The sequence below is a fragment of the Neptuniibacter sp. 2_MG-2023 genome (genome assembly GCF_030547495.1).
Classification (GTDB): Bacteria; Pseudomonadota; Gammaproteobacteria; order Pseudomonadales; family Balneatricaceae; genus Neptuniibacter.
Map to the genome: position 1 here is coordinate 1 of NZ_JAUOQC010000007.1, position 179,547 is coordinate 179,547.

Below are 179,547 nucleotides of genomic sequence, written 5' to 3' on the forward strand. Positions count from 1 at the left end.
CTAACCAATACTAATTGCCCGTGAGGCTTGACCATATAACGCCCAAGGCGTTTGGCAAGTGATTGATTAGATATAGAATAAACACGATAGAGAGTAACGAATTAGCGTGTGTAGAAAAAACAAGGTTGAGTCTGGCAACAGACTCCCTTCTAAATCAAAATGAATTTGAATCTTAATTGTGACAGTTTTGCTTGGCGACCATAGAGTTGTGGAACCACCTGAATCCATCCCGAACTCAGACGTGAAACGCAATATCGCCGATGGTAGTGTGGGGTTTCCCCATGTGAGAGTAGGTCATCGCCAAGCATTTATTTAGAGAAACCCCGGTTACTAGGTAGCCGGGGTTTTTTGCGTCTGGGGCTTAGATTTATAGTGCTTAGTTATATAGAGTTCTAGGGTATATAAGGTAAGTACTTTTAATCTGAATAATGTTGTTGTATTCGACTTCTATTTTTTTGTGCTTACCTTCATAATTAGACTCATCGCTAGTCAGTAGTTCTAGTATAAATTGTTGTCAGCTATAGTGGGTGTTATGTATAAAGAAGAAGATATCCGTCGTTTAAGGTGGCAGAGTCGTAGGGGCATGCTGGAACTTGATGTGTTATTTGTTCCATTTGTAGAAGAAGCTTTTGCTGATCTTGAAAAGGATGATCAAGATCGCTTTGTAAAGCTGCTTGCTTGCGAAGATCAGGACCTTTTTGTTTGGCTTATGGAGCGGGCAGTACCTGATGATTTAGATCTGCAACGGATTGTGAGGATTATATTGGAGCGTGTTCAACCTAAGTAATCTCCATATAGGACAATCTCGCACTCTGCTATATATTTGTAGTGGGGTGCATTTTATTGCGCTGTACTCTATTTTTGTTTCGTTTATTCCTACGTTCCATAAATCTCTCTTTTCTTTGTTTGTAGTAATGAGTTTTGCTTATTTTATTTATAATAGGCTATGTAGAGACTCGTCTTCGATAGTCTCTATTGGTTGGTCCGCTGAAAATGGTTGTATTCAGCTTTTCCTGAGAGATGGTATGCGGTTGGATGTGGCGGAGTTAAAACAGACGTCTGTTTTACCCTTTGTCATTTGTTTACTGTGTAAAGTTGAAGAGCGCCTATTTCCTATTCCCGTTATAGTGTTTTGGGATGCTTGTACGCCTCAAGAATTTCGTCGTCTAAGAGTGTTGGCTTTACACTGTTCGGTAAAGCCTAATAGCGAAGCTGTTCAATAAGGGGAGGGTGCTTGCTTCGCCCTCTCTTTGATTTAGTTCCAAGAAAAGTTAATAGGAGTCAGGATAGTATCTATGGGCTCTGCGCCTAGTTCTGGGTAATCGAGAGTATAATGTAGCCCGCGGCTTTCGTGACGAAGCATAGCTGAGCGTATTATTAAATCTGCTACCACTGCTAAATTGCGTAACTCTAAGAGGTCATTGCTGATTTTGTAGTTACTGTAATATTCGCTGATCTCATGGTGTAAAAGGTCAATACGATGTTTTGCCCGTTGTAGGCGCTTTGTAGTACGCACTATACCCACGTAATCCCACATAAAGCGTCGTATTTCATCCCAGTTGTGGGAGATAATCACATCTTCATCAGAATCAGTTACTTGGCTTTCATCCCATGCAGGGATTAATGATTTGTCGAGAGGTGCTGCTAAGGAGCTGCAAACTTCTTCAGATGCTGATTTTGCATAGACTAGGCACTCAAGTAATGAATTACTAGCTAGCCGGTTAGCGCCATGTAAACCCGTAAATGAGGTTTCGCCTATAGCATAGAGGCCAGGGATATCGGTGCGTCCTTTTTCGTCGGTAACAATGCCTCCACAGGTATAGTGGGCAGCGGGTACGACAGGGATAGGTTCTTTAGTGATATCAATACCTAGCTTTAAGCACCGTTTATAAATGGTCGGGAAGTGCTCGCGTATAAAGGTTTCGGGTTTGTGAGATATATCTAGAAATAAACAATCACAACCTAAGCGTTTCATTTCATGATCTATAGCGCGAGCGACAATGTCTCGGGGCGCTAATTCACCGCGCTTATCAAATTTATGCATGAACTGTTCGCCATCAGGTAGTAATAACTTTCCACCTTCACCACGAACGGCTTCTGTAATTAAAAAGGATTTTGCTTGGGGGTGGTAAAGGCAGGTAGGGTGGAATTGATTAAATTCCATATTTCCCACACGACAGCCCGCACGCCAAGCCATGGCAATACCATCTCCAGTTGCGCCATCTGAGTTGCTTGTATAAAGGTAAGCTTTAGAAGCGCCTCCGGTTGCTAAAACGACATGGGGTGCTTGAAATACTTCTACGTGGCCTGTTTTTCCATTCAAGATATAAGCTCCGACGCAACGGTTGTGTGCTAGACCGAGCTTGCGGCGGGTAATAAGGTCAACTGCAATGTGATCTTCAAAGAGGTCTATATTAGGCGATGCTTTTGCACGCTCTATCAGTGTGCTTTGTAGTGCTTTGCCTGTTGCATCGGCAGAATGAATAATTCTTCGATGGGAGTGGCCCCCCTCTTTTGTTAGATGGTAATCATCACTCTCTTGTGTGAAGGCAACGCCTTGTTGAATTAACCAGTCAATACTCTCTTTGCCATGGGATACCGTAAATTCAACGGCGGAAGGGCGGCTTAATTGTCCTCCTGCTGTCATCGTATCCTCTATATGAGCTTGTGTACTGTCGGTTGTATCTAAGACTGCGGCAATACCGCCTTGAGCTAACCAAGTTGATCCACTTTTTAGTTCTCGCTTGCTAAGGACCGCCACGCGCGCGTTTTCAGCAAGGTGTAACGCCATACTTAGGCCTGCGGCTCCGCTACCAATAATTAAAGCGTCGTAGTGGTGGTGTTGTGTCATTTGGTTGCTCTTTATATGCAAGTAGAAATTGCTGTCGGGCTATTTTACTGACAGAAATTCTGTAGAGGATAGTGTTTTATGGTAATTGTTAGAACTTTTAATGCGCAATTTAGCATTTTTTTACGTGTTGAGGGAACTTCATCTTATTTCTAAGCTCATAGTAGTTGTCCCGACACTCTTGATGAGAGTTGAATATAGTAGAAGCAAAAGAGATACTTTGGCTGCTTTAGCCTCTATGCTTATAGTAATGAGTCTCATGGAAAGAATCTAAGGAATATCGAGTGTCAAATGAGAGCCAAACAGTAGTTGATCAAAAACTTGTCGAACGCGTTAAAGCAGGCGACAAAACAGCGTTTGATCTTTTGGTTAAAAAGTACCAACACAAGATTATTGCGTTAATTGGTCGTTATGTATATGACTTCCATGAAGCTCAAGATGTAGCCCAAGAAACATTTATTAAGGCATATCGAGCACTTCCAAATTTTCGCGGTGATAGTGCGTTTTATACGTGGTTGTACCGTATAGCCATTAATACGGCTAAAAACCATCTGGTTTCACGCGGTCGTAAACCTATAGACGTTGATGTTGACGATGCACAGTTTTTTGAGGGTGATCATCAATTGAAAGACATAGCGACGCCCGAAAATGAACTTTATAAAGATGAGTTGGACTTAGTGATTAAGCGTACGTTGAATCGATTACCAGAAGATTTAAGAATGGCGCTTACCCTGAGAGAGTTTGAGGGTATGAGTTACGATGAGATTGCGCGCGTTATGGATTGTCCCGTTGGGACGGTAAGGTCTAGGATTTTCAGGGCGCGGGAAACATTAGATAAAGAAATTATGCCTTTAATGGCAAGTTGATTGCAGAAATGATGAAATTTGAGGTACACAATTATGACTGATCGATCTATTGAGTCTGTTTCTGCACTTATGGATGGTGAAGTAACTGATTTTGAACTCCGCCGTACATTAGCGCGGATTGAGAGCGAACCTGAGCTTGCAGAAACTTGGCAGCGTTACCATTTAATTCGGTCTGCTATACGTAGCGAAGATGGTAATGGAATCGCTGTAGATATAAGTTCAAGTGTTATGTCTGCTTTGGAATCTGAGCCTGAGTTTCATTTGGAAGATGGATCTACTGATTCAGAAAAAGCGGTGAGTAAATCTCATTTTCTTTGGAAACCAGTAGCAAGTATGGCCGCTGCGGCATCAGTAACCGCGATGGTTATTCTTGGGGCGCAGAACCTTTCTCAGCCTGAAGAGTCGACTATTGCTGATAACCGTCCGAGCTATTCTCTTCCAACGGGTACGCTTTCTAATGATATTGTTCGAGCACAGTTTGGCAACCGTTCTAATATCGAAGTTGAGAGTCAGCAGCCTGAAATTATCCGCTTACCTCAAGGTATAGATCGTTATATTGAACAGCATGAGCATATGCTGAAAAAACAAAAACCTAATTGGCAGGCTTCATGGCTTCCAGACGGTTTTAGTGGGCTACGTAGTGATGTTATGCCTCACGCGGAAGTGCAAATTTTTAGTAACGGACGTAATACGTTTAGTGTTTGTGTTGAAAACTATGGACATCAATCAGTTTCAGAAGGGGTTGCCCAGTCTGGAAATATGGTTGCGGTAGGTAAAAGAATTGGTGATCAATTTGTTACCGTTGTTGGTGATGTTCCTTTGATGATCGCTGAAAGAATTGCGTCTTCAGTAGTGAAAAAATGATTCAAGAAAACGGGAAAGTCGTTGACGTTAACTCGCAAGGTGTGTGGGTTGAGACAGTCAAGCAAAGTGCATGTGCGAGTTGTGCTGCTAAAAACGGTTGCGGCCAGAAGTTGTTAGCATCAGTAGGTCAGGGTAAACGTTTTATTTTCCGCGTGAATAACCCAGATAACTTATCGGTTATTACCGATGATGATGTGCTGATCGGAATTGAAGAGGGGGCCTTTCTTAAGGCCACTGTCTTTATGTACCTTATGCCGCTTATTGGCCTTTTTGCAGGAGCGGTTATTGCCGATGCCTTAGGATTTTCCGAAGGTTGGATGATTTTAATATCTTTTTCCTCATTGTTAGTAGGCTTCTTGCTTGTTCGTTTTGGAAGCTATTCTCTATTCCGCTCGTGTAAGTACCAGCCTACGTTAATGAAAGTAATTTAACTTTATTTCTGATAGTTATAGGTGATTTTGATATGAGATATTTATCTAAATTCATTTTTGCTTTTTTGATTTTGTCCGTACATTCGGTATCAGCTGCCAACCTTCCTGACTTTAAATCTCTTGTAAAAGAAGCTTCTCCAGCAGTTGTAAATATTAGTACAATCCAGAAGGCTGATAGTTCCGAAGGGTACTCTTTAGTTGGTCCTAATGGCGAAGAGATTCCCGAAATTTTTAAGCATTTTTTTAGAATGCCGGAGTTTGAGCAAGGAGAGAGGCCAAAGCACCAAGCCCCTCAATCTTTAGGTTCCGGTTTTATTATCTCTGAAGATGGCTATTTGCTTACCAATCATCATGTTGTCGCTGATGCAGATAAAGTCATTGTTCGACTTGCTGATCGGCGTGAGTTAGAAGCTGAAGTGATTGGCTCGGATAAACGCTCTGATGTGGCATTGCTTAAAATTGATGCTCATAACCTGCCAACCGTTGAATTAGGTAAATCTAAAGATCTCGAAGTGGGTGAGTGGGTACTGGCTATAGGATCTCCTTTCGGATTTGATCATAGTGTTACGGCCGGTATTGTTAGTGCGAAAGAACGTGCCTTGGCGAACGAGACATACGTTCCTTTTATTCAGACTGATGTAGCGATTAACCCAGGTAATTCCGGTGGGCCTTTGTTTAATCTTGATGGTGAGGTTGTCGGTATTAATTCGCAGATATACACGCGTTCTGGCGGCTTCATGGGGTTGTCATTTGCTATTCCCATTGATGTGGCTATGAATGTTGCGGATCAGTTGAAAGCAGATGGTTATGTTACGCGTGGGTGGTTGGGCGTTATTATCCAAGAAGTGAATAGGGATTTAGCTGAATCCTTTGGATTAGACAAACCCGCAGGCGCATTGGTTGCGAAGGTTTTGCCTGATAGTCCCGCCGATGAAGCTGGTTTGCAAGCGGGTGACGTGATTTTAAGTTTTGAAGGATTAGAGGTAACGCTGTCGTCTGATCTCCCTCATTATGTAGGGCGAGTTAAACCTGGTGTTAAAGCCAAAGTAGAAGTAATGCGCGCTGGAAGAAAGCAAACAATCAATGTGAAGATTGGTGTTTTACCGAATCAAAACCAGCTAGCAAGTGCGGGACAGGATAAATATAACGCAGATACATTAAATCGTCTGAATGTTGATGTAGTAGAATTAGATGAGCAGAGACGAGAAAAATGGCAAGTGAGTGCTGGAGTTGTTGTGCGTCGCGTTATGCCAGGGGCTGGCTCTAATTCTGGTTTAATGGTTGGTGATGTGATTACTATGTTGAACGGTGAGCAGGTTGGTTCTGTTGCTGACTTTAATCGAATCGCAAGCTCTCTTCCTGTCAATCGGTCTTTACCTATGCGGATCGTGCGTAGGGGTAGCCCAATGTTTATTCCTTTAAGAATAGAGTAAGAATGTTAGAAAAATAAAGGGGTGTTTTAGCCCCTTTGTTTTATTTTTTTGTGGGTCAAAAAAACCATAAAAAATATCGAAAAAGATGCACTCTATTTTTCGTGGCTCATATAGAGCAAATACTGTAAACTTGCGCCTTTCCAGCGAGTTAAGAGTAATGGTAGCCATCAAGTGAGCAGCCTAAAACATATCCGAAATTTTTCAATTATTGCCCATATTGACCATGGTAAGTCGACTTTGGCTGACCGCTTTATCCAGATGTGCGGTGGCCTTAGTGAACGTGAAATGGAGGCGCAAGTACTCGATTCAATGGATATCGAGCGTGAGCGTGGTATTACCATTAAGGCTCAGAGTGTAACTTTGGATTACACCGCCAAAGATGGGCAAACCTATCAGCTTAACTTTATCGACACGCCTGGACATGTTGACTTTTCATATGAAGTGTCACGTTCCCTTGCCGCTTGCGAAGGGGCTTTGTTAGTTGTTGATGCTGCACAAGGTGTAGAAGCCCAATCTGTTGCCAACTGTTATACGGCGATAGAACAAGGGTTAGAAGTTGTTCCTGTTTTGAATAAAATCGATCTGCCTCAAGCTGAGCCTGAAAGGGTTCGTATGGAGATTGAAGAAGTTATTGGTATTGATGCGACAGAGGCCGTGACCTGCTCCGCAAAAAGTGGCTTAGGTGTGATTGATGTATTAGAGCATCTTGTACGAGATGTTCCTCCACCGCAAGGCGATGTAGATGCACCGCTTCAAGCACTGATTATAGATTCATGGTTTGATAATTATTTAGGTGTGGTTTCCTTAGTACGTGTTAAACAGGGAACATTAAGTAAGAAAGACAAGATCTTAGTTAAATCTACAGGACAGAGCTATCAAGCGGAATCTGTAGGTATTTTTACACCTAAACGGACAGAAACAGGTGTGCTCAAAGCTGGCGAGGTTGGCTTTGTTGTTGCTGGTGTTAAAGATATTCATGGTGCGCCGGTCGGGGATACATTAACCCACCAGAAAACGCCTGAAGTTGACATGTTACCTGGTTTCCAAAAAGTGCAGCCTCAGGTCTACTCGGGGCTGTTCCCAACGAGCTCTGATGACTATCAAGATTTTCGTGAAGCACTTGATAAACTGACGTTGAATGATGCATCACTGTTCTTTGAGCCTGAAACATCAGATGCCCTTGGTTTTGGTTTCCGTTGTGGTTTTCTTGGTATGCTTCATATGGAGATTATTCAAGAGCGCTTAGAGCGAGAGTATAATCTTGATCTAATTACCACAGCACCTACGGTAATTTATGAGCTTGAAATGAATAACGGTGATGTTGTTAAAATCGACAGCCCGTCCAAGCTGCCAGATCCGGGTTCTATCAATGAGATGCGCGAACCTATAGTGGAAGCTAATATCCTTGTGCCGCAAGATTATCTTGGGCAAGTTATAGGCCTTTGTGTTGAAAAACGCGGCGTTCAAAAAGAGATGAATTATGTAGGTAATCAGGTTCAAATCTCCTATGAACTGCCGATGGCTGAAGTGGTTTTAGACTTTTTTGATCGCTTGAAGTCGGTTAGCCGTGGTTATGCATCGCTTGAATATAACTTTGTGCGCTTTGAACCTGCTCAGTTGGTACGCATGGATATTTTGATTAATGGCGATAAAGTGGATGCTTTAGCGATTATCTTACACAGAGATAATGCGCAGTATAAAGGGCGTCAGCTTTGTGAAAAGATGAAGGAAGTTATTCCACGTCAGATGTTTGATGTTGCAATTCAGGCAGCATTAGGTGGAAAAGTTATTGCACGAACTACAGTAAAAGCACTACGTAAAAACGTATTAGCTAAATGTTACGGTGGTGATGTGAGCCGTAAGAAGAAACTGCTTGCGAAACAGAAAGCAGGTAAAAAGCGCATGAAGCAAGTAGGTAATGTAGAGATACCTCAGGATGCTTTCTTAGCAGTATTAAAAGTAGATAGTTAATTTTTAAGGGCAGTATAGATGGATTTTGATTTTGCACTAATACTTGTAGCGCTGACGTTTGTATCAGGGCTTGTGTGGTTTTACGATAAAATATCACTTAAGCCGAAACGTGAAGCTAAATTAAGTGCAGCAGCTAATCAAGTGGATGGTGAGCTTTCAGAATCCGTTAGAGCTGAGATTGAGCGTGAGTCCGGTTGGGTGGATACAGGTAGATCAATGTTCCCTGTATTACTTATTGTCTTGGTGCTGCGTTCTTTTCTGGTTGAGCCTTTTCAGATTCCATCGGGCTCAATGTTGCCAACCTTAAAAATTGGTGATTTTATCTTAGTTAATAAATTTCATTATGGGTTACGTTTGCCTGTATTGAATACTAAGATTGTGGAGATCAATGAACCTGAACGTGGTGACGTGATTGTATTTAAGTATCCGGAGAATCCGTCGATTAATTATATTAAGCGAGTGGTAGGTTTGCCGGGTGATATTATCCGTTATCAGGATAAAATGCTCTTTATTAACGGAGAGGCACAACCTCAATCGTTATTGGCTCAGTTACCGCCTAATCGTCCAATACAGCAACTTTTGACAGAAAATTTGGGTGGTGTAGAGCATCAGATTAATAAAGATTTGGCGCGACCTTCTCAAAATATGCAATGGACAGTACCTGATAATCATTATTTTATGATGGGTGATAACCGTGATAATAGTAATGACAGTCGTTACTGGGGTTTTGTATCTGAGGACTTACTAGTTGGTAAGGCATTTGCTGTATGGATGCATTGGCCGACTTTCTTGAGCTGGCCAAAATTTGGCGACGTTCGTGTGATTGAGTAATGGAATGGAGAATGGAATGAAACCTACTCGTAAGCAACAAACCGGCGCATCATTTTTCTCAATTTTGATTGTCTTATTAGTCGCAGGCTTTTTCTTTTCTGTCGCATTTAAGCTGTATCCCGCTTATCTGGAGTATAATACGATCGATTCAGTATTGACTCAGGTAAGTACAGACAGGGACGAATTGACAAAAAGTATGGGTACTTTGAAACTAGATATTGGTAAAAAGTTTCGTATCAATCAAGTGAAGTTACCCCATAAAGACTCCTTGATCATTACTAAAAAAGAGGGCGTGATTCGTTTTGTCCTCGATTATGAAATACGTGTACCAATGTTTTATAACGTTGACGCAATGGTTAAATTTGAAAAGCAATATGAAGCAATAGCACCTTGATAAAACCAGCATCTGAATTATCCCGTCGTATAGGCCATAGCTTTACCGATGAGTCGTTGTTTGAATTAGCATTGACTCATCGAAGCTGTGGCAAAAAGAATAATGAGCGCTTAGAGTTTCTAGGCGACTCCATTCTCAATTTTGTTATAGCTGATGATCTTTTCAAACGCTTTCCCAAGGCCAAAGAGGGTGAATTAAGCCGTCTACGTGCTCGTATGGTAAAGGGTGTTACTTTATCTGAAGTTGCGCGCGAGTTAAATTTAGGCGACTACCTTCGTTTGGGGAGTGGTGAGCTTAAAAGTGGTGGTTATCGCCGCGACTCAATTTTAGCGGATGCAGTTGAAGCGATTATCGGTGCTATCTACCTTGATACAGATATGGAAACTGCACGTGGCTTTATCTTGTCTTGGTTTAAAGAACGGTTAAGCAAACTTGATCTGAACGAGTCTATGAAAGATTCAAAAACGCGTTTGCAGGAGTTTCTGCAATCACGTCGCCTATCTTTGCCTGAATACACATTGACTAATGTAGAAGGCGAAGCCCATGCACAGACATTTTATATACAATGCAGCGTGGAAGGTCTACAGCAAGCAGCTAAAGGTATAGGTAGTAGCCGTCGTCAGGCGGAACAAGAAGCTGCTAAAAATGCACTCATTATTCTACAGGTAGAAAAGTAAAATGGCTGAAGATTTAATGCACCTGTTGGATGAGAAGTCTCATAACCCTGATCAGCGTTGTGGCTTTGTAGCAATTGTCGGCCGTCCCAATGTAGGGAAATCAACGCTAATGAACCATATTCTGGGTCAGAAGTTGAGTATCACTTCCCGTAAACCGCAAACTACACGTCATCAAATTATGGGGATTAAGACAGAGGGCGATCTACAGATTGTCTATGTTGATACGCCCGGTTTACATAAAGATGAAGGTAAAAAAGCCCTTAACCGCTATATGAATAAAGCGGCGTCGGATGCTTTACGTGATGTGGATCTTGTGGTTTTTATTGTTGATCGTACGGCTTGGACTGAAGAAGATCAGCTTGTTTTAGATAAAGTGAAGCATGTTCGTTGCCCCGTTATTTTGGCAGTTAATAAAATTGATCAATTAAAAGATAAAGCTTCGTTGCTCCCTCAAATGCAGTCTCATGCAGGACGTATGGATTTTGCGGAGATGGTTCCTTTGTCAGCCAAAGATGGTCATAACGTTGAGCAGTTAGAAGAGCTGATTGCTAAACATATGCCAAAAGGGATGCACCATTTTCCTGAAGACCAAGTAACAGATAAAAGCTCACGCTTTATGGTTTCAGAGATGGTCCGTGAGAAACTGATGCGTAACTTAGGTGATGAGATTCCTTATGGTACAACCGTTGAGATAGAAGAGTTTAAGTATGCTCAAAACGGTGTTCTTCACGTAAGTGCATTAATTCTTGTCGAGCGTGATGGTCAAAAACGTATAGTGATTGGCGATAAAGGTTCACGAATTAAAACCGTTGGTCGTGATGCGCGCTTAGATATGGAGCGTATGTTTGACTGTAAAGTTATGCTTAATCTTTGGGTGAAAGTTCGTCGAGGTTGGGCTGATGATGAACGAGCCCTGCGTAGCTTAGGTTACGATAATAGCTAATTTGCATTCCGTATGAGTCAAACAGATCAGCAGGCGGCTTATGTACTTCATGGTCGCCCTTATCGAGATACCAGTCTCCTTGTTGACTTTTTTACTTTGGAATATGGAAAAATCCCCGCTGTTGTTCAAGGCGCGCGCCGCCCCAAATCTAAATTGCGGGCTAGCGTTCAGCCTTTTGTACCTGTTCAAATAGGCTGGCGTGGACGGAATGAGTTAAAAACCATTACCCAGGCAGAGCCTGTCGCCGCGATGATGTTTCTTAATGGTGATGCATTGCTGTGTGGTTTGTATGTTAATGAATTACTTTCTCGAACGCTTCAGCCATTTGATCCGCACCCTCCACTTTATGTCTATTATCAGTATGTACTTAATGAGCTTGTATCGGGTAAAGATATAGAAGGTGCCTTGCGCACTTTTGAGCATCGTTTGTTAGATGAGTTAGGTTACCTTCCTGAACTCGGGAATCAACAGGATGAACAGATCTATCTCTTGGATCCTGAACATGGATTTTCCATTTTAAGTAGTCGTGATATAAGTGACAAACGTAAGCCTTTCTGTTTTTATGGCTGGCAGTTAAACGCAATTTCAGATGATAATTATGAAAACCCCCAAGTTCGGCGAGCATCGAAACGCCTTATGCGTGCGCTCATAGATCGCGTGCTTGGTTATAAACCGTTACGCAGTCGAGAACTGTTTCAAAAAATGTAAGGAGCACAAGGTGATAGAGCCGTCCCGTCTTTTGTTAGGTGTAAATATTGATCATGTTGCAACGATTCGCCAAGCAAGAGGCACCCGTTATCCCGATACTGTTCAGGCGGCGGCATTAGCAGAAGAGGCCGGTGCTGATGGTATTACTATTCACCTGCGTGAAGATCGTCGCCATATTCAGGATCGTGATGTTTTTCTGTTAAAAGAAACTTTACAGACGCGGATGAATTTTGAAATGGCCGTGACTGATGAAATGATTGAAATTGCGGAAAAGGTAAAGCCTGCCCATTGTTGTTTAGTGCCGGAAAAACGCGAAGAGCTGACGACTGAAGGTGGTTTAGACGTAGCGGGGCAGGAATCACGAATTAAAGATGCCTGTAATCGTTTAAATGCGGCGGGTATCGAAGTTTCTTTATTTATCGATCCAACGTCTGAACAGATAGATGCCACTATCCGTTGTGGAGCCCCGGTGATTGAATTACATACAGGAGCTTATGCTGATGCAGAAAACTCCTTGGAGCAGGTGGCAGAATTAAAACGAATTAGAGATGCGGCTGCTTATGCTTATCAAAAAGGCTTAATTGTAAATGCTGGACATGGTTTGAACTACCATAATGTTGAGCAGATCGCTGAAATCCCAGAGATGAATGAGCTTAATATTGGACATGGCATTGTCGCACGAGCTTTGTTTGTTGGTCTTAAAGAAGCGGTGTCTGAGATGAAACAGCAGATGCTACAAACGCAAGCACGTATTCAGCCATTAAGAGATGCGCTGAAAAAATGATTGTCGGTGTTGGTACAGATATTCTTCAAATTAGCCGTTTGCGAAAAGCTTGGGTAAGAACACCTAAGCTAGCAGAGAGAATTCTGACCTCTGACGAACTTGCACTTTGTACCGAAGCCCATGACCCTGCTCTGTTCTTAGCTAAACGCTTTGCTGCAAAAGAAGCGGTGACAAAAGCATTAGGGACTGGAATAGGGCGAGGGGTGAGTTGGAAGCATATCGAAATCACCAAAGATAGTTTGGGTCGTCCTTTAGTCGTTTTAACTTTAGGTGCGGCTGAACGGGCATCCAGTTTAAATGTGGCCAATCTTCATCTTAGTTACAGTGATGAAAAAGATTATATAGTTGCATTTGTTGTGGCGGAAAGTAGTTAACCTGACGGTATATAGGAATAACTAAATGAGTAGAGTCTGTGTGATAACCGGCGGTTCTTTCGGTATTGGCCGAGCGGTTGTTAATAAGTTTTTAGACCAAGGTTATTCTGTTGTTAATCTTGATTTGAAGCCATCTGATTTAGCCAAAGATCAGTCTGTTTATATTCAATGTGATGTTTCAGATCCGCAGCAAATAGATAGCGCTATTAAACAGATTAAAGAAAGTATAGGCCGCATTGATGTACTTGTGTCTAATGCCGGTGTGCATTTGTCTGCCTCTATTGAAAACACCTCAAATGCAGAGTTTGAGCGTGTAATGGGCATCAATGTGAAAGGTGCTTTTTACCTACTCAAAGCAGTATTACCTATTATGAAAGCACAGCAATCAGGCTCAATTGTTTTAGTTGGTTCTGATCAGTCGCTAGTTGGCAAGAAAAACTCGTTTGTTTATAACATGAGTAAAGCGGCTTTAGCTTCGATGGCGAAAACAACCGCATTAGATTATGCCACTTATGGTATTAGAGCGAATATAGTGTGCCCTGGCACTATTGAGACACCTTTATACCATCAGGCAATAGATCGCTATTGTGAACGTACGGGAGCCAATAAAGCAGCTATCCATGCAGAAGAGGCTGCGCTTCAACCTTTAGGTAGAATCGGTCAACCAGAAGAGGTTGCATCATTAATCGCTTTTTTAGGGAGCGATGAGGCTAAGTTTATTACCGGCAGTGCTCAGGTTATTGATGGTGGTTATACCGCACAATAATATATTCATCAGGCTTAGGGTGTTTTATGAGTAGAGTGATAGACCCCCATATTCACCTCATTGATTTACAGCAGGGCGATTATGGTTGGCTGCAGGCTGATCATCGGCTTCAGTGGCCAGGTAAAGAAAAAATCAGACGTAGTTTTTTTGAAGCAGACCTAGTGAGTAGCCAAGTAATGGAGCTTGCTGGTTTTGTGCATATAGAGGCCGGTTTTGATAATGCATCGCCTTGGCGTGAGTTGGAATGGCTAGAACAGCATTGCCAGCTACCCTTTAAAAGCGTGGCCTTTGCTGATTTAACATCCAATCACTTTCCTGCCCAATTAGATCGGTTAGCGCAATGTAAATCACTTGTGGGTATTCGTCATATTCTTGATGAACATGCTGAAACGATTTTAAATAATGAGCGTGTGGTTAAGCATTTATCCCTTATTGCTGAAAAAGGTCTGCTCTTTGAAGCTCAACTTTCATTAACTGATCGTTCTGCAGTTAAGCATTTAAATCAGGTTTTATATTCTGTTCCCAAGCTTAAGGTTGTTATTAATCATTGTGGATCATCAAATCAACTATCAGAAAGTTGGATGAACTCGGTTACTCTATTAGCACATCAGCCTAGGTGCTATATCAAATGTTCAGGGTGGGAGATGCGGAATGTTAATTGGACGTCAGAAGCAATAGAGCCCCTGATAAGGTTTGTTATTCGACAATTTGGTTTGAGCCGAGTGATGCTGGCTAGTAATTTCCCTGTATCAGAGCTTTCGTGTAGCTATTCAGAAGTATGGTCTCGGTATTTGCATGAGATGTCGTGGGAGGGTTTTGAACAGGAGATGCTTGTTTATGAAAATGCGAAACGTATATATGGTTTTGATTGAGACCTGTTTGTTATAAAAAAGGCTCATAAGTAAAATCTTATGAGCCTTTTTTCTTAAAAAATATCTAACTTATTTTATTTCCATTCTAGGTGAGCGCATAACGATCTCATCATTTAGCTCAATCCCTATACCTGGCGCTTCAGATACTTGGAAGAAGCCATCAATAGGTTGAGGGTCTTGAATACATAGTTCTCGATTCCATTTCTTAATAGCATAAGTGTGATGTTCATGAATTAAGAAGTTTGGAATAGCTGTTTCTAGGTGTAGTGAGGCCGCCGTTGCTACAGGGCCTCCACATACATGGGCTTGGATACGCACATCATATACATCTGCATAGTCACAAACTTTTTTGGTTTCGGTAAAGCCGCCGCATAAACCTATATCTGGTTGTAGTACATCTAGGCTTTGATCTTCTAAGTATGGGCGTACACCCCAGCGATTATAGAGACGCTCACCACCGGCAATAGGGACATTGACTTTGTCAGCTACCCGTTTATGCAGTTCCGAATTAAGGTAATTAACAGGCTCTTCAAAGTACATGCAGCGAGCTTCTTCAACAATTTCACCTAGCTGGATCGCTGTCGATGCACCTGGGAGGCTGTGGCATTCAAAGATAATATCGCCATCTTCCCCCATTACATCACGTATAGCCATTAGTCGCGCACGGAACATTTTCATGTCTTGATTACTAAACAGTTTAGTACGATCAAAATGGGTCTCCCCTTTGGCGTCGTACATAATAGGGTCTACTTTTACTGCATCGTAACCTTCCGCCATCGCTTTTTCTGCTGCTTTGGCATAATCTTCTGGATCGGTTAAGCGTGCGAAATCCTCATCCCAATCAAATTGTAACTGGCTAGCGTAAGTACGAAGCTTATCGTTAACTTTTCCGCCTAATAGCTGATAAACAGGTACACCTAAAGCTTTTCCTTTAATATCCCAAAGTGCGGTATCTATTGCGCTCATGGCTGAATAAATAATAGGTCCGCCACCTAAGCCCCAAAAACTACCGCGTAGCATTAAATTCCATAGATCTTCTGTTTGAAATGGATCCCTACCAATGAGCATCTCTTCTGCGAACTCTTTTATCATATGAGCTGCAGCGCTGTGACCAAGATCATAGGCTAAACCGGCTTCACCTACGCCACTAATGCCTTCATCTGTATGAATGCGAATAAAAACTGGGTTCCATACTGGACGATCTGGACAGTGGATATCAAAAATTTCTACGCGATTAATTTTCATTATTTAACCTTTTATAACAACTCTAAGCTACTTGTTATTTGAATTAGATAGGGGCATTAGGAAGCAAACGTCGGGTCAAGTCTGTAGGCTTTACGCAACATAGCAGGCCAAGATTTTTGCCCACCGGTTGAGCCTGAATGGACCACATTGGCTTGCTTTGAGATGCCTTCAACAATTTCAGGAGCAATATGAATAGCTTCTGCGCCAGTTGCTTGAATCATTAATTGTATTTCACAAGCACGTTGAAGATCATACATGCGCATAAACGCATCACCGACAGTGGGACCAAGGGTGAGTGCACCATGATTAGGGAGTAATAAGTGGTTATGTGTTCCTATATCACTTTGTAAGCGTTTTTTCTCTGCATGATCTACGGCAAGACCTTCATAACCATGATGGCCTAAAGAGGAGAGGGAGAAGCAAGCGTATTGAGAAAGAGGAAGCAGGCCTTCTTTAAGTGTTGATACTGCAATTGTCTCGTTCGTGTGGAGATGAATTACACAGTGAGCATCATCGCGGGCCTCATGGATAGCGCTATGGATAGTAAAACCTGCAGGGTTTATATTAAAAGGAGTCTCATCCAGAATTTTACCATCTAGATCGACTTTAACGAGATTAGAAGCGGTAACCTCATCAAAGCTTAGGCCGAAAGCATTGACTAAATAATGCCCAGTATTGGGCACTTTTGCAGAAATATGGGTATAAATTAGATCACCCCAACCCAAATTTTCTACCAAACGGTAGCATGCTGCTAAATTTATCCGAGTTTCCCACTCTTCTGGAGATACAGTGTTTTTAAGGTCTAATATAGGTGCTTCACACATGGTGCCCCCTAAAGGCTATTTATGCCGAGCTATTCAGTTTTTAAAATATTCAAAAAGGGAATTATACAGAGATTTTTGGAAGCATTGATGAGGAATAAAATTATTTATTTGGTAATAAGAACTATTTACATTTAGTGGTGTTTTAGTGATAATGGTTCTCATTGTCATTATTCGAACGGAGGTAAGTGTGAATACGCGTACTTTTAAATCAAGAATGGAGTTTCCGTTAATTGCGTTAACCGGTGCGAGTTTACTGGGCTTAATGTTTTTAGTTGTTTTGAATTAAATTCCATGACCATCATAAGGTACCGTCTGTGCGGTTAGTATGGGTGGTATTGGATATAGAGTAGTGAATGTTTTGGTTTAGGGAGAGGGGCTTTAAATTGTTTGAAGTACCTAAATTTAGGCGCTCCAGTGAGCGCCTTTGTAGTATGTATCTGCCTAAGGTCAATGGGTTAAGGTGTGGTTTTTAAATTCCGCATCCACCCATACCTCGTTTCTCTAAGTATTTTTGATGGTATTCCTCTGCAGGCCAAAAGGTTTCAGCGGGCACTATTGCTGTAACGCTTTTAGAGGGTAATAAACCGCTATTATCAAGTTTCTCTTTGCTTAATTCCGCGAATCTTTTTTGCTCTTCGTTGTGATAAAAAATAGCGGAACGGTATTGTGTTCCAATATCGGGACCTTGGCGGTTTAATGTGGTTGGGTTGTGTGCTGACCAGAAAGCATTTAACAGTTCTTCATAACTTGTTTCTTGTCTATCAAAGGTTACTTGAACTACCTCTGCATGGTTGGTATCCCCAGTACAGACGTCTTGATAGCTTGGATTTGAGTTATGGCCACCCATATAGCCGACTGCTGTACTGGTAACACCAGGGAGCTTTGAAAAGTGAAGTTCTATTCCCCAAAAGCAACCCGCTGCAAATGTTGCAATATTCATATGCTATTTCCTTCGTTTATGGCTAAGCCGTTTTAATACTGTAATCTGTTTGAGCTATTTCAGTAACAAAAAGTTCATCTTTGGTGCGGCGCAACAAATAGAGTGTGCTTTTTTGGTGCACTGATATAGTGTTTGATCTGTTTTATTTAGTTATACAGTAACTTTTATTAATTAACTAATTGATTTTAATGTAGTTTTATTTATTGGCATATACTGTGCTTTATAGGGTGTAGTTTAAAGAATTTCATTTTGTCCTAGGGGGAATTATTAATGATGAAATCAACTACGAAAACATTGATTGCTGCAGGTCTTTTGTCTGCTTCTGTTATGGCTGAAGCAGGTTTGTCTGCTAACATCGGCGCAATGAGCGACTACTACTTCCGTGGTACTGATCAGGGCGTTAATGGCGCAAGCATGATGGGTGGCTTGGATTATGACGCAGGTAATGGTATCTCTGTAGGTACTTGGGCTGCTTCATTGAACAATGGCGAGCAGGAGATTGATGTTTACGGTGGTTATGCCGGTGAAGTTGAAGACTTCTCTTACTACGTTGGCTATGCTGGTTACCTATATACAGAAGACGGCGCTACTGATTTCCATGAGATCAACTTTAACGTTGGCTACGGTCCTGTAAGCTTAGAATATACTGTGGGTACTGAAGACACTTCTGGTGGCACACCTGAGCTAGACTATACGTTCTTAGCGCTTACTGGCGAATATGAAGGTGCTTACCTTACATACGGTTCATTTGGCGATGATTACGATGGCGACTATTGGGAAATCGGTTACGGTGCTACTTATGAAGGTCTAGATATGGGCGTTGCTTATATCGATCCTGATAGCCAGATCGGTAGCGAAGACACTATTACTTTCTACATCAGCAAGACTTTCGACTTCTAAGTTTTGCACCTTGTTTGATTTTACATACTAGTATTAAGCCCGTCTTTGACGGGCTTTTTTTATGTCATTTTTAATGATAAAAAAACCGCGATAACCGCGGTTTTTTTGTGATAGTAAAAGCGTTAGCTTACCAGTGCGTCGAGCTTTTGCTTAAGTACACCTTGTACTTGGCCTGGGTTGGCTTTACCTTGAGACGCTTTCATGACTTGCCCCATAAAGAAGCCGATCATCTTGCCGCGTTTATCAGGTTCAGCGTTAACGTATTGCTCCACTTGTGGCGTATTGTTGGCGATGACTTCATCGACAATCTGTTCGATAGCGCCGCTGTCGGTAACTTGTTTTAAGCCTTTGGATTCGATGATCTCATCAGCGTTACCGCCTTCAGACCACATCACTTCAAATACTTGTTTAGCTATTTTTCCTGAAATAGTGTCGTCTTTAATACGTAGTAGTAATCCACCTAGCTGCTCTGCGTTAACTGGGCTGTTGGTGATATCCAGATCATGCTGATTAAGTAGTTTAGATAGTTCACCCATTACCCAGTTGGCTGCGAGTTTTGCATCGTTAGCGGTTTTTGCAATAACCTCGAAATAGGCTGCCATATTATGATCAGCAGACAGAACCATAGCATCGTATTCGCTGAGTTTATATTCTTCGATAAAGCGTGCTTTTCTGGCATCAGGGAGTTCAGGCAAGGTTTGACGTATTGCGTCAATGTAATCTTCATCAATAACAATAGGTAGAAGATCAGGGCAGGGGAAGTAGCGGTAATCGTTAGCTTCCTCTTTTGAGCGCATGGAGCGGGTTTCGTTTTTGTCCGCATCGTACAGGCGTGTTGCTTGTACTACACGTCCTCCATCTTCGATTAGATCAATTTGGCGTTCAATTTCACCCACAATGGCCTTTTCAATAAAGCGGAATGAGTTGATGTTTTTTGTCTCGGTACGCGTACCGTACTCTTCTTGGCCTTTCGGGCGAACGGAAACATTACAATCGCAACGGAAAGAACCCTCAGACATGTTGCCATTGCAGATGCCGAGGCTAGTGACTAGAGAGTGAATTTTGCGTACATAAGCGACCGCTTCTTCAGCGCTGCGCATGTCGGGTTCAGATACAATCTCAAGTAGTGGTGTGCCGGCGCGGTTGAGGTCTATGCCAGTCATACCAGGGAACTCATCATGTAGAGATTTACCTGCATCTTCTTCTAGGTGAGCTCTAGTTACACCGATACGTTTGGTCGTACCATCTTCCAGTGTGATATCAATATGGCCGATACCAACTATGGGGTGGAACAGTTGGCTAGTTTGGTAGCCTTTTGGTAGATCTGGATAAAAGTAGTTTTTACGATCAAATACAGATTTTCGTCCGATCTCAGCATCAACGGCGAGGCCGAATTTGACCGCCATTCGTAATGCTTCTTCATTAAATACCGGGAGTGTGCCAGGTAGCGCAAGGTCTACCGCGCACGCTTGTGTATTAGGTTCGGCGCCAAATGCAGTGCTGGCACCGGAAAAGATTTTGGATTTTGTGGCTAGTTGGGCGTGAATTTCTAGCCCGATTACCGCTTCCCATTCCATGATAATTAACCCCTCAGATGCCTTGTGGTGACTGTTTGTGCCAATCGGTTGCTAGTTGGAACTGGTGTGCAACATTTAGCAGTTTTTGTTCGGCAAAATAGTCGCCAATGATTTGTAACCCAGTGGGCAGACCATCAACGGTGCCGCATGGGATAGACATGCCTGGAAGGCCTGCTAGGTTGAGAGAGAGTGTGAAAATATCTTCCATGTACATTGCGACAGGGTCGGATGATTTTTCGCCTATCTTAAAGGCAGGGTGAGGTGTTGTCGGGCCCATAATAACATCGACTTCACTTAGTACCTTGCTAAAATCATCCCGAATAAGGCGACGGATCTGTTGGGCTTTATTGTAATAAGCATCATAAAAGCCTTCAGATAGGGCGTAAGCGCCCACCAATATTCTGCGTTTTACTTCAGGGCCAAAGCCTTCGCCTCGTGATCGCTTATATAAGTCTTCCAAATCTGTAGGATTTTCGCAGCGATAGCCGTAACGTACACCGTCAAAGCGAGATAGGTTTGAGGAGGCTTCTGCTGGCGCAATAATATAATAAGCGGGAATAGAGAGTGCTGTATTAGGTAGGCTAACCTCTTTAACGGTTGCTCCTAGTTTTTCAAACTCTTTGATGGCCGCTTGAGTCTGTGCTGCAATATCTGCGTTGATATCGCCGCTGAAGAACTCTTTAGGCAAGCCGATACGCAGGCCCTCAAGTGGTTTGTTGAGTTCTGCTGTGTAATCGGGTACGTCACGATCTGCTGACGTGGAATCGCGCTGATCAAACCCTGCCATCACATTTAACATGATAGCTGCATCTTCTGCTGTTTTAGTCATTGGGCCGCCTTGGTCCAATGAGGATGCAAAGGCGATCATGCCGTAACGTGAAACGCGGCCATAGGTTGGCTTTAGGCCTGTAATGCCACATAGAGCTGCTGGTTGGCGAATGGAACCACCAGTATCTGAGCCAGTCGCTGCGGGTGTTAGTTGGGCCGATACCGCTGCTGCTGATCCGCCTGATGAGCCACCGGGTACACAATCAGTATTCCATGGATTGCTGCATGGACCATAAAAGCTACTTTCATTAGATGAGCCCATGGCGAACTCATCCATATTTGTTTTGCCTAAAGTTACGGCCCCAGCTTGGTTAAACTTATCGACGATTGTTGCGTTGTAAGGTGAGATAAAGTTATCAAGCATTTTTGATGCGCAACTGGTGCGAACGCCTTGAGTGCAAAAGATGTCTTTGTGGGCGATAGGTAAGCCAGTGAAGGTGCCTGCATCACCTGCTGCAATCGTTGCATCAGCTTTAGCTGCTTGTTCTAGTGCAAGTTCATCTGTAACTGTGATAAAGCTATTGTATTTATCATCTTCAGCCTTGATGCGTGCAAGATAGGCTTGAGTCAGCTCAACGCTGCTGAATTGGCCGGTTTTTAGCCCTATTGCTAATTCGGCGAGTGTTTTGTCAAACATGGACTTCTTATCCTTTAAATGTATTCCTGATGGGTGAAGTGGTTGCTAATTACCGCTTTACTCAATCACTTTTGGAACGAGGAATAGGCCGTTTTCAACGGCGGGAGCGACCGATTGTAGAAGTTCACGCTGATTATCTTCGGTGACATTATCACTACGAAGACGTTGTACTGCGTCAAGTGGATGAGCCATAGGTAACACATCCGTTGTATCAACGGCTTGCATCTGGTCAACCAGATCTAAAATGTTTGACAAATTTTGCGCGTATTCAGGAGCGTCTTGTTCTTCAATTTGAAGTCGCGCCAGATGGGCGATTTTGTCCACATCAGTGCGGTCCAGAGACATAATTTACTCTCACTTTTTGAGGTGTTATCAATGAAAATAACAAAGGAAAAAAATAAAGGCATACGTTATCATATTGGTGCTGTATCCTGAAGGATAAATAAGTAAGTTATTTCGGTAGATTTACTTATTTACGCCTTGCTCAAAACGCGTGCCATTGTTAGAGTTACGTGTTTTCAGGATATAGCGGCTATACCTGCAGGATTTCTTAGGACTCCCTTTACATGTTAAAGAAAATTCGTGGTCTTTTTTCCAGTGATTTGTCTATAGACCTAGGCACAGCAAATACACTGATTTATGTTCGTGACAAAGATATCGTTCTTGATGAGCCTTCTGTTGTTGCGATACGGCAGACGGGTAATCAAAAATCTGTCGCTGCGGTCGGTGCAGACGCGAAGCGAATGTTAGGCCGAACTCCTGGCTCTATTACAGCCATCCGCCCAATGAAAGATGGTGTTATTGCAGATTTTCATGTTACAGAGAAAATGCTGCAATATTTTATTAGTAAAGTTCATGATACCAATTTCCTTACACCTAGCCCGCGGGTACTTGTGTGCGTTCCATGTAAATCTACACAAGTGGAACGTCGTGCTATTAAAGAATCGGCGATGGGTGCGGGTGCGCGCGAAGTTTATTTGATTGATGAGCCTATGGCTGCAGCTATTGGAGCCGGTTTGCCGGTGGATGAAGCGAGTGGCTCTATGGTGGTTGATATAGGTGGTGGTACCACTGAGATTGCAGTGATCTCGTTGAACGGGATTGTTTATGCAGATTCTGTCCGTTTGGGCGGAGATCGTTTTGATGAGTATATTGTTACTTATGTGCGCAGAAATTACGGCAGCTTAATTGGCGATTCAACGGCTGAGCGCATTAAGCAAGAGATTGGTACAGCTTATCCATCTACAGAGATGCATGAGATCGATGTGCGTGGACGTAATCTCGCTGAAGGTATTCCTCGTAGTTTTACATTGAATAGCAACGAAATATTAGAAGCCTTGCAAGAGCCTTTGTCTGCGATTGTTCAGGCAGTGAAAAGTGCCTTGGAACAGTGTCCTCCTGAATTGGCATCAGATATTGCTGAACGCGGTATTGTGTTAACGGGTGGTGGTGCGTTGTTGCGAAATATTGATCGTCTTATTAGTGAAGAAACTGGCTTGCCTGTGATTGTTGCAGAAGATCCTCTTACTTGTGTAGCACGTGGGGGCGGTCGTGCATTAGAGATGCTTGATAAGCATGGTTTTGAGCTGGTAAGTCATGATTAACTTATGCCAGATGTTAGTGTCTTAATTTTTATATCCCGCCTCCTATGTGCGAGGGCTCGCCAGGAGGTGGGTTATTAAATCTATATTTCGCGGACGGTCTTCTGGTCGCCGCTTCCTTCTTCTTATTGTTATTGCGTTTGCTCTTATGGCTGCGGATCTCTATTCCGCAAAAGTAAGGGAAAGCCGTGCCTATCTCTCTCTTTTGTTGACTCCGTTACAATGGGTTATTGATGTGCCAAGCCGGTTTGCTGGTGAGGTCTCCGATATTGTGGTTGATAGGAGTTTACTGGTAAAAGAAAACGCCAAACTTAAGTCTGAAGCCTTATTGCTTGAACGTAAAGTTCAGCAAAATGATGCCCTATGGCTTGAAAATAATAGATTGCGTGAGTTACTTAAAGGTAGTCACAGAGTTGATGAAGAGGTTCAACTTGTTGAGCTTATTGGTGTCAACCCAGATCCATTCCAGCATCAGGTGATTATTAATCGCGGTAGTGAAAATAATGTAGTGCTGGGTCAGCCAATTCTCGATGCGGGTGGTGTAATGGGTCAAGTCACTGAGATCTCTTACTATACCAGTCGAGTTATGCTGATCACTGATGCAAGGCATGCCTTGCCAGTTGAAATTAATCGCAATGGATTCCGGACTATAGCTATAGGTAAAGGGGAGCTCGATGAGTTGGAATTGGATCATGTGCCCGATACCGCGGATATTCAAGAAAATGATTTAGTGATTACTTCGGGCCTAGGTGGACGCTTTCCTAGAGGTTACCCTGTGGCTATAGTTTCTGAAGTTATACGTGATCCGGGTCAGCAGTTTGCTCGGGTACGCATTAAACCAACCGCTCTACTGGATAAATCTCGACATCTCCTCCTGGTTAATATGCCAGAGATTCCCGTTGTGCCAGCTGATGCACAGCCAGAAAATGAAGTCACAGCCTCAGAGGAGGAGCAGTGAATTCTGGTGCTCCAGCTCCTAGCGGTGGTGGCGGATTGATTATATTAGCCACTTTTCTTGTGGGTTTGATGCTCAGTCAAATTCCGTTACCTTATTATCTTGAATGGGCTCGTCCAGAATGGGTCGCTATGATATTGATCTATTGGGTGATGGCTCTTCCGCATCGCGTGGGAATGGGAGTCGCTTTTTTTCTAGGTCTTTTTCTGGATGTGATTAAGGGGAGTGTGCTTGGATTAAATGCCCTTTCGTTAACGATCATCGCCTTTTTGACATTGTTATTGCACCAGCGTTTACGGATGTTTCCTGTCGTGCAGCAAGCACTGATGGTGATGGTGCTAGTGGGTATCAATCAGTTATTATTTCATTGGATGCAGGCTTTCACTGGATATACGGGTGATAACCTGATTTTCCTCCTTCCTTGTCTTATTAGTGCTGTATTATGGCCATGGTTGTTTGTGGTTTTACGCGGTATTCGTCGTCTATTCCGGATTAAATAAAATATTTGAGGCTATAAAGTGAAACTAGTACTTGCTTCTGCTTCCCCAAGACGAAAAGAGTTGTTGGCGCAGATTGGTGTGCAGTTTGACGTTAGTCCTGTTGATATTTGTGAAGATGTTAAACCTGGTGAGCAACCTGTACCTTATGTAAAAAGAGTCGCATTAGCTAAAGCGCAAGCTGGATACGATAAGGTTGAGCAGCAACGGGCTGTTTTGGGGGCGGATACCACGGTTGTTTTAGATGGTAATATAATCGGTAAGCCACAAAATAAAACGGATGCTGTTAATATATTGATGAGTCTATCGGGTAGGACTCATCAGGTTATTACTGCCGTTGCTGTAGTGTGTAGAGAACAAATCTATAGTTGTGTGGTCACAACCCGTGTGAAATTTAGAACACTTTCTCGAGAAGAGTGTGATCGGTATTGGGAAACCGGGGAGCCGACAGATAAAGCAGGCTCATATGGAATCCAAGGTTTGGGTGCTATATTTGTTGACAGCATTGAGGGTAGTTATTCCGCTGTTGTAGGTTTGCCTTTATCTGAAACGGCAGAATTGTTGAAATTGGCAGACGTAGAAATCTGGCATACATAAAGATATTTAAGGAACAGTCATGGGCGAAGAGATTTTAATCAACTTCACACCAATGGAAACCCGAGTTGCTGTGATTGAAAACGGTATGCCTCAAGAGGTCTACATCGAAAGAGTTCACCGCCGCGGTATTGTGGGTAATATATATCAGGGGAAGGTTGTTAGAGTACTTCCGGGAATGCAGGCTGCCTTTGTTGATATTGGATTGGAGCGCGCTGCATTTATTCATGTTGAAGAAGTTTTGGCTCAGAATGTAACGCCTGAAGAAAAAAGTAATGCGTCAATTGCGATGGTGTTACGGGAAGGGCAAGCACTGCTGGTACAGGTTACTAAAGACCCTATTGGTACTAAAGGCGCAAGATTAACAACTCATTTATCTTTGCCGTCTCGATATTTGGTTTGTATGCCTGGAAATGAGCATATCGGTGTTTCTCAGCGTATTGAGGATGTAGAAGAGCGTGATCGGTTGCGCAGTATAGTTCAAACTTTATCAGAGACTGATGAGGCTGAAGAACCGACAGGCTTTATTCTTCGTACTGTTGCTGAAGGTGCTGCTGAGGCAGAGCTGGCCGAAGATATACAGTTTTTACGCCGCTTGTGGGATTCGATCAAAGTTAAAATAAAATCTGCAAAAGCCCCTAGCGTTATTTATGAGGATCTTCCTCTTAATATGCGCGCTTTGCGCGATATGGCTCATGGTGGCCTAGAAAAAATCCGTATTGACTCACGAGAAACTTTTCAGAAAGCTCAGGATTTTGTTAATGCCCTCGTGCCAGAGGTTGCAGGTAAATTAGAATACTATCCGGGTGAACGACCTATTTTTGATCTGTTCAATGTTGAAGAGGAGATTCAAAAAGCGCTGGGGCGGAAAGTAGAGCTTAAGTCAGGTGGGTACTTAATTTTTGATCAGACAGAAGCGATGACAACGGTTGATATTAATACTGGAGCTTTTGTTGGGCATAGAAACCTAGAAGAGACTATTTTTAAGACGAACTTGGAAGCGGCAACAGCAATTGGTCGTCAGCTGCGGTTACGTAATCTGGGTGGCATTATTATTATCGATTTTATTGATATGGAAGACTCAGATCACCAGCGCCAAGTTTTAAGAACCTTAGAACGGGTTTTAGAAAAAGATCATGCAAAATGTAAGCTGACGGGTGTGTCTGATTTAGGACTTGTTGAAATGACGCGTAAGCGGACTAGAGAGAGTCTTGAGCAGGTTTTATGCGATGTGTGTATTGAGTGCCAAGGGCGAGGGTCAATTAAGACCCCAGAAACCGTTTGTTATGAGATTTTCCGTGAAATTTTAAGACAGCATCGAGCTTATGATACCGATAGTTATTTGGTTTTGGCTGCGCAGGCGGTTGTTGATTATCTGTTAGATGATGCTTCAAATCATGTGGCGGAGCTTGAATCATTTATTAGTAAGACCATTCGCTTTCAAGTTGAGCCTATGTATAACGCGGAAAGTTTTGATGTTGTTTTGCGATAGTAGGTATAGATAGTGAAACGTCATGCTCATTCAGTCATGTGGTTCCTTTATTGGCTGCTGGCTTTTTTGTGCGCGCTTTTAGCCTGTGCAAGTATTGTATTAAAAGTATTGGTTGATGATATAAGCCTATACCGTCAAGACGTAGAGGCTTTTCTTTCTTCTCAACTTAATGCAACAGTTCATATAGCCGACCTTCAAGGTCGTTGGGATGGGTGGCAACCTGTTGTTTCTATAGATGGTTTGTCAGTAGATAGGCTTGCAGATCAACCTGAGTTATCTTTTGCGTTGCTACGTGGGGATATAAAGTTTGATCCAGCAGCGTCAATTCGTGCTTTTACTCTTATATTTTCACAACTTGACCTCAATAGTATGACTTTGAGATATGACCTTTCTCAAGAGGTGGCTACTGGGGAGCAAGATCAAGCGAGTGGTAATAAAGTTGATGGGACTGACCTAACTAAAATTGAACTCCCTCATTCAGGTTTTCTAGCTTTCTTGCTACAGCAAAGCTCCATCAATATGAGCGATACCCGTATTGTATTGCAGCCTAAGCATGGTGATGCGGTATCAGTCGCACCGATCCAGCTTAGCCTTCAGCATGATGGTGTGCTCCATCAGCTGAAAGTTGATGCTGATTTAGTTTCTACGTCAGGACAAGCATCGCTTAAATTTCTTGCTGAAGTTGAAGGAAATCCCTCAAAAAAAGCGGTCGATTTTTATCTTAAGTTTGAGGGTGTAGATGAGCAATTGCTCAATCCTTGGCTTAACCTTGGTGATATTCAACTGGAGAGTTTGAGTGGGGCTCAGGAGATATGGGGGCAGTCTTATCGTGGTCGCTTAACCTACCTCACCGGTAGAACATTAATTCAGAATTTTAAATACCAAGACTATGCTTTAGAGCAGTTTACTGTACAGACGGCATTAAATCGTCGCGATCGTGGCTATCAGTTACAAATTACTGACTTTCAAATTGATAGTGTGGAAAGTGGTATTGAGATACCTAAGATTAGTTTAGATTTTGAGCGTGAAGGCTACCTCGTTAAACCACGGAGCTTAATGGTTGATAAAATAGAGCTGGCTTCTACATTTGATTGGTTACTTAAAAAGCCGTTTCTTCCTGAAGAGGCTCAATCTGCTTTTTCTGGCCTCGCACCCGTAGGTACGGTCAAAAATATTTTGGTTTCTTGGCCCACCTCCGCTGAGTTGAACGATTTTGAACTAGCGGCTGATCTCGAGAATGTTGGTATTAATGCTTGGACTGATGTTCCTGAGATAAAAGGCATTAATGGCCTACTGAAGGTTAACCGAGTAGGAGGTGAAATTCACTTAAAAAGTAGTGATTTCTTAATGCATTATCCCACCTTATTCGAACAAGCATGGGATTATAATGATGCAGAAGGCGTTATTGGTTGGCGCTTTGAAGACAAAGGAATAGTGGTTGCTTCCCAGCTTTTGAATCTAGCTAATGATAAGTTATCAGCGGCAGGACGCTTTAGTCTTTATCTTCCCTTTGATCGAGATGAGCAGCCGTTACTTAATTTACAGATAGGTTTGCAAGGCGCTGATGGTCTACAGGCAAAGTATTATATCCCGCCTAAAGAGGTTGGACTTGAAACTTATGAGTGGCTTGTTAAAGCGATTCAACAAGGGGAGATTAAGCGGGCTGGTTTTGTTTTAAATGGTGTTACCCGTGCACGGTTGTCCGATTATCAGCTACCGACAGTTCAGTTGTTTTTTGATCTAGAGGATGCCTCTTTTGAATACCAGCCAGGCTGGCCTGCGATTAAAAAAGCGGATGGTTTTATCTATTTCCGTAATGGTGAGCTGGTGGCTGAAGCGGCAGGTGGCAATATTTATGATTCTGCTTTGAATTTTGCTTGGATTCATCTACCTCAATCTTCAGATAAGTTATTTGTCACAGGATCGGTCGACGGTGATGCTATAGATTTACAGCGTTTATTAACTGAAAGTGATTTAAGAACTGAGATAGGTGATGACTTTAATGATTGGACACTATCTGGACCTATAAGTACGTTAGTTAATTTAAATTTACCTTTAGCTGGTAAATCTGAGCCGCAGGTTTTTGTGAAATCGGATATCAAACAAGGCCGCTTCCAATCGGTAAAGGATAAGATCAGTTTCAGTAAAATAAATGGCGTCATTAATTATGATTATAGTATCGGCCTTTCGTCGGGTCCGTTAAAAGCTGAGCTATTTGAGCAGCCGGTTACCGCTAATATATCCTCACGTTTGATTTCGAATAAAGTTAAGAAAACTGAAGTGAGTATTGATGGTCGTGTTAATGCTGACTATCTAGCGAATTGGCTTGATTCTGATTTCTTATCTTTATTGCAGGGACCACTTACATACAATGCCCGTTTGGATCTTTGTCCTGGCAAAGTTTGTAATCAGTTGGTTATCAAGAGCGATTTAAAGGGAACGCAAATTAACGCGTTCCCGCCATTAAGTAAAACTAAAACACAAACCATGCCGTTAACTGTGGTCAGTGATCTTGGTCTTACTTATGCGGATGATCGTAGTGTTATACGTTTGAATTTAGCGGACCAGTTAAGAGGCGTGCTGATTAATAATGATAAGGGACTTGAGCGTGCTAGGTTTAGTTTAGGGGGAGAAAAGCCAGAGATACCGGAAGAGGCTGGTATTTGGGTTGATGGAACTCTTGCTGATCTTGATTATGCTCAGCTCGATGGGTTTTTATCGGGTTTAGGGTTTAATGGAAAGTCGGAGAAAAGCGGAGCTCAGTCTAGTAGTTTAGCGGGGAGTAAACTGAAGCAAGTTGAGCTCTCGTTGTCCCGTTTTAGTGCGGGAGGCTTTGATCTCAATAATCTCTCCCTCTCTTTGAAACCTGAACCTTTAGGTTGGATGTTGCGCGCTCAAAGCCAAGAACTTACGGGTGGATTGTGGCTGCCCAATGATGAAGGCAGTCCTTATAAGGTAGAGTTGTTAGAGCTAAGACTGAACCGTGATGAGTCGGATACTGAAGCTGAAGATGAGCCCCTTCCTGAATCTGTTGATATAGATCCTGCATCGATCCCTTTGGTAGATTTTAATATTAAAAAACTGTTTATTGGCAGTAAGCCATTGGGCAGTTGGTCTTTTAAATTAAGACCTTATGAAAATGATATTCGACTTGAAGATATACAAGCGGATATACATGGGGCCGAGGTGCGTGGGGGATTGCGCTGGGTCTCGGGTGATAACGAGGTTTCCGATCTTACACTTAAACTCAATAGCAGTAATTTTAGTCAGGTGCTCAAGGCGCTTGATGTGAAAGCGATTGAGACAAAAAGTTTAGATTCCTATCTTCAACTATCCTGGAATCATGCTCCTTGGGCGTTTGATATAGCGGACGCAAATGGCGAACTACAATTTACAGCCAAGCAAGGGCGTATTTTGGATGTAGGTAAGTCGGGTAATATTTTACGCGTGTTCGGTATATTAAACCTTCAATCCTTGGGGCGTCGATTAAGATTGGATTTTACCGATCTAGTTGAAAGTGGTGTTGCTTTTGATGAGATGAAAGCCAGCTATAAGATCAAGCAAGGTATAGCTCATACATCTTCACCTTTTGTTATGACGGGACCTTCGGCCAATATGGTGATGCAAGGTAGTTTAAACTTAGTCAATGAAACAGTGGATAAAGATATCGAGGTGGCTTTACCTGTGACTGGCAATATTCCATTAGTCAGTGTTTTGCTCGGTGCACCTCAAGTGGCGGGGGCAGTTTTTCTTTTTGATAAGCTGATAGGTGATCCACTCGCTAAGTTTACTACCGTAAAATACCATTTGTCCGGTGATTGGGGCGACCCTTCAATTGTGATTGATGATGGTAAAGCGACTAAGCCTGCCAATACAAATACACCAGCGGTAATGGATAATGATCATGGCTAAAGTGGCTGTAGCTCAGATGGTATCGGGAGAGGTGTTAGCCGATAATTTGGCAACAGTCGCGCAGCTAGCTGAAGAAGCGGCGTCCGCATCAGCTAAACTTTTACTCCTTCCTGAAAATTTTGCGTTGTTAGATTCCAAAGCCCTTGTCTCTTTAGCGCGAGAGGAGGTGAGTAGTGGCAATATACAGAAGACAATTGCTAGCCTAGCAAAAAAACATAATTTGTGGATTATCGCAGGCAGCGTACCTCTATTATCGCGTTCGGGCGATAAGGTCTATGCCAGTTGTTTAGTGTTTAATGAGTTAGGGGTTCAAGTCGGTCGCTACGATAAAATACACCTCTTCGATGTAGATGTGGAGGATCGGCATAGTAGTTATCGCGAGTCTGATTTCATCGAAGCAGGAGACCAACTTGTTGTGGTTGATAGTCCGTTTGGAAAAATAGGGTTGTCTATCTGTTATGACCTTCGTTTCCCTGAGCATTATCAAAAACTGCGAGGCTTAGGTGCAGAGATACTTGTTGTACCCTCGGCATTTACCTATGTGACCGGTGAGGCGCACTGGGAGGTTTTGCTACGAGCCCGAGGGATTGAAACCCAATGTTATGTACTTGCAGCGAATCAAGGTGGTAAGCACTCAGAAACGCGCTCTAGCTGGGGGCATAGTATGATTGTTGATCCTTGGGGTGAAGTCTTAGCTTTGCGGGAAAGTATAGGGAAGGGGATTGTGCTGGCCGATATCAATCTGCCTATGCTGCATAAGCGACGAGAGGCAATGCCCGTTATGCAGCACAGAAAAACGGCTGGTTTCTAAGCGCCAGCCACTTCACGTAGGTATTTAAAAAGCTTTCTGGCTGCTGCTGGTGGCTTTTGTAATTCCAACTCTTTTTTAGCATTTCGAATTAGCTGACGTAAATGTTGTACATCGGCACTTGGGTTCTCGTTTATATATTCTTGAAGTGCACTATTGTCTTCAGTAACAAGTCGATCTCTCCAGCGCTCCAATTTATGGAAGGTTTGAGTGTGTGCTTGTTGGCCGGCTTCATACAGGCCTAAATCATGCTCAATCTTATCGGTATCTTCTGTGCGCATTATTTTACCGATATATTGCAGATGCCTTTTCTGAGCACCATTTGACTTAATGCGATGAAACTCTTCGATGGCTAGATGTAAGCGTTCATCTAACTTCATCTTTTCTAGTTGTTCTTTATTAAGCTTTGTAAGGCGCGCACCTAATGCTTGCAGGGCATGCATTTGGCGTTTTGCTTCTGTTTTGCTTAACTCTTCATCTTGGTCATTTAGATGAGAGGATGAAAATTTTGCGTTATCGCTCATGAGTTTTCTCAGGCATAAAAAATGGTGGCTAAGCCTAAAAAGGCAAAGAAGCCTACCACATCGGTTATGGTTGTTAACAGGACACTTCCGGCTAAGGCGGGATCTATACCCATAGATTTCAACACTATAGGCAGTAAGGTGCCAGAGATAGCACCTACAACTAAATTAATTATAATCGCTAGAGCGATGATGATGCCGAGATTTAGATCTTGGAACCATACTGTCGCTACTACAGCAATGACAGCAGCCCAAAGAAGGCCATTTAATATACCTACAATGACCTCTCTGTTAAGTAGCCATCGAGCGTTTGATCGTTCAACATGCCCCAAAGCTTGACCACGGATCACCAAGGTCAAGGTTTGTGAGCCTGCAATGCCGCCCATAGATGCAACTATAGGCATAAGTACCGCTAGGGCTACAACTTTATCGATGGTCTCTTCAAATAAACCGATCACAGCAGAAGCAATAAAGGCAGTAAGTAAATTAATGCCGAGCCAAACGGCACGACGACGTGTGGTTTTCATGACTGGGGCAAAGGTGTCTTCATCTTCGTCTAAGCCTGCCATGCTCATCAATGAATGATCAGCATCTTCGCGGATAACGTCGACCACATCATCAATCGTAATACGGCCAACCAGTTTGCCATTATCATCTACAACTGGGGCGGAGACTAGATCATGCTCTTCGAACAAGGCTGCCACTTGGTCGTCGGGCATCTGGGCATTGATCGCTTTTATATCGGTGTTCATGATCTCTCGAATATTGATTGAGGGATCGGATACTAATAGTTTGGTTAAAGGTAGCAGACCTATATATGAGTCTTTTCGGCTGACAACAATGAGACTATCCGTCATTTCGGGGATTTCATCGTGGCGACGAATGTAACGTAAGGTTGTTTCGACGCTAATATCTGGACGGATAGTTGTTGTATCTGTATTCATTAAGCCGCCGGCAGTATCCTCCGGATAGGAGAGCAGCTTTTCAACCCTACGCAGATTTTGTTTGTCCATGATGCGTAGGGTTTCTTTCATTACCCTATTAGGTAGCTGTTGTAGCACATCTACCATATCATCAGAATCAAGAGATTCGGTAAGTGCTAGCACCTCTTCAGTATTCATGCGACTTAAGATGTCCGCTTGGATATCGTCGTTTAAATGCTGGAGTACTACGGCTTCTAAATCATGTGAGATTAAGTTCCAAAGGATCTGACGCTCTTTGGGAGGTGATTTCTCAATTAAGCGGGCAACTTCGGTTGGTCGCAAAGTATTGTTTAGGGTAAAGCGAATTTGACGAAACTCACCACTATCTAAAGCATCGTTTAGCTTATCAAAATGTGATTTAGTTTCTTCAACGGCCATGGTTTTATCGCTTATGGACTTTGCTCGGTCTTCTTTTGTCAGTAGAAGAATAAATAGAATGTAATGCTTTGATTATAACGGAAGCTGAAGGGATAACCCTAAGAATTAATATGAAGAGTTTTATTCGTCTTCATCAAACCTATTGTTGATAAGCTCTTCAATGGCCGACATAGCACTTTCTTCATCATTGCCTGTGATCTTAACAGTTAAGGTTGTACCTTTGCTAGCTGCCAGCATCATCACAGACATAATGCTTTTTCCATCTACTGCACGTCCGTCTTTCTCCAATAAAATTTCGGATGAAAAACGTGATGTTACACCAATAAGCTTAGCGGCTGCTCGGGCATGTAACCCCAGTTTATTGATGATGAGTAGTTTTTTTTCTTGCATGATAGTTAGCTCAATTCACGATGACGAACATGGACATTATCCATATGTTGAGAGAAATGAGAAGCTAGACGTTCGCTAATATAAACAGATCGGTGTTGCCCCCCTGTGCAGCCAATGCCAATCGTAATATAGCTACGGTTATTTTCTGAAAAGCGGGGCAGCCAGCGTTCGAGGAAGTTAGTTATATCTTCTACCATCTCTCGAACTTCGTGTGATTCCTCTAGGAAGTCCTGAACCGGTTTCTCTTGGCCTGTATATTTGCGTAGATCTGGAACCCAGTGAGGATTGGGTAGGGCGCGTACATCATAGACAAAGTCTACGTCTAAAGGCACACCATGCTTAAAACCGAAAGATTCAAATTGAACCGACAAGGTTTGAGCTTTACGGTTGGCAACCCGAAGTTTGACTGTATCTCGAAGCTCATACAGGGATAAGCGCGTAGTATCTATTCGGATGTCGGCTAAGCTTGCGATAGGTTCTAAAAGCTGTATCTCTGACTCAATTGATTGTTGTAGATTCTTATGGGTATCTGAAAGAGGGTGTTTACGTCGGGTTGAACTATAACGTTTGAGTAAGGTGGCTTCCGATGAATCTAAAAAAATAACTTCATATTCAGCCCAATGATCTTGGCGAAGTTGATTTAAAATATCTGGAAATTTGGCTAAGTTACTGAGCAAATTGCGCGCATCAATACTGACCGCTATCTGGTCAGGGTGACTCGGGTCACTACTCATCTGTTGGACAAGGTCTGGTAGTAAGAGAGCCGGCAAATTGTCTATACAGTAGAAGCCAATATCTTCTAAAGCTTGTAATGCTGTACTTTTTCCTGAGCCGGAACGACCACTAATCACAACAAGCTTCATTTTAACTCCTAGGCAGCACTCAACTTACATAAAGTCTCATACAGAGAATGACTGTCTTGGCTTTCTCTTAGTTTGTTTCTGGCTTCTTCTTGGCTAAAGAGCTCTGCAACTGAGGCTAGTGTAGCTAAGTGCTCAGATGTTGAGTCTTCAGGAACAATCAAAATAAATAGAAGATCAACGGGTTTACCATCGATAGCATCAAAGTCTATAGGTGTATCTAGTTTGACTAGATAGCCTTTAGCTTCAGTGCATTCTGCCAGCCTGCAATGTGGAATGGCAATCCCATCGCCTATGCCTGTACTGCCAAGTTTTTCGCGCGAATGAAGTCCGTTAAATACTGATGATGAACTCATATCGGGATGTTGCTCCGATATTATTTCAGCAGCATTTTCCAGAATCCGCTTTTTACTGCCACCCTCAAGGCCACAAAGGACGCTTGAGGGGGTTAATAGTTCATGAAGCAACATAATTTTTTGGATACAGACCGGTTATTTGTGAGTTTTAGTTTTTTCTTTATGCTTAATGACTTGTCTATCTAACTTGTCAGTAAGGCCATCAATTGCAGCATACATATCTTCGTGTTCATGTGTAGCAAAGAGCTGGGCACCCGCTAAGTGCATCTCTGCCTCAGCTTTCTGGCGTTGTTTATCTACGCTGAGTGTGACTTGCACATTGGTGATGTTATCAAAATGACGCTCAATCTTTTGTAGTTTCGAGAGCACATAATCATTCATTGATTCAGTTAATTCTACATGGTGTCCAGTAATGTTGATCTGCATAGGTTTCTCCTATTTATTGCAGTGACATACTACTCTTGCCACTCTTTTATTAAACTAAACGCTTTCTTTCATTCGACGGTGGAATACCCATCGCTTCGCGATATTTCGCAATCGTACGTCTAGCAACTTTAAAGCCTTGTTCATCAAGAAATTGTGCAATTTTGTTGTCGCTTAATGGTTTAGCATTATTTTCAGCGGCCACCATCTTTTTGATAAGCGCTCTAATAGCGGTTGAGGACGCTGCGCCCCCTGTTGCTGTACTTACATGACTCGAGAAGAAGTATTTTAGTTCAAATATTCCACGGTGTGTGTGCATAAACTTTTGTGTGGTCACTCGAGAGATAGTGGATTCATGCATTTCTACGGCTTCAGCAATGTCATGAAGCACCATTGGCTTCATGCCTTCTTCGCCATGTTCCAGAAAGCCAATTTGTCGTTTTACTATCTCGTTTGACACTTTTAATAAGGTTTCGTTGCGGCTTTGTAAACTTTTAATAAACCATCGTGCTTCTTGCAGGTGGTTTTTTAGGTAGGTGTTATCAGAGCTATTATCGGCCCGTTTTACTAAACCTGCGTAACCTGAGTTGATACGTAGCTTAGGGGAAACTTCTGGGTTGAGGTGAACGCGCCATTCACCTTGCTGTTTTGTAACAAGAACGTCTGGAATAACATATTCAGCGGTACTGCTGCTGATTGAGGCGCCAGGTTTTGGATTTAGGCCTTGAATCAGCTGTATAACTTGCTGCAGTTGAGGTTCTTTTAAGCGTGTTTTTCTCATCAATTGACGGTAATCGTGAGCACCGAGTAGCTTAATGTATTGTTGTGCAACTTTGATCGCTTCATTTTTCCAAAGTGTCTCAGGCGGCAGTTGTTGTAACTGTATGCTTAAACACTCGCTGAGGTCACGGCAGGCAACACCTGCTGGATCAAATTGTTGTATGCGGTGCAAGACGGCTTCAATCTCATCCAGTTCTACTTCTTCAAACTGCTCACCTGTTTGCGCATGGAAATGATCTAAGATCTCATCCAGAGTGATGGTTAAATAACCATCAGGATTGATGCCGTCAATAATGTTCGTTGCAATAAGGCGATCAATATCACTCATTGGGGTAAGGTTTAATTGCCAATGAAGGTGGTCTTGCAGTGTTTCTTCTGCAGTGTCATTAGATTCGAAAGAGTCAAAATCTTCTTTGCTTTGACTTAGATTTGGGCCTGATGATTGGAATGTGTCTTCCCAGTTACTATCGGTTGAGAGCTCTTCTGGTATTTTCTCATTCCAGTTGTCTTCAGTTGTAATATTGTCGTCAAGCTCGGCTTCGGCTGTCGCGGTGGCTGTAGCTTCAGATTCTGTCTCTGGTGCCTGTGAATTACTCTCTTGAGTTTCGGAAGCCGAGGCGTGTTCGTCCTCAGAGACATCAAGCATAGGATTACTCTCTAATGCTTCTTGAATCTCTTGCTGAAGATCAAGCGTAGACAACTGCAGTAAGCGAATTGCTTGCTGTAGTTGTGGGGTCATTGTGAGCTGTTGCCCAATTTTTAGATGAAGCGCTTGTTTCATAATACTAAGGGACAAACTCCTGAAACTACATAATTCATTTATAGCTAAGTATATGCTTAAAGTGTGAACTGGTCGCCCAGATAAGCATTTCTTACTGCTTCGTTTGCCATAATATCGGCTGGTGAGCCGTTAGCAAGGATTGTACCTTCACTAACAATATAAGCTGTTTCGCATATATCTAAGGTTTCTCTCACATTATGATCAGTAATTAATATACCAATGCCCCTTGATTGAAGGTGGCGAATGGTCTGCTTTATGTCATTCACTGAGATAGGATCGACACCTGCAAAAGGTTCATCTAATAGAATAAATTCGGGTTCGGTTGCTAATGCCCGTGCAATTTCTACACGTCTACGTTCTCCACCAGAAAGACTCATGCCCATACTGTCTTTTATGTGTGTGATATGGAATTCTTCAAGCAACTCTTCCATTTTTAACTGGGCAGCGTGTTTATCTAAGTCTTTTCTTGTTTCTAAAATCGCAAGTAGATTGTCCTTCACAGACAGTTTTCTAAATATAGAAGCCTCTTGGGGAAGGTAGCCTATACCTTGCTGAGCACGGCCATGCATAGGTAGTGCGCTGATATCCTGCCCTTTGATTTTAACGGCGCCATTATCGGCTTGAACCAGACCAACAATCATGTAAAAGCAAGTGGTTTTCCCCGCGCCGTTGGGGCCTAAAAGGCCAACGATCTCACCATTCTTTATCTGTAGTGAAACGTCTTTAACAACTTCCCTGCCTTTATAGCGTTTGGCAAGATTTTTGGCCTCTAATAAGCTCATAGGGTTAGTTGGCCTTAGTTTTCTTTTTAGGTTGAATGACCATATTTATACGTCCTGGCTCACCTGTTTCGTCTTTGCTTGTGCCACCAAATGCGTTCACAATCGACTTATCTAGATCATAAACGATCTTGTTTCCAGTAAAAGTGTCTTCTGCTTGGACGACTTTAGCTTCTTCGGTAATAGTGAGTTTTTGATCATCTACCTGATAAAGTAAGTGCTTGCCCCAAGCGTCGCTGTATGGATCTCCTTTCCTTGGAAGTTGTCTGAAATGTGCAAGGCTTCCTTTGGCAATAAGTTTTTCAACTCCCTCTTCACCACGATACATATCAACATGCTCTCCTTCAATGAGAAGTGAGCCTTGTTTGATAATGACGTTGCCTTTGTAGGTGGTTATGCCTGTTTTGTCATCAATTTGTGCAGTATCTGCCGTAATGTAAATCGGCTGTTCTTGGTCGTCAGGAAGGGCGTACGCATTCGACACTGCAACAGCCAAAAGAATGAAGGCTAGATTATAACGCTTATTTTGCATTGTCATGGGTCCCTTCTACCCTAGAGTGTAAGTTAAGAACTCGATTATTGAAGTCAATATCCATACCTACGCCTTCAAGTATGCTTTGTTGTGATGTGATCTTAACGGGCTCATCAGTTTCTGCATAATCTTTATCAGGATAGATTGTCAGTTGCTCAGTGTTAAGTATGGTTGCTGATATAGAATCAGGATTATCATTAACTATGACATTTCCTGCAAGGTTTGTTTGATTATTATCATCTAAAACCGTGCCTGTGTTTGATGTAAGTTTAACTTTAGATCCATCATTTCTAACGCTAATACTCTCAGGATGATCTAGTGTGCTTAGGCTCAGGTTAGGGTAGTGCTCTAACTTGGCTGTATTTAGCACTCTTGAAAGTTTGCCTTCGCTATTCCACTCTTTGATGGTTGCTTCTTCGACAAAATAATCTATTCCGTGCAGCAGGGAGTTGTTGGTGCGTGGTCCCTCATTTGGGGAAGATGCAAAGCCCCAATAAAGTAATACAGGTATTAAAATAATAGCAGCGAGTGCCACTCTTATCTTATTGCTTAGATCTAACATTTATAAATACATCTGTTTAAGTTGATCCAATTTTCCTTGTGCTTCAAGGATATGCTCGCAAAATTCACGCCCAGCGCCTTCGCCTCCCTGACGGGATGTACACCAGTCTGCGTGTTTTTTAACGAAAGGGTGACCATTAGGAACGGTCGCACCAAAAGCACATTGGATAATGGCTGAAAGATCAGGGAAGTCATCACCTATATAGGCGGTGGTTGATGCGTTATGAGCTGTTTTATCCCAGATTTCGTTGAGAGCAATCAGTTTATCTTCTCGGCCTTGTTTAAGGTAATTGATACCTAAGGATTGGCTGCGTAATTCAACTTGGGGCGAGCGCCGACCGGTAATAATAGCGGTCTCGATACCTGCTTGCATTAATAGCTTAATGCCTAAGCCATCTAAAGTGTTGAACTGTTTGACTTCTTGGCCGTCCGCTAAAAATAGCAGCTGACCGCTGGTGAGTATTCCATCAACGTCAAATACCGCAAGGGTGATGTTTTTTAGTTGCTGCAATGAAGACTCTGACACTAAATAACTCCCGCTTTTAATAGATCGTGCATATTAAGAGCGCCTATAGGCTGATTCGTTTCATTGGTCACGATCAGTGCATTGATTTTTTTTGTTTCCATAATTTGCAAGCATTCTGCTGCAAGCATCTCAGCAGTTACTGTTGTACCGTTTGCGGTCATTACATCATCAATTAAGGTTTTGTGGAGATCGACATCGTCATCAAGCGAGCGTCGTAAGTCACCATCGGTAAATATACCAATAAGCTGCTTTTTGTCATCAACTACGGCAGTCATACCTAAACGCTTATGGGTTACTTCTAAAAGCGCTTCTTTTAATAATGTTCCGCTGGTTACACAAGGTGTGGCTTCGCCTGAGTGCATGATATCGCTAACTTTAAGGAGTAGTCGTCTGCCTAAAGTGCCGCCTGGGTGAGAAAATGCAAAATCTTCTGCGCTAAAACCTTTTGCTTCAAGTAGTGCAATAGCGAGGGCATCACCTAGTACTAATTGGGCGGTTGTACTTGAGGTGGGTGCAAGACCAAGGGGGCAGGCTTCCTCCTCTACGCCGATGTGGAGGTTAGCAGCAGAGGTTTGAGATAAAGTGGATTCTTTGTTAGCTGTAATACTGATGAAAGGTGTGTTCATCCTTTTGAGTAGAGGAATAATTGTAATGACTTCTGCTGTTTCTCCCGAGTTTGATAGAGCAATTACAACGTCATCGGCGGTGATCATGCCTAAATCGCCGTGGCTCGCTTCTCCTGGATGAACGAAGAACGCGGGCGTGCCTGTGCTGGCTAAAGTCGCAGCGATTTTTTTGCCAATATGACCTGACTTTCCCATACCGGTAACAATGATCCGACCTGTGCAATTAAGCATTAATTGGCAGGCATGAACAAAATTGTGGTCGAGATATTTTAGTAAATCGGCCACAGCAGCGGCTTCTAGCGTGATAGTTCGTTTAGCTGAATGTAGAAAGTCAGGTGTGCTCATCTTTGTGATCAACTTTTATCTTAAGAAACGGTCATAGTGTATAGCAGGATGAGATAGCCTGCATAGGCGGAGGCTAGAATCCCCCCTTCGAAGCGACTAATGGATGGAGGCTTTTGCCATAATGCGAAGGCTAGAAGTAGGAAGGTTAAGCCTAACATTGCAACATAGTCTCGCTGCAGAACAATCTCGTCCATGCCTATAGGAGCGATGAGTCCAGGTATAGCCATAACGGCTACTAAGTTAAATATGTTTGAACCTACAACGTTACCTATAGCTATATCGTGGTGGTTTTTTAACGCACTCGCTACCGAGGCTGCTAATTCAGGCAGACTAGTTCCTATAGCTACAATGGTTAGGCCGACAACCAATTTACTCACACCTAAAGAGTAGGCGATTTCACTGGCGCCCCAAACAAGTAACTTGGAACTGAGGGCAAGAATCACTAACCCCAGAATTAACCAGAAGATAGCTTTTCTGTTTTCTAAAGAGGGAAGTTCTTCCTCTTCCTCTACTAAAGAGTCCTTAGATGCGTTTCTTTGGAAACGACTGAAAAGATAAAGGCATACAGCTAAAGCAACTAATAGAATGATGCCATCTAATTGTCCCAGATGGAGATCGAATAATAGGACTCCTGCTAAAATGGTCACCCCTAAAAGTAAAGGAAGTTCTTTTTTTAGTACGCCCGATTTTACTGGTAAGGGTGCGATGAGTGCGGTGATGCCTAGTACCAATGCAATATTAGCAATGTTAGATCCCAGTGCATTACCAATAGCTAGATCGCCTGCCCCAGATGTGGAGGCCATAAAAGATACGAGTATTTCGGGTGCAGAGGTGCCAAAAGATACGATAGTTAAGCCAATCAGCATTGGGGACATGCCGAAGTTTTTTGCTGTGGCTGCGGCCCCTATAACGAATCTATCTGCACTCCATACCAATAGAATAAGTCCAGAGATTAGTGCCAAAATTGGATATAACATAGATAGAAGTTGTTCCAGTAGAATTGAAGAGGGGTATTAAAACAGAATGCTATCTTTGTTTAAATCAATACAGAGCATCATGTTTGAAAATATTCCTGTTTTTAGAACGAAATGGTATAGTTGCCAGCCCTTTATGATACGCACTACATAAAGGGACGTTAACAAAGTCTGAATGGAACTATAAAAATGTTCTTTTCAAAGTTATAACGGAATCTTATGAACGAATTTGATGATGTCGTCATCGATATCCAAAAGCTGAGTTTTTCCCGTGGTGATCGATCCATTTATGATGAGGTCGATATTAAAATTCCGCGTGGCAAAATTACCGGAATAATGGGGCCGTCAGGTACAGGTAAAACAACACTGCTTAGATTAATTGGCGGTCAGTTGAAACCTGATGCAGGTTCTATATTGGTTGATGATGAAAATATTCCAGAACTCAACCGTAGCGATCTGTTTTCGGTGCGAGAGCGTATGGGCATGCTCTTTCAAAGTGGGGCTTTATTTACTGATATAAGTGTATTTGAAAATGTTGCATTTCCTATCCGCGTCCATACAGATTTAAGCGATGATATGATTCGCGATGTTGTTTTAATGAAACTTCAGGCTGTGGGTCTAAGAGGGGCACATAATCTGATGCCTAGTGAGCTATCTGGTGGTATGGCCCGTCGAGTTGCGTTGGCTAGAGCTATTGCACTCGATCCTGATATTGTTATGTATGATGAGCCTTTTACTGGTCAGGATCCTATCGCAATGGGTGTCTTGGTTAATCTTATTCGCCGTTTAAATAACTCCTTAGGGCATACGAGTATTATAGTTTCCCACGATATTCAGGAAACTTTAGGTATTGCTGATTACATCCATATTATTGCGGACTCTAAGGTGATCGCTTCAGGTACACCGGAAGAATTGCGTCAAGATGATTCGCCGCAGGTTAAACAGTTTATGCATGGATTACCTGACGGGCCTGTACCGTTTCATTATCCTGCGGGTGATTATGAAACCGATCTGTTAAGAGGTCAGGGATAATGAATCAATTAGCGTTATTAGGTCACGCTGCACTAAGTAAATTAGCCGCTTTTGGCCGAGCAGGGATGATGTTGTTTCAATCTCTTGTCGCTAAGCCCCAGCCCGTAATTATGTTTCCACTGTTTGTGAAACAAGTTTATTTTGTGGGTGTGTTATCACTAATTATTATTGTGGTATCAGGTTTGTTTATTGGTATGGTGCTTGGTTTACAAGGCTATACAATTTTAGTTGACTATGGCTCTGAGCAAGCGGTTGGGCAGATGGTTGCGCTGAGTTTGGTTAGAGAGCTTGCGCCAGTTGTAACTGCGTTATTGTTTGCTGGGCGAGCAGGATCAGCTTTGACGGCTGAAATTGGCCTAATGAAAGCGACTGAGCAGTTATCAAGTTTAGAAATGATTGGTGTTGATCCCCTAAGACGGATTGTGGCACCAAGGTTTTGGGCTGGATTTGTATGCTTACCTATTTTATCCGCTATATTTGCCCTTGTCGGTGTTTATGGCGGTGCGATAGTTGGTGTTGAATGGCTGGGTATATATGATGGCTCATTTTGGGCTAACATGCAGAACTCAGTTGATTTTTATGATGATGTCTTGAATGGTCTTATAAAGGCCGTTGTCTTTGGCTTCGTTGTTACTTGGATCGCTGTGTTCCAAGGCTATGATTGTATGCCGACTTCGGAAGGGATTAGTCAGGCAACAACAAAAACTGTGGTCTATGCATCGTTGGCGGTGCTTGGGCTAGATTTTATTCTTACTGCTGTAATGTTTGGAGAGCTTTAATATGCGTATGCGGATCTTGGAGATCAGCGTAGGTGCCTTTGTTTTGGCCGGCGTCGTTGCTTTAGTTGGGCTTGCATTGAACGTAAGTGGTTTAAACCTGTCTAATTCTGACAACACTTATACTGTCTATGCTCGTTTTGAAAATATTGGCGGTTTAACACCGCGTGCAAAAGTGACTATGTCAGGTGTGGCAATAGGCGAAGTGGCAGATATTACATTAGATCGTGATATGTTGATGGCGCGTGTCGCCATGAATATTCATGGCAATGTAGATTTTCTTTCAGTAGATAGTTCGGCTTCAATCCTGACTGCGGGCCTATTAGGTGAGCAATATATAGGCATTTCCGTAGGGGCTGAAGATGAAAACCTTAAAGAGGGTGCCTATATTGAGGATACTCAATCGGCGTTGGTGCTTGAGGATCTAATAGGAAAATTCCTATTTAATGAGGTGAGTGAGTAAGGCTATGTATTATAACTGTGTGAGCCAAGTAAAAACTTGTTTAACGATCGCATTGATTGCGTTGTTGAGTATGTCGGTTCGAGCTGAAATCGATACATATAATGAAGCTGGTGGGGTTATTCAGACCGCGACTCAGAATGTTCTTAAGTTATTAGAGCGTGAAGAGCTTGTGGTAGAGGGGCAAGAAGATCAGCTGGTTGCTGAAATCGATACGGTTTTATCGCCTATTGTTGATTTTGATTATATTTCGAAACAGGTGATGGGGAAATACTATCGCCGTGCTTCAAAAGAGCAACGTATTGAGTTTTCTGGTGTTTTTAAAACGACCTTGTTGAAAACTTATGCAAAAGCTCTAGTCGGTTTCAAAATAGATAAGTATGAGATGGTGCCTCCGCGTAAAGAGAGCCCAGATATCAATAAGCAAATTGTTACGGTTGATGTGTTTTCTGCGGATGGTACAAAGTACTCTTTAGTTTACTACATGAAGAAAGAAGAGGGTGCTTGGAAACTAGTCAATGCTATTCTTGATGGATCTATTAATATTCGCTTGAGCTTTAAAAATCAATTTGCGGACTTAATGGAGCGAAACAAGGGTGATGTAGGATTAGTTATCTCTACTTGGAAAGACAAAGTTGATCCAGGAAAGGATAGCGCGTAATGACAGACGTTAGGCAGATTAATGAACAATTGATTAGTCTAGAAGGGGAGTTTAAATTTCCAGTCATTATGCAGGCCCGTAAAAAAGCCGAGAATATTTTAAGTGGTTGCAAAGGCATTGTTGAGATCGACTTTGCTGAAGTAACAGCTGTTGACAGCTCAGCACTCTCTTTTTGGTTTTGTTGTTTGCGTTATGTGCAAGATCGAGAGGTTCAATTGAAAGCGATTAATCTTCCTGTAGAAATGAAGGGTATTGCTGAGCTTGTTGGGTTGGAAAAGCAGTTTATTTAATACAGCTTGCAGGTATTGAATTAAGGCGATGCTTAGCATCGCCTTTTTTGTCATGATCCGGTATCATTTCCGCCTTATTTTTTCTATCTGTAGCATTCGATCAGGAGCTTTTAATGCAGGCTGAACAGGTTAAGCAGATTATTGAATCTCAACTTGAAGATTGTACCGTAACGACCGCAGGTGAAGGCTGTGATTTTCAGGTAACAGTGGTAGGTGAGCTTTTTCAAGGTTTACGCCCTGTTAAGTGTCAGCAGTTAGTCTATGCTTGCCTGAACGAATATATTGCGAATGGAACAATTCACGCGCTGAGCATTAAGACTTACACACCAGAGCAGTGGAAAGCGACACAGAATTAAATCCTCGATTGGACATACTATGGATAAATTAATGATCACCGGTGGCGAGCCGCTCAGAGGTGAAGTAAAAATCTCTGGAGCAAAAAACTCGGCACTGCCAATTTTGGCTGCGACACTACTAGCATCTGAGCCGGTAACTGTCTGCAACCTGCCTCATTTGCATGATATTACAACCATGCTTGAGTTGCTTCGCCGTATGGGTGTTGAGCTTGTTATTGACGAAAAACTTAATGTTGAAGTTGATGCCAATACGATTACACAGTTAGTTGCTCCTTATGAGTTAGTTAAGACAATGAGGGCCTCTATTTTAGTGTTAGGTCCTATGCTTGCTCATTTTGGTGAGGCAGAAGTGTCTTTACCAGGTGGTTGTGCAATTGGATCTCGACCTGTTGATCTCCACATCCAAGGTTTACGCGCAATGGGCGCAGATGTGGTTGTTGAAGCGGGTTATATTCGCGCTAAAAGTAATGGTCGCTTAAAAGGTGCGCGTATCTTTTTTGATACAGTCACAGTGACGGGTACTGAAAATATTTTGATGGCAGCCACCTTGGCTGAAGGTCAAAGTATTATCGAAAATGCTGCACGTGAGCCTGAAATAGTCGATTTAGCCGAGTGCTTGATCGCTATGGGTGCGGATATTAGTGGTTATGGTACCGACACGATCACGGTTAATGGTGTTGAGAAACTACATGGCTGTAAATTTCCAGTTGTAGCGGACCGAATTGAGACCGGCACTTATTTAACGGCTGTGGCAGCTACGCGCGGTAAAGTTAAAGTTAAAAACACGAATCCTCGAATTCTCGATGCGGTATTGCAGAAGCTTGAAGAAGCGGGTGCACATATTACAACGGGTGAAGATTGGATTGAGTTGGATATGAAAGGTCAAAGACCTAAAGCTATTAACATTACAACAGCGCCGTATCCTGCTTTTCCAACAGATATGCAGGCACAGTTTTCTGCTATGAATGCGGTATCTGAAGGCGTCAGTATTCTAAAAGAAACTATCTTTGAAAATCGTTTTATGCACATGCAAGAGATGATTCGCATGGGCGCTAAAATCAATATTGATGGCAATACAGCGATTGTTGAAGGGGTAGAGAGATTGCAAGCTGCTCCCGTTATGGCAACCGACCTTAGGGCTTCGGCAAGCTTAGTGATTGCTGCGCTGGTTGCGGATGGCGATACGATTATTGATCGTATCTACCATATCGACCGTGGTTATGAGTGCATAGAAGAGAAATTACAGTTATTAGGTGCACGTATTAAGCGTGTGCCAGGTTAAATACAGGTATAAATAGAGCTATGAAGCAGCAACTTACGATTGCCCTGTCTAAAGGACGTATCCTTAAAGAAACACTGCCTTTATTGGCAGAAGCTGACATTGTTCCAGCTGAGGATATTCATAGCAGCCGTAAACTCATTTTTGATACTAATCATGAGAACATAAAATTGGTTGTTATTCGCGCAACGGATGTTCCAACTTATGTTGAGTATGGCGGTGCAGACATGGGGATTGCAGGTAAAGATGTACTGCTTGAGCATGGTGCAGCAGGTCTTTATGAGCCTTTAGATCTTAAAATATCGAAATGTAAACTGATGGTTGCTGGCCCGAAAAACGCGCAGCCGGTCGAAGGTCGTATGAAGGTAGCCAGTAAGTTCGTCAATGTTACCCGCGATTACTTTGCGAAGCAGGGTACACAAGTAGATATTATAAAGCTCTACGGTGCTATGGAGCTCGCGCCGTTAATGGGTTTAGCTGATCGTATCGTTGATATTGTTGATACAGGTAATACGCTACGCGCGAATGGTTTAGAGCCTATGGAAGAGATCGCTGACATTAGTTCTCGTTTAGTGGTGGGTCAGCCTTCTATGAAAATGAAGTATCGTCAGATTCAGCCGATTTTAGATAAGCTAGCTGATGCTATTAACCGTCGTGATGCGGAGGTTACTAAATGAGTGAGTTAAATATTAAGCGTTTAGATTCAAGCCAATCAGACTTCAACGAACAGATGGACAAGCTGTTGGCTTGGGAAGCGGTATCTGATGATAAAGTTAACCAAATAGTAAATGAAATTTTACAACGTGTTCGTACCGAAGGTGATAGCGCTGTTGTAGAGTATACCAACCGCTTTGATGGTACCTCGGTTAACAGTATTGCTGAGCTTGAAATGAGCGCTGAGCGTTTGCAGAAAGCATTAGATGAGTTGCCTGCAGATCAACGTAAAGCCTTAGAAACGGCAGCGCAAAGAGTTCAGACTTACCATGAACGTCAAAAAGGTGAGTCTTGGCAATATACTGAAGCCGATGGCACTATGCTTGGTCAAAAGGTTACACCTGTTGATCGCGTGGGGCTTTATGTTCCTGGTGGTAAAGCAGCCTATCCTTCATCTGTACTGATGAATGCGATGCCAGCAAAAGTTGCCGGTGTAGAAGAGATCATTATGGTTGTGCCGACACCTGGTGGTGTCGTGAATGAGCTGGTTTTGGCTGCGGCTTGTTTAGCGGGCGTTGATCGCGTGTTCTGTATAGGTGGGGCACAGGCTGTGGCGGCACTTGCTTACGGTACTGATACGATTCCTCAAGTGGACAAAATCGTAGGCCCAGGAAATATTTTTGTTGCTACAGCTAAACGTGCGGTCTTTGGTGCTGTTGGCATCGATATGATTGCAGGACCTTCTGAAATCCTAGTGGTTTGTGATGGTAAAACGGATCCCGATTGGGTTGCTATGGATCTATTCTCTCAGGCTGAACATGATGAGGATGCGCAACCTATTTTAGTGACACCTGATGCTGACTTTATTGATGCTGTAGAACAAAGCATTAATAAGCTGTTGCCTACGATGGAACGTAAAGAGATTATTGAAATCTCATTACGTCTACGTGCAGCGCTTATAAAAGTGAAAGATTTAGATGAAGCTATGGACGTTGCTAATCGAATAGCGCCAGAGCATTTGGAACTATCGGTAGCAGATCCTGAAAGTCTTTTACCTAAAGTGCGTCACGCTGGTGCGATCTTTATGGGACGTTATACCGCTGAAGCGCTTGGGGATTACTGTGCAGGTCCTAACCATGTACTACCAACCTCAGGTACAGCGCGTTTCTCCTCTCCTTTAGGCGTGTATGATTTTCAAAAACGCTCATCTTTGATTATGTTTTCAGAAGATGGGGCGTCTGAGATGGGGAAAGTTGCTTCGGTATTAGCTCGGGGTGAAAGTTTAACTGCTCATGCTCGTTCTGCTGAGTACCGAATTAAAGATTAAACGCTTGTCTCTTATATAAATAAAAAAACAGGCATTCGCCTGTTTTTTTATTTTATTGCTCTTGTGTTCTAGGTCGTTCACCAATCACCGCTTTGAAAGAAAGTTTTTCACCATCTCTAAGTATTTCAATATCTATGCTTTCATCGGGTTTGAAACGAGCGATTTCAGTCATAGACTTTCTGCCGTTCATTATGGGTTGTTTATTTATCGTTAACATAACATCGCCAGGCTGAAGCCCTGCTAAGTGTGCTGGTCCATTTCTAAATACGCCCGCAATAATAAGTCCTTGCATGTTTTTAAGGCCAAAGGATTCAGCTAGTTTCGGTGTTAATTCTTGAATCTCAATTCCCAGCCAGCCACGTACGACCCTCCCATATTTGATCAGATCTTGCATAACCTGTTTTGTTAAATTGGAAGGAATGGCAAACCCAATGCCTTGAGATCCACCGGATTTTGAGAATATCGCTGTATTAATGCCAATTAAATTGCCGTATGCGTCAATTAGTGCACCACCGGAGTTGCCTGGATTAATGGCCGCATCTGTTTGAATAAAGTCTTCATAAGTATTGATGCCTAAACTGTGGCGGCCGGTTGCGCTTATAATTCCCATAGTTACCGTTTGGCCGACGCCAAAAGGGTTGCCGATGGCTAAAACAACATCACCCACTCGGCTATTATCTGATTGGGTTAGAGCAATACTAGGAAGGTCTTCCATGGCAACTTTTAGAACGGCTAAGTCTGTTTCAGGATCAGTGCCAATCACTTCTGCTACAGCTTCACGGCCATCTTTTAACGCAACTATAATACTGTCTGCGCCGGTGATTACATGGTTGTTAGTAACTATATAGCCTTGGGAGGTAAGGATAACGCCTGAGCCTAAGCTTGATTGGATTCTCTCTTGTTGGGGGATGCTATCAGCATCAAAAAAGTTACGAAAGAAAGGGTCATTGAAGAGAGGGTGTACTTTCTGTTGAATAACAGTACGTGTATAAATGTTTACAACCGCCGGTGCGGCAATTTCTACAGCATCAGCATATGAGACTGGGCCTAGCCCTATGCCACTCTTAGGTATAGAGGGGGCTTCTCTGAACTTTATGGCCTGAGGTTCTGATGAAAGTAGGCTGGGGAATAGCTGTAGCAGTAATACCGCTACGAGAATCCCTGCTAGAACAGGCCAAACAAGAAAATTTAATTTACGCATGTCTTATGTAATCAATTACCCAGAATAAGCATAGAATTATACGGCGTATTAAAGTTTTGTGAATGGATAAGATAATAATGTCAGTGAAACGTGAAGATTTAATGAGTTATATCGATAATCTTTTAGAGCCATCGCAGTTTAAAGACTACTGTCCCAATGGTCTTCAGGTGGAAGGGAAAGAGGTAATAGGCAAGTTGGTTTCTGGTGTGACAGCATCTCAATTGTTGATTGATGCCGCTATAGCAGAGCAGGCGGATGCTATTTTGGTTCATCATGGTTTTTTTTGGAAAGGTGAAGATAGCTGTATTACTAAAATTAAGAAAAAAAGAATTAAGGCGTTACTTGACCATGATATTAGCTTGATTGCTTACCATTTGCCTTTAGATGCCCATCCGTTACTTGGTAATAATGCACAATTGGCAGAACGCTTAGGGGTTGAAGTACTGTCAGGGTTAGAGCCTGGTAACCCTCGAAGTATTGGTAATATTGGCCGGTTCCAGCGTACCTATACTGCAGAGCAGTTAGCAGAGCATATAGGCTCTATTTTAGGGCGAGAGCCTCTATTGATTTGTGGGGGCGAGCATAAGATTAAAACGATTGGTTGGTGCACAGGAGGCGCTCAGGGCTATATAGATAAAGCAGTTGGTTTAGGGGTGGATGCTTACATCTCAGGTGAAATTTCTGAACCTACAGTCCATAGTGCTAGAGAGAATGGTATTCATTACTTTGCCGCTGGGCATCACGCCACTGAAAGGTATGGTGTGCAAGCGCTGGGAGAGGCGCTTGCGCTGCATTTTGGTATAGAGCATCACTATATAGAGATCGACAATCCTGTATAAACTAAGCTTACCTTAGGGTCAGTGGATATTCTGTTATAAAGGTGGGCGTCTTCGTATGGCGGATTTTCAGGCTAGCGTTAATAAACTTGAGGGGTTTAATTTATATGAGTAGTGGCCAAAGTGAAATTAACTCAAATTATTTAGAAGAAGCACCGACGCTTGAGCAAGTTAATGAGATGCAGGGGGATATTCTGCTTGAGTTTGGAGTGCCATGGTGTCCGCATTGTCAATTAGCTCAGCCTATAGTGCAGGAGGGGTTAAAAGATCATCCTGAGCTTACCCATATCAAGCTATATGATGGGAAGGGTAAGCCGTTGGGGCGAGCATTTAAAGTTAAGCTTTGGCCAACTTTGATCTTGTTGCACAATGGCTTAGAGATTGGCCGTTTAATAAGACCTACAAGTACTGAGGATGTTCGTCATTTATTCTTATCCGCCCACTGATGGATTAGTCGTTTAGCAAAACACTCCAGAGGGGATTTGGTTATTGTGCAGTTTTTTCTGTTTATTTGCTTGTGGAAAAGCCGCAAATACAAAAAAGGGTTGGGCTAAAAATAGCGCAACCCTTGATATACAGAAATTACAAAAAAACTGATGCTTAGATAAAGGGGTTATCGCTTATTTGCTCTTGGCGATAGGAGGTACTATTTCCGCTGTAGTTGAATCATCCCCTTCTTTACTGGTTTCTTCCCCAGTTGTTTCCTCTTTTAGACCAAAGGTTTCAGATAGGGTACCTTCATCTTCAGGCCTTTTGGGCGCGTAGTCTCGAGGAATGTCAGCTGTAACTTCTTCTGTTTTTTCAGAAGGTTCTTCAGGTTCATTGTCCTGATTCTCGATTTTTGCATGCATGGCGGGTTCTAAAGCGAGATCAATGGTGCCTGCTTTACATAAATCTACGGCACCGGTTGCTAAGTGCTCATGAACTTCTTTATAGCTGTTGGTGAGGTTGTTAACTAGTGCAGCTGTTTTTTCAAAGTGTTCATTGACCTCTTCTTTATAGTTCTCAAGCTCTTTGGTTGTACTGTCTAACTGTTCGGCAAGTTCTGCTTGGCGATTAGATGTATTACCTGAGCGCCCCATTAAAAAGCCGATAACAGCACCTATAAGTAAAGAAATAATGCTGATTAACCATAAATCTTCCACGGGATCTCCTTAATGACTTGCGAATATTAACCGATACACTATGCCATTTATTCTACAGAGCAGCTCCCTTTTTAGACAGCCTAGAGCTTAGTCTGAGTAGAAGAAAGTGTTTGGTTAGCAGTTGTATAATTAAGTGCTTAGCATAAAACAAATCGTGCTTGATGCCTATGCTTTGAGTATTCTACTTTTTGTAGTCGCTCAGGTATCTTTTTTGGCTTTATATAAGGGATTAGCGTTTGGGGGCCTAATCACGTGTTTTGCTATTGTTGGTGATTTTCTTGCGCTTCTTCATGTAATTGCTGCAGGTAATTAATTTGCTCTTCTAAAATAGCGCAAGCTAGTTTTCTGTCTTGGTTGTTGATAGCGTTAAATATTCTCTCATGCTGACTAGTAATAATTTCTCTTTCTCTAAATCTGTAAGCGATCATATTGGATACAGGTTGGAGTGCTTCGATCAGGGTGTACATAATAAAACTGAGCATTTTATTGTGACTGGCATCAGCAATTGCGCGATGGAAACGAACATCGGCTGCGCAGAACTCTTCTGGACTGATATTTTTATTTTTTTGATGGATGAGATGCTGCTCTAACCGTTTAAGGTCTTCATCTGTACGGTGCTGACAAGCAAGGCGAAAGCAGTAACTTTCCATTTCAAGCCGAGTGCTGCTGATCTCATCTAATGAGACATCATTCATACTGACAAAAAGGGTGGTGGCGGTGGTTAGGTGGTCACTGAGTTCATTTGTTCCTAAATGATTGACAAAGGACCCTCCCGTTGGGCCGCGGCGTGAGCGGATGAGGTTTTTTGCGGCTAATCTTTTAAGCGCTTCTCTGATTGTTGGGCGAGATACTTGGAAGCGTTGCGCGAGCTCTTCCTCTGTGGGGAGGCGGTCATCGGCTTTCAGTGTACCTTCTAAAATAGCCTCTTGAAGCTGATCAGCTACCTGTTTTGATAAGCTACTTTTGTTGATTGGCCCTATCTCTAAATTCACCTGTCACTCCGCTGGTTTAAATTCTTTACTAACCTAAGGTAGAAGATAAATTTAATTATAGCCTATTGATTCAATATTTATAGTATTTTATATTTGTATGACAAATTAACTTATTAGAACGTTCAACGGAGATTAGTATGTTCAAAGCACTGGTTTTGAATCAAGATGAAGGTAAAACAACGTCAGCTATTGAGCAGTTAGCGATGAGCGACCTACCAGAAGAAGATGTACTTATAAAAGTGGATTACTCTTCGTTGAACTATAAAGACGGTTTGGCTGTTACAGGTAAAGGTAAAATCATTCGTAATTTCCCAATGGTGCCAGGAATAGACCTAGTCGGTACTGTCGAAGATAGTGCAGATGCGCGTTATTCAAAGGGAGATAAGGTTGTTTTAACGGGGTGGGGCGTAGGTGAAATGTATTGGGGCGGATATTCCCAGTATGCGCGTTTGAAAGCTGATTGGTTGGTACCTTTGCCTGAAGGTATGGATCCGATTCGTACTATGCAAATAGGCACTGCCGGTTTAACTGCTATGTTATGTGTTATGGCTTTAGAAGAGGGCGGAGTAACACTTGAGAGTGGTCCTATAGTGGTGAGTGGTGCTGCGGGTGGAGTAGGGAGTGTTGCAGTCGCGATATTAGCTGGACTCGGTTATCAGGTAGCAGCGATTACGGGGCGTGCCGAGACAGAAGGTTACTTGCGTGGTTTAGGTGCAAGTGAAATTTTGAGTCGCGATGAGATGGCGCAGCCGCCGAGACCTTTAGAGAAACAGAGATGGGCGGGGGCTATTGATACAGCGGGTGATACTATACTAGCTAGAATGATTGCTGAAACAAATTATAGCGGTGTTGTTGCCGCTTGTGGTTTAGCGGCTAGTTTCAAACTTCCCTCGACGGTAATGCCTTTTATCTTACGTAATGTGCGCCTTCAGGGTGTCGATTCAGTTAGCTGCCCTTACGAGCGTCGTAATATAGCTTGGCAACGCTTACTGACTCAGTTACCAGAGAATGCTTTAGGTGAAATTGCTCAGATAATTGGCTTAGATGATGTGCCTGAATACGCAGAGAAAATCACTAATGGTCAAGTAAAAGGCCGTGTTGTTATTGATCTTAATGCATAACCCTTAAGGTTAAAAAAAGGGCCTCATATGAGGCCTTTTTTTTATCCGTAGATCCCATCTACTCTTGGTTTGATTAGAATCGTTGTGTATTTGAGTAAGAATAAAATCCAAGCGATAACCCACAGACTGCCAGAAATATGCAAGGTACTCATGTAGGATAGTGGCAGTATATCAATACTGATACGGAATACCGCAGAGAGCATAAGTAATACAAATGCAGATATTATCATTGGGCCAGCGGTTAGTATTCGTCCTGTATGGCCGAGGGAAACTCTAGACATCATCCCTAAGGTCAGTCCGCCAATCCCACCGGTAGCAAACGCATGATAAGCGATAGACTGATTAACCAAGTTTAAGGTGCTTAAAGCATAAAGTAGATAGCCAAAAGTGATAAATAGATAACTAAGCTGAAGGATCCAAACCAGTGGAACAGTAAAAACTTTGTTGCTGAACCAGCCGCCGAGCCGAATTAAATTCATCAGCCCAACGAGTGCACTGAAAAAAACAATAACCTCAGTATAGCTAGTCAGCGTAGATATAACCCAAATGGCGGTCATCGGAATAATTGAGCGTTCAATTATTGGAAACTTTCTGCTTTGAGTGCCTGCGACCCCCTTTTCTGTAAAAAAGGGTATAACGCGTCCGCCGACAATGCTAATGATCATAACAATCAGAAATAAACCTAATTGAATGCCTGTTGCTATAGTGTCTTCTGTTATGCCCATTAGATTTAGATGGATGAGTAAATTAGCGATAAAAAAGGCGAAAAGAATAGGGACAAATAGAAGATTTCTATAGTTCTTGGATTTAATAATGGGCCAAGCGATGCTGATGGCAACGAGAGGTATAAAGATTAAATCGGTAATAGCGATGACTGCTTTGGGTATGCTTTCAAATGCAGGAAGTAGCCTAGCTAAGAGCCACACTAAAAAAAGCGCGGCTAAGGGCCAGCTATACAGGGTTTGTACATTAGTCCAAGTGCGAACGGCCGTGAGCAAAAAACCTGCAATGATGGCAATGCTAAATCCAAATATCATCTCATGAGCATGCCAAGTGATAGCTAAATCATAATAATGAGGTTGGTAACCTTGGCTATATATAACAAGCCAAAGAGTAATTAGGATAACAGCGCTGGCAGCTCCGGCTAAGAAAAATGGCCTGAAGCCTAGATTGAAAAGCGAGAAAGGTGAAGGTTCTCTGCGTTCCTGTAATTGAATCATCGGAATCTCCGCTGAAGGACTCTAGTGTTATACTAGGGATCTATTTTTATATTATGTATTATTTATACATGTTAATAAATATCTATCCTATAAACAGGTTAGAGTAGCGGTTTAGTATAGTTAATATAGTCTGTTGGGAGGTTGTGTGCGGCAATTGATTTTAGGGGGAGCTCGTTCTGGTAAGAGTCGTTTGGCACAAGAGCGAGCTATAGCGATTAATAAACCTGTTATTTACATTGCTACAGCCGATGCGGGTGATGCGGAAATGGAACAGCGAATCGCGCTTCACCGCTCAGATCGTCCTGCGGAATGGACGGTTAAAGAAGTACCTATTGACCTACCCCAAGCGCTTTCTGAATTAAGCGGCTCCGGTGAGACTGTTTTGGTTGATTGTCTTACGCTTTGGCTTACCAATTTATTGCTAAAAGATTTATCAGTCATGCAGCAAGGAATGCAAGATATGATAGCGGCGGTTACGGCTTTTAAAGGTGATTTGATCTTAGTTTCCAATGAGGTGGGATGGGGGATAGTGCCTATGGGTGAGCTAAGCCGTCAATTCCAAGATAATACTGGACGTTTACATCAAGAACTGGCCAAAATTGCGGAGCGCGTTACCTTGAGTGTTGCAGGTATTCCTTTAGATGTTAAAACAGAAAAACAGGTGGGTTTGTGAATTTAAAAGATTGGTTAGCGATTAGTGTTCAGCCTGTTGATCTTCATTATAGGGCGCTAGCAAATGAACGGCAGTCACAATTAACTAAGCCACCAGGTTCGTTAGGTTTATTGGAGGATATAGCGGTTCGTTTAGCAGGATTGCAAGCGGTTGAATATCCCTCATGTGATCGTGTAGCTATCTCTATTTTTGCAGCGGATCATGGTGTAGCGAAACAGAAAGTGTCCGCGTTTCCTCAAGAAGTTACGACCCAAATGATTCTTAATTTTGCATCAGGAGGGGCTGCAATTTCTGTTTTAGCCCAACAGTTAAACGCTGATTTTGAGGTTATTAATCTTGGTACGGTTACACCTGTTGAACACCCTGATGTGGTTAGTAAAGTTATAGCCGCTAGCTCCTCTGACTTTACTGAGACAGCGGCGATGAGTGTGCCTCAATTAGAAGCCGCTCTTAATGTTGGAGCGGACGCGGTAATTAGAGCAGGGCACCGAGGGGTTGAGTTATTTGTTGCGGGCGAGATGGGGATTGCTAATACCACATCGGCTTCAGCGCTTATGGCTGCTTTTCTTGATTTGAGTGGAGCCGATGTTGCAGGCTCAGGGACAGGTATAAGTTCGCAAGGGGTTCAGCATAAAGCCAAAGTGATTGATCAAGCATTGGCTTTACATCGAATGCAATTTTCCTCACCAATGGATATATTGAGATGCTTAGGTGGGTTTGAAATTGCAGCGATGGTGGGAGCGTATTTAAAGGCGGCTAATCTAGGTATCACTATAGTGGTGGATGGCTTTATTAGTACGGTTGCGGCTTATATTGCGATTCAGATTAACCCGAATAGTAAAGATTGGATGGTGTTTGGCCATTGTTCGCCAGAAGCGTTCCATCAAGGTATTTTAGACTCTTTAGATATTCAACCTCTGCTTGATTTAGGTATGCGTTTAGGGGAGGGCAGTGGTGCGGCCGTCGCCGTTAATATCATGAGAACCGCATGCGCGCTGCATCGTGATATGGCCACGTTTGCTGATGCGGGTGTCAGCCAATAAGTTGGCGGAGAAAATTGTTTTGCTGAAATCCACGCAGTTTGATCTATTGCGACATGGCGAACCTGAATTGAAGGGTGTGTATTTAGGACATACTGATTCTGAACTTTCAGAACAGGGTGTGCGTGATAGTTTAAGTGCTGTCGAGCATGATCCTGGGTGGGATTTGGTGGTGAGCTCACCGCTTCAACGTTGCCGTCATATAGCAGAAACAGTTTCCCTGCGACTTGGTCTTAACCTTTTGATACTTGATCAGCTACAAGAGTACAATTTTGGCGAGTGGGATGGGCAGCGATTTGAAGCTGTTTATGCTCAGCAGCCTCATTTGGCTGATAATTTTTGGTTAGATCCCGAAGCTAATCCGCCCCCGTTAGGTGAGCTTGTTGCTGATTTCTCCAGCCGAGTTCGGGCTGCGAAGACACAGCTTTTAGCGAGAGATGAGAAGCGAATACTTATCGTTACCCACGGTGGAGTAATTAGAGCAATGGTAGCTGATTTACTTGATATTAAGCCCCAGTATTGGGGAAGAATAAAAGTAGACTATGCTTACTTTACTCAGTTAAGGTTTGATACCGACTTGAAACACAGTTGGCCACAATTAATTAGCAGTAATGTGAAGTCTCCTATTTAGTCTTTCCATGAGTTAAGTGCTAACACATAGTAAGCCTTACTCTATTAAGGACATTGGCTTAAAACGGGAAATTATGAAGTACACAGAAACGCTTAAGAATATTCATCATAGCCTTGATCGCTTAGGCGACCTCCCTGTGTTTAGCGCAACGATTAATCGTATTCAACAAATTAGTTCCTCGGATGAGGGCGATGCTATGGCGCTGGCTATGGCAATCATGAAAGATACGGGCTTGTCTGCTCGTTTATTGAAACTTGCTAATTCATCGGCATATAAACGGGGACAAGGGAATGTAAGTGTTATATCCCGTGCCGTTGTGCTGATGGGGTTCAACCAGATTAAGAGCATCAGTTTAACGCTTAAGCTGATAGAGAGCTTTCATGATGAACATCCAGATCTTGATGTGCCTGGGATGATGATGAGGCAGTTTCTTAGCGCAAATATGGCGAAAGAGCTGGCCCTGAAAAGTAAAAAAAGTATAGATCCTGAAGAAGCTTATCTTGCGGCATTATTATTTGGTTTGGGTGAGATCGTTGTTGCTTGTACTTTACCAGATGAATATCGAAAACTGCTTAGCTTGAAAAAAACCAGTAATAAAAGCTGGCCACTTATCCAGACCGAAGTGTTAGGTATTAGTTTTAACGCATTAGGCCGAGAAATGGCTGCTGGCTGGGGTTATCCTAAGCAGGTATTACATACTATGTCTGACGTGAGTATGAACCAACTTGATGAGCATAGTAATTTACTAACTAGTCTGCCCTTCCTTTGTAATGGTTTAGTGCATCAGATATATGGTAAAGATTTACGTAATGAGCAGCCGTATGATCAATTGATCGATGCAATATCAGATGTTTCAGGCATCTCTTTTGATGATGTAGGAGAGGTCGCCATACAATGTTTTCGTCAGGTTTCTAAGGTGAGTCGCACTTATGGTCTCAAAGCGCAGTTATTGATTCCGGAATATGTTGAGTCAGGTAATGCTGTTAAAGATGAGATGGTGCGTAAATTAGCTTTTTTAGCCCATGATGAAGCTGAGCAAGATGAATCTGAACTCAGTGATAATGTACAAAGCACTGATACACCGGTTGTATGTAGTCAGGGGCAGTTAGCGTATCTAAATCAGCTGACTGAATTAATCGGTTCTGAAGGAACTATACACGATATATTTAAATTGGTTGTAGAGGCGATTCATCAGTGTAGTGGTTTTGATCGAAGCTTACTTTGTCTGCTTAATAAAAAGAAAGACCATCTTGCTGTTAAGATGATTGAAGGTAAAAAAATAGAAGCCTTGCAGCGTTATTTTGAGCGTGATCGCTCTAGTAAAGGTGGTGATCTATTTTTTAGAGTGATGGAAAAGCAGGTTACACTTTTAGTGAATGATCTTGAGGACGAGGGCTGGAGCGACCGTTTACCTCAAGACTTTGTCTCCCAAACTGAATGCCAAGGATTTGTGCTGATCCCATTAGTTATGGGTAAGCGGGTAATTGGTATGTTGTACGCCGATCGTTTGAAAGGTAACGGCCCAGTATCGGACACTGATTTTAATATTTTCAATCGCTTCGCCACCCAAACACGCTTAGCGTTAATGTACGCTGATAGTAAAGCTAAGCGTTAGGGGGCTGAATTGAATCTTACTCAGGTAACTATTCAGTTAAACCTTTAACGAAAGATTTAGTATCTTGCCAAGCATCTTTACTCACCTCAACACCTGAATCGATTACCTCGCCTCCAGCGTCAACGGCTGTTTTTGCACCAGATTCCGTTGAGCAGAGCGCGCGTTTGGCGACACATTTGGATTTACAGCCTAGTTCCGCGGCCTCATCTGTGAAATGGACAACGGCACATTGTGTTTCACACAAGGTTTGCTCGGTGGAGCAATCAGCCCAAGTAAATGAGGCTAAAAATAGTAGACCAAAACCATATATTGCTTTCATAAAGTACTCCTTTTAAAGGCGGTTACGTTGATCTCTGGGTTGCCAGAGGATTTCTTTGCCGCCCTGCCTCAGCACAATTGTTCTACTTGCCACAAAAAGTAGATCGGATAAACGGTTTAGGTAAGCTACTGCATCTGAATTAACCTGTTCTTCGTCATCCAATAATAGTGCTGTAATTTGTCTTTCAGCCCGCCGGCAGATACTACGGGCTAAATGGGTATAACAAGCTGAAACCGAACCACCCGGAAGAATAAATTCTTTAAGGGGAGGAAGTTCAGCGTTAAGTTTATCTATCTGATGCTCTAAGTATTCTATCTCTGTTTGATCAATAACTGTATAGCTTTGATCAGCCACGGCGATCTCACCGCCTAAATCAAATAACTGGTGTTGAATCAATGTTAGAGTAGAGTGTAAAGGATCGTCTGAGTCTAGGCCTGAAATAATCAGCCCTATACAGCTATTGAGCTCATCTACCGTACCTAATACTTCAACGCGTTGGGCTGTTTTACTAATGCGTTTGCCATTGGCTAGCGCAGTAGTTCCTTGATCACCTGTACGCGTATAGATACGTGTCAATCTATTAGACATGAAGGACCTTATATTAGTGAATACTTTAATTGGAGTATTTTTAGGGTAAAGGGTTCCATCATCATAACAAGAAAGCGATGCTTAGGTTCATTGTTACAAGGTTGTCCGCGATTGAGCTACTTTATCTTTTTGAGGTGAAATTTTACTATCGGTGAACTTTCTGGACCTTTTTAAGGTATGCCAAATTGATGGGGACAGGGATACTTCGCGCTTTGGCCTGACGACAAAGATAGCCCGTTATGCTATCAATTTCTGTCTGACGGCCTTGGCGCACGTCTTGTAGCATCGACGAGTAATTTTCAGCAGTAATTTCCGCCACATGACAAGCTTGCTCAATGAGTAGGCCATCAAAAAGATCAATATCAAATGCGTGTGCAACGAGTTCCACTTCTCGACAGATCGCCGCCATGGTTGAAAGGTAGTCAGGGTTATTAATTAATTCACCATTCTTACAATCAAAGATAGCGGTCAGAGGATTAATCGCGCAATTGATGGCGAGTTTTCTCCATAAGGTTAATGCAATATTCTTATCTTGCACTACATTGAGGAAACCGCCCTTTATTAGGTCATCGACCCAGGTATATGTTTGGTTGGGAGCGCCTATCTGTGTTACTCCTCTACCGGCATGCTGTACATTAAAGGGGGCTTTGAGCCAAGCGCCATCGGTTGTTGAGGCCCAAACAACATCTGCATGAGGACATTGTGACTGAATCCACTGTTGGCTGCCCATGCCATTTTGTAAAACGATGATTTTAGCGTGAGGGTCTAAACGGCTTTTAATGCTCTTAAAGGCATTTTCTGTATCGACTGATTTAGTCGTAATGAGAAGCTGCTTAATCGTTTCAGGAGCACTAGCAAGCTCCGCAGTCATTGGATAATGCTGACCTGCGAGTACAATTGAATTTTGTTGCTGAAACAGATTAACTTTAGTTTGATTGCGCAGAATCAAGCTAACAGGGAAGCCTAGATCGGTAAGATGACAGGCCCATAATGACCCAATAGCTCCTGCACCTAGGATATGCCATGGTTGTTTCATTATATCTCCATCAAAGTGGGCTGTGGAATTAGAGCAAAATTCCATATCATTATTGTCTATTCTAACGCTGTTTGCAGATTTTATGATTACTCTGACGTGAAAAGCTAATACAGGTCAGCTAGAATTTGAAAAAAATTGAGGAGTTAATAGATGCCATCGTTTGATATCGTTTCTGAATTGGATATGCACGAAGTTTCCAATGCTGTTGATCAGTCTAATCGTGAAATCCAGATGCGTTATGATTTTAAGGGGGTCGACGCTCGCTTTGAGCAAAACGATAGCTCAGTCATTATGTATGCAGAAGTAGAATTTCAATTACAGCAATTATTAGATGTCCTACGTACAAAGATGGTTGGCCGTAAAATTGACATTCGTTGCTTAGAGGTTAAAGACCCAGAAAAAGCCAATATGAGAGCTCGCCAAGAGGTTGTGCTCAAGCAAGGCTTAGATCAGCCTTTTGCTAAAAAAATTGTCAAAATGATTAAAGATGCAAAGCTCAAGGTTCAGTCTCAAATTCAGGGTGACCAAGTCCGGGTAACAGGAAAAAAACGAGATGACCTGCAAACCGTCATGGCATTTTTGCGTGAAGCCGATTTAGAGCTTCCTTTGCAGTTTAATAATTTCCGAGACTAAAGGGATGAGTAGGGAGGTGCTTTACACCTCTCCCTTTTGCTCAAGACAATCCAATAAAAAAAGCTCCTTTACTAATTCTTGAGAGGGGCTTTCGGCAAAGTCTTCAACACAGATACTACCGTTCTCTAGCTTTCTCATTAGTGAGCTACCCTGCCAATGCACGATAGGAATACCGGTAGAGCGATGAATCACCCTTAGGTAAGGGTTACTTCTTTCAAACCAAGCATCAATTACGTAGGTCATGCTCTTCTCCTTGTTTAAGTGAACTGAAGTAGAGCGTTGAGCATAGTACAGTATTCTCTAAATGTAAATGATATTAATTATCATTTACATTTGTGGGATTTATAGTTTTGGCGGCTAAGACAATCAGTAAAAGTACGGGTAGCCCAATAAGAGCAACAGATATAAAAAACCATTCATAATCATAGGCATCAACGAATCCACCGGAAAACCCCCCTAAAAATTTAGGGAACAACAACATGACCGAACTAAAAAGCGCATATTGTGTCGCAGAGTATTGGATATTGGTTAAGCTGGAGAGGTAAGCAATAAACGCGGCGGTTGCTATACCTCCGCTGAGGTTGTCTAAAGATATAACGAGGGTTAAAGCGGTTGTGTTATGGCCTAAAGTGGCTAGCCAAGCAAATAGAAGGTTAGTCAAAGAGACCATCAAAGCCCCTGAAAATAGGATTTTCATTACACCAAAACGGCTCACGAGTATTCCGCCTAGGCCAGCTCCAACTATGGTCATAACGACGCCATAGATTTTTATAATCTGTGCTATTTCTCCCTTAGTAAATCCCATATCAACATAAAATACATTGGCCATAATGCCAAGAATGACATCAGATATACGGTAGGTGCCAATAAGGGCCAAAATGATAATCGCTTGTTTTCCGTAACGTTTTATAAAGTCGATAAAAGGGCAGGCCACGGCGACATAAGCCCAGCTGATAAACCGCGAAAGGATATTCGGTAGGTGGGCATATTTTTCACTATATTGAATAACTTTATTTCTCTGTTCAAGGGTCTCGTCGTCAATAGAGATCGCTTGAGGCTCAGATACCGATAAGGTTGTTGCAATACCAATTAGCATCAAAGAGGCCATAGCTAGATACGCAATCCGCCATGAGTCTTGGTCATAGCTGTCCGGTGTAGGCGAAACCCATGCTGCAATGGCGAGGGCTCCTGCGCCCGCGACAATCATGGCGATTCTGTAGCCTGCCATATAAGTTGCCGCCATCGCAGCTTGAAGGCGCTCCTCAGCTGACTCTATACGGTAAGCATCGATAACAATATCTTGAGTTGCTGAGCTAAACGCAACTAATACTGCCATAAATGCCATAAATTCCAGATGCTCTAGAGGATTAGAAAAGGCTAAGCCTGCAAGCCCCGCAAGTAACATGCTTTGAGCCAAAAATAGCCAGCTGCGGCGGCGGCCGAGTAAGCGTGAAAGAAGTGGGATTGGCAGGCAGTCTACTAAAGGAGCCCAGAGCCATTTGATACCGTATGCAAGCCCAACCCATGAGAAGTAAGTTATTACACTGCGTTCAACACCCGCTTCTCTTAACCAAAATGATAGTGTGCCGAAGACCAATAATAAGGGTAGCCCAGATGAAAAGCCTAAAAAAAGAAGTGTGATGGCCCGGGGGTGTAGATAAATTTTTGCGGACTGAAGCCAAGATACCGGCTGAGGTTCGACTGATGACATCTGAAAACGCCTTCCATGAATAAGCGTCTATTGTCCCTGTCTGCTGTTAGCAAGGCAATGGTTTCAAAAAAGGTTTATATCGAGAAGTAATGAGCGAAAGAATAAAAATAAAAAGGCCCAACACTCGGCTAGATTGTTGGGCTTTTCATAAAAGCCTAGATTTACTGAAGGGGGGAAGTAAACCTAAGCCTTATATCTGCTTAGAACTTAATACGCATACCGGCTAGAACGTCTAGCTCGTAATCAGTACCTGCATCATCATCACGGTTAGTGATTTCCGCAAATACAGAAACGTTTTTCTGTGCAGGGAATTTGTACACAACGTTAGCGTAGATAGCATCTTCATCACTGTTAGCTGCATCGTAGTCATGGTCAACATAACCTACAGCGATTTTTGTGGTTTTTGATGCTTTGAATGTTGCTACAAGGTTTGTCATCGCAACATCGTTGTTTGATCCACCTTGATCAGATACACCGTAGTCAACACCAAACTCAGCGAAGCCGGCGTCAAAAGATGCGCTTACACCCCATACATCTACAGAAGAGGATGTAGGTGTCGCTTTAAGAGTCTGGTATGCCGCGCCTAGAGTAATCGCGTCAAAACCGCCTTCAACGTATATTTCAGTTGATTCGCCGTTAGCACTTTTTTCGCCATCAGCTTCAAGCTCGTGAGAGATCGCTACGTGTGCTACATCAAAATCAGCATCAAAACGGATAACGTCGTCGCCATCTACAGAACCGAACTCATCAAAAACGTCATCACCTAGATCGTTTTCAATTGCGTTTTCAATACCAAAGTCATCGGCAGCATTGTCCATTTTACCAACTTGAACAGAGTAGCCGTGAGATTTAAGACCTAAGTAAGCTTCTTCTAGCTGATCGCCGTCGGTACCGTCGTCTTCAGCTGCTTTTTTAAAGCCGAAATCTAATTGACCGTATGCAGAAAGGCCGTTTCCTAGATCGTAAATGATAGAGTTTTTGATCTCTAAATCATCAAATTCAACTTCAGCGTCTTTGGTTTTGCTAGCGTTATCACGTAGCTGAACCTGCCAGTCACCTTTAATTTTGAAAGTTAGACCTTTATCTTCATAAATAGTCGCTGCAGTAGCAGAGTTTGCTGCAAGAGCGGCAATAGCGGAAGCCAGAATCAGCTTTTTCATTTCAATACTCTCCAAGAGTTTTAAATAAATAATTAATTGTTAATTAATGGTTGTTAATTAATTTTTTGAAAGATTGTTTTGTTTCTTCGTCTGCCTGGTTGTACCAAAATATAAGCATCTGAGCAGGCATGTTTTCCTTGGCATTAGTATTATTATTTTTCGCTTTTGCCGTATTGTTTTTGGTTAATTGATTTGGGTTGAATAAAGGTTTATTAGGCAGTGCTGCTGCGGCATCTGTTTTATTAAAATCTTCTAATTCCCGTTCGTAATCTCTACTTAATTGAAAACCATCATTTTTGATTAAAGAGACTTTGTAATCGACGGGCTGTCCACTTTTAGCGGTTAGTATCCAGTTTCCTTTTTCTTCTAATGCTTTGATATCTTTTATCTTTTTTATTTCTGGGGTCGCTAGAAGTAACTGTTCATCTTTTTGATCAAATAAAAGAACAAAAGCGTTGCTATATTCAAGTTCATATTCGCTTCCGTTTTTTATTTCAGCGGTATAATTAACAACGATCTGGTTTGTTCCATTAGGAAGATTATAAGAACTACTGTCATTAAAAAAACCAGATGATTTAGCTTCTTTACCATTGATTGCAAGTAAATTAACCCCGTCGGAAATGTTTAGTGTGTTTTCGGCAAAAACAAATGAAGATGAAAATAATGTTGCCAGAAATAATATAGATGCTTTTAGGGGGCTTAATGAAAACAATTTTATGTCCTTGGTTTTTTTCTATGTTTAATGATTTATTTTGCAGCGCAATAATAGTTATTGTTTATTTCAATTTGGTTTCATTTTTGTTTATTTTTGTTACGTTTTTTTTAAACTTTTAAATAGATGGGATATTGCTTGTTTTATAGATATATAAATGAGGAAGACATCTCCTAAGGTTGGTTTACCTTAAGAGATGTCGTTTCAAGCGTGGGAGTTATAATTTTCCAGCAGAGAAAAATAGAGTCTCACCTGAGCTGTCATCTACACCATCATTGTCAGTTACAGCGTAAGCGTGACCCGAAGCATCAATGGCAAAGCCTTCAATTTTATCGGTAACGTAGCCGTTAAGTGATTTCAGATTTGGGATGAAGTTCTTTACGAGCTCTTTCTTCACTACAGGTAAGGTGCTGCCAATCGGAGCAGGTTTTAGGTCGTCAAGACTAACCTTGTATAGCTGCTTTATTTTGGCATTTTCGTCTAGTTGGTTATCACGTTCGATAATATAGAGCGAATCGTTGTAGGCAGTGACCTCTGATAGTCCAACCCAACCTGTTTGGGCTTTTTCTAGAGGATAGTGCACCGCACCCCATTGTTTTGTTTTTAGATCATAAGAAAGTAGTTTTACCAACCCTTTAGGATCGTCAGCCCATTCTCTCTGGATAGCAATCCATAAAGTGTCACCGACCTGCGTGATACCTTCAGCGCCGAAACGTTTTTGATGTGCTAAAAGGCTTTTAGGAAAATCGATTGTTTGATCAATTTCGCCTTTAGTATTGACATGATAGATAGCATGAGGAACTTTTTTCTTAGCGTTACCTTCAGAGGCTAGCCAGAAGCCATTATCGCCATCAATAGAGATCCCTTCTAGGTCTAGCTTTTCTGCAGGTTTGCCATTACGAGTGACTTTTAAAGCTTCAGTTATGATGGCAGGCTTGTGTGTTGCATCAATACTGAAAATAGTGGGTTGGTTTGCATAAAAGCTATCGTTTACTGCAAATAGATGACCCGCTTTTTTCGGATCAGCAGCTAGGCCTGACAGTGCACCCCAGCCGATAGGCATACCTTTATCATCATGCTGAGACATAATTTGTGGGTAAGCCGCAGTTTTATCACTTAGCTCATAAATCATAACGTGGGCACGCGGACCTTTATCTTCAATCAAATCCTTTTCATTGGCACTGATTAACAGATTGCGGCCTGGGATGGTAACTGCTGATTCAGGTGCAATGCCTGAAGGGAGCATCTGAATAAATTCAGGGGCTTTACCTGTATCACGGTATACGCCGATTAGTGATGCGCGTTCAGATAAGATGAAGATGTAAGTCTCTTTACCAAATTTGCCTATTGCAACACCTTCTGGTTCATTACCTTTTTTGCCAGAACGTTTATCTGGATAGTGTCCAGTTGCAATCACTTTGTGTTCGAAGTCAGACCCTGATTCATAGATGACTTCTCCATTTTTGTGGAAAATAGTGAACCCACGTGCGCCGCCTTGGAAATCACCTTCGTTAGCAGTAACGAAGCGATCATTATCGATCCACTTAACCGAATCGGGTTCACGTAGGCGAGTTTGTGATTGGGAAAAATCAAAGGCTTTGTCTTTCTTCGTATCGATCATTGTTAACTCAGCAGAGCCTGCTGAAAAATGATTAATTACTTTGCCTGTTTCCGCATTAACAATGGCGATGTGGTTGTTCTCTTGTAAAGTGACCACGATTTCATTGTTTTCGTTGAAATCAACAAATTCTGGCTCAGGATCGTCAGCGCCTATAGTCGCCATACCTGTCATATTTACTTTTTTCATCTTGCTGCAAACGGGGTTGCCGTTTTCTAATGGATAAATAGTAAGGAAGCCTGCAGGCAGTTGTGGCAGAGCGCCATCATTTAGATCTTCATCGCGTTCATTTTCGATGGCAATAGCAACATATTTCTCATCTTTTGAGACTGCTACAGAGTCTGGCTGACCGCCGAGATCACAGCTTGCGATGATCTTATGGTCGTTTAAGCTTAGAGATACTAGCTTGCCGCTGGGTTTGATATAGCTCTCTGATGTGTTGACGCCAGCAAGAACCGTCGTTGCTGTAACTGCAACCGATGTAGGTTCTCCATTAAGAGAAACAAAACCACCCGGTTTAGGCATTGATGCATTTTTGATATCAATAAAGCCTAAACCACCTAAAGGACTATCAGAGTACACAAGTGAGTTTCCATCTTGTGTTGCAGCAATAATTTCTGCTGATGTCTCTGTGGCAACGTCAGAACCTGCAGGTAGGTTGTGAATGTTTGCAAAAGTGGCGATTCGGTTGAACGTGTCTGCATGGGTTGTCATTGCAGCAGAGGCTAGCGCTAATGCAATTAGGGTGTGTTTACCTGGGTGGTTAAACATCGGGTGTCGACTCCTATAGGCTACTCAATAATGAATTGAGGCGGGATCCTATGGATCTATTGTGACGGTTGCGTGAAAGGTTAACTGCTTTTATCGGATTATTGGTTTTTGTGTTGATCTATCTATATGAAATATATGGATATATTGTGTATGTCTGGCTATTTTGGGCTTATGTTAAAAATTAATTAAACTTTTATTTCATCTGTTTTGTTCCTCTATTTGTCATGGTTTTGTCACTCATACCTTCTATCTTGCATCACTTCGATTAAGCAGTTTAAAAACTCTTTAGTTGCTGTGTTTATAGAAGAAAATTTAATTTGGAGCCGCTCCTTTTAATTTCAATAGGTGAGTAAAATGGGTTACGACAATTCACATGATCAATGTAGTAATTTGAATCAAGAGCAAGATTCTGAATTTACACGCATGACTGACAAAGCTGTTAGTCGTCGTGGTTTTATGGCGGGAATGGGAGCGCTGGGTATAGGTGCTTTTATTGGTATGTCGCCCATTGCCCAATCGGTTCAGGCGGCAATGTCTGCTTCAGTTAAGAGTAAACTGATCGGTTTTAAACCTGTACCGGCAAGTACTGCTGATTCTGTTGTTGTACCTAAAGGCTATAAAGTCACTAATTTAATATCCTGGGGTGATCCTCTTTTTGACAATGCTCCTGAATTTGATCCGTCAGGCAAGGCTCCGGCGGCAAGTCAGGCATTGCAGTTTGGCGATAATACCGATGGTATGAGTTTATTCCCTCTCTCTAATGACCGCGCGGTGATGGCGGTCAATAATGAATACACTAATGTTGAGTATTTATATGATCATCAAGGTAAAGCAATTACTGCGGATGATGTTTTAAAAGCGCAAAACGCCCATGGGGTCTCTATCTTTGAGATTACTTCTAATGGAAAGGGCTGGAGTGTTGATCGCGCAGGTAAGTTGAATCGTCGTATCACAGCAAATACGCCTATGCAGATTACTGGCCCTGCTGCGGGTGATGAGTTGCTAAAAACCGCTGCGGATCCATCCGGCGTGGAGGTTCTTGGCACATTTAATAACTGTGCTAATGGGCAGACTCCATGGGGAACATATCTCACTTGTGAAGAAAATTTTCATAAGTACTTTGGTTCCAATGATGACGCTTATGCAGTGCCTGCTGAGCTGCAACGCTACGGTATTAAATCTGCTGATAAAACCTATCAGTGGAGCAAGCATGATGAGCGCTTTGATTTGTCTCAAAATCCGAATGAGCCAAATCGTCACGGCTGGGTTGTAGAGATTGACCCAATGGATCCAACGTCTAAACCACAAAAGCGTACGGCTTTGGGACGCTTCAAACATGAAAATGCGGCGCTAATGATCGACAGCAGCGGCCATGTGGTTGTTTATTTAGGTGATGACGAGCGCGGTGAGCATCTGTATAAATTTGTTTCTAAAGACAAATATATAGCCAACAATAATCCGCATAACCGTCGTCTACTTGAAGAGGGTACTCTATATGTTGCTAAATTTATGGCGGCTGATGGCGAGTTAAAAGGTAAAGGTCAGTGGATAGAGCTTACTTTCGGTAAAAATGGGTTAACACCAGAGAATGGCTTTAACAGCCAAGCTGAAGTATTGATTCATACCCGTTTAGCCGCCACTCAAGTGGGTGCAACAACGATGGATCGTCCTGAATGGGTAGCAGTGCATCCTAATAAGCAAACCGCTTTTTGTACGCTTACCAATAATAAGAACCGTGGTAAAAAGGATAACCAACCTGTAGGTGGTCCGAATCCTCGCGAAGATAATAAATATGGGCAGATTGTTCGTTGGAGTCCAATGAATGGCGATCATACTCAGTCTGCGTTTAATTGGGATTTATACCTGATAGCGGGTAACCCAACATTGCACTCAAGCGGTTTGTTGGCGGGTAGTAATAATATTAACCCAGACAATATGTTCAATAGCCCTGATGGCTTGGGTTTTGATGAAAGTGGTCGTTTATGGATTATGACCGATGGTAAATACTCCAATAAAGATGACTTTGCAGGTATGGGCAATAACCAAATGTTATGCGGTGATCCAGAGACCGGTGAAGTGCACCGGTTCCTAACCGGCCCCGTTGCAGCAGAAGTGACAGGGTTAACATTTACACCTGATTATAAAACTATGTTTGTTGGTATCCAGCATCCAGGTGAGAAGTTGAAAGGTTCGCATTTTCCAGAAGGTGGAATGAGTAAACCGCGTTCAACTGTTGTTGTTATTACCCGTGATGATGGCGGGGTGATTGGCGCTTAATTAGGCTTCTAAAATTACTGTTAATAAAAAGGGCCGAAAGGCTCTTTTTTTGTAAAAGTTAAATGGTTTACCTTAAAAATTAGGTATAAAAAAACCGGCAATAGCCGGTTTTTTTTGTTCTAATTGCTCGGAATTAGATGCGTAGACCGCCATCAACTTCAAAGCAGCGGCCGCTAACGTAGTCATTTTCAAAAATGAAAGTAACTGTTTTAGCGATCTCTTCTGGTTTACCTAGACGTTTAGCTGGAATGCCGGCAGCGATTTTTTCAAGTGCTTCAGGCTTCATGCTCATTACCATCTCAGTACCGATGTAGCCTGGTGCAATTGATGCAGCACGAATCTTATAGCGGGCAAGTTCTTTAGCCCACGTAACAGCCATAGCTTGTGCGCCAGCTTTTGTTGCCGTGTAGTTAGTCTGGCCCATATTACCTGAACGCGATATTGAAGAGATATTGATGATACAGCCTTCAACACCTAAATCGATCATCTGAGCAGCGGCTTCACGTGCACATAGGAAAGTACCTGTAAGGTTTACATCTATAACCAGGTTCCACTGATCCATAGACATCTTCTTAGCAACTTTACCTGTTTCACGATCAACTTTTAGGAATAGACCATCACGGGTAATACCCGCATTGTTTACTAAACCGTTGAGAGAGCCGAAATCTGCTACTACTTTAGCGAATGTTGCTTCAACTTCGTCTTCTTTTGCAACATTGCAAATGTAAGCACGAGCTTCAACACCTTCTTCCATGCAAAGGCCTACAGTTGTGTCTAAGTCTTCTTGGCTAAGATCAATTAATGCCAATTTGGCACCTTGAGAAGCTAGTTCAAGCGCCATCGCGCGACCAAGACCACGGCCACCGCCGGTTACAACAATTACTTTATCTTTGAGTTCCATTGAGGATTACCCTTACTTCGGTTTGACTCTGAATGTTATTGTGCATTGCGTCATTGTGCAGAATTTAAACTTATAACGCTTTTGCAAAAATGTCCACATTTAGCCTGTATGATTCATCTATCAATAAGTTTTATATACTTTTGACTGTGTATTTTTGAGCGATTACGCATCTGCTAAGTGTCTGTTTTTTCTTTTAAATACCGCACTGCGGTGTAACTTTGTACTTTCGTACTAATGCTGTTTTTTATTTATGAATATTTCATGGCTTAACAAAACTTTATGATTTTAAATGCTGATAAGGCTTGAAAAAGCAGGCTTGTGCCCATAGAAATAAGGCATATCACCGCTGACGTTGTCTTAATTTTCCCCACTGTTTAGTTGTGTTTTTATTTACTATGAGGCGCCCATGAGATTTCTTTTTTTACTGTTTATTATTATTCCAATTATTGAAATCACAGTGCTTATAAATGTAGGTGATGCTATTGGTGCTTGGAATACAGTAGGTTTAGTGCTCTTATCAGCCTTTATTGGGGTGAATATGCTCCGTTATCAGGGGCTATCAACACTGCTTAGAGCACAGCAACGAGCTAATCAGGGAGAGATCCCAGGTCAAGAGATGGTTGAGGGAATTGTTTTGGCCGTTGGTGGTGCTTTACTTATTACGCCGGGGTTTGTCACTGATATTATAGGGTTTAGTTGCTTGCTACCTTTTACCCGTAAAGCCTTAGCTGCAAAATTAATGGGGCGTTTCACTATTATTGCCTCACAAGGACATACATCAGGCTCAGCGCAGTTTTATACCAATGACCCTTTTGAGCCTCCCCATGCCCCAAATAGTTCATCTCTGAAAAAGCATGATGTGATTGACGGCGAGTTTGAACGTAAAGATTAGTTTGGACTATAGGAACTTTTTTTCAATAAAGTGTTGAATTCATTTTTAATGCCCCAATTTAGCTATTCAAAGGGTGATTCTGTAAATGCATGAATTACTCTATTTCCTAACATAATGTTGATTTTGGTCAGATAGAGATCAGGAGAAAAAACAAAATGAAAATTCGTCCACTTCACGACCGTGTAGTTGTTCGTCGTAACGAAGAAGAAGCCACTACTGCGAGCGGTATTGTGCTACCAGGTTCTGCTCAGGAAAAACCTAACCAGGGTAAGGTTATTGCTGTAGGTGAAGGCCGACTTCTAGATAACGGTGAGCGTAGTGCGTTAACTGTTCAGGTTGGGGACACAGTGCTATTCGGTGGTTACGCTAATACTGTCAAAGTAGAAGGCGAAGAGCTGCTTATTTTAAGCGAAGGCGAAATTTACGGTGTACTAGAAGACTAATCTTCCAGTTTAACTTTTTGCAGGTATCTACGTTCAGTAGAACGTTTTTGTTTAAAAAATTTTTGAATACAGGATTTTCAAGATGTCTAAAGAAGTATTATTTGGAAACGATGCACGCCAACGTATGCTTAGCGGCGTAAATATTCTTGCTGATGCAGTTAAAACAACGCTAGGTCCAAAAGGACGTAATGTTGTACTAGATAAATCATTTGGCGCACCAACCGTAACTAAAGATGGTGTTTCTGTAGCTAAAGAGATCGAACTAGAAGATAAGTTCGAAAATATGGGCGCTCAGATGGTTAAAGAAGTAGCGTCACAGGCAAATGATGTTGCTGGTGATGGTACGACTACTGCGACTGTTCTAGCTCAAGCTATTGTTAATGAAGGTTTGAAATCTGTTGCTGCGGGCATGAATCCTATGGATCTTAAGCGTGGTATCGATAAAGCCGCTGCAGCAGTAGTTGAACAGATTCAAAAAATGGCAGTGCCATGTGCTGACAGTAAAGCGATTGCTCAGGTTGGTACTATCTCTGCAAATGCTGACCTTCAAGTGGGCGAAATCATTGCTGAAGCAATGGATCGCGTAGGTAAAGAAGGTGTTATTACCGTTGAAGAAGGTAATGCACTTGAGAACGAACTTGATGTTGTTGAAGGTATGCAGTTCGATCGTGGTTACCTATCACCATACTTCATCAACAATCAGGAAAGCATGTCTGTTGAAGTTGAACAGCCTTTTATTCTGTTAGTTGATAAGAAAATCTCTAACATTCGTGATCTTCTTCCTATTTTGGAGCAGGTAGCGAAAGCATCTCGTCCTCTACTTATCATCGCTGAAGATGTTGAAGGTGAAGCGCTAGCAACATTGGTTGTTAACAATATGCGCGGCATCGTAAAAGTAGCTGCGGTTAAAGCGCCAGGCTTTGGTGATCGTCGTAAAGCAATGCTTGAAGATATCGCTATCTTAACGGGTGGTACTGTTATTTCTGAAGAAGTGGGTTTGACACTTGAAGAAGCAACATTAGAGCAGCTAGGTCAAGCGAAACGCGTATCTATCACTAAAGAAAATACAACGCTTGTTGATGGTGTTGGTGCTGCTGATACGATTGAAGCTCGCGTTAATCAGATCCGTGCTCAGATGGAAGAAACGTCTTCTGACTATGATCGTGAGAAGCTACAAGAGCGCGTTGCTAAACTAGCTGGTGGTGTTGCAGTAATTAAAGTTGGCGCAGCAACAGAAGTTGAAATGAAAGAGAAGAAAGCACGTGTAGAAGATGCATTGCATGCTACTCGCGCTGCTGTTGAAGAAGGTGTTGTTCCTGGCGGTGGCGTTGCGCTTATTCGTGCTATGGATATGGTTAAAGACCTTAAAGGTGATAACCATGACCAGAGTGTTGGTATTGAGCTTGCGTTCCGTGCATTAGAAGCACCGCTTCGTCAGATCGTTGCTAACTCCGGTGATGAAGGTTCTGTTATTGTTGCTAATATTCGTGAGAAGGGTGAAGGTAACTTTGGTTACAACGCTGCTTCAGGTGAATATGGTGATATGATCGATATGGGTATCCTTGATCCAGCTAAAGTAACACGTTCTGCTCTTCAGGCTGCTGCATCTGTTGCAGGCTTGATGATCACAACAGAAGCGATGATTGCTGATAAACCATCTGAAGGTGGAGCAGCTTCTATGCCAGATATGGGCGGCATGGGTGGTATGGGCGGTATGGGCGGTATGATGTAAATCATCCCCTTACTGTACTAAATAGCTAATAGAGTCGTCTGTTAGCTATTTATAAATACTGAGCCCCGCATTTTGCGGGGCTTTTTATTTGTGCGTAAAATAGGCTTAAAATCTAACTTTCTATGCAATGGGTGAATGGATAACCATGAATCGTGATGATGATATTAATGTGCCAAATATGGGGCCAGCGGAACCTTTAGACGAGAGTCGTTCTCCCCAATCTGCATCGCCTTCTCAAAAAGGGAACTCTGCGGCACCGGTGGTTGAAGTTCAACGTTCAGGGGGCTTTTTGCAGGCGTTAGTGAGCATAGTCCTAATCGCTGCGGTATCTGCATTAGGTTACTTTGGTTTTGATATGTACGATGCCCAAAAGCAGAAAGAGGCAACATTTACTCAAGCCCAAAAACAGATCGAAGAATTAAGAGAGCTTTTGAAGCAAACAGAGCAGGGTGCTGAGCAGTCAGGCCAAGCGATTCAAGGTAATGTTTCGTCTTTAGAAGAGAGTCTTAAGCAGAAAGATAAACAGCTCGATTCCGAAATTGCTAAATTGTGGGCGATTGCTCATCAAAAGAATGCACCTCTTATTAAAGAGCATAGTGATCAGATTAAGACGCAAGCAGCTACAATTAAAACTTTACAAGCGACGGTGGCGAGCCAGGCTAAAGAGTTAAAAGCATTATCAAGCTTAAAGTCAGAAAGCACTAAGTTAAAGCAGTCGGTTAATGCTGAAGTAGAAAAAATTAATAAACTGGTCACACGTATAGAAACTGAAGTAAGAACCAGTAATGAGATGAATCAAGAACAGCAAGATGAGGTGATTAAAGCTCAGAGGTCACTGTCTGATCGTGTCACGAAATTGGAAAGCAAAAGCACTGATGGTTTAGAGCGGCGAGTAAAAGTTAATGAGCAGGCTGTACGAGCCTTTGATGGGACGCGTAGGCAGTTGAATCAAGACCTGCTTCAAGTGAAGCAAAAACTTAATAATATGCAGCTACTATTAGAGCAAAAGTAGTGTTCTGGTCAATGTTTGATCAAAAGGTTGCCTTCAAGGGTTTGCTAAGTGTGGCCCTTGAAGGCAAAATACACGATTATTCCTAGATAGAGATAATTTTATCCTCCATGAAAATTCGTGCTTTCTTTGCACTAACGCTACCTGATTCAGTTGTACGTTGGTTGGCTGATCATGCTGATACTCTGTGTGTGTATGATAAAAAGACAGAAGTCAGCTGGGTAGATTCTGATCGTTACCATTTAACATTGTGTTTTCTCGGGGGGATTTCGCTGGAGCAGGTAGAAGAGCTAGAGCGTTGTGCGCGAGAAAAGCTTGCAGATTTCAGCTCTTTTCAGGTTCATATCAATGCGGCTGAATACTATCGTGTCAGTCGTAGCTTAGCTTTGATTGCTGCTCTTCCTGATGTGAATCAGGAATTAGAATCTTTACATGATTTGATGGTAGATGTTGCTGATGCCGCGGGTGTTAACCATACAGATGAAGATTTTAAGCCTCATGTTACCTTAGGGCGATTGCCTGGTATTAATAAGTTTAAAACACCTGAAAGCTGGCCGGTAATTGATATGTTTAGTCTTGCTGATTCAGTTGTTCTTTTCCAAAGTAAGCCAGGAGAAGATGGCTCTATCTATACACCACTATTTGAGATCCCTTTACAGGATCTAGCTTAATTAACGATTAGGCTAGATCGCTTTACTCGACTTAAAGAAAAACCACTTCATTATGCGTACTCCAGAACTTTTGTCTCCAGCGGGGACACTAAAAAATATGAAATATGCATTTGCCTATGGTGCAGACGCAGTATATGCCGGACAGCCTCGTTATAGTTTGCGTGTTCGCAATAACGACTTCAATATGGAAAACTTGGGCGAAGGTATCGACCTTGCGCATCGATTGGGTAAAAAGTTTTTCCTCGCCAGTAATATATTGCCTCACAATAGCAAGTTGAAAACTTATATTGATGATCTGCGTCCTATCATTGCCATGGGGCCGGATGCATTGATTATGTCTGATCCTGGGCTGATCTATCTGGTTAAAGAGCACTTTCCCGATGTGCCGATTCATCTGTCGGTTCAGGCTAATACGATGAACTGGGCTGCGGTTAAGTTTTGGCATGCCATGGGTGTTGAACGGGTAATTCTGTCACGTGAGCTATCCCTTGATGAAGTGGAAGAGATTCGCCAGCGTTGTCCAGAGATGGAGATCGAGGTGTTTGTCCATGGTGCGCTATGTATAGCCTATTCAGGACGTTGCTTATTATCGGGTTACATTAATAAGCGTGATCCAAACCAAGGGACTTGTACTAACTCCTGCCGCTGGAAATATGATGCTCATGAGGCGAAAGTGGATGAGTCCGGTGATGTAGTTCCAGTCGAACAGTTTGACCCTAAAGCTGACATGCTCGCACAGACGAATAAACCTGCTTTAGGAGAGGGTGAGCCAACTGACCGCATCTTCTTGCTGCAAGAGGAGACTCGCCCTGGTGAGTTTATGCCTGCTTTTGAAGATGAACATGGCACTTATATTATGAACTCTAAAGACCTTCGTGCCATACAGCATGTACATCGTTTAGCTGCGATGGGGGTGGATTCATTGAAAATTGAGGGGCGAACAAAATCTCATTACTACGTTGCACGAACTGCCCAAGTTTATCGTAAAGCGATTGATGATGCGGTTGCGGGTAAACCTTTTGATATGAAGTTGATGGATGAGTTAGAAAACCTTGCCAGCCGAGGCTATACGGAAGGTTTCTATCGTCGTCATGTGCATGATGAGTATCAAAATTACGAAACTGGTAATTCGGTGGGTGTTCACCAGCAATTTGTAGGTGAAATTATGGGATACGATAAGCAAGCAGGCATGTTGGAAGTGGATGTGCGTAATCGCTTCTTAAAAGGCGATACACTTGAGTTGATGACCCCGCAGGGTAACCATAAATTTAAGTTAGATGAGATGATCGATAAAAAAGGTAAGCAAGCCGATGTTGCGCCAGGGTCTGGTCATGTAATGAAGATCCCTATGGCGTTAGATTGTGAGCCTGAATATGCCTTGATAATGCGTGATCTTCCTAATGCTCCAGAATACAGTAGCCAGAAGTAACGAATTTATCATTAGACAAAATTATGCTTGTTGAAAAATACCGATTTAGCCGAGCGTTGCGGCCATTTTCATTTAGTGTGGCCTTAATTGTTTGTCTGACAGGTATTATGGCGGCCTATCGAGAGGGTTTTTCTGACCCTCTCAACGCTTTCCTTATTCTTTCTGCCGGTCTGTTATTGCAGGCAGGTGTGAATTTAATTAATGATTTTACGGATTTATCTCTTCTTAATAAGGTTCAGTACGCTGGAGCGCATCGGCAGATCATAAGAAACTTCCAAATGGGTTTGGCGTGTTTTTTATTAGCAGGCTGTATAGGTTTGTATCTTGTTTATCTCTCAGGGCCCTTTCTATTAGTGTTAAGTGTTGTTGGGTTTGTTGGGGCACTTGGCTATACCTTAGAGCCTATTAACTATAAACGCCGCGGTTTAGCCGTTTTTTTTGTGTTTTGGTTGATGGGTGTATTAATGGTGCTCGGTGCTTATTTTATTCAAGCGAAAGTGGTTACAGCCGATGTGTTTTTTCTCTCAATTCCGGTTAGCTTATTTACTTCATTGCTGCTGTTGAGCAATGAAATAAGAGATTATGAAGATGATCGGGATAAAGGTATTCGAACTTTATCGGTGAGAGTTGGTTACGATAAAGCGATCTTAATTTATAAGATGATTATTGCTGCGATCTATCTCACCACCATTCTGCTGGGCCTAACGGATATATTGCCGTGGAGCTACTGGTTATTGCTTACCTTGCCTATTGTTATTTTGCCTTGTCGCTTTTTACACAAAGAAGGGGGCGCTCGCCGTCAGTTAACACCTGAGACGGGGAGGGGGTATCTTATTTTTGGGATTTTTTACTGTTGTTTGTTAGCCTTGTAGCTTTATAAGTTACTATTTTAATTAGGCTTTTTGTTTTTTCTGAACCATAGTTTATTACCTTTTAAGCACCTAAAGCCGACTTCGTTAGATAACAATTGCAGATATGCTAAATGGTTAACTAATACCAATGCCCGACACCGTTTATTGGTACTTTTGGTGTATACTCTGCAGCAGTTCAAGCTTTCCCGAGAGAGAGCACTAATGGGTGATGATGTTAGATGGAGCAGCTAGGTGAAGATAGCCACTCAAACTCTTTTTAGTCTAATATTTTCAAAACTCATCCCTTATGACAATAAAGCCATATATGGAGCCCCCGCATGAGCGTAATCCGTCAAGACGATTTCATTAGCAGTATTGCTGATGCTTTGCAGTTCATCTCTTATTACCACCCGCTTGATTTCATCAAGGGTGTACATGAAGCTTATCTAAAAGAAGAAAATCCAGCGGCAAAGGATGCGATGGCGCAGATCCTTATTAACTCTCGCATGTGTGCTGAAGGTAAGCGTCCAATCTGCCAGGATACCGGGATTGTAACCGTGTTCTTGAAGGTAGGTATGAATGTTCAGTGGGATGCTGACATGAATGTAACGGATATGGTTAATGAAGGTGTACGTCGCGCCTACCTTAACCCTGATAACGTGCTACGTGCTTCAATTTTGGCAGACCCTGCGGGTAAGCGTCAAAACACAAAAGATAATACGCCAGCTGTTATTCATTATGAGATTGTGGATGGTGATAAGGTTGATGTTCAGGTTGCAGCTAAAGGCGGTGGCTCTGAAAATAAATCTAAAATGGTGATGTTGAATCCATCCGATAGCATTGTCGATTGGATTGTTAAAACCGTTCCTACTATGGGCGCAGGTTGGTGCCCACCGGGTATGCTAGGTATAGGTATTGGTGGTACGGCAGAAAAAGCGGCGGTTATGGCTAAAGAGTCATTGATGGGATCTATTGATATTCACGAACTCCGTGAACGTGGACCTCAAAACAGAGTTGAAGAGCTACGTCTAGAAATTATGGATGCGGTTAATAACTTAGGTATAGGTGCTCAAGGCTTAGGCGGTTTAACAACCATCATGGATGTTAAAATTATGGACTATCCAACCCATGCTGCTTCCTTACCTGTTTGTATGATTCCTAACTGTGCCGCGACACGTCATACACACTTTACCTTAGATGGAACAGGTCCCGCTGTTCTAACACCTCCAAATCTTGATGATTGGCCAGAAGTGACATTCGAAGTGGGTGCAACAACTCGTCGTGTTAATTTGGATGAGATCACACCTGAAGATGTTAAAGAGTGGAAGGTTGGTGAGACTGTATTACTTAATGGCAAGATGTTAACTGGACGTGATGCAGCCCACAAGCGGATGGTGGAGATGCTTAATAATGGTGAAGAGCTACCTGTCGATCTGAAAGGACGCTTTATCTATTATGTAGGCCCTGTTGATCCTGTAGGTGATGAAGTGGTTGGTCCTGCGGGTCCGACAACATCGACACGTATGGATAAGTTCACTCGTCAGATCCTAGAAAGTACCGGTTTACTAGGTATGATCGGTAAGTCTGAACGTGGCCCTGTTGCGATTGAGGCGATTAAGGATAACGAAGCGGTTTATCTAATGGCTGTTGGTGGTGCTGCTTATTTAGTATCTAAAGCTATTACTTCATCCAAAGTGTTGGCATTTCCTGAGATGGGAATGGAAGCTATTTATGAGTTTGAAGTTAAAGATATGCCGGTCACTGTTGCTGTTGATACGTCAGGTGAGTCTGTTCATACAACAGGTCCAGCTAAGTGGAAAGATATTATCGCTAAGCAAGTTTAACTTTTCGTAAGTTATTCTTTTAAGAACGCAGTGTGTAGAGGGAGTCCTTCTACGGCTGCGTTTTTTTATGTCTGGTACTTGTCGAGTTATTTAGTCCTCATTTTTTTATTAGATGATCATTTCATGTTTGAGATCAACGGTTGTGTAAGAGAATAAAACATATACTTACGCTTAATTGTTTTATTCATTTTGAGGGGAATGAAAATGAAAATTAAAGTAGCTCTAATGGGGCTTGTTGCATCGCTATCTTTTTCTTCAGTTGCTGTGGCAGAAGATGCTGAGGCAATGATGCAAGCTGCAGGTAAAGATATCTTCACTAAGTGTTCTGCTTGTCACTCTTTAGATACAAGTAAAAATGCTTTTGGTCCAAGTTTGATTGGTGTAGTTGGTCGTGAAGCCGCTTCATTACCACGCTTTGCTTATTCTGATGCACTACGTAACTCAGGCATCACTTGGACAGAAGAGAATCTACGTCAGTGGATTGCCGGTAACGACCAGTTTGTACCAGGTACACGTATGCGCCACGTAGAAATTACAGATAAAGCAGAGCAGGATTACCTGATCGCTTACTTAAAAACCCTGTAACCCATCTCTGCATATAAATCTATCAAGCTACCAGTGAAAGCTGGTGGCTTTTTTTGTGCCCTTTTTTCATACGTGCTGTAACAGATATAGGTTAGCTTACATCCATTAGCCTTTTTTGCTCAGCAAGGTAGCGGGGCATAGGCCCTTTATCCTCGTAGATCTCTTCACCATCTTCAATTCTTATTACTTTGTTACCCGGAACATAGGGCATTTTAGCTTCTAATTCATTGAGGGCTTCGTGAAGGAGTGCTGCAACAATATCTGCTTTTGGTAAGTTGTACATAGTGGCTAAAGCTTTGAGTTTTACTGAATCAGATTGGTATATAGATAGTGTTTCCTCTTGGCGACCGTTGATTTTCCGAGCTCTATTTTCCCACTCGTGTAAAAGCGCAGATAAGCTTTCTTTGCCCATTGTTTATTCCCCATCATGAACATGTCATCCCTTATTAGTGTAGATGTAAGGCTGAGTATTTCCAGAAAAAAAAGCAAACAAGGGTTTGAAAACAGAGGAAAAGGTGGTTTTTTATGAAACCCAAGAAGATAACCATCGGCATGATTATCTTTGATAAAGTGGCTTTAGGGTTTTATCCCATATTGAATGGGAAGATAGCAGGTATAAAATCGGTGTTATGGGTGGTTAGCTATCTAGAGAGACCAGTCGCTTATTTTCACGGAGTAAGGTGCTAAAGTCCTCCTGATTAATCGGTTTGCTGAACAAGTAGCCTTGTAGTTGATCGCAGCCTTCTAATTCTAGAAAAGCCCGCTGTTCAGGTGTTTCTACGCCTTCTGCGCACACTGTAAGATCGAGTGTGTGCCCAAGCAAAATAACGGCTTTGGCAATGGCCTCGTCATTCGCATCTTCAGGTATATCTCTGACAAGAGATTGATCAATTTTAACTTTATTGATTGGTAATTGTTTTAAATAGCTAAGAGATGAGTAGCCCGTGCCAAAGTCATCTAGCGCTAAGTGTATGCCGAGCGCTCTAAGCTGATGAAAGGTTTCAATCGATGCGGCTTTATGTTCGAGTAGAAAGGTTTCTAGGATTTCTAGCTCGATCATCTCTGCTGGTATTTTGTATTCCTGTAATAAGTCACTGACTTTATCAGGTAGATTTTGTTTGGTTATTTGATCGCTTGCTAAGTTGATCGCAAGTCTGAAATTTCTTAGGCCTGCCTGTCTCCACAGAGCGAGTTGCTGAAAGGCTTCTTCTAAGACCCAGTTACCAATGTGCTTCATCAACCCCATCTCTTCCGCAATATTTAGAAACTTAATCGGTGGGATAAGGCCCATTTCAGGATGTTGCCAGCGTATGAGTGCTTCTGCGCCAACAATGTTATTACCGCTGCGGTCCATTTGCGGTTGATAAAATAACTTAAACTGATTTTCTTTTATCGCTTTGCGAAGCTGGGGCTCCAGCTTGATCCACTCTTCCGCGCTTTCGGATAATTCCGGCTGGAAAAAAGCATAGTTATTGCGGCCTAAATCCTTTGCTTGATTGAGGGCAATATCGGCATTTTTAGTTAACACATCAATATCCTCACCGTGATCTGGCGAGAGGGCAATACCTATGCTTGCTGTAGTGAAGTAATCATTGTCATTCAATATAAACGGCTGTTCCATCGCGGTAACAATTTTGTCTGCGACGGCTGAGGCATCCATAGTATCTTCAAGTTCTTCAACAAGAATGGCGAATTCATCTCCGCCAATTCGAGCCACAATATCGGCTGGATTTAATGTATTCGTTAGGCGCTCGGTTACTTGTATTAGAAGCTCATCTCCATAAGTGTGACCTAAGGAATCGTTGATGTGTTTGAAACGGTCTAAATCTAGGTGCAACATTACTACTTTTTCATTCTTCTTTCGGTGCGTAATGGCGTGATCTAGTCGGGCGCTAAAGAGTAAACGATTAGGTAGATTGGTTAGAGTGTCATGATGGGCTAAATGGGATAGTTTAGCTTCAGATGCTTTTATACTGCTAATATCTGCAAGTACGCTGACATAATGGGTTAGTTCATGGCTGACGGGATCGAAAACGGCATTTATATTGACTAAATGGGGAACCACTTCACCATCTTTACGTTTGTTCCAAATCTCACCTTGCCAATGCTTATCTTTCTTTAAGGACTCCCAGATAGATTGGTAAAATTTTGGGCTGTGTTTGTCTGATTTTAAAATAGTAGGGCTTTGGCCAATAAGTTCTTCACGGCTATAGCCAGAGATAGTAGCGTAAGCTCTATTTATATCGACAATTTCATTGTTTTTGTCAGCTATCATGATGCCATCGTTAGTGCTAGAAAAGGCTATGCCTGCCAATCTTAGTTGTTCAATCGATGACTTTTCAGGTGTGATATCTAACAGCACACCGTTCCAAATTTGATCGTGACCGGATATCTGTTGACCTGGAAGGGATGAGCCGCGAAGCCACTTTAGTTCTCCCCCCTGTTTGTGAAAAAGTCTAAATTCATGGGACCAAGGTTGTGAGTGTTTGCTTGCATCGATGATGCTTGTCCATAGTTGAGCTTGGTCTTCAGGGTGAACTTGGTTCCAAACAAGGTCGAAGTTTTCATAAGCTTCTTCCAGTGTGATACCTGTGATTTTTTCGATACCTGGACTGAGATAGGTGAAATTTTGTTTTTTATCAGTGGTTAAGTGATATTGATAAAGCACACCAGGCATTGCTTGGGTAATATTTTGTAGGAGACTAGAGGTATGAGTTAATACTTTCTGTGACACTGCTCGTTTGAGCACAATACCAATGATGTTAGCTGCCGCTTTCAGAAGTTGCATATGAAAGGGGTTAGGTTTTCGTGGTTGAAAAGAAGAGATCGCTATAGTGCCATGTACTTTGTTTGCATCTAGCAGGATGGGGTGAGACCAACATGCGCGTATGCCAAACTTTTTGGCTACATGACGCAGATTATTCCATCGAGAATCATTGTCAATATTTATACTAAGTACAGGTGTGCCTAAAAAAGCGGATGACCCACAAGAGCCTTCGCCAAGGTTGGCTTTTAGGCCGTTAAATGCGTCAATGGCTTCGCGAGTAAAGCTAGGGGCACAGGCCACATTTAACGACTCATGTGCTGCATCAAAAAGCATAATGGATGCGATACAATCAGGTACAGATTGTTCTATAAATTGACAAATAGCATCGAAGATTCGTTCAGGAGGAGTGTCCTGTACAACGTATTCTAATACCTGGCTTTGGAGCTTTAAAATAGTATTAAGCTCTTGGGCATTAGGGTTACCAGTAATTTCTGGATTTTGAGTGTTGGAGCAGCTATTCATTGGCCAATCTTAATTATTATTATGGATCCGTACATAATACCAAGCGGTTGCACTTTACTATAGCGGAATAACCTTATTTATTAGTCATAGATCTATTTATGTTTTTGATTGAATCTGTCTGAACGTTAAACTTATCCGCGGATTTTTGCAGCTAAGCCTTTTCGGGAGGGCGTGTTGGCACTGTTGTTGGAGTTGCGGCCCCATCCATAATAGAGAGCCGTTTTCGAGTATCAGTTGTTGTTTTATATTTTTGTTGGTTATATCTCTAAGTGTAAATGTTCGCGATGCGCCTAAAGATACGCAGGCAATCGTAGGGTTTTTACCTAATTCAGGCTCATTATCTCGATGCCAACCCATACTGTCGTTTCCATCACGATAGTAGTTAAGTAGCACTGAATTAAAAGAGTGGCCTGTTAGTTTCTCAATACGCCCCCTAATTTCAGCGACTATAGGGTGCCACTCTTCAGTGTTAAGTCTGAGGTTTGAGTAGGTGTAGTTGATACCTTGATCACCCATAAAGGTTTGTAGCCTAGGAATGCTGACAGTTTTTCCAAACATGTGAATTGTATCTTGTCGCCAAGCAATCTGTTCGATTAGGAGCGATAAGAAGGTGCTAGATTCTTGTTCAGAGATAAAATTATTTTTTAGCCAGTAGTCAGGTTGAAATATCATACTCTTTAGTGGGTAATCCTTGGGAATAGCTTTATTCGTTTCATCATTACTGATTCATAGATGCTCAGATATAGCATGTGAGAGTGCGTCACTGATATCTATTTGATTACTTAGATGAGGGATAGAGTTGCAAGTGATGACCTTAGCTTTTGCCGTAAGTTCTTCGTATGCGTTATTAGAGAATAAACCGTGCACACCAATGCAGATAGGTGTTGATAGACCTGCTGAATGTAAATGCTGAACGGTTTGCAGCATTGTCTTTCCACTGGAGATTATATCGTCGACCAGAATAGGGGTATGTTGTTGCCATTGCTCCACATCGGGGAGTGAGATCTCCACTTGATAGTCACCTTTACGCACTTTTGACAGTACTTGGAAGGGCGCATTAGCCAGTTGAGCAACATCAGACACCCACTGTTCACTTTCACTATCGGGGCCGATCAAAAGAGGTTGCTGGATATTATTTTTGATCCAGTTGGCAATCATTGGCGCTGCGTGAACTACATGGCCCTCTAAACTGTAGATCTCATCCAGTGAGTGATAGCGATGGAGGTGAGGGTCTAGGGTGACGAGCCAATCAAAATGAGTAGATAACAGTTGAGCAAAGGGGCGAGACGTAACACATTCACCGGGCTTAAAGCGTTTATCTTGCCTCATATAGGGCAGGTAGGGTGTCACTAAGCCTATATGCTTAGCGCCAAGTTCCTTGAGAGTGTTGGCTAAGAAGATAAGGTCTAGTGTTTTATTATTAGGTTGATATAAATTGCAGAATACAATGATCGAACGATCTTTACAGTCACTTAAAACGCGCAAATAGCTTTCCCCATCCGGGAAGAGTCTGGTATCTAGCTCACCCAAATCAGCCTTCAATCTATCTGCGATCTTGTTGGCCAATGGCGTATCGGAGTTCAGATTAAATAATAGTGGTTTCATGGGTTAGCCTTTTGGTTTTTCTATCAGTTCAATAACATCTAAGTGGTCTTCTAAATATTCTACGGCGTAGCTTAATTCACCTGAACTTTCGGCATGAATGGTTAAAAGAGGTTGATTGTGGATAACAGGGTCACCAATTTTGCAGTGTAAATCTACACCAGCGGCTAAGTCCGCTGGTGCTCCGGCAAGTTTGGCGACTTTGGCGAGTTTTCTATTGTTAATGCATTTTACCGTCCCGTGGGTATGGGCGATGAGTTCATACCGGTACGGAGCAATAGGAGGTGACTTTAAGGCGCCTTGGGCTAAACAGATCGCTTGAAACTTCTCCCAAGCAGCACCTGAATCCAAAATACTTAAAGCTTCTTTTATGCCTTCACCGGGGGGAAGGTCTTTCGCCATTTCTAGCATAGCCCCAGCCACTTCCACTGAGCGTTGTCGGAGATCTTGTGGCATTGAGGGGGTGTTTTGTAATACATCGAGGATGTCTCTTGCTTCAAGCGATGGGCCTATACCGCGTCCAACCGGTTGCGAACCATCGGTAAAGAGTACCCTGATTGTTAAGCCTAAGGTGGTTGCTACCGCTTTAAAATTATTGGATAAAATTTCTGCCGCTTCACGACTTCTTACTTTTGCGGTAGGGCCGACAGGTATATCAATGACTACATGGGTCGCTCCAGCAGCAATCTTTTTCGACAGTACTGATGCGATCAGCTGGCCCTCACTATCAATATCCAGTGCGCGCTCAACTTGAATCAAAAGGTCATCGGAGGGTGATAGCTTAACTGAGCCACCCCAGGCAAGACAGGCACCTTCTTTTTCGACCACAGCACGCATAGATTCTAAACTAAGATCAACATTTGTTAATGTTTCCATCGTATCCGCAGTGCCCGCAGGGGAGGTGATCGCCCGGGATGATGTTTTAGGCATTATGAGCCCAGCGGCAGCTAAAATAGATACTAGAATCGGGGTGGTGCGGTTTCCCGGAAGTCCGCCTACACAATGTTTATCAACAACTAAAGGTAGGCCCCACTCTATTTTACTGCCGGAATTTACCATGGCTTTAGTGAGGTCAGTGATCTCGCGGATATTTAAATTATCACCACCACATGCAGTGATAAAAGCGGCTAAATGTACATCCGCATAGCGTCCGGCGACAATATCATCAATGATCTCTTTTAGTTGTTCTCCGGACAGTTCCTTGCCATATACCTTAGCTCTGATATATGAGAGTGATTGCACGGGCTTCGGATGGGATAGCCATACAGATACGTTTTCTTCGAGTTCCATCCGTTTCCAAGCGGATTCTGAAAAGCCAATCTCTCCGGGGCTCAAAAGATCGCCTGTCACCATATGTAGCGTAGCGATTAAATGTTTATGGTCTGTATGAACAAGTACGCGAGAGAGCGCAGAAAAACCTTCTGAGCGGCATACAGGGCTATCTTGTCGTAAATAAATGGTGAGCTCTTGATGGGTGTCTAAGCCTAAGCGACAGGCTTTTAAAGGATTCATTCTTTCTGGTGTGTAATTCATTTAATCGGTCTCCCTACTTCATTCAGTATATGAGGGAACGCTTGAATGGAAAAGTATTGTTAAAAAATCAAAACAGTTGCGACTTTTTTGGTGTTTATAATAATTACAATGCACTGATAACTGCTGCTAGAATATCCACTCGATTTTTGTGCTGTGGAGTTAGGGATTAATGGAACGTAAATTCAGGTTGGTGTTATCGTGCCCAGATAGGGTAGGGATTGTCGCGATGGTCAGTAATTTTATCTCCAGCCATGGCGGTTCTATTTCTGAAGCTAATCAACATTCTGATAGTAGCTTAGGCTGTTTTTTTATGCGTGTAGAGATCTGCGCTACGACGTTGCCATATTCCCTCGAAGAGTTTAAAGAGGCTTTTACTCCTATAGCCCAGTCGTTCAATATGAATTGGGAAGTAACTGATTCAGCTCAGCCAAAGAAAGTCATTCTTATGGCCAGCAAAGAGTCACACTGTTTAGCTGATCTGCTCTATCGTTATCATGAGGGAGAATTAGATTGTGAGATCGTATGTGTTATCTCTAATCATGATGACTTAAGAAGTATGGTTGAATGGCATAAAATTCCTTACCATCATGTGCCTGTTGATAAAGAGAATAAACAACCGCACTTTGATAAAGTCAGTCATCTTATTCGGGTGCACGATGCTGATGTTGTCGTGCTTGCTCGTTATATGCAGATTCTACCTACGGATATTTGTGCGGCTTATACGCATCGAATTATCAATATTCATCATAGCTTCCTGCCTTCGTTTGCTGGGGCTAAACCTTATCATCAAGCCCATGAGCGCGGTGTTAAGCTAATTGGTGCAACTTGTCATTTCGTGACGGAGGAGTTGGATGCAGGGCCAATTATTGACCAAGATGTGATTCGAATTACTCATCGTGATACGCCTGAGGATATGGTGCGTTTAGGTCGTGATGTGGAAAAAACTGTACTGTCGCGAGGTTTGCGTTGGCACTTAGAAGACAAAGTGCTTGTACATGGTAATAAGACTGTTGTATTCAATTAAGCTGATCTTGATCAGTTCTATTTTGTTGCGGCTTGAACGCTTAGGTGTAAATATAAAGACAGTGTCGGGCATATTTCGCTATGAGAGCGATAGGTTTCCCGGTTTTATGATATTCGGTAATTGATGTCTATTACCTTGGAGGAATGCTAATGTTGAGATCCGTAAAAGCTCAGGATTATATGTGTACTGATTTGATCACTTTTACGCCTGAGACTGATCTTTTTGAAGCGATCAACTTGCTACTTGAGAATCATATTACCGGGGCACCGGTTTTGGATACCAAAGGTAATTTGGTTGGTTTGATGTCGGAAGTCGATTGTCTAAAAGCCATTCTCACGTTAACGTATCATGAAGAAGAGATGGGCGGCACTGTGGGTAAATATATGTCTGAAGAGGTTTACACCATAAACCATGATGCGGATATTATTAAAGTGGCAGAAGAGTTTATTAATAATAAACGTCGCCGTTTACCTGTGGTAAAAGATGGTAAACTGATCGGCCAGATTAGTCGTCGTGATGTTTTACGTGCAGTAGAGAACTTCGCTCAAAACGGTTGATCATTTAATGTTATGTCTAAAGCCGTGGCTTAGACTGCGGCTTTTTCATTTGTAAGGTCAGTTCTATTTAATGAATTACTCTTTTCCTGAAACACCTATTGTGCTTTATCCCTCTCTTATTCATAAAGTAGGTGTTGAAGCTGCTGTATTGCTAACGATTTATCAACAGCGTTTACAGCTTGAAAATCTGCATAATGCCACTTCCGAATTTATCCTTTCCCGTCAGCAATGGTTACGGTTAGCACCCTATTGGGATGAGGAAAAATTGGCTCAATTAACCAGTGTATTAGTCGCGGAAGCGTATGTAGATGTCGCTTTTTCTCAGGATAGCCGCGTACGTGTAAAATTTCTTCCTGTAGAGGAGGATGGGGCCGATAGCACATCAGATGTTGAGATGGTGAGTCGACTCCCTGTCGTTGAAGAGCGAGCCATTGCACCGCCTAAAGAGCTTACAAATAGAGACCGTTATGCGGCGAGTGAGCCGATAGAATCACAGCAGGATACGCCTTACTACCCTGATGCTGCGGTCAGTACTTATCAAACAACATCGACCCCTAATGCGGGGCCCGCTCCTACCTTTGGTGGTAGTATTGGGTGGGCCAAAAAAGTACGACAGGGTGATGAACTACAGGCTTTATTTCAGCAGCATGAGCAGCGTAATAAGCAGCTACATGGTATGGAGTTGGGCTGGCAGCCATCGGAAAACTTGTATGCGCTTTTACCAAGGCACAATATTTCACAGCAGTTTGCCTTAAACTGTTTGGATGAGTTTGTTCTCTATTGGTTAGATAAAGATCGTAAAGAGACAAACTGGGATCAGAAATTTTTAGGTTGGGTGAAGCGAGAGTGGGTTAAAAAGCAAACCCAAGATGGTCGCCAACAACGCATCAATAACGAACAAAAAGCAGGTTTAAGCCATGAAGACCCCCGCCGAGATACTCGCGAGAAGCGAAAACGGGTTACCGCAGCAGTCATGGACATCAAAGACACAGACTGGTGATGATCAAGCACAGCAAGCGAATCGCGAGCTGAGTGTTGAAGTTAAAACCTTTGTAAATATGATCTTTGCCCGATTTATGGCGATCTATGGGCATAAGTTTAAAAGCTGTTTTGAAACTCAAGATGAGATCCGTATAGCAAAACGGGAATGGGCACTTAGCTTAGGTGGTTATACTGAGAATGAGCTGGTGGCTGCGATTGATTACTGTAAAGAAAATAGTGCATGGATGCCGACTATTTCTGAATTCATTAAAGTTTTAAGAAGCTTGACGGGAGACTATGGCCTTCCCATGGCTAAACATGCTTATGAAGAAGCGTGTAATTTTTCTGACAGCGCTTCCCATCATCAGTGGACTCACCCTGCCATTTACCATGCGGGCAAAGCGACGGGATGGTTCCGTCTACGTACAGAAGATGCAGCGGATGTATATCCTGATTTTCGATATAACTACGATGTTCTTTGTCGTCGGGTAAGAGCAGGGGAGCAGTTAGATAACCCTGTTCCTGTCGCTTTACCTGATAAAAGCGATGATTCACTCTTTAGGTTTATCCAATCTTGGGGAGAGGAGCATCAGTTAAAACCTGAAATCGCGAGTAAGTGGTTATTTTATCTGACTAAACCTAAAGGTTCTAAAGTACGAGAGCGCTTTAAGGCACTTGCACAAGAGGATGCAAATGCTATGGGTATTAACCTGCCGGAGGATTATCAGTAATCGCGTTGGATTAATGAAATGGATTAGTCACCATTTTTGTAATCAGCAGCTTCCAGCGCATGCTTTTTCAGTAACTTGTAAAAATCGGTTCGGTTGCGTCCGGCGATTTTCGCAGCTTGGGTCACATTGCCTTCAGTTATCTGCAGTACTTTGCAGAGATACCTTTTTTCAAATTCAGCTCTAGCATCATTAAAGTTAGCAATGACCTGTTCTTGATTAGCTAATGCGCGGTGGATAGCTGTATCAGAAATGATTGGGGTTGTGCTTAACGCCGTGACCTTTTCAATAATATTTTCGAGCTGGCGAACGTTACCGGGCCATGAGGCTTGAGCAAGTACTTGTAGGGCTGCACTTGAGATGTTTTTGACTTTTGGGTTGTGCCGTAGGGCCGCTTGTTCAACAAAATAACGGGCGAGAGGAAGAATATCTTCAGGACGGTCTTTTAAGGGGGGTAAGTGCAGATTGACTACATTTAGTCGGTAGAACAAATCCTCCCTAAAACTATTATCTTGCATCGCTTGCTCAAGATCTCGATGCGTCGCTGAAATAACACGGACATCCACGGCAATGGTTTCAGTGCTCCCAACTGGACGGATCTGGCGTTCTTGCAACACCCTTAATAGTTTTACCTGAAGCGGTGTTGGCATATCGCCGATTTCATCTAAGAATAAGGTGCCCCCATTCGCGGCTTGAAACAGCCCTTCATGTTTGTTGACTGCGCCAGTGAAGGCTCCTTTACTGTGCCCAAAGAGTTCTGATTCCAGTAGTTGTTCTGGTAGTGCGCCACAGTTAATGGCAATAAAGGGCTTTTTACTACGTGGGCTCGCTTTATGAATAGCATTGGCCAATAGCTCTTTACCACTACCGCTCGCCCCGGTAATTAATACACTAACATCGGAAGCGGCTATCTGTTCTGCTTCTTGGAGTAGCTGCTCCATAGTATGACTACGGCTGATAATATTATTACGCCATTCTCCTTCGCTTCGACTGGTGCTGGCTAAGGCGGCTTCAATATTTTGCATTAGCTGGTCGCGATCAATAGGTTTAGTTAAAAAACCAAACACTCCTTGTTGCGTAGCGGTGACGGCTTCAGGAATAGACCCGTGGGCGGTAATAATAACAACGGGCAGTTGTGGATAGGCACGCTGAACTTGCTTGAACAGTGCTAGACCATCCATGCCTTCCATTCGTAGATCAGTAACCAGAAGGTCAATCTTATCGTTTAACACCTCTAGGGCCGCTTCTGCACTTTCGGCACAACTAATCTGGTAGCCACTGGCCTCTAAACGCATTGATAGAAGCTTTAGTAAAGATGCGTCATCATCGACTAAAAGGATATGAGGTTTCATTCCTGAATCTCTTTGTCTTTACTTAAATCAGTTTCTATCTGAGTTAAGGCATCTATTTTAATCTGCAATGTTTTGTTTTCTTGTAATAGGTTGTCTTGCTCAGCTCTCATCCACAGTAGGGCTGAGGTTAATTGATCTCTTAAGTCGAAATATCGATCGCCTGGGCAGGCTTTATCAGGATAAAGCACAAACTTGGCGTAATAGCGTTTTGCTTGTTGGAGCTGTTCCTTAGAGGACAACGGGGTTGAGAGCAGCAAAGCAAGAAGCGTCTGATCTTTATCTCGGATAGCATTTTGCATTATTCGGCTACGTCGCTCAGGGTTTTCTAAAAAGAGCTTCTCTATTTTTTGTAGGCGGTCGAGATTGGCGGGCTCAATTCGACAGCTTTTTTGTTCTGAAATAGTTTCTACTTCAATACTCGGTTTTGTTTCGTTCAATTCGCAGCCTTGTAAGATGAATAGGCATAGAGTAATAGGAAGATATCTAATCATTAATGGGGTGCTCCGAAATGGGAAGGCAAACGCTAAAACCAACGCGGTGATTTTCATTCTTTGCTAATTTTACAGTTGCGCCTAAGGACTCGGCTGCGTCATGGACAATACTTAAGCCTATACCTGAACCTTTTACTGGTCCTTGTCGCCTATTTTGGCCTTGATAAAAAGGTTCAAATAGCAAGGGAACATCTTTAAGAGGGATAGTGGGGCCATCATTTTCTACGTTAATAAGACAGTGTTCATTTGTTTGGCTAATACTCAGCGTGAGATCACCTTCATTACTCCCATATAGCGCAGCATTAGAGACTAAGTTGCTTATAATTCTTACCAACATAGCACGGTCGGTGACCCATTCATGCTCTTCCTTAGGAAGGCTAAGGTGTATCTTTTTCTGCTCAAGTAATAATTTATAAGGCTCGATCGCTTCAGTTAAGACTGGAAGTAGTTTGACGCGATGAAAATTAACAGATTCGTTTTGATGTAAACGGCTGTAGTCTAACAGCTGTTCTATTAATGACTGTAGCTGCCTTGAGTTACTTTGTAGTAATTGAGTGACTTCCATTTGGCTTGTATTTAGTGGCCCAGTGATCTGATCTGCCAATAGGTCGGAGCCTTCCCGTAAAGTGGTTAAGGGCGTTTTTAATTCATGGGACATATGGCGTAAAAAACGCTGCTTCTCATTTTCTACTTCAGCTAAGCGTTCGGTGAGCCAATCAAGTTGTTGTTCTAATTCGACTAGCTCGTCAGGGCCTCCTACCATTGCTCCCGTATATTCCTCACCTGTACCTAGTGCTTGTATTCTATCTGTAATGCGGCGAACCGGGCGAATAATGCTAAAACTAAAAAATAGGATCAGCAGCATCTCTATAACCAATAAAATGATCGCAAGTGTACTTAGCTGGGTTTGTGTATGTTGAGCGGTTGAGTTGAGCGCTTGTAATCGCTGGTCAAGAATAAGGTCAACCTGCTGATTTATCTCGCGTGTTAATCCGAGTAGGTTATTAGCGTCTTCTGACTGATATTGTTCAATATTATCTAAGAGTGTACTGATTTGGTTAAGCTGCTCAACTTGGGTCAGTATGAAGCTGTGGATCGAGAGTTGTTCTCGGTAATCAAGCAGGTTTTGAGTTAAGCGTTGTTTTATTTCTGGCTTGGCGAGAATCTGGTATTGACGAGCCGAGCGAGTAATGTCTTCGGCTAGGCCTTCTAAGCGTTGCCCACGGCGAGTGACTTCTAGTGCTTGTTTAGCAAGTACGCGCCCCTCTGCTGATTGTTCAACAAGGGCATCTGTTGCATAGTAGATCAAGATACCAAAAGGTGTGACCACTACTAAAAAGGAAAGTAACACTAACTGTTTTAGTGAACTTAAGCGCCAGCCGCGCCGGTTATGATTTGGCATTTAATAGAGTATTTGATTTAACAAGTGTATGACTATTATCCATGAATAGAGCTTTAATTGGGTAGTATTTCTATCTATTTTTGCTAATTAACGATGAGTTAAAAAAAGGGGGGGCTAGGAACCCCGTGGAGGGCTCCTAGCCTGTTAAGTAGAGCTGGCGGCTATGTTTGTGGACATGGATGCTCTACTCAACCGTTACCAGAAGGAGGAGGAATAACTAACTGAGGCTGTCTCGGAATCAGTTTAAGTTATCCCCCCACACACTAGTGAACCCGTTTACAACGTTTGTAGAGAAGCCATTACTATGTAAGTAGGGGCTGGCGTTGCATTAACCTGAAGTTGAGAAAACTCATCAGGGCTTAGGAAGCCATCTTTATTGGTATCGATTTTATCGAAACCTTTCACAAGAGCGGGGGATACTTGCGCTTCTTGTGGGCTTACTTTGCCATCTTTGTTTCCATCTAGTTTTTCAAAAATACTAGGCGCTTTAGGCTGTTCATTAGTCATCACATCGGGCTGCGCATCATCCGATTGGATTTTTGCAGCAATTGCTGTGTCAGCGATGCTTACTGATGATGAAATAACTAGTAGAGAAGCAAGTGCCCATGCTGTTACTTTCATAATGATTCTCCCAGAAAACTTATGATTGTCCGATTATGATTTTTTGTGTGGACGAGTGAATTCTTCAGGGCTTAAAAAACCATCGCTATCGGCATCGATTTTATCGAAACCTTCAACAAGTTTAGGATAATTTTTTGCTTCTTCTTGGCTGATCTTGCCATCTTGGTCTACATCAAGTTTGTTAAAAACTTTTTTCTCTGCAGGTTGTTCACTTGTAGTAACTTCAGTTTGAGTTTCTACCGCAGTTGTTGGTGCTTCTTCTGCTAGTGCAACAGTTGAAGAAGTAGCGATTAGTGAAGCAAGTACCCAATTAATTGTTTTCATGATTTATCTCCTAGATAAAATATGGCGGTTCGAAAGTTTAAAATCGAACTAGATATATCAATACTTGTGCCATGTTTTAAAAATAATTTAAAAACAATCGGTTATGTTGTGTTTTTGGTTTTTTTGGAAAGGCCTGCCTAAACTTAGTATGTTTATCACTTCAATACTGTCTCCATTTGCAGACAGTAATTGAGTGATTAATATACTTATTTATATAAAACAATAAGTTAGAAGGTTTCCAAATGGAGACACCTATAAATAGTGGCTGTGATAAAGCGTTGTTTAGACGCTTTAATAGAGCGGAGTAGTGGGCTCTGCAATGATGTTATTTGATAAACGTCCAATATGTTCAATTTCGACGGTGACAGTATCGCCTGGCTTTAAGTAGCCTCGTGGTTTCATCGATACTCCTACACCAGAGCATGTGCCCGTCGCGATAACATCACCAGGCATTAATGTGCAGACTGTCGAGAGTGTTTCAACTAGGGCATAGCAATCAAAGATGAGGTTTTTTGTATTGGAGTGTTGTCGTAACTCTCCATTGACCCATGTTTTAAGGTCTAATGCGTGAGGATCTATATTATCGGTTGTTATCCAAGGTCCCATAGGGCCATGGGTATCAAAGGATTTTCCTAAAGTCCATGTAGGGGATTTAATTTGCCAGTCACGTACTGAGATATCATTAACAATGGTATAGCCAGCAATAACATGCTGAGCTTGTTTGTAAGGAACATGTCGGCATCGTTTCCCAATGACGAAAGCTAGCTCGCCTTCGTAATCAAGTTTATTGGAGACTGAGGGGCGATGGATGGCCGCGTTGTTACCAATAATACAGCTGGCTTGTTTGTTGAAAATAGTGGGGAATTCAGGCGTGTTTAAGCCTGTTTCTGCAATGTGGTCAGCATAATTAAGCCCAACGCCAAGAAACTTTTGAGGATTAAGAACGGGTGCAAGTAGTTCTGCCTCTTCTTGGGGGATATCGGCTTTACCTGCGTACGAGAGTAGGTTTTCTTGTAGGGATTTCCCACCGGATAGGAAATGACACATATCTTGAGGCATTAATGGGTTTAACCATGCAGGAATGATCTTTCCTTGATAGAGAATGCCTACAGAAACACGGTTATCGTGCTTAAAAGTGACTAGTTTCATAGGATGAGCCCCAAGAGAACAGTTATTCAGTTGTAGAGTTTATTATATGGGTATCAGAATAATTTAGTTATCTAACGGAAGGTAGGTAACTAAAAAATATTTCTCAGTGATGGGGTCATCTGGGTTTTCTGAGTGGATATAGGGGCGATAAAAGCAGGATGGGTGGGGCATTGGAAAAGGTCGTGTAGTCTGATCAATTATTCAATCAGACTACATAAGTTCTGAGGTTGCCCTTAATCAATGATGTGAATGGGTAAGGGTTAAAAGAATATTACTAATTACCGCTTCATATTTTTTATGATTAGGACGCTTGCTGCTTAATACCCGTAACCCCCAAATATTGGTCATGAGATAGGTCGCTAGGTCTTGGGCGTTTTTGTGTGGATCAATCTCACCTAGTTGTTGCGCTTTGCTAATCGTGTCGGAGAAGCTTTGCTCGACTTGATCTAAATAAAGGCTCACCCGTTCTCTAATTTCATCATCCTCGGTGGCCAGTTCTAGCATGGTATTAATCATAAAGCAGCCTTTGCCTATCTGATCTTTTTCTAGTTCCTCACAGAATATAATAAAGAAGGATTCTATATTCTTTAGAGGGGATTCAGATTTGCTAAGCACAGCAGCGATACGCTTAATACTACGTTTACTGTAAGTGTCGAGTGCTTCCATAAACAATCCGCGTTTACTTTGAAATGCACCATAAAGTGAACCGGGTTTTAGTTGAGTCGCTTTGACTAAATCTGTAATGGAAGAAGCGTTGTAGCCGGTTCTCCAGAACACGCCCATCGCTTTTTCTAATACATCCGTGCGGTCGAACTCTGCTGGCCTTGCCATTTTTTGCCCTCCATGAACTATTGGCTTATTATCGGCATTCATTCTATCTCAAGCAATACCCATATGATTTTCTTTAAAAATATAACGTTGAAGCATCAATTTATCATTGTTATCGCTTGTCTGATTGTATCGGGCTGTAAAACGACACCGTCGGATTTAACGGACGAAGATCGTCCTTTGTTTCGTCGGGGTATAGTGTCTTTGCAGGATGGCGAATTAAAGTTTCAAGCTTGTTATGTCAACAAAGAAGAGTCAATTCAAGATCATACTAACAAATTAAAGAAACGCTTTAGCCAAACGGGGTCTCCTGTTTTTTATGTTGAGTTAACTGGAGATCACGTTGTTCCTGGTGAACCTTGGCAGGTTCATCAAGTTCATTTGATGGGTGGGAACCAATCTACATGCAGCTATGAACTGTCAGATAATGAATACCGGGCTGCAGGGGATGGCCCTTTATGGATTGCTGACATTAGAAGTGATGGCCTCTATGTACAGGATTATGGGCGACTATCTCAATTGATCTTTCCTAAAGCACCACCGATTAATTTAGGAAACGGTTTTGAGTGGAGTAGCCATTTGGAAGGGACTGAAGCTTTTACGGTCAGTCTAACCCTGGAAAAACAGTGGTGTCGGGATCAGTATGATATTGAATATGAATACACTAGCCGAATGGTATTGAACGGCAAGCTGTTTACAGGTTGTGCTCGGCAAGGGGACTTAGAAGTGAGAACGTTACCTGGGTTATATACTTCATTATTAACCGGTGCTAATGGATTAGATCGATTTGTATCCCTTGATTTATCATCTGATCAAACCGTTTTGTTGACTCAGGATTATCGAAATAGCCAGCCCTTGATTATACAGAAAGGAACATGGAGGCACCTTAGTGCAGGAAAAATTGTAGTCCATCTGACAGAAACTGATGGCCGCGAAGGTAACGAATTGATTATATTTCGGCGTGATAAGCGAGGAGGCTTAGTCGTTAAAGGGTATAGTTCTACTTATGGGGCTGATGGCCTTAGGCTTGAGCGAGTGGGACCTGAGCGAGTACATCGTCGATTTAGCCGTTAAGTAGCGTGTCTTTCGCTTGATTTATTTTGGCTGCTAAATAATCGCTGCCTCCTCGATCTGGATGGTTTTTTTGCATTAGACGGCGATGGGCCGCAATGATCTCATCCTTAGAGCAACCCGGCTTTAAGCCTAAAATTTCATAAGCCTCACGTACCTTTTGACTATTGCCGGATGGGCCTTGGTTGGCTGAGCTTCGATTATTATTGTGTTGACGCTTTTCTTTTCGATGTTTATTCCAGATATTCAGAAAAGGAAGCACTTTTAATAGGGTCGGAACTAAGTGGCGAGCAAAAGGTAGTAGAGCTGTAAAGGCAACAGCGATCCAGCTTAAGCGTCCAGTGATAGCCATCAGTAGAACAAAAAGTGCAATGAGTGTCAGAATAATCATGATGACCGCAGGTAGTTTTTTCTTCTTAGGTAGTGAGCGTACCCATAGAATCACTAAAAGTGCGATGCCAATTAATAAGACCAAACTGACTGGATTCACAAATTCTCCTTATTGGATGATAGTTATTTTATAACTTATGTTTTAATAACCTGATCTTAGGCTCATTACCTGCATGATAAACGGCCCTGAATAGGGGAGTAAACCTTAGATTGAGTGTATATTGCTGTGCTAGGTTATAGATCTGAGTCACTATGTATATATTTTTATACCGACTAGCCTCGATTTTTCTAGGCTAAATCGGGACAGCTTTAAAACGATCAGTTAAGATTCTTACAAACATTAAAATGGAGCTTTAAACGGTGCGTAAAGTTATTATTGCCGGCGCAGTCATTGCCGCTGGTGCAGTTGGTTATATGGTCAATCAGCAAGGTGAGTCAGATTCTTCAGAATATTCTCCTTTAGCATACGTGCCTGCGGATAGTGTGATTTTTTCAGGTCAGCTTGAATCATTTCCTCTTAAGGATTACCTGAATTCAACAATGTTCCCTCAAGCAAAAATTCCGGATGATTTGCTTGAAGAACTGGATGATGGAACAGATCCTAAGGAGCGCTTTTTTGCGAGTTTAGTTAAGTCTTATTTTGAAGCTGCGCATTCAGTAGAAAGTTTTCAGAAAACGTTCGGGCTTCCTGATCAGATAAAAACTTTTGTTTATGCTGTCGGTTTTATGCCAGTTGTGCGTTATCAAGTGACCGATGAACAGGGCTTGTGGGCAGTTTTAGACAAGGCTGAACAGGAGAGTGGTTTTAAGCATGAAGCGCGTACATTAAATAAGTTGGCATATAGAGCGTATAGCTTTGAAAATAACGCTGAGGGTGAGAAGTTTGAAGTGCTTGTTGCTTATGAAAATGGCTGGGCGACTTGGACGATTAATACGCATGTGAATACTGAGTCGGACGTTGAATTGGCTTTAGCGCAAACCAAACCAGCAGCTTCGTTGCAGGACGCTGGTATTTTGGAAGATATTCAAACGAAACATGGCTTTATTAATGCAACCCTTTCTTATCTTGATCATAAAGGGCTAGTCACTGCATTCACTACGGCGGATGGCAATAGATTGGCATCTATGTTGACTAAAGCGATGGAGATGGAAGGAAAGGGGACGGATCTAGATAGGGTTCGCACCGCTGAATGTCAGGCTGAGATGGGAGCGATGGCAGCTAACTGGCCGCGCACAGTAGCAGGTATACGTAGTCACGATGATTTGAAAATCACCTCTGAACGGAGCTATATGAAGGCTGCGTTAGTGGTGGAAAGTAATAATAAAGTTGTGCTTGATGCGCTTACCTCTATGCAGGGTTTTATTCCTTCTTATCTTAGTGAAGCGCAAGTGTTTGGGATGGGCTTAGGGCTTGATGCGAATAAGTTAGGTCCCGCATTATCATCAATCTGGAGCAACATGCTTGAGCCAAGCTATAAGTGTGAACCTTTATTGGAGATGCAGGCGGATATTCAGCAAGCCAACCCTGCTGCTTTAGGTATGTTTACCGGTATGGCGCAAGGGGTTAAAGGTGTAGCGGTTGGGGTTCAAGATTTCTCTATTTCTATGGACTCTTCATCGCCTAAGTTAAACTCTTTAGATGGTATCGTCTCTTTGAGTGCAGAGGATCCAGCTGTTCTGTTTAATATGGCTAAAGCTTTTGTTCCACAATTGGCGCAACTGCAATTGCCTACAGATGGAAGCCCTGTTGATCTATCGACAATTATGCCTCTTCCGACCGAGGTTGATATTAAACCTATGTTGGCTTTAAAAGGTAAGCACTTGGTTGTTTATAATGGAGAGAAAGGAAAGGCGATTGCTGATCAGTTAGCAGGTGAAACTGTCGAAAGTAATGGCCTATTGAGCTTCTCTGTTGATTATAAAAAAATGTTTGAGCCGATACTGCCTATTCTAGAGATGGCAGGTGATCCAGAAGTCACTGAGCAGCTAGACGTATTGAAAAATATGGATATGCGAGTGAAGATGGATATTAATCTGAATGAGCAGGGCATTTTAATTGAGAGTGAAGCGGATATTAAAGCACCTTAGCGCTAAGGTGTAGCTTTACATTCTGAATCTAAAAAGCCCCAAGTGTTTGCACTTGGGGCCTTTTTATTGGTGCGAGCTTTGATAGCACTTATAGCGTTTCTGCTACGGGATCTTCGCCTATATAACGTTTTCGTTTCTTTGCCTTCACGAACTCAATATCGACTAATACAAGCCCATCAATACAGTAGTTAAAGTCGGCATCAACACCAAAATCAAGGAAACGCACGCCTCCCTCTTCACAGAGTTCACTATATTGTTTGTAGAGCGTTGGTACACTAACGCCTAAAAATTCCAGTTGTTCCTTTAGGACTCTAAAGTCAGCTTTGTAATTGTCACCACTAAACATTCGATCCATATTATTTAGAGCTTCTTGATCTAAAACATAAGGGGAGAATGAATGGCCAAGGTCTTCGCTATCATTAAAATAGTGGCTATAAAACCATACAAGCATATCTTTAGCGACTCTTGGGTAACTGTTGCTCAAGCTTACAGGGCCGAACATATAGCGTACTTCAGGGTGTTTTCGTAGGTAAGCACCGATTCCATACCAGAGGTAATCTAAACTACGTTTTCCCCAGTACTTAGGTTGAATAAAGCTTCGGCCTAACTCTATTCCTTGCTCGAAATAGGGCTTCATCTGTTCTCCATATTTGAACAGGGTTGCACTATAAAGGCCGGTATTTGTTGCTGTTGGATTCATTTTTCCCGCTTCAGCAAGACGGTAGGCGCCTGCAATCTCTAACTCATCTTCATCCCATAAAATAAGGTGACGATAGTATTGGTCATACAGGTCTAAATCTTTTTTATCTCCAGTCCCTTCGCCGACACAGCGGAAAGCGATCTCCCGCAGACGTCCTATCTCCTGAATAACTGCTGACTCTGCTTTGTAATCAAAGAGATAGATTTTTTTTCCATCAATGGTTTCACCTAAGAGTTCGGACTCTCTTAGTTCCTGTTTTAGGTTCTGGCGATTTTGAGGATGGGCGATCGTTTTTTCCGTTAGAAAAAGGGGCTTTTTATTTTTTGCTATACGATAAAGGTGTTTTTTCAGCAGTTTAGTTTTTTCAGCTGTGGATACAGGTACCGCATCTATTTGACTGAATGGAATGGGCTCACCTACACGCATTGGGATAGTGACCGAGCGCTTATTAAACATCTCTCTAGCTAGCATTAATGTTGAGAGGGTTTTGTTAATGTAAGAAACGCTATAAAACAAGGATGAGTTTTTTCCACCGATAAAAATAGGAAGTACAGGTGCGTTAGCTTTGCGGGCAAAACGAATAAATCCGCTGTTCCACTTATCATCTTTAACGCCTGTTATGCCTGCTCTTGAAACTTCGCCAGCGGGAAAGACGATAATTGCTTGTTCTTGATGAAGGGCTTCAACAATACGTTCTATATCTCTTTTACGCGTGCTTTTGCCTAAGTTGTCTACAGGGAGAAACAAGTTTTTTATAGGGTCGAAGTTCATAAGAACATCATTAGCTACGATCCTTACATCGCGTCTAACTTCGCCGACCATTTTAAGTAAAGCGAGCCCATCTAAGGCCCCCAATGGGTGGTTAGCAATAATCACCACTCGGCCGGAGGATGGAATGTTGGCTCTATCATGGTTGCTGATGCTGTAACCAAAATTGAAATATTCCAGAACCCGTTCAATAAATTCAAACCCTGTTGCATCTTTATTAATGTCGAGAAAACTATTTATCTCATTTTCATGAACCAGTTTTTTCAACATAAATAGAGCAGAGCGTTTAAACGGCGCCGGCTTATCAATAAAAGCAGGGTATTTGCTTACAAGAGCTTTCTCTACGTTAATAGTTGGCTCTTTAATGATGAGGGTATTTTCACGTGTATTCATAAGGTGAAAAATATAGGTGAGTTAGGTGACTAACTCTTTACAGAAACGTGACGGTTTTGTGACGACTGAAAATAGATTTTCAGCTTAGGCTATTTTTTATTACAATGCTGTATATATAAACAGTATCTTGGTGGTATTTATGCAACGTAAGATCATTCACTGCGATTGTGATTGTTTCTTTGCGGCAGTTGAGATGAGAGATAACCCAGAATTAAGATCCATTCCCATGGCAATTGGTGGTAGTGCTGATCGACGAGGGGTGATTGCTACCTGTAACTATATTGCTAGGGAGTTTGGAGTTCGATCAGCGATGTCTACCGCTCAGGCATTAAAGTTGTGTCCAGCTTTACGGGTCGTCCCAGGTGATATGGCTAAATATCGTCAAGTTTCCCAGCAGGTGATGAGCATCTTTCTTGAATATAGCGATATTATTGAGCCGCTCTCACTAGATGAAGCATTTATTGATGTTACAGGATTAAATCATTGTCAAGGTAGCGCAACGTTAATCGCGGATCAGATAAGAAACCGAGTAAGAGAAGAGGTAGGGATTACTATTTCAGCCGGGGTTGCGCCTAATAAATTTTTAGCCAAAGTGGCGAGTGATTGGAATAAACCTGATGGTATTTATGTTGTTCACCCTCGTAAAGTAGATGAATTCGTATTAAACCTACCGGTTAAAAAAATATCCGGAGTTGGTATGAAAACCGCCGAGAAGCTCAAAAAAATGGATATAGAAACTTGTCGAGATCTACGTGCGAAATCCTTGGTTGAATTAGTTGATAGGTTTGGAAAGTTCGGCCAACGTTTATTTGACCTATCTCGTGGTATCGATGAGCGTCCAGTTAAACTCAGTCGAATAAGAAAGTCGATTAGCGTGGAGCATACTTATTCTCAGGATCTTTTAGATCTTGATAGCTGTATAGCTCAATTGCCTATGTTAATAGAAAAGCTAGTTTTACGTTATAAGCGCTTACAGGAGACTCGGTCGATTGCTGGGATTGTGGTGAAAGTTAAGTTTTGTGATTTTGTCCAAACGACAGCAGAGCATCAGGTTGCTTGTCCGAACATTTCCCATTTTCGCCAGCTATTAATGGATGCTTTCAATCGAGGTCAACGCCCGGTCAGGCTGATAGGGGTAGGATATAGATTAACGGAAAGCACCAAAGAACAACCTTTGCAGCTAAGCTTACTAGATAAGTCTTAATTTTTAATTGAAAGCTTTACAAGGTGGTGGCGCGATGAGCACTAACAATAATAATATCGAGAGTTTGAAAATTCGCTTAGCTACTTATGCGCCTGAATACCGATTAGGGGAACATAAATGGGCGTTTCGTTGTTGTGAATTAGCGCTGGAAGCTTTGGAAGAGGGAAACTATGGCGTTGGTGCTGTTTTGGTCGATCGGGATAATAATCTGTTAGCTGAGGCGGCTAATCAGGTGTTTAGTGAAGGGTTTAATTCATCCGCGCATGCGGAGATGAGAGTTCTTGATCAGTTTGAAAATATGTTTCTTGATTATAAGGATCGAGAAGGCTTGCAGCTGATCTCTTCGTTAGAACCTTGCCCTATGTGCTGCGGTCGGATTTTAGCCTCAGGGATAGGTCAGATTATTTTTTTAGCTGAAGATAAAGCGGGTGGAATGATGTCGCATTGCAATAAGTTGCCAGCTGCGTGGGATAATCTTGCTCAACTAATTGTTATTAAATGCTTTAATAAAGAGAAGGAACTTTCTATCTTAGCCTCAGATATTGCATCTGCACAGATGCAAGGTCTGCGGCAGAAACTTATGTTAACTATTCGTTCTTGATACCTGAAATTAGCCCGTAGATTTGTTATACTCGCGCGCTTTTCAAGTCTGGTTAAAAAAGAACCAGTATATGGCTGAGGTGGTAAATGATTCAATTGCTTGTGTCGCGGACACAATCACTTAAAAGCGATGTTTTATCTGGATTAACCGTTGCATTGGCGCTTGTGCCTGAAGCTGTTGCGTTTGCTTTTGTAGCCGGTGTCGATCCTTTAGTAGGCCTTTATGCCGCTTTTATGGTTGGACTTATTACCGCTGCTATTGGTGGTCGTCCAGGAATGATTTCGGGTGCGACGGGTGCTCTTGCTGTAGTGATGGTGAGCTTAGTCGCTGATCATGGTGTGGAATATCTCTTTGCAACTGTTGTATTAATGGGGATATTTCAAGTACTGGCGGGTGTTTTTCGATTAGGTAAGTTTATCCGTTTAGTACCACATCCGGTTATGTTGGGGTTTGTAAACGGACTGGCTATTGTTATCTTTCTTGCGCAAATGAAGCAGTTTCAGTTTATGGATGATGATGGCGCTATTAAGTGGCTGCAGGGTGAGCAGATGTTTGTGATGCTTGGCTTAATTGCCTTAACGATGGCGATCATTCACTTCTTACCTAAGTTTACGCGTGTTATTCCATCTACACTTGCCGCTATTCTTGCGGTGACTTTGCTTGTTATCGGCTTAGATCTTGATGCGCGCACAGTGCAGGATGTTCTTGCTGATATGACGGGTAACGCTGACGCCACTATTGCCGGCGGTCTGCCCCAGTTCCATATTCCGATGGTGCCGTTAACCTTGGAAACATTTCAGATCATTGTGCCTTATGCTTTGATCTTAGCTGCTGTTGGTTTGATAGAGTCATTGTTAACATTGACTTTGATTGATGAGATCACAGAGACGCGTGGTCGTGGTAATAAAGAGTGTATAGGCCAAGGTGTGGCGAATGTCACAACCGGATTTTTTGGTGGCATGGGTGGCTGCGCAATGATTGGTCAAAGTATGATCAATATTAATTCGGGCGGTTTTGGCCGTGCATCAGGTATATCTGCTGCTCTTTTCTTACTTGCTTTTATTCTGGTGGGTTCGGGCCTTATCGAAGTTATTCCTGTTGCAGCGCTGGTCGGTGTAATGTTTATTGTTGTTATTGGTACATTTGAGTGGGCTAGTTTACGCTTGTGGGGAAAAATTCCGCGTTCTGATTTAATTGTCGTTATTGCTGTGACTGGGGTTACGGTTTGGCAGGATTTAGCGATTGCCGTTATTGTCGGTGTCATTATTTCTGCGTTGGTTTTTGCTTGGAAACATGCAAGCCATATGTCCTTTGAAGTACGTGATGAATACGATACCAAGGTTTATTTTCCAAATGGACCGCTTTTCTTCGCTTCTATTCAAGCTTTTCGCGATCAATTTAATCCGAAGTTTGATCCTCCGGAAGTGATTGTAGATTTTGCAAACTGTCGGGTTATGGATCACTCCGGTATTGAGGCAATAGAGTCTTTAGCGGAGCGTTATGATAAAGCTGGTAAAGAACTTAGCTTTCGTCATTTGAGTCCTGAATGCCGTGAGCTGCTTAATAAAGCAGGCAGCTTTGTAGAAGTGAATATGATTGAAGACCCAAGCTATAAAGTGGCGGATGATCGTTTAGCCTAAGCGCCTTCGGCTATAAGCGCTTGCTGGTCTAAGTTGTAAAAAGACCCTCATCGTTGGATAAGCAATGATGAGGGTCTTTTTATATGGATGATCAGCTATTGAGATTAGCTAAGTTTTTATATTAGCTAAGGGCTTCGCCTGAGAAGTGAATGCCTGTCCAGCCGGTCTGCATAAAGTTGCGAATATTTCCATGATCATCACCATCAGGTGTCTTTAATACATCTTGGTAAAAGCGGCCAAAGCATTTTAGAGTGCTTGTTTCATCTAGGTTATTTAGCTTAGCAAAAGCAAAGATTTTGCAGCTCCCTTCATTTTGCCCAGCATCATTACTGATCGAGCCGTTGTCAAATGCGGTAGGTGTGTAGCTATAGTTACTTTCGATCACTTGCATAGTATCTTCAAAATCCAGCTCTGAGCTGGTTGCAAGCTTGCTTATAAAGTCATTCAGCGTCATTAGGGTGTAATCCTCTGTCTTAATCTTCTGGCGGCAAATGATCTTAGTGATATTGGTCAAATATGCAATAGATTGATAGAGGTCAGTTATGACAGGATTATTACTCGTGTTTGGTCGCTATTCACTTCGAATCTATAATTTTCAACTAGACTGAATGTGAGGGAGGGAGTTAAGCAGTCTGCTTTCCGGTTGAAGGATTGATTACTTTTAAGCGAGGGTAGCGTCATGTTAACTTACAACGAATGTCTTGAAATGAGTGGACTCTCTGTTGGTGAAGTCAATGCCATCGCTGAGCATGAACATGTTGACCCGATGATTGCTATGGCTCTAGGTAATTACTTAGTCGAGCATGAAGGTGAGGACAAGATCAAAAAGATTATTCTTGATGATATTGCTCATGCAGAGCGCAGTGGAGATTATGCTCATGCAAGCTTGCTCCGGCGTGTAATGGAGCATTTTTTGGCGATTCACTCGCCAGCATAATATTGATTAACAGAGGGCCTAATAAGGCCCTTTGTTTTGTCTATTAGAGTCTGCTTTCTGTTATTAGAATTGTAAGTAAGGTTTGCGTGCTTTCTGCTGCATCGTGGCCTAGTGGTGTTAGGTAGCCACCGTCGTGTTGAGTAATCAATCCTTTGTCAAAGAGTCTTTGTGTAGCGGCAATAACCTCTGGTTGAGCAGAGGAGTGGACTTTGATTCCTTCTTGAGTGGTGTTGAGGTTGAAAAGGTTTAACACATTCAATTCCTGCATGATTTCTTCGTTGTATGGCATATGCGCTCCTGAGTTATTCACGGCAAGATATTTGTGGCTGCAACTATATAAAGTTGCTTACAACGACGTACTTGTGAACAGCATAGACTTAATTTTATCTAAATATAAGCCTTCAATAATCAAGAGTTATATTTATCTATCTCTTAATAGGATGCTTAAGTCGTATTGCATTTGAGAGTGATGCTGAACAGTAAGGGGTAAGCAGAAGTGGGCTGGTTTGCTCTGTAGAAATAAAAAAGCCTACAAATCACAGAGGTGGATTTATAGGCTTTTTAAGTGAAGGATCTAAGCTTGGATTATTTGATGCGCATACCTGGTTGTGCACCGTCATCTGGACTTAGTATCCAAATATCTTCGCCGCCAGGCCCTGCCGCCAACACCATACCCTCAGATACGCCAAACTTCATTTTACGTGGGGCTAAGTTAGCAACCATAACGGTTAGTTTCCCTTCCAGATCTTCTGGGTCGTAAGCTGACTTAATACCGGCAAAGACATTGCGGGTTTCTCCGCCTAAATCTAAAGTGAGTTGCAGAAGCTTATTAGCGCCTTTAACGTGTTCAGCTTTAGCTATACGCACGACCCGTAAATCAACCTTGGCAAAGTCTGGGAATTCGATTGTTTCTTCGATGGGTTCATCGGTTAAAGGTGTTGAAACCGCTGCTGGTAAAGCCTGAGCGGCCGCTGCTTCAATGGCCGCTTTTGTTTCATCAATTATTGCCGTAATTTTATCTTCATCAACGCGCTGCATTAGCGGTTTGAATTTATTGATTTTATGACTGAGCAGTGGCTCTTTAATGCTATCCCAAGTGATATGGTCGATATTCAAGAAAGCTTGTGCATCTTTAGCAACTTGAGGTAGGACCGGCGCTAAATAAGAAACAATAACGCGGAATAGGTTGATGCCCATGGAGCAGCAATCTTGTACTTCCTGTTCTTTGCCTTCTTGTTTAGCTAAAACCCAAGGTTCAGCGGCATCAATATATTGGTTTGCTTTGTCTGCAATGGCCATGATTTCACGCATAGCCTTGCCAAACTCGCGTTTTTCGTAGGCATCAGCAATCAGATCGCCAGCGGCAATTGCTTCATTATAAAGCTCAGGCTCGGTTAGTTGTGCAGACATTTCACCGTCAAATTTCTTTTTGATAAAGCCTGCACAGCGAGAGGCGATATTGACGACTTTGTTGACCAGATCCGCATTGACGCGCATACGGAAATCTTCAAGATTTAAATCGATATCATCTATGCCAGAGCTTAACTTGGCTGCAAAGTAATAGCGTAGGTACTCTGGACGAAGGTGGTTTAGATAGGTCTCAGCCATAATGAAGGTGCCGCGCGACTTAGACATTTTTTGTCCATCTACGGTTAAGAAACCGTGACAAAAAACACCATTAGGCTTACGGAAGCCAGCGCCTTCAAGCATAGCGGGCCAGAAAAGAGTGTGAAAATAGGCTATATCTTTACCGATAAAGTGATAAAGCTCTGTTTCTGAGGCTTCTGACCAGTATTCATCAAAATCTACGTTGTTTTTATCACACCAGTTTTTAAAGCTAGCCATGTAACCGATGGGGGCATCTAGCCATACATAGAAGTATTTACCTGGGGCATCTGGTATTTCAAAACCCCAATAAGGTGCATCTCGAGATATATCCCAATTCTGTAGACCTGATTCAAACCACTCATTTAGTTTATGAATCATCTGCTCTTGAACGTGGTTATCTACCCATGAACGAAGGAAAGTTTCGAAATTTCCTAGCTTAAAGAAGTAGTGTTCAGATTCTTTTTCAATGGGTTTTGCACCAGACACTGCAGAATAAGCATTTTTAAGATCAACAGGGCTGTAGGTTGCGCCACATTTCTCACAAGAATCCCCATACTGGTCTTTCTCGCCACATTTTGGGCAGTCCCCTTTAACAAAGCGATCAGGCAGAAACATCTCTTTTTCAGGGTCATAGGCTTGAGTGATAGTTTTTTTATCAATATGCCCACCGTCACGTAACGCGGTATATATGTGAGATGCGAAGTATTTGTTTTCATCTGAGTGGGTAGAGTAGTAGTTATCAAACCCAACCATAAAACCGGAAAAATCCCGTTGGTGTTCAGCACTAACTTTGTCAATCAGCTCTTGCGGTGAAATACCCATTTGATCGGCTTTCAGCATGATAGGTGTGCCGTGAGCATCATCCGCACAGACGTAAGTACATTGATTGCCCCGGAGTTTTTGGAAGCGAACCCAAATGTCAGTCTGTATATATTCAACTAAATGGCCTAAATGAATGGGACCATTAGCGTATGGAAGGGCACTAGTAACAAGAATCTTACGTTTGCTGTCAGTCATGGGCTGCCTGAAAACCTGAAATCATTGAAATAAGGAGGCCAGATTCTACGCTTTTTAGTTGATTATATGAACCATTATGAATACAGATTGTATAGAGAGTTGGAGAATAAATAGCTGACGAAGGGGGTGTGCAAGTTATTCATGATATCGCGTTTAATTATTTTAGTGTGTTTGTGTGATGAAAGCTTATGTTTGACGTTTTTTAATAAATAGCGATTGTGTTAGACTGAGTGGCTGTTTATTGTACAATTTAGTGTGGTTTTTATTCTGAATAGTTTTCATGTAGCTGTTTAGTTTCTGGACACTTAGCTAATACCCAGCTAAACATATACAGAGAGAGAAAGGGTATCATCAAGGAAGGATGGGTTAATTGGATGGTTTTTTTATGGACGCGCAGATGACATCCCAAGTATTGCAACATTCAGCTGTTTTTTGTCAGGTATGCCCTCAAAGTGTGCGTTTGGGTAGGGCTATATCTGATGCCACCGATTGGAATACTGTTTCAGTCAAACGCTTAGATGAGTTATTGGCGGTTCTGGATAGTAATCCAGCCGATGTGCTGGTATTGCCTTTAGGTGATAATCCGACACAATCACTTGAATTACTTGCAAAAGTAGTTGAAAAACATCCTAGTGTTATTCGAGTAGTTTTATCTGGTTATTTAACGCCTTTGCAAACCGCAAGAGTATCTGAGTTGGCGCATCACTCGTTATCTTTAGACTGTAGTCCAGATGAGCTGATCGAGGATATATCCAACAGTATTCATATAGCCGGATTGATCAATAAACCGGCAGTAAAAAATTACATTACCTCGCTACAAACCCTGCCAGTATTGCCGGATGTGTACGATAAGTTAAATAAAGCGTTAAGCTCTGAACGCTCAAATGCCCGTGAAATTGCACAAATACTCGAGCAAGATCCAGTGATGACCGCTAAAATCATGCAGTGGGTTAATTCAGCCTTTTTTGGTCTAAGCCGTGATATTAATAGAATTCAGGAAGCGGTAACTATTCTTGGTGTCAGAATGATTCGTGATTTGGTACTGACATCCCATCTATTTGATGCTTATCCGCAAACCGATGTTTGGAAAAGCTTTTCGTTTAAACAGATTCATCAGCGTTCGATGGCCGTCGCTCGTGCTGCTCAACATATAGCGCGTTCAGTGAAAGCTGACCGTCATGTGCAAGCCCAAGCATTTTTAGCCGGTTTACTGCATGATTTTGGCATTTTAGTTCTCGCCAGTCAGAACCCTGCCGAATATCATCGAATCATTAGTAAAGCGAGTTTAATGGACCAACCGGTTTATGCAATTGAGAAGCTCGAGTTAGGTGTTACTCATGCTGAAGCGGGCGCGTATATGCTTGCCTTATGGAAGCTGCCTCCTAAAGTAGTTGAGGCTGTATTATTCCACCATTTTCCCAAAGCTAACCCTGAAAATGGTTTTACACCATTAACTGCTGTTCATGTGGCGGATGCGTTATTACCACCCGCCACAAGTGTTGTGGGTTGTGATATGTCCAGTCGTTTGAGTATGGATTATATCAAGCGAATTGGGATGGAGACGGAACTAGATCATTGGCAGTTAATTACAGCCGATTATCAGGCACAAGTTGGATTTGTTTAATCCTGCTGCTTCCTATTTTTAATGTTTTGCCTGAGACTTGCATACTGTTAAAATGCGCCCACTTTTTCGTGAGCGCATTTTTTTGTGCTTAGTTAGTACTTATTTTTAGAGGCACGCATGTCAATCTCTGTTGTCGCACCTGAGCTATATGAAACTCAACTTGCTGATAAAAAAGCAGGGGTTACTAAGCTGTTTTCCTGTTTTGATCTACCTGATGTTGAGGTTTATGAATCGCCGCGTAGTCACTACCGTATGCGTTGTGAATTTCGTGTTTGGCACGAAGAGGATGATCTTTTCTATGTGATGTTTGAAAAGGGCAACAATAGCGTACGTATTCGTATAGATCATTGCCCCATGGTCGCTAAGCGTATTCACGATATGATGTTTAAGTTGCTTGAAGAGATACGTCCAAGTGAAGTGCTGCGACGTAAGCTATTCCAAATCGATTTTTTAAGCACGTTAAGTGGCGAGCTATTAGTCACACTACTCTATCACCGCCCTTTAGCCGACGACTGGATTGAAGAAGCTAAAAAACTTAAAGAGAAATTTAATATTCAGTTAGTAGGGCGCTCTCGAAAAGCAAAAATCTTGCTGGATCAGGATTTTGTGATAGAGACGTTGGATATCAATGGTCGAGATTATATATACAAGCAGGTAGAAAATAGTTTTAGCCAGCCGAACGGCGAAGTTTGTCGTCATATGATCAAATGGGCCCTTGATGCGACCCAAGGGGCTGGAGGTGATATGGTCGAGCTATATTGCGGTAATGGTAATTTTACTTTGCCGATGGCTCAAAACTTTCGCCGTGTCGTAGCGACTGAAATTTCAAAAACCTCTGTTCGTGCTGCTCAATATAATATTGAGGCTAATGGTATTGAAAATGTAGATGTTGTTCGTATTAGTTCGGAGGAATTTTCCCAAGTTCTAAGTGGTGCGGTGGAAAAGCGTCGAACTAAAGATCTTGGCTTGGATAGTTGTGATTTTACAACGGTATTGGTTGATCCGCCTCGCTCAGGTTTGGATGATGAAACGGTTAAGCAAGTACAGTCCTATGAAAATATTCTCTATATATCCTGCAACCCTGAAACATTGAAGTTAAATCTGGAAACCTTGACTCAGACCCATGAGTTAAAGCGTTTTGCTATTTTCGATCAATTTCCCTATACCGAGCATTTAGAGTGTGGTGTCTATCTTACACGCAAATAGTAGGCAGACTTAGAGCACAACCCATTAGGTTGCAATATACGATACTTTTCCAATTAAAAGCCGGTTTTTAGCCGGCTTTTTATATAGTTCTCTACAGCGGGAGCCGTTCATATGATTCTCAAGTCATAAGTGGTTCTTTATTCCCATAAAACTGTCGTAATTCCTTGATCTAAGTATGGTAAGCACCGTAGCATGAGTTTGGAATAGGCTGGAGCATCCCATGAAAGAGCTATTAAAGTTAAACGGATTTTTTGCATTTATATGCGTCGCATTTATTAATGCCTTTGTCGACCTTGGTCATAAAATAATTATTCAAAATACGCTCTTTAAGGCCTATGACGGTGATTTACAGATACTGTTGACCGCCGTGGTTAATGGTTTGATCTTACTTCCCTTTATTTTGCTTTTTACCCCGTCGGGATTCTTAGCTGATAAGTACCCTAAAAATAAGGTGATGCAGCTATCTGCGTGGGGCGGCGTTGTTATTACTTTGTTAATCACAACCTGTTACTACTTAGGGCTTTTTATCCCTGCTTTTGGGCTGACTTTTGTACTTGCGCTGCAAAGTGCTTTTTACTCGCCCGCTAAATACGGATATATAAAAGAATTAGTCGGCGCGAATAACCTGAGCGAAGGTAATAGCTGGGTTCAGGCGGTGACTATGGTCGCCATTTTAAGTGGTATTGTTGTTTTCTCACTACTATTTGAATTGAGTTTGGATGGCGCGGTACAGCTTTCACCGGAAGAGAGTTTAATGTCATGCGCACCCCTAGGTTGGCTTTTAGTTGCTGGTGCGGTTGTTGAACTCTATTTAGCGTATCAGCTGCCTGAACTACAGAAAACCGATAAGAAAGCGGTTTTTGATACTAAGGCTTATCTAACGGGTCGAGCTTTAAAACGCAACCTTGGCTTACTTAAAAGCAAACGTCCTATCTGGTTGTCGATTATTGGACTATCTATTTTTTGGTCAATTAGTCAGGTGATGCTGGCCGTCTTTCCTGCGTTTGCCGAAGAACATATGGATCAACATAATACCTTCGTGATTCAAGGCATCATGGCGTTTGCAGGTATAGGGATAATGCTGGGCTCTATCTTGGCTGGGCGGTTTTCTAAACACTATATCAATGTCGGTTTAATTCCTGTTGGGGCTGTGGGTGTTGCGGGTGGGCTGATTCTTTTGCCTCAGCTTGATTCTATGCTTATGCAGGCGGTTGTCTTCTTTTCGATTGGCCTATTTGGCGCATTAATGTGTGTGCCATTAAATGCATTAGTACAGTTTCATGCAGGTGAAACTGAAACTGGACGGGTATTGGCGGGTAGTAATTTTATTCAGAACCTTATGATGCTGAGTTTCTTGTCTCTAACGGTGCTATTTGCGTGGAACAGTATTGATGGACTCTGGTTGCTTTGGTTACTGGCCGCGTTGGGGGTTGGGGGCGCTATCTATGCGATTGTCACCTTGCCTCAGGCATTTATCAAAGTCTTAGTAATGCTTTTGTTTCGCCGGAAATATAATCTTCAGGTACTAGGTTTTGAAAACTTACCTGAAGCGGGTAAAGGGACGTTGCTATTAGGTAATCATATTAGCTGGTTAGATTGGGCAATGATCCAGATGGCCTGTCCTCGCCATATTCATTTTGTCATGGAGCGCAGTATATATGAGCGCTGGTACCTCCGTTGGTTCTTAGATCTATTTAAAGTAATCCCTATCTCTCAGGGTAAAAGCCGCCAAGCGCTTGAACAGGTACGTGAGTTAATTAGTAGTGGCGAAGTCGTGTGTTTGTTCCCTGAAGGCGCGATCAGCCATATAGGACAGCTAGGTGAGTTTAGACGCGGTTTCGAGAAAGCCTGTGAGGGTGCGGACGGCGTCATTGTACCTTTCTATATGCGTGGATTGTGGGGAAGTCGCTTCTCCCGCTCGACCGATAAAATGAAAACCATCCGCCGTAACGGTTCTAAACGAGATGTCATAGTCGCTTATGGTCAGCCAATGTCGATTGATAGTTGTGCTGCTGAGGTTAAGCAAAAGGTGTTTGAGTTATCCATTCGCACCTGGGAGCAATATACAGAAACCCTTGAAACACTTCCAAGTGCCTTTGTTCGTAGCATGAAAAATGCCGATGGTGGTTATGCGATAGCCGATGTGGATGGTGGGCCGCTGAGTCACCGGAAGTTATTAACTGCCACGGCTTTGTTTAGAAAAAGAATGGTACGAACAGAAGGGAATAATATTGGTTTGTTGGTGCCAACGTCGAGTGCTGGTGCTATCGCTAATATGGCTGCGTTAATGGCAGGAAAAACCGTAGTGAATATGAACTTTACTGCACCTGTAAACTCTCTGAAATCCGCGCTAGAGCAAGCGGATGTGAAGACTATTGTTACCTCGCGTCGGTTTGTGATTAAGCTGAAAGCACGTGGCGCCGATCTATCTGAGTTATTTGAGGGACGAGATCTGTTGTATATGGAAGATATTAAAGAACAGATCAGTAAAACTGAAGGGCTACTAACTTTAGGGTTAGTATCGCTGATGCCGACTTCATGGTTGCAATTTTGGTTGTGTCATAAAGCACATGTGGATCAAACAGCGGCCATACTATTTTCTTCCGGTAGTGAGGGTGCGCCTAAGGGTGTGATGTTAAGTCATCGGAATATCATGGGAAATCTTCGTCAAACGGCTGATGTTCTTAATGTACGTGAAGATGATTGTATTATGGCTACTTTGCCTCTATTCCATGCGTTTGGCCTAACGGTAACTTGTTTTATGCCATTGATTGAGGGAATGCCGGTTGTTTGCCATCCCGATCCAACTGATGCGCCTAAAATAGGTAAAGGTGTAGCACGTTATAAAGCAACATTGATGTGTGCCACCTCCACCTTTTTGCGTTTATATACACGGAATAAGCGGGTTCACCCACTTATGTTCCAGTCGCTTCGAGCTGTAGTGGCCGGTGCAGAGAAACTTGATTCTGCTGTACGAGAGGGATTCGAGAAAAAATACCATGTACCTGTTGTCGAAGGTTATGGCTCTACAGAAACCACTCCTGTCGCAAGTACTAATTTACCTGATGCTTTAGATACAGACTGGTGGACAGTACAGGTGGGAAACAAACCTGGTACGGTTGGTATGGCCTTACCCGGCTCGACTTTCCGTATAGTGGACCCGGAAACCTTAGATGAACTCCCTATAGGTGAAGATGGGTTGATTTTGATTGGGGGTACTCAAATCATGCAGGGCTATTTAAATAATCCAGAAAAAACAGCCGAAGTGGTTGTCGAGATGGATGGAATTCGTTGGTATAAAAGTGGCGATAAAGGCCATTTAGATGAAGATGGATTCTTAACTATTGTCGATCGCTATAGTCGTTTCGCTAAGCTGGGTGGGGAGATGGTGAGTCTTACTGCGATAGAGGGCGAGGTGCGTCGTATATTAGAGCTGACAGAACAGCCTTTGGTCGCGGTGAATCTGCCTGACTTGAAAAAGGGTGAGAAGGTGATTCTTCTCATCGAAGGGATCGATGTTGATGATGTGCGGGACCGTTTAGTGAAAGGTGGAATGGCGCCGATGATGATACCGTCAGATGTCTATAATGTTGAGGCCGTCCCTGTTTTAGGCAGTGGTAAAACAAACTTTAGTGCGGCCCGAGAGATGGCGGAGGCTATGGCTCGCCCCGCATAAACAAAGCGGCGAACATACTTCGTTTTAGTAGGTATTGCTTAGTTTTATATAATTCCTACTAATCTACTTGGTTATTATGGGTTATACTGTGAGTCTATATAATTAGAAGGTCATAATGAGTTTTTTTAAACAGTTTTTTAACCGACATTCTAAAGCTCAGAAAGCGGAGAGAACCGTGTCAAATATTGAATCTAAAGTCACTGACTTATTAGCGGAAATCGATGATCCGTTGATGGGGACTGATCTTATTACTGCGCACCATGTTAAAGAAGTGTCTCTAACCTCTGGTAAATTAGTTATTGCCATTGAGTTTGTTTATCCAAGTGAAGGTGTTGCAGCAACTTTTAAACAACGCATCAGTGAAAAAATGTTGGCCTTGGATGAGGTGTCTGAATGTGAGGTGATCTTGAGTCATCAGATTGCCTCCAATCAAGGGCAAAACCAGCTTCCTTCGATGTCAGGTGTTAAGAATGTTATTGCTATCGCTTCAGGTAAAGGGGGTGTTGGTAAATCGACCACGGCGGTTAACTTAGCGCTGGCGATGGCTGCTGAGGGTGCAAAAGTAGGTATTCTTGATGCTGATATTTATGGCCCAAGCCAAGGCATGATGCTCGGTGTAGACGAGGGAGTTCGCCCTTCTCAACATGATGAGAAGCATTTTAACCCTATTGAAGCGCATGGCTTACAGTCGATGTCGATGAGTTATCTAATCGAAGATAATACGGCGATGGTATGGCGAGGCCCAATGGCGGCAGGTGCGTTACAGCAGTTGTTAACGCAAACACGCTGGCATGATCTTGATTACCTGTTTATTGATATGCCACCTGGCACCGGTGATATTCAGTTGACGTTATCGCAAAAGGTACCGGTTGCGGGGGCGGTTATCGTAACAACGCCGCAGGATATTGCTTTGCTGGATGCGAAAAAAGGGATAGAGATGTTCCGTAAAGTCGATATTGATGTACTCGGGGTCATTGAAAATATGAGTACTCATATATGCAGCAACTGTGGCCATACTGAAGCGATCTTTGGCGATGGCGGTGGGAAAGAGATTGCAGAGCTCTACGATACGGAACTCTTAGGTCAATTACCATTAGCCTTATCTATTCGTCAGCAAGTTGATTCAGGAACACCTACCGTAGCCGCTGATCCTGAAGGGGAATATGCGCTAATCTATCGGGAGGTTGCTCGTAAGTTAGCAGTAAGGTTGGCTACAAAAAATACTAGCCATGTTGCCGTGCCTACCATTGTTGTTTCTGACGATTAATGTCTGTTCTGCAGGTTAAGATCGGCGTTTTTTTGAATGTTTATGGCTTGATTGAGATCAAAAAACAACCAGTTATTTTGTTAGTCTTTAAAATATTGTCTACACTGATAGTTCGACGATTAGACGGATCATATAAAAATAAATGAGGGATGTTGTTATGGATTATAGAGAGACAGCAGATATTAGAGAGATACAGGTAAAGCCTTCAGCACCTTCCCGTAGTGATATGGCAAGGGAGCTTCGAAAACAAGCTGATAGCTTGAGAGATGAAGGTAATACTGCGGCAGAGTTCTGGCTTGCTGATCAATATGAAAAGACGGCTAACCTGCTAAATTAATTTTATTTAATTAGATATTGTTAATAAATAAAATAAACGACCCCTAGAGGGTCGTTTTTTATATGTGGCTCGTGTGATTGATCTTTGTTCATCTCTATTAAAAAAGGTACAATATGCGGCTAGAAAATTATTAACTACTGGATAGGCCAATATGGGCATTAAAGCTGATCGTTGGATTCGTCGTATGGCGGAAGAGAAGGATATGATTTCACCTTTTGAGCCGGGTCAGGTTCGTGAGGTTAATGGATCACGTATCGTCTCTTATGGAACATCTAGTTACGGCTATGATGTACGTTGTGCGAATGAGTTTAAAATTTTCACCAACATCAACTCATCCATTGTCGATCCTAAAGATTTTGATGACGGCAGTTTTGTCGATGTTCAATCGGATGTTTGCATTATCCCGCCAAACTCATTCGCGTTAGCGCGAACTGTTGAGTATTTCAAAATCCCTCGCGATGTATTAACCATCTGTTTAGGCAAAAGCACTTATGCCCGTTGCGGTATTATTGTTAATGTCACGCCATTGGAGCCTGAGTGGGAAGGCCATGTAACGTTAGAGTTTTCTAATACCACGCCGCTACCTGCTAAAATTTATGCCAATGAAGGGGTTGCTCAGATGCTATTTCTTCAGGGGAGTGAGGTTTGTGAAACCTCATATAAAGATCGCGATGGTAAGTATCAGGGTCAGACTGGTGTTGTGGTTCCTCGTACTTAACTTTGACTGTATCTATAAATGATTTTAAAGCACGAAAAAATTAGTTTATTTTGGGACCAGCTCCAAGAAACCATTGAGCAACTTCTATCGAGTAGGAGTGATGATCGTTTTGAAGCGGAGCCGTTACTAAAGCAATACCGTGAGCAATTACAAAAGATTGATAGCAACCTGACGTTTCATTTTCAGAGCGATGAAGATGAAGAGGGGGCTTTAGAAATGGTTTTTGGTTGTGATGGCTTTCCTGAATCAATCCATTCTGTGTTAAGTGTCATAGGCGCAGCGCCAGAATTGACCGGAATAGAATTTAAGGCCTTTAATAATCGCTACGACCCTATTCCATTATCGGTGAATATTGGCGATGAGTTCTGCGAAATTCATGATTTTTGGTGTCGTGTAAATGTTGTAAATAATCGTATGCACTTAGAGATCTATTTGGAAAATGCGCCAAAAGTTTTGGATATGGATCCTAGGGTAGAAGCGGTTATGATCTATCTAGATGCATTGATTGGTGAGTATGAGCTGATGACTCGTGTGTGGGCGCTGGATTGGTTTGAAATACCTAAATCGCCTGAAGATTATGGTTTAACTAAGTTGGTTGATTTACGTGATTATTTTGACGAAGTTAAACAAGGTGCATCTCCTATAGGGATTACGTTACATTAATCTATTTCGAGACCAACGATAAATGTGAAGTGCTGACGCAGTTTGATCATTAGTAATGAGCTTCTGCGTCTTAGTCTCTCAGTTGTCTGAGAGAATATAAACACTGCCTTCTTCATCTTCAGTTTGTTTTTCGCCCGCTTTGAATAAAGTACGCATTTGTTTCCCTTCCTTGTCTTTTTTAGTTGCTTCCTAAGTAACAATCGACCATTGTTTTATTAACCTTAGCTTTTTAATTTAAATTTTTATCATTTTCTTGGAATTAGGCGTTATATGAGCGGATTGCTAACAGCTTTACTCGAAGAGGTTCGTATTGAGTATATATCGCGTATGCAGGCTACTGCTTGTAATGAGCCTTATTTAACTGCTGAGCGTTTATGTCATGAGCGGCTCTTTCTTGATGCAGACTTTTTAGCTGAAATTATAGAGCAGGATCCAACACTTCTCGCAGCTCGTGCTGGTGATTTTATTATGAATAAACAGGCGAGCGAAAATCCCTCCGTTGGAATTATTGTTTGTAGCAATATTTTGGCGGCTGCTTTAGAGGGCTTATTAGCCGTTGCTGTAGATCGTGAATGGCTGGAAACTGATGATGAAGGACATATTTTAGTTGATGATGAAGAGTTGCTAAAGGATAGTCAGTATCCGATTAAGATTGATTACAGCCAGTCAGAAACGGCAAAGCGTAATATTAGTATGGGAGGGGCGAGTAAGCTGTCTCAGATATTTTCTGCCGCAGAGTCCGAATATCTAGACTCATTGCAGCAAAGTACGCGTGACCTCGATCCTTATCAGCGGGCGCTTGATATATCATCTAGTTATTCAGTGTTTGCTCCAGAAGATATCTCCCCGCTTGTTGCCGAGAATCCAATGCTGCTTGGTTTAAGGCCTGAAGATATGATGGATGAAGATCTGTTTGATGGTGATCCTCCAGCAGGTTTGATTATTAGTGCCCACTTAACCCAGATGTTGCTCCAGCAGATGCTTGAGTTAGGCGTAGAGCAGGGTGTGCTAGTGCTGGATAGTAGTGGTCATATTATTGTGCCTGATGCACCTAAAGCCCCACCGACTATCCATTAAGAACTTAGTAGACAGTTTTATAGTATATCGAAATCGATTTTGTTTTCCGCTACATATTATAAGTCTACAAATGAATACACTTACTTACAGCATGAGACATTGTTTCGGGTGTTAATGACGCGATTACTTCCCCTGCTGTTTCTGAGTAAACTCTTCTTTGTTTAGTAAAAAAGCCAAGGCTAATGCCTTGGTTTTTTTCTGTGTTTTTTTGTCGGGGTGGACCAAAACGCTCACCTTTCTGTTATAACTTATTTCTTTACCGATAGAGAGCGTACTGTATTGAAAGCGGGTGTGTTTGCATTAGGTCGATCAATGCTGGGGAGTTTGCGTGACTTGGCACCGATTGTTCTTGTCATTGCATTTTTTCAGCTTGTTGTTTTACAGCAGCCGATTCCTGATTTTTTTAACCTTCTTGTTGGCTTTTTGTGTGTCGTTGCCGGCCTTACTTTTTTTATTTATGGCTTAGAAATGGGGTTGTTTCCTATTGGTGGGAGTATGGCGTATGAGTTTGCGAGAAAAGGAAGTCTTTTTTGGTTATTACTTTTTGCGTTTGCTCTAGGTGTGGGAACGACTGTAGCCGAGCCTGCATTAATTGCGGTCGCGGCTGAAGCGGCTCAGGTGGCTGCAGCTGGTGGTATGATCGCTATGGAGCCTCAAGCTCAACTTGAATATGCGTCCGGCCTTAGGTACACCGTCGCTTTTTCTGTTGGCTTTGCAATTGTTTTGGGGGTGCTTCGTATTCTTAAAGGGTGGCCAATTCAATATATGATTATTGGTGGTTATCTTTTAGTGGTTATTATGACTTTTTTTGCGCCTAAAGAAATAATTGGAATAGCGTATGATTCGGGTGGCGTCACCACCTCGACTATTACAGTGCCTTTAGTGACGGCTCTGGGGGTTGGGTTGGCTTCTTCTATTAAGGGGCGTAATCCGATGATTGATGGCTTTGGGTTGATTGCCTTCGCTTCACTTTCTCCTATGATTTTTGTAATGGCCTATGGAATGTTGATGTAATGGGATTTTGGGAGCAATTTGCTGATATTACACTTGCTACCATAAAAGATGTAATACCTATTGTGGTTATTCTTTTTGGTTTTCAGTTTGGTGTGATCAGACGGCGTATAGCCAACCTTCGAAAGGTGTTAGTTGGTTTTGTTTATGTAGTGCTTGGTCTTGCACTATTTTTGTTAGGACTAGAAAAAGCGTTGTTCCCTATTGGCCGTTTAATGGCTGAGCAGTTAACAGATCCTGATTTTATTCGTGCTTGGAGTGGCCCTTCCGATATGGGCCTTCGTTGGTATGATTATTTTTGGGTGTATATCTTTGCCTTTGCTATAGGTGCCAGCACAACAATTGCCGAGCCCTCTCTTATTGCTGTAGCTATGAAGGCGAATGAGGTTTCGGGGGGCTCTATAGGTGTTTGGGGACTTCGGATTGCGGTTGCTATAGGGGTTGCTATAGGGATCTCTTTAGGTGCTTGGCGTATAGTTACAGGGTACCCGATTTACTGGTTTATTATTGCTGGTTATATCATTGTTGTTATTCAAACATTTTTTGCCCCTAAAATGATCGTGCCGTTGGCATATGATTCTGGTGGGGTTACAACATCAACGGTCACGGTTCCTTTAGTTGCAGCATTAGGCTTAGGGTTAGCTGAAACCGTGCCGGGACGTAGCGCTTTAATAGATGGTTTTGGCTTGATTGCATTTGCTAGTTTGTTTCCGATAATAACGGTTATGGCATATGCGCAAATTGCAGAATTACGTACTAAACGTAGCAAGATAATGGACTAATAGTAGTCGAAGGGGCGGTTATGCATTTCAAGTTATTAGTGGTTTTTGTAGAAGATTCAAAAACTGAGGCGGTCATGGAAGCAGCGCGCGAAGCGGGTGCTACAGGCGCTACTGTCATTAATAATGCTCGCGGAGAAGGTGTAAATCAGCCTAAAACGTTTTTAGGATTAACGCTTGTATCTCAGCGTGATGTTGTGCTCTTTATTGTTGAAGAGCATTTAAGTCGGAAGATTCTAGAAACAATTTCTAACGTTGCGGAGTTTGAAGAGCATCCTGGTCGTGGAATAGCGATACAAGTTGATATAGAGGATGCAGTAGGGATTGCTCATCAAGTGAAAGAGCTATCGAATATCGTTGAGGATGAGCTATGAAAGTAGAAAAGAAAGTAGTCCGTGTCCGCGATGTAATGACGGATGAGTTTGCTATCATTGATGGTTTAATTACTGTGCAGGATGCTTTGATTGTATTTCAGCAACAAAATTCTGAAGTGCTTATCATTAATAAGCGAAACCCTGATGATGAATATGGACTGTTACTTTTATCTGATGTGGCCAAGAACGTTGTAGCTAAAGATCGTGCACCAGAGCGAGTCAACGTCTATGAAGTAATGGCGAAGCCGGTCGTTTCCGTGGATCCCGAAATGGATATTCGCTATTGCTCACGTTTGTTTGAGAACTTTGGTTTGGCGCATGCGCCTGTTATTAAGGATGGTAAGGTCTTAGGTGTTGTGAGTTATAGCGGTATTGTTTTAAAGGGTGTGTTGGGCGTTTAAATACAGTCGATTGTTTTACATAGAAAAGCCTGCATGAGCAGGCTTTTTAATTTAGAGTAATGGGCTGCTTACCGTCGTGCGGCTTTTAGTGTGTCGGCAATTAGATAAGCCAGTTCTAAAGCTTGTTCTCCATTAAGACGGGGATCGCAATGAGTGTGGTAGCGATCGGCTAGGCCTTGTTCGCTAATCATGTAAGCGCCACCTATGCATTCTGTTACATTTTGCCCTGTCATTTCGAAATGAACGCCGCCCGCATGGGTGCCTTCCGCTCGGTGTACTTCGAAGAATCCTTTGACCTCTTTAAGGATGGCGTCAACACTACGTGTTTTATAACCACTGGAGGCTTTGATCGTATTGCCATGCATAGGATCTGAACTCCATATCACTTGATGGCCGCTCTGTTTGACAGCGCGAACAAGTCTAGGTAGGTGCTCAGTGATTTTATCGGCTCCCATTCGAGTAATTAGTGTAATACGTCCTGCTTCGTTTTCCGGATTCAAAATATTTAACAGCTGCTCTAAGTCGTCAACTTTTGTACTTGGCCCTACTTTAATACCAATGGGATTTTTGACGCCTCGTAAAAACTCCACATGGGCGTGATCGGGTTGACGTGTTCTGTCGCCAATCCAAAGCATATGTGCTGAGCAGTCATACCAGTCACCTGATAGGCTGTCGGTTCTAGTTAAAGCTTGCTCATAACTCAGTAGCAGTGCTTCGTGAGAGGTATAAAGTGCCGTTTCATGGAGCTGGGGTGTGTTGGATGAATTGATACCACAAGCTTCCATAAAACGAATAGATTGATCAATTTGATCTGCTAGATTTTGATATTTATCTGCCAGCGGGCTGTTACTAATAAAGCTTTGGTTCCATGCATGTACTTGATGGAGATCGGCAAAGCCGCCACTAGAAAAAGCTCTTAGCAGGTTAAGCGTCGATGCGGCCTGGTGGTAAGCGGTTACTAAACGCTCAGGATCAGGCTGTCGGGCGCTTTCCGTAAACTCAATACCGTTAATGATATCACCACGGTAACTGGGTAATTCAACGCCTTGGCTGCTTTCCATGTCGCTGGAACGAGGTTTTGCGTATTGTCCTGCAATTCGACCTACTTTTACTATAGGGCTGCTTGCCGAGAAGGTCATGACAATGGCCATCTGCATAAGGACTTTGAAGGTATCACGGATCTTATCGGCGCTAAATTCGTTAAAGCTCTCAGCGCAGTCTCCACCTTGGAGAAGAAAAGCTTTACCTTGGGCAACCTCAGCTAGCTCTTTCTTTAGTTGGTTTATTTCGCCGGCAAATACCAAGGGCGGCATTTTGCTTAATGTTGCTTCGGCATCCATTAATGCTTTTTGGTCAGTGTATTCGGGCTGTTGAAGAATAGGTTTATCTCTCCAACTAGTCGGTGTCCATATTTGTGTGGTCATTTTCTGAATCCTAGAGTGTTCTAGTTTAAAGCTAAAAATATAAAGATTATTTAAATAGAGGAGCGGAGGCGGCCTGTAAATTTTGTGCAGATAGCACGAAGTCTACAGACCTAAATAAAATAGGAGTATAGAAAAAAAGCAGGGCAGGTAATGTAGTTTGATTGCAGGGTTGCTGCATTCATATTGCTACGATTCACGTTTAAATACTTATCTTGTTAAATGTTGATTAATTATTTATATCATTTATTAAGCGGTCTTAATACCCGTTAAATTACGGAAAGAGATATCTTTTGCTGTATTAAGGAAGTCGACCATAAATTCTGCATCTTTTTGGTCATCGCGAATCGCTGCATAAAGGGTACACCATATGCCTTTTTCGCCTAGAGGTTTGGAGGCTATGTATTCCCGTTGGATGTACTCATGTAGTGCCCAGTTTGGTAGGGCGGCTACACCGCGACCGCTTGCCACTAGCTGTAGCATCATAATCGTCAGCTCAGCGGTTCTTATGGTTTGTGGCTCTACACCCGCTTCATCTAGAAAGTGATTAAATATATCCAACCGCTGGTGCTCTACCGGGTAGGTGATAAGCGTTTCTTGTGCGAGGTCTTCCGGATGGATAAAGCGTCTTGCCATTAATCGGTGTTGTTTGCTGATCGCCAATCGAGACTCGTAGGTGAATAGCGGGATATAGGTGATCCCATTACGGGGCTCTGGATCTGATGTGATAACTAGATCTAAATCGCCGCGTGCGAGGGCGGGTAGCGGTTGAAAACTAAAACCACTTGATAGATCAAGCTCAATTTCAGGCCAATGTTGACGGAAATGATCAATGGTTGGCATTAACCAGTCAAAGCAGCTATGGCATTCTATACATAAATTAAGTCTGCCTGCTTCGCCGCCTGCAAGGCGCGCAATATCGCGTTCTGTATTACGAATCATGGGCAGTATTTCATCGGCTAGTGTGAGTAGACGTTGGCCTGCGCTGGTAAAGCAAATAGGTTTTGTTTTACGAATAAAAAGAGAGCAGTTAAGACGATCTTCTAAGTCTTTAATCTGATGTGATAGGGCTGATTGAGTGAGGTGAACTCGTTCTGCTGCTTCGACAAGACTACCAGCGTCGCGTAAAGCGGACAGTGTTTTTAGATGTCGAAGTTCAACCATTTGCTCGTCTCTCTAGTGGGTGATCCTATAATCGGAATATACGCAGTATAGTACGTTGGAGCAAGAAGAGCAGGTAACCCAGAAAATTACTGTGGTTACCTTACTTTATTTGACAAGTAGAAACTCTAATAATGCTTTTTGCGCATGCAGTCTATTCTCAGCTTCATCGAATACAACCGAACGAGGATCATCCATCATATCTATACTAATCTCTTCGCCGCGGTGGGCTGGAAGGCAATGCATAAATAAAGCATCTTCATTTGCATGATCCATAAGCGCTGGAGAAACTTGAAAACCAGAGAATTTCTTCTCCCGTTCCTTTTGTTCCTCTTCTTGGCCCATGGAAGCCCATACGTCGGTGACGATCAGATCGCTGCCTGAAACTGCTTCTTGAGGAGAGCGTGTAATAAATACCCGTTCTTTATTTTCCTCAACCAGCTCCATATTTGGATCGAACCCTTCTGGGCAGGCAATATTAAGTTTGAAATCAAACTGTTTTGCCGCATTAATATAGGAGTGGCACATGTTGTTGCCATCACCGATCCACGTGACGGTTTTTCCTTGAATTTCACCCCGATGTTCAAAGTAAGTTTGCATATCTGCAAGCAGTTGGCAGGGATGGTATTCATCGGTAAGCGCGTTAATAACCGGTACAGATGAGTTGGCGGCAAAGTCCTCAACCAGCTGGTGGCTAAATGTTCTAATCATTACCACATCAACCATGCTAGATATCACTTTAGCGCTATCGCTAATCGGTTCACCGCGGCCTAGCTGTGTATCCCGTGGGGATAAAAACATTGCGTGGCCGCCAAATTGCGCCATACCTGCTTCAAAAGAAACACGGGTACGAGTCGATGACTTTTCGAAGATCATCGACATTACTTTGCTTTTCAGTGGCTCATAGACTTCGCCGCGATTTCTAATGGCTTTAAGTTCGCTTGCCCGTCGAATCAATCGGCGTAGTTCGGTTGAGTTGAGATCATTTAGTGTTAAAAAGTGTCTAATAGTCATTATACTCTGCGGTCGCCATTGGGTGCTTCTGGGAGATCATCTGAGCTGCGTTCATCAGCCGCATAAATCCTAATAATTTGTGAAAGCGTATTGACCAAAAGTTCAGCTTCGCTGTCGGTCATTGTTAAAGGAGGGAGCATCCTTACGACTTTTCCGCCGCCAGTAATGTTCAATAGAATGCCTTTCACTTTTGCTAAGACTGCCAGTTCGCTACCACCGTCGGTGAGTTCTATCGCGATAAGCATGCCTTTGTTGCGGATCTCTTTAACGTATTCGGCTGTGCCGATTTCGTTGCGGAAACCCTCAGCAATTTTATTGCCTAATTTTTCTGCGCGGTCACATAAATTCTCATTCATAATAGTGTTCACGACAGCAAGTGCAGCGGCACATGCAAGCGGGTTACCACCATATGTCGAGCCATGAGTACCAGGAGAGAGAATAGTAGCGGCTACACCGCGCGCTAAACAAGCGCCAATAGGTACGCCATTGCCTAAGCCTTTGGCTGTAGTGACAACGTCCGGCAGAATATTATTGTGTTGGTAGGCGAAATATTTACCCGAGCGGCCATTACCGCTTTGTACTTCGTCGAGCATCATTAGCCAGTTATTTTCGTCGCAGATGGTACGGATTTGGTTGAGATAATCATCTGCCGGTATATGAATGCCTGATTCGCCTTGGATCGGCTCTACTAAAACCGCAACGATATTTGGATTGTTTGTTGCGATTGTTTTGATGGCGTCAATATCATCGTAAGGTGCGCGTACAAAACCGCTAACGAGAGGTTCGAAACCTGCTTGGGCTGAACGATTACCTGTAGCACTTAATGTAGCCATTGTGCGGCCGTGGAATGCGTTTTCCATAACGATAATGGCAGGATTATCAATGTTTCGAACTGTGTGGCCGTAGCGGCGAGCAATTTTTATCGCAGCTTCGTTGGCTTCGGCGCCAGAGTTGCCGAAAAAAACATTTTCCATGCCCGAAATCTGGGTTAGGCGTTCCGCCAATTGCTGCTGATTGGGAATGGTATATAAATTTGATGTATGAAGAAGCTTGCCTGCTTGTTCTGATATGGCATGCGTAACAGCCGGGTGTGCATGGCCTAAGCCACATACAGCGATACCGCTTAATGCATCCAGGTATTTATTACCGTTTATATCAAACAACCAGCTGCCTTCTCCGCGCTCGAACGCTACGGACAACCGGTTGTAGGTAGTCATGATAGATTCTACAGCCATGTTTATATTTCCCTACAACGCAAAAAGGCAGCCAAGGCTGCCAATCTAAAGGACGAATAATAGGCAGCTTTAATCGCTTTGGCAAGATCTTGTATCAATAAAGTCAGTAATTTTTTTTAGAGAGGGGGTTGCGGTAGTTGGTAATGATAGAAATTATTTATCGACCTAATTAAGAAATGCAAATGTACATTATCAGAGTAAGATGGTCGGATATATGGTATATTGTTCGCCACAATATCCGTGAGAAATGTTTTCAGAATTAGTAAAGAATATAGGTGTACGAATGAGTGTAATAGATACCATTAAAGAACAGCTTGAGAGTAATGATATTCTGCTTTACATGAAAGGGACGCCTCGTTTCCCTCAGTGTGGCTTTTCATCTCGCGCTTCTGAAGCAGTAATGGCTTGTGGTGAACGTTTTGCCTTTGTCAATATTTTGGAAAACCAAGAGATTCGTGCAGAGTTGCCAAAGTATGCTAATTGGCCAACCTTCCCACAGTTGTGGATTAAAGGTGAGTTAATTGGTGGTTGCGATATTATTTGTGAAATGGCGGAAAGCGGTGAGCTTGAAACCTTAATCAAAGAATCGGTCGCAAATTCTGAAGCAACAGATGCAGAATAAATTTTGAAGAGGTGATGCGCTTGATTTTAAGTGCATCTCTTCTATCATATTATCCCTAACGCTAGATATCACTTAATGGAGATTTATTACAATGGGCGTACTTGTAGGTAAGCAGGCACCTGATTTCACTGCACCAGCTGTATTAGGTAACGGTGAGATTGTTGATTCCTATACACTGTCTGAAGCTACAAAAGGTAAAAAAGCGGTAGTTTTCTTCTACCCACTTGATTTTACTTTTGTTTGTCCTTCTGAACTATTGGCTTTCGATCACCGTATTGAAGAGTTTAAAAAGCGTAATGTAGAAGTGATTGGTGTTTCTATTGATTCTCACTTCTCACATAATGCTTGGCGTAATACGCCTGTTAACGAAGGCGGTATCGGTGCTGTGAACTACACATTGGTTGCTGATATGACTCACAGCATTTGTAAGTCTTTTGATGTTGAATCTGAAGGTGGTGTAGCTTTCCGTGGTTCTTTCTTGATTGATGAAGATGGTTTAGTTCGTCACCAAGTAGTGAACGATCTGCCACTTGGCCGTAACGTTGATGAAATGCTACGTATGGTTGATGCGCTTGCGTTCCATCAGGAGCATGGTGAAGTTTGTCCAGCGGGCTGGAATCAAGGTGATAAAGGTATGGTTGCATCCCCTGAAGGTGTTGCTTCTTATCTTTCCGAAGAAGGCGATAAGCTTTAATTTTAGCGCTTTTATAAAAAAAACCCGCTATTGCGGGTTTTTTTGTGTTTGATAGTAAAGGGGGGTATTTATACGTGATGATGGTTATTCGTAATCATCATAGTTATCGACCATGTCCCATCCGCCTAGCTCTTTCCAGCGGTTGACAATAATGCAAAAAAGCTCGGCAGTTTTGGTTGTGTCATAAAGTGCAGAATGGGCTTGTTTTCCATCGAAATCTATCCCCGCAACTTGGCAAGCTCTAGCTAATACTGTCTGACCAAAGGCTAGTCCGCCTAGTGTAGCTGTGTCGAATGTAGAGAATGGATGGAATGGATTGCGTTTGATATCGGCACGATTAGAGGCGGCATTGACAAAGCCTTGATCAAAAGAAGCGTTATGACCGACTAATACGGCACGTTTACAGTCATGAACTTTGATCGATTTGCGAACGGCTTTGAATATTTCTTCAAGTGCTTCGCGTTCGGGAACTGCTTCCCGATTTGGATCAAAAGGGTCTATGCCTGTGAAATCAAGTGCAGATTGCTCAATGTTAGCGCCTTCAAAGGGATCAACTTGAGCTTCAAAGCTTTGGTCTATAATTAAAAAGCCATTTTCATCCATTGTGAGTGTTACAGCGGCAATTTCTAGTAGCGCATCAGTGCGGGCATTAAAACCTGCTGTCTCAACGTCTATAACAACAGGTAAAAATCCGCGGAAGCGGTTTGCCATGGGATGTTTTGTATCATGAAGGTTATTCAAGTGCTGCCCTTACTTGGCGAGGTTTCCGTTTAATCAGAGGTTATTCTAACAGTGTAATTGAAGTCACTCCAATTACCTCCTCAAGATAATGATGTTTTGGCCGAAAAGAAGTAGGTATTGTTGTGTTTATTGAATTTCCTAGGCGGTTTATTCTGTGTTTGTTCGTTTAATTATTTCATTGATCATTTTTTTGTCTGCTTATTCTGTGCAGGCTATGACATTTCGTAGCTCGATTGATGATGCAAAATGGGAGCTTGAGGCTTCAAAATTTAGTTGTCGTCTAAGCCAGCTTATTCCCTCGTTTGGTAATGCTGTATTTGAACATGAGGCCGGTGAATCGGTGCGGTTTATCCTTAAGCCTACTGAAAATGTACATTTTGAAGATGGGGCGAAGCTCGTTGCAGAAGCATCACCTTGGCAGCCTGGAATTGCCCCTCGATTTATTGGCTCTCTAAAGGCTGAAGAGGGCACAGGCTATCTGAATGTTGAGCCTGCGCATGCGAAAAATATGCTAGCAGCGCTTTATAAGGGAATGATGCCTACGTTTACTTCTAATCAGTGGTATGGCACAGAGGAGTCGCTCCGTGTTTCTGTATCTGCTGTGAATTTCCAATCTGCTTATTCTGATTATGTAGGGTGTACTGAAGGGCTGCTCCCTGTTAATTACCGCCAAGTTGCGCGTACTGCTATTTTGTTTCCTTCTTCTCAGTGGCGGTTGTCCGATGCTTCGCGTGAACGTTTGGATATGATTGCACTTTATGTGAAAAATGATGATAGCGTAAAGGCGATCTACGTTGATGGTCACTCAGATAGTATGGGTCGTCGTTTAATGAATCGTGATATGTCTAAACGTCGAGCAGAAGAGGTGACCGCTTACCTCATCAGTTTAGGTTTAGATCCGAATGGGATTACGACGCGTTATCATGGTGAACGTTATCCCGTCGTTGAAAATAACACTAAGGCGAATCGTGATCGAAATCGTCGTGTGACAATTCGTTTAGAGCGAGATTAAAGCCGTTTGTTTTTTTATTATTCTACTGGTTTGAGTCGTAGTTGTTGCTTTCGAGCCGTTTCGTTACCTGCATAGTTTCTGCTATACTAGCGCGCTAAATTTGAATCATCCCTTTCAGTCGACTTCTCGGCTGAAATTGTTCGCAAGTTGGAGCTTGAGAATGTCCGAGATCAAAAAGGTCGTTCTGGCCTATTCCGGTGGATTAGACACGTCCGTAATTGTTCGTTGGTTACAAGATGAGTACAACGCAGAAGTTGTTACCTTTACTGCTGATTTAGGGCAGGGTGAAGAGGTTGAACCTGCACGTGCTAAAGCCGAAGCGCTAGGTGTTAAAGAGATCTATATTGAAGATCTGCGTGAAGAGTTTGTACGTGATTTTGTATTCCCTATGTTCCGTGCTAATACGATTTACGAGGGTGAGTACTTATTAGGTACGTCTATCGCACGTCCGTTAATCGCAAAACGTTTGATTGAAATTGCGAATGAAACGGGCGCAGATGCTATCTCTCATGGCGCTACAGGTAAAGGCAACGATCAGGTTCGTTTTGAGTTAGGTGCTTATGCGCTTAAACCTGGCGTTCATGTGATTGCCCCTTGGCGCGAATGGGATTTGAATTCCCGTGAATCTTTGATGAATTATTGTGAAACTCACAATATTGAAGTTGATTACGCGAAAAACAAGAAAAAGTCCCCTTATTCTATGGATGCTAACCTTCTTCATATCTCTTATGAAGGTGGTATTTTAGAAGACCCTTGGGCTGAAGCTGAAGAAGAGATGTGGCGTTGGTCTGTATCTCCTGAGAATGCTCCAGATCAGGCGACTTACCTTGAGTTGACCTATGAGAAAGGTGATATTGTTGCCATTAACGGTGAGGCAATGAGTCCAGCTACGGTTCTTGAATACCTGAATAAAGTAGGTGGCGAGAATGGTATTGGTCGTTTAGATATTGTTGAGAACCGTTTTGTTGGCATGAAATCTCGCGGCTGTTATGAAACTCCGGGCGGCACTATCATGATGAAAGCGCATCGTGCTATTGAGTCTATTACCTTAGACCGTGAAGCGGCTCACCTTAAAGATGAGTTGATGCCTAAGTATGCTAAAACCATTTATAACGGCTTCTGGTGGTCAGAAGAGCGTAAAATGATGCAGCAGTTGATCGATTACTCTCAGCGTGTCGTTAACGGTGATGTACGCGTTAAGCTTTACAAAGGCGCGGTTGAGGTCGTTGGCCGTCGTTCTGATGACAGTCTGTTTGATGAAAGTATCGCAACATTTGAAGATGATGCAGGCTCTTACGATCAGAAAGATGCGGCAGGTTTTATTAAACTGAATGCACTACGTATGCGTATTGCAGCGAGTAAAGGACGTAATCTTTTAGAAGATTAAGTTGTTACTTGCTCTTTTAAAAACCCCGTACTAGTCCTGCGGGGTTTTTTATTGTCTAGAGAGTCGCTTAAACTTTGATAATATCCTGATTTATATGCTACTTTTGCTGATACGTAATCTTTATGACGCCTATGGAAATTAATTACTCAGGAAAGTCGGCTCTCATTGTAGACAGTAAGCTTGAAGACCTTGGGACGCTACGACAAATCCTGAGTCGTATAGGTGTGGGACAGATTCAGGTAGCTTCTTCGGTAAATATGGCGCTTAGTCTAATGAGGGAGTTCTCATATGACCTCTGTTTTGCTGCCTACGACATGGGAAAAGGTGAAAAAAATGGTCTTCAGTTGTTACATGAGGCCAATGCTGAATATATTTTCCCATCCTCTAGTGCGTACTTCCTTATTGTCGACCCTAAAGATGCAGAACTTCTCTTTGGCTCTTTAGAAAACTCTCCAGATACTTACCTTTCTAAGCCTTTTGATCAGGCTAAGATACGTCAGCGTGTAGAAAAGCTATTACGAATAAAAGATGCGATAAAACCAATAGAGCAATTGTTGGATGAAGAGCATTTTGATGAGGTGATAGAAAAAGCTGAAATACTGGCAAAGCATTATCCCGGCTTAAATGTTGTGCTGCAGCGTATTACGGGAATTGCTCTGATTCGTATGCGACGTTTTAGTCAAGCAAAGGCACTATTTTTGACGTTGACTGAGAAGCGCTCATTACCTTGGGCTGAGGTTGGGAAAGGGATCGCTTATTTTAATTTAGGTGAATATTCAGATGCATTGTCGTCATTAAATAATGTAGTAAATCAGCAGCATATTTGCGTCGAGGCTTATACCTGGTTAGCTCGAACCCATCAGGTTAGGGGGGAGCTTGAATTGGCTGTTGCGTTGATGCGCAAAGCAGTGATGTTGCAACCGACTGTGCCTTCGTTGCAGGGGGAGCTAGCTGAACTTGCTAGTCAGACTGAGGAGTGGGAGATAGCTAAAGGGGCGTACCAGCGAGCGGTACGTTATGCGCGCTATTCAATCTTTCAGTCCCCTAAATATTACTTTGGGCTTGTTCGGGCGCTTATTCAAGCAAATACTCAGCGCTTAGCTGAGATAGAAGATGATGTCATAAGGATACTTGAGGATGTTGTGCTGGATCACCCTGATAATCAAGAGGTGATGTTTCGAGCAAAATTGATTAACTGTGATTTTTTTCGGATGGAATCTGATACTTCTCGTTTACAGCAGATGTTGCAGCAAACGTGGAATTTCTATTTAAGAATGGATTTGGATAGTCAGTGCAAGTGGTTAGATGTCATGGTTGATACTGCTAGTGATACAGATCTCGATGACGAGGTGAAAAAGCGTCGTAAAGAGTTGACTAGAAAAATGATTGAAATGGAGTGGGGTAAAGCTAATTATGCTGCGATGACGAGTTTTAGGAGTGGGGATTTAGATAGGGCATTCCAAATGTTCGGCCGTGCCCATGAGTTGCTCCCTAGTCATACAGGTATAGCACTTAACCTTGTGCAAGCGGGTATTGAAAAAGCAAAAAGAGGCGAGAGTGCTCTTTGGATTTTGCTTTCGGTGCGTGATGTGCTTTCAACGGTTAATTTTGGCGCGTTGCCCACGAAGCAACAGCAGCGTTATAAGGTTCTTTTTAAGCGCTTTGTGGAGCAATATAATTTGCTTGTTCAGCCTCAAGAGGTGCCCCGTAACGACCCCCTGAGTCAGGAGCTTTAATCTAGGTTAAGCGTTAAATGGTTTCATCGTCATCTACAATTAAAAATGATGTTGAGGTTTGGGTATCCGAATCGCCTTCTTGTCTATTAAGGTTTCGAGCGAGTTTTCGGCTTAAGAGCTTTTTCTGCGCCATAGGTGGGAGGTCGGTAAACATAATGATGTTTTTTCCGACAAGCACATCAATTAGATCTTCGAAGATACGAGATACAGCCGCATCGGATTGCTCTAAGAACTCTTCCGCAGAAAATTCATTATCATTGATCGAGAGGAATGCTAGAACCTCTTTGTTTTTTATATCGACCGCTTCTGCTCCTGTTTGAAAGGTTTCAGAGAGGCTGATAATGCGTCCTTCTTCATTGCGTATGGCGTATAACATATTGATTTGCTACATTGGTTGGGTTTTAAAGCGTTGTTGTCATGCGCTTTTTTTTGAGTATCTCTCTCATATAAGGTTAAGGTCAAGGTAAATGAAAGCTGTTCAGGATCCTTTGCTCGGTTGTCTAGTTCATCTAAGTAAGCAAAATCATAAGCCTTCCTCGCCTGAAGTGCTCTGTGAGGGCCTTCCCCTAGTTAATAATAAGTTAACGCCCAAGCTGTTTGTTCGGGCGGCCAAACGGGCCGGTTTTGCCGCTCAAGTGTTGAAACGTTCACTCGATGATATCTCCCCACTCGTTCTTCCTGCTGTTTTGTTGTTAGAGGGTGATAATGCCTGTGTTTTACAGGAAATTGACCGGGATACTGGACAAGCACTTATTGTGCAGCCTGAAAGTGGTGGTGAGCATAAGGTAGATCTTGAGCAGTTAAGAAATAGTTATCTTGGTTATGCTATTTTTGTTCGTTTGGAATATCGCTTTCAGGAGCAGGTGTCAAAGCTGCTAGAAGGGCATAAAGGTCATTGGTTTTGGGGAACAATCAAGCGTTCATCTGCTATATATCGTGATGTTCTTATCGCCTCTTTTCTAATTAACCTATTTGTTATTGCCAATCCTTTGTTTGTTATGAATGTTTATGATCGTGTTGTACCAAACAATGCGATTGAAACATTATGGGTGCTGGCTATAGGTGTCTTTATTGTTTATTTGTTTGACTTTGGTTTGAAGATGCTACGTTCCTACTTTATTGAAATTGCAGGTAAAAAAGGTGATGTCATATTATCAGCACTCCTGTTTGAGAAGGTTCTGTCGTTAAAATATAGTGCACTACCCGCGTCTGTAGGCTCTTTTGCGAGCAACTTAAGAGAGTTTGATAGTATTAAAACCTTTTTAAGTTCCACGACTAATGTGGTTTTTATTGATCTACCGTTCGCTATTTTGTTTTTAGTTGTGATTGGTTTTATCGGGGGGCCATTGGTTATTGTTCCCTTGGCAATCATCCCTTTGATTATTTTGTTTTCGTTTATTGTACGTCCCTATCTCAAAGAGGCTGTAGAAAAAACATTTGCATCTAATTCACAAAAAAATTCTACGCTGATTGAAAGCTTAACCGCGATGGAAACGGTGAAAACCCAACGCGCTAGTTCGTCGATGCAATTGAGTTGGGAGCAAGCTGTAGGTTATATCGCTAAGTGGAGTTTGAAGTCGCGGATGTTGTCGGCATCGGTCGTCAATTTTGCTTCCTTTGCTCAACAGCTGACATCGGTAGGTATTATTATTACGGGTGTATATCTGATTAGTGAACGAGAAATTACGATGGGGGCTTTAGTTGCCTGCGTGATGTTATCAGGTCGTGCTATCGCACCTATGAGTCAGGTGGCAAATTTAGTGATCTCTTACCATCAAGCGTCAACGGCGTTAAAAGGCTTGAATGAAATAATGCAGATGCCATCTGAGCGTTCAGAAGGTCAGCAGTTTGTTTATCGTGATGAGTTAAAAGGTGCAATTGAGTTTAAAAATGTAAGTTTTGCCTATCCGGGTGAGCAGCAAAAGGCTCTAGATAATGTGTCTTTTAATGTTAAAGCTGGTGAAAAGGTTGCACTGATTGGGCGTATAGGATCGGGTAAGTCTAGTATCGAGAAATTAGTTCTTGGCTTATATGATGTTACAGAAGGCTCTGTTCGTATTGATGGCTTAGATATTAATCAAATCGATCCTGTTGATCTGCGTCGGAATTTTGGTTATATGCCGCAAGATATTATGTTATTTGCAGGGAGTGTACGTGACAATATTGTGATTGGTTCCCCTCAGACTGAAGACTCTAGACTTGTGGAAGTAGCTAATCTATCAGGCGTATCAGACATGGTGAATAGACATCCGCAAGGGTTTGATATGTCAGTAGGTGAGCGCGGTGCTTCTCTTTCGGGAGGGCAGCGTCAGGCCGTCGCAGTAGCAAGGTCTTTAGTGCATGATCCCAATGTTTTGATTTTAGATGAGCCAACGGCATCGATGGATAATGCTTCAGAAGAGCATATTAAATCTATGTTGAAAAAATACACTGCAGATAAAACGATGTTAGTGGTTACGCATAAAATGTCATTACTTTCTTTGGTTGATCGAATCATCGTTATGGACTCGGGCAGAGTGGTTGCTGACGGCCCTAAAGATGTTGTATTGGATGCCTTGAAGCAAGGGCGCCTTCAGGTGCAGAAATGAGTGTTATGAATCACAATAAAAAAGACCTTCCGTATATGTCTAGCGTTAGTGAAGCTATAGCTGAACAAACACCTAAAGGTGCAAGCTTTCTTCTTTGGGTGATGGTTCTTTTTATTATTATCGCTATAGCTTGGGCTATGTGGGCTGAGTTAGATGAGATTACGCGTGGGGATGGAGAGATCATACCTTCAAGCCAGTTGCAGGTCATTGAAACGCTGGAGGGGGGCGCTGTATCGGAAATTCTTGTACGTGAAGGCGATATAGTTGAAAAAGGCCAAGTGTTACTGCGGATTGATGATATTCGCTTCTCTAGTTCGTTGCAGGAAAATTTAGTGCGCCAGTATGAGCTCATCGCAAAAGCCGCACGCTTAAAAGCGGAAGCTGATAATGTGGAATTTGTTAGCCCCGAAGGTTTCCCAGCAAAATATCAATCTATGGTTGAACAGGAAAGGTATCTTTATTCTACTCGTAAAGCTGAAATGCAAGCGGGCATGGAGGGGTTGAAGCAACAGATCTCCCAACGAGGGCAAGAGCTTAAGGCCGCTAAGTCTCAAGAGGGGCAGTTGGCCCGTAGTTATAGCCTATTAAAGCGCGAGTTGGATATTACGCGCCCTTTATTAAAAGAGGGTGTGATTTCCGAGGTGGAATTTTTGCGCTTAAAGCGTCAATTAAATGATCTACTCGGAGAGCTATCAGGCGTTCGTTTGAATATTCCTCGTATTGAGTCAACTTTACAGGAAACTAAGCAGAAGTTAGGTGAGTTTGAACTTCAGTATCGAAACGAAGCACAAAAAGAGTTGAACGAGGTGGGGGCGGAAATTTCACGTATTACCCAAGCACTTACTGGTATGAGTGATCGTATAGCTCGAGCTGAAGTAAAAGCTCCCGTAAAAGGCACAGTAAAACAGTTGTTTGTGAATACCATTGAGGGTGTAGTTCAGCCCGGTGATGAGTTGCTGAATATTATTCCTTGGGAAGATACGTTGTTGGTTGAGGCCCGGATTAAACCTGCGGACATCGCCAATATCACGCCTGGGCAAAAAGCGGTTATCAAAGTAACAGCGTATGATTTCTCGATCTATGGTGGGGTTGATGCTGAGGTGCTTTTTGTTAGTCCAAGTACCATTTTGGACGAAGAGGGTAATAGTTATTACCTTGTACGCTTACAGACAGATACGCCTTACATTGCTACAGCCTCCGCGGAGTTACCTTTGATTTCTGGTATGACTGTAGGTGTCGATATTCTTACAGGTAAAAAAACGGTTATGGATTATTTGTTAAAACCTGTATTAAAAGCGAAGGAAAATGCATTAACGGAAAAATAGCTTTTTGTTAATAAAACAGGACCTTACTGACTAGGTGTTAAGTATTTGGCTGGTAAGCTAAGAATTGTGTCTAAGTATTACATTGGACATGTTTTTTTGTTATAAACGCATGTGCATTACTGCTATTAATAGTACTTTTTAATAATGCTTTTAGGTGATGTGCTTAAAAATCTTAGAATCAATCCTAAATATAGTTAGGTAGAGGATGATAAGGGTGCAGTTATTTTACTGTGAATAATTGCCAGAAATTCAAGGTATGGCATTGAGTATAGCTGGAGCTTTGAAGCGCTTAAAGCATGGGGCGCTACCGCTAAATTAAGCGCGCTATGTGCTTTATTTATAAGCGTAGTCAGTTTCTATTCAGTTATAAAAAGTGATAATCTATATAACCATATAATGATAATGGTTATTTTGTTTTTTTGACTGTATATGTTTGCTAACCTTACTTAACCTTAAAGATTGGAGAGGTGGATTCTAAGAATTATGCAGTTATTCTTCATTAGTAACCGACCGAAAGTTCTGGAGCGTTGGAATCACTTATTAAGTGATTGGAATCCAGAGACGGTAGGAGTGAGTGAAGTTGCATCTAAGTTGACGAGCGGTGGCATTCTATTGATGCATTTAAGTTCAGTAAATGAAGCCGATAGTCAGCTTATATTCAGTTACAAAAAGGATAATCCTAAAAGCATTTTGATTGTCTGTACTGATGTCCCTAATGAGAAAGAGGGGGTTGAGGTTTTACAGCTAGGTGCTAATGGTTATACAAACACGTATGTAACAGGTTCGCTGCTATTAGAAGTGGTGAAGACTGTGCTCCGTGGTGATATTTGGGCTGGGCCTGAGTTATTACAGAAGCTGCTTAGACGGCTATTAAATAATTTGCCTGCATCAAATAGTAAAGTGGACACCGCAGAGTCTGTAGATTGTTTTGACGGATTAAGTAGTCGTGAGCAACAAGTGCTGTCAGTTTTAGTGACCGGTGCTAGTAATAAGGAGATTGCTCGCGAGCTTGAAATTACTGAACGAACAGTTAAAGCCCATCTGAGTTCTATTTTTCAGAAAACAGGGGTTTCAGACAGAGTTTCGCTGGTCTTATTGGCCAGTAAATCACCGTCATTGGTGGTTTGAAGGTAATTCGGTGGTGGCTACAAACTATTTATTTAAAGGGCGGAAGTAACTTATGTTTAGGTCGATGATTGCTGGTGTGCTTATTGGAACGGTAAGTACCCTCTCCTACTCAGCCTCTTTGGAAGAGGTTGTTACTCAGGGGTTATCAGATAATCCTGACGTACAGCGGGCAATTAGTTATCGAAATTCAGTCTACCAAGAGGTCCGACAAGCAAAAGGTGGTTATCTTCCTAAGGTTGATATATCGGCGGGCTATGGCTATGAATGGACAAACAATACAACGACCGGTGCTAGCGGTTTAGATGATGTTGAGCTAAATCGAGGTGAGGCGGGGTTAAGTATTCGTCAAATGCTCTTTGATGGTTTTGCAACATCAAGCGAGGTTAATCGTCAGAAAGCCCGTGCTTTATCTGCCGATAAACGTCTAGTCGAATCTGCCGAGTCTTATGCGTTGGATGCAACGCGTGCCTATATTGAATTAAATCGTAGAGACGCTCTTTTTCAGCAAGCGAAAGAAACTTTATATAACCACGTTAAAATTTATGACCGCATTAAGCGTCGTTCAGAATCAGGCTTAGGTGCGTTAGCCTCTATCCAGCAAGCGGAAGGCCGTTTAGCCTTGGCAGAAGTTAATGTTTTAGCCGCTGAAAATAATCTTTTAGATGCTAAGGCTAATTTCCAACGTGTGACTGGTGTTCCCGCTCCGGAAGATATTGTTTATCCTGAGTTAACTAATATCACCATTCCTGCAACTATTACTGAAACAACAGAAGTAGCGATGAGTAATCATCCGACACTGCAAGTTGCTGAAGCGGATACTCTTGCGGCTGTTGCTCAATATGATGCAGCTAAACGGAACTACTATCCACGATTTGATTTTGAAGTAGATCGCACATGGAATAACGACCTAGATGGCGTTGATGGTATGAATGAAGATCTAACGGCTATGGTTCGCATGCGTTATAACTTGTATAACGGTGGTGTAGATCAAGCTAAAGTTCGTCAAACCCAACACCAAATTGAAGAAGCTAAAGCGATCCAGAATAATGCGCACCGTGAGGTTATGCAGAGTGTTGAGCTTTCATGGAATGCGTTTTCCATTTTAAGTCGTCAGGTTCCTTATTTAGAACAACATGTGGCAGCCAGCCAAGAGACTCGTAACTCATACCTAAAACAATTTAATATTGGTCAGCGCTCTTTATTGGATCTACTCGATACTGAGAATGAGGTTTTCTCAGCAAAGAATGATCTGACGAATGCATTACATGATCAGCTTATTGCTAAATACCGTGTTGTGAATGGTATGGGTACGTTGTTGGATAGCTTAAACCTTTCATTGCCAGAACCGAATTTGGGTGATGTAGAGGAAAAAAGTCAGCTTGCAGATGCTAAATAAATAAAGAATGACTCTCAGAGTTGTTCTATCATTGAAAAGAGAGGGTGAAGTTAATTAGAATCCCTCCTCAACCTTGTTATTTGAAAAGGGTTGCCATTGGCAGCCCTTTTTTCTTTATGTGAAGTGCCAAAATGAAAGCTCATAAAATTAGCCAAGCCCCAATCCCAATGCGAACCGTTGGTCCTATTAAAATTAGCGGCTCCGTATTAGATGAAAAGATATCGGTACCTTTGGCTACCTATGAAACACCGCTTTGGCCTTCTGTTGGTCGAGGAGCGCGGATCTCTGTATTAACTGAGGGGATTAAAACAACGGTAATTGATGAGCGTATGAGTCGCTCAATTCTCTTGGAAGCGGATGATGCTTACGAAGCCGTTAATGCGTTGAACTCCATTAAATCACGCATGGATGAGATAAACCAAGTGGTTGCAAAAAGCAGTCGCTTTGCCAAGCTCATTGATATGAACAGCCAGATTGTAGCGAATATGATCTATCTGCGTTTAGAGTTCACGACGGGAGATGCATCAGGTCACAATATGGTGACGAATGCGGCCGATAAAATCATTCCTTGGTTATTAACGGAATACCCTCAACTGCGTTATTCATCTATTTCGGGTAACTACTGTTCAGATAAAAAGGCTACAGCGGTTAATGGGATCCTGGGGCGTGGTAAATATGTTGTGTGCGAAATTTTAATCTCGCGCGAACTTTGTGAGCGCCGCTTAAAAACTACACCGGAAAAAGTGGTTGACCTTAATATTAAGAAAAACCTGATTGGTACAATGATAGCGGGTGGCCTGCGTAGTGCTAATGCTCACTTTGCTAATATGCTTTTAGCTTTCTACCTTGCTACAGGGCAAGATGCTGCCAATATTATTGAAGGGTCTCAAGGTATAGTGCATGCAGAGGTGCGTGGTGACGATCTTTATTTTTCCTGTACTTTACCTAATCTCATTATGGGTTCTGTGGGGAATGGTAAAGGGATTGATTTTGTAGAAGATAATCTTGCGATGCTGGGCTGTAAAGAAGATAGAGCGCCGGGTGAAAATGCACGTCGTTTAGCAGCTATCTGTGCAGCGACGGTGTTATGTGGTGAGCTTTCTCTGTTAGCGGCGCAGACAAATCCAGGTGAGCTTATGGAAGCGCACCTTAAGCTGGAGCGATAATGACGGATCTAACCAATGACCGTAAACTTGAGCATATTCGAGCTATTGAGAATGATCCTTTAACTGATCGTTCAGGTCATTATTTTGATCAGATCAGATTGATGCATCGTGCTTTTCCTGAGATAGCGTTGGGAGAGGTGGATAGCTCCTGTGATTTTCTTGGGAAAAAGCTGAGTTTTCCTATGTTGATCTCATCGATGACCGGTGGAGATCATCAGCTTGTTAAACAGGTGAATCAGAATTTGGCGAAGGCGGCTCAGGTTTGTGGTGTTGCGATGGCTGTCGGTTCTCAACGCGTGATGTTTACTGCGCCTTCTGCAAGAGAAAGTTTCCAATTACGGGATTTTGCCCCCGATGTGCCGTTGATTAGCAATATTGGTGCAGTACAGCTGAATTGTGGTATGTCTAGCGAACAAATCCAAGATGCGATTGACTGCTTGCAAGCAGATGGTCTTTATCTGCATTTGAATCCCTTGCAAGAGGCGGTTCAGCCTGAAGGTGACACGGATTTTTCTAACTTAGGTAATGCCATTGCTAAATTAGTTAAAACGCTGGATATCCCGGTGCTTTTGAAAGAGGTGGGTAGTGGTTTGTCGCCAGCGGATATAGAGATTGGCCTGCAGGCAGGCATATCCATCTTTGATGTGGCTGGGAGCGGCGGTACCTCATGGAGTCGTATTGAGCATCACCGTCGTCAAGACAGCAGTGATTTAGGGTTGAAGTTTCAAGATTGGGGTATTTCTACGCCAACTGCACTTAAAATGGCCAACCCTTATCTTGGACGTGCCACATTAGTTTCAAGTGGTGGTTTAAGGGATGGGATTGATATGGTTAAATCTGTTATACTCGGCGCCTCAATATGTGGCATGGCCGCTCCACTGCTTAAACCAGCGATGGAATCAAGCGAAGCGGTTGTCACAGAAATAGAAAAAATTAAAACAGAATTCAGAACTGCTATGTTTCTGCTTGGTGCTCGGGATGTTGCCGCTTTATTTAATAACCCAGCCCATATTTTAGAAGCGCGTTAGGATCGAGACCCCATAATGTCAGTTGGTATTGACGAAATTAGTTTCTATACATCTAATTATTTCTTAGACCTGAGAACTCTTGCAGACGTTCAAAAGATTGAGTCTGGGAAGTATTATCAAGGCATTTGGCAAGAAAAAATGTCAATGGCCGCTCCAGATGAAGATGTTGTGACTATGGCTGCAAATGCAGCCAATCCATTAATTGATCGTGTCGGTGCAGATACGATCGGTACCTTGTTGTTCGCTACAGAAACAGGGATCGATCAGTCTAAAGCTGCTGGCGTTTATGTTCATCGCCTATTAGGGCTAAATTCAAATTGTCGTGTCGTTGAATTAAAGCAGGCTTGCTACAGTGCAACCGCGGCCGTTCAGATGGCATGTGCTTTAGTAGCTCGTCAGCCCAATAAAAAAGTACTTGTTATCGCGTCTGATGTGGCCCGTTATGATCTTGATACTTCAGGTGAAGCGACCCAAGGGTGTGGGGCTGTAGCAATGCTTATCTCAACTAACCCTCGGCTAGTTGAAATTGATCCTGAAGTTGGAAATTATACCGAAGATGTTATGGATTTTTGGCGTCCTAACTATCGCACTACAGCTATAGTGGATGGTAAGTACTCCACCAAAATTTATTTAAAATCGCTTAAAAATGCTTGGGAAAACTTTGTTGAAGTGAGTTCGTTAGCATTCAATGACTTTTCGCACTTCTGTTATCATTTGCCTTTTAGCCGAATGGCTGAGAAAGCACATAAGCATTTAGCTAAAGTGAATAAAGCTGGCTTATCACTGGATCAAATAGAACAGCAGGTTGAAGATACGCTGCACTATAATCGAGTGATTGGTAACAGCTATACAGCATCAATGTATATTGGCCTAACCTCATTGCTAGAAAACTGTAAGGAAAACCTTGCCGGCCATAAAGTTGGCTTTTTTAGTTATGGTTCGGGTTGTGTAGCTGAGTTTTTCTCGGGCACGGTTGTGTCAGGTTACGAGCAATGCCTACATACGTTGACACATAAAAACATGTTGGATGCGCGTCGAGAAGTGACCTATGATGAGTATCTCACGCTCTACCATTATCCCGACCCTAGGGATGGCGGACACCATGATATTCCTGAGTCCACGACAGGACGTTATCGTTTAGCTGCAATCAGTGGTCATAAACGAGAATATGTTATCTGCTAAAGCTCCTGGGAAATTGATACTGAGTGGTGAACATTCAGTTGTCTATGGGGCTCCTGCCATTGCGCTAGCTGTGAACCATTTTGTCACAGCTAGCTATACTCCATCGGATTCCGATACGTTAATTATTACCTCCGCTGCGTTAGGGCGGGATAGCCGTACTTTGGGGCAACTGGAGACTTTTGTTGCGCATATAGATCAGCGTTTTGAGCGCTTTCTGTCCGGTGAGCTTGCGGTCCAAGATGTTTTAACGACCCCCCATGATCTTCTTTATTATGCGGTGTTACAGTCGGATAGATTAGGTGCTGGCAACATAACCATAAATAGTGAGATACCTACCGGTGCAGGTATGGGGTCATCGGCTGCTGTCATAGCGAGTTTACTTCAACTATTTGAATCCTCTTCTTCTATGCAAAAAGATGCTGTTGAACAGCAGGTGTTTTTCCAGAAAGTAAAATATTGCGAGCGCTTGCAGCATGGCCGAGGTAGCGCAATTGATGCTGCGGCTGTGACTTACGGTGGTACATTAAAAGTCGAAGATGGCAAAGTGATGCCTTTACCCATTATGTTGGGAGAGGGATGGTACTATTTTCATACGGGTACGCCTTGTTGCTCTACGGGAGAAACGGTTTCCGCTGTTAGAGAACAGTTTGCGAGCCAAGTCGATCTGTGGGAGCAGTTTGCCGATGTAACCCATTGTTTTGAGCAATATATAAATCAGCCTTCAGAGCTACTTGCGGTTATTAGATCCAACCATCGGCTATTACAAAAAATTGGTGTTGTACCTTTATCTGTATCACAGCTAATTGAGCGTATTGAAGCGTTAGGCGGTGCAGCTAAGATTTGTGGTGCAGGAGCTCATCGAGGTGAGGGGGCTGGGCAAGTGCTAGTGTATTTTCCTGAACAAAATACTGAGCTCTTAAGTGCGCAGCTCGGCATTCAGTTAACACCATTACAGCAACAATTAAGGGGAGCCCATCGTGCGTAAAATTCGTGCAAAAATACCCGGTAGTATTATGTTGATGGGCGAGCATTCAGTGCTCTTTGGAGAGAGAGCATTGGCCTGTGCTGTAGATAAATATATTGTTGTTGAATTAACGCCTCTGTCAGAACCTGAAGTGATAATTGATTCTGCCTTAGCGCATTACCGATCTAATTTAGCTCAGCTTACCGCTAACCCAAATTTAACTTTTGTGTTAGCTGCGATTGAATTGTTTATGAGTCAACTGCCAAATGGCTTTCGGTTAACTATTGAGTCAGAGTTTTCCCATAAGGTGGGATTGGGCTCTTCGGCGGCGGTAACAGCAGGTGTTGTAGCTGTTTTGTCCGCCTATACTGAGCTTAAGGTAGATAATAAATCCTTATTTGAAAAAGCGTTAACTGTCGTGCACAAAGTGCAAGATGGACGTGGTTCAGGTACGGATTTAGTTGCTAGCATATACGGCTCTATTGTCGCTTATAGTGTTAACCCTTGTTCAATTAAAAAGCTGCCCGCATGTCCTGAAATCTCTCTATTCTATGCAGGTTATAAGACAAAAACCCCAGATGTGTTACGCAGAGTTGAGCAATTAAGTAGCGCTAACCCTGAGATATATCAGCAGATTTATCATCTAATGGGGCAGGTGACATTGAAAGCAGAAAAAGCCGTTGTAGAGCAGGATTGGCAGAATTTTGGCTGTCTGATGAACCATTATCAAGGCTTAATGGATGCGTTAGGCGTATCTGATCGCGTTATTTCAGATATGGTTTATCGCTTACGATCTAGTGCTGATATACAAGGTGCCAAAATATCAGGTTCTGGTCTGGGTGATTGCGTATTAGCTTTAGGGCAGGTGACTGATCTAACTATGCCTTATGAGCAGATAGAGGTTGCAGTATCAGAGCAAGGAGTGAGTCTTGAGTATCTCTAAAAAGGATGTGATTGCAAATTACCTACCTCAAAGAACCGAGGCGGGCCTGAAAGCTGAGGCGTTTGCACCTACTAATATTGCGTTATGCAAATATTGGGGGAAGCGAGATGTAGAGCTTAATCTACCTATTAATGGATCTTTGTCTATTTCTTTAGGTGAGTTGGGCAGTCATACATCAATAAATGAGTCTGACACAGGAGAGGATCAGGTTTATTTAAACGATGAGTTGCTTGAACTAGATAGTAAGTTTGCCAGTAAAGTGATTAGGTTTATTGAGCTGTTTCGGCGAGATCTAGATCAGCCTATTACTGTGAGGACTGTAAATAATATTCCTACAGCGGCAGGTTTGGCATCATCTGCATCGGGCTTTGCTGCTTTGACTTTAGCGGTAAATGACTTTTATCGTTTTGGGTTGAAGAAAGAACATCTATCAGCTTTTGCTCGCATGGGGAGTGGCAGTGCATCTCGTTCCATTTACCAAGGTTTTGTTGAGTGGCATTTAGGTGTTCGAACAGATGGTATGGATAGTTGTGCTGAACCTTTAGCTGCACAATGGCCTGGATTTAGGATTGGTCTGTTAAAAGTTGCAACCGGCGAGAAAAAAATAGATTCCCGTTCAGGTATGCAGCGCACAGTTGAATCCGCACCACTTTATAACTCATGGCCGCAGCAAGCTACCAATGATTTGAGGGTGATTAAAGAGGCTATTAAGAATCGGGATCTAGAATTATTAGGTCAAACTGCGGAGCAGAATGCCTTATCTATGCATGCCACTATGATAGGTTCTTGGCCGCCCTTACTTTATTGGCAGCCCGAGTCTGTTGCAGCAATGCATAGATTATGGGAATTAAGAGCATCGGGTGTTCAGGTTTACTTAACTATGGATGCGGGTCCCAACTTAAAGTTGATTTTCCATAGTGAGTCTGAAGCTCAAGTAAGAGATGCTTTTCCTGAGTTAATGGACGTAGATATTGTTGCGCCGTTTGGATAAGTTATCTGTGATCCCTGATGTCTAATCGAGATTTGTTAGCGTTGGAATCGACAACGGGATTTATATTAACGCGTCAACAACAGGATGGTCCTACAGGGATTGTGCTCACCTACTGGGTTCGCACAATAGATCAAGTTTTTCCTGTTACGGTTCCCAATCAAGAGACGATTTTCTTTGTCTTAGATGAGCAGGTTGAAGAGGTCGAACGCATATTAATGCGTTTTTCAGGTTGGCGAATAGTTAAGCTTGAATTAACTGATCTTAATTATAAAGGGGTGCACGGCCTCTATTGCCGTAGCCTTAAAGTCATGCGGCAGATCGTGGATCTTTTGCGATTGTCAGGCATTGTGATGATGGAGGAAGATATTCGCCTTACTGATCGCTTTTTAATGGAGCGGTTTATTCAAGGTGGTGTTGCCATTACGCAATGCGCCTCCCAATTTAAGCTTAAACCTGCAGAAGTATTCCCTCGTTTTCGAATTCTCTCTATCGACTTAGAAACCACTATGCGCGCCGATAAAATATTATCGGCAGCCTTTTATGCAGATGACTTTCGCTTAGTGTTAATGCTTGGGGAAGGGGAAGATAAGGCAGAAATAAAATACTATCCTAGTGAAAAATCACTTTTACTCGCTTTTATTGATGTAGTTGAACGATATGATCCGGATGTTTTTATAGGTTGGAATGTTGTTGGTTTTGATTTTAGGGTCCTTAAAAATAGAGCTGATGCATTGCATATTGCTTTACGTTTAGGTCGCGATAAGCAGCCAATACAGTTACATGAGTCAGGTCAAGGGAAGTTATTTATCCGTATGGCGGGGCGCATGGTGTTGGATGGTATAGACACTCTTAAAGGTGCGACCTACCAATTTGAAAGCTTCTCCTTAGAAAATGTTTCCCGTCAGATGTTGGATCGTGGCAAGTTGATTGACCATGTCGAGGTTCGAGGGGATGAAATTCAACGGCTTTTTCGTGATGATAAAGAAGCTTTAGCCCGCTATAACCTCGAAGATTGTAAGTTGGTTTGGGATATTTTTGAGAAAGCAGATCTGATCAATTATCTTATTGAGCGAGCCCGTTTGACTGGATTGTCTTTAGATAAAGTAGGAGGTTCAGCGGCCGCTTTTGATAACCAGTATTTACCCCTTCTTCATCGTAAAGGCTATGTTGCGCCGGAATACGCATCGGGGGTTTCAGGGCTAAGTGCACCAGGTGGATATGTTATGGATTCCCGCCCAGGACTATACAGCCATGTACTTGTTCTGGACTTTAAAAGCCTATACCCGAGTATTATTCGTACGTTTAAAGTAGATCCCTATGGTTTAGCTGAAGGACTAAAAGAGGATAGCCTCCCAGAAGATCTATTACCCGGTTTCAATCATGCTATTTTTTCGCGTAGCAAGACGATTCTCCCTAAGTTAATTGAAACCTTGTGGGCCGCTAGAGATCAGGCTAAACGGGCGAAAAATGCCGCACTCTCGCAGGCCATAAAAATAATTATGAACTCGTTTTATGGCGTGCTCGGTTCAAATGTTTGCCGGTTTTATGATCAAAGGCTATCAAGTTCTATTACACTGAGAGGACATGAAATACTGACAAAAACCGCTGAGTGCATAGAGGATAATTTTGGTTTCAAAGTAATCTATGGCGACACAGACTCTGTCTTTGTGTGGTTAGGCGATGACTTTTCTACTGAAAATGCAGATAAAAAAGGTGAGTTGTTAGCTGAATTTTTAAATAGCTGGTGGCGAGAAAACTTACAGCAGCGCTTTCAGTTAGATACTCAATTGGAGATAGAGTACGAGACACACTATAGCCGCTTTTTAATGCCGACCATAAGACACTCTGAAAAAGGTTCAAAGAAGCGTTATGCGGGATTGAAGCGTCTGTCTGATGGTTCTGAGCGGATGGTTTTTAAAGGGTTGGAAAATGTACGAACGGATTGGACTCCGCTTGCTAGGGAGTTGCAAGAGAACTTGTATGAACGCGTATTTAAAGGGCAGGAGTGGAAGTCACTTTTAAAAAATATAGTGGAGCAGCTGAAACAGGGAGAGGTTGATGCAAAGCTTGTGTATCGAAAACGGATCAGGCAGCGCCTAGATCAATATGTCAAAAATAAACCGCCCCACGTTCAAGCAGGCTTAAAAGCTGAGCGCGAATATGAACAGCTTGATCAGCCAAGTCCGTATCGTTCGGGAAGTTACATCGAATATGTAATAACGGTTAATGGCCCAGAACCAGTCGAGTTTGTGAGGTCTTCATTGGATTACCAGCATTACCTAGAGAAACAGATTCGGCCGGTAGCTGAGGCAATTATGCAGTTTTTAGGTGAGGATTTTGATGACTTAGTCGCACCGCAAATTAAATTGTTTTAATCTTTTTTGCGGAAAAGGTAGCTTTCGCCCGCTTTTATGCGGTGACATCAAGCAGTGAACCTAATGGGCTTAGAGGGTCGGTGCGTAACTTTCCTGGCGCAGTGACTTCTAATAGTTGCATCACTTGTTCGCCCGTTTTCTCAATTTGGTTGTTAGCCATCTCAGCCGATTTTATTGTGTGGTTAGTGGGTACTGTATGCTCATTAGCGACCGCTACACTGCTACTGATCTCATTTATTTCCATTTCTAACCTTTTGCCTTGATGATGAAATTAGGTTGTTATTCCTCTGCGAATTTCTTCTTTGTGTTTAAAAGAGAGGTAGTTAAATTGTCGGCTGCAAGTGTAGATACTTGAGTGCTGCTTTAGGTTTCACTGTGTTTAAACCTTAGGAAATCGATTCAAAGGGTGACTTTTTGGGCAGAAAACACTATTTTGGAACTAAGCCTCAAGAATGATTTAAAAACCAGAATATACAGTTCATGCTTATCTGGATTTTTTAGGCTTTAAATTAACTTCATTTTGCTTTACTAAAAATTAAAATTAAAAGGGTCAGGGATAATGAAACAGAAACAAAGCGTTACTCGCAAAGTTCTAATTGGATTAATTGCAGCATCAGGCATGTTGTCTAGTACTGCTTTTGCGGCGGGTAATATTAATATCGAAGAAACTGCAAACCTTAATGTTAAGCCCGCTGGTGTATGGGCTTTAGTGGGTGATTTTAATAGCCTGAACCGTTGGCTTCCAGGTATTGTTGCCAGCGATCGCACAGGTGATACTCGTGTATTGACATTAGGTGATGGCGGTAAAGTTACTGAAATTCTTCTAGAAGAAGATAATGTAAATCACTCTTATCGCTATGCGATCACCGATTCTCCATTGCCTGTTTCTGATTATGAAGCGCAAATCACCGTTAAGCCAAATGGCAAAGGCGGCTCTGTAATGACTTGGAAAACAAGCTTTAATGCTGCGGGCCTATCAGATAAAGAAGCGGAAGATGTGATGCGCGGTGTGCTTAAAGCCGGTGTAGGAAATCTGGAAAAACTTTATAACTAATTAAATGTTTTCTGGTTTAGAAAGAGCGGCTTCTGAAAAGGAGTCGCTCTTTTTTTATGTGTATTATGTGCTAGATATACTAAAACACTGAGATCACGCGCACACTGTTTGCGTGAATATGGCCTAAAGTGCACACTTTACTATTCCTTGATTATCGCGAGCAACTCAAAGCTTAGCTTATAAGCAGCGGATTAATTCGATTAAAAAGAGTAGTTCAGGATAAAATTAAGAGAAATGTTAAACTGATAACTGGTCGTCCATAAGGCTATTCGTATCATCTATTATGTCTATTAAAAAAGCAGGTTCTGATGTTAAGGGTCTTAGTCAGCAGTTAAGTCTAAAGCTGCAGCAAGATATCTTATACGGCGATGTTTGCCCCGGGCATAAACTGACTTCTCAGCGAGAACTTGCTTCTACTTATCAAGTTTCTAGATCTACAGTTCGAGAGGCAATACAAGATCTTGAGCTTAAAGGAATGGTGAAAACCTACCCCGGTGGAGGATCAGTCTGTCTCAATTTACTTGAACCTCATTTAGATATGCCGTTGGGAGGATTAGGGCATAGCTTGGAGTTTCAATTACAAGTGATGGAGATGCGGGCTGCTTTGGAAGGAGAGGCTGCATTTTATGCAGCTTTAAGAGCAACAGATGAGCAGCTAGAAAAAATAGAGCAGGAATACCAAATTGTACATGCGCGTTCTAGTGGCGTGACCACCTTAGCTAAAGCGAAAGCAGATCTTCGTTTCCATATGATGATCGCTGAAGCAAGTCATAATGTTTTAGTAATGTCCTTTAGCCAGATTTTTTATGATCGCTATTTTAATGCTATTTATGGCGTACTTGATCTCACACTGAAAAAATTTGGGCGATACCCTGATCGCATTGGTGCCCAGCATACACAGATCTATCAAGCTCTAATGAATAGAGATGCGCCGCTTGCAAAAAAAATAGCCACAGAGCATATCAACTACACACGCAGTCAGTTGGAAGGCGCTGGTTAATCTAGGTGTGCCTGTTTTTCCCATTCAGTACTGTTTTATTGCCCTATACTTATTCACATTATACTTTCTTCAATCAGTCACAATTTTCTTGGTCAGACCAGTTGGTGTGTCTGTCTATTTTTGCTTTGAAATAGGGTTTAGTGTGTCTTGCATAAGTTTTAATGGTGGCCTGTATTCGATGATAATTTATCCCGAAACGTTGGTCCGGTTAGTGGATTAGCCAAGCATTGCTTGAAACTGCTTATTGGTTGATTCATACAAAAATAAAAAGAACGTCACCTTCATTGACAAGGGCGGGTAAATGTCTCAAGAAATTATTAATGCTGATGTTAAGGGCGCGCAATCCAATACGATTAAGTGCCTGAATATATCTGAAAAGAAAGTAGGTTTATTTGTCACCTGCTTAGTCAACACTATGCGACCATCGGTAGGTTTTGCTTCTCTAAAATTACTGGAGGAGGCAGGATGTACCGTTGAGGTTCCGGAGCAGCAGTCATGTTGTGGTCAGCCAGCTTTTAATTCTGGTGATGATGAGGGAACACGTCAGATAGCCTATCAGACGATTAAACAGTTTGAGAATTTTGATTACGTTGTTGTGCCTTCAGGCTCATGTGCTGCAATGATCAAAAAGAATTTTATTGAGGTTTTTAAAGATCAACCTGAATGGCTTGCGCGAGCACAGCATTTGGCGGATATAACCCATGAACTACTTTCATTTTTAGTGGATGTTTGTGAATTTGAGTCCAGCGGTATTGAGCTTGAAGGGTCGTACACGTACCACGATAGCTGCTCAGGTTATCGAGCGCTTCATGTTTATGAACAGCCTCGAAAGATGTTGGCTAATGTTAAAGGGTTAGAGCATAACCCGCTGAATGGTCACTCTGAATGCTGTGGCTTTGGTGGAACCTTTTGTGTCAAATATTCTGATATCTCTAATGAGATTGTTGCGGAGAAAGCCGAAAATATTCTAGCGACTGAAGCCGATTATCTGCTGGGTGGTGATATGGGTTGCTTAATGAATATGGCGGGAAAGCTGAATCGAGAAGGCCATAAAGAGATAAAAGCGCTACATACGGCGGAAGTGCTAGCAGGCTTAGCTCCACAGATTTTGGGAGATGAAAATGCAAGCAAATAAATCGGAAAATTTCTACCAGAACGTTAAAGATGCGCTTGCACAGCCGGATCTGAAAATGATCATTCGGCGCACGACCGATAAAGCAGAAGCAAAACGTGCGGAGGCGATTGCTAACTTCCCAGGGTTTGAAAATGCCCGTAAACAGGGGCAGAAAGTCAAAGACCATACGATTAAGTATATGGATCACTATTTGGCTGAGTTCGAGAAAAATGCGTTGGCACAAGGGACTATCATTCATTGGGCCAGTACCGCAGAAGAAGCGTCAAAGATTGTTTTAGATATTTGCCGTCAGCATGAAGCGAAGAAAGTGACACGTAGTAAATCGATGCTAGGTGAAGAGATCGGTTTGTCCCATGCGTTAGATAACTCAGGGATAGAGCGAGTTGAAACGGATCTGGCTGAACATATTATTCAGTTGGCGGGTGATCCCCCTTCACATATTGTCTGGCCTGCGATGCACCGTAGTCGGGAAGATGTTATTAAACTCTTCCGCGAATACCATAAAGACCCTACTTATTCTGAAGAGATTGTTGATCTAGTGCGCAGCGCGCGTCGAGATCTTCGAACTAAGTTTTTAACCGCAGATATTGGTATCAGTGGTTCTAACTTTTTACTGGCGGATAGCGGTTCATCTTGTACCGTTACTAACGAAGGTAATGCGGAGCTAACGATTACGCCGCCTAAGGTCCATATTGTGACGGCGGGTATTGAAAAATTAGTACCATCAATGGCTCATGCGGTACCTTTATTGCGATTGCTGACCCGTTCGGCGACTGGGGGGGAAATTACCCAGTACATTACTTTTCATAACGGACCTAAGCGCCAGAATGATGCGGATGGGCCTGAAGAGTGCCATATAGTTTTAGTCGATAATGGCCGTACCAAAATGTTGGCTGACGGTATGGAAGAGATGCTGCGTTGTATACGTTGTGGCGCTTGTATGAACCATTGCGTGGTTTATAAACATATTGGCGGTCATGCCTATGGCTCTGTTTACCCAGGTCCGATGGGGTCAGTGTTAACACCCCATTTAAATAGCTTGGAAGTGGCGAATAAACAGACCCATGCTTGTACCTTAAATGGACGTTGTGAAGAGGTCTGTCCGGTTAATATTCCGCTACCTAAATTACTGCGTTCACTGCGCGCCCAGTCGTGGGATAAGAAGTACGAACCGTTAACAAACCGTTTTGTTGTCAAAGCTTTTGCCGCTTTAGCTAAAAGGCCTAAGTTATTTCAATTGATTTCCTCTTGTGGCGTGATCTTTATGAGGTTATGTAGTCGTCAGGGGTGGATTAAATCAATGCCATTAGCGGGTGGTTGGACGCGTAATCGTGATTTGATTGAGCCAGAATCAAAAACCTTTATGCAGCAATATAAAGCAATGAAAAAAGCCAAAAGTGATGGTGCGTAAATAATGAATAAACAACGAAATGAAATAAGTCGAGAACGTATTTTTGATGCGATTAGAGCGGCTGCGCCAACCGTCACTGCGGATGTAAAGGCTATTCAGAATGAAGCGCTTGAAATCTTAGGTGAAAGTGAGTTTGCACGTCCTGCCCTTTTAGCTGAAGATGCAGCTGAAGCATTGACGCTGAGAATTGAAGCGGGTCTAGTTATAGGCACCAGCTGCGAAAAGATTGCTTCCCTTGATCAGTTACCTGATTCTGTTAATCAGTTTTTAGCTAAATATGCTTTACCTGCGGAGCTTAAGGTTCAGGAGATAGAGCGATTAAAAGCACTAAATTGGGATGGTATTACAACAGAGGTCGATATTAAAAACGATAATACTGTTGGGCTATGTTGGGCGGAGTATGGTATTGCGGAAACGGGTACGTTTGTCGTTCATTCTGGGCCGGATATGCCGATTCTTCTTAATTTTTTACCTTTGTATCTTCTTGCCGTTATCCCGAAATCGAAAATACTGCCTTATATGGATGACTATGCCTTAATTGCAGGTGAGATAGCGCAGCGGGGAGAAACACCGCGCAACATGTGCCTTATCTCGGGTGTTAGTGGAACAACAGATATAGAAGGGGTGTTGATTCAAGGCGCCCATGGGCCAGAGGTTTTGCATATGATTATTGTTGAAGATCAGTAGGTGTTAGGGGAAGGTTGAATATAGCTTCCCGCTCTTAGCGCATTAAAAAAGAGAATCCTTAGATTCTCTTTTTTTGTTTAAGTGCTAGTGCTGGGTTGCCGCTCGGTCTGGATATTGTTGTTGGCAGGGGGGCGCCTGTGTTTTTTTGTGCGCGCTGGATTATATGTACTACTTTAATTCTGAAATGTTGTTTAAAAAACAAACAAAGGTAAGTCCTAAAAAGAATAAGATTTCAGGATAATGCACTACAGATTATTGTAATGTAATGAAATAAACCAGTCTTCTTTAATAGATCTGAGATTCCACTAATATTAATAATATTGGATTCTGACACTATACCTTATGTTGGAATGAAGGTTTTACCTTTAGCTGCTTCTTTATTAAGTATTAGCTCAGTAGCAACTGCAAGTGTGACAGCCGAAGCGGACCTCAGTCTAAGAACATTCTATTTTGACCGTGATTTCAAAGATGGAAACACTGATCGAACCTCATTGACGCAAGCGCTGCATATCGATACGCGGATATATGATCACATGGAGTGCGTCTGCCTTCGCTAACATGAAGCTCGATGGCAGCGATGATGATCAAAGTATTGGTACCTTAACCAGCGGTAGTAATGGCTACGCCAAGTTGGGTCAGTTATATGCTGATGTCGCTTTTAGCGAAGGTATCACGTTAGGTTTAGGACGTTGGGTGACCTCTAAAGCGCTTGGTGGGTGAGTATGGTGATGCGAATGACGTGAGTGAGCAGTTTTATCTAAATGCATCCTATGCATTTGATAATGGCGTGTTGCTTGATTTTTACCAGTACGTTGCTGACTATGGCAATGCCCATACAAGTAAAATAAATCTAGACTCTCGGTTAACTAACCTTGTGGTTCAATTCCCAATTACGGACGCGATTAAATTGGCGTTAGCTTATCAAACCTCTGGGGGGCGGGTATGATTTTGGTTGGGGAGGAGAGCGGTTCCTACCTAATGACCTGGAATGATATTCAGTACTCTGACTTTAATTGTCAGGATTAAGGCTCATATCAGATCCGTGTTGATGATAAAACGCCGATTGCTGGCTTAAACCTTATGGCATGCCATGTAGAAGGTGAGTTTACGGCTGGGGGCGCTGATCAAGAGCATCGAGAAACGAACATTGACGCTCAATACGCGGTCTCCGGTATCGAAGGGTTAAACCTGCGTGCACGTTATGCCTGCGTACGTGTTGAAACCGGCGGTGGAAATATTAATGCACTTTGCTTAATTGCAGATTACTCCTTTTAAGGCGAGATCTATCGAAGCCCTATTGGTTGGTACTCCCCCCTCATACCTATAGGGCTTCACCCTTTAATGCCGTGGAAAATCTGTTCGCCTGTTGGTCATGACGTCTGAGTCAATGGCTGATGGTGCTGTATGTGTTTTATTGTTTTTTTAGTCGTTAAGGCAGTTCAAAGTATAGGGTTAGGAATGGAGTTTTTTCGCGATTAACACCAGCAGAAACGTGGCCTAAGGGGTAGTCCATAAAAGGTAACATGTGCTTTTCAAAATCTGTTGCGGTAGACCACTTGGTAGCCAATTGCATAGCTGCTGGAAATAGATCTTTGACCTTTAACCCTTTTTTGTAACAATTAATATCAAAAGATCGCCTAAGGCTATTTGTATCTGAAACTTCCATATAGATAAGGTCAGACTCGGCAGGAAATTGCGTATTGTTGGCCAAAAGAGCGCTGATAAGGCTGGCAAAGGTGTCTGTTTGGTCTGGTAATAGGGTATCTAGCCGCGCGATTATCTCGTCACACTTTAACATGGGATAGCACCAGTAGGTATCTTGTACCCAGCTCTCGGGGGAGTTAGGGCTCCATTTTATCCCTTGATTCAATGTGAAGGCTTCATGGGCATGTTTACCTTGTTGTATAAGCTGGACGAGGTGGTCCCAAAACTCTAGATAGACCTTCAGCGTTGTGGCTTTTCCTTCCTCGATGGCAAAAAGAAGCGTGTTGGCATTGTCCATTTTAGTGTAAATGAGTGCCGAGGCTTCCGCGGGCATATTGAGTTGTTTAAAAAGTCCCGCCCACTCTTGATCAGATTTTTGCTTTTTTTCAATGCCTAATAGGATACGCCGATGGGTGACGGTATTCGGTTGTATTTTTATAGAGCGTTCCTGATGAAAATTAGACCCTATTTTTGCGCACTGTTCCAAAAACGTATGCGCGGCATGGTGGGTGAAGGTAACACTAGAAGGGGCGTCTTTCATTTAGTCTTATCAGCTTTATTCAGGTTTTAAGTAATTATGCACCTAACCATGTAGTGCATCTATAAATTGCTGAATCTTCTTGCAGGATACGGAACGAATCCCTAAAATGCGCGCACTCACTTCGTACTTGGTTTGTACGACACATGAGTTTAACTATTATTCTAAGTGGCCTTGCGTATGGGTCACCACTGAGATCAAAGGATTTAACATGCCTGTAATTACCCTACCTGACGGTAGCAAACGAGAGTTTGCTAATCCGGTTACTGTTTTCGAAGTTGCTGCTGATATTGGTGCAGGTTTAGCGAAAGCTGCCCTTGCTGGTAAAGTGAATGGTCAGCCAGTTGATACTTCTTTTACCATTGCAGATGATGCAGACCTCGCGATTATAACTTCCCGTGATGAGGAAGGTTTAGAAGTGATTCGTCACTCTTGCGCACATCTGATGGCAATGGCAGTTCAAGCACTTTTTCCAGGTGTTCAGGTAACCATCGGGCCTGTTATTGAAGATGGTTTCTATTACGATTTTGCTTACGAACGCCCGTTTACGCCAGAAGATCTAGAAAAGATCGAAAAGAAAATGGCTGAGCTAACAAAGCAGAATCTACCGGTTACCCGTTCAATTATGAGTCGTGATGAAGCGACTAAAATGTTTGATGAGATGGGTGAGAAGTACAAAGTAGAGCTGCTACAGGCTGTTCCGGATGCTGAAGATCTTTCATTCTACTCTCAAGGTGATTTTATTGATCTTTGTCGTGGCCCACACGTGCCATCTACGGGTCATATTAAAGCATTCAAATTGATGAAGGTTGCCGGTGCATACTGGCGTGGCGACTCCAATAATGAAATGCTACAGCGCATTTACGGTACTGCTTGGGGTGATAAAAAAGCACTTAAAGCGTACTTGCACCGCTTAGAAGAAGCTGAAAAACGTGATCACCGTAAGCTGGGTAAACAGCTTAATATGTTCCATCTGCAAGAAGAAGCACCGGGCATGGTGTTTTGGCATCCAAATGGTTGGACGCTTTATCAGCAGATCGAACAGTACATGCGCACTAAGCAGCGCCAGCATGGTTATAACGAGATTAAAACACCACAAGTTGTTGAACGCTCCTTGTGGGAGAAATCAGGTCACTGGGATAAGTTCTCAGAAGAGATGTTTACAACACACTCTGAAAACCACGATTTTGCAATTAAGCCAATGAACTGCCCTTGTCATGTTCAAGTGTTTAACCAAGGGTTGCGCTCGTACCGAGATCTACCTTTACGTTTGGCTGAGTTTGGCTGTTGTCACCGTAATGAGCCATCAGGTGCCTTACACGGTATCATGCGTGTGCGTGGCTTTGTGCAAGATGATGCACATATTTTTTGTGCTGAAGACTCGATTCAAGAAGAAGTTGCACGGTTTATCGAATTTCTTGATGAAGTATATGATGATTTTGGTTTTACCGAAGTTATATACAAACTGTCTACACGCCCAGAACAGCGTGTAGGTTCAGACGAAGTTTGGGATAAAGCCGAGAAGGCTCTGGCAGATGCATTAGATGCTGCTGGCCTTGAATGGGGTGAACTTCCAGGCGAAGGTGCCTTTTATGGCCCTAAAATTGAATTTTCTTTGAAAGATTGTCTTGGTCGTGTTTGGCAGTGTGGTACTATTCAAGTAGATTTCTCAATGCCGGGTCGTTTAGGTGCTCAATTTGTAAATGAGCAGGGCGAACGTGAGACTCCAGTCATGCTCCATCGAGCAATTTTGGGCTCTTTTGAAAGATTTATTGGTATTCTGATCGAGAACTTTGCCGGTGCATTACCGACATGGTTATCGCCTGTACAGGCAGTTGTGATGAATATTACGGACAAACAAGCAGAATATTGTGAAAAAGTTGTCCAAAATCTTGAAAATAACGGATTCAGGGCCGAGTCGGACTTGAGAAATGAGAAGATCGGCTTTAAAATTCGCGAGCGTACTTTACAGAAGGTTCCTTATCTTCTTGTAATAGGCGACAAAGAAGTTGAGGCAGGTACCGTTGCGGTACGTACGAGAACAGGTGTAGACCTTGGTTCCATGTCTCAAGATGAATTTATAAACCTTCTTGGTAGCGATGTCGCCAAGAAAGGTCGTCAGGATTAATTAGACTAAATAATAGTCAGGAGATACAGCTATCAGGCGTGATAATAAAAGGGGCGCTCGCAGAGAGGAGCCCATGATCAATGAGAACCTGCTTAAAGTAACTAAAGAATGCAGGTTGATTGGTCCAGACGGAACGCAGATAGGCGTCGTACCGATTAAAGACGCTATTGAGGCATCTCAAGAAGCGGGTCTTGATCTGGTGAAGATTTCTGAAGCGGATCCTATCGTCTGTAAGGTGATGGATTATGGCAAACATTTATATGAGCTGAAAAAGCAAAAAAATGAAGCCAAGAAGAAACAGCACCAGGTTCAGATTAAAGAAGTAAAATTCCGTCCAAATACGGAAGAGGGTGATTATCAGGTAAAACTACGCAACCTGGTACGTTTCCTTGAAGCAGGAGATAAAGCCAAGATAACACTACGTTATCGTGGCCGTGAGATGGCTCATCAGGAACTGGGCATGCAGTTGCTCCAACGAATCGAAAAAGATTTGGAAGAGACAACCGTAGTTGAACAGCGTCCTAAGATGGAAGGCCGTCAATTGGTCATGGTCTTAGCTCCGAAGAAGAAAAAGTAACTCGTTACTTTCCTTAACCCGTGACTAACTCGTTAAAAAGTTAGCTGCGGGTTTTGTCGTTTGTTCTGAGTGAAAAAAAATTAACGAATGCGTGGAGATTTTAGTAATGCCTAAAATGAAATCTAATAGTGGTGCGGCTAAGCGTTTTAAGAAAACCGCTAACGGCTTCAAGCACAAGCAATCCTTCACTAGTCACATTCTGACTAAAAAATCGACTAAGCGTAAGCGTCAGCTACGCCCGATGATGCAGATTCATGCTGCTGATAAGGCTCTAGTTCGTCGTATGTTGCCTTATATTTAAACGATTTTTTTAGTTAATAGAATTTAGAAAGGAAGGAAAGTTATGGCTCGCGTTAAACGTGGTGTTGTTGCCCGTCGTCGTCACAAAAAAATCCTGAAAAAAGCAAAAGGTTATTACGGTGCTCGTAGCCGTGTATTCCGCGTTGCTAAACAGGCTGTTATTAAAGCTGGTCAGTATGCATACCGTGACCGTCGCCAGAGAAAACGTCAGTTCCGCGCATTGTGGATTGCACGTATCAATGCTGGTGCACGTATCAATGGTTTGTCTTACAGCCGTTTCATTGCTGGTCTGAAAAAGGCTAACATAGAAATCGACCGTAAGGTTCTAGCTGATCTAGCTGTTCACGAAGCTGGCGCATTTGCTGCGATCGTTGAGAAAGCGAAAGCTTCTCTAGCGTAAGTAAGCACCCAGTGTCGTGTGAACGACTCGATTTAAATAGGGGAAGGGTGCAAGCTCTTCCCCTATTTTTTCGGTTTTTTTGCACAGATTTATAGATGAAATTTGCGCAAAGAAACTGATTTTATGTAGAGACCTACTTTTCTCATATAGATAAAGGTGATGGTCTTTTTCTCCTGATTATTGGAGCCGGATAATGGAAAACATTCAAAGCCTGTTGGCAGCAGGTACTGAAGCTGTTGCTAAGGCAACGACTACGCAAGCGTTGGACGATGTACGAGTTCAGTACTTAGGTAAAAAAGGTGAGCTGACAGCCCTGCTAAAAGGGTTGGGTAAGCTGTCTGCTGAAGAGCGTCCACAGGCGGGTGCCAAAATCAATGAAGCTAAACAGGCACTGCAAGATAAGATTAACGAGCGTAAAGCCTCGTTAGAATCTGCGGCATTGGAAGCTAAACTAGCAGACGAAACCATTGATGTTACCTTGCCCGGTCGTGGTCAGGAACTGGGTGGTTTACACCCTGTAACTAAAACAATGGAACGTATAGAAGCGTTCTTTGCTGGCATTGGTTACAGCGTTGAAGAGGGGCCTGAGATTGAAGATGATTATCACAATTTCGAAGCCCTAAATATACCGTCGCACCATCCTGCGCGGGCGATGCATGATACGTTCTATTTTAATGCCAATACCTTATTGCGTACACATACTTCAGGTGTGCAAGTACGTACTATGGAAACACAGCAGCCACCTCTACGTATTATCTGTCCAGGCCGAGTTTATCGTTGTGATTATGACCAAACCCATTCACCTATGTTCCATCAGGTTGAAGGTTTGATTGTAGATAAAAACATTAGTTTTGCTGATCTAAAAGGCACATTAGAACAGTTTTTACGTGAATTCTTTGAAGAAGATGTACGTGTACGTTTCCGTCCATCCTATTTCCCATTTACAGAACCTTCTATCGAAGTGGATATTGATCGTGGAGATGGTAAATGGTTGGAAGTTCTTGGTTGCGGCATGGTGCATCCAAAAGTATTTGAAGCATCGGGTATCGACCCTGAAGAATACACTGGCTTTGCTTTCGGCATGGGTGTGGAACGTTTGGCAATGCTACGTTATGGCGTAAATGACCTGCGTTTGTTCTTTGAAAACGACCTGCGTTTCTTAGGTCAGTTTAACTGATCAATAAACGTTTAGTGGTTATTAACAGGATTTTCGGGAAAGCAAAATGAAATTCAGTGAAAAGTGGTTACGTGAACTGGTAAACCCTGCAATTGATACGCAGGGTCTTGTTGATCAGGTCACAATGGCAGGTCTTGAAGTAGACGAAGTAGAAGCGGCAGCTAAAGATTTTAGTGGTGTTGTTGTCGGTGAGATTCTAACAGCTGAACAGCATCCTAATGCTGATAAGCTGCAGGTTTGTACTGTATCAAGTGGTAGCGAAGAGTTCCAAGTTGTATGTGGTGCACCTAATGCACGTGCAGGCTTAAAAACAGCCTTTGCGACAGTGGGGGCTGTACTCCCAACGCCTGATGGTAAAACTTTTAAGATTAAGAAAGCTAAACTACGCCAAGTTGAATCTTTCGGTATGTTATGTGCGGATGATGAGCTAGGTATTTCTGAAGACCATGGCGGTATTATGGAGCTACCGGCTGATGCGCCTGTAGGTACCTGTATCCGTGATTACTTAGGTCTTGATGACAATATTATTGATGTTGACCTTACGCCTAACCGAGGGGACTGTTTAAGTATTACGGGTCTTGCACGTGAAGTGGGTGTGCTTAATAAAGCGCCGGTTACCTTTATAGACGCACCTGAGGTTGCTGCAACCATTGATGACCAATTTACGGTTGGTTTAAAAGACAGTGCTGATTGCCCGCGTTATGTTAGCCGTGTGATTCGTAATATTAATCCACAGGCCGAAACGCCATTGTGGATGAAACAGAAGCTTGAACGTTCAGGTGTGCGTAGTATCGACCCAGTCGTTGATGTCACTAACTTCATTCTTTTGGAATTAGGTCAGCCGATGCATGCGTTTGACTTAGATAAGTTAGAAGGCGGCATTGTTGTTCGTCGTGCAGAGCAGGGTGAAAAGCTTGTGCTGCTTGATGGGCAAGAGGTTGAGCTTAATGCTGATACGCTGACTATCTCTGATGCTAAAGGGCCTGTTGCTATGGCCGGCATTATGGGTGGCGAGCCGACTAGCGTAACGGCAGAGACTAAAAATATTTTTCTAGAAAGCGCCTTTTTTAACCCAATTACTATTGCGGGTCGTGCGCGTTCTTATGGTTTGCATACAGATTCATCTCACCGTTTTGAACGGGGTGTAGATTGGCAGCTACAAGCTAAAGCGATCAACCGTGCTACCGCTTTATTGATTGAGATTGTTGGTGGTGAAGCAGGTCCAGTTATTGAAACTGTTGACCAAGATGAACTGCCATCAGCTCGTCAAGTTACTCTGCGTCAAAGCAAAGTGAATAGTATGTTGGCGTTTGAGATGCCATCTACTGAGATCGAAGAGATTTTGACACGCTTAGGTTTAGGTATTGAGAAAACATCGACAGAAGGCGAATGGAGCGTATCTGTACCTTCTTATCGTTTTGATATCGCTATCGAAGTTGATCTTATTGAAGAATTAGCCCGTGTTTATGGTTACAACAACCTACCCGTACGCACGCCAATGGCTTCTATGCCGATCAAAGCGAATGATGAAACCATAGTAACGATTCACAATGTGCGCCGTGCTCTGACCGCCTTAGGCTATCAAGAAGCGATTACCTACAGTTTTATTGAAGCGGGCTTGCAGCAAAAGTTTGATGATCAATACGAAGCGATTGCGCTAGCTAACCCAATTTCCGCTGAGATGGCTGTAATGCGTACAAGCATTTGGCCCGGTCTTGTTAAAGCCGTTCAATACAATCAGAACCGTCAACAAAACCGTGTACGTATGTTTGAAAGTGGACAGCGTTTTCTACCGACTTCGGGTGATGAAATTATCCAAGAAAATGTAATCGCGGGTGTTATTACTGGCCCACGAGATCCTGAAGGCTGGAACGCAGGTAAAGATGCTGTTGATTTCTTCGATATTAAAGGTGACTTGGAGAGCTTGCTAGCTCTTGGTGGTGCTGCGGATGAATTCAGTTTTGTTGCTGATCGTCATATAGCTTTGCATCCAGGTCAGACTGCACGTATTGAACGTAATGGTGATGGGATAGGCTTTATCGGTGCTTTGCATCCAAATCTTATAAAAGAACTGGGTTTGAATGGCACAGTTTATTTGTTTGAGATTAATCAGGCAGCATTATGCCAAGGTAAATTGCCACGTTACGCGGAAATTTCTAAGTTTCCGGAGTCTCGTCGTGACTTAGCCTTAATTGTTGATGAGTCTGTAGCATTTGAATCAATTCGTCAGATTACAGAGAAACATGCGGGTGAATTTATTAAAGAAGTCACTCTTTTCGATGTTTATCAGGGCCAAGGTATTGAAACAGGACGAAAAAGTCTTGCTGTGGGCTTGACGTGGCAGCATCCTTCGCGCACTCTTAATGACGAAGAAATAAACAGCGCAATTGACGCAGTTGTTTCAGCACTAGCTTCTAAGTTGAGTGCCACATTGCGAGAGTAAGCAGCGAAAGGTGATTTATCATGAGTTCGTTAACAAAAGCTGAAATGGCGGAACGCCTAAATGAAGAGCTTGGGTTAAATAAACGCGAAGCCAAAGAGATGGTGGAGTCGTTTTTTGATGAAATCCGTGCATGTCTGGCTGATAACGAGCAGGTGAAATTGTCCGGCTTCGGTAACTTTGATCTACGCGATAAGCGTCAAAGACCAGGCCGCAATCCCAAAACGGGGGAAGAGGTACCTATAGCGGCTCGCCGCGTAGTGACTTTCCGACCTGGTCAAAAACTGAAGGATCGTGTCGAAACTTATGCTGGAGACGGAGCAGAGTAACGACCCTAACCCTATTCCGGGTAAGCGTTATTTTACTATTGGTGAAGTGGCTAAACTTTGTGATCTCAAAGCGCATGTACTGCGCTATTGGGAGAAAGAGTTTAGCCAAATATCGCCTGTAAAACGTAATAATCGTCGTTATTATCAACGGCAGGATGTTTTGTTAATTCGCCAAATTAAAAGCTTATTACACGATCAAGGTTATACCTTGAGCGGTGCTAAACAGTATCTATCTGGCGAGAATAACGAAGATGATCAAAATCAATATAAACAATTGCTAAGGCAAACAATTACTGAACTGGAAGCAATCCTAGCTTCGTCTAAGCGTAACTAGTTACACTTTATTGGTTACGCCTTTAGTTCTATCTATTCAGATCTATTAAAACAACCGTTTTACATACATAGTTTCAATACCCTCCCTCTTTGGCACTGTTTCTTTCTTAGACTATTGGTTTAGATCTCGCTGTTCAGTTACTATTATGTGACAAAAATAATAACGACGAGATATGGATATGGCTATTGTTAGAGTCGGGTTAGGTCACGCGACTGATGCAGCAACTGCTGCGAACCAAGCAATGGAGAAAACACCGAAACCAGATCTAGTAATCTGTTTTGTTAGTTTCTCATTAGACATTCATCAAGCGTATGAAAATATAAGATCAATCGTAGGTGAGAATGCCCCAATTATTGGTGGTAGTGCTTGGGGAGAGTTTTCCAGTTTAATGGATGAACCCCAAACAGGTACGGTTGTTATTCTTACCCTGCAAAGCTCCTACTTCAGCGTTGGTTTAGGCATAGGTGAAAACTTAACAGCTCAGCCAGAACAGGCCGCTAAAGATGCTATTCGCAATGCCTATTCTAATTTATTATCAAACCCTGCAGTTATGTCCCTTATGGCGATTGCGCTAGATAGTAAAGGGGCGAATGAAGTCTCCCGTATTAAGCCTTGTATCAATATGGTGTTACCGGATGGTACATCGGCACAAGAGGAAGCGTTTTTACGTAGCCTTATTATTGAAACCGGAACTGTATCGCAAATTATCGGGGGATCGACTGCTACTGATTTCTCTGACAGCAAAAGTTATCAGATCTGTAATGGGATTTATCAAGATGCTGCCGCCATTGCTAGTTTTAGTAGTGGGTTAAAAATTGGTACAGCGATGGGGCATCCTTACACGCCTGCCAGTAAAGGTGCTGTAGTTACAAAGTCTTCTGGTCGTAGAGTAATAAGCCTCAACGGTAAACCAGCAAAAGAAGTGCTTGAAAAGTTGCTAGAAAGTGACGCCCTCACGCCTGAGCTCTTTATACAAAATCCCTTTGGGATTAAGTCGTCCGATGTGTTTGCAGAATACACGATTAAAAGTGCGCAACAGGTACATGAAGATGGCAGTGTAAGTTTTTATGCGGAGATCCCTAAAGGGGCTTTTCTTCGGGAGATGAAAACCGATGCGGAAACCGCTAAGCAGCGATTTAAAGAAACCTTGGAAAAAGCGATTATTGATGCGGGTAGCCCTAAAAAAATCGCTGCTGTAATCGTCTTTAACTGTATCCTGCGCCACGAACTTAAATGCCGTCTAAAAGTCGATGACCTCAGTTTGCTGCAAGAGGTCTGTGGAGAAGAGGTGCCTTTAATTGGATTTAATACATTTGGCGAGCAGGGCTCAACACAAGGTGGCTCCATTGGTCACTATAATCAAACCGCTACTGTAATGGTGATAGCGGAAGAGGTTATTACACAATAAATTCTTAAAAATTCTTCACAGATTCAGGCGGTTAAGTTAATATACCGCCCTCTTGAAGAGCGCTCGCTCTCAAGTTCTTAGTCGGGATGTAGCGCAGCTTGGTAGCGCACTTGCATGGGGTGCAAGGGGTCGGAGGTTCAAATCCTCTCATCCCGACCAAATAATCTTCTATATTTTATTAAATTAGATTGTCTTAAATTGACTCAGCCTTTTCGTTTTTTACTTTTGTGCTCGATGTTGCGCTTTAGGTCATAACTTTTTTATTGTTAATTGGCGCCCCTTAGAATTTCAATCGTTCAGTGATCTACTCTGCCGTTGTTAAGGTCCTTACCTTCAATCGAAACGATTAAAGTAGATAAGATACCGCTTTATCTGGGGTTTTATTATTACCTGTGTGTAAAAGATGTTTTTATGGAAAGGCTATTATCTCTCTAGAGAAATTAAAATAAACTCCTAGAACGGATGCTAAGAACTTTGCTGCGCTTCTGCTATGAATTTTTAAGTTATAGCCCTGCAATATGGCCGTTACCTTTGAGAGCGGCCACACCTACCAGTTATCTATGAATCTTGTGTCACGTTGCAGCGTTTCAAGTTACTTAGCCTCGATGATGTATCCTGCTTCACAATATAGCGAAGAAAATTAATGAATGATCATAAACGAAAGATCCCTACCAATATCATCACTGGATTTTTGGGTGTCGGTAAAACTACAGCAATAAATGCAATGTTAGCTAGTAAACCTGAAAGTGAATCCTGGGCTATTTTAGTTAATGAATTTGGTCAGGTCGGGATAGATCAGGAAATGTTGCCTGACGATGATGGCGTTTATGTAAAAGAGGTTGCTGGTGGATGTATGTGTTGTTCTATGGGAGCTTCATTGTCAAAAACGCTCTCAGTGCTCATTGAGCATGCTAGTCCTGACCGTCTAATTATTGAACCTACAGGTCTAGGGCATCCGGAAGGTATTATGGATACCCTTATGAATCGTTCTTTTAAAGATATCCTGGATGTACGGGCGACAGTGTGTTTGCTGGATCCGCGTCTACTTGATCAAGAAGAGGTAATAAGTAATAAAACTTTCCAGGATCAGCTGAGCATGTCGGATATTGTTCTCATCAATAAATGTGATCTTGCTGCTGAAGAATTTATAGAAATAGCTGAAACAAGTCTCAACAATATGTTCCCTCCAAAACAACATGTTGGTAGAACGACTCGGGGACTGATTGATCTTAAGCTGCTTGATGTAGTACGAGAGGGTAAGTTTTGTAATCAATTGCCCGGTTCCCATGGGCATGCCCCTCATCATCACCATAATCATTCCGATCCAGACGTATGGCCAGAACCGAGAAGTCCTATCAAAAAAATAGGTAATGGGAGTGGTTTTTACAGTTGTGGTTGGATTTTTCATCGGAGTGATTGCTTCGACTATTGGAAGTTGGAAGGGGTACTTAATGGTATTCGGGGCATTAATCGAATTAAGGGCGTAATCCGAATTAGTAGTGATTGGGTTTTGTTCAATAGGGTTCAGGACGAATCTGATTTTGATAAGGTCGCTTACCGCCGCGATTCTCGAGTCGAAATTATTAGCCCGTTTGAGCTAGATTGGGAAAAGATTGAACGTGAAATGTTGGCTTGTTTAATAGATGCGTAGATAGATCTATTCCCTGTAATAACAGAACAGGAAGTGCGCCCTAGGGTAGATTTGATCTGCTGATTGGCTGATTGATAGTCACTATCTGAAATAAAACTGTTATTGGCTTTTTGTGTGCAGCTTTTTAAGTCAATTTAGCAATCTGTATATTAAAAAATATACGGTGTCTGCGTATTTGAGTGGACAGGCCGTCAAGAAGTGCAAAGGTTGTGTAAAGGTATGCTAAGTCGAGTTTTTTGTTAATTTTTCCGCGTAGTATGGTTATTAACTTAATTGGTTTAGATAGGTAACGCGATGAAATTAACTATCCTATTACCCCTTGTTATGAGTTTGATTGTGCTGCCAACGACGGGTGCCGCTCAAGGAAAAGACTCACAGTATAAAGATGCACACTATAAAGAGACTAAATCTATAGAAGGTCAAAATAAAAAGAATCAGAATAAACAATCTAAGGGCAAGGAAACGAAAAAGAGCCCGGGTCATCATAAGAGTGCTCCGGTTAAAGTTGTATCGCACAAGACAATTGTATATCGCCAGCATAGCGTTCCGCAGCGGAAGGTTTATAAAACCGGTGCGGTTGTTCATAAAGCACCAGCGAAAGGAATATCTGTTAATTTTGGAGGTGTGTCATTTATCTTTAATGACGGATTCTATTATCGCTATGGTCATCAAGGCTATACGGTTGTTCGTCCACCGTCGGGTTTGAAAATTCGTTATCTACCCAATGGACATGAAAAGGTCATAGTAAAAGGGCGCTCCTATTATGCTGTTCAAGGCATTTACTATGTGTTTGATAATGGCTATTACCGTGTAGTTGAAGCACCGAGTGGCACGATTATCCGTAGTACGACTATTTTACCTACCCGGAGTAGCAACTTTCAGTTGGGTAACAGTTATAGCGCTTTGCCCCAAGGCGCAGCGTCGGTCACCATCAATGGACAGCAGTATTTTCAATATAGAGATATTTACTTTTTGCCTCAGCTATCAGGTCAGGGGATTCATTACCTAGCTGTGAGGCTGAATTAGGTAAGGTTTTGGAAAAAGGGCACGTCTAAGATAGGCGTGCCAAACGCCGGATTATTTCTTGGGTTTAATGTTACTTTTCTGCTGCAATAGCAGTAGAGCGATCTCGTAAAAAGGCTAGAATCTGCCAGATCTCATCATCTGTATGGCTTTCTTTAAATGATGCCATGATCGTGCCTGGACGCCCATGTATAACAACGGAATACATATATTCTGGTGTGTTACCGCCGCCGGGCCTATAGGGGCCTGTTACTAAAGATGGGGCGCGAGCACCTTTACCATCGGGGCCGTGGCAAAATAGACAGGTATTACCAAATAGTTGTCTACCAGTGGCGATAGAGTCGGGGTTGCCTATGTGTTTTTCAGCGAGTGCCGCTAGATCCTCTTCGCTTGTGCCTTCTTGTTGTTGGAGGCCTTCTACACCAAACCCCCATGCGGTTGATACTATGCTCATCAGAATCAAAATTGCGAGTTTGGTTTTTAGTCGTTTTTGCATGGAACACCTTTGAAGATAATAGAGGGAGCAGGTGCTCCCTCGTAAAGGTTAAAAATGATTCAGGTGGTTATTTTTTATGGAGTGCAAACACGAAGAGACCGCCGCCCTTAGTGTTATGTTTGAAAAACTCTCCATACACGAGTGGCCATAAGCTACCGCCACCAGGGCCTACAAGTACGGCAACATATTGGGTGTCGCCTACCATGTAGGTGGTAGGGTTGCTGTGGATACCTGTACCTACGTTGTATTCAAATAGGGTTTCGCCAGTATCATCTTTAATGGCGCGGAAGAAACCTTCAGCATCACCGTTAAAAACTAGTCCGCCCGCCGTGGCTAGTACACCGCCTGTTGCTGGTACGTTTTGCGACCGCATCCATTCAAGTTCGCCGGTAGTTGCGTTAAATGCTTTTAGATAACCTGCTCCGGGGTGTAAACGAAGTGTATTGGTGCCTAAGAACCATTGCCCAGGTTTAAACTCTTGTTTTTTGGCTTCTAGATCCATCGACATATCAATGACAGGCACATAAATCATACCGGTACGTTTACTGTAAGCGGCTGGGTGCCACTCTTTACCGCCGCCTAGCGTCGGTGCGATATCGGTTGTGATTTTACCTTCAGTTGGTACTTTGTCTGGATTAACCGTTGGACGGCAGTTGTCATCAAAGCTTTCAACCCAATTGGCCCGCTGCATAGGAACAACCCAGTTACATTTCATCGTTTTGCTGTTGATAGAATATAAGTGGCCGTTACGGTCAGCATGTAGGTAGGTGTCTCTGTTTTTCTTATCTTTGATCAGTATCGCTTCGTTGGTACCGTCATAATCCCAAACGTCATGGGGCGTGTATTGGAAGTGGTTAACAATTTTGCCGTCTTTCGGATCGATTGCGACGGTGGAACCTGTATATAGGTTGTCACCTTTTCGTGAGCTTCCATCAAAGTCTGGGGTAGGGTTACCTACACCATAAAGAATGTAACCTGTTTTTTTATCATAGGTTGGTGGAAGCCATGGCGTACCGCCTGCGGTTTTCCAAGAATCTCCTGCCCATGATTTGGCGATTTTTTCTTTGCCGGTCATTGGGACAGTGTAGGTTTTCCAGATCAGTTCGCCTGTATCAGCATCCAGCGCATACACGGTGCCTGGGTTTGCACCGAGGTCACCACCGGAGTTGCCTATTACGATCATGCCATTAATAACCATTGGCATGGACGTTAGGATCTCACCTGTTTTGTAGTCACCTAGTTTCTTTTCCCAAACCACTTCCCCTGTATTGTTGTCTAAGGCAACCATATGGGTGTCGAGTGTGGCCATATAAACTTTATCTTTGTATACCGCGACACCGCGGTTAACTGAACCACAGCAAAGCTTTGAACCTAGGTCACCAGGCAGTGCGCGTTGATATTTCCAAAGGATGTCGCCTGTTGTTCCGTCAAGGCCAAAGGCTAGGTTCTGGCTGGAGGTAACGTAGAGTCGACCATTGACGGCCATAACTTGGCTGTCTTGTGCGCCAATTACACCAAACGAAAGGTTCCATTTAGGCACTAAATCGCTGACATTTTCTTTGTTTATCTGTGTTAAGGGAGAATACCGTGTTCCTTCGTAGTCTCGACCGTAATGTAGCCAGTTGTTTGGATCTTTATCTGCATTAAGCAGCATATCGTCCGTAACAAAGTTATTAAGATGCTTTCCTTCTAAGACACTGACGCCAAGTGCGTAGGTGTTGATAGATAGGCTTAAGCCTAATAGAGCCGTGCAGACGACTGCACCTGCTATTTTTTTATGCATCATATTTGCTCTCACTTATGTATTTTTAATTTTTATCGTATACGTGCGCGATTATGAGAGAGCATTATTTGTGCCATTAAAAAATAGGATGAATTTGATCTATTTCTATGCTTTTTGCATGTTGGTTGAAACTGTTTGTGTCATTGTGCGACATTATGTTTTATTTGAATTTCAGTTATCGAGTGGTTACCAATTTTATTGAGGATAAGATCGTAGGATTTTATCTCAGAGCGAAACTTTAGTTAGAACTAAAGAACGCAGACGGATTAAATTTGTTCAATATCTTCTTTTCTAAGTTCTGTTTTACCTTATTTATAGGTAGGGAAGCTGGTTGGGGCGGTAGGTGATTTTTTAATACCTGTAGTGGGTTTGCTTTATCTAATTCTTTTTCAGTCAGAGATTGGGTAATAAGCTGCTTTATCGGGGTAATATTATTTGCCAAACGAAGGGTCGCTTTACGTGCTATTTTTGCTGCCAAAGTGTCGTTTGTGAATAGGCCTACCACTAAGTTTGTACCGTGGTAGAGGATACGAGTAGTGCGCATCATCTCTGATTCGTAGTTGGCTAAAAGTGTTTTGCTAGCAATCTCTTCACCATCGGCAACTGCTTGTGCTATTAATTGAGTTAAGGTTGCTTGTCCTTTAAGTCCAAGATTAAAACCGTGAGCTGTGACGGGGTGCATACCTACAGCGGCATCACCGATTAAGGCGAAGCGACGTCCTACAAATTGATTAGCGTGTACAGCGACTAATGGATAGATATGACGTATACCGGTCAGTTTCATCTCCCCAAGTAAGCCAGTTAGCTGGTGTTCTATCGTCTGGTTAAAGTCAGTTTCTTTCATTTCAGCATAGTGCTGTGCTTCACGGCTATTAACAGTAACTACAATGGATGAGCGGTTCCCGTTCATGGGTAGAATTGCGGTTGTACGACCATAATGAAAGCATTCAAATGCAGTTTGCTGGTGTGACTTTTCATGTTCCATTCGGCAGACGATTGCGCTTCTTGAAAAGTCCTTCATGGTTGCAGATAACCCCATTTTACGACGCATCTCAGAAAAACGCGTATCCGCAGCAATAATTAGCTTAGCTTTTAATTTCTTGCCATTGCTGAGAATTGCTGTGCCGTTGTATTCATCTGTTGTCACTGTTTCCACAAGGGTTTCAGTTAAAACGTCTATCTGAGGATGAGATATGAGTTCTGCGTAGTAAGCTTTACGAATCTGGTGGTTGGGGACTAGGTAGCCTAAGGCTTCTAAATCTTGAGTATAGTTATCAAAATTTAAGCTGTAACTTGATTCACCATCAAACACTTTGGCTGCTTTGATAGGTGAGATCGATTCAGCGGGTAGTCTTTGCCATGAGCCACAGGCTTTCATTATCTCTACGGATTGATGGGTGAGTGCTATTTCTCGGCCATCTTCGGGAGGTTCTGCCAGTGTTGTTTCTGATGATCGTTCTACGATAGCGATATTAAGCGGCAGGTCTGCTAAGGAACGAGCAAAACTCAGCCCTGCAGGGCCGGCACCAATTATTAAGACATCGTAGATTTCACTCACAACAACCACCTCTTAGTTGAAAAAAGCTACTTTACTCCGTCATTTAGTTTTAAGCTTGGATGTAAATCAAATAAAACGGCCTCAATCTCGGTTCGAATATTTAGTAAAAGATATAAATTGGAAGGTAGGTATGACAAAGAAACACACCGATGATGCAGTTGAAGAGATTGAACGTATCACTTTAGGTCATTATGAAACGAATGCAGAAGCGTTTTGGCAGGGAACACGTGATCATGATGTTAGTCAAAATATTGAGGCTTTTTTAAAAGCGCTTCCGCAGCGTGAAGGATTAGACCTTTTGGACTTAGGCTGTGGACCCGGTCGCGATCTTCAGTATTTTAAAGGGCTTGGTCATAGAGCAGTTGGTTTAGATGGTAGTCAGACTTTTTGTAAGATGGCGCAGGAGCATAGTGGTTGCGATGTTTTGAATCAAAGTTTTGCTGAGTTGGATTTAGGCGAGCAATGTTTTGATGGTATTTACGCAAATGCTTCCCTGTTTCATGTGCCTAGTCAGTTATTACCGAGTGTTTTAAATGCATGCCATCGAGCGCTTAGAGAGGGTGGTATTTTGTTTAGTTCTAATCCTCGAGGGAATGATGAGGGTTGGAATGGGCAGCGTTATGGCCATTATATGGAGTTTGATGTGAGTCAACGTTTCTGGAGTGACGCTGGGTTTGAGGTGCTACATCATTATTACCGCCCAGAGGGAATGCCGCGCCAACAGCAACCCTGGTTGGCTATAGTGAGTGCAAAGAGAAATTGAGTCGATCTGTTTTTTAATTTGTGGTTTATAATTAAAGCGTTATAAAAGTGTATAGCTCCTAATATAAGGGGTTGTTGAAAACTGAGCGGTGTTGAGATGCGTAAAATTATCATTCTTGATGATGAAAAGATGATGCTCAAAAGCTTGGAGCGTCGTATTAAGTCAGAAAACTTGGACTATGAACCGCACTGTTTTAGTTCGATTAAAGCGGCTTTGGCCGAATTGGAAAAAGGTGATTGTTATGCTTTTATCACCGATGTGAAAATGCCTCTTTTGACTGGTGATCAGGTGGTTAATTACATCAGTCATAAATTTCCAGAGCAACCCTGTATCGTGATCACTGGGCAGGCAGAAAGGCGTGAAATTAAACATATTCTTGATGCTGGGAATGTTAAAGAGGTTATCTGGAAACCGATTGATTTTGAAAAATTGGTGACTGCTTTGGATAGTATTGCGGTGTCGGAGTAACCCCTTCATTTTTATCGGTGTGTAGCTTTTTACCGTATCTACTATTAGGTTGTTTATGTCCCATGTTTTGACGCAGTCCCTCCCGTTAAAAATTGCCGCAGTTGTCTTGGCTGGAGGGCAGGGGAGCCGAATGGGAGATCAAGATAAAGGTTTAGTGATCTACGATGGGAAGCCTATGGTTTGCTGGACATTAGATCGATTAAAGCCTCTGTTAGAAACCGTGCTTATTAGTTGTAACCGTAATTTTGATCAGTATGAGTCTTTTGGCTGTACCTTAGTAAAAGATCAGATCAATGGTTATCAGGGGCCGCTGGCAGGTATTCATGCGGCGATGCGTCAACTGGATGCTTATACCCATTTAATGGTGTTACCTTGTGATACACCTCTATTGGATAAAAACGTTATTGAACGTTTATTACTAGCTACCAAACAGCATCGAGATAAGATTGTGGTGTTAAAAACGGGCGATCAACCGCAGTTTCTTCATGCGGTTATACCTATGAGATTTGGCACTGAATTAACCCATTGGCTTTCCAGCGGTGAGCGAGCGGTCTATAAGTGGTATAAGCAGTTTCCTATCTATTTTGTGGAAATGGATGCAAAGTCCTCTGCATTAAAAAATATTAATACATCACAAGACCTAGCCTAGTTTTTTGATCGGTAGTGATCTGCTCTGAGGCTTTTCTTAGCCGAATACAGAAAGGAGCGGTTACCTCGCTAGATATATGGGCTTAGAGTTATCCCTCCTTTAAAGGTTATCGCCCATGATTTCATCTGACCTTCCTGTCGATGCGCTTCTAAGTATTGTGAAAGGCAATATAAACCTTTGAGGTTTTGATCTGAAGGATGAGCCGGTTGACTTAATCTCTCTGGCATCAAATGGAATTCTGTCTGATCAGAGGTATTAGCTAGGTTGGGTGTACGTTTACCCTTTGAAAATGAAGGTAATTAATAGAAACACGATTAGATCATGGATATGGTTTCTGATATTTTATGGGTAAATACTGAAACCGTTTTTAACGGTTGTAGTGAATATAGTGATTACAATCCAGTTGCATCGAAAACTGATCTACGACATATTGAACCCCTAGTTCAGGATGAATTTCTTCATACTTGTACATGCTCGTTTTTATCGGAGGAAAATGGCAGTGCTATCTAAAGGCTTATCTACGTTCAGCGCATCATTAGGTTTGTGTTCTACCTGCGGTAGAAACGTGCTTGCTCCAACTTTTCTAAAGTGATAAATCTAACATCAGTTTGAGATCAATCGTTTTAATTGATTGTTTTTAATGGGAAGTAGTCATTTTATGTTTCATCAGCTTCAACCTAGAGAGCAAGGTGGTCGAACTGCTTTAGAGAGGTTTGATTGTCAAATAAAGTCAGGTGTCATTGCTTGCCTTGAAATCCTGAACGAGGATGAAGTACAGAAAGTATATTGTGAGTTTCACGATGATGTTGTTGTTCAGCGGATGCTTGATAGCCAAATTACGTATGACTTTATTCAGGTTAAGACCCAAGAAAATATCAGAGATCTCTGGAGCCTCAATAAGCTATTCGGAATCAATACTCAGCAAGGTGGTTCCCTAACCGCAAAGAAACTTCAAGATAGCTATATTGGGAAGTTGCTACAGCATGTCACGAGATTTGGGAATGAATGCCACTCAGTGATTTTTCAAACAAACATAGTTGCTGATAAGAAAGTTGTGGAGCTTATAGAGTGCTTTGAGAAAGGCGAAATACAATATAAGTGGGCTCAGCTGCTGGTAAATACGTACAACGAAGCATTTGCTGAGAGTGGTGAAGAATATTCTGAAGAAGAGATCATTGAACATTTTAATAAGTTGGATTTCCAAGAAGATGTTTCTTACCTGAAATTAGGTAGTAGTACTTATTTTATGGAGGCGAATTCTAGAATCTATGAATTTAGTGAAATAGAGTTGCGGCCTGTAGAAGCAAAGGAAATTATTATTAAGCTAGAAGATCTGGTGTTCAGAAAGTCTAAGAGACCACTCACAAGCTTTTCGTTTGATGAAATTGAAGATAAAACGTCTATTGGAATTGATGACTTATTAAATGTCTTGGCAATCTCACGTGATGCTTATTTAGCTCTAAAAATGGTGGTGATGCGAAGGCAATTCGTAATGCTTCTATCATTCAAAGAACATTGGAAACTGCTGGCCTTTCACAAGAAGCAATAAAATTTTGTTCACAATGCAAAATTGAGTGGGATGTGTGGGTTCGAGAAAGTCGTTTAGATTTTCTCGATACTGAAGGAATTGCGAGCATTGTAGAGTCCGAGCTTAATAAAATTATAGATGTACAGCATAAACTAAAGCTCCAAGACCTGAGAAAATCTGTTGGTCTGGCTGAGGCTGAATTAGTGAAGGAAAAATTACTTTTTGATCTAAACAAGGATCAATTATTAGGTGCTTTTTTTTTCACAAATAGTGAAGTTGAAATCATGAATTTTGAAGGCTTTTTTCAAGAGGTTGAAGAACGAAATAGCGGAATTCACCTCCCAGGTGATACCGAGGACGTTATTCATCTTTTAGATAATGAAACCCTGTTTCAGCTCCCACTAATTAGCTTGATTTTACTTGTCATAGCTTCAGGAAAGAGAAAGCCCATTGCTAGTGAATTAGGACAGTTAGTTGGGGAATCCATTGAGACTGTTTTTGCAGGCTTTAAAGGAAGTGCAAGGCACTTAGGGTGGTCCGCTCTTTTACGTATTAGAACAGTAAAGTCGGTCAGCTTTCTTGAATTAAGTGGATTTGTTGAAATTAGAAACAAAGACAATCGATTAGTAGCGACCAAGAAAGGTCAAAGGCTTCTTAAAAGTGTCCTATCGAAAGACAATGAACTAGCTTGTCATTTATTAGCAGTGAAAGATGCATTTGCAACCGCTCATAAGGATGCTCAATACGAGACTAAACTTATATGAAACTGAAGAGCATTCAAATATTTCCTAAAGGTAGCGAAGGCTGGAGTTCTGGTGAAATTTCTTTCTCTGAACACATTACCCAGTTTTATGGGCCAAATGGTACAGGTAAGTCACCTCTGCTTCAGAGTGTAATTCATTGTTTGGGGCTAAGTACTAGGTTTAGGAAAGATATCAATGAGAATTGTGCTAAAGCAAGGTTGACGCTTGAGTCAAATCTTAAACAGGTATCTTTTGAACGCCCGTATTCTAGAGAATTTTATGTCAAAGTCATTGAGCTAGTAGGTGAGGCGGAATCTGTTCATGAGTTTTATTCAGAAATGCAAATTACTGAATATTTATTTAGATTGCTTGGTTTTGAAAATAGGAATTTGATAACAAACTCGAAGAATAAAACAAGTATTTATCTATCAACGATAATTCCATTTTTTTATGTCGATCAAAATAGTGGTTACACAAGTATATATTCGATAGAAAATAAGTTTGTAAAAGATCAGTTTTCAGAGATGATTAGGTTCTTTTTTAAGTTGCCTGAGAAAAACTCCTTTGACAGGAAAAAATCAAAGCTCAAGGCTGAAAAAGAACTCGAATATTGGAGCAATGTTATTGTTGATAGAAAAGCTGCATTAACAATCGTTAAAGAAAGTGTCTCTGGTGAACTTCGTACAGTCAAAGAGCTTAATGATATAATTGAAAAGCTCTCTTTTGAGCTCGACTTAGTAAAAAATAATGCGATGGATGAATCGGAAGTAGATGAGTCATTCAATTTTTTAATTAGTAATTTATCTAGGCGAGTCAGAGAGATCGACCGAGAGGTCCTTTCAATAGATCAAAAACTGAGTAGTGTTGATGCAATAGTTGCCGAGATTGAGGATGAAATTAGTACTCTAAATCTCAATGAAGAAGCTCGACGAGAGTTTTTGGATTTCGGCGAAATCTGTGCGAAATCTGATCAGGGTTGCGGCTTGTTTTCAAAAGCGAACGAGACATATACACGAAGCTTGTTGTATCTGAGGGATCAAATAAAAGATCTAAAGCGCAACAAGATCTTAAATAGTGAAAGAAGAACCTCCCTGATAGATACAAAATGTACAATTAAAGAGGAACTAGATGGTGTAATCAAAAAAAGGAATGAGGCCATTCAAAAGGCTGATAATAGCTCCTTGATTACATTGCTAAATGAGCTAGAGCGTAAATTGTTTGAGGCTAAATCTGAATTATCTGATGTTCTTAAGATAGAGGAGTATGAGAAGAGGTACATTAGTGCGCTAAATGAACAAGAAGAAACTCAAGTTCGAGTAAATAGTTTTGGAAGAGAGAGCGAAAAGTTAACTGAGTTAGTTAAAATTAGGGTTCTTCTAACTGAGAATTTGGTGAAATGGTTATCAGTGCTCAAAACTCAGAATGTTAGCTTTGACATTGAGTATGTGAATGACTTTGAGCCAGTGTTTGATGGAGAGTCTATCCAGAGTTTATCAGGTAGTACTAAAATCAGAGTATTACTTGCCTATCATGCCGCCTTATTAGAGACAATTCTTTCTAAAAAAGGGAACCGATTGCCGTTCTTAGTCTTCGATACACCCAAGCAGCATGAGATCGACAGCGAGGATTTAGATGCATTCTTTAAAGCGCTGAAGATACTTTGCGAGAAATCTGAGACTCAGGTAGTCTTTTCTACGTCTGAATATCACTATCGTGGTGATCAAGTAGACTTTGAGTATATCCCCCCATATGTGGGTCAAAATCAAAATATGTATTTGAAAGACCCACGGTTCAATTCGTAGAGATCTTACATGAGGCCTCTTAAGTGTAATGATCGAATTAGGCAGCATCGCTGCATATGGTTATGTATATACATATACATTAGTCAGACTTCTGATGCAGAACAAGCTGGTCTTAATCATCTATTGTTTCGGGGTAATATCACGTCAATTATATTTATTTCGCTAAGTACAGTTCCACCTTCAATAGGATTCCTGAGTTATTCTTATCCATGAGAAGTCATCTGTAGCCTAGTAAATACGTAGCCCCTATGTTGTCTGGCCAAGTTGGAACTTAGTTCTAGTACCAACTACATCCGACACTCTTTATTAGTTCTTGTTAATAAATCTACTCGCCTGTTGGTATAGGTCAATTTATATACTAATTTGTTTTGTTATTATTCCATTAAGAAATAATCTAATAGCCCTCAGTGGTCATTCCTTTCTCAATTGAGCGTGAGATTGTGAGTCTCTTTTTTTGTTGCGCGGTGCCTATTAGCTTTAACGTTTATGTATAGGTTTAGCCATTATGGATTTCGATTTTTTAATTGATAGCTTAGGTGAAGATGGCGCAACAGCCTTAGGTGGGCTGATTTTAGGGCTGATGTTTGGTGTGTTTGCCCAGCGAAGCCAGTTCTGTTTACGAGCCGCGGTTGTTGAATTTGTACGTGGAAATATGGGGCCTAAGGTGGCTATTTGGCTGTTAACTTTCTCTGCTGCGGTAGGTGGTACACAGGCACTTATTTTACTAGGCGAGCTGGATATTACTGATTCTAGAATGCTGGCATCTTATGGAAGTTTATCCGGTGCGGTTATAGGCGGGCTCATGTTTGGTGCGGGTATGATTTTAGCGAGAGGCTGCGGAGCACGTTTGCTTGTGCTAGCAGCCACAGGGAACCTTCGTGCTCTGTTTTCAGGCTTATTGTTTGCTGCTATAGCGCAAGCTAGTTTACGTGGTATTTTTGCACCGGCTAGGGATGCTGTTGCCCATTCTGTTTTACTACATGAGGATGGGGGGCTGGAATTATTAGGTTTTCTTGGTTTAGGTGATTATGCCGGCATATATATCAGTATCGCCTGTGCTGTAGTGGCTGTGATCTATGGTATAAAAAATAAACTGACGCCGTGGGCTTGGATTGGTTCTATGGGTGTTGGATCTATGGTCGTGGGCGGCTGGTGGTTTACTTATCATATGTCTTATCAAACATTCGAATCTACACAAGTTGAGAGCATGACGTTTACAGGGCCTTCCGCCGACACCTTGATGTACTTTCTGATGCCAGGTGGTGCGCCAATGGATTTTGATGTTGGATTAGTGCCTGGTGTTTTTATTGGTTCGTTTTTAGCTGCTTTTTTTTCCCGTACGTTAAAGCTTGAGGGGTTTAAAGATGGTAGTAGTATGGTGCGCTACATTATGGGTGCATGCCTAATGGGGATGGGAGGGATGCTGGCTGGTGGCTGTGCCGTGGGTGCAGGATTAACTGGTGGCTCTGCGTTTTCTATTACGGCCTGGATTGCTTTGGCCTCTATGTGGGCCGGGGCAGGTCTGACCGATACCTTTGTTGATCGAAAGCGAGAACTTTCAGTGGTTAGAAGTTAAACTTTTTACCTGAGTCTTTTTCCTCTGCCTTCTCTTTTGCTTTTTCTTCTGCTGCTGTATCTATTTTTTCTGCCAGTTGGCCGACATGTGTGCGGATTTCGTATAATTGTCGATCGAGCGTTTGGTGGTAATTGAGGTTTTGCAACTTGCTAAAGCAGCTACGGTAGTGATGTATGACGACTTCGGGGCCTCTAGATTTCTCCGTTTCCATCGCGTTCATAAGTTCAATATCAACTTCAATACGCGAATAGGTGTGTTTTGCGTCTTTTGTTAAGTTGTCTGCTATTTCATTATTGATTTCGCCTTTGTTTTTTATATCGGCAATGAATTGGGCTAATTCTTTTATAATGCCCATAGCTCTAGCGGCTTCTGTATGGCTTTTAAATATGGTCATGGAGCCTGATGGGTGAGCTACAGGTTCTGGCAAAATAGCTGCTTGAGCTTGAAAAGCTGCTTTTTGCTGTTTATTGCTCTCACTCGGATCTAATTCGACAACCGCTGTCCAGCGAGCTTCTAGGTATTTGCAAAGTAGGGTGCGGATTTCGGTAGACATTAGAATGGGTGGGAAGGCATCAAATAGATGAGATGCCCTGCGAATACCAGACTTTAAACTGATCAAGCGTAGATTACGTTCGCGCTTTTTGTTTTCAATATCCTGTATGACAAAGGCTATACAGGCCATGAGAGCAACGCCACAAAGAATAATAACTGCTATGTAAGTTGGGCTCATGAAAGTGTCCTATTTATAATCACTTTACACTATCGGAAACAACTCTGATTTTATAGGTAAATAATCAAATAAAATACTTGTATTTTGAATGTTAGATCAGTATTATTTGCCCCGCTTTAATGAGCTGATAAAGCTTGCTGCGTCCCATTCGTCTAGAGGTCTAGGACACCGCCCTTTCACGGCGGTAACAGGGGTTCGAACCCCCTATGGGACGCCATTTAAAGCATTGCGGGAATAGCTCAGTGGTAGAGCACAACCTTGCCAAGGTTGGGGTCGCGAGTTCGAACCTCGTTTCCCGCTCCATCTTCTACTATACCGTTTATTTTATCAGCCGGCTTATGCTGGTTTTTTTGTTTTTATCCCTCCGATAACTGTTTATTAAGCTGTCTTCCTTTACTGCATGTCTACCTTATTGGCACTTGAGTGGCCAAAAAATGGTGTGTATTGGGTGTAAAGCTGTCATGAATTTGCCTTGTTGAAAGTTCTTTAATATTACCAATGGGTTAGGGTGAAAACAGCGTTAGGGCTGTTTGCTGTATTTGCAACCCATGGATAGAAAACAAAGTGTTCTTTTTTCTTAAAAATAGGGTTGACCCCTAAGAATCAGTTCTTTAATATACGCGCCTCCTTACAAGGCAACACGTCTTGCAAGGATGTAGCGTCCCATTCGTCTAGAGGTCTAGGACACCGCCCTTTCACGGCGGTAACAGGGGTTCGAACCCCCTATGGGACGCCAT

General features: G+C 42.4%; 177 protein-coding genes, 4 tRNA genes and 1 rRNA gene. 120 read left to right on the plus strand and 62 right to left on the minus strand.

What is annotated here, in order from left to right; translation table 11 throughout:
• Positions 1–190: 190 nt before the first annotated feature.
• From rrf to Q4486_RS08225, 3 genes are all read left to right on the plus strand, one after another.
• Positions 191–306 (plus strand): 5S ribosomal RNA (gene rrf / locus Q4486_RS08215).
• 226 nt (positions 307–532) lie between these two features.
• Positions 533–787, plus strand: a complete 255-nt coding sequence (locus Q4486_RS08220; RefSeq protein WP_303519040.1) for a succinate dehydrogenase assembly factor 2 — start codon at positions 533–535, stop codon at positions 785–787.
• 238 nt (positions 788–1,025) lie between these two features.
• A complete protein-coding gene (locus tag Q4486_RS08225) occupies positions 1,026–1,223 on the plus strand; it encodes a hypothetical protein (RefSeq protein ID WP_303519041.1) in 198 nt (65 codons plus the stop codon).
• 32 nt (positions 1,224–1,255) lie between these two features.
• Here the strand turns inward: Q4486_RS08225 and nadB are convergent, their stop codons facing one another.
• On the minus strand, positions 1,256–2,851 hold the full coding sequence (nadB, locus tag Q4486_RS08230) for an L-aspartate oxidase (protein WP_303415711.1): 1,596 nt from the start codon (positions 2,849–2,851) through the stop codon (positions 1,256–1,258).
• Positions 2,852–3,132: 281 nt separating this feature from the next.
• Between nadB and rpoE the strand changes: the two genes are divergently transcribed.
• From rpoE to Q4486_RS08300, 14 genes are all read left to right on the plus strand, one after another.
• Complete coding sequence (gene rpoE, locus Q4486_RS08235; RefSeq protein ID WP_067869033.1) at positions 3,133–3,714, plus strand: RNA polymerase sigma factor RpoE; 582 nt, start codon at positions 3,133–3,135, stop codon at positions 3,712–3,714.
• 33 nt (positions 3,715–3,747) lie between these two features.
• Positions 3,748–4,578 carry a MucB/RseB C-terminal domain-containing protein gene (locus Q4486_RS08240; RefSeq protein WP_303519042.1) on the plus strand — a complete coding sequence of 277 codons (831 nt, stop codon included), beginning with the start codon at positions 3,748–3,750 and terminating at the stop codon, positions 4,576–4,578.
• On the plus strand, positions 4,575–5,009 hold the full coding sequence (locus Q4486_RS08245) for a SoxR reducing system RseC family protein (RefSeq protein WP_303415709.1): 435 nt from the start codon (positions 4,575–4,577) through the stop codon (positions 5,007–5,009). The genes Q4486_RS08240 and Q4486_RS08245 overlap by 4 nt, the downstream gene beginning before the upstream one ends.
• A 32-nt stretch (positions 5,010–5,041) precedes the next feature.
• Positions 5,042–6,442 (plus strand): DegQ family serine endoprotease, encoded by a 1,401-nt coding sequence (locus Q4486_RS08250; RefSeq protein WP_303415708.1) that lies wholly within the window; start codon positions 5,042–5,044, stop codon positions 6,440–6,442.
• Positions 6,443–6,613: 171 nt separating this feature from the next.
• On the plus strand, positions 6,614–8,413 hold the full coding sequence (gene lepA / locus Q4486_RS08255) for a translation elongation factor 4 (protein ID WP_303415707.1): 1,800 nt from the start codon (positions 6,614–6,616) through the stop codon (positions 8,411–8,413).
• 18 nt (positions 8,414–8,431) lie between these two features.
• A complete protein-coding gene (gene lepB / locus Q4486_RS08260) occupies positions 8,432–9,244 on the plus strand; it encodes a signal peptidase I (RefSeq protein ID WP_303415706.1) in 813 nt (270 codons plus the stop codon).
• 16 nt (positions 9,245–9,260) lie between these two features.
• Positions 9,261–9,638: a DUF4845 domain-containing protein gene (locus Q4486_RS08265; RefSeq protein ID WP_303415704.1), complete on the plus strand. Its 378-nt coding sequence runs from the start codon at positions 9,261–9,263 to the stop codon at positions 9,636–9,638.
• Complete coding sequence (gene rnc / locus Q4486_RS08270; RefSeq protein ID WP_303415702.1) at positions 9,635–10,315, plus strand: ribonuclease III; 681 nt, start codon at positions 9,635–9,637, stop codon at positions 10,313–10,315. Before Q4486_RS08265 ends, rnc begins: the two co-directional genes overlap by 4 nt.
• A gap of 1 nt (position 10,316) precedes the next feature.
• Positions 10,317–11,258: a GTPase Era gene (gene era, locus Q4486_RS08275; protein ID WP_303415701.1), complete on the plus strand. Its 942-nt coding sequence runs from the start codon at positions 10,317–10,319 to the stop codon at positions 11,256–11,258.
• A gap of 12 nt (positions 11,259–11,270) precedes the next feature.
• Positions 11,271–11,966 (plus strand): DNA repair protein RecO, encoded by a 696-nt coding sequence (gene recO, locus Q4486_RS08280; RefSeq protein ID WP_303415700.1) that lies wholly within the window; start codon positions 11,271–11,273, stop codon positions 11,964–11,966.
• Between the two features lie 10 nt (positions 11,967–11,976).
• Positions 11,977–12,750 carry a pyridoxine 5'-phosphate synthase gene (gene pdxJ, locus Q4486_RS08285; protein ID WP_303415699.1) on the plus strand — a complete coding sequence of 258 codons (774 nt, stop codon included), beginning with the start codon at positions 11,977–11,979 and terminating at the stop codon, positions 12,748–12,750.
• On the plus strand, positions 12,747–13,124 hold the full coding sequence (acpS, locus tag Q4486_RS08290; protein WP_303415698.1) for a holo-ACP synthase: 378 nt from the start codon (positions 12,747–12,749) through the stop codon (positions 13,122–13,124). Before pdxJ ends, acpS begins: the two co-directional genes overlap by 4 nt.
• Positions 13,125–13,149: 25 nt before the next feature.
• Positions 13,150–13,890, plus strand: coding sequence for an SDR family NAD(P)-dependent oxidoreductase (locus tag Q4486_RS08295; RefSeq protein WP_303415697.1), 741 nt, complete (start codon positions 13,150–13,152; stop codon positions 13,888–13,890).
• Positions 13,891–13,916: 26 nt separating this feature from the next.
• Positions 13,917–14,762: an amidohydrolase gene (locus Q4486_RS08300; protein WP_303519043.1), complete on the plus strand. Its 846-nt coding sequence runs from the start codon at positions 13,917–13,919 to the stop codon at positions 14,760–14,762.
• A gap of 69 nt (positions 14,763–14,831) precedes the next feature.
• Here the strand turns inward: Q4486_RS08300 and Q4486_RS08305 are convergent, their stop codons facing one another.
• From Q4486_RS08305 to msrA, 3 genes are all read right to left on the minus strand, one after another.
• Positions 14,832–16,007 (minus strand): mandelate racemase/muconate lactonizing enzyme family protein, encoded by a 1,176-nt coding sequence (locus Q4486_RS08305; RefSeq protein ID WP_303519044.1) that lies wholly within the window; start codon positions 16,005–16,007, stop codon positions 14,832–14,834.
• Between the two features lie 56 nt (positions 16,008–16,063).
• Entirely contained in the window at positions 16,064–16,831 is a 768-nt protein-coding gene (locus tag Q4486_RS08310) for a class II aldolase/adducin family protein (RefSeq protein ID WP_303519045.1), read from the minus strand.
• A 469-nt stretch (positions 16,832–17,300) separates the two neighbouring features.
• The gene (gene msrA / locus Q4486_RS08315; protein ID WP_303519047.1) at positions 17,301–17,771 is read right to left on the minus strand and encodes a peptide-methionine (S)-S-oxide reductase MsrA; all 471 of its coding nucleotides are present in this window, start codon (positions 17,769–17,771) and stop codon (positions 17,301–17,303) included.
• Positions 17,772–18,041: 270 nt separating this feature from the next.
• Between msrA and Q4486_RS08320 the strand changes: the two genes are divergently transcribed.
• Entirely contained in the window at positions 18,042–18,671 is a 630-nt protein-coding gene (locus tag Q4486_RS08320) for a TorF family putative porin (protein WP_303415691.1), read from the plus strand.
• A gap of 122 nt (positions 18,672–18,793) precedes the next feature.
• On the opposite strand, the gene gatB is transcribed toward Q4486_RS08320, so the two are convergent.
• Genes gatB through gatC form a run of 3 tightly spaced genes read right to left on the minus strand, consistent with a single transcriptional unit; the run spans position 18,794 to position 22,058 of the window.
• A complete protein-coding gene (gene gatB, locus Q4486_RS08325) occupies positions 18,794–20,248 on the minus strand; it encodes an Asp-tRNA(Asn)/Glu-tRNA(Gln) amidotransferase subunit GatB (protein WP_303519048.1) in 1,455 nt (484 codons plus the stop codon).
• Between the two features lie 13 nt (positions 20,249–20,261).
• Positions 20,262–21,713, minus strand: coding sequence for an Asp-tRNA(Asn)/Glu-tRNA(Gln) amidotransferase subunit GatA (gene gatA / locus Q4486_RS08330; protein WP_303519049.1), 1,452 nt, complete (start codon positions 21,711–21,713; stop codon positions 20,262–20,264).
• 57 nt (positions 21,714–21,770) lie between these two features.
• Entirely contained in the window at positions 21,771–22,058 is a 288-nt protein-coding gene (gene gatC / locus Q4486_RS08335) for an Asp-tRNA(Asn)/Glu-tRNA(Gln) amidotransferase subunit GatC (RefSeq protein WP_303415688.1), read from the minus strand.
• 221 nt (positions 22,059–22,279) lie between these two features.
• Between gatC and Q4486_RS08340 the strand changes: the two genes are divergently transcribed.
• From Q4486_RS08340 to Q4486_RS08370, 7 genes are read left to right on the plus strand one after another with little or no spacing between them, the layout of a single operon-like run.
• The gene (locus Q4486_RS08340; protein ID WP_067868972.1) at positions 22,280–23,317 is read left to right on the plus strand and encodes a rod shape-determining protein; all 1,038 of its coding nucleotides are present in this window, start codon (positions 22,280–22,282) and stop codon (positions 23,315–23,317) included.
• 46 nt (positions 23,318–23,363) lie between these two features.
• Positions 23,364–24,272: a rod shape-determining protein MreC gene (mreC, locus tag Q4486_RS08345; RefSeq protein WP_303519050.1), complete on the plus strand. Its 909-nt coding sequence runs from the start codon at positions 23,364–23,366 to the stop codon at positions 24,270–24,272.
• On the plus strand, positions 24,269–24,769 hold the full coding sequence (gene mreD, locus Q4486_RS08350) for a rod shape-determining protein MreD (protein ID WP_067868965.1): 501 nt from the start codon (positions 24,269–24,271) through the stop codon (positions 24,767–24,769). Before mreC ends, mreD begins: the two co-directional genes overlap by 4 nt.
• Before the next feature lie 18 nt (positions 24,770–24,787).
• On the plus strand, positions 24,788–25,363 hold the full coding sequence (locus Q4486_RS08355) for a nucleoside triphosphate pyrophosphatase (protein ID WP_303519051.1): 576 nt from the start codon (positions 24,788–24,790) through the stop codon (positions 25,361–25,363).
• Positions 25,364–25,382: 19 nt separating this feature from the next.
• Positions 25,383–26,852 (plus strand): ribonuclease G, encoded by a 1,470-nt coding sequence (gene rng / locus Q4486_RS08360; protein WP_303415685.1) that lies wholly within the window; start codon positions 25,383–25,385, stop codon positions 26,850–26,852.
• 12 nt (positions 26,853–26,864) lie between these two features.
• Positions 26,865–30,764 carry a YhdP family protein gene (locus Q4486_RS08365; protein WP_303519052.1) on the plus strand — a complete coding sequence of 1,300 codons (3,900 nt, stop codon included), beginning with the start codon at positions 26,865–26,867 and terminating at the stop codon, positions 30,762–30,764.
• Complete coding sequence (locus Q4486_RS08370) at positions 30,757–31,575, plus strand: carbon-nitrogen hydrolase family protein (RefSeq protein ID WP_303519053.1); 819 nt, start codon at positions 30,757–30,759, stop codon at positions 31,573–31,575. The genes Q4486_RS08365 and Q4486_RS08370 overlap by 8 nt, the downstream gene beginning before the upstream one ends.
• Here the strand turns inward: Q4486_RS08370 and yjgA are convergent.
• From yjgA to Q4486_RS08435, 13 genes are all read right to left on the minus strand, one after another.
• A complete protein-coding gene (gene yjgA / locus Q4486_RS08375; RefSeq protein ID WP_303415682.1) occupies positions 31,572–32,096 on the minus strand; it encodes a ribosome biogenesis factor YjgA in 525 nt (174 codons plus the stop codon). The genes Q4486_RS08370 and yjgA overlap by 4 nt on opposite strands.
• Before the next feature lie 8 nt (positions 32,097–32,104).
• Positions 32,105–33,454 carry a magnesium transporter gene (gene mgtE, locus Q4486_RS08380; protein ID WP_303415681.1) on the minus strand — a complete coding sequence of 450 codons (1,350 nt, stop codon included), beginning with the start codon at positions 33,452–33,454 and terminating at the stop codon, positions 32,105–32,107.
• Between the two features lie 120 nt (positions 33,455–33,574).
• Positions 33,575–33,844 (minus strand): HPr family phosphocarrier protein, encoded by a 270-nt coding sequence (locus Q4486_RS08385; RefSeq protein WP_303415680.1) that lies wholly within the window; start codon positions 33,842–33,844, stop codon positions 33,575–33,577.
• A gap of 5 nt (positions 33,845–33,849) precedes the next feature.
• Positions 33,850–34,707 carry an RNase adapter RapZ gene (gene rapZ / locus Q4486_RS08390; RefSeq protein ID WP_303519054.1) on the minus strand — a complete coding sequence of 286 codons (858 nt, stop codon included), beginning with the start codon at positions 34,705–34,707 and terminating at the stop codon, positions 33,850–33,852.
• An 8-nt stretch (positions 34,708–34,715) separates the two neighbouring features.
• Positions 34,716–35,174: a PTS IIA-like nitrogen regulatory protein PtsN gene (ptsN, locus tag Q4486_RS08395; RefSeq protein WP_303415678.1), complete on the minus strand. Its 459-nt coding sequence runs from the start codon at positions 35,172–35,174 to the stop codon at positions 34,716–34,718.
• 21 nt (positions 35,175–35,195) lie between these two features.
• Entirely contained in the window at positions 35,196–35,486 is a 291-nt protein-coding gene (gene raiA / locus Q4486_RS08400; RefSeq protein ID WP_303415677.1) for a ribosome-associated translation inhibitor RaiA, read from the minus strand.
• A 49-nt stretch (positions 35,487–35,535) separates the two neighbouring features.
• Positions 35,536–37,044: an RNA polymerase factor sigma-54 gene (locus tag Q4486_RS08405; protein ID WP_303415728.1), complete on the minus strand. Its 1,509-nt coding sequence runs from the start codon at positions 37,042–37,044 to the stop codon at positions 35,536–35,538.
• A 56-nt stretch (positions 37,045–37,100) separates the two neighbouring features.
• On the minus strand, positions 37,101–37,826 hold the full coding sequence (lptB, locus tag Q4486_RS08410; protein WP_303415676.1) for an LPS export ABC transporter ATP-binding protein: 726 nt from the start codon (positions 37,824–37,826) through the stop codon (positions 37,101–37,103).
• 4 nt (positions 37,827–37,830) lie between these two features.
• Positions 37,831–38,361: a lipopolysaccharide transport periplasmic protein LptA gene (gene lptA, locus Q4486_RS08415; RefSeq protein WP_303519055.1), complete on the minus strand. Its 531-nt coding sequence runs from the start codon at positions 38,359–38,361 to the stop codon at positions 37,831–37,833.
• A complete protein-coding gene (gene lptC / locus Q4486_RS08420; RefSeq protein WP_303519056.1) occupies positions 38,345–38,917 on the minus strand; it encodes an LPS export ABC transporter periplasmic protein LptC in 573 nt (190 codons plus the stop codon). The genes lptA and lptC overlap by 17 nt, the downstream gene beginning before the upstream one ends.
• Entirely contained in the window at positions 38,918–39,442 is a 525-nt protein-coding gene (locus Q4486_RS08425) for an HAD family hydrolase (RefSeq protein WP_303519057.1), read from the minus strand. It abuts the gene before it with no gap.
• A complete protein-coding gene (locus tag Q4486_RS08430) occupies positions 39,442–40,413 on the minus strand; it encodes a KpsF/GutQ family sugar-phosphate isomerase (protein ID WP_303519058.1) in 972 nt (323 codons plus the stop codon). Before Q4486_RS08430 ends, Q4486_RS08425 begins: the two co-directional genes overlap by 1 nt.
• A 20-nt stretch (positions 40,414–40,433) precedes the next feature.
• Positions 40,434–41,390 carry a calcium/sodium antiporter gene (locus Q4486_RS08435; RefSeq protein WP_303415671.1) on the minus strand — a complete coding sequence of 319 codons (957 nt, stop codon included), beginning with the start codon at positions 41,388–41,390 and terminating at the stop codon, positions 40,434–40,436.
• Between the two features lie 216 nt (positions 41,391–41,606).
• Between Q4486_RS08435 and Q4486_RS08440 the strand changes: the two genes are divergently transcribed.
• From Q4486_RS08440 to hisD, 9 genes are all read left to right on the plus strand, one after another.
• Positions 41,607–42,419 carry an ATP-binding cassette domain-containing protein gene (locus Q4486_RS08440; protein WP_303415670.1) on the plus strand — a complete coding sequence of 271 codons (813 nt, stop codon included), beginning with the start codon at positions 41,607–41,609 and terminating at the stop codon, positions 42,417–42,419.
• On the plus strand, positions 42,419–43,198 hold the full coding sequence (gene mlaE, locus Q4486_RS08445) for a lipid asymmetry maintenance ABC transporter permease subunit MlaE (RefSeq protein ID WP_197468072.1): 780 nt from the start codon (positions 42,419–42,421) through the stop codon (positions 43,196–43,198). Before Q4486_RS08440 ends, mlaE begins: the two co-directional genes overlap by 1 nt.
• Before the next feature lies 1 nt (position 43,199).
• Positions 43,200–43,658 carry an outer membrane lipid asymmetry maintenance protein MlaD gene (gene mlaD / locus Q4486_RS08450; protein WP_303415669.1) on the plus strand — a complete coding sequence of 153 codons (459 nt, stop codon included), beginning with the start codon at positions 43,200–43,202 and terminating at the stop codon, positions 43,656–43,658.
• Between the two features lie 4 nt (positions 43,659–43,662).
• The gene (locus Q4486_RS08455; protein WP_303519059.1) at positions 43,663–44,316 is read left to right on the plus strand and encodes a phospholipid-binding protein MlaC; all 654 of its coding nucleotides are present in this window, start codon (positions 43,663–43,665) and stop codon (positions 44,314–44,316) included.
• Positions 44,316–44,606 (plus strand): lipid asymmetry maintenance protein MlaB, encoded by a 291-nt coding sequence (locus Q4486_RS08460; protein ID WP_303415667.1) that lies wholly within the window; start codon positions 44,316–44,318, stop codon positions 44,604–44,606. The genes Q4486_RS08455 and Q4486_RS08460 overlap by 1 nt, the downstream gene beginning before the upstream one ends.
• A gap of 113 nt (positions 44,607–44,719) precedes the next feature.
• Complete coding sequence (locus Q4486_RS08465; protein WP_067868889.1) at positions 44,720–44,962, plus strand: BolA family protein; 243 nt, start codon at positions 44,720–44,722, stop codon at positions 44,960–44,962.
• 19 nt (positions 44,963–44,981) lie between these two features.
• On the plus strand, positions 44,982–46,244 hold the full coding sequence (murA, locus tag Q4486_RS08470) for a UDP-N-acetylglucosamine 1-carboxyvinyltransferase (RefSeq protein WP_303415666.1): 1,263 nt from the start codon (positions 44,982–44,984) through the stop codon (positions 46,242–46,244).
• 20 nt (positions 46,245–46,264) lie between these two features.
• Positions 46,265–46,918, plus strand: a complete 654-nt coding sequence (gene hisG / locus Q4486_RS08475) for an ATP phosphoribosyltransferase (RefSeq protein ID WP_303415665.1) — start codon at positions 46,265–46,267, stop codon at positions 46,916–46,918.
• Positions 46,915–48,222, plus strand: coding sequence for a histidinol dehydrogenase (hisD, locus tag Q4486_RS08480; RefSeq protein WP_303415664.1), 1,308 nt, complete (start codon positions 46,915–46,917; stop codon positions 48,220–48,222). Before hisG ends, hisD begins: the two co-directional genes overlap by 4 nt.
• Positions 48,223–48,274: 52 nt before the next feature.
• Here the strand turns inward: hisD and Q4486_RS08485 are convergent, their stop codons facing one another.
• Positions 48,275–49,423, minus strand: coding sequence for a trypsin-like peptidase domain-containing protein (locus Q4486_RS08485; RefSeq protein WP_303519060.1), 1,149 nt, complete (start codon positions 49,421–49,423; stop codon positions 48,275–48,277).
• Positions 49,424–49,485: 62 nt separating this feature from the next.
• Between Q4486_RS08485 and Q4486_RS08490 the strand changes: the two genes are divergently transcribed.
• Together Q4486_RS08490 and Q4486_RS08495 are read left to right on the plus strand one after the other, a co-directional pair.
• Complete coding sequence (locus Q4486_RS08490; protein ID WP_303519061.1) at positions 49,486–50,262, plus strand: Nif3-like dinuclear metal center hexameric protein; 777 nt, start codon at positions 49,486–49,488, stop codon at positions 50,260–50,262.
• Between the two features lie 104 nt (positions 50,263–50,366).
• Positions 50,367–50,705 (plus strand): thioredoxin family protein, encoded by a 339-nt coding sequence (locus Q4486_RS08495; protein WP_303415661.1) that lies wholly within the window; start codon positions 50,367–50,369, stop codon positions 50,703–50,705.
• Positions 50,706–50,879: 174 nt separating this feature from the next.
• Here the strand turns inward: Q4486_RS08495 and Q4486_RS08500 are convergent, their stop codons facing one another.
• On the minus strand, positions 50,880–51,404 hold the full coding sequence (locus Q4486_RS08500) for a YhcB family protein (RefSeq protein WP_303519062.1): 525 nt from the start codon (positions 51,402–51,404) through the stop codon (positions 50,880–50,882).
• Positions 51,405–51,664: 260 nt separating this feature from the next.
• Positions 51,665–52,396 (minus strand): FadR/GntR family transcriptional regulator, encoded by a 732-nt coding sequence (locus Q4486_RS08505; RefSeq protein ID WP_303415659.1) that lies wholly within the window; start codon positions 52,394–52,396, stop codon positions 51,665–51,667.
• A gap of 137 nt (positions 52,397–52,533) precedes the next feature.
• Between Q4486_RS08505 and Q4486_RS08510 the strand changes: the two genes are divergently transcribed.
• Complete coding sequence (locus Q4486_RS08510; protein ID WP_303519063.1) at positions 52,534–53,517, plus strand: MDR family oxidoreductase; 984 nt, start codon at positions 52,534–52,536, stop codon at positions 53,515–53,517.
• A 41-nt stretch (positions 53,518–53,558) separates the two neighbouring features.
• Here the strand turns inward: Q4486_RS08510 and Q4486_RS08515 are convergent, their stop codons facing one another.
• A complete protein-coding gene (locus Q4486_RS08515; protein ID WP_303519064.1) occupies positions 53,559–54,737 on the minus strand; it encodes an NnrS family protein in 1,179 nt (392 codons plus the stop codon).
• 145 nt (positions 54,738–54,882) lie between these two features.
• Here Q4486_RS08515 and cobU point away from each other — a divergent pair, with 145 nt between their 5' ends.
• The 4 genes from cobU (at position 54,883) to Q4486_RS08535 (ending at position 58,696) form a co-directional block, all read left to right on the plus strand.
• Positions 54,883–55,410, plus strand: coding sequence for a bifunctional adenosylcobinamide kinase/adenosylcobinamide-phosphate guanylyltransferase (gene cobU / locus Q4486_RS08520; RefSeq protein ID WP_303415656.1), 528 nt, complete (start codon positions 54,883–54,885; stop codon positions 55,408–55,410).
• Complete coding sequence (cobT, locus tag Q4486_RS08525; RefSeq protein ID WP_303519065.1) at positions 55,407–56,453, plus strand: nicotinate-nucleotide--dimethylbenzimidazole phosphoribosyltransferase; 1,047 nt, start codon at positions 55,407–55,409, stop codon at positions 56,451–56,453. Before cobU ends, cobT begins: the two co-directional genes overlap by 4 nt.
• Before the next feature lie 19 nt (positions 56,454–56,472).
• Positions 56,473–57,081, plus strand: coding sequence for a histidine phosphatase family protein (locus Q4486_RS08530; protein WP_303415654.1), 609 nt, complete (start codon positions 56,473–56,475; stop codon positions 57,079–57,081).
• Positions 57,082–57,154: 73 nt separating this feature from the next.
• Positions 57,155–58,696 (plus strand): HDOD domain-containing protein, encoded by a 1,542-nt coding sequence (locus Q4486_RS08535; protein ID WP_303519066.1) that lies wholly within the window; start codon positions 57,155–57,157, stop codon positions 58,694–58,696.
• Positions 58,697–58,724: 28 nt separating this feature from the next.
• Here the strand turns inward: Q4486_RS08535 and Q4486_RS08540 are convergent, their stop codons facing one another.
• The 3 genes from Q4486_RS08540 to Q4486_RS08550 all read right to left on the minus strand — a co-directional run bounded on the left by Q4486_RS08540 (position 58,725) and on the right by Q4486_RS08550 (position 60,639).
• Complete coding sequence (locus Q4486_RS08540; protein WP_303415652.1) at positions 58,725–59,015, minus strand: hypothetical protein; 291 nt, start codon at positions 59,013–59,015, stop codon at positions 58,725–58,727.
• Between the two features lie 12 nt (positions 59,016–59,027).
• Entirely contained in the window at positions 59,028–59,603 is a 576-nt protein-coding gene (locus Q4486_RS08545) for a cob(I)yrinic acid a,c-diamide adenosyltransferase (protein ID WP_303415651.1), read from the minus strand.
• A gap of 145 nt (positions 59,604–59,748) precedes the next feature.
• Positions 59,749–60,639 (minus strand): 2-dehydropantoate 2-reductase, encoded by an 891-nt coding sequence (locus Q4486_RS08550; protein ID WP_303519067.1) that lies wholly within the window; start codon positions 60,637–60,639, stop codon positions 59,749–59,751.
• Positions 60,640–60,789: 150 nt separating this feature from the next.
• On the opposite strand from Q4486_RS08550, the gene Q4486_RS08555 reads away from it, so the two are divergent.
• On the plus strand, positions 60,790–61,272 hold the full coding sequence (locus Q4486_RS08555) for a YajQ family cyclic di-GMP-binding protein (RefSeq protein WP_303415649.1): 483 nt from the start codon (positions 60,790–60,792) through the stop codon (positions 61,270–61,272).
• 21 nt (positions 61,273–61,293) lie between these two features.
• Here the strand turns inward: Q4486_RS08555 and Q4486_RS08560 are convergent, their stop codons facing one another.
• The 5 genes from Q4486_RS08560 to Q4486_RS08580 all read right to left on the minus strand — a co-directional run bounded on the left by Q4486_RS08560 (position 61,294) and on the right by Q4486_RS08580 (position 67,244).
• The gene (locus tag Q4486_RS08560) at positions 61,294–61,515 is read right to left on the minus strand and encodes a hypothetical protein (RefSeq protein ID WP_067868706.1); all 222 of its coding nucleotides are present in this window, start codon (positions 61,513–61,515) and stop codon (positions 61,294–61,296) included.
• Positions 61,516–61,588: 73 nt separating this feature from the next.
• A complete protein-coding gene (locus Q4486_RS08565) occupies positions 61,589–62,983 on the minus strand; it encodes an MFS transporter (RefSeq protein ID WP_303519068.1) in 1,395 nt (464 codons plus the stop codon).
• Positions 62,984–63,183: 200 nt separating this feature from the next.
• Positions 63,184–64,143, minus strand: coding sequence for a porin (locus Q4486_RS08570; RefSeq protein ID WP_303519069.1), 960 nt, complete (start codon positions 64,141–64,143; stop codon positions 63,184–63,186).
• A gap of 43 nt (positions 64,144–64,186) precedes the next feature.
• Entirely contained in the window at positions 64,187–64,855 is a 669-nt protein-coding gene (locus Q4486_RS08575) for a DUF2057 domain-containing protein (RefSeq protein ID WP_303519070.1), read from the minus strand.
• A 217-nt stretch (positions 64,856–65,072) separates the two neighbouring features.
• A complete protein-coding gene (locus tag Q4486_RS08580; RefSeq protein ID WP_303519071.1) occupies positions 65,073–67,244 on the minus strand; it encodes an esterase-like activity of phytase family protein in 2,172 nt (723 codons plus the stop codon).
• A gap of 354 nt (positions 67,245–67,598) precedes the next feature.
• Between Q4486_RS08580 and Q4486_RS08585 the strand changes: the two genes are divergently transcribed.
• Complete coding sequence (locus tag Q4486_RS08585; RefSeq protein ID WP_303519072.1) at positions 67,599–69,521, plus strand: PhoX family phosphatase; 1,923 nt, start codon at positions 67,599–67,601, stop codon at positions 69,519–69,521.
• Positions 69,522–69,654: 133 nt separating this feature from the next.
• Here Q4486_RS08585 and Q4486_RS08590 read toward each other — a convergent pair whose 3' ends face one another.
• The gene (locus Q4486_RS08590) at positions 69,655–70,422 is read right to left on the minus strand and encodes an SDR family oxidoreductase (protein WP_303415643.1); all 768 of its coding nucleotides are present in this window, start codon (positions 70,420–70,422) and stop codon (positions 69,655–69,657) included.
• A gap of 406 nt (positions 70,423–70,828) precedes the next feature.
• Between Q4486_RS08590 and Q4486_RS08595 the strand changes: the two genes are divergently transcribed.
• From Q4486_RS08595 to Q4486_RS08635, 9 genes are all read left to right on the plus strand, one after another.
• Entirely contained in the window at positions 70,829–71,314 is a 486-nt protein-coding gene (locus Q4486_RS08595; RefSeq protein ID WP_303415642.1) for an FxsA family protein, read from the plus strand.
• Positions 71,315–71,469: 155 nt separating this feature from the next.
• Positions 71,470–71,757, plus strand: coding sequence for a co-chaperone GroES (gene groES, locus Q4486_RS08600; RefSeq protein ID WP_303415641.1), 288 nt, complete (start codon positions 71,470–71,472; stop codon positions 71,755–71,757).
• An 82-nt stretch (positions 71,758–71,839) separates the two neighbouring features.
• On the plus strand, positions 71,840–73,489 hold the full coding sequence (gene groL / locus Q4486_RS08605; protein WP_303415640.1) for a chaperonin GroEL: 1,650 nt from the start codon (positions 71,840–71,842) through the stop codon (positions 73,487–73,489).
• Positions 73,490–73,634: 145 nt separating this feature from the next.
• Positions 73,635–74,501, plus strand: coding sequence for a hypothetical protein (locus tag Q4486_RS08610; protein ID WP_303415639.1), 867 nt, complete (start codon positions 73,635–73,637; stop codon positions 74,499–74,501).
• Positions 74,502–74,608: 107 nt separating this feature from the next.
• On the plus strand, positions 74,609–75,169 hold the full coding sequence (thpR, locus tag Q4486_RS08615) for an RNA 2',3'-cyclic phosphodiesterase (RefSeq protein WP_303415638.1): 561 nt from the start codon (positions 74,609–74,611) through the stop codon (positions 75,167–75,169).
• 52 nt (positions 75,170–75,221) lie between these two features.
• Positions 75,222–76,598, plus strand: coding sequence for a tRNA 5-hydroxyuridine modification protein YegQ (gene yegQ, locus Q4486_RS08620; protein WP_303519073.1), 1,377 nt, complete (start codon positions 75,222–75,224; stop codon positions 76,596–76,598).
• 23 nt (positions 76,599–76,621) lie between these two features.
• Positions 76,622–77,470 (plus strand): prenyltransferase, encoded by an 849-nt coding sequence (locus Q4486_RS08625; protein ID WP_303519074.1) that lies wholly within the window; start codon positions 76,622–76,624, stop codon positions 77,468–77,470.
• A 317-nt stretch (positions 77,471–77,787) separates the two neighbouring features.
• Positions 77,788–79,293, plus strand: coding sequence for a fumarate hydratase (locus tag Q4486_RS08630; protein WP_303415635.1), 1,506 nt, complete (start codon positions 77,788–77,790; stop codon positions 79,291–79,293).
• Between the two features lie 204 nt (positions 79,294–79,497).
• Positions 79,498–79,878, plus strand: a complete 381-nt coding sequence (locus Q4486_RS08635) for a cytochrome c family protein (protein ID WP_303415634.1) — start codon at positions 79,498–79,500, stop codon at positions 79,876–79,878.
• Positions 79,879–79,969: 91 nt separating this feature from the next.
• Here Q4486_RS08635 and Q4486_RS08640 read toward each other — a convergent pair whose 3' ends face one another.
• The 5 genes from Q4486_RS08640 to Q4486_RS08660 form a co-directional block, all read right to left on the minus strand.
• Positions 79,970–80,290, minus strand: coding sequence for a hypothetical protein (locus Q4486_RS08640; RefSeq protein WP_303415633.1), 321 nt, complete (start codon positions 80,288–80,290; stop codon positions 79,970–79,972).
• 225 nt (positions 80,291–80,515) lie between these two features.
• Positions 80,516–83,167, minus strand: a complete 2,652-nt coding sequence (locus tag Q4486_RS08645; protein ID WP_303519075.1) for an EAL domain-containing protein — start codon at positions 83,165–83,167, stop codon at positions 80,516–80,518.
• A gap of 96 nt (positions 83,168–83,263) precedes the next feature.
• Positions 83,264–83,839 carry an alpha-ketoglutarate-dependent dioxygenase AlkB gene (locus tag Q4486_RS08650; RefSeq protein ID WP_303415631.1) on the minus strand — a complete coding sequence of 192 codons (576 nt, stop codon included), beginning with the start codon at positions 83,837–83,839 and terminating at the stop codon, positions 83,264–83,266.
• 54 nt (positions 83,840–83,893) lie between these two features.
• Positions 83,894–84,772, minus strand: coding sequence for a ribose-phosphate pyrophosphokinase (locus Q4486_RS08655; protein WP_303519076.1), 879 nt, complete (start codon positions 84,770–84,772; stop codon positions 83,894–83,896).
• Between the two features lie 3 nt (positions 84,773–84,775).
• Positions 84,776–86,302, minus strand: a complete 1,527-nt coding sequence (locus Q4486_RS08660; protein ID WP_067868652.1) for a thymidine phosphorylase family protein — start codon at positions 86,300–86,302, stop codon at positions 84,776–84,778.
• Between the two features lie 169 nt (positions 86,303–86,471).
• Here Q4486_RS08660 and purU point away from each other — a divergent pair, with 169 nt between their 5' ends.
• The 4 genes from purU to Q4486_RS08680 all read left to right on the plus strand — a co-directional run bounded on the left by purU (position 86,472) and on the right by Q4486_RS08680 (position 89,595).
• Positions 86,472–87,326, plus strand: coding sequence for a formyltetrahydrofolate deformylase (gene purU, locus Q4486_RS08665; protein WP_303519077.1), 855 nt, complete (start codon positions 86,472–86,474; stop codon positions 87,324–87,326).
• Positions 87,327–87,475: 149 nt separating this feature from the next.
• Positions 87,476–87,883: a CBS domain-containing protein gene (locus Q4486_RS08670; RefSeq protein WP_303415628.1), complete on the plus strand. Its 408-nt coding sequence runs from the start codon at positions 87,476–87,478 to the stop codon at positions 87,881–87,883.
• A gap of 70 nt (positions 87,884–87,953) precedes the next feature.
• Positions 87,954–88,883 (plus strand): DnaT-like ssDNA-binding domain-containing protein, encoded by a 930-nt coding sequence (locus Q4486_RS08675; RefSeq protein WP_303415627.1) that lies wholly within the window; start codon positions 87,954–87,956, stop codon positions 88,881–88,883.
• Complete coding sequence (locus tag Q4486_RS08680) at positions 88,801–89,595, plus strand: replication protein P (protein ID WP_303415626.1); 795 nt, start codon at positions 88,801–88,803, stop codon at positions 89,593–89,595. The genes Q4486_RS08675 and Q4486_RS08680 overlap by 83 nt, the downstream gene beginning before the upstream one ends.
• Before the next feature lie 23 nt (positions 89,596–89,618).
• Here Q4486_RS08680 and Q4486_RS08685 read toward each other — a convergent pair whose 3' ends face one another.
• From Q4486_RS08685 to Q4486_RS08715, 7 genes are all read right to left on the minus strand, one after another.
• Positions 89,619–90,944 (minus strand): sigma 54-interacting transcriptional regulator, encoded by a 1,326-nt coding sequence (locus Q4486_RS08685; RefSeq protein ID WP_303415625.1) that lies wholly within the window; start codon positions 90,942–90,944, stop codon positions 89,619–89,621.
• Positions 90,941–91,435: a hypothetical protein gene (locus Q4486_RS08690; RefSeq protein ID WP_303415624.1), complete on the minus strand. Its 495-nt coding sequence runs from the start codon at positions 91,433–91,435 to the stop codon at positions 90,941–90,943. The genes Q4486_RS08685 and Q4486_RS08690 overlap by 4 nt, the downstream gene beginning before the upstream one ends.
• Positions 91,428–92,837 (minus strand): HAMP domain-containing sensor histidine kinase, encoded by a 1,410-nt coding sequence (locus Q4486_RS08695; RefSeq protein WP_303519078.1) that lies wholly within the window; start codon positions 92,835–92,837, stop codon positions 91,428–91,430. The genes Q4486_RS08690 and Q4486_RS08695 overlap by 8 nt, the downstream gene beginning before the upstream one ends.
• A 276-nt stretch (positions 92,838–93,113) precedes the next feature.
• Complete coding sequence (locus Q4486_RS08700) at positions 93,114–93,458, minus strand: hypothetical protein (RefSeq protein ID WP_303415622.1); 345 nt, start codon at positions 93,456–93,458, stop codon at positions 93,114–93,116.
• Positions 93,459–93,491: 33 nt separating this feature from the next.
• A complete protein-coding gene (locus Q4486_RS08705) occupies positions 93,492–93,782 on the minus strand; it encodes an EF-hand domain-containing protein (RefSeq protein WP_303415621.1) in 291 nt (96 codons plus the stop codon).
• A 291-nt stretch (positions 93,783–94,073) separates the two neighbouring features.
• Complete coding sequence (locus Q4486_RS08710) at positions 94,074–94,931, minus strand: fumarylacetoacetate hydrolase family protein (protein WP_303519079.1); 858 nt, start codon at positions 94,929–94,931, stop codon at positions 94,074–94,076.
• Positions 94,932–95,168: 237 nt separating this feature from the next.
• Positions 95,169–95,762 (minus strand): TetR/AcrR family transcriptional regulator, encoded by a 594-nt coding sequence (locus tag Q4486_RS08715; protein ID WP_303519080.1) that lies wholly within the window; start codon positions 95,760–95,762, stop codon positions 95,169–95,171.
• A gap of 63 nt (positions 95,763–95,825) precedes the next feature.
• Here Q4486_RS08715 and Q4486_RS08720 point away from each other — a divergent pair, with 63 nt between their 5' ends.
• Positions 95,826–96,833: a hypothetical protein gene (locus tag Q4486_RS08720; RefSeq protein ID WP_303519081.1), complete on the plus strand. Its 1,008-nt coding sequence runs from the start codon at positions 95,826–95,828 to the stop codon at positions 96,831–96,833.
• Here Q4486_RS08720 and Q4486_RS08725 read toward each other — a convergent pair.
• Positions 96,823–97,320: a DnaJ domain-containing protein gene (locus tag Q4486_RS08725; protein WP_303519082.1), complete on the minus strand. Its 498-nt coding sequence runs from the start codon at positions 97,318–97,320 to the stop codon at positions 96,823–96,825. The two genes, Q4486_RS08720 and Q4486_RS08725, sit on opposite strands and share 11 nt — an antisense overlap.
• Before the next feature lie 260 nt (positions 97,321–97,580).
• On the opposite strand from Q4486_RS08725, the gene Q4486_RS08730 reads away from it, so the two are divergent.
• Complete coding sequence (locus tag Q4486_RS08730; protein WP_303519083.1) at positions 97,581–99,308, plus strand: hypothetical protein; 1,728 nt, start codon at positions 97,581–97,583, stop codon at positions 99,306–99,308.
• A gap of 88 nt (positions 99,309–99,396) precedes the next feature.
• On the opposite strand, the gene Q4486_RS08735 is transcribed toward Q4486_RS08730, so the two are convergent.
• Positions 99,397–101,169, minus strand: coding sequence for a lysophospholipid acyltransferase family protein (locus tag Q4486_RS08735; protein ID WP_303519084.1), 1,773 nt, complete (start codon positions 101,167–101,169; stop codon positions 99,397–99,399).
• A 139-nt stretch (positions 101,170–101,308) separates the two neighbouring features.
• Between Q4486_RS08735 and dinB the strand changes: the two genes are divergently transcribed.
• The 3 genes from dinB (at position 101,309) to Q4486_RS08750 (ending at position 104,614) form a co-directional block, all read left to right on the plus strand.
• On the plus strand, positions 101,309–102,373 hold the full coding sequence (gene dinB, locus Q4486_RS08740) for a DNA polymerase IV (protein ID WP_303519085.1): 1,065 nt from the start codon (positions 101,309–101,311) through the stop codon (positions 102,371–102,373).
• Between the two features lie 34 nt (positions 102,374–102,407).
• On the plus strand, positions 102,408–102,974 hold the full coding sequence (locus Q4486_RS08745) for a nucleoside deaminase (protein WP_303519086.1): 567 nt from the start codon (positions 102,408–102,410) through the stop codon (positions 102,972–102,974).
• An 86-nt stretch (positions 102,975–103,060) separates the two neighbouring features.
• A complete protein-coding gene (locus Q4486_RS08750; protein ID WP_303415612.1) occupies positions 103,061–104,614 on the plus strand; it encodes a SulP family inorganic anion transporter in 1,554 nt (517 codons plus the stop codon).
• A gap of 121 nt (positions 104,615–104,735) precedes the next feature.
• Here Q4486_RS08750 and Q4486_RS08755 read toward each other — a convergent pair whose 3' ends face one another.
• Complete coding sequence (locus Q4486_RS08755) at positions 104,736–105,068, minus strand: HopJ type III effector protein (RefSeq protein WP_303519087.1); 333 nt, start codon at positions 105,066–105,068, stop codon at positions 104,736–104,738.
• 225 nt (positions 105,069–105,293) lie between these two features.
• Here Q4486_RS08755 and Q4486_RS08760 point away from each other — a divergent pair, with 225 nt between their 5' ends.
• Positions 105,294–105,551 (plus strand): hypothetical protein, encoded by a 258-nt coding sequence (locus Q4486_RS08760; RefSeq protein WP_303415610.1) that lies wholly within the window; start codon positions 105,294–105,296, stop codon positions 105,549–105,551.
• A gap of 43 nt (positions 105,552–105,594) precedes the next feature.
• Here Q4486_RS08760 and Q4486_RS08765 read toward each other — a convergent pair whose 3' ends face one another.
• Together Q4486_RS08765 and metG are read right to left on the minus strand one after the other, a co-directional pair.
• Positions 105,595–105,840: a TIGR02647 family protein gene (locus Q4486_RS08765; protein WP_067982331.1), complete on the minus strand. Its 246-nt coding sequence runs from the start codon at positions 105,838–105,840 to the stop codon at positions 105,595–105,597.
• A 296-nt stretch (positions 105,841–106,136) separates the two neighbouring features.
• Positions 106,137–108,176, minus strand: a complete 2,040-nt coding sequence (gene metG / locus Q4486_RS08770; protein ID WP_303519088.1) for a methionine--tRNA ligase — start codon at positions 108,174–108,176, stop codon at positions 106,137–106,139.
• 385 nt (positions 108,177–108,561) lie between these two features.
• Here metG and Q4486_RS08775 point away from each other — a divergent pair, with 385 nt between their 5' ends.
• The 12 genes from Q4486_RS08775 (at position 108,562) to Q4486_RS08830 (ending at position 121,309) form a co-directional block, all read left to right on the plus strand.
• Positions 108,562–109,800: an HDOD domain-containing protein gene (locus Q4486_RS08775; RefSeq protein WP_303519089.1), complete on the plus strand. Its 1,239-nt coding sequence runs from the start codon at positions 108,562–108,564 to the stop codon at positions 109,798–109,800.
• A 117-nt stretch (positions 109,801–109,917) separates the two neighbouring features.
• Positions 109,918–111,006, plus strand: coding sequence for a tRNA (uridine(54)-C5)-methyltransferase TrmA (gene trmA / locus Q4486_RS08780; RefSeq protein WP_303519090.1), 1,089 nt, complete (start codon positions 109,918–109,920; stop codon positions 111,004–111,006).
• Positions 111,007–111,226: 220 nt separating this feature from the next.
• The gene (locus tag Q4486_RS08785) at positions 111,227–114,682 is read left to right on the plus strand and encodes an acyl-[ACP]--phospholipid O-acyltransferase (protein ID WP_303519091.1); all 3,456 of its coding nucleotides are present in this window, start codon (positions 111,227–111,229) and stop codon (positions 114,680–114,682) included.
• A 115-nt stretch (positions 114,683–114,797) separates the two neighbouring features.
• Positions 114,798–115,949: an iron-sulfur cluster carrier protein ApbC gene (gene apbC, locus Q4486_RS08790; protein ID WP_303519092.1), complete on the plus strand. Its 1,152-nt coding sequence runs from the start codon at positions 114,798–114,800 to the stop codon at positions 115,947–115,949.
• A 157-nt stretch (positions 115,950–116,106) separates the two neighbouring features.
• Positions 116,107–116,286: a hypothetical protein gene (locus Q4486_RS08795; RefSeq protein WP_067866407.1), complete on the plus strand. Its 180-nt coding sequence runs from the start codon at positions 116,107–116,109 to the stop codon at positions 116,284–116,286.
• A gap of 151 nt (positions 116,287–116,437) precedes the next feature.
• Positions 116,438–117,004, plus strand: coding sequence for a dCTP deaminase (dcd, locus tag Q4486_RS08800; protein WP_067866405.1), 567 nt, complete (start codon positions 116,438–116,440; stop codon positions 117,002–117,004).
• Between the two features lie 18 nt (positions 117,005–117,022).
• A complete protein-coding gene (locus Q4486_RS08805; protein ID WP_303415604.1) occupies positions 117,023–117,667 on the plus strand; it encodes a hypothetical protein in 645 nt (214 codons plus the stop codon).
• Positions 117,668–117,937: 270 nt separating this feature from the next.
• The gene (locus Q4486_RS08810) at positions 117,938–118,744 is read left to right on the plus strand and encodes a hypothetical protein (protein WP_303519093.1); all 807 of its coding nucleotides are present in this window, start codon (positions 117,938–117,940) and stop codon (positions 118,742–118,744) included.
• Between the two features lie 312 nt (positions 118,745–119,056).
• Positions 119,057–119,758: a DUF1538 domain-containing protein gene (locus Q4486_RS08815; RefSeq protein WP_067982269.1), complete on the plus strand. Its 702-nt coding sequence runs from the start codon at positions 119,057–119,059 to the stop codon at positions 119,756–119,758.
• Positions 119,758–120,537, plus strand: coding sequence for a DUF1538 domain-containing protein (locus Q4486_RS08820; protein ID WP_303519094.1), 780 nt, complete (start codon positions 119,758–119,760; stop codon positions 120,535–120,537). The genes Q4486_RS08815 and Q4486_RS08820 overlap by 1 nt, the downstream gene beginning before the upstream one ends.
• A gap of 20 nt (positions 120,538–120,557) precedes the next feature.
• Entirely contained in the window at positions 120,558–120,908 is a 351-nt protein-coding gene (locus Q4486_RS08825) for a P-II family nitrogen regulator (protein WP_067982263.1), read from the plus strand.
• Positions 120,905–121,309 carry a CBS domain-containing protein gene (locus tag Q4486_RS08830; protein ID WP_067982260.1) on the plus strand — a complete coding sequence of 135 codons (405 nt, stop codon included), beginning with the start codon at positions 120,905–120,907 and terminating at the stop codon, positions 121,307–121,309. The genes Q4486_RS08825 and Q4486_RS08830 overlap by 4 nt, the downstream gene beginning before the upstream one ends.
• Positions 121,310–121,377: 68 nt before the next feature.
• Here Q4486_RS08830 and Q4486_RS08835 read toward each other — a convergent pair whose 3' ends face one another.
• From Q4486_RS08835 to Q4486_RS08850, 4 genes are all read right to left on the minus strand, one after another.
• Positions 121,378–122,733 (minus strand): class II 3-deoxy-7-phosphoheptulonate synthase, encoded by a 1,356-nt coding sequence (locus Q4486_RS08835; RefSeq protein WP_303415594.1) that lies wholly within the window; start codon positions 122,731–122,733, stop codon positions 121,378–121,380.
• Between the two features lie 246 nt (positions 122,734–122,979).
• Positions 122,980–123,894, minus strand: coding sequence for a LysR family transcriptional regulator (locus tag Q4486_RS08840; RefSeq protein ID WP_067982255.1), 915 nt, complete (start codon positions 123,892–123,894; stop codon positions 122,980–122,982).
• A gap of 105 nt (positions 123,895–123,999) precedes the next feature.
• Complete coding sequence (gene argF, locus Q4486_RS08845; protein WP_303415593.1) at positions 124,000–124,905, minus strand: ornithine carbamoyltransferase; 906 nt, start codon at positions 124,903–124,905, stop codon at positions 124,000–124,002.
• A complete protein-coding gene (locus Q4486_RS08850) occupies positions 124,905–126,140 on the minus strand; it encodes an aspartate aminotransferase family protein (RefSeq protein WP_303415592.1) in 1,236 nt (411 codons plus the stop codon). The genes argF and Q4486_RS08850 overlap by 1 nt, the downstream gene beginning before the upstream one ends.
• A gap of 283 nt (positions 126,141–126,423) precedes the next feature.
• Here Q4486_RS08850 and grxD point away from each other — a divergent pair, with 283 nt between their 5' ends.
• Together grxD and Q4486_RS08860 are read left to right on the plus strand one after the other, a co-directional pair.
• Positions 126,424–126,762 (plus strand): Grx4 family monothiol glutaredoxin, encoded by a 339-nt coding sequence (grxD, locus tag Q4486_RS08855; protein ID WP_303415591.1) that lies wholly within the window; start codon positions 126,424–126,426, stop codon positions 126,760–126,762.
• Between the two features lie 91 nt (positions 126,763–126,853).
• Positions 126,854–127,456, plus strand: coding sequence for a peroxiredoxin (locus Q4486_RS08860; protein ID WP_303415590.1), 603 nt, complete (start codon positions 126,854–126,856; stop codon positions 127,454–127,456).
• Positions 127,457–127,540: 84 nt separating this feature from the next.
• On the opposite strand, the gene rnt is transcribed toward Q4486_RS08860, so the two are convergent.
• Entirely contained in the window at positions 127,541–128,167 is a 627-nt protein-coding gene (rnt, locus tag Q4486_RS08865) for a ribonuclease T (RefSeq protein ID WP_067866445.1), read from the minus strand.
• A gap of 184 nt (positions 128,168–128,351) precedes the next feature.
• On the opposite strand from rnt, the gene Q4486_RS08870 reads away from it, so the two are divergent.
• From Q4486_RS08870 to Q4486_RS08880, 3 genes are all read left to right on the plus strand, one after another.
• A complete protein-coding gene (locus Q4486_RS08870; protein ID WP_303519095.1) occupies positions 128,352–129,209 on the plus strand; it encodes an OmpA family protein in 858 nt (285 codons plus the stop codon).
• Positions 129,210–129,369: 160 nt separating this feature from the next.
• Positions 129,370–130,596, plus strand: a complete 1,227-nt coding sequence (locus Q4486_RS08875) for an argininosuccinate synthase (RefSeq protein WP_303415588.1) — start codon at positions 129,370–129,372, stop codon at positions 130,594–130,596.
• Between the two features lie 131 nt (positions 130,597–130,727).
• The gene (locus Q4486_RS08880) at positions 130,728–132,332 is read left to right on the plus strand and encodes a tetratricopeptide repeat protein (protein ID WP_303519096.1); all 1,605 of its coding nucleotides are present in this window, start codon (positions 130,728–130,730) and stop codon (positions 132,330–132,332) included.
• 13 nt (positions 132,333–132,345) lie between these two features.
• Here Q4486_RS08880 and Q4486_RS08885 read toward each other — a convergent pair whose 3' ends face one another.
• Positions 132,346–132,708, minus strand: coding sequence for a hypothetical protein (locus Q4486_RS08885; RefSeq protein ID WP_303415586.1), 363 nt, complete (start codon positions 132,706–132,708; stop codon positions 132,346–132,348).
• A 91-nt stretch (positions 132,709–132,799) separates the two neighbouring features.
• Between Q4486_RS08885 and Q4486_RS08890 the strand changes: the two genes are divergently transcribed.
• From Q4486_RS08890 to Q4486_RS08940, 11 genes are all read left to right on the plus strand, one after another.
• Complete coding sequence (locus Q4486_RS08890; protein ID WP_303415585.1) at positions 132,800–134,920, plus strand: type I secretion system permease/ATPase; 2,121 nt, start codon at positions 132,800–132,802, stop codon at positions 134,918–134,920.
• The gene (locus tag Q4486_RS08895) at positions 134,917–136,245 is read left to right on the plus strand and encodes an HlyD family type I secretion periplasmic adaptor subunit (RefSeq protein ID WP_303519097.1); all 1,329 of its coding nucleotides are present in this window, start codon (positions 134,917–134,919) and stop codon (positions 136,243–136,245) included. Before Q4486_RS08890 ends, Q4486_RS08895 begins: the two co-directional genes overlap by 4 nt.
• A gap of 483 nt (positions 136,246–136,728) precedes the next feature.
• Complete coding sequence (locus tag Q4486_RS08900) at positions 136,729–137,373, plus strand: response regulator transcription factor (protein ID WP_303519098.1); 645 nt, start codon at positions 136,729–136,731, stop codon at positions 137,371–137,373.
• Positions 137,374–137,425: 52 nt separating this feature from the next.
• Positions 137,426–138,769, plus strand: a complete 1,344-nt coding sequence (locus Q4486_RS08905; RefSeq protein WP_303519099.1) for a TolC family outer membrane protein — start codon at positions 137,426–137,428, stop codon at positions 138,767–138,769.
• Between the two features lie 131 nt (positions 138,770–138,900).
• Positions 138,901–139,935 carry a hydroxymethylglutaryl-CoA reductase gene (locus tag Q4486_RS08910; RefSeq protein ID WP_303415581.1) on the plus strand — a complete coding sequence of 345 codons (1,035 nt, stop codon included), beginning with the start codon at positions 138,901–138,903 and terminating at the stop codon, positions 139,933–139,935.
• On the plus strand, positions 139,935–140,963 hold the full coding sequence (gene fni / locus Q4486_RS08915) for a type 2 isopentenyl-diphosphate Delta-isomerase (RefSeq protein WP_303519100.1): 1,029 nt from the start codon (positions 139,935–139,937) through the stop codon (positions 140,961–140,963). Before Q4486_RS08910 ends, fni begins: the two co-directional genes overlap by 1 nt.
• 15 nt (positions 140,964–140,978) lie before the next feature.
• Positions 140,979–142,145 carry a hydroxymethylglutaryl-CoA synthase gene (locus Q4486_RS08920; RefSeq protein ID WP_303519101.1) on the plus strand — a complete coding sequence of 389 codons (1,167 nt, stop codon included), beginning with the start codon at positions 140,979–140,981 and terminating at the stop codon, positions 142,143–142,145.
• A complete protein-coding gene (locus Q4486_RS08925; protein ID WP_303519102.1) occupies positions 142,132–143,130 on the plus strand; it encodes a mevalonate kinase in 999 nt (332 codons plus the stop codon). Before Q4486_RS08920 ends, Q4486_RS08925 begins: the two co-directional genes overlap by 14 nt.
• Positions 143,123–144,052 carry a mevalonate kinase gene (gene mvk / locus Q4486_RS08930; protein ID WP_303519103.1) on the plus strand — a complete coding sequence of 310 codons (930 nt, stop codon included), beginning with the start codon at positions 143,123–143,125 and terminating at the stop codon, positions 144,050–144,052. The genes Q4486_RS08925 and mvk overlap by 8 nt, the downstream gene beginning before the upstream one ends.
• Complete coding sequence (mvaD, locus tag Q4486_RS08935; RefSeq protein WP_303519105.1) at positions 144,039–145,043, plus strand: diphosphomevalonate decarboxylase; 1,005 nt, start codon at positions 144,039–144,041, stop codon at positions 145,041–145,043. The genes mvk and mvaD overlap by 14 nt, the downstream gene beginning before the upstream one ends.
• 17 nt (positions 145,044–145,060) lie before the next feature.
• On the plus strand, positions 145,061–147,418 hold the full coding sequence (locus tag Q4486_RS08940) for a DNA polymerase II (RefSeq protein WP_303519106.1): 2,358 nt from the start codon (positions 145,061–145,063) through the stop codon (positions 147,416–147,418).
• 34 nt (positions 147,419–147,452) lie between these two features.
• On the opposite strand, the gene Q4486_RS08945 is transcribed toward Q4486_RS08940, so the two are convergent.
• Positions 147,453–147,662: a hypothetical protein gene (locus Q4486_RS08945; protein ID WP_303415574.1), complete on the minus strand. Its 210-nt coding sequence runs from the start codon at positions 147,660–147,662 to the stop codon at positions 147,453–147,455.
• Between the two features lie 315 nt (positions 147,663–147,977).
• Between Q4486_RS08945 and Q4486_RS08950 the strand changes: the two genes are divergently transcribed.
• The 8 genes from Q4486_RS08950 to Q4486_RS08985 all read left to right on the plus strand — a co-directional run bounded on the left by Q4486_RS08950 (position 147,978) and on the right by Q4486_RS08985 (position 153,980).
• Complete coding sequence (locus Q4486_RS08950) at positions 147,978–148,472, plus strand: SRPBCC family protein (RefSeq protein ID WP_303415573.1); 495 nt, start codon at positions 147,978–147,980, stop codon at positions 148,470–148,472.
• 283 nt (positions 148,473–148,755) lie between these two features.
• The gene (locus tag Q4486_RS08955; RefSeq protein ID WP_303415572.1) at positions 148,756–149,472 is read left to right on the plus strand and encodes a FadR/GntR family transcriptional regulator; all 717 of its coding nucleotides are present in this window, start codon (positions 148,756–148,758) and stop codon (positions 149,470–149,472) included.
• 301 nt (positions 149,473–149,773) lie between these two features.
• Positions 149,774–150,607 (plus strand): (Fe-S)-binding protein, encoded by an 834-nt coding sequence (locus Q4486_RS08960; protein WP_303519108.1) that lies wholly within the window; start codon positions 149,774–149,776, stop codon positions 150,605–150,607.
• Positions 150,594–152,018, plus strand: coding sequence for a lactate utilization protein B (locus tag Q4486_RS08965; protein WP_303519110.1), 1,425 nt, complete (start codon positions 150,594–150,596; stop codon positions 152,016–152,018). The genes Q4486_RS08960 and Q4486_RS08965 overlap by 14 nt, the downstream gene beginning before the upstream one ends.
• A 3-nt stretch (positions 152,019–152,021) precedes the next feature.
• A complete protein-coding gene (locus tag Q4486_RS08970; protein ID WP_303519111.1) occupies positions 152,022–152,705 on the plus strand; it encodes an LUD domain-containing protein in 684 nt (227 codons plus the stop codon).
• Positions 152,706–153,230: 525 nt separating this feature from the next.
• Complete coding sequence (locus Q4486_RS08975) at positions 153,231–153,425, plus strand: hypothetical protein (protein ID WP_303519113.1); 195 nt, start codon at positions 153,231–153,233, stop codon at positions 153,423–153,425.
• Positions 153,418–153,651, plus strand: a complete 234-nt coding sequence (locus Q4486_RS08980) for a hypothetical protein (protein ID WP_303519115.1) — start codon at positions 153,418–153,420, stop codon at positions 153,649–153,651. The genes Q4486_RS08975 and Q4486_RS08980 overlap by 8 nt, the downstream gene beginning before the upstream one ends.
• 134 nt (positions 153,652–153,785) lie before the next feature.
• Positions 153,786–153,980 (plus strand): hypothetical protein, encoded by a 195-nt coding sequence (locus tag Q4486_RS08985; RefSeq protein ID WP_303519116.1) that lies wholly within the window; start codon positions 153,786–153,788, stop codon positions 153,978–153,980.
• 154 nt (positions 153,981–154,134) lie between these two features.
• Here Q4486_RS08985 and Q4486_RS08990 read toward each other — a convergent pair whose 3' ends face one another.
• On the minus strand, positions 154,135–154,950 hold the full coding sequence (locus tag Q4486_RS08990) for a hypothetical protein (protein ID WP_303519118.1): 816 nt from the start codon (positions 154,948–154,950) through the stop codon (positions 154,135–154,137).
• A 208-nt stretch (positions 154,951–155,158) separates the two neighbouring features.
• On the opposite strand from Q4486_RS08990, the gene thrS reads away from it, so the two are divergent.
• The 12 genes from thrS (at position 155,159) to Q4486_RS09050 (ending at position 166,717) form a co-directional block, all read left to right on the plus strand.
• Complete coding sequence (thrS, locus tag Q4486_RS08995; RefSeq protein WP_303415569.1) at positions 155,159–157,075, plus strand: threonine--tRNA ligase; 1,917 nt, start codon at positions 155,159–155,161, stop codon at positions 157,073–157,075.
• 73 nt (positions 157,076–157,148) lie between these two features.
• Positions 157,149–157,652 (plus strand): translation initiation factor IF-3, encoded by a 504-nt coding sequence (gene infC / locus Q4486_RS09000; RefSeq protein WP_303415568.1) that lies wholly within the window; start codon positions 157,149–157,151, stop codon positions 157,650–157,652.
• 106 nt (positions 157,653–157,758) lie between these two features.
• Positions 157,759–157,953: a 50S ribosomal protein L35 gene (rpmI, locus tag Q4486_RS09005; protein ID WP_067866314.1), complete on the plus strand. Its 195-nt coding sequence runs from the start codon at positions 157,759–157,761 to the stop codon at positions 157,951–157,953.
• Positions 157,954–157,995: 42 nt separating this feature from the next.
• Entirely contained in the window at positions 157,996–158,352 is a 357-nt protein-coding gene (gene rplT / locus Q4486_RS09010) for a 50S ribosomal protein L20 (protein ID WP_067866312.1), read from the plus strand.
• Positions 158,353–158,545: 193 nt separating this feature from the next.
• Positions 158,546–159,529 carry a phenylalanine--tRNA ligase subunit alpha gene (gene pheS / locus Q4486_RS09015; RefSeq protein WP_067866310.1) on the plus strand — a complete coding sequence of 328 codons (984 nt, stop codon included), beginning with the start codon at positions 158,546–158,548 and terminating at the stop codon, positions 159,527–159,529.
• A 46-nt stretch (positions 159,530–159,575) separates the two neighbouring features.
• The gene (pheT, locus tag Q4486_RS09020; protein ID WP_303519119.1) at positions 159,576–161,972 is read left to right on the plus strand and encodes a phenylalanine--tRNA ligase subunit beta; all 2,397 of its coding nucleotides are present in this window, start codon (positions 159,576–159,578) and stop codon (positions 161,970–161,972) included.
• A 20-nt stretch (positions 161,973–161,992) separates the two neighbouring features.
• Positions 161,993–162,298 (plus strand): integration host factor subunit alpha, encoded by a 306-nt coding sequence (gene ihfA, locus Q4486_RS09025; RefSeq protein ID WP_067866305.1) that lies wholly within the window; start codon positions 161,993–161,995, stop codon positions 162,296–162,298.
• A complete protein-coding gene (locus Q4486_RS09030; protein WP_067866303.1) occupies positions 162,276–162,632 on the plus strand; it encodes a MerR family transcriptional regulator in 357 nt (118 codons plus the stop codon). The genes ihfA and Q4486_RS09030 overlap by 23 nt, the downstream gene beginning before the upstream one ends.
• Before the next feature lie 178 nt (positions 162,633–162,810).
• Positions 162,811–164,040, plus strand: a complete 1,230-nt coding sequence (locus Q4486_RS09035) for an FIST signal transduction protein (protein ID WP_303519120.1) — start codon at positions 162,811–162,813, stop codon at positions 164,038–164,040.
• Positions 164,041–164,122: 82 nt separating this feature from the next.
• A tRNA-Pro gene (locus Q4486_RS09040) sits at positions 164,123–164,199 on the plus strand.
• A gap of 484 nt (positions 164,200–164,683) precedes the next feature.
• Positions 164,684–165,691 carry a GTP-binding protein gene (locus Q4486_RS09045; protein ID WP_303519121.1) on the plus strand — a complete coding sequence of 336 codons (1,008 nt, stop codon included), beginning with the start codon at positions 164,684–164,686 and terminating at the stop codon, positions 165,689–165,691.
• 294 nt (positions 165,692–165,985) lie between these two features.
• The gene (locus Q4486_RS09050; RefSeq protein ID WP_303519122.1) at positions 165,986–166,717 is read left to right on the plus strand and encodes a DUF6515 family protein; all 732 of its coding nucleotides are present in this window, start codon (positions 165,986–165,988) and stop codon (positions 166,715–166,717) included.
• Positions 166,718–166,787: 70 nt separating this feature from the next.
• Here the strand turns inward: Q4486_RS09050 and Q4486_RS09055 are convergent, their stop codons facing one another.
• The 3 genes from Q4486_RS09055 to ubiM form a co-directional block, all read right to left on the minus strand.
• A complete protein-coding gene (locus tag Q4486_RS09055) occupies positions 166,788–167,210 on the minus strand; it encodes a cytochrome c (RefSeq protein ID WP_303415563.1) in 423 nt (140 codons plus the stop codon).
• A 67-nt stretch (positions 167,211–167,277) separates the two neighbouring features.
• Positions 167,278–168,996 (minus strand): PQQ-dependent dehydrogenase, methanol/ethanol family, encoded by a 1,719-nt coding sequence (locus Q4486_RS09060; RefSeq protein WP_303415562.1) that lies wholly within the window; start codon positions 168,994–168,996, stop codon positions 167,278–167,280.
• A gap of 235 nt (positions 168,997–169,231) precedes the next feature.
• Complete coding sequence (gene ubiM, locus Q4486_RS09065; protein ID WP_303519123.1) at positions 169,232–170,551, minus strand: 5-demethoxyubiquinol-8 5-hydroxylase UbiM; 1,320 nt, start codon at positions 170,549–170,551, stop codon at positions 169,232–169,234.
• 130 nt (positions 170,552–170,681) lie between these two features.
• On the opposite strand from ubiM, the gene Q4486_RS09070 reads away from it, so the two are divergent.
• The 7 genes from Q4486_RS09070 to Q4486_RS09100 all read left to right on the plus strand — a co-directional run bounded on the left by Q4486_RS09070 (position 170,682) and on the right by Q4486_RS09100 (position 178,080).
• Positions 170,682–171,314, plus strand: a complete 633-nt coding sequence (locus tag Q4486_RS09070) for a bifunctional 2-polyprenyl-6-hydroxyphenol methylase/3-demethylubiquinol 3-O-methyltransferase UbiG (RefSeq protein WP_303519124.1) — start codon at positions 170,682–170,684, stop codon at positions 171,312–171,314.
• A 96-nt stretch (positions 171,315–171,410) separates the two neighbouring features.
• Positions 171,411–171,782, plus strand: coding sequence for a response regulator (locus Q4486_RS09075; protein WP_303519125.1), 372 nt, complete (start codon positions 171,411–171,413; stop codon positions 171,780–171,782).
• Positions 171,783–171,837: 55 nt separating this feature from the next.
• Positions 171,838–172,431 carry a molybdenum cofactor guanylyltransferase MobA gene (gene mobA / locus Q4486_RS09080; RefSeq protein WP_303519127.1) on the plus strand — a complete coding sequence of 198 codons (594 nt, stop codon included), beginning with the start codon at positions 171,838–171,840 and terminating at the stop codon, positions 172,429–172,431.
• A gap of 658 nt (positions 172,432–173,089) precedes the next feature.
• Complete coding sequence (locus tag Q4486_RS09085; RefSeq protein WP_303519129.1) at positions 173,090–173,980, plus strand: dsDNA nuclease domain-containing protein; 891 nt, start codon at positions 173,090–173,092, stop codon at positions 173,978–173,980.
• 32 nt (positions 173,981–174,012) lie between these two features.
• Entirely contained in the window at positions 174,013–174,723 is a 711-nt protein-coding gene (locus Q4486_RS09090; protein WP_303519131.1) for a hypothetical protein, read from the plus strand.
• A complete protein-coding gene (locus Q4486_RS09095) occupies positions 174,720–176,504 on the plus strand; it encodes a hypothetical protein (RefSeq protein ID WP_303519133.1) in 1,785 nt (594 codons plus the stop codon). The genes Q4486_RS09090 and Q4486_RS09095 overlap by 4 nt, the downstream gene beginning before the upstream one ends.
• A 505-nt stretch (positions 176,505–177,009) precedes the next feature.
• Positions 177,010–178,080 carry a YeeE/YedE family protein gene (locus Q4486_RS09100; protein WP_303519134.1) on the plus strand — a complete coding sequence of 357 codons (1,071 nt, stop codon included), beginning with the start codon at positions 177,010–177,012 and terminating at the stop codon, positions 178,078–178,080.
• On the opposite strand, the gene Q4486_RS09105 is transcribed toward Q4486_RS09100, so the two are convergent.
• On the minus strand, positions 178,070–178,810 hold the full coding sequence (locus tag Q4486_RS09105; RefSeq protein ID WP_303519135.1) for a hypothetical protein: 741 nt from the start codon (positions 178,808–178,810) through the stop codon (positions 178,070–178,072). The genes Q4486_RS09100 and Q4486_RS09105 overlap by 11 nt on opposite strands.
• A 141-nt stretch (positions 178,811–178,951) precedes the next feature.
• On the opposite strand from Q4486_RS09105, the gene Q4486_RS09110 reads away from it, so the two are divergent.
• The 3 genes from Q4486_RS09110 to Q4486_RS09120 all read left to right on the plus strand — a co-directional run bounded on the left by Q4486_RS09110 (position 178,952) and on the right by Q4486_RS09120 (position 179,546).
• Positions 178,952–179,027: transfer RNA gene (locus Q4486_RS09110), tRNA-Glu, on the plus strand.
• A gap of 11 nt (positions 179,028–179,038) precedes the next feature.
• Positions 179,039–179,113, plus strand: a tRNA-Gly gene (locus Q4486_RS09115).
• A gap of 357 nt (positions 179,114–179,470) precedes the next feature.
• Positions 179,471–179,546, plus strand: a tRNA-Glu gene (locus Q4486_RS09120).
• Position 179,547 lies beyond the last annotated feature (1 nt).

What these genes read in the sequence shown, in the direction of transcription:
- mobA (WP_303519127.1), top strand. Translation starts at nt 171,838, where the DNA reads ATGTCCCATGTTTTGACGCAGTCCCTCCCGTTAAAAATTGCCGCAGTT.
- ptsN (WP_303415678.1), bottom strand. Translation starts at nt 35,174, where the DNA reads ATGTTGCTTCATGAACTATTAACCCCCTCAAGCGTCCTTTGTGGCCTT.
- rapZ (WP_303519054.1), bottom strand. Translation starts at nt 34,707, where the DNA reads ATGAAGCTTGTTGTGATTAGTGGTCGTTCCGGCTCAGGAAAAAGTACA.
- Q4486_RS08250 (WP_303415708.1), top strand. Translation starts at nt 5,042, where the DNA reads ATGAGATATTTATCTAAATTCATTTTTGCTTTTTTGATTTTGTCCGTA.
- Q4486_RS09045 (WP_303519121.1), top strand. Translation starts at nt 164,684, where the DNA reads ATGAATGATCATAAACGAAAGATCCCTACCAATATCATCACTGGATTT.
- Q4486_RS08945 (WP_303415574.1), bottom strand. Translation starts at nt 147,662, where the DNA reads ATGGAAATAAATGAGATCAGTAGCAGTGTAGCGGTCGCTAATGAGCAT.
- rplT (WP_067866312.1), top strand. Translation starts at nt 157,996, where the DNA reads ATGGCTCGCGTTAAACGTGGTGTTGTTGCCCGTCGTCGTCACAAAAAA.
- Q4486_RS08760 (WP_303415610.1), top strand. Translation starts at nt 105,294, where the DNA reads ATGTTAACTTACAACGAATGTCTTGAAATGAGTGGACTCTCTGTTGGT.
- mlaE (WP_197468072.1), top strand. Translation starts at nt 42,419, where the DNA reads ATGAATCAATTAGCGTTATTAGGTCACGCTGCACTAAGTAAATTAGCC.
- Q4486_RS08555 (WP_303415649.1), top strand. Translation starts at nt 60,790, where the DNA reads ATGCCATCGTTTGATATCGTTTCTGAATTGGATATGCACGAAGTTTCC.
- Q4486_RS08570 (WP_303519069.1), bottom strand. Translation starts at nt 64,143, where the DNA reads ATGAAAAAGCTGATTCTGGCTTCCGCTATTGCCGCTCTTGCAGCAAAC.
- Q4486_RS08300 (WP_303519043.1), top strand. Translation starts at nt 13,917, where the DNA reads ATGAGTAGAGTGATAGACCCCCATATTCACCTCATTGATTTACAGCAG.
- Q4486_RS08645 (WP_303519075.1), bottom strand. Translation starts at nt 83,167, where the DNA reads ATGAATAGCTGCTCCAACACTCAAAATCCAGAAATTACTGGTAACCCT.
- hisG (WP_303415665.1), top strand. Translation starts at nt 46,265, where the DNA reads ATGAAGCAGCAACTTACGATTGCCCTGTCTAAAGGACGTATCCTTAAA.
- Q4486_RS08310 (WP_303519045.1), bottom strand. Translation starts at nt 16,831, where the DNA reads ATGTGTGAAGCACCTATATTAGACCTTAAAAACACTGTATCTCCAGAA.
- Q4486_RS08890 (WP_303415585.1), top strand. Translation starts at nt 132,800, where the DNA reads ATGAAAGCTGTTCAGGATCCTTTGCTCGGTTGTCTAGTTCATCTAAGT.
- lptA (WP_303519055.1), bottom strand. Translation starts at nt 38,361, where the DNA reads ATGACAATGCAAAATAAGCGTTATAATCTAGCCTTCATTCTTTTGGCT.
- argF (WP_303415593.1), bottom strand. Translation starts at nt 124,905, where the DNA reads ATGACTATTAGACACTTTTTAACACTAAATGATCTCAACTCAACCGAA.
- Q4486_RS08710 (WP_303519079.1), bottom strand. Translation starts at nt 94,931, where the DNA reads ATGAAACTAGTCACTTTTAAGCACGATAACCGTGTTTCTGTAGGCATT.
- Q4486_RS08685 (WP_303415625.1), bottom strand. Translation starts at nt 90,944, where the DNA reads ATGAAACCTCATATCCTTTTAGTCGATGATGACGCATCTTTACTAAAG.
- Q4486_RS08825 (WP_067982263.1), top strand. Translation starts at nt 120,558, where the DNA reads ATGCATTTCAAGTTATTAGTGGTTTTTGTAGAAGATTCAAAAACTGAG.
- Q4486_RS08655 (WP_303519076.1), bottom strand. Translation starts at nt 84,772, where the DNA reads ATGAAACCACTATTATTTAATCTGAACTCCGATACGCCATTGGCCAAC.
- Q4486_RS08925 (WP_303519102.1), top strand. Translation starts at nt 142,132, where the DNA reads ATGTTATCTGCTAAAGCTCCTGGGAAATTGATACTGAGTGGTGAACAT.
- Q4486_RS08490 (WP_303519061.1), top strand. Translation starts at nt 49,486, where the DNA reads ATGGATAAGATAATAATGTCAGTGAAACGTGAAGATTTAATGAGTTAT.
- Q4486_RS08545 (WP_303415651.1), bottom strand. Translation starts at nt 59,603, where the DNA reads ATGTCTAATAGATTGACACGTATCTATACGCGTACAGGTGATCAAGGA.
- raiA (WP_303415677.1), bottom strand. Translation starts at nt 35,486, where the DNA reads ATGCAGATCAACATTACTGGACACCATGTAGAATTAACTGAATCAATG.
- Q4486_RS08955 (WP_303415572.1), top strand. Translation starts at nt 148,756, where the DNA reads ATGTCTATTAAAAAAGCAGGTTCTGATGTTAAGGGTCTTAGTCAGCAG.
- Q4486_RS08940 (WP_303519106.1), top strand. Translation starts at nt 145,061, where the DNA reads ATGTCTAATCGAGATTTGTTAGCGTTGGAATCGACAACGGGATTTATA.
- msrA (WP_303519047.1), bottom strand. Translation starts at nt 17,771, where the DNA reads ATGAATATTGCAACATTTGCAGCGGGTTGCTTTTGGGGAATAGAACTT.
- Q4486_RS08550 (WP_303519067.1), bottom strand. Translation starts at nt 60,639, where the DNA reads ATGAAACAACCATGGCATATCCTAGGTGCAGGAGCTATTGGGTCATTA.
- pheS (WP_067866310.1), top strand. Translation starts at nt 158,546, where the DNA reads ATGGAAAACATTCAAAGCCTGTTGGCAGCAGGTACTGAAGCTGTTGCT.
- Q4486_RS08430 (WP_303519058.1), bottom strand. Translation starts at nt 40,413, where the DNA reads ATGAGCACACCTGACTTTCTACATTCAGCTAAACGAACTATCACGCTA.
- Q4486_RS08670 (WP_303415628.1), top strand. Translation starts at nt 87,476, where the DNA reads ATGTTGAGATCCGTAAAAGCTCAGGATTATATGTGTACTGATTTGATC.
- Q4486_RS08840 (WP_067982255.1), bottom strand. Translation starts at nt 123,894, where the DNA reads ATGGTTGAACTTCGACATCTAAAAACACTGTCCGCTTTACGCGACGCT.
- Q4486_RS08595 (WP_303415642.1), top strand. Translation starts at nt 70,829, where the DNA reads ATGAGATTTCTTTTTTTACTGTTTATTATTATTCCAATTATTGAAATC.
- mlaD (WP_303415669.1), top strand. Translation starts at nt 43,200, where the DNA reads ATGCGTATGCGGATCTTGGAGATCAGCGTAGGTGCCTTTGTTTTGGCC.
- groES (WP_303415641.1), top strand. Translation starts at nt 71,470, where the DNA reads ATGAAAATTCGTCCACTTCACGACCGTGTAGTTGTTCGTCGTAACGAA.
- Q4486_RS09075 (WP_303519125.1), top strand. Translation starts at nt 171,411, where the DNA reads ATGCGTAAAATTATCATTCTTGATGATGAAAAGATGATGCTCAAAAGC.
- acpS (WP_303415698.1), top strand. Translation starts at nt 12,747, where the DNA reads ATGATTGTCGGTGTTGGTACAGATATTCTTCAAATTAGCCGTTTGCGA.
- fni (WP_303519100.1), top strand. Translation starts at nt 139,935, where the DNA reads ATGACGGATCTAACCAATGACCGTAAACTTGAGCATATTCGAGCTATT.
- Q4486_RS09030 (WP_067866303.1), top strand. Translation starts at nt 162,276, where the DNA reads ATGCTGGAGACGGAGCAGAGTAACGACCCTAACCCTATTCCGGGTAAG.
- Q4486_RS08635 (WP_303415634.1), top strand. Translation starts at nt 79,498, where the DNA reads ATGAAAATTAAAGTAGCTCTAATGGGGCTTGTTGCATCGCTATCTTTT.
- Q4486_RS08975 (WP_303519113.1), top strand. Translation starts at nt 153,231, where the DNA reads ATGATCACATGGAGTGCGTCTGCCTTCGCTAACATGAAGCTCGATGGC.
- Q4486_RS08815 (WP_067982269.1), top strand. Translation starts at nt 119,057, where the DNA reads ATGCTGGGGAGTTTGCGTGACTTGGCACCGATTGTTCTTGTCATTGCA.
- murA (WP_303415666.1), top strand. Translation starts at nt 44,982, where the DNA reads ATGGATAAATTAATGATCACCGGTGGCGAGCCGCTCAGAGGTGAAGTA.
- Q4486_RS08455 (WP_303519059.1), top strand. Translation starts at nt 43,663, where the DNA reads ATGTATTATAACTGTGTGAGCCAAGTAAAAACTTGTTTAACGATCGCA.
- Q4486_RS08560 (WP_067868706.1), bottom strand. Translation starts at nt 61,515, where the DNA reads ATGACCTACGTAATTGATGCTTGGTTTGAAAGAAGTAACCCTTACCTA.
- Q4486_RS08720 (WP_303519081.1), top strand. Translation starts at nt 95,826, where the DNA reads ATGATTTTCTTTAAAAATATAACGTTGAAGCATCAATTTATCATTGTT.
- Q4486_RS08970 (WP_303519111.1), top strand. Translation starts at nt 152,022, where the DNA reads ATGAATAAACAACGAAATGAAATAAGTCGAGAACGTATTTTTGATGCG.
- Q4486_RS08485 (WP_303519060.1), bottom strand. Translation starts at nt 49,423, where the DNA reads ATGCGTAAATTAAATTTTCTTGTTTGGCCTGTTCTAGCAGGGATTCTC.
- Q4486_RS08795 (WP_067866407.1), top strand. Translation starts at nt 116,107, where the DNA reads ATGGATTATAGAGAGACAGCAGATATTAGAGAGATACAGGTAAAGCCT.
- Q4486_RS08320 (WP_303415691.1), top strand. Translation starts at nt 18,042, where the DNA reads ATGATGAAATCAACTACGAAAACATTGATTGCTGCAGGTCTTTTGTCT.
- Q4486_RS09085 (WP_303519129.1), top strand. Translation starts at nt 173,090, where the DNA reads ATGTTTCATCAGCTTCAACCTAGAGAGCAAGGTGGTCGAACTGCTTTA.
- Q4486_RS08860 (WP_303415590.1), top strand. Translation starts at nt 126,854, where the DNA reads ATGGGCGTACTTGTAGGTAAGCAGGCACCTGATTTCACTGCACCAGCT.
- Q4486_RS08510 (WP_303519063.1), top strand. Translation starts at nt 52,534, where the DNA reads ATGTTCAAAGCACTGGTTTTGAATCAAGATGAAGGTAAAACAACGTCA.
- Q4486_RS08680 (WP_303415626.1), top strand. Translation starts at nt 88,801, where the DNA reads ATGAAGACCCCCGCCGAGATACTCGCGAGAAGCGAAAACGGGTTACCG.
- Q4486_RS08265 (WP_303415704.1), top strand. Translation starts at nt 9,261, where the DNA reads ATGAAACCTACTCGTAAGCAACAAACCGGCGCATCATTTTTCTCAATT.
- mgtE (WP_303415681.1), bottom strand. Translation starts at nt 33,454, where the DNA reads ATGGCCGTTGAAGAAACTAAATCACATTTTGATAAGCTAAACGATGCT.
- Q4486_RS08245 (WP_303415709.1), top strand. Translation starts at nt 4,575, where the DNA reads ATGATTCAAGAAAACGGGAAAGTCGTTGACGTTAACTCGCAAGGTGTG.
- Q4486_RS08785 (WP_303519091.1), top strand. Translation starts at nt 111,227, where the DNA reads ATGAAAGAGCTATTAAAGTTAAACGGATTTTTTGCATTTATATGCGTC.
- Q4486_RS08715 (WP_303519080.1), bottom strand. Translation starts at nt 95,762, where the DNA reads ATGGCAAGGCCAGCAGAGTTCGACCGCACGGATGTATTAGAAAAAGCG.
- Q4486_RS08905 (WP_303519099.1), top strand. Translation starts at nt 137,426, where the DNA reads ATGTTTAGGTCGATGATTGCTGGTGTGCTTATTGGAACGGTAAGTACC.
- Q4486_RS08990 (WP_303519118.1), bottom strand. Translation starts at nt 154,950, where the DNA reads ATGAAAGACGCCCCTTCTAGTGTTACCTTCACCCACCATGCCGCGCAT.
- Q4486_RS08985 (WP_303519116.1), top strand. Translation starts at nt 153,786, where the DNA reads ATGGCATGCCATGTAGAAGGTGAGTTTACGGCTGGGGGCGCTGATCAA.
- Q4486_RS08705 (WP_303415621.1), bottom strand. Translation starts at nt 93,782, where the DNA reads ATGAAAACAATTAATTGGGTACTTGCTTCACTAATCGCTACTTCTTCA.
- trmA (WP_303519090.1), top strand. Translation starts at nt 109,918, where the DNA reads ATGTCAATCTCTGTTGTCGCACCTGAGCTATATGAAACTCAACTTGCT.
- groL (WP_303415640.1), top strand. Translation starts at nt 71,840, where the DNA reads ATGTCTAAAGAAGTATTATTTGGAAACGATGCACGCCAACGTATGCTT.
- Q4486_RS08835 (WP_303415594.1), bottom strand. Translation starts at nt 122,733, where the DNA reads ATGACCACACAAATATGGACACCGACTAGTTGGAGAGATAAACCTATT.
- Q4486_RS08305 (WP_303519044.1), bottom strand. Translation starts at nt 16,007, where the DNA reads ATGAAAATTAATCGCGTAGAAATTTTTGATATCCACTGTCCAGATCGT.
- Q4486_RS08585 (WP_303519072.1), top strand. Translation starts at nt 67,599, where the DNA reads ATGGGTTACGACAATTCACATGATCAATGTAGTAATTTGAATCAAGAG.
- Q4486_RS08690 (WP_303415624.1), bottom strand. Translation starts at nt 91,435, where the DNA reads ATGATTAGATATCTTCCTATTACTCTATGCCTATTCATCTTACAAGGC.
- purU (WP_303519077.1), top strand. Translation starts at nt 86,472, where the DNA reads ATGGAACGTAAATTCAGGTTGGTGTTATCGTGCCCAGATAGGGTAGGG.
- grxD (WP_303415591.1), top strand. Translation starts at nt 126,424, where the DNA reads ATGAGTGTAATAGATACCATTAAAGAACAGCTTGAGAGTAATGATATT.
- metG (WP_303519088.1), bottom strand. Translation starts at nt 108,176, where the DNA reads ATGACTGACAGCAAACGTAAGATTCTTGTTACTAGTGCCCTTCCATAC.
- Q4486_RS08660 (WP_067868652.1), bottom strand. Translation starts at nt 86,302, where the DNA reads ATGAATTACACACCAGAAAGAATGAATCCTTTAAAAGCCTGTCGCTTA.
- rnt (WP_067866445.1), bottom strand. Translation starts at nt 128,167, where the DNA reads ATGGCAAACCGCTTCCGCGGATTTTTACCTGTTGTTATAGACGTTGAG.
- Q4486_RS08700 (WP_303415622.1), bottom strand. Translation starts at nt 93,458, where the DNA reads ATGAAAGTAACAGCATGGGCACTTGCTTCTCTACTAGTTATTTCATCA.
- Q4486_RS08745 (WP_303519086.1), top strand. Translation starts at nt 102,408, where the DNA reads ATGAGCACTAACAATAATAATATCGAGAGTTTGAAAATTCGCTTAGCT.
- Q4486_RS08340 (WP_067868972.1), top strand. Translation starts at nt 22,280, where the DNA reads ATGTTAAAGAAAATTCGTGGTCTTTTTTCCAGTGATTTGTCTATAGAC.
- lepB (WP_303415706.1), top strand. Translation starts at nt 8,432, where the DNA reads ATGGATTTTGATTTTGCACTAATACTTGTAGCGCTGACGTTTGTATCA.
- thpR (WP_303415638.1), top strand. Translation starts at nt 74,609, where the DNA reads ATGAAAATTCGTGCTTTCTTTGCACTAACGCTACCTGATTCAGTTGTA.
- lptC (WP_303519056.1), bottom strand. Translation starts at nt 38,917, where the DNA reads ATGTTAGATCTAAGCAATAAGATAAGAGTGGCACTCGCTGCTATTATT.
- Q4486_RS09095 (WP_303519133.1), top strand. Translation starts at nt 174,720, where the DNA reads ATGAAACTGAAGAGCATTCAAATATTTCCTAAAGGTAGCGAAGGCTGG.
- Q4486_RS08370 (WP_303519053.1), top strand. Translation starts at nt 30,757, where the DNA reads ATGGCTAAAGTGGCTGTAGCTCAGATGGTATCGGGAGAGGTGTTAGCC.
- rpmI (WP_067866314.1), top strand. Translation starts at nt 157,759, where the DNA reads ATGCCTAAAATGAAATCTAATAGTGGTGCGGCTAAGCGTTTTAAGAAA.
- Q4486_RS09060 (WP_303415562.1), bottom strand. Translation starts at nt 168,996, where the DNA reads ATGATGCATAAAAAAATAGCAGGTGCAGTCGTCTGCACGGCTCTATTA.
- Q4486_RS08220 (WP_303519040.1), top strand. Translation starts at nt 533, where the DNA reads ATGTATAAAGAAGAAGATATCCGTCGTTTAAGGTGGCAGAGTCGTAGG.
- Q4486_RS08675 (WP_303415627.1), top strand. Translation starts at nt 87,954, where the DNA reads ATGAATTACTCTTTTCCTGAAACACCTATTGTGCTTTATCCCTCTCTT.
- Q4486_RS08405 (WP_303415728.1), bottom strand. Translation starts at nt 37,044, where the DNA reads ATGAAACAAGCGCTTCATCTAAAAATTGGGCAACAGCTCACAATGACC.
- Q4486_RS08515 (WP_303519064.1), bottom strand. Translation starts at nt 54,737, where the DNA reads ATGATTCAATTACAGGAACGCAGAGAACCTTCACCTTTCTCGCTTTTC.
- recO (WP_303415700.1), top strand. Translation starts at nt 11,271, where the DNA reads ATGAGTCAAACAGATCAGCAGGCGGCTTATGTACTTCATGGTCGCCCT.
- Q4486_RS09100 (WP_303519134.1), top strand. Translation starts at nt 177,010, where the DNA reads ATGGATTTCGATTTTTTAATTGATAGCTTAGGTGAAGATGGCGCAACA.
- Q4486_RS08875 (WP_303415588.1), top strand. Translation starts at nt 129,370, where the DNA reads ATGTCCGAGATCAAAAAGGTCGTTCTGGCCTATTCCGGTGGATTAGAC.
- Q4486_RS08495 (WP_303415661.1), top strand. Translation starts at nt 50,367, where the DNA reads ATGAGTAGTGGCCAAAGTGAAATTAACTCAAATTATTTAGAAGAAGCA.
- Q4486_RS08650 (WP_303415631.1), bottom strand. Translation starts at nt 83,839, where the DNA reads ATGATATTTCAACCTGACTACTGGCTAAAAAATAATTTTATCTCTGAA.
- era (WP_303415701.1), top strand. Translation starts at nt 10,317, where the DNA reads ATGGCTGAAGATTTAATGCACCTGTTGGATGAGAAGTCTCATAACCCT.
- Q4486_RS08805 (WP_303415604.1), top strand. Translation starts at nt 117,023, where the DNA reads ATGATTTTAAAGCACGAAAAAATTAGTTTATTTTGGGACCAGCTCCAA.
- Q4486_RS08440 (WP_303415670.1), top strand. Translation starts at nt 41,607, where the DNA reads ATGAACGAATTTGATGATGTCGTCATCGATATCCAAAAGCTGAGTTTT.
- Q4486_RS08735 (WP_303519084.1), bottom strand. Translation starts at nt 101,169, where the DNA reads ATGAATACACGTGAAAATACCCTCATCATTAAAGAGCCAACTATTAAC.
- Q4486_RS09105 (WP_303519135.1), bottom strand. Translation starts at nt 178,810, where the DNA reads ATGAGCCCAACTTACATAGCAGTTATTATTCTTTGTGGCGTTGCTCTC.
- gatA (WP_303519049.1), bottom strand. Translation starts at nt 21,713, where the DNA reads ATGTTTGACAAAACACTCGCCGAATTAGCAATAGGGCTAAAAACCGGC.
- Q4486_RS08385 (WP_303415680.1), bottom strand. Translation starts at nt 33,844, where the DNA reads ATGCAAGAAAAAAAACTACTCATCATCAATAAACTGGGGTTACATGCC.
- ihfA (WP_067866305.1), top strand. Translation starts at nt 161,993, where the DNA reads ATGAGTTCGTTAACAAAAGCTGAAATGGCGGAACGCCTAAATGAAGAG.
- Q4486_RS08765 (WP_067982331.1), bottom strand. Translation starts at nt 105,840, where the DNA reads ATGCCATACAACGAAGAAATCATGCAGGAATTGAATGTGTTAAACCTT.
- gatC (WP_303415688.1), bottom strand. Translation starts at nt 22,058, where the DNA reads ATGTCTCTGGACCGCACTGATGTGGACAAAATCGCCCATCTGGCGCGA.
- Q4486_RS08630 (WP_303415635.1), top strand. Translation starts at nt 77,788, where the DNA reads ATGAGCGTAATCCGTCAAGACGATTTCATTAGCAGTATTGCTGATGCT.
- gatB (WP_303519048.1), bottom strand. Translation starts at nt 20,248, where the DNA reads ATGGAATGGGAAGCGGTAATCGGGCTAGAAATTCACGCCCAACTAGCC.
- Q4486_RS08460 (WP_303415667.1), top strand. Translation starts at nt 44,316, where the DNA reads ATGACAGACGTTAGGCAGATTAATGAACAATTGATTAGTCTAGAAGGG.
- Q4486_RS08910 (WP_303415581.1), top strand. Translation starts at nt 138,901, where the DNA reads ATGAAAGCTCATAAAATTAGCCAAGCCCCAATCCCAATGCGAACCGTT.
- Q4486_RS08640 (WP_303415633.1), bottom strand. Translation starts at nt 80,290, where the DNA reads ATGGGCAAAGAAAGCTTATCTGCGCTTTTACACGAGTGGGAAAATAGA.
- Q4486_RS08880 (WP_303519096.1), top strand. Translation starts at nt 130,728, where the DNA reads ATGGAAATTAATTACTCAGGAAAGTCGGCTCTCATTGTAGACAGTAAG.
- infC (WP_303415568.1), top strand. Translation starts at nt 157,149, where the DNA reads ATGATCAATGAGAACCTGCTTAAAGTAACTAAAGAATGCAGGTTGATT.
- Q4486_RS08775 (WP_303519089.1), top strand. Translation starts at nt 108,562, where the DNA reads ATGGACGCGCAGATGACATCCCAAGTATTGCAACATTCAGCTGTTTTT.
- Q4486_RS08540 (WP_303415652.1), bottom strand. Translation starts at nt 59,015, where the DNA reads ATGAAAGCAATATATGGTTTTGGTCTACTATTTTTAGCCTCATTTACT.
- dinB (WP_303519085.1), top strand. Translation starts at nt 101,309, where the DNA reads ATGCAACGTAAGATCATTCACTGCGATTGTGATTGTTTCTTTGCGGCA.
- hisD (WP_303415664.1), top strand. Translation starts at nt 46,915, where the DNA reads ATGAGTGAGTTAAATATTAAGCGTTTAGATTCAAGCCAATCAGACTTC.
- Q4486_RS08610 (WP_303415639.1), top strand. Translation starts at nt 73,635, where the DNA reads ATGAATCGTGATGATGATATTAATGTGCCAAATATGGGGCCAGCGGAA.
- Q4486_RS08590 (WP_303415643.1), bottom strand. Translation starts at nt 70,422, where the DNA reads ATGGAACTCAAAGATAAAGTAATTGTTGTAACCGGCGGTGGCCGTGGT.
- Q4486_RS08565 (WP_303519068.1), bottom strand. Translation starts at nt 62,983, where the DNA reads ATGTCATCAGTCGAACCTCAGCCGGTATCTTGGCTTCAGTCCGCAAAA.
- Q4486_RS08895 (WP_303519097.1), top strand. Translation starts at nt 134,917, where the DNA reads ATGAGTGTTATGAATCACAATAAAAAAGACCTTCCGTATATGTCTAGC.
- Q4486_RS08465 (WP_067868889.1), top strand. Translation starts at nt 44,720, where the DNA reads ATGCAGGCTGAACAGGTTAAGCAGATTATTGAATCTCAACTTGAAGAT.
- thrS (WP_303415569.1), top strand. Translation starts at nt 155,159, where the DNA reads ATGCCTGTAATTACCCTACCTGACGGTAGCAAACGAGAGTTTGCTAAT.
- nadB (WP_303415711.1), bottom strand. Translation starts at nt 2,851, where the DNA reads ATGACACAACACCACCACTACGACGCTTTAATTATTGGTAGCGGAGCC.
- Q4486_RS08625 (WP_303519074.1), top strand. Translation starts at nt 76,622, where the DNA reads ATGCTTGTTGAAAAATACCGATTTAGCCGAGCGTTGCGGCCATTTTCA.
- Q4486_RS08960 (WP_303519108.1), top strand. Translation starts at nt 149,774, where the DNA reads ATGTCTCAAGAAATTATTAATGCTGATGTTAAGGGCGCGCAATCCAAT.
- Q4486_RS09050 (WP_303519122.1), top strand. Translation starts at nt 165,986, where the DNA reads ATGAAATTAACTATCCTATTACCCCTTGTTATGAGTTTGATTGTGCTG.
- Q4486_RS08225 (WP_303519041.1), top strand. Translation starts at nt 1,026, where the DNA reads ATGCGGTTGGATGTGGCGGAGTTAAAACAGACGTCTGTTTTACCCTTT.
- Q4486_RS08900 (WP_303519098.1), top strand. Translation starts at nt 136,729, where the DNA reads ATGCAGTTATTCTTCATTAGTAACCGACCGAAAGTTCTGGAGCGTTGG.
- Q4486_RS08295 (WP_303415697.1), top strand. Translation starts at nt 13,150, where the DNA reads ATGAGTAGAGTCTGTGTGATAACCGGCGGTTCTTTCGGTATTGGCCGA.
- Q4486_RS08830 (WP_067982260.1), top strand. Translation starts at nt 120,905, where the DNA reads ATGAAAGTAGAAAAGAAAGTAGTCCGTGTCCGCGATGTAATGACGGAT.
- Q4486_RS08750 (WP_303415612.1), top strand. Translation starts at nt 103,061, where the DNA reads ATGATTCAATTGCTTGTGTCGCGGACACAATCACTTAAAAGCGATGTT.
- dcd (WP_067866405.1), top strand. Translation starts at nt 116,438, where the DNA reads ATGGGCATTAAAGCTGATCGTTGGATTCGTCGTATGGCGGAAGAGAAG.
- Q4486_RS09035 (WP_303519120.1), top strand. Translation starts at nt 162,811, where the DNA reads ATGGCTATTGTTAGAGTCGGGTTAGGTCACGCGACTGATGCAGCAACT.
- apbC (WP_303519092.1), top strand. Translation starts at nt 114,798, where the DNA reads ATGAGTTTTTTTAAACAGTTTTTTAACCGACATTCTAAAGCTCAGAAA.
- yjgA (WP_303415682.1), bottom strand. Translation starts at nt 32,096, where the DNA reads ATGAGCGATAACGCAAAATTTTCATCCTCTCATCTAAATGACCAAGAT.
- Q4486_RS09070 (WP_303519124.1), top strand. Translation starts at nt 170,682, where the DNA reads ATGACAAAGAAACACACCGATGATGCAGTTGAAGAGATTGAACGTATC.
- Q4486_RS08820 (WP_303519094.1), top strand. Translation starts at nt 119,758, where the DNA reads ATGGGATTTTGGGAGCAATTTGCTGATATTACACTTGCTACCATAAAA.
- rng (WP_303415685.1), top strand. Translation starts at nt 25,383, where the DNA reads ATGGGCGAAGAGATTTTAATCAACTTCACACCAATGGAAACCCGAGTT.
- Q4486_RS08950 (WP_303415573.1), top strand. Translation starts at nt 147,978, where the DNA reads ATGAAACAGAAACAAAGCGTTACTCGCAAAGTTCTAATTGGATTAATT.
- Q4486_RS08755 (WP_303519087.1), bottom strand. Translation starts at nt 105,068, where the DNA reads ATGACGCTGAATGACTTTATAAGCAAGCTTGCAACCAGCTCAGAGCTG.
- Q4486_RS08580 (WP_303519071.1), bottom strand. Translation starts at nt 67,244, where the DNA reads ATGTTTAACCACCCAGGTAAACACACCCTAATTGCATTAGCGCTAGCC.
- Q4486_RS08535 (WP_303519066.1), top strand. Translation starts at nt 57,155, where the DNA reads ATGAAGTACACAGAAACGCTTAAGAATATTCATCATAGCCTTGATCGC.
- Q4486_RS08435 (WP_303415671.1), bottom strand. Translation starts at nt 41,390, where the DNA reads ATGTTATATCCAATTTTGGCACTAATCTCTGGACTTATTCTATTGGTA.
- Q4486_RS09055 (WP_303415563.1), bottom strand. Translation starts at nt 167,210, where the DNA reads ATGCAAAAACGACTAAAAACCAAACTCGCAATTTTGATTCTGATGAGC.
- yegQ (WP_303519073.1), top strand. Translation starts at nt 75,222, where the DNA reads ATGCGTACTCCAGAACTTTTGTCTCCAGCGGGGACACTAAAAAATATG.
- Q4486_RS08810 (WP_303519093.1), top strand. Translation starts at nt 117,938, where the DNA reads ATGAGCGGATTGCTAACAGCTTTACTCGAAGAGGTTCGTATTGAGTAT.
- Q4486_RS08695 (WP_303519078.1), bottom strand. Translation starts at nt 92,837, where the DNA reads ATGCCAAATCATAACCGGCGCGGCTGGCGCTTAAGTTCACTAAAACAG.
- pheT (WP_303519119.1), top strand. Translation starts at nt 159,576, where the DNA reads ATGAAATTCAGTGAAAAGTGGTTACGTGAACTGGTAAACCCTGCAATT.
- Q4486_RS08965 (WP_303519110.1), top strand. Translation starts at nt 150,594, where the DNA reads ATGCAAGCAAATAAATCGGAAAATTTCTACCAGAACGTTAAAGATGCG.
- Q4486_RS08885 (WP_303415586.1), bottom strand. Translation starts at nt 132,708, where the DNA reads ATGTTATACGCCATACGCAATGAAGAAGGACGCATTATCAGCCTCTCT.
- Q4486_RS08240 (WP_303519042.1), top strand. Translation starts at nt 3,748, where the DNA reads ATGACTGATCGATCTATTGAGTCTGTTTCTGCACTTATGGATGGTGAA.
- Q4486_RS08850 (WP_303415592.1), bottom strand. Translation starts at nt 126,140, where the DNA reads ATGGCTGTAGAATCTATCATGACTACCTACAACCGGTTGTCCGTAGCG.
- lptB (WP_303415676.1), bottom strand. Translation starts at nt 37,826, where the DNA reads ATGAGCTTATTAGAGGCCAAAAATCTTGCCAAACGCTATAAAGGCAGG.
- Q4486_RS08920 (WP_303519101.1), top strand. Translation starts at nt 140,979, where the DNA reads ATGTCAGTTGGTATTGACGAAATTAGTTTCTATACATCTAATTATTTC.